Source organism: Piscinibacter gummiphilus (genome assembly GCF_032681285.1).
Taxonomy (GTDB): Bacteria; Pseudomonadota; Gammaproteobacteria; order Burkholderiales; family Burkholderiaceae_C; genus Rhizobacter; species Rhizobacter gummiphilus_A.
Map to the genome: position 1 here is coordinate 3304050 of NZ_CP136336.1, position 230686 is coordinate 3534735.

The 230686-nt window shown below is 67.3% G+C and carries 173 protein-coding genes, 2 tRNA genes, 1 other RNA gene and 2 riboswitches (2 of these 178 only partly in view); of the genes, 64 read left to right on the forward strand and 112 right to left on the reverse strand.

Annotated elements, in window-relative coordinates:
* Positions 1-260, reverse strand: the beginning of a protein-coding gene (locus tag RXV79_RS15395; protein ID WP_316698711.1) for a pyridoxal phosphate-dependent aminotransferase. 970 nt of this gene lie to the left of the window's left edge; only the first 260 of its 1230 coding nucleotides appear in the window; the start codon lies at positions 258-260; its stop codon lies off the left edge, out of view.
* 104 nt (positions 261-364) lie between these two features.
* On the opposite strand from RXV79_RS15395, the gene RXV79_RS15400 reads away from it, so the two are divergent.
* Positions 365-736, forward strand: a complete 372-nt coding sequence (locus RXV79_RS15400; protein WP_316698714.1) for an Mth938-like domain-containing protein — start codon at positions 365-367, stop codon at positions 734-736.
* Between the two features lie 102 nt (positions 737-838).
* On the forward strand, positions 839-1315 hold the full coding sequence (locus tag RXV79_RS15405) for a peroxiredoxin (RefSeq protein WP_316698715.1): 477 nt from the start codon (positions 839-841) through the stop codon (positions 1313-1315).
* Between the two features lie 76 nt (positions 1316-1391).
* On the opposite strand, the gene RXV79_RS15410 is transcribed toward RXV79_RS15405, so the two are convergent.
* Complete coding sequence (locus RXV79_RS15410) at positions 1392-3377, reverse strand: acyltransferase family protein (protein ID WP_316698716.1); 1986 nt, start codon at positions 3375-3377, stop codon at positions 1392-1394.
* A gap of 307 nt (positions 3378-3684) precedes the next feature.
* Here RXV79_RS15410 and RXV79_RS15415 point away from each other — a divergent pair, with 307 nt between their 5' ends.
* Entirely contained in the window at positions 3685-5337 is a 1653-nt protein-coding gene (locus RXV79_RS15415) for a PhoH family protein (protein WP_316698718.1), read from the forward strand.
* Positions 5338-5340: 3 nt separating this feature from the next.
* On the opposite strand, the gene RXV79_RS15420 is transcribed toward RXV79_RS15415, so the two are convergent.
* Positions 5341-7227 carry a propionate--CoA ligase gene (locus RXV79_RS15420; RefSeq protein ID WP_316698720.1) on the reverse strand — a complete coding sequence of 629 codons (1887 nt, stop codon included), beginning with the start codon at positions 7225-7227 and terminating at the stop codon, positions 5341-5343.
* A 29-nt stretch (positions 7228-7256) separates the two neighbouring features.
* Positions 7257-8237, reverse strand: coding sequence for an acrylyl-CoA reductase (NADPH) (locus RXV79_RS15425; RefSeq protein WP_316698721.1), 981 nt, complete (start codon positions 8235-8237; stop codon positions 7257-7259).
* A gap of 168 nt (positions 8238-8405) precedes the next feature.
* Here RXV79_RS15425 and RXV79_RS15430 point away from each other — a divergent pair, with 168 nt between their 5' ends.
* The 3 genes from RXV79_RS15430 to mobA are packed head-to-tail and all read left to right on the forward strand — an operon-like array spanning position 8406 to position 10822.
* Positions 8406-9074, forward strand: a complete 669-nt coding sequence (locus RXV79_RS15430; protein WP_316698722.1) for a C40 family peptidase — start codon at positions 8406-8408, stop codon at positions 9072-9074.
* 43 nt (positions 9075-9117) lie between these two features.
* Positions 9118-10242 carry a GTP 3',8-cyclase MoaA gene (moaA, locus tag RXV79_RS15435; protein WP_316698723.1) on the forward strand — a complete coding sequence of 375 codons (1125 nt, stop codon included), beginning with the start codon at positions 9118-9120 and terminating at the stop codon, positions 10240-10242.
* A 4-nt stretch (positions 10243-10246) separates the two neighbouring features.
* Positions 10247-10822, forward strand: a complete 576-nt coding sequence (mobA, locus tag RXV79_RS15440; protein ID WP_316698724.1) for a molybdenum cofactor guanylyltransferase MobA — start codon at positions 10247-10249, stop codon at positions 10820-10822.
* Here the strand turns inward: mobA and RXV79_RS15445 are convergent, their stop codons facing one another.
* The 4 genes from RXV79_RS15445 to RXV79_RS15460 form a co-directional block, all read right to left on the reverse strand.
* The gene (locus tag RXV79_RS15445) at positions 10823-13906 is read right to left on the reverse strand and encodes an efflux RND transporter permease subunit (RefSeq protein ID WP_316698725.1); all 3084 of its coding nucleotides are present in this window, start codon (positions 13904-13906) and stop codon (positions 10823-10825) included.
* Between the two features lie 17 nt (positions 13907-13923).
* Positions 13924-15123 carry an efflux RND transporter periplasmic adaptor subunit gene (locus RXV79_RS15450; RefSeq protein ID WP_316698727.1) on the reverse strand — a complete coding sequence of 400 codons (1200 nt, stop codon included), beginning with the start codon at positions 15121-15123 and terminating at the stop codon, positions 13924-13926.
* Between the two features lie 64 nt (positions 15124-15187).
* Positions 15188-15673 carry a ribonuclease HI gene (gene rnhA, locus RXV79_RS15455; RefSeq protein WP_316698729.1) on the reverse strand — a complete coding sequence of 162 codons (486 nt, stop codon included), beginning with the start codon at positions 15671-15673 and terminating at the stop codon, positions 15188-15190.
* Positions 15648-16487: a class I SAM-dependent methyltransferase gene (locus RXV79_RS15460; protein WP_316698730.1), complete on the reverse strand. Its 840-nt coding sequence runs from the start codon at positions 16485-16487 to the stop codon at positions 15648-15650. Before RXV79_RS15460 ends, rnhA begins: the two co-directional genes overlap by 26 nt.
* Positions 16488-16499: 12 nt before the next feature.
* On the opposite strand from RXV79_RS15460, the gene gloB reads away from it, so the two are divergent.
* Together gloB and RXV79_RS15470 are read left to right on the forward strand one after the other, a co-directional pair.
* Positions 16500-17273 (forward strand): hydroxyacylglutathione hydrolase, encoded by a 774-nt coding sequence (gloB, locus tag RXV79_RS15465; RefSeq protein WP_316698731.1) that lies wholly within the window; start codon positions 16500-16502, stop codon positions 17271-17273.
* On the forward strand, positions 17270-18853 hold the full coding sequence (locus tag RXV79_RS15470) for a transglycosylase SLT domain-containing protein (RefSeq protein ID WP_316698732.1): 1584 nt from the start codon (positions 17270-17272) through the stop codon (positions 18851-18853). The genes gloB and RXV79_RS15470 overlap by 4 nt, the downstream gene beginning before the upstream one ends.
* Positions 18854-18858: 5 nt before the next feature.
* Here RXV79_RS15470 and recR read toward each other — a convergent pair whose 3' ends face one another.
* The 3 genes from recR to dnaX are packed head-to-tail and all read right to left on the reverse strand — an operon-like array spanning position 18859 to position 21602.
* On the reverse strand, positions 18859-19446 hold the full coding sequence (gene recR / locus RXV79_RS15475; RefSeq protein ID WP_316698733.1) for a recombination mediator RecR: 588 nt from the start codon (positions 19444-19446) through the stop codon (positions 18859-18861).
* A gap of 3 nt (positions 19447-19449) precedes the next feature.
* Positions 19450-19776, reverse strand: a complete 327-nt coding sequence (locus RXV79_RS15480) for a YbaB/EbfC family nucleoid-associated protein (RefSeq protein ID WP_316698735.1) — start codon at positions 19774-19776, stop codon at positions 19450-19452.
* Between the two features lie 23 nt (positions 19777-19799).
* Positions 19800-21602, reverse strand: coding sequence for a DNA polymerase III subunit gamma/tau (gene dnaX, locus RXV79_RS15485; protein ID WP_316698736.1), 1803 nt, complete (start codon positions 21600-21602; stop codon positions 19800-19802).
* Positions 21603-21683: 81 nt separating this feature from the next.
* Between dnaX and RXV79_RS15490 the strand changes: the two genes are divergently transcribed.
* Both RXV79_RS15490 and ffs read left to right on the forward strand, forming a co-directional pair.
* Positions 21684-22802: an AIR synthase-related protein gene (locus RXV79_RS15490; RefSeq protein ID WP_316698737.1), complete on the forward strand. Its 1119-nt coding sequence runs from the start codon at positions 21684-21686 to the stop codon at positions 22800-22802.
* Between the two features lie 56 nt (positions 22803-22858).
* An RNA gene (gene ffs / locus RXV79_RS15495) (signal recognition particle sRNA small type) lies at positions 22859-22956 on the forward strand.
* A 27-nt stretch (positions 22957-22983) separates the two neighbouring features.
* On the opposite strand, the gene RXV79_RS15500 is transcribed toward ffs, so the two are convergent.
* From RXV79_RS15500 to RXV79_RS15535, 8 genes are all read right to left on the reverse strand, one after another.
* The gene (locus tag RXV79_RS15500; protein ID WP_316698739.1) at positions 22984-23232 is read right to left on the reverse strand and encodes a hypothetical protein; all 249 of its coding nucleotides are present in this window, start codon (positions 23230-23232) and stop codon (positions 22984-22986) included.
* A complete protein-coding gene (locus RXV79_RS15505; protein WP_316698741.1) occupies positions 23229-23477 on the reverse strand; it encodes a hypothetical protein in 249 nt (82 codons plus the stop codon). Before RXV79_RS15505 ends, RXV79_RS15500 begins: the two co-directional genes overlap by 4 nt.
* A complete protein-coding gene (locus RXV79_RS15510; RefSeq protein ID WP_316698742.1) occupies positions 23474-23704 on the reverse strand; it encodes a hypothetical protein in 231 nt (76 codons plus the stop codon). Before RXV79_RS15510 ends, RXV79_RS15505 begins: the two co-directional genes overlap by 4 nt.
* A gap of 175 nt (positions 23705-23879) precedes the next feature.
* On the reverse strand, positions 23880-25034 hold the full coding sequence (locus tag RXV79_RS15515) for an ABC transporter substrate-binding protein (protein WP_316698744.1): 1155 nt from the start codon (positions 25032-25034) through the stop codon (positions 23880-23882).
* Positions 25035-25225: 191 nt separating this feature from the next.
* Complete coding sequence (locus tag RXV79_RS15520) at positions 25226-27640, reverse strand: protein kinase domain-containing protein (protein ID WP_316698745.1); 2415 nt, start codon at positions 27638-27640, stop codon at positions 25226-25228.
* On the reverse strand, positions 27640-29484 hold the full coding sequence (locus tag RXV79_RS15525; protein WP_316698746.1) for a serine/threonine protein kinase: 1845 nt from the start codon (positions 29482-29484) through the stop codon (positions 27640-27642). Before RXV79_RS15525 ends, RXV79_RS15520 begins: the two co-directional genes overlap by 1 nt.
* A 139-nt stretch (positions 29485-29623) precedes the next feature.
* The gene (locus tag RXV79_RS15530; RefSeq protein ID WP_316698747.1) at positions 29624-32833 is read right to left on the reverse strand and encodes a UvrD-helicase domain-containing protein; all 3210 of its coding nucleotides are present in this window, start codon (positions 32831-32833) and stop codon (positions 29624-29626) included.
* A complete protein-coding gene (locus RXV79_RS15535; RefSeq protein WP_316698749.1) occupies positions 32830-35379 on the reverse strand; it encodes a PD-(D/E)XK nuclease family protein in 2550 nt (849 codons plus the stop codon). The genes RXV79_RS15530 and RXV79_RS15535 overlap by 4 nt, the downstream gene beginning before the upstream one ends.
* Before the next feature lie 101 nt (positions 35380-35480).
* On the opposite strand from RXV79_RS15535, the gene trxA reads away from it, so the two are divergent.
* The 4 genes from trxA to RXV79_RS15555 all read left to right on the forward strand — a co-directional run bounded on the left by trxA (position 35481) and on the right by RXV79_RS15555 (position 39457).
* A complete protein-coding gene (trxA, locus tag RXV79_RS15540) occupies positions 35481-35810 on the forward strand; it encodes a thioredoxin TrxA (protein WP_201813348.1) in 330 nt (109 codons plus the stop codon).
* Between the two features lie 236 nt (positions 35811-36046).
* A complete protein-coding gene (gene rho / locus RXV79_RS15545) occupies positions 36047-37309 on the forward strand; it encodes a transcription termination factor Rho (RefSeq protein WP_296717693.1) in 1263 nt (420 codons plus the stop codon).
* Positions 37310-37399: 90 nt separating this feature from the next.
* Entirely contained in the window at positions 37400-37654 is a 255-nt protein-coding gene (locus RXV79_RS15550) for a type B 50S ribosomal protein L31 (RefSeq protein WP_085751606.1), read from the forward strand.
* 126 nt (positions 37655-37780) lie between these two features.
* Complete coding sequence (locus RXV79_RS15555) at positions 37781-39457, forward strand: hypothetical protein (protein ID WP_316698753.1); 1677 nt, start codon at positions 37781-37783, stop codon at positions 39455-39457.
* A gap of 16 nt (positions 39458-39473) precedes the next feature.
* Here the strand turns inward: RXV79_RS15555 and phoR are convergent, their stop codons facing one another.
* The 11 genes from phoR to RXV79_RS15610 all read right to left on the reverse strand — a co-directional run bounded on the left by phoR (position 39474) and on the right by RXV79_RS15610 (position 51214).
* Complete coding sequence (gene phoR, locus RXV79_RS15560) at positions 39474-40823, reverse strand: phosphate regulon sensor histidine kinase PhoR (protein ID WP_316698754.1); 1350 nt, start codon at positions 40821-40823, stop codon at positions 39474-39476.
* 18 nt (positions 40824-40841) lie between these two features.
* Complete coding sequence (gene phoB / locus RXV79_RS15565; protein ID WP_296717675.1) at positions 40842-41543, reverse strand: phosphate regulon transcriptional regulator PhoB; 702 nt, start codon at positions 41541-41543, stop codon at positions 40842-40844.
* A 13-nt stretch (positions 41544-41556) separates the two neighbouring features.
* Positions 41557-42264 carry a phosphate signaling complex protein PhoU gene (gene phoU / locus RXV79_RS15570; RefSeq protein ID WP_316698755.1) on the reverse strand — a complete coding sequence of 236 codons (708 nt, stop codon included), beginning with the start codon at positions 42262-42264 and terminating at the stop codon, positions 41557-41559.
* Positions 42265-42289: 25 nt separating this feature from the next.
* Positions 42290-43075, reverse strand: coding sequence for a phosphate ABC transporter ATP-binding protein PstB (gene pstB / locus RXV79_RS15575; RefSeq protein WP_316698756.1), 786 nt, complete (start codon positions 43073-43075; stop codon positions 42290-42292).
* A gap of 19 nt (positions 43076-43094) precedes the next feature.
* A complete protein-coding gene (pstA, locus tag RXV79_RS15580; RefSeq protein WP_316698757.1) occupies positions 43095-43958 on the reverse strand; it encodes a phosphate ABC transporter permease PstA in 864 nt (287 codons plus the stop codon).
* Positions 43955-44932, reverse strand: a complete 978-nt coding sequence (gene pstC, locus RXV79_RS15585) for a phosphate ABC transporter permease PstC (protein ID WP_316704123.1) — start codon at positions 44930-44932, stop codon at positions 43955-43957. Before pstC ends, pstA begins: the two co-directional genes overlap by 4 nt.
* A gap of 116 nt (positions 44933-45048) precedes the next feature.
* The gene (gene pstS / locus RXV79_RS15590) at positions 45049-46083 is read right to left on the reverse strand and encodes a phosphate ABC transporter substrate-binding protein PstS (protein WP_316698758.1); all 1035 of its coding nucleotides are present in this window, start codon (positions 46081-46083) and stop codon (positions 45049-45051) included.
* A gap of 132 nt (positions 46084-46215) precedes the next feature.
* The gene (glmM, locus tag RXV79_RS15595) at positions 46216-47550 is read right to left on the reverse strand and encodes a phosphoglucosamine mutase (protein ID WP_316698759.1); all 1335 of its coding nucleotides are present in this window, start codon (positions 47548-47550) and stop codon (positions 46216-46218) included.
* 52 nt (positions 47551-47602) lie between these two features.
* Positions 47603-48442, reverse strand: coding sequence for a dihydropteroate synthase (gene folP, locus RXV79_RS15600; RefSeq protein ID WP_316698760.1), 840 nt, complete (start codon positions 48440-48442; stop codon positions 47603-47605).
* Between the two features lie 55 nt (positions 48443-48497).
* On the reverse strand, positions 48498-50381 hold the full coding sequence (gene ftsH, locus RXV79_RS15605; RefSeq protein WP_316698761.1) for an ATP-dependent zinc metalloprotease FtsH: 1884 nt from the start codon (positions 50379-50381) through the stop codon (positions 48498-48500).
* A 149-nt stretch (positions 50382-50530) separates the two neighbouring features.
* Complete coding sequence (locus RXV79_RS15610; protein ID WP_316698763.1) at positions 50531-51214, reverse strand: RlmE family RNA methyltransferase; 684 nt, start codon at positions 51212-51214, stop codon at positions 50531-50533.
* Between the two features lie 42 nt (positions 51215-51256).
* On the opposite strand from RXV79_RS15610, the gene RXV79_RS15615 reads away from it, so the two are divergent.
* Positions 51257-51730: a YhbY family RNA-binding protein gene (locus RXV79_RS15615; RefSeq protein WP_316698764.1), complete on the forward strand. Its 474-nt coding sequence runs from the start codon at positions 51257-51259 to the stop codon at positions 51728-51730.
* Between the two features lie 6 nt (positions 51731-51736).
* Here RXV79_RS15615 and RXV79_RS15620 read toward each other — a convergent pair whose 3' ends face one another.
* From RXV79_RS15620 to carA, 4 genes are all read right to left on the reverse strand, one after another.
* Positions 51737-52186, reverse strand: a complete 450-nt coding sequence (locus RXV79_RS15620; RefSeq protein ID WP_316698766.1) for a DUF4149 domain-containing protein — start codon at positions 52184-52186, stop codon at positions 51737-51739.
* Positions 52187-52188: 2 nt separating this feature from the next.
* Positions 52189-52665 carry a transcription elongation factor GreA gene (gene greA, locus RXV79_RS15625; RefSeq protein ID WP_316698768.1) on the reverse strand — a complete coding sequence of 159 codons (477 nt, stop codon included), beginning with the start codon at positions 52663-52665 and terminating at the stop codon, positions 52189-52191.
* Between the two features lie 92 nt (positions 52666-52757).
* On the reverse strand, positions 52758-56012 hold the full coding sequence (gene carB, locus RXV79_RS15630; protein ID WP_316698769.1) for a carbamoyl-phosphate synthase large subunit: 3255 nt from the start codon (positions 56010-56012) through the stop codon (positions 52758-52760).
* A complete protein-coding gene (gene carA, locus RXV79_RS15635) occupies positions 56005-57174 on the reverse strand; it encodes a glutamine-hydrolyzing carbamoyl-phosphate synthase small subunit (protein ID WP_316698770.1) in 1170 nt (389 codons plus the stop codon). Before carA ends, carB begins: the two co-directional genes overlap by 8 nt.
* Positions 57175-57462: 288 nt before the next feature.
* Between carA and bfr the strand changes: the two genes are divergently transcribed.
* The 3 genes from bfr to RXV79_RS15650 all read left to right on the forward strand — a co-directional run bounded on the left by bfr (position 57463) and on the right by RXV79_RS15650 (position 59121).
* Positions 57463-57942: a bacterioferritin gene (bfr, locus tag RXV79_RS15640; protein WP_316698771.1), complete on the forward strand. Its 480-nt coding sequence runs from the start codon at positions 57463-57465 to the stop codon at positions 57940-57942.
* 125 nt (positions 57943-58067) lie between these two features.
* Complete coding sequence (locus RXV79_RS15645) at positions 58068-58289, forward strand: (2Fe-2S)-binding protein (RefSeq protein WP_296717633.1); 222 nt, start codon at positions 58068-58070, stop codon at positions 58287-58289.
* A 130-nt stretch (positions 58290-58419) separates the two neighbouring features.
* Positions 58420-59121: a Bax inhibitor-1/YccA family protein gene (locus RXV79_RS15650; RefSeq protein WP_316698772.1), complete on the forward strand. Its 702-nt coding sequence runs from the start codon at positions 58420-58422 to the stop codon at positions 59119-59121.
* 70 nt (positions 59122-59191) lie between these two features.
* Here the strand turns inward: RXV79_RS15650 and rlmD are convergent, their stop codons facing one another.
* From rlmD to surE, 5 genes are read right to left on the reverse strand one after another with little or no spacing between them, the layout of a single operon-like run.
* A complete protein-coding gene (gene rlmD / locus RXV79_RS15655; protein WP_316698773.1) occupies positions 59192-60535 on the reverse strand; it encodes a 23S rRNA (uracil(1939)-C(5))-methyltransferase RlmD in 1344 nt (447 codons plus the stop codon).
* Between the two features lie 40 nt (positions 60536-60575).
* Positions 60576-61583: an RNA polymerase sigma factor RpoS gene (gene rpoS, locus RXV79_RS15660; RefSeq protein ID WP_316698774.1), complete on the reverse strand. Its 1008-nt coding sequence runs from the start codon at positions 61581-61583 to the stop codon at positions 60576-60578.
* Positions 61584-61622: 39 nt separating this feature from the next.
* Positions 61623-62522 (reverse strand): peptidoglycan DD-metalloendopeptidase family protein, encoded by a 900-nt coding sequence (locus tag RXV79_RS15665; protein WP_316698776.1) that lies wholly within the window; start codon positions 62520-62522, stop codon positions 61623-61625.
* On the reverse strand, positions 62522-63337 hold the full coding sequence (locus RXV79_RS15670) for a protein-L-isoaspartate(D-aspartate) O-methyltransferase (RefSeq protein WP_316698777.1): 816 nt from the start codon (positions 63335-63337) through the stop codon (positions 62522-62524). The genes RXV79_RS15665 and RXV79_RS15670 overlap by 1 nt, the downstream gene beginning before the upstream one ends.
* Positions 63334-64080: a 5'/3'-nucleotidase SurE gene (surE, locus tag RXV79_RS15675; RefSeq protein WP_296717616.1), complete on the reverse strand. Its 747-nt coding sequence runs from the start codon at positions 64078-64080 to the stop codon at positions 63334-63336. The genes RXV79_RS15670 and surE overlap by 4 nt, the downstream gene beginning before the upstream one ends.
* A 95-nt stretch (positions 64081-64175) precedes the next feature.
* Here surE and RXV79_RS15680 point away from each other — a divergent pair, with 95 nt between their 5' ends.
* The 3 genes from RXV79_RS15680 to RXV79_RS15690 all read left to right on the forward strand — a co-directional run bounded on the left by RXV79_RS15680 (position 64176) and on the right by RXV79_RS15690 (position 68349).
* Positions 64176-65153, forward strand: a complete 978-nt coding sequence (locus RXV79_RS15680) for an NADPH:quinone oxidoreductase family protein (RefSeq protein WP_316698778.1) — start codon at positions 64176-64178, stop codon at positions 65151-65153.
* A 145-nt stretch (positions 65154-65298) separates the two neighbouring features.
* On the forward strand, positions 65299-66042 hold the full coding sequence (locus tag RXV79_RS15685; protein ID WP_316698780.1) for a LuxR C-terminal-related transcriptional regulator: 744 nt from the start codon (positions 65299-65301) through the stop codon (positions 66040-66042).
* Positions 66043-66087: 45 nt separating this feature from the next.
* Positions 66088-68349, forward strand: coding sequence for a sensor histidine kinase (locus RXV79_RS15690; RefSeq protein WP_316698781.1), 2262 nt, complete (start codon positions 66088-66090; stop codon positions 68347-68349).
* Positions 68350-68412: 63 nt separating this feature from the next.
* Here the strand turns inward: RXV79_RS15690 and RXV79_RS15695 are convergent.
* The 8 genes from RXV79_RS15695 to uvrC form a co-directional block, all read right to left on the reverse strand.
* Positions 68413-68488: transfer RNA gene (locus RXV79_RS15695), tRNA-His, on the reverse strand.
* A 41-nt stretch (positions 68489-68529) separates the two neighbouring features.
* Positions 68530-70416, reverse strand: a complete 1887-nt coding sequence (locus tag RXV79_RS15700) for a SurA N-terminal domain-containing protein (RefSeq protein WP_316698782.1) — start codon at positions 70414-70416, stop codon at positions 68530-68532.
* 147 nt (positions 70417-70563) lie between these two features.
* A tRNA-Val gene (locus RXV79_RS15705) sits at positions 70564-70639 on the reverse strand.
* Between the two features lie 13 nt (positions 70640-70652).
* Entirely contained in the window at positions 70653-70925 is a 273-nt protein-coding gene (locus tag RXV79_RS15710) for an HU family DNA-binding protein (RefSeq protein WP_201813318.1), read from the reverse strand.
* Positions 70926-71149: 224 nt separating this feature from the next.
* A complete protein-coding gene (locus RXV79_RS15715; protein WP_316704124.1) occupies positions 71150-72016 on the reverse strand; it encodes a DMT family transporter in 867 nt (288 codons plus the stop codon).
* A gap of 72 nt (positions 72017-72088) precedes the next feature.
* Positions 72089-72655, reverse strand: coding sequence for a CDP-diacylglycerol--glycerol-3-phosphate 3-phosphatidyltransferase (gene pgsA / locus RXV79_RS15720; RefSeq protein ID WP_316698784.1), 567 nt, complete (start codon positions 72653-72655; stop codon positions 72089-72091).
* 56 nt (positions 72656-72711) lie between these two features.
* The gene (locus RXV79_RS15725) at positions 72712-73260 is read right to left on the reverse strand and encodes a hypothetical protein (RefSeq protein WP_316698786.1); all 549 of its coding nucleotides are present in this window, start codon (positions 73258-73260) and stop codon (positions 72712-72714) included.
* Positions 73247-75172: an excinuclease ABC subunit UvrC gene (gene uvrC, locus RXV79_RS15730; RefSeq protein WP_316698787.1), complete on the reverse strand. Its 1926-nt coding sequence runs from the start codon at positions 75170-75172 to the stop codon at positions 73247-73249. The genes RXV79_RS15725 and uvrC overlap by 14 nt, the downstream gene beginning before the upstream one ends.
* A 34-nt stretch (positions 75173-75206) precedes the next feature.
* Here uvrC and earP point away from each other — a divergent pair, with 34 nt between their 5' ends.
* The 4 genes from earP to mnmC all read left to right on the forward strand — a co-directional run bounded on the left by earP (position 75207) and on the right by mnmC (position 79841).
* Positions 75207-76229, forward strand: coding sequence for an elongation factor P maturation arginine rhamnosyltransferase EarP (earP, locus tag RXV79_RS15735; protein WP_316698788.1), 1023 nt, complete (start codon positions 75207-75209; stop codon positions 76227-76229).
* An 87-nt stretch (positions 76230-76316) separates the two neighbouring features.
* Positions 76317-76871: an elongation factor P gene (gene efp / locus RXV79_RS15740; RefSeq protein ID WP_257824743.1), complete on the forward strand. Its 555-nt coding sequence runs from the start codon at positions 76317-76319 to the stop codon at positions 76869-76871.
* 70 nt (positions 76872-76941) lie between these two features.
* Positions 76942-77880: a heme-dependent oxidative N-demethylase subunit alpha family protein gene (locus RXV79_RS15745; RefSeq protein WP_316698789.1), complete on the forward strand. Its 939-nt coding sequence runs from the start codon at positions 76942-76944 to the stop codon at positions 77878-77880.
* Positions 77877-79841, forward strand: coding sequence for a bifunctional tRNA (5-methylaminomethyl-2-thiouridine)(34)-methyltransferase MnmC2/FAD-dependent 5-carboxymethylaminomethyl-2-thiouridine(34) oxidoreductase MnmC1 (mnmC, locus tag RXV79_RS15750; RefSeq protein WP_316698790.1), 1965 nt, complete (start codon positions 77877-77879; stop codon positions 79839-79841). The genes RXV79_RS15745 and mnmC overlap by 4 nt, the downstream gene beginning before the upstream one ends.
* Here mnmC and RXV79_RS15755 read toward each other — a convergent pair.
* From RXV79_RS15755 to rpiA, 3 genes are all read right to left on the reverse strand, one after another.
* Positions 79780-81000, reverse strand: coding sequence for an alpha/beta hydrolase family protein (locus RXV79_RS15755; RefSeq protein WP_316698792.1), 1221 nt, complete (start codon positions 80998-81000; stop codon positions 79780-79782). The genes mnmC and RXV79_RS15755 overlap by 62 nt on opposite strands.
* Before the next feature lie 28 nt (positions 81001-81028).
* Entirely contained in the window at positions 81029-81205 is a 177-nt protein-coding gene (locus RXV79_RS15760) for a hypothetical protein (RefSeq protein ID WP_316698794.1), read from the reverse strand.
* A 96-nt stretch (positions 81206-81301) separates the two neighbouring features.
* The gene (gene rpiA, locus RXV79_RS15765) at positions 81302-81961 is read right to left on the reverse strand and encodes a ribose-5-phosphate isomerase RpiA (protein ID WP_316698796.1); all 660 of its coding nucleotides are present in this window, start codon (positions 81959-81961) and stop codon (positions 81302-81304) included.
* Positions 81962-82026: 65 nt separating this feature from the next.
* Here rpiA and RXV79_RS15770 point away from each other — a divergent pair, with 65 nt between their 5' ends.
* Positions 82027-83067 (forward strand): quinone-dependent dihydroorotate dehydrogenase, encoded by a 1041-nt coding sequence (locus tag RXV79_RS15770; protein ID WP_316698798.1) that lies wholly within the window; start codon positions 82027-82029, stop codon positions 83065-83067.
* A 32-nt stretch (positions 83068-83099) separates the two neighbouring features.
* Here the strand turns inward: RXV79_RS15770 and RXV79_RS15775 are convergent, their stop codons facing one another.
* A complete protein-coding gene (locus RXV79_RS15775) occupies positions 83100-83738 on the reverse strand; it encodes a 3-oxoacid CoA-transferase subunit B (protein ID WP_296717563.1) in 639 nt (212 codons plus the stop codon).
* 10 nt (positions 83739-83748) lie between these two features.
* The gene (locus RXV79_RS15780) at positions 83749-84450 is read right to left on the reverse strand and encodes a CoA transferase subunit A (protein WP_316698800.1); all 702 of its coding nucleotides are present in this window, start codon (positions 84448-84450) and stop codon (positions 83749-83751) included.
* A gap of 114 nt (positions 84451-84564) precedes the next feature.
* Between RXV79_RS15780 and RXV79_RS15785 the strand changes: the two genes are divergently transcribed.
* Complete coding sequence (locus tag RXV79_RS15785) at positions 84565-85128, forward strand: LuxR C-terminal-related transcriptional regulator (protein ID WP_316698802.1); 564 nt, start codon at positions 84565-84567, stop codon at positions 85126-85128.
* A gap of 3 nt (positions 85129-85131) precedes the next feature.
* On the opposite strand, the gene RXV79_RS15790 is transcribed toward RXV79_RS15785, so the two are convergent.
* Genes RXV79_RS15790 through RXV79_RS15805 form a run of 4 tightly spaced genes read right to left on the reverse strand, consistent with a single transcriptional unit; the run spans position 85132 to position 89427 of the window.
* A complete protein-coding gene (locus RXV79_RS15790; protein ID WP_316698804.1) occupies positions 85132-87531 on the reverse strand; it encodes a transporter substrate-binding domain-containing protein in 2400 nt (799 codons plus the stop codon).
* A 4-nt stretch (positions 87532-87535) separates the two neighbouring features.
* Entirely contained in the window at positions 87536-87955 is a 420-nt protein-coding gene (locus RXV79_RS15795) for an acyl-CoA thioesterase (RefSeq protein ID WP_316698805.1), read from the reverse strand.
* Positions 87956-87977: 22 nt separating this feature from the next.
* The gene (locus RXV79_RS15800; RefSeq protein WP_316698806.1) at positions 87978-88640 is read right to left on the reverse strand and encodes a YceH family protein; all 663 of its coding nucleotides are present in this window, start codon (positions 88638-88640) and stop codon (positions 87978-87980) included.
* Positions 88641-88644: 4 nt separating this feature from the next.
* Complete coding sequence (locus RXV79_RS15805) at positions 88645-89427, reverse strand: SDR family oxidoreductase (RefSeq protein WP_316698807.1); 783 nt, start codon at positions 89425-89427, stop codon at positions 88645-88647.
* Between the two features lie 180 nt (positions 89428-89607).
* Here RXV79_RS15805 and RXV79_RS15810 point away from each other — a divergent pair, with 180 nt between their 5' ends.
* The 4 genes from RXV79_RS15810 (at position 89608) to gcvP (ending at position 96143) form a co-directional block, all read left to right on the forward strand.
* Positions 89608-91299, forward strand: a complete 1692-nt coding sequence (locus tag RXV79_RS15810; RefSeq protein ID WP_316698808.1) for an electron transfer flavoprotein-ubiquinone oxidoreductase — start codon at positions 89608-89610, stop codon at positions 91297-91299.
* Positions 91300-91320: 21 nt separating this feature from the next.
* Positions 91321-91410, forward strand: a riboswitch (glycine riboswitch).
* Between the two features lie 10 nt (positions 91411-91420).
* Positions 91421-91532, forward strand: a riboswitch (glycine riboswitch).
* Between the two features lie 60 nt (positions 91533-91592).
* Positions 91593-92729, forward strand: coding sequence for a glycine cleavage system aminomethyltransferase GcvT (gcvT, locus tag RXV79_RS15815; protein WP_316698809.1), 1137 nt, complete (start codon positions 91593-91595; stop codon positions 92727-92729).
* Positions 92730-92783: 54 nt separating this feature from the next.
* The gene (gene gcvH, locus RXV79_RS15820; RefSeq protein ID WP_316698810.1) at positions 92784-93158 is read left to right on the forward strand and encodes a glycine cleavage system protein GcvH; all 375 of its coding nucleotides are present in this window, start codon (positions 92784-92786) and stop codon (positions 93156-93158) included.
* A 42-nt stretch (positions 93159-93200) separates the two neighbouring features.
* On the forward strand, positions 93201-96143 hold the full coding sequence (gene gcvP, locus RXV79_RS15825; RefSeq protein ID WP_316698811.1) for an aminomethyl-transferring glycine dehydrogenase: 2943 nt from the start codon (positions 93201-93203) through the stop codon (positions 96141-96143).
* 9 nt (positions 96144-96152) lie between these two features.
* Here gcvP and RXV79_RS15830 read toward each other — a convergent pair whose 3' ends face one another.
* Complete coding sequence (locus RXV79_RS15830; protein WP_316698812.1) at positions 96153-96566, reverse strand: hypothetical protein; 414 nt, start codon at positions 96564-96566, stop codon at positions 96153-96155.
* A 125-nt stretch (positions 96567-96691) separates the two neighbouring features.
* Between RXV79_RS15830 and RXV79_RS15835 the strand changes: the two genes are divergently transcribed.
* A complete protein-coding gene (locus RXV79_RS15835; RefSeq protein WP_316698813.1) occupies positions 96692-97531 on the forward strand; it encodes a helix-turn-helix domain-containing protein in 840 nt (279 codons plus the stop codon).
* Positions 97532-97570: 39 nt separating this feature from the next.
* Complete coding sequence (locus tag RXV79_RS15840; protein ID WP_316698815.1) at positions 97571-99781, forward strand: molybdopterin oxidoreductase family protein; 2211 nt, start codon at positions 97571-97573, stop codon at positions 99779-99781.
* Between the two features lie 6 nt (positions 99782-99787).
* On the opposite strand, the gene RXV79_RS15845 is transcribed toward RXV79_RS15840, so the two are convergent.
* Positions 99788-100609: a metal-dependent hydrolase gene (locus RXV79_RS15845; protein WP_316698817.1), complete on the reverse strand. Its 822-nt coding sequence runs from the start codon at positions 100607-100609 to the stop codon at positions 99788-99790.
* 98 nt (positions 100610-100707) lie between these two features.
* Here RXV79_RS15845 and RXV79_RS15850 point away from each other — a divergent pair, with 98 nt between their 5' ends.
* The 3 genes from RXV79_RS15850 (at position 100708) to RXV79_RS15860 (ending at position 102700) form a co-directional block, all read left to right on the forward strand.
* Positions 100708-101301, forward strand: a complete 594-nt coding sequence (locus RXV79_RS15850; RefSeq protein WP_316698818.1) for a TetR/AcrR family transcriptional regulator — start codon at positions 100708-100710, stop codon at positions 101299-101301.
* 66 nt (positions 101302-101367) lie between these two features.
* Entirely contained in the window at positions 101368-101814 is a 447-nt protein-coding gene (locus RXV79_RS15855) for a GyrI-like domain-containing protein (RefSeq protein ID WP_316698819.1), read from the forward strand.
* A complete protein-coding gene (locus RXV79_RS15860) occupies positions 101798-102700 on the forward strand; it encodes an AraC family transcriptional regulator (RefSeq protein ID WP_316698820.1) in 903 nt (300 codons plus the stop codon). The genes RXV79_RS15855 and RXV79_RS15860 overlap by 17 nt, the downstream gene beginning before the upstream one ends.
* Here RXV79_RS15860 and RXV79_RS15865 read toward each other — a convergent pair.
* The 3 genes from RXV79_RS15865 to purL are packed head-to-tail and all read right to left on the reverse strand — an operon-like array spanning position 102687 to position 108161.
* Complete coding sequence (locus tag RXV79_RS15865) at positions 102687-103919, reverse strand: flavin-dependent oxidoreductase (RefSeq protein ID WP_316698821.1); 1233 nt, start codon at positions 103917-103919, stop codon at positions 102687-102689. The two genes, RXV79_RS15860 and RXV79_RS15865, sit on opposite strands and share 14 nt — an antisense overlap.
* Positions 103920-103933: 14 nt before the next feature.
* On the reverse strand, positions 103934-104176 hold the full coding sequence (locus RXV79_RS15870; RefSeq protein ID WP_316698822.1) for a hypothetical protein: 243 nt from the start codon (positions 104174-104176) through the stop codon (positions 103934-103936).
* A gap of 10 nt (positions 104177-104186) precedes the next feature.
* Positions 104187-108161 (reverse strand): phosphoribosylformylglycinamidine synthase, encoded by a 3975-nt coding sequence (gene purL, locus RXV79_RS15875; RefSeq protein ID WP_316698824.1) that lies wholly within the window; start codon positions 108159-108161, stop codon positions 104187-104189.
* Between the two features lie 96 nt (positions 108162-108257).
* Between purL and map the strand changes: the two genes are divergently transcribed.
* Positions 108258-109079 carry a type I methionyl aminopeptidase gene (gene map / locus RXV79_RS15880; RefSeq protein WP_316698826.1) on the forward strand — a complete coding sequence of 274 codons (822 nt, stop codon included), beginning with the start codon at positions 108258-108260 and terminating at the stop codon, positions 109077-109079.
* A gap of 20 nt (positions 109080-109099) precedes the next feature.
* A complete protein-coding gene (locus RXV79_RS15885) occupies positions 109100-111706 on the forward strand; it encodes a [protein-PII] uridylyltransferase (protein WP_413816702.1) in 2607 nt (868 codons plus the stop codon).
* Positions 111707-111754: 48 nt separating this feature from the next.
* Here the strand turns inward: RXV79_RS15885 and ahpF are convergent, their stop codons facing one another.
* Entirely contained in the window at positions 111755-113308 is a 1554-nt protein-coding gene (ahpF, locus tag RXV79_RS15890) for an alkyl hydroperoxide reductase subunit F (protein ID WP_316698830.1), read from the reverse strand.
* Between the two features lie 85 nt (positions 113309-113393).
* Positions 113394-113957, reverse strand: coding sequence for an alkyl hydroperoxide reductase subunit C (gene ahpC, locus RXV79_RS15895; RefSeq protein WP_316698831.1), 564 nt, complete (start codon positions 113955-113957; stop codon positions 113394-113396).
* Between the two features lie 254 nt (positions 113958-114211).
* Here ahpC and asd point away from each other — a divergent pair, with 254 nt between their 5' ends.
* The gene (gene asd / locus RXV79_RS15900) at positions 114212-115066 is read left to right on the forward strand and encodes an archaetidylserine decarboxylase (RefSeq protein WP_316698832.1); all 855 of its coding nucleotides are present in this window, start codon (positions 114212-114214) and stop codon (positions 115064-115066) included.
* On the opposite strand, the gene RXV79_RS15905 is transcribed toward asd, so the two are convergent.
* The 5 genes from RXV79_RS15905 to phaC all read right to left on the reverse strand — a co-directional run bounded on the left by RXV79_RS15905 (position 115048) and on the right by phaC (position 120558).
* Positions 115048-115962 (reverse strand): pseudouridine synthase, encoded by a 915-nt coding sequence (locus tag RXV79_RS15905; RefSeq protein ID WP_316698833.1) that lies wholly within the window; start codon positions 115960-115962, stop codon positions 115048-115050. The genes asd and RXV79_RS15905 overlap by 19 nt on opposite strands.
* Positions 115949-116740: an oxygen-dependent tRNA uridine(34) hydroxylase TrhO gene (locus tag RXV79_RS15910; RefSeq protein ID WP_316698834.1), complete on the reverse strand. Its 792-nt coding sequence runs from the start codon at positions 116738-116740 to the stop codon at positions 115949-115951. Before RXV79_RS15910 ends, RXV79_RS15905 begins: the two co-directional genes overlap by 14 nt.
* Before the next feature lie 8 nt (positions 116741-116748).
* On the reverse strand, positions 116749-117486 hold the full coding sequence (gene phbB, locus RXV79_RS15915; RefSeq protein ID WP_296717477.1) for an acetoacetyl-CoA reductase: 738 nt from the start codon (positions 117484-117486) through the stop codon (positions 116749-116751).
* 105 nt (positions 117487-117591) lie between these two features.
* Positions 117592-118770 carry an acetyl-CoA C-acetyltransferase gene (locus tag RXV79_RS15920; RefSeq protein WP_316698838.1) on the reverse strand — a complete coding sequence of 393 codons (1179 nt, stop codon included), beginning with the start codon at positions 118768-118770 and terminating at the stop codon, positions 117592-117594.
* Positions 118771-118845: 75 nt separating this feature from the next.
* Positions 118846-120558, reverse strand: a complete 1713-nt coding sequence (phaC, locus tag RXV79_RS15925; protein ID WP_316698840.1) for a class I poly(R)-hydroxyalkanoic acid synthase — start codon at positions 120556-120558, stop codon at positions 118846-118848.
* A 107-nt stretch (positions 120559-120665) separates the two neighbouring features.
* Here phaC and RXV79_RS15930 point away from each other — a divergent pair, with 107 nt between their 5' ends.
* Positions 120666-120935, forward strand: coding sequence for a hypothetical protein (locus RXV79_RS15930; RefSeq protein WP_316698843.1), 270 nt, complete (start codon positions 120666-120668; stop codon positions 120933-120935).
* Here RXV79_RS15930 and pgeF read toward each other — a convergent pair.
* Genes pgeF through RXV79_RS15945 form a run of 3 tightly spaced genes read right to left on the reverse strand, consistent with a single transcriptional unit; the run spans position 120867 to position 122963 of the window.
* Positions 120867-121628 (reverse strand): peptidoglycan editing factor PgeF, encoded by a 762-nt coding sequence (gene pgeF / locus RXV79_RS15935; RefSeq protein ID WP_316698845.1) that lies wholly within the window; start codon positions 121626-121628, stop codon positions 120867-120869. The two genes, RXV79_RS15930 and pgeF, sit on opposite strands and share 69 nt — an antisense overlap.
* Positions 121612-122256, reverse strand: a complete 645-nt coding sequence (gene maiA, locus RXV79_RS15940; protein ID WP_316698846.1) for a maleylacetoacetate isomerase — start codon at positions 122254-122256, stop codon at positions 121612-121614. The genes pgeF and maiA overlap by 17 nt, the downstream gene beginning before the upstream one ends.
* Positions 122256-122963, reverse strand: a complete 708-nt coding sequence (locus RXV79_RS15945) for a fumarylacetoacetate hydrolase family protein (protein WP_316698847.1) — start codon at positions 122961-122963, stop codon at positions 122256-122258. Before RXV79_RS15945 ends, maiA begins: the two co-directional genes overlap by 1 nt.
* A 99-nt stretch (positions 122964-123062) precedes the next feature.
* Between RXV79_RS15945 and RXV79_RS15950 the strand changes: the two genes are divergently transcribed.
* Genes RXV79_RS15950 through RXV79_RS15960 form a run of 3 tightly spaced genes read left to right on the forward strand, consistent with a single transcriptional unit; the run spans position 123063 to position 127288 of the window.
* Complete coding sequence (locus tag RXV79_RS15950) at positions 123063-123608, forward strand: NUDIX hydrolase (protein ID WP_316698848.1); 546 nt, start codon at positions 123063-123065, stop codon at positions 123606-123608.
* Positions 123609-123626: 18 nt separating this feature from the next.
* Positions 123627-125843, forward strand: a complete 2217-nt coding sequence (locus RXV79_RS15955) for a type I secretion system permease/ATPase (protein ID WP_316698849.1) — start codon at positions 123627-123629, stop codon at positions 125841-125843.
* Positions 125840-127288, forward strand: a complete 1449-nt coding sequence (locus tag RXV79_RS15960; protein WP_316698850.1) for an HlyD family type I secretion periplasmic adaptor subunit — start codon at positions 125840-125842, stop codon at positions 127286-127288. The genes RXV79_RS15955 and RXV79_RS15960 overlap by 4 nt, the downstream gene beginning before the upstream one ends.
* On the opposite strand, the gene RXV79_RS15965 is transcribed toward RXV79_RS15960, so the two are convergent.
* A complete protein-coding gene (locus tag RXV79_RS15965; protein ID WP_316698853.1) occupies positions 127289-129247 on the reverse strand; it encodes a sensor domain-containing diguanylate cyclase in 1959 nt (652 codons plus the stop codon).
* A gap of 366 nt (positions 129248-129613) precedes the next feature.
* On the opposite strand from RXV79_RS15965, the gene RXV79_RS15970 reads away from it, so the two are divergent.
* Positions 129614-152527 (forward strand): immunoglobulin-like domain-containing protein, encoded by a 22914-nt coding sequence (locus tag RXV79_RS15970; RefSeq protein ID WP_316698855.1) that lies wholly within the window; start codon positions 129614-129616, stop codon positions 152525-152527.
* A gap of 39 nt (positions 152528-152566) precedes the next feature.
* Here RXV79_RS15970 and RXV79_RS15975 read toward each other — a convergent pair whose 3' ends face one another.
* Together RXV79_RS15975 and RXV79_RS15980 are read right to left on the reverse strand one after the other, a co-directional pair.
* Entirely contained in the window at positions 152567-154495 is a 1929-nt protein-coding gene (locus RXV79_RS15975) for a bifunctional diguanylate cyclase/phosphodiesterase (RefSeq protein ID WP_316698856.1), read from the reverse strand.
* Positions 154496-154547: 52 nt separating this feature from the next.
* Entirely contained in the window at positions 154548-155261 is a 714-nt protein-coding gene (locus RXV79_RS15980) for a transglutaminase-like cysteine peptidase (RefSeq protein ID WP_316698857.1), read from the reverse strand.
* A 262-nt stretch (positions 155262-155523) separates the two neighbouring features.
* Here RXV79_RS15980 and RXV79_RS15985 point away from each other — a divergent pair, with 262 nt between their 5' ends.
* Positions 155524-157413, forward strand: a complete 1890-nt coding sequence (locus RXV79_RS15985; RefSeq protein WP_316698859.1) for a TolC family outer membrane protein — start codon at positions 155524-155526, stop codon at positions 157411-157413.
* Positions 157414-157426: 13 nt separating this feature from the next.
* Here RXV79_RS15985 and lpdA read toward each other — a convergent pair whose 3' ends face one another.
* Genes lpdA through aceE form a run of 4 tightly spaced genes read right to left on the reverse strand, consistent with a single transcriptional unit; the run spans position 157427 to position 163887 of the window.
* Complete coding sequence (lpdA, locus tag RXV79_RS15990) at positions 157427-159199, reverse strand: dihydrolipoyl dehydrogenase (RefSeq protein ID WP_316698860.1); 1773 nt, start codon at positions 159197-159199, stop codon at positions 157427-157429.
* Positions 159200-159201: 2 nt separating this feature from the next.
* Positions 159202-159780 (reverse strand): Ntn hydrolase family protein, encoded by a 579-nt coding sequence (locus tag RXV79_RS15995; protein ID WP_316698861.1) that lies wholly within the window; start codon positions 159778-159780, stop codon positions 159202-159204.
* Complete coding sequence (aceF, locus tag RXV79_RS16000) at positions 159777-161141, reverse strand: dihydrolipoyllysine-residue acetyltransferase (RefSeq protein WP_316698862.1); 1365 nt, start codon at positions 161139-161141, stop codon at positions 159777-159779. The genes RXV79_RS15995 and aceF overlap by 4 nt, the downstream gene beginning before the upstream one ends.
* Positions 161142-161178: 37 nt before the next feature.
* A complete protein-coding gene (aceE, locus tag RXV79_RS16005) occupies positions 161179-163887 on the reverse strand; it encodes a pyruvate dehydrogenase (acetyl-transferring), homodimeric type (protein WP_316698864.1) in 2709 nt (902 codons plus the stop codon).
* A gap of 150 nt (positions 163888-164037) precedes the next feature.
* On the opposite strand from aceE, the gene RXV79_RS16010 reads away from it, so the two are divergent.
* From RXV79_RS16010 to RXV79_RS16030, 5 genes are all read left to right on the forward strand, one after another.
* Positions 164038-166569 carry a PAS domain S-box protein gene (locus RXV79_RS16010; protein WP_316698865.1) on the forward strand — a complete coding sequence of 844 codons (2532 nt, stop codon included), beginning with the start codon at positions 164038-164040 and terminating at the stop codon, positions 166567-166569.
* A 10-nt stretch (positions 166570-166579) separates the two neighbouring features.
* Positions 166580-167206 (forward strand): response regulator transcription factor, encoded by a 627-nt coding sequence (locus tag RXV79_RS16015; protein ID WP_201813264.1) that lies wholly within the window; start codon positions 166580-166582, stop codon positions 167204-167206.
* 72 nt (positions 167207-167278) lie between these two features.
* Positions 167279-168133: a bifunctional methylenetetrahydrofolate dehydrogenase/methenyltetrahydrofolate cyclohydrolase FolD gene (gene folD, locus RXV79_RS16020; RefSeq protein ID WP_316698867.1), complete on the forward strand. Its 855-nt coding sequence runs from the start codon at positions 167279-167281 to the stop codon at positions 168131-168133.
* 12 nt (positions 168134-168145) lie between these two features.
* Positions 168146-170188, forward strand: a complete 2043-nt coding sequence (locus RXV79_RS16025; RefSeq protein ID WP_316698868.1) for a M3 family metallopeptidase — start codon at positions 168146-168148, stop codon at positions 170186-170188.
* A gap of 45 nt (positions 170189-170233) precedes the next feature.
* Positions 170234-170878, forward strand: a complete 645-nt coding sequence (locus tag RXV79_RS16030) for a glutaredoxin family protein (RefSeq protein WP_316698870.1) — start codon at positions 170234-170236, stop codon at positions 170876-170878.
* Between the two features lie 18 nt (positions 170879-170896).
* Here RXV79_RS16030 and RXV79_RS16035 read toward each other — a convergent pair whose 3' ends face one another.
* Positions 170897-171334, reverse strand: a complete 438-nt coding sequence (locus RXV79_RS16035; RefSeq protein WP_316698872.1) for an Lrp/AsnC family transcriptional regulator — start codon at positions 171332-171334, stop codon at positions 170897-170899.
* 129 nt (positions 171335-171463) lie between these two features.
* Here RXV79_RS16035 and RXV79_RS16040 point away from each other — a divergent pair, with 129 nt between their 5' ends.
* Positions 171464-173647 (forward strand): hypothetical protein, encoded by a 2184-nt coding sequence (locus RXV79_RS16040; protein ID WP_316698874.1) that lies wholly within the window; start codon positions 171464-171466, stop codon positions 173645-173647.
* A 2-nt stretch (positions 173648-173649) separates the two neighbouring features.
* On the opposite strand, the gene RXV79_RS16045 is transcribed toward RXV79_RS16040, so the two are convergent.
* Genes RXV79_RS16045 through RXV79_RS16070 form a run of 6 tightly spaced genes read right to left on the reverse strand, consistent with a single transcriptional unit; the run spans position 173650 to position 179372 of the window.
* Positions 173650-174846 carry an MFS transporter gene (locus tag RXV79_RS16045; protein ID WP_316698876.1) on the reverse strand — a complete coding sequence of 399 codons (1197 nt, stop codon included), beginning with the start codon at positions 174844-174846 and terminating at the stop codon, positions 173650-173652.
* The gene (gene rmuC / locus RXV79_RS16050; protein ID WP_316698877.1) at positions 174846-176294 is read right to left on the reverse strand and encodes a DNA recombination protein RmuC; all 1449 of its coding nucleotides are present in this window, start codon (positions 176292-176294) and stop codon (positions 174846-174848) included. Before rmuC ends, RXV79_RS16045 begins: the two co-directional genes overlap by 1 nt.
* A 12-nt stretch (positions 176295-176306) precedes the next feature.
* Complete coding sequence (locus RXV79_RS16055) at positions 176307-177305, reverse strand: 2-hydroxyacid dehydrogenase (RefSeq protein WP_316698878.1); 999 nt, start codon at positions 177303-177305, stop codon at positions 176307-176309.
* Positions 177302-178000: a nitroreductase gene (locus RXV79_RS16060; RefSeq protein ID WP_316698880.1), complete on the reverse strand. Its 699-nt coding sequence runs from the start codon at positions 177998-178000 to the stop codon at positions 177302-177304. Before RXV79_RS16060 ends, RXV79_RS16055 begins: the two co-directional genes overlap by 4 nt.
* Positions 177997-178437, reverse strand: a complete 441-nt coding sequence (locus RXV79_RS16065; RefSeq protein ID WP_316698882.1) for an acyl-CoA thioesterase — start codon at positions 178435-178437, stop codon at positions 177997-177999. Before RXV79_RS16065 ends, RXV79_RS16060 begins: the two co-directional genes overlap by 4 nt.
* On the reverse strand, positions 178434-179372 hold the full coding sequence (locus RXV79_RS16070) for a histone deacetylase family protein (RefSeq protein WP_316698883.1): 939 nt from the start codon (positions 179370-179372) through the stop codon (positions 178434-178436). Before RXV79_RS16070 ends, RXV79_RS16065 begins: the two co-directional genes overlap by 4 nt.
* Positions 179373-179520: 148 nt before the next feature.
* Between RXV79_RS16070 and phaP the strand changes: the two genes are divergently transcribed.
* A complete protein-coding gene (phaP, locus tag RXV79_RS16075) occupies positions 179521-180072 on the forward strand; it encodes a TIGR01841 family phasin (protein ID WP_296729697.1) in 552 nt (183 codons plus the stop codon).
* A 221-nt stretch (positions 180073-180293) separates the two neighbouring features.
* Here phaP and RXV79_RS16080 read toward each other — a convergent pair whose 3' ends face one another.
* Positions 180294-181223 (reverse strand): patatin-like phospholipase family protein, encoded by a 930-nt coding sequence (locus tag RXV79_RS16080; RefSeq protein WP_316698884.1) that lies wholly within the window; start codon positions 181221-181223, stop codon positions 180294-180296.
* A 134-nt stretch (positions 181224-181357) separates the two neighbouring features.
* Between RXV79_RS16080 and RXV79_RS16085 the strand changes: the two genes are divergently transcribed.
* The 12 genes from RXV79_RS16085 (at position 181358) to RXV79_RS16140 (ending at position 192013) form a co-directional block, all read left to right on the forward strand.
* Positions 181358-182125 carry a sulfite exporter TauE/SafE family protein gene (locus RXV79_RS16085; protein WP_316698885.1) on the forward strand — a complete coding sequence of 256 codons (768 nt, stop codon included), beginning with the start codon at positions 181358-181360 and terminating at the stop codon, positions 182123-182125.
* Positions 182126-182141: 16 nt separating this feature from the next.
* The gene (locus RXV79_RS16090) at positions 182142-183845 is read left to right on the forward strand and encodes a nitrite/sulfite reductase (RefSeq protein WP_316698886.1); all 1704 of its coding nucleotides are present in this window, start codon (positions 182142-182144) and stop codon (positions 183843-183845) included.
* A 12-nt stretch (positions 183846-183857) separates the two neighbouring features.
* On the forward strand, positions 183858-184391 hold the full coding sequence (locus RXV79_RS16095; RefSeq protein WP_316698887.1) for a DUF934 domain-containing protein: 534 nt from the start codon (positions 183858-183860) through the stop codon (positions 184389-184391).
* On the forward strand, positions 184388-185140 hold the full coding sequence (locus RXV79_RS16100; protein WP_316698888.1) for a phosphoadenylyl-sulfate reductase: 753 nt from the start codon (positions 184388-184390) through the stop codon (positions 185138-185140). Before RXV79_RS16095 ends, RXV79_RS16100 begins: the two co-directional genes overlap by 4 nt.
* Positions 185137-186096, forward strand: a complete 960-nt coding sequence (cysD, locus tag RXV79_RS16105) for a sulfate adenylyltransferase subunit CysD (RefSeq protein ID WP_316698889.1) — start codon at positions 185137-185139, stop codon at positions 186094-186096. The genes RXV79_RS16100 and cysD overlap by 4 nt, the downstream gene beginning before the upstream one ends.
* Before the next feature lie 2 nt (positions 186097-186098).
* Positions 186099-187385 carry a sulfate adenylyltransferase subunit 1 gene (locus RXV79_RS16110; RefSeq protein WP_316698890.1) on the forward strand — a complete coding sequence of 429 codons (1287 nt, stop codon included), beginning with the start codon at positions 186099-186101 and terminating at the stop codon, positions 187383-187385.
* Between the two features lie 3 nt (positions 187386-187388).
* Complete coding sequence (gene cobA, locus RXV79_RS16115) at positions 187389-188198, forward strand: uroporphyrinogen-III C-methyltransferase (RefSeq protein WP_316698891.1); 810 nt, start codon at positions 187389-187391, stop codon at positions 188196-188198.
* Positions 188195-188518, forward strand: a complete 324-nt coding sequence (gene fdxA, locus RXV79_RS16120; protein ID WP_316698892.1) for a ferredoxin FdxA — start codon at positions 188195-188197, stop codon at positions 188516-188518. Before cobA ends, fdxA begins: the two co-directional genes overlap by 4 nt.
* A 9-nt stretch (positions 188519-188527) precedes the next feature.
* Positions 188528-189577 carry an NAD(P)/FAD-dependent oxidoreductase gene (locus RXV79_RS16125; RefSeq protein WP_316698893.1) on the forward strand — a complete coding sequence of 350 codons (1050 nt, stop codon included), beginning with the start codon at positions 188528-188530 and terminating at the stop codon, positions 189575-189577.
* Positions 189578-189712: 135 nt separating this feature from the next.
* Positions 189713-191332, forward strand: a complete 1620-nt coding sequence (locus RXV79_RS16130; RefSeq protein WP_316698895.1) for a recombinase family protein — start codon at positions 189713-189715, stop codon at positions 191330-191332.
* A 51-nt stretch (positions 191333-191383) separates the two neighbouring features.
* Positions 191384-191539, forward strand: coding sequence for a hypothetical protein (locus RXV79_RS16135; RefSeq protein ID WP_316698896.1), 156 nt, complete (start codon positions 191384-191386; stop codon positions 191537-191539).
* An 18-nt stretch (positions 191540-191557) separates the two neighbouring features.
* Positions 191558-192013 (forward strand): DUF2493 domain-containing protein, encoded by a 456-nt coding sequence (locus RXV79_RS16140; protein ID WP_316698897.1) that lies wholly within the window; start codon positions 191558-191560, stop codon positions 192011-192013.
* A 1-nt stretch (position 192014) separates the two neighbouring features.
* Here RXV79_RS16140 and RXV79_RS16145 read toward each other — a convergent pair whose 3' ends face one another.
* From RXV79_RS16145 to RXV79_RS16270, 26 genes are all read right to left on the reverse strand, one after another.
* The gene (locus RXV79_RS16145) at positions 192015-205196 is read right to left on the reverse strand and encodes a DUF7178 family protein (RefSeq protein WP_316698899.1); all 13182 of its coding nucleotides are present in this window, start codon (positions 205194-205196) and stop codon (positions 192015-192017) included.
* 14 nt (positions 205197-205210) lie between these two features.
* Entirely contained in the window at positions 205211-206974 is a 1764-nt protein-coding gene (locus RXV79_RS16150; RefSeq protein ID WP_316698900.1) for a hypothetical protein, read from the reverse strand.
* The gene (locus RXV79_RS16155) at positions 206971-207708 is read right to left on the reverse strand and encodes a hypothetical protein (RefSeq protein ID WP_316698901.1); all 738 of its coding nucleotides are present in this window, start codon (positions 207706-207708) and stop codon (positions 206971-206973) included. The genes RXV79_RS16150 and RXV79_RS16155 overlap by 4 nt, the downstream gene beginning before the upstream one ends.
* 4 nt (positions 207709-207712) lie before the next feature.
* Entirely contained in the window at positions 207713-208048 is a 336-nt protein-coding gene (locus RXV79_RS16160) for a hypothetical protein (protein ID WP_316698902.1), read from the reverse strand.
* A complete protein-coding gene (locus tag RXV79_RS16165; protein WP_316698904.1) occupies positions 208036-208617 on the reverse strand; it encodes an aspartyl/asparaginyl beta-hydroxylase domain-containing protein in 582 nt (193 codons plus the stop codon). The genes RXV79_RS16160 and RXV79_RS16165 overlap by 13 nt, the downstream gene beginning before the upstream one ends.
* A 97-nt stretch (positions 208618-208714) precedes the next feature.
* Positions 208715-209374: a DUF4376 domain-containing protein gene (locus RXV79_RS16170; RefSeq protein ID WP_316698905.1), complete on the reverse strand. Its 660-nt coding sequence runs from the start codon at positions 209372-209374 to the stop codon at positions 208715-208717.
* Positions 209375-209385: 11 nt separating this feature from the next.
* Complete coding sequence (locus tag RXV79_RS16175; RefSeq protein ID WP_316698907.1) at positions 209386-211461, reverse strand: phage tail tip fiber protein; 2076 nt, start codon at positions 211459-211461, stop codon at positions 209386-209388.
* Positions 211462-211552: 91 nt separating this feature from the next.
* Positions 211553-213436, reverse strand: a complete 1884-nt coding sequence (locus tag RXV79_RS16180) for a hypothetical protein (protein WP_316698909.1) — start codon at positions 213434-213436, stop codon at positions 211553-211555.
* Between the two features lie 60 nt (positions 213437-213496).
* Positions 213497-213832 (reverse strand): hypothetical protein, encoded by a 336-nt coding sequence (locus RXV79_RS16185; RefSeq protein WP_316698911.1) that lies wholly within the window; start codon positions 213830-213832, stop codon positions 213497-213499.
* Positions 213833-213871: 39 nt separating this feature from the next.
* Positions 213872-215674: a right-handed parallel beta-helix repeat-containing protein gene (locus tag RXV79_RS16190; RefSeq protein WP_316698913.1), complete on the reverse strand. Its 1803-nt coding sequence runs from the start codon at positions 215672-215674 to the stop codon at positions 213872-213874.
* 23 nt (positions 215675-215697) lie between these two features.
* On the reverse strand, positions 215698-217356 hold the full coding sequence (locus RXV79_RS16195; protein WP_316698915.1) for a right-handed parallel beta-helix repeat-containing protein: 1659 nt from the start codon (positions 217354-217356) through the stop codon (positions 215698-215700).
* Complete coding sequence (locus RXV79_RS16200) at positions 217353-218072, reverse strand: hypothetical protein (protein ID WP_316698917.1); 720 nt, start codon at positions 218070-218072, stop codon at positions 217353-217355. Before RXV79_RS16200 ends, RXV79_RS16195 begins: the two co-directional genes overlap by 4 nt.
* Positions 218069-220564, reverse strand: coding sequence for a beta strand repeat-containing protein (locus RXV79_RS16205; protein ID WP_316698918.1), 2496 nt, complete (start codon positions 220562-220564; stop codon positions 218069-218071). The genes RXV79_RS16200 and RXV79_RS16205 overlap by 4 nt, the downstream gene beginning before the upstream one ends.
* Positions 220561-220758: a hypothetical protein gene (locus RXV79_RS16210; RefSeq protein ID WP_316698919.1), complete on the reverse strand. Its 198-nt coding sequence runs from the start codon at positions 220756-220758 to the stop codon at positions 220561-220563. Before RXV79_RS16210 ends, RXV79_RS16205 begins: the two co-directional genes overlap by 4 nt.
* On the reverse strand, positions 220755-221147 hold the full coding sequence (locus RXV79_RS16215) for a hypothetical protein (RefSeq protein ID WP_316698920.1): 393 nt from the start codon (positions 221145-221147) through the stop codon (positions 220755-220757). Before RXV79_RS16215 ends, RXV79_RS16210 begins: the two co-directional genes overlap by 4 nt.
* Before the next feature lie 14 nt (positions 221148-221161).
* Positions 221162-221803 (reverse strand): phage adaptor protein, encoded by a 642-nt coding sequence (locus RXV79_RS16220; RefSeq protein ID WP_316698922.1) that lies wholly within the window; start codon positions 221801-221803, stop codon positions 221162-221164.
* Between the two features lie 3 nt (positions 221804-221806).
* Positions 221807-222595, reverse strand: a complete 789-nt coding sequence (locus RXV79_RS16225; RefSeq protein WP_316698924.1) for a phage adaptor protein — start codon at positions 222593-222595, stop codon at positions 221807-221809.
* A 13-nt stretch (positions 222596-222608) separates the two neighbouring features.
* On the reverse strand, positions 222609-222998 hold the full coding sequence (locus RXV79_RS16230) for a hypothetical protein (protein WP_316698925.1): 390 nt from the start codon (positions 222996-222998) through the stop codon (positions 222609-222611).
* Positions 222999-223065: 67 nt separating this feature from the next.
* Positions 223066-223590, reverse strand: coding sequence for a hypothetical protein (locus tag RXV79_RS16235; protein WP_316698926.1), 525 nt, complete (start codon positions 223588-223590; stop codon positions 223066-223068).
* Between the two features lie 72 nt (positions 223591-223662).
* Positions 223663-224640: a N4-gp56 family major capsid protein gene (locus RXV79_RS16240; RefSeq protein ID WP_316698927.1), complete on the reverse strand. Its 978-nt coding sequence runs from the start codon at positions 224638-224640 to the stop codon at positions 223663-223665.
* A 338-nt stretch (positions 224641-224978) separates the two neighbouring features.
* Complete coding sequence (locus tag RXV79_RS16245) at positions 224979-226088, reverse strand: hypothetical protein (RefSeq protein ID WP_316698929.1); 1110 nt, start codon at positions 226086-226088, stop codon at positions 224979-224981.
* Between the two features lie 76 nt (positions 226089-226164).
* Positions 226165-226407 (reverse strand): hypothetical protein, encoded by a 243-nt coding sequence (locus RXV79_RS16250; protein WP_316698931.1) that lies wholly within the window; start codon positions 226405-226407, stop codon positions 226165-226167.
* Positions 226407-228755, reverse strand: a complete 2349-nt coding sequence (locus RXV79_RS16255) for a calponin homology domain-containing protein (protein ID WP_316698933.1) — start codon at positions 228753-228755, stop codon at positions 226407-226409. The genes RXV79_RS16250 and RXV79_RS16255 overlap by 1 nt, the downstream gene beginning before the upstream one ends.
* Positions 228752-228919 carry a hypothetical protein gene (locus RXV79_RS16260; RefSeq protein WP_316698935.1) on the reverse strand — a complete coding sequence of 56 codons (168 nt, stop codon included), beginning with the start codon at positions 228917-228919 and terminating at the stop codon, positions 228752-228754. Before RXV79_RS16260 ends, RXV79_RS16255 begins: the two co-directional genes overlap by 4 nt.
* 9 nt (positions 228920-228928) lie before the next feature.
* Positions 228929-229507 (reverse strand): hypothetical protein, encoded by a 579-nt coding sequence (locus RXV79_RS16265; RefSeq protein ID WP_316698936.1) that lies wholly within the window; start codon positions 229505-229507, stop codon positions 228929-228931.
* 12 nt (positions 229508-229519) lie between these two features.
* A protein-coding gene (locus tag RXV79_RS16270; RefSeq protein WP_316698937.1) for a terminase large subunit crosses the window boundary here: on the reverse strand, positions 229520-230686 show its 3' portion. It continues 366 nt past the right edge of the window; the window shows 1167 of its 1533 coding nt (coding positions 367-1533); its start codon lies off the right edge, out of view; its stop codon occupies positions 229520-229522.

Sequence of the window (230686 nt, forward strand, 5' to 3'; positions counted from 1 at the left end):
GTGTAGTGCACCACCGCTTTGCGCGGGGCGAAGAGACCCTTGCTGTCGGTGTAGCCCGCTGCCACCTGCGAGGGCAGGTTGCGGATCATGTCCTGCACGATCTCGTCGGGCGGCTCCAGGCCGAAGGCGGCCACGTTGCCGATGTTGAGCTTGATGATCTTCTGGCCCTCGTCCTCCATCTGGCGGGCCTTTTCCAGCACCGGCCCGCGGATGTCGTAGGCCACGCTGGCCAATTTGCCGGACTTGACGATGGGCTTCAACACGGTCTCCAAAGCGGCGCAAAGCCTAGAATTATCCCTGATCGCCCCCACTTCCATGCCTGTCGCACCCACCTCGTGCGACAACGTTTTTCCGGATCCGTGATTTGAAGCTCCAACCTGACCGCATCGAAGGCGTGAACGTCATTTCAGGCCTGAGCGCCGACGCCGTGTCGGTCAACGGCGTGGCCCACACCCGCAGCATCGTGATCCCCTGGGTGGGCGAGGTCAGCCCTTGGGGCAGCGCCGGATTCGAGGCGCTCACCGCAGACGATTTCGACCGGCTGGCAGCGCTGGAACCCGAACTCATCATCTTCGGCAGCGGCAAGCGCATCCGTTTCGTACCACCCCTGTTGCTGCGCAGCCTGATGGCACGTCGCATCGGCATCGAGACGATGGACACCGCAGCCGCTTGCCGCACGTACAACGTGCTGGCCGGCGAGAGCCGCAAGGTCGTCGCGGCCTTGCTCCTGGGCTGATCCCTCGCCCCTTTTGGGGACGGTTCGGCCAGCGCTTCGAGCACTCGCGAGCCCTTATAATCACGAGCTACGCCTTACAGGGCGCAACCTCCAGAATTCTTCATGACGCCAGCCCTCAATAAACCCCTCCCGGAATTTGAAGCGCTCGCAACCGGCGGCGTGAAGTTCACGCCGCAGGCATACGCCGGGCAAACGGTTGTGCTGTACTTCTACCCCAAGGACAACACCCCCGGCTGCACCACCGAAGCGATGCAGTTCCGTGACCGCCACAAAGACTTCGTCAAGGCCGGCGCCGTGGTGTTCGGCGTCTCGCGCGACAACATGGCCTCGCACGACAAGTTCAAGCAGAACCTGGAACTGCCCTACGAGCTGATCGCCGACACCGAAGAGAAGCTCTGCCACATGTTTGGCGTGGTCAAGAACAAGATCATGTACGGCAAGAAGGTCAAGGGAATCGAGCGCAGCACCTTCCTGATCGATGGCGACGGCATCCTGCGCGAGGAATGGCGCGGCATCAAGGTTGCCGGCCACGTCGACGAAGTGCTGAAGGCGGTCAAGTCGCTCAAGAAGGCGGCCTGACGCGGTTCAGCTCACAAAAAAGGCCTGCTCTAGCAGGCCTTTTGCTTTCTTGTTCGACGCTGGCGCGTTTGGCGCCTCAGCGCATCAATCGACTTTGCAGCACGGGTGGCCCGCTCATCTGAGCAGCAAGCGCCTGCGCCCATCGGGTGCTGCCCGAGCGGGCGAGATGGCCGCTGTCGAAATACACGGGGTCACCATCCACCACCGAGGCACACGCCCCGGCCCGGCACAAGACCTGGGACGGCGAGAACGACCCGGCGATGTAGGGCCGGTTGCGCTCCAGGGCCTGGAAGAAGAAGTCCGTCTGCTCCCTATATTCGGTGAAGCTGAAGTCGAGGCGGGCTGGCTCGCCCCGCATGAGCGCCGTGGCAGCCCGCCTGGGCACGTGCGCACGCGCCCCCGGCAACGGCTCCCACACATAGACCTCCTTGCCATGCGCCTGCAGTTCACGCACCGTGGCGTCGAACTGCCGCTGGAACAGGGCGAGCGAATCCTGCAGGTTGAGATGCCGATCGGGGGACGTGGCGAGCCACCCAGCACCTTGGTGCCAGGTCGACACCAGAAACACCTTTCTGACTCGAGGGTCCTGCACAGCGGTGGCCATCATCGCGTCGTTCAGCGCGTGACAGGCGGTGCCGCCGCGCGGGATGTGCACGCCCCACAGCGGCGGGCATGAGTGCATGAAGGCAAACCGGCCGGCCTGCCCGGTGTTCTTCAACCAGAGGTCGATTGCCTCCTGGGCAGCCCAGGCATGCGAATCGCCCCATACCAGCCATTCCTGCGGTCGATCCGCCGCCCCAAGCGAACACAGCGCTGGACGCGCCGCCTCGCTGGCGGTGCGGGACTCCGGACAGCGATCGCTCGGCCGGTCATTCGCGAAGGCTCCCATTCGGGCCACGTCGGGCGGCAGCCGCTGCGGCATCCCGTGGGTGGCGATCACCGTGGCGCACAGCGCCACGCTCGCGACCAAGCCGGCCCCGTAGCCCTTGACCAGGTGGCGGATGCGGGGCATCAGGGAGCCGTCGCGGAACGGTGTCTCCACCCAGCGATAGATCAGCACCGAAACCAGGAAGCACAAGGCCATCATCGCGACACGCCATCCAAGGGTGTAGCCATCACCCAACTCCTGGGAGGCGAAGACGTTGATCGGCCAGTGCACCAGGTACAGCGAATAGGAGAGGCGCCCGATGGCGACCATGGGGCTCGTCGACAGCAGGCGCGTCGACCAGGCTTCGGCCTCCGCACCGGCCAGGATCAGGCTCGACGCCCCGAGTGTGGGCAACAGGGCAAAGGCGCCCGGGAAGCGCGTGTCGGCGGTGTAGCCCACCACGGCAGAGACCACCAGGATGACCCCGGCCACCCCCAGCAGCTGCGCCAGCATGTGGTGCCGCGGGCGCGGCGCCCAGGTGAGCAGCGCCCCCATCAGCAACTCCCAGGCGCGTGTGGGCATGAGGTAGAAGACGGCCTCTGGCTTGGTGCCGACAAGCGCCAGGTTCAGCGCGAAGGAGACAAGCGCCGCGCCCAGCAGGATCAACGGCGCCCGGCGAGGCGCGAACTTGAGCACCAGCACCAGCATCAGGGGATAGAGGATGTAGAACTGCTCCTCCACCGAGAGCGACCAGGTGTGCAGCAGGTAGATGCTGCCTGCCTGGAGGCCGAAGTAGTTGACGTTGCGCCAGAAGTAGATGTTGGCCACGTAGAACTGAGTGGCTATCACTTCCTCGGCCAGCTGCTCGAAGTCCGCCTGCACCATGCGCAGCGCGCCGTAGGCGAGCACCGCGGCCAGCACCACGAACAAGGCGGGCGCCAGCCGGCGCAAGCGCTTGGCCCAGAATCCCACCAGCGAAAACCGCTGGGCCCCCACCTGCTGGCGGATGATGGCCGTGATGAGGTATCCGGAGATGACGAAGAAGACGTCGACGCCGACGAATCCGCTGTCGCCACCCGCAAAAAGGTGGAAGTGGAAGACGACCACCAGCAGCACTGCGATCGTGCGGAGCCCGTCGATGTCCGGGCGATACGAAATGCCCCCCTCGCGGGCTGGATGTGAAACCACCTGCATTCGCTCCCTCTCCCCTGTCTACTTCTGTGTTTATGGCCGGCTTCGACCGATTCGGCTCGGGCCGAAGTCTGCTGGGTGACGCCCGCGGGCGTCATCCCTCAAGCCAGGGAGCAAGCAGCCCGCTGGAAGCGGGGTTTCTCACGTGTCTTTTGTTTTTCAACCACGCTCCGTGCATGGCGGTTGAGTCGCCACTTCACTTGTGCATAATGTTTTTCATGCCCGTGTGTTGTGAACCTCGTGCTCCCCAGACAAAGCCGCACAGTCGACTGTGCGGCTTTTTTGTTTTCTCACTGCCGCACTGAACTACATGCCACTGCCCAAGCCGCCTGCCAAACGAGCCGCCCTCCTCACCCCCGCCGACTTCGAATCCCAGGCCGCGCCCAAACCGGGCAAACGAACGCAGAAACACGCCGCCTCCGACCCCAGCGGCCCCGCCGTGCTGGACCTCCTGGAGCCTCCGCGTGAAGCCGCCCCGCTGATCGCACGCGCTGCGGTACCCGCCCCCATGGCCGCCCGCCCGCCGCTGCCCGAGCCTCGCCGCCGCAAGCCCAGGCACACCGGCCCGGCCAAGCTCTTCGTGCTCGACACCAACGTGCTGATGCACGACCCGATGAGCGTGTTCCGCTTCGAGGAGCACGACGTCTACCTGCCAATGATCACGCTCGAAGAGCTGGACGATCACAAGAAAGGCATGTCGGAAGTCGCTCGCAACGCCCGCCAGGTGAGCCGTGACCTCGACGCGCTGGCCGCCGCGCTGTCCGACGGCAACGGCCGCGACATGGTCGATGGCCTGCCGCTCGACAGCACCGGCCACAAGGACGCCCAGGGCAAGCTCTTCTTCCAGACCACGCTCGTCAACGTCGCCCTGCCCGCCGGCCTGCCGCAAGGCAAGGCCGACAACCAGATCCTCGGTGTGGTGCAGGCGCTGCGCGAGCAGCACCCCAAGCGCGAGGTCGTGCTGGTGTCGAAAGACATCAACATGCGCATCAAGGCGCGTGCGCTCGGGCTCAACGCGGAAGACTATTTCAATGACAAGACGCTCGAAGACGGCGACCTGCTCTACACCGGCGTGCAGCCGCTGCCGTCCGACTTCTGGGACTTGCACGGCAAGACCATGGAGAGCTGGAACCAGGGTGGCAGCACCTACTACCGCATCAGCGGGCCGATGGTGCCGCAGTTGATGGTCAACCAGTTCGTCTACCTCGAAGCGCCGGGCGCTGCGCCGCTGTACGCCAAGGTCGCCGAGATCACCGGCAAGACCGCGGTGCTGCGCACGCTGCGCGAATACACGCACCAGAAGAACGCCGTCTGGGGCGTGACGGCCCGCAACCGCGAGCAGAACTTCGCCCTCAACCTGCTGATGGACCCGGAGTGCGACTTCATCACCCTCACCGGCACCGCCGGCACCGGCAAGACGCTGATGACGCTCGCCGCCGGCCTGAGCCAGGTGATGGACGACCGCCGCTACACCGAGATCATCGTCACCCGCGTGACCGTGCCCGTCGGTGAAGACATCGGTTTCCTGCCCGGCACCGAAGAGGAAAAGATGGGCCCGTGGATGGGCGCGCTCGACGACAACCTCGAGGTGCTGTCCAAGACCGACAGCGGTGCCGGCGAATGGGGCCGTGCGGCCACCAACGACCTCGTGCGCAGCAAGATCAAGATCAAGAGCCTGAACTTCATGCGCGGGCGCACCTTCCTCAACAAGTTCGTCATCATCGACGAGGCGCAGAACCTTACGCCCAAGCAGATGAAGACGCTGATCACCCGCGCCGGCCCCGGCACCAAGATCGTCTGCCTGGGCAACCTCGCGCAGATTGACACGCCTTACCTGACGGAAGGCAGCTCCGGCCTCACCTACGCTGTCGACCGTTTCAAGGGCTGGCCGCATTCGGGCCACGTGACGCTGGCACGCGGCGAACGTTCGCGCCTCGCGGACTTCGCATCCGAGGTGCTGTAACGCTCAGACCAGGTCGCGGATCTGCTGCAGTGCCGTCGGGTCCTCGATCGTGGTCAGGTCGCCGGGGTCGCGCCCTTCGCAGACGGCCTGGATCGCGCGGCGAAGCAGCTTGCCCGAGCGGGTCTTGGGCAGCCCCGTCACGAACCGGACTCGCGCCGGGCGGGCGACGGCCCCAAGCCCGTGGTCGACCGTCTTCATGATCTCGCCTTCGAGCTTGAGCTTGCCGGCATCGTCGGCGATGAGGCTTGCATCGCGCACGACGGCGAACGCCATCGCCACCTGGCCCTTGAGTGCATCGGCCACGCCCACGACCGCCACCTCGGCCACCGCCGGGTGGCTGGAGATGCTCTCTTCGATCTCGCGTGTGCCGAGCCGATGGCCGGCCACGTTAATCACGTCGTCGGTGCGGCCGAGGATGAAGTAGTAGCCGTCTTCGTCGCGAATGCCCCAGTCGAAGGTGCTGTAGACCATGCGGCCGGGCACCGTCGTCCAGTAGGTCTTCACGAAGCGCTCGTCGTCGCCCCACACCGTCTGCATGCAACCCGGTGGCAGCGGCCCTTCGACCGCGAGCACGCCTTTCTGGTTGGCGCCGGTCAGCTCGTCGCCCGTCGCTTCGTTCAGCAGCTTCACGTCGTAGCCGTACATCGCGAAGCCGGGGCTGCCGAACTTGCTCTTCGCCTTCTCGATGCCATTGGCGATGGTGAGGATGGGCCAGCCGGTCTCGGTCTGCCAGTAGTTGTCGATGACCGGCTTGCCGAGGGCCTTGGCGATCCAGGTGGCGGTGGGTTCGTCGAGCGGCTCGCCGGCCAGGAAGAGCGCACGCAGCGAGCCCAGGTCGTGCCCGCGGATGAAACTCTCGTCGTGTTTCTTCAACACGCGCACCGCGGTGGGTGCCGTGAACATCAGGTTGACCTTGTACTTCTCGACCAGGCTCCACCAGATGCCGGCGTCGGGCCGCACCGGGAGGCCTTCGTACATCAAGGTCGCCATGCCGGCGATCAGCGGGCCGTAGATGATGTAGCTGTGGCCCACCACCCAGCCGATGTCGCTCGCGCTGAAGAAGGTCTCGCCCGCCTTGCCCTGGAAGATGTGCTTCATGCTCGCGGCCAGTGCCACGGCGTAGCCGCCGGTGTCGCGTTGCACGCCCTTGGGCTTGCCGGTGGTACCGCTCGTGTAGAGCGTGTAGCTCGGGTCGGTGGCCCTGAGCCAGGCGCAGGGCACCTTGTCGTTCAGGTGCTTCTCGCGCAGCGTGGCGTAATCGACATCGCGCGAGCTGCGCTCGAAAGGTGCCAGGCCGCGGTCGACCATCAGCACGGTCTTCGGCTTGTGAGTGGACAAGCGCAGCGCCTCGTCGAGCAGCGGCTTGTAGGGCACGACCTTGCCGCTGCGGCTGCCGGCATCGGCGCTCACCACCACCGTGGGCGTCGCGTCGTCGATGCGGCTGGCCAGGCTGTTGCTCGCAAAACCGCCGAACACCACCGAGTGGATCGCCCCGATGCGCGCGCAAGCCAGCATCGCAAATGCCGCCTCGGGAATCATGGGCATGTAGATGAGCACCCGGTCGCCCTGCTTCACCCCGAGCGCCAGCAGGCACGCCGCCATGCGCTGCACCTCGGCGTGCAACTCGCGAAAGTTGTAGACGCGCTCCTGCCCGACCTCGGTCGACACCCAGATCAGCGCGCTCTGCTCGGGCCGCATCGCCACATGGCGGTCGACCGCGTTGTGGCAGAGGTTGGTCTCGCCGCCGACGAACCATTTGGCGAACGGCGGCTTGCTGTAATCGCAAATCGTCTGCGGCGGCTTGTGCCAGTCGATGAGCGCGGCCTGCTCTCGCCAGAAGCCGTCTCGGTCTTCGATCGAACGGCGGTGGAAATCGGCGTACCGGCTCATCGGGGTCTCCTGCTGCTATCGACCTGCTCTTATCGAATGTGCACGACCAGCCGGCCGCGCACCTTGCCGGCCATCAAGGCTTCGGCTCGCTCAATTGCGTCGCCGAGGTCGATGTCCTGCACCATGTGGTCGATCAGCTTAGGCTCCAAATCTTTCGCCAACCTGTCCCAGGCCTGTTGACGCAGCGCAAGCGGCGCCATCACGCTGTCGACACCCGCCAGGGTGACGCTGCGCAGGATGAAGGGCAGTACCGTGCCGGGCAGGTCGCTGCCCTGGGCCAGGCCGCAGGCGGCCACCACGCCGCCGTAGCGCGTCTGCGCACAGGCATTGACGAGCGTGTGGCTGCCGACGGCGTCAACGACCGCGGCCCATCGCTCCTTCTGCAGGGGCTTGCCGGGGGCCGACAGCTCGTTGCGGTCGATCAGGTCGGCCGCGCCCAGCGTCTTCAGGTACGCAGACTCGGCCGACTTGCCGGTCGACGCGATCACGCGGTAGCCCAGGCGCGCCAGCAGTGCGGTGGCCACGCTGCCCACGCCGCCCGTGGCCCCGGTCACCAGCACCTCACCATCGCCCGGCTTCACGCCGTGGCGCTCGAGCGCCAGCACGCACAGCATCGCGGTGTAGCCGGCAGTGCCGATGGCCATCGCCTGGCGCGCGTCGAAGGCGGCCGGCAGCTTCACCAGCCAGTCGCCCTTGAGCCGGGCCCGCTCGGCGAGGCAACCCCAATGGACCTCGCCGACGCCCCAGCCGTTGAGCACGAAGCGGTCGCCCGGCTTCCAGCCTGGGTGCTGGCTTTCGAGCACCGTGCCGGCACCGTCGATGCCAGCGACCATGGGCCACTGGCGCACCACCGGCGCCTTGTTGGTGATGGCGAGACCATCCTTGTAGTTGAGGGTCGAGCATTCAACCTGCACCAGCACGTCGCCCGCGGGCAACCGGGCGTCGTCCACGGCTTGAACACGGGCGCTGAACCCCGCGTCGGTCTTTTCCAGCAGCAAAGCTTTGAACATGTTTCAACTCCAATACAGAGAAGCGCAGGCTAACCGTTGAGCCCTGGCCCTGCATTGGGGGCGGCCACGAGCGAACACCGCCCCAAGCATGAAGAAGGTCGGTTAAGTCCCTGTCGCACCTGTCTTTTCGGTTGACTGCGTTCGGCGCGCTCCCCTATCCTGCGACCCATGTCCCGCCTGCCCTTGCCCTGTCTGCGATCAGCGCTCCTTGCGCTGGCCTGCGCAGGCGCGGCTGCGGCCGCCCAGGCGGCTCCCGACAACCAGGACGTCGTCGCCCAGTTGCTCATCGAGCGCGGCGTGCTGAGCGCGCCCCACACCTCGGGCACCACGGCCGTCGACAGCGCGGCCGCCATCGGCCGCCAGGTGCGCGACACCACCTCGGGCCTTGTGCTCTCGGCGATGAACTTCCTGGGCGTGCCCTACAAGCGCGGCGGCAACAACTCCGACGACGGTTTCGACTGCAGCGGGTTCACCCGCCACATCTACGAAACCACGCTCGGCCTGGTGCTGCCCCGCCGTGTCGACGACCAGGCCAAGGCAGCGGGCTTTTCGGCCGTCAAGCGCGATGAGCTGCAGCCCGGCGACCTGGTCTTCTTCAACACCCTGCGCCGCACCTTCTCGCACGTGGGCATCTACGTCGGCGAAGGCAAGTTCATCCATGCACCGCGCTCGGGTGGCGAAGTGCGGGTGGAAAGCATGGGCGTGAAGTACTGGGCCAAGCGCTTCACCGGCGCCCGGCGTGCGGACACCGCGGCCACACTGACCGCCACACCCCCTGCGCCTTCCGCCCAGCCGGCCGCTGGCGCAGCACCCGCCATCCCGAACGAGTTCCCTTGACGCCGCACAGGCGCGCGAGGCGCCGCAGCGGCACAATCGACCGATGACCGAGAAAGTCATCCCCCTCGCCGACCACCGCTATGCCGCGTCGGTCCCGCGCATTCCAGCGCAGCCGATCGCCGCCACGGGGCTGCTGTCGGACACCCTCGGCCGCCCCCTGCGCGACCTGCGCATCTCGGTCACCGACCGATGCAACTTCCGCTGCAGCTACTGCATGCCCAAGGAAGTCTTCGACAAGCACTACCAGTTCCTCCCGCACACCTCGCTGCTGAGCTTCGAGGAGATCACCCGCACCGCCCGCCTCTTCGCCGCCCACGGCGTGCAGAAGATCCGACTCACCGGCGGCGAGCCGCTGCTGCGCAAGAACGTCGAAGTGCTGATCGAGATGCTGGCGCAGCTGCGCACGCCTGATGGCCAGCCGCTCGACCTCACCCTCACCACCAACGGCTCGCTGCTCGCCCGCAAGGCGCAGGCACTGAAAGACGCCGGGCTCAAGCGCATCACCGTGAGCCTCGATGCGCTGGCCGACCCCATCTTCCGCCGCATGAACGACGCCGACTTCCCCGTCGCTGACGTGCTGGCCGGCATCGAGGCCGCCGAGCGGGTGGGCCTCGGCCCGATCAAGGTCAACATGGTGGTGCAGCGCGGCGTCAACGACCACGAGATCGTGCCGATGGCGCGCCATTTCCGCGAGCACTTCGGCGGCCGGGTGGTGCTTCGCTTCATCGAATTCATGGACGTGGGCGAGACCAACGGCTGGCGCATGGACCAGGTCGTGCCTTCCTCCGAAGTCATCGCCCGCTTGAACGAAGCCTTCCCGCTGCGGGCCATCGATGCCAACTATGCCGGCGAGACCGCCGAGCGCTGGGCCTACACCGACGGCCAGGGCGAGATCGGCGTGATCTCGAGCGTGACGCACGCCTTCTGCCGCGACTGCAACCGCGCCCGACTGTCGACCGAAGGCAAGCTCTTCCTCTGCCTCTTCGCGAACCAGGGGCACGACCTGCGCTCGCTGCTGCGCGGCGGCTACAGCGACGAGCAGATCGCCAGCGCCATCGGGCTCATCTGGCAGGGCCGCGGTGACCGCTATTCCGAGCTGCGCGGCGCGCAAGCCGCCGACACCGGCTCGGGGCAGCGCCGCGTCGAGATGCACTACATCGGCGGTTGATTCGGTGGTGGAGCGTGCCGAAATCACCGGCCTCGTGCTGGCCGGCGGCCAGGGGAGCCGGCTCGGTGGCGTGGACAAGGGCCTGCAGATGTACCGAGGCCAGCCGCTCGCAAGGACTGCCCTGGAGCGCCTCTCACCGCAAGTCGGCCGGGTGATGCTCAGCGCGAACCGCCACCTCGACGACTACGCCCGCTGGGGCGTGCTGGTGTGGCCGGACCCTGCGGACCTCGCGGGTTACCAGGGGCCGCTGGCGGGTTTCCTGTCCGGGCTGCAGCACGCCGAAACGCCTTACCTCGTCACCGTGCCCTGCGATTGCCCGCAGTTCCCGGCAGACCTGGTGGCCCGCCTCGCCGAAGCGATGCATGACGGCGTCGATCTGGTGCTGGCCCGCACCGACGCGGGCCCGGAGCCGGCCTTCTGCCTGATGCGTCGCAGCCTTGCGGCCGACCTGCGCCGCTACCTCGAATCGGGCGAGCGCAAGGTCGGCCGGTGGATGGCGCAGTTGCGGCGCGCCGAGGTCACGTTCGACGACCCGGCCGCCTTCTTCAACATCAACACGCCCGACGACCTGGCGCGTTGATCACGCATGGGCCGCGTGCGAGCCCTCATCAGGGTCGGCCGGTGTCTCGATCGCGCCCGGCACCGCACTGCGCGCGAAGAGCGAATACACCGTGGGCACCACGAAGATCGTGAGCAAGGTGCCCAGCGACATGCCGCCCACGATCACCCAGCCGATCTGCTGGCGGCTCTCGGCGCCAGCGCCCTCGGCGAGCGCCAGGGGCAGCGCGCCCAGCACCATCGCGCCGGTGGTCATCAGGATGGGGCGCAGCCGCAGCGCGGCGGCCTCGGTGACCGCGTCGAAGACCGAGCGACCCTGCTGCCGCAGCTGGTTGCTGAACTCCACGATCAGGATGCCGTGCTTGGTGATGAGGCCCACCAGCGTGATGAGGCCGATCTGCGAGTAGACGTTGAGCGTGCCACCCGCCAGCTGCAGCGCCGCCAGCGCCCCCACCATCGACAGCGGCACCGACAGCATGATGACGAACGGGTCGACGAAGCTCTCGAACTGCGCACTGAGCACCAGGAAGATGAAGAGCAGCGCCAGCGCAAACACCAAGCCCAGCGCCCCGCTCGACGAGCGGAACTCGCGCGACACACCGTTGAGCTCGGTCGAATAGCCCGGCTTCAACACCTTGCGTGCGGTGTCGTCCATGAACTGCAACGCTTCGCCCAGCGAATAGCCCGGCGCCAGGTTGGAGGTGATCGCCACCGAGCGCCGCTGGTTGAAGTGGTTGAGCTCGCGCGGGCTCACCGACTCGCGCACCTTCACGAGCGACGACAACGGCACCATCGCATCGCCACGCCCACGCACGAAGAGCTTGTCGATGTCTTCCGGCGTGGTGCGGCCGCGCATCTCGGTCTGCACCAGCACGTCGTACTGCTCGGCGTCGCGCTTGTAGCGGGTGACCGCCCGGCCGCCGAGCATGGTCTCGACGGTGCGGGCCACCTGGTCGACGCTCACGCCGGCATCGGCCGCACGATCTCGGTCGACTTCCAGAAAGATCTCGGGCTTGTTGAGGCGCAGGTCGGTGTCGGGCTGCACGAAGCCGGGGTTCTTGGCCATCTCGGCCAGCATCTGCTGCGTCACGCGCGAGAGGTTGTCGTAAGAGTCGTTGGTGACGATCACGTAGTTGATCGGCCGCTCGCGAAAGCCCTGGCCCAGGCTCGGCGGCGTGACCGGGAAGGCGGTCACGCCCGGCAGGCCAGCGAAACGCGGCTGCAGCTGGCGCGCGAGTTCGAGCGTGCTGCGGTCGCGCTCGTCCCAGTCGACGGTGCGCAGGAACGACACGCCTTGCGACACGGTGGGGTTGCCGGCCACCACGAAGACGCGGTCGAACTCGGGGTAGTCGCGGCCGATGCCCTCGATGGCGCGCAGGTAGCGCGCGGTGTAGTCGAGCGTGGAGCCGTCTGGCGCGTTGATGGTCGCAAGGATCACGCCGCGGTCTTCGAGCGGCGCGAGTTCGCTCTTGGCCGTGCGAAAGAGCTGCCAGCTGCCCGCCGCCGAGGCCACCATCACGACCAGCACCACCCAGCGGTGCGCCAGCGTCCAGCGCAGCGCGCGGCCGTAGGCGCGGGTCACCCGGTCGAGGCCCGCCTCCATGAGAACGTCGAAGCGCGTCGGCTTGGCCTCGTGGCGCAGCAGCTTGCTGCACATCATGGGCGTCAGCGTGAGCGCGACGAAGCCGGAGACGATCACCGCGCCCGCGAGCGTCAACGCGAATTCGGTGAAGAGCCGCCCGGTGCGGCCCGGTGCAAACGCCAGCGGGGCGAACACGGCCGCGAGCGTCATCGTCATCGCCACCACGGCGAAGCCGATTTCCTTCGCGCCCTTGAGCGCCGCCTGGAACGGCGACATGCCGTCTTCGATGTGGCGGAAGATGTTTTCCAGCACCACGATCGCGTCGTCGACCACCAGGCCAATGGCCAGCACGAGCGCGAGCAGCGTGAGCGTGTTGATGGTGAACCCGGCGAGCGCCATGATCGCGAAGGTGCCGACCAGGCTCACCGGAATGGTGACGAGCGGGATGACCGCCGCGCGCAGGTGCCGCAGGAAGAGAAACACCACGAGCGCCACCAGCACCACCGCTTCGGTGATGGTGCGGAACACCGACTTCACCGACTTGTCGATGAAGACCGAGTTGTCGTTCGCCACTTGCACGTTGATGCCGGGCGGAAGGTCTTGCTGCAGCTTGGGCAGCATCGTGCGCACGCCGGACGAGACCTCCAGCGGGTTGGCCGTGGCCTGGCGGATCACGCCGGCCGAGATCGACGGCACGCCATTCAGCCGCACGCTGCTGCGCTCGCTGGCCGCGGCCTGCTCGATGCGCGCCACGTCGCGCAGCCGCACGGTGTAGTTGTTGACGGTCTTGAGCGCCACGGCCCCGAACTGCGCTTCGGTATTGAGGTCGGTACGTGCGGTGACGCTGAACTCTCGCTGCTGGCTTTCGATGCGCCCGGCCGGCACTTCGAGGTTCTGCTTGCGCAGCGCGTCTTCCACGTCCTGCACCGTGAGGCGGTAGGAGGCGAGCTTGTCCGGGTCGAGCCAGATGCGCATCGAGAACTTGCGGTCGCCGTTGACCTGCACGTCGGCCACGCCGGACACGGTCTGCAGGCGGGGCTTCACGATGCGGTTGACCACGTCGGTCACCTGCAGCGGCGACAGGGTCTCGCTGGTGAACGCGAGCCAGATCGTGGGCGTGGCATCGGCCTCGACCTTCGCGATCACCGGCTCGTCGATCGCATCGGGCAGGCGCGCACGCACACGCGACACACGGTCGCGCACGTCGGCGGCGGCGTCGTCGGGGTTCTTCTCCAGCTTGAAGCGCACCGTGATCTGGCTCTGCTCCGAGCGCGAGATCGAGGTGATGATCTCCACGCCGTCGATACCGGCGATGGAGTCTTCGAGCGGCTTGGTGACCTGCGACTCGATCACCTCCGACGAGGCGCCGATCAGCTTGGTCGACACGTTGACAACCGGCTCGTCGATGCGCGGGTACTCCCGCACCTGCAGGCGGGTGAACGACACCGCACCGATCAGGATGAGCAGCAGCGACAGCACCGTCGCAAAGACCGGGCGGCGGATGGTGACGTCGGACAGCTTCATGTCGCGTGGCTCTCAGGTCACAGCGCCGTGGGCCGCGGGCCGCTGGCCGCCCCGCTCGCCGCACGCCCCGGGCCACCCGCGCGCTGCGGCTGGCTGAGGTCGACGACGCGCAGCGGCATCGGCTCGCGCATCAGCCGCGACTGACCTGCCGTGACCACCTGGTCGCCGGGGGCCAGCCCTTCGAGGATCTCGACCTTGCCCGGCAGCCGCATGCCGATGCGCGCTTCGATGCGCTGCGACTGCTTGCCCTTCGGCCCGTCGACCACCTTCACCAGGTATTGCTTGCCCGAGAGCGGCACGAGCGCTTCTTCCGGCACGACCAGCGCGTTGTTGCGGGTGGAGAAGACGATGCGCGTGCGGGCAAACATCCCCGAGCGCAGCTCACCGCCAGGGTTCTGCAGCCGTGCACGCACCAGCAGCGAGCGGCCGTTGGCGTCGAGCACCGAGTCGACTGCGTCGACATGGCCCTTGAAGGCGCGGCCGGGCATGGCGTCGAGCTGGGCCTCGACCGGCTGCCCCGTCTTCAGGCGCGCCACGTAGCGCTCGGCCAGGCGGAAGTCGAGCAACACGGTGGAGGTGTCTTCGACGTTGACGAGATCGGCGCCATCTTTCACGTAGTCGCCCACGTTGACGACGCGGATGCCGACGACGCCGTCGAACGGCGCCTCGATGCGCATGCGCGCGAGTTGTGCCTTGGCGAGCGCGACCTGCGCCTCGGCCACCTGCAGTGCCGCGGCGGTCTGGTCGACCATGCTCTGGCTCACGAAGTTGGCGGCCAGCAGCTCGCGGTTGCGTTGGAGGTTGGTGCGGGCGATGCTCGCCTGCGCTTCGGCCTGTTGCAGCTGCGCCTGCTGCAAGGTGTCATCGAGCTGCACCAGCATCTGGCCGCGCTTGACGCGCTGGCCGTCGGTGAAGCCGAGTTTCGAGATGCGCCCGCTGACCTCGGGCCGCAGCGTCACACCTTGTCGAGACCGCAGGGCGCCCACGCCTTGCGCATCGTCGGCGATGGACACCACTTCCACCTTGCCGACTTCCACCGGCACCGGCCCCGCGGGGCCTGCGGGCGCTCTGCCTGCCGCAACACCCGACGCGGTGACACTCGCGCCGGCCGTTCCCTCCACGCCCTGGGGCCCTGGCCCTTTGTGCTGGTACCACCAGGCGGCACCGCCGGCCAAGGAGATGCCCACCAGCGCCACCACGGTATGCAAAGTCTTCACGCTGTCCCTTGAATCGTTCCCACGGCACTGTAGCCCTGGGGTCGCCTTCCGGCGAGGATGGAAATCACGTAGAGGCTTGGCTCACGCCCCGGTTGGCCAGCGCATCGGCGCGCTCGTTGCCCGGGTCGCCGGCATGCCCCTTCACCCATCGCCACTCCACGTGGTGCAAGGCGCGCAGCGCATCGAGCCGCAGCCAGAGGTCGGCGTTCTTCACGGGTTTCTTGTCGGCCGTCTTCCAGCCGCGCTGCTTCCAGCCGTGGATCCACTCGGTGATGCCTTTTCGAACGTATTCACTGTCGGTGTAGAGCGTCACGTCGCAACTGCGCTTCAACGAAGCCAGAGCCTCGATCACCGCGGTTAGTTCCATGCGGTTGTTCGTGGTCTGACGCTCGCCTCCGTAGAGTTCTTTTTCATGCTCGCCGGTGCTGAGCCAGGCCCCCCAGCCGCCAGGCCCCGGGTTGCCCTTGCAGGCGCCATCGGTGTAGATCTTCACGGCCGGCCGGCGGATCACGGGCTTGGGCGCGTCAGTCAATGAAGGTATCGATGTCATGTTGCTGTGATGTTGCTGTGGTGCGGCGGACCACGGCGGGTGCCGCCTTCGCCGGCACTCGTTTGTGGCGCACGAGGCCCACGAGGCGCATGCCGCGCACGCGCTTCACGGCCACGAGCATGTAGGCGGCACCGAGCACCGGCCACCAGCGGCTGCCCGTGCCTTCCATCCATTCGAACCGTGCAAGCCAGGGCTCCGACACAAACGGCGGCTTGTAGCAACCGAAGCGCCCCTCTTCGATGTCGAAGCTGAGCAATCGCAGCCAGTCGCGCAAGCGCCAATAGCCGAGCAGTTCGCCTTCGCCCGGCATGAAGAGCGGCCGACCGCGCACCAGCCCCAGGCTGCGCAACACGCGGCCCATGCTCTGGCGCAGCGCCCACAGGCCGCCCGGGTTGAAGCCGAGGATGACGATCTTGCCTTCGGGCACCAGCACACGCTCCACTTCGCGCAGTGCCTGGTGCGGGTCGCGCGCACGCTCCAATGCGTGGGGCAGCACGACGAGGTCGAGGCTCTGGCTGTCGAAAGGCAAAGCGTCGAAATCGCAATGCAGCATCACCGCACGCGCGGCCGGAACTTCACCCTCGGTCGCAGACTCCATGTTTGAAGCGTGTGGGTGGTCCACCGCTTGCCATCGATGGGGCATGCGGTTGGCCCGCAGCGCATCGAGTTCGGGCAGGCCGAGCTGGAGCGCATGGAAGCCGAACATGTCGGCCACGCAGCGGTCGACCTGGGCCTGTTCCCAGGCCAGCAGATAACGGCCCGGTGGCGTCTTCAGCCAGGGGGCCAAACCTATAATCCCGCTGTTTTGCGCCATAAAAAACGCGCCATGAACCTGCAAGCACTGCCAGCCTTCTCGGACAACTACATCTGGATGCTTCACGATGGCCGGCAGGCGCTCGTTGTCGATCCGGGCGAATCGGCTCCAGTCGAGCACGCGCTCGATGCCCTGGGCTTGGTTCTCGCCGGGATTCTAGTGACCCATCACCACGGCGATCATGTTGGCGGCCTTTCTGCGCTTCGCCCACGCCTCCAGGGCCCGATCTTCGGGCCGGCGCGTGAAAAGATCCCGGAGCCCTACACCCCCGTCAACGACGGCGACGTGGTCGAGCTGCTCGGCCTTCGCTTCGAAGTGATCGACGTGCCCGGCCACACTGCCGGCCACATCGCCTACTTCCACCTGCCACCAGACGGCGAAGCACCTCTGCTCTTCTGTGGCGACACGCTCTTTTCCGGTGGCTGCGGGCGCCTCTTCGAAGGCACCCCGGCGCAGATGCACGCCTCGTTGTCGAGGCTGGCCACACTGCCCGGCCACACGCGGGTGTGCTGTGCGCACGAGTACACCTTGTCCAACCTGAAATTCGCGCACGCCGTCGAGCCCCACAACGACAGCCTGCAGGCCTACACCGCCCACTGCGAGCAATTGCGCGCACTGGGCCAGCCCACCTTGCCCAGTACCATCGAACAGGAGCGGCGCATCAACCCGTTCATGCGGTGCGGCGAGCCCGAGGTGAAGGCATCGGCGCTCGCCCACGGCGCGGCCAGCCAAGGCGGCGTCGATGTGCTGGCGACACTGCGCGAATGGAAAAACGAGTTCCGATGAGACTGATCCCCTGCCTGTTGTCTTTTCGCCTGCGCCACGGTGTCGTGCTGACGCTGGCCGCGGTGCTCGCAGCCTGCGCCACCCGCATCGAAGCACCCGACCAGCGAGCCGACATCCCGGCCGTGATTGCGCAGGTCGAACTTCCAGGCGGTGCCGCGTCGGCGCCCGCCGCCGCATCGGCAGTGGCGCCTGCGGCCTCGGCGGCTTCTGCACCGGCCGACGGCGGCGGGCCCGTGGCCGCCGCACCGGTCGACCCGCTGCGCCCCGAAGAGCCCGTCGACCTCGAATCCAAGACCGCCAACATCGACCTCTGGGAGCGTGTGCGCCGCGGCTTCACCATGCCCGACCTCGAGACACCGCTCGTGCGCACCGGCGAGCAGTGGTATTCGAGCCGCCCCGACTACGTGGCCCGCATGACCGAGCGTGGCAGCCGCTACCTCTTCCACATCGTCGAAGAGGTGGAGCGCCGCGGCATGCCCACCGAGCTGGCGCTGCTGCCCTTCATCGAAAGCGCCTTCAACCCGCAGGCGATCTCATCGGCCAAGGCTTCGGGCATGTGGCAGTTCATGCCGGCCACGGGCAAGAACTTCGACCTGCGCCAGAACGTCTTCCGCGACGACCGCCGCGACGTGCTCGCCTCCACCCGCGCCGCGCTCGACTACCTGCAGAAGCTCTACAACATGTTCGGCGACTGGCATCTTGCGCTGGCGGCCTACAACTGGGGCGAAGGCAACGTGATGCGTGCCATCGCGCGCAACAAGCGCGCCGGCAAGCCCGCGGGCTACCTCGACCTGCGCATGCCCAACGAGACCGCTTACTACGTACCCAAGTTGCAGGCGGTGAAGAACATCGTGGCGCGCCCCGACGCGTTCTCGCTCACGCTGCCGCCGCTGGCCAACCACCCCTACTTCCTGAGCGTGCCCATCGAGCGCGACATCGACGTCGCCACGGCGGTGCAACTCGCCGGCATTTCGCGCGACGAGTTCATGACGCTCAACCCGCAGATGAACAAGCCGGTGATCCTCGCGGCCGGCACGCCGCAGATCCTGCTGCCGTACGACAACGCGAGCCTTTTCGTGCGCAACGTCGCGGCCCACCGCGGCCCCTTCGCCACCTGGACGGCCTGGGTCGCCCCCAAGACGGTGAAGCCCTCGGAGGCGGCCAAGCAGTTCGGCATCAGCGAAGCCGAGCTGCGCGACGTCAACAAGATCCCGCCGCGCATGCTGGTGAAGGCCGGCTCGACACTGCTCGTGCCGCGCTCGGAGTCGCTGCTGAAAGACGTGTCGGTGCATCTCGCCGACAACGCGGTGATGACCCTCGCCCCCGAAGCCCTGCCGCCGCGGCGCATCACGCACCGTGCCGTCAAGGGCGACACGGTGGCGTCGATTGCGCGCCGCTACCGCGTGAGCGCCTCGCAGGTCGCCGTGTGGAACAAGGTTGCCGCCGGTGCGAGCTTTGCGGCCGGCCACAGCGTGGTCGTCTACGTGCCGCAGCGCCAGCCTGCGGTGCGCAGCAGCGCCAAGGCGAAGAAGCCGGCGATCAAGCGCAAGGCGACGGCCACGTCGCGCAAGCGCCGCTGAGGGGATCAGCGCCGGTCGACCAAGGCGTGGGCGATCGTGCCCAGGTCCACGTATTCGAGTTCGCTGCCGATCGGCACGCCGCGCGCCAGGCGTGTGACCTTCACGCCGCGCAGCTTCAAGGCTTCGGCGATCACGTGTGCCGTGGCCTCGCCTTCGGCGGTGAAGCTGGTGGCGACGATGACTTCGTCGACGCTGCCATCGCCTGCCCGGCTCACGAGCTGCTGCAGGCCGATGTCGCGCACGCCGATGCCGTCGAGCGGGCTCAGCCGGCCCATCAGCACGAAGTACAGGCCGCGATAGCTGCCGGTGCGCTCCATCGCCGCCTGGTCGGCGGGTGTCTCCACCACGCAGAGCAGGCGCTGGTCGCGGGTGTCGTCGAGGCAGGTGCGGCAGATCGCCGCTTCGGTGAAGGTGTGGCAGCGCTCGCAATGGCGGATGTCGTTCACCGCTGTCGTCAACGCGTGCGCGATGCGCTGGGCGCCCTCGCGGTCGTGCTGCAGCAGGTGGAAGGCCATGCGCTGCGCCGACTTCTGCCCTACGCCGGGCAGGCGGCGCAGGGCCTCGATCAGGCCTTCGAGCGCGGGCTCAGCCACTGATCAGAACGGGAACTTCATGCCCGGGGGCAGCGGCATCCCGGCGGTCAGCTTGCCCATCTTTTCCTGCGACACGGCCTCGGCGCGGCGCACCGCGTCGTTGAACGCTGCAGCGACCAGGTCTTCGAGCATGTCCTTGTCGTCGGCCAGCAGGCTTGGGTCGATGGCGACACGCTTCACGTCGTGCTTGCAGGTCATCGTGATCTTCACCAAGCCGGCACCCGACTGGCCTTCGACCTCGAGATTGGCCAGCTCTTCCTGAGCCTTCTTGAGGTTGTCCTGCATCGCCTGGGCCTGCTTCATCAGGCCGGCGAGTTGGTTCTTCATCATGAGCGTTCTCCTGGGTTCGGGGTTCAGTGCGGCTTCACGGAGCCGGGCACGATGCGTGCCGTCTTGAATTGCTTCATCAAGGCCTGCACCAGCGGGTCGTTGTGGATGATCTGTTCGGCTTCGTTCTGTCGGCGTGTGCGCTCGACCGCCGCCCGCTGCGCCGGGGTGTCGGTGGCAGCACCGGCTTCGACCTCGAGCTGCACGGGCTGCCCGAGCAGCGTGCCCAAGGCAGCCTGGAGCTTGTCGCGCTGGGCTGGCGCGCGCAGCGTCTCGCGCTCCACACGCAAACGCCAGACGCCACCCTCGCCTGCGGCCAGGCACTGCGACTGCATCGCCAATTCACGCACCAGCGCACCGATGCTGCCGGCCTCGACCATCTGCGCCACCACCTCGGCCCAGCGGTCACCCAGCGGCGTGGGCTCGAATGCAGGCGGCGACACGGCAAACGGCTTTGGCGGCTCGCGCACCTCGACATGTGGAGCAGCCGACTCATCTTCGTCCGGCACCTCGTCGAGCCAAGGCGGCGGCTCGCGGCTCGCGGCCGGTGTGGGTGCCGGTGCAGACACCACGCTTGCGCGGGCCACGGGCGGCGGTGCCACCACGGCAGCGCGTGCGGCAGGCGCCGCGGGAGCCGCCGCCACCGGCGGCTTGCTCGCGACCGGGGCCGAGGCAGGTGCAGGCCGGCTGACGGGCGCCGGCGCCGCACGCTGCGGCGACGTTCCCGCGGCGCCGGGCCGGAAGGCCAGCATGCGCAGCAGCACCATCACCAGGCCGCTGTATTCATCGGGGGCCAGCGCCAGCTCGGCGCGACCATGCAGCACGATGCTGTAAAGAAACTGCGTTTCGTCGGGCGCCAGGAGCCCAGCCAGGCGCGCCGCGGTCGGGCTGTCAGGGTCGTTCTCGTCGACGGCATCCGGCACCGCCTGCACCACTGCCATCTGCTGCAGCAGCGCCGCCATTTCTTCGAGGGTGCCTGTCGCCGACAGGCCCAGGCCGCGCAAGCCATCCACCGCGGCCACCACCTCGGCGCCCTGCCCCGCGGCCAGTGCTTCCACCAGTCGCACCGCGTGGCTGCGGTCGACCGCTCCCAGCATCTGGCGGACCCCCGCCTCGCTCAGCGTGCCGGCACCGAAGGCGATGGCCTGGTCGGTCAACGACAAGGCATCGCGCATCGAGCCACGCGCAGCCTTGGCCAAGAGGCGCAAGGCGCCGGGCTCGGCCTCGATGCTTTCGGCGGCGAGCACCTTGGCCAGGTGCTCCTGCACCGTCTGCGGCGCCATCGGGCGCAGGTTGAACTGCAGGCAGCGCGACAGCACCGTGGGCGGCACCTTCTGCGGGTCGGTCGTCGCGAGAACGAACTTCAGGTAGTCGGGCGGCTCTTCCAGCGTCTTGAGCATCGCGTTGAACGCGGTGTTCGACAGCATGTGCACTTCGTCGATCAGGTAGACCTTGAAGCGCCCCACCACCGGCTTGTAGACGGCCTGATCGAGCAGGAGGGAGATTTCTTCGACACCGCGGTTCGACGCCGCATCGAGCTCGACGTAGTCGACGAAGCGGCCGGCGTCGATGTCTCGGCAGGCGTTGCACACGCCGCACGGGTGGGCGGTGATGCCGCCCTGCCCATCAGCGCCGACGCAGTTGAGCGCCTTGGCAAGGATGCGCGAGACCGACGTCTTGCCCACGCCGCGCGTGCCGGTGAAGAGATAGGCGTGGTGCAGGCGCTGCTGCGTGAGCGCGTTGCTCAGCGCCTGGACCACATGCTCCTGGCCCACCAGCGCCTCGAAGTCGCGGGAGCGGTATTTGCGGGCGAGGACGAGGTAGGACATCGGGCCATTCTAATAAGCCAGTCCTGGGTGATCCGGGATAATCCTGCCTTCTCTTGCCCATCAGCCTGCCAAGCCCGACCGATGACCTCCACGCCCGCCCAAGACACGCTCAGCTATGAACAAGCCGGCGTCAACTACGACCTGATCGACCCGCTGAAGGTCGCCGCGCAACGCGCCGCCAAGGCCACGGGCGCCCATCTGGCCGGGCACGGGTTCACGGAAGTCGAAGCCTCGCGCGGCGAATCGGCGTATGTGGTCGACGTGGGGCCGTTCTACATCGCATCGATCGTCGAATGCCTGGGCTCCAAGGCGCTCGTGGCCGACGAGATGAAGGCCCTCACCGGCAAGAGCTACTACGACGGCATCGCGCAAGACACCATCGCGATGGCGATCAACGACCTCATCACCGTGGGCGCCACGCCGCTCGTGGTGCAGGCCTACTGGGCGGCCGGCGGCTCCGACTGGTTCTCGGACGCCCAACGCGCCAAGGCCCTCGTCGACGGCTGGAAGCGCGCCTGCGACACCTGCCAGGTGGCCTGGGGCGGCGGTGAAACACCGGCGCTCGCTGGCATCGTGGCCGATGGCCGCATCGACCTCGCTGCGAGTTGCACCGGCCTCATCAACCCCAAGGAGCGCCTCTCGGTGGGCGACAAGCTCGCCCCCGGCGACGCGATCGTGCTGCTCGCCTCGAGCGGCATCCACGCCAACGGCCTGAGCCTCGCGCGCAAGCTCGTCGAGCGCCTGCCGCAGGGCTACCTCACCGAAGTGCAGCCGGGTCTCACCTATGGCGAGGCGTTGCTCGCGCCCACGGTGCTGTATTCGCCGGTGACCGAAGCGCTTTACAAGGCCGGCATCACACCGCACTACTGCGCCAACATCACCGGCCACGGCTGGCGCAAGCTGCTGCGCCACCCCGCCACGCACACCTACCGCATCCACACCGTGCCCGCGGTGACGCCGGTGCTCAAGTTCATCCAGCAACACGCCAAGCAGGACGATCAAGAGGCCTACAGCACGCTCAACATGGGCGCGGGTTTTGCGCTCTTCGTGAAGGCGGAAGACGCCGAGCGCACCGTGGCCGTCGCTGAAGCGCAAGGCGTGAAGGCGATCGTCGCGGGCCGCGTGGAAGCCGGCCCGAAAAAACTCGTCATCGAGCCACTCAACATCGAGTTCGGCGACGACGCGCTGCAACTGCGCTGACAAAAACGCGGCCCTGCGGCCGGGTCGGCTGCGTGGCGTCACCTACAATCCGCGGCGACGGGCCTCCCCGCATGGGAGCGCGCCCAACCGGGTCAGGTGGGGAACCAAGCAGCCCTAAGCGTTGCAACCAGTGCCGGGGGTAAGGCTCGTCACCCTCCCATCCTCGCTTCACGCATCGAACTCAAGCATCCAGCGCGAAGCACAGCAGCTTCGGCTCATCCGAGCCGGCCTGTTCGGCCACCTCGCGAGGGGCCACGCACAAGGTCCCCGCTTTCATGAGGTTGTCGACCACCAGCCCGTCGTCGTCGATGACTTCGGCGAGGTAGCGGTGGTCTCCTGCGAACAGCAAGGCGCGGGTGGCGTCATCCTGGTTGAGCAGCACCAGGTAGCGAGCGATGTGATCGTGGTTCAGATTCTTCGGCGGGATCATGTCTTCTTCTGGGGCGCTTCTTTCTGGCGCTGGTAGGTCTCGTTCATCGGCGTGCCGCGGTCGGTGTCGACGCGACCCTTGGTCACGTCGTCGTGCGCTTTCTTCATGAGAGGGCGCGGCTCGCCATCGTCGTGGCTGTCGGAGGACTCGTCGCGCTCATGCGGCATGCGCGGCACCGTCTTGGACGATGCAGCGTCGGTGTCGCCTTGCTGCGGCTTGGTGAGCCCCTGGCGCTTCTCGCTCATCGCTTCACCTGCGGGTCTTCGCCCTTGGCGCGCGATTTGCCGATCTCTTCCGCGCGCTCCATCTCTTCCGCCTCGCGCTCGTTGTGCGGTGCCGATTGGTCCGCCGCCGGCTTGACCTTGCCGGATTGCGCGAAGTCGCGGGCCGACTTGTCGTAGCGGCGCGCGGCCTCATAGTCGCCTTCGCCTTGAACCTGGCCGCTGCGCGACTGCTTGTCCTGATCGTTCATGTCTGTTCTCCTGATGGAGTGAAACGCGAATGCAACGATAGGCGGCCGCTGGCTGCATCACCACCAGCGGGGTGCGCAGCCCAGGGTCGGAGCGCGCAGGCGCAGTGAGTAGGAAGCGTCCGACCAAAGAAAAACGGCAGGCCGAAGCCTGCCGTTCAACGGAACCAATCCGAGCTCAGCGCATCCAGCGGCCGCCTGGGCCCACGATGGTGATTTCGACGAAGTTCGAGCCGTGATGCTTGTTCGGCCCGTAGGCCAGCGGGTAGCCGCCCAGGTCGACCTTGGTCATGCTCTCCATGCCGCGCACGATGCTCTGCGAGTTGATCTGCTTGCCGCCACGGCGGATGCCTTCGATCAGGATGCGCATGTTCAGGTAGCCGAACATGTAGTCGTAGGCCGGCTCCAGCTTCTCGCGTGACAGCGCCGCGGCAAGGTCGCGCGTCAGCGGCGTGGTCTGGCGGAACGGGTACGGCACGGTCTGCGTGAACGCGAGGCCGCGGGCGTCATCGCCCAGCGCCTTGAGGATCTGCGGTGAGTTCGCGATCGACACGGCATAGATCGGTACACCGACATGCGCGCGGGCTGCCTTCACGAACGCCACCATCGACGGGCCGAAGGCCATGAAGATGATCGCCTGCGGGCGGGCTGCGGCGAGCGACTGCGCGCAAGCCACGGCATCGCTGCCATTGGCTTCGAGCGGCGACTGCACCACGAGCGTGGCGCCGAGCTCCTTGGCCACTTCTTCCACCACCGGCTTCATCAGCTGGCCGAACGCCGCGTTCTGGTACACGAGGCCGATCTGCGACTTCTGCAGCGTGACGAGATTGCGCACCATCTGGGCCACCTCGTCGCGGTAGCTCGCCATCGTGGTGAAGAAATACGGGTGGTGCTTGGCGCGCAGCACCGGCGAACCGGTGTACACGCAGACCAGCGGCACTTTCTTCTCGGCCAGGATGGGCAGGATCGCGCCCACGTTGGGCGTGCTGGCCAGGCCGTACAGCGCGACGACCTTGTCCTTGTCGAGCAGGGTGTTGACGTTCTCGACGCACTTCTTCGCGTCATACGCGTCGTCGAGCGTGATGAGCTTCAGCGGGCGGCCGTTGATGCCGCCCTTGCGGTTGACTTCCTCGATGGCCAGGTCCTGGCCCTTGAGCACGGGCACGAACGACGGCGCCAGCGGGCCGGTCAGGTGCGCACTCTGGCCGATGCGGATTTCGTTGGAACCTCCAGCGGCCTCCTTGTCTTGTGCCCACAGGGGCGTGGATGCGAGAGCGCTGGCGGAAGCGACAGCACGCAGCGCATGACGACGGGTCCATTGAGGGTGAGCCATTTTGTATGCCTTTGTTTGGGACTAGACGGGGGCGATCCTGCCACCGCGAAACAAGTTCATACAAGGGGGTGAGTACCTTGTTGCGCGAGAGCCGAGTCACAAGCGTGACAGGTATCACAAGCGTTAGCATCGCGCCCCCGCAGGCGTACCACTCATTCGTGAAGCCCGACACATCGGGCATTCGGCGAGGTTCAGCCGGCCTGCTTGAAGGCCATCACGGCCTGGTTGCGCAGCGTGCGCAGAAGCGAGAGTTCCTTCTCGCCCAGCTCGATCGCACCGGGCCGCGCCTTGTCGGCGTAGATGAGCGCGAAGGGCGCGCCCTTCATCAGCAAGGGCAGCAGCAGAAACGCAGGTGCATTCACGCCCTGCTTGTACCAGGCGGGCAGGCGGCCTGCGATCTGCGGCAGCGTCGCATCGGCAATCAGCGTGTCGGCGCCCTTCAGGCACACCGCACCGAAGAGATCGACGGGTGCGCCGGGCGGCGTCTTGAGCGGCACCTTGAACTTCAAGGCCACCTGCTCCACGCCTTCGCCGAGGCCGAAGCGGCCGGTGAGCGCGTCGCACTTCGCATCGCGCAGGCAGAAGACGACACGCCGGAAGCCGAGCGCGCGCAGCATGGTCTCGAGGATCATGCGCAACACCTCGTTGAGCTTGAAGTCCTCGACCATCGTGTTGGTGATGTCCTGGATGCCCGCGGCCAGCATGTTGATCGCGGCCTGATGGTCGAACGGCATCTGCGCCGACTCGACCGGGATGGTGGCCTGCAGCGCATGCTCGGTGAGGCTGTCGTGCTGGATCGCTTCCGCCGTGCCGTTGCCGGGGTGCTCGAGCAGGCGGCGCATCGGCGAGCCGGGCTGGGCCTGCAGGTTCATCGCATGCGCCAGCTCCACGAGCCGCTGCTGTGCGACCACCGACGCGGCCTGCACGTCGCGCACGCCCAGCCCCAGCACCTTGCCGTAGCGCTCGGCCACGGTCGCGATGGCGGCGCTGGCCTGGCCGGGTTCGGCCTTCAGGAGCGCATCGGTCAAGTCGTTGGCGACGGTGGCGATCCATTGCACACGCTCGGCCTTGTCACAGGCACGTGCGGGCGGGTCGATCGCCGGGCGGCGCATGCAACGCTGCAGGTTGTCGGGCAGGCCCCAGCTGCGCGCAATGCCGAGGCCGAGTTCCTCGAAGCTCAGGCCGAGTACGGTGATCGACGCGGCCTCTTCGGCGTTGTGCGTTCGTGTGCTGGTCGACGCCTTCTTGGTCGATGCCGCGACGAGGCTTCGCACCTGGCGGGCTTCTTCTGGAAAGTAGAACTCCGTCAGCAGCCGGCCGAGGCCCTGGTAGATCGCGCCGATGAAGGCTTCTTCACCTTCTCGCTGCGCGCCGCACAGCTCGTTGGCGAGCGCGCCCGCCATCAGCGAACGCAGGAACTCTTCCTTCAACTGCGTTGCATGCGCCTTGTCGTTCATGTGCTCCAGCAGCACGAGGCTCAGCGCCATGTTGCGGATGCCCGCAAAGCCCACCAACGCCACCGCGCGCGACACCGTGCTCACCGTGCCACCGCCGGCATGGCGGAAGCTCGCGGTGTTGACCATGCGCAGCAGCTTGTTGGTCAGCGCCACGTCTTTCAGGATCTCGCCCGACAGGCTCGACAGCCGCTCGTTCTCCGAGTTAGCCACCCGCTGAATCGCACCGACCGAGTTCGACAGCGCCGGGAAGTCACTCTTGTGCCGCATGCGGCGCAGCAGGAAGTCGAGCGTGCCGTTGCCACTCGCAGCCGGCTGCTCGCCGGGTGCCGGGGCGAGCCAGTCGCGCAGCGCATCGGCGAACTCGACCGCACGCGCAAAGCGCTTGGACGGGTCACGCGCCAGGCTGCGCAGCACGATGGCGCGCAGCCGGTCGTCCACATCCGCCGGCGTGCTCTCGGGCAGCACGAGGTCTTCATGCGCCACGCGGTACATCGCGCGGTACGGGTCGCGCTCGGCAATCAGTTGCCGGCCCGACAGCATCTCGCCCAGCAACAGGCCGGCGGAGAACACGTCCATGCCCGGCGAAGGTTTCAATCCGTGCGTCGCCTCGGGCGACATGTAGCCCGGCGTGCCCACCACCTGCTGCTGGTGCGACGGGTCCTGGATGCGCGCGGCGATGCCGAAGTCCATCACCCGCGCCCGCCCCTGGCCATCGACGAGGATGTTCGAGGGTTTGAGGTCGCGGTGCACCACGCCGGCCTGGTGCGCCACTTCGAGCGCATCGAGCACGCCCGTCATCATCTCGACCGCCTCGCGCACCGGCAGCGCGCCGCGTGCGCGCAAATGCGCCGCGAGCGTGCGGCCCGGCACGTATTCGAAGACGAGATAGGGCTGCTGCTGGTGCATGTCGCCCTCGAACACCGGCACGATGTGCGGGTGGTTGAGGCGGCTCACGCTGCGCGCTTCCTGCAGCCACTGGCTCGACGTGATGGCGTCGGCGCCCGGCAGCATCAGCTTGACGGCGACCTCGCGCTCCAGGCGCGGGTCGAACGCCAGCCACACGGTGGCCTGCGCGCCCTGCCCGAGCTTGCGACGCAGCTCGAAGCGGCCCAGGGTCTCGATGGCGGCAGCAGCGGGTATGGCGGCCATCAGCGTTTGCGCGACGCGAGCAGCGCCGAGAAGTCGGTGGTGCCGGGGTCGCCCGGTTCGGCCTCTTCGCGGCGCGGCGCGCGCGGCACCACGCCGGTCGGCCCGTGCTGCAGCGTGCCGCGGGCGGCATGCAGGCCTTCGGTCAGATCCTTCATCGTGATCGACAGGGCGCGGCCATAGCGCTGCACCACCTGCTGCAGCGCGGCACCCACGCGCTGCGGCGGGTTCTCGGTCACGGCGTCGACCGCTTCGTTGGCGGCGCTGGCGGTCACGCGCAGCATGTCGCTGTCGGTGTCGGCCACACGCACCGGCTTCTGGACGGGCAGGCGGCGGATCATGTAGAGCACGTCTTCGTGCAGGCCCCAGTGCTTGGCCACGGCGGCACCGAGCGATTCGATGTCGACACCGAGTACTGCAAAGGCGGCAGCCTCTTCGGTCATGCCCGGCAGATCGGGCTCGCCCGGCTCGGCGGCGGGCGCGCTCTTCATGAGTTCGCGAATCTGCGACGCTTCATCTGGAAAGTGGTACTGCACCATCAGGCGCCCGAGGTTCTGCAGCGCCGTGATGAGGTAGACGACCTCCGGGTCGTAGCCAGCCGGCCGCAAGGCTTGCGCAGCATGGCCGGCCAGGCGCACCCGGTCGAGCAGGCGCTGCATCGTGGCGGCGTGCGCCTCGGGCAGCGGGCCGGGCCACGGCCGCAGTGACGCAGCGGCCTGCCGCACCCCTTTCAGGCCCACGAGGGCGATGGCGCGGCGCAGCGTGAGCACGGGGCCGTTGCCCGACACCTGCGTGCCCTGCACCTGCGCCGAGTTCACGGTGCGCAGCAGCTCGAAGGAGAGGCCCATGTCCTGCAGGATGTTGGCCGCCATCTCGTCGGTGCGTTGGCCTTCGGCCACGGCCAGGCGCGCCACACGCGCGCCCACGCCGGGCGCGGCGGGAAGATGGCCCACGGTGCGCAGGCGGTCGATCAACAAAGTGAGCGCGCCGCTGTCTTGTGCGGCGGTCTCGCGCCAGCCGTTGAGCGCGGCAAGCAGCGTGCGGGCGTTGTGATAACGCTGGCGCTCCTGGTGCGTGGTGGCGCGGTTGGCGATGGCGCGCAACGCTTCGGGAATCGGCTGGGGCGTGCTCCAGGGCAGGCGCACGAACTCGCGGCCCAGCGGAGGCAGGCGATCGACGACACGGCTGGTGTCGGGCTCTTCGAGCGCCGGGGCACCGGCCAGCACGTGGTAGAGCACGATGCCCATCGTGAGCACGTCTCGCACCGCCGCTTCGCGCGACTGGCGCAGGCGGTTCGGGTCGAGCGGCATCGCGCGCTCATGGGCCGCCTGCTCGGCGAGCACCGCCGTGGGCAGGCCGGCGCCGAGCGCCATCACCCGCACGGTGCCCTGCTCGCTGATGAGGATCTGGTGGAGTTGCAGGTCGCCATGCGCGAGGCTGGCCTCGTGTGCGAAGGCCAGGCCTTCGAGCGCCTGGGTGACCCAGCTCACCGCGTCTTCCGCCGTGAGCTTGGGGTTGGCAGCCAGGCGTTCGCCGAGCGTCACGCCCAGGGCCCGGTCGACAGCGATGTAAGGCCAATGTTCCTGCACCCCGATCTCGACCACGTGGGCGAGGTTCGGGTGGTTGAGCCGCGCAGCGTGTTTCGCGTCGGACAGCCAGAGTTCCGCCACGGCGCTCGACGCGGGCTGGACCCGCGGCAGCGTCAGCATCAGCTCCTGGGCCGAGCGGGGGTCGTGGACGAGCCAGACCATCGTGCGCTCGCTCTTGCCCAGCAACTGGCGCAGCTCGAAGCGACCGAGCACCCGGGTGGGGTTCGGTTTCGGCGGAGCGTGTTCCGTTTCAAGCATGAAAGCGCATGGCAGCTTGCGCGCAAAAGGCGCGCCTGCACGGATTGGAGCGCCCGGGGGCGTGACCCAATACGCGAATCAGGCGCGAAAAGAGGCCTCTATTCCTGCCCGAGGGCTTGCGGCGGCATCGGCCGCGGCGTCATGTGACTTCGATCACGTCGCCCTGGCCATTGACGAGCGCGCAGCGCACCGGGGCGCCTTGCGCGACTGCGGCGACTGCCCGCCGGTAGCGCAGCATTTGTTCACGGTATTCGGTCTGATCGCCAGGCCGAAGCGCAAGCTTGTAGTCGAGCACCCACCAGGTGGGGCCGTTCGCGTCTTCGAGCTGCACGAGACGGTCGAGCCGCAGCACCTCGCCGCCATCGGCCATCGGCACCTCGTTGCCCGCCCACAGCAGGCCCGGGCCGGCGAGGAAACGCCGGCACTGCGGGTTGCCCCAGATCGCGCCGGCCATGCGCGCGACCTCGCTGGCGGGCGCGCCGAACTCGGCCGCCGCGGCTTCGGCCAGATCTGCCAGATCGACAGTGGCCGGCTGGCCGGTGGCCCACTCCAGCACGCGGTGCACCGCCTGGCCGAGCCGGGTGGCGGGCGTGTCGGGCGAGCGCAGCGTGACGGGTACCGGGCGCGAACCAGGCGGGCCGGCGGGCAGCACCTTCAGCTCGATGGGCGAGGCCTCGTCGAACACGGCCTGGGCGGGCGCGGCGGGCACCCAAGGCTGCGCCAGCGCCTCGACGCGCGCCCACCACGACGCACCGGCGAGATGGGGCTCGGTGCGGCTGAACACCAGGCGCTCGCGGGCACGGGTCATCGCGACGTAAAGGCCATTGAGCTCTTCGCGCTCGCGGGCTTTCAGCTCGTCGGCCATCAGCTCGCGCAGCGAGGGCGGGCATTGCGCTTCGGAATACAGGAAGGCGCAGCGGCGTGGGCGGTCGGCGTCGACGGGCCAGTCGACGAGCAGCGTGGCGGTGTCGGGCTTGGCGGCTTCGGGCTGCGAATCCATCACGAACACGACCTTGGCCTCCAGGCCCTTGGCGCCGTGCACCGTGAGCAGCTGCACGGCATCGGGCTGCACGGGTGCGGCCGCCTTGAGCAGGCGGCGCTTCAGGGCGCGCACGAAGTTGTAGGGGGTGGCGTAGCGCGCGCCGTCGAGCGAGAGCGCCTGCGCCAGCAGCGCGTCGATGGCGTTGAGCGCGGCCAGGCGCTGCTCGGGCGGCACGACGGCGGCCACACGCTCGCGCACCTCGCCTTCGAAGACGATGCGGTCGAGCAGGTCGTGCGGCGGCAGCTGGGCAGCGGCGCCCTGCCATGACGTGAGCAGGCGTGCGGCGCGCGCGAGCGACGGGCTTTGCGACTGTTCGAGCGCGGGCCACCAGTCGCCGCCGTGCTCTCGCGCGGCGAGGGCGAGCTGCACGAGGTCGTCGTCGCTTGCGCCGAAGAGCGGGCTGCGCAACGCGTGGGCGAGCGAGAGGCGGTGCTCGGGCGAGGCCAGCACGTCGAGCACGGCCACGAGGTCGCGCACCTCGGCGGCGTCCATCAGCGCATGGTCTTCGGCCGCCGCGTGAGGCAGGTGCAGGGCCTGCAGCTCGTGCGCAACGAGACGCAGCGACGCACGCTTGCGGCAGAGCACGAACACCTCACCCGCTCGCGCGTGGCCGCCGTGCAGCAGCTCCTGGATGGCATGCGCCACGTGCCGTGCCTCCTGCTCGCGCAGCTGGGTTTCGGGCTCATGGCGCGGCACGGAGAGGCTGTCGCGCCAGAGCGATGGCGGCGCCGGCAGCCCCTTCACGGGCTTCACGCGCAGCACCGGCGGCAAGGCGTAGACGCCCGCGCCGGCCAGCGGCGCGAGTTCGGTGGTGTGGGGGCGGAAGCCGTCGTAGCGCGCTTCGCGCTCGGCCTGCTCGAAGACGTGGTTCACCGCACCGAGCACCTCGGGCGCGTTGCGGCGGGTGTGGTCGCAGGCAAGCCAGTTGCCGTGCAGGCCTTCGGTCACGAACTCTCGGGCCGCGCCGAACACACGCGGCTCGGCGCGCCGGAATCGGTAGATGCTCTGCTTGGGGTCGCCCACGATGAAGACCCCCGGCGGGCGCTGCCCGCTCGCGCCACCGCCCGCGCCGGCATAGGCCGAGAGCCAGCTGTGCAGCGCGTGCCACTGCAACGGGCTGGTGTCCTGGAATTCATCGATCAGCACATGGCGGATGCGCATGTCCAGCCGCTCCTGCACCCAGCCGGAGAGGCTGGCATCGCGCAGCAGCGCGAGCGCACAGCGCTCCAGGTCTGCCATGTCGGCGAGGCCACGGGTGCGCTTGTAGTCGGCCAGCTCGCGCAGCAGCACGCGCGAGAGGCGCACGAGCCGCAGGTGCTCGTGGTGGGCTTCGTGCTGCTGCACCTGGGCGCGCACACGCTCCAGGTCATCGGCGACCGACGCCAGCTGCGGCAGATCGCCCAGCTTGCGCGGGGTGCCCTTGTCGGTGAAGAGCGCTTTCCACAAGATCTGGAACAGCGCCTCGCCGTCCGACGCCGCGAGCGCGTCGATCACACCGTTGGCCGCTGCCTGCGCCTTGGCCCCACCCTGCCCCAGTGCCTGCGCCAAGGCCAGCAGGGTGTCACGCCAGGAGGCGCTCTTGAGCGCTTCACACGGGTGGCCGTCGCAATCGGGCGGCGGCATGCTGGCCTCGAGCACGCCGGAGGCATCGGCCAGTTCGAGTTCGACGCGTTTGTCGAGCGCGGCCTCCAGCCACTTGCGCAGCTGGTCGCGACCGCGCCGCTGCACCAGCGCGGCGTGGTCGGCCCTCAGGGCAGCATCGGCCGCCACCGCTCCGTGGAAACGGCGGAAGACGGCGGCGCGGTGGTCGTCCAGCTCTTCCATCAGCGTCATGCCGGGCGCGAGGCCGAGTTCGGCGAGAAGATCGCGCGGCGCGGCGCGCAAGAGTTGCGAGAACCAGGCGTGGAAGGTGCGGATCTCGACACTGCGGCCACCGGCGAGCAGCGTTTCGTGCAGGCGGCCGAGGGCCGGTGCAAGCGCACGGGCCTGCGTGGCGTCGAGGCCGCGCAACTGGAGCTGCTGAATGCGACTCTCGTCGTCCATCGCATGCGAGGAAAACGCACGCAGCCATTCCTGCAGTCGCTCGCGCATTTCACCCGCGGCCTTGCGGGTGAAAGTGATGGCGAGGATCTCCTGCGGCTGGGCCCCTTCGAGCAGCGCCCGCAGGATGCGCGAGACGAGCATCCAGGTCTTGCCGGCACCGGCACACGCTTCGACCACCACGCTGCGCTGGGGGTTGCAGGCGATGGCGTAAAAGGCTTCGCGCTCGATCAGGCGGCCGTCGGCGCGGTAGGCAGCCGTCGTCATGCGCCGCTCCAATGGTCACGCCGGCACAGGCCGCGCGCGTCGCAGAAGTCGCAGGTGGGCACTTCACCCAGCGCTGGCAGGCCAGCGCCGCGGCGGATGCGCGCGAGGTCGGCGCCGACACCCGTGACAAGCGCGCTGGCACTGTCTTCGACATCGGGGTGCGGCAGCGATTCGATCTTGCGGCCAAGGGCCAGGTAGCTCGCCCGGATCGGGTGCTCGGTCTCGGGCTGCACCAGCGCGGCATAGAACGCGAGCTGGGTGTCTTCCAGCGGCTGGCGCAATTTGTCTTTCAGGCCCGCCGCGCTGCCGGTCTTGTAGTCGATCAGCTCGAGCGCCGGGCCTCGCACCTGGTCCATGCGGTCGATGCGGCCGTAGAGGTGGATGCCTTCCCATTCGGGCGGCGCGATCTCGCGCTCCTGCTCGCCCTGCCAGAAGAGGGCTCCTTGCGCATCGCGCTCGTGCAGCCAGGCGATGTAGCGCGGCACGAGGTCGATGAAGCCGGCCTCGAACGGCAGGAAGTCGGCGTCGTCCAGGCCTTTGTGCACCTTCTCTTCCTGAGCGATGGCCAGCAGGCGGGCCGCTTCGGCTTCCGCAGGTGCGGGCTCGCCGCGCTGAGTGTGGAACTTGAGCAGCACGTCGTGCAGCCAGTTGCCGTAGTCGCGCTGCTCGACCTCGTCGTCGAGTTCCTCGGCCTCGCGCACGCGCAGCAGGTAGAGCGCATGGAAGCGGTAGGGGCACGCCCGCAGCGCTTCGCAGGCGCTGGCCGAGAGCCGAGCCGGCAGCAGCGCCGCGGCCGACGGTGCCGGCATCTTGACCGGCGTGGGTGCAAGCCGCAGGGTGAGTCGCGGGTCGACCCACGGCTCCAGCTTGCGGCCTGCCGATGCCAGCCGCAGGCCGAGTTGTTCGAGCAAGGGGCTAGGCGCCAGCGGCTCCGCGCCGTCGGCATGGCGATGGAAGAAGGTGACGGGCGCGCGACTCACCGCATGTGCAAACGCCAGCGCCTCGGCCTGTCGGCGCTGCCGCGAGGTGGGCACGCCGAGCGCTTCGGCCTGGGCTTCGTTCAGCAAGGGGTGCGGGCCGGCGTCGACGCCCAGGTGATGATCGTCGGCCCCGGGGAACACCACGGCCGCGAAGGGGCGCAGCGTGAGGCGCGCAAGCGGCGTGACGACCACGCTCGCGTCGGGAGCGGCTTGCGGGATGAACGAGGCGTCCTCGAGCGCGGCATCGACCCAGGCGCTGAACTCGGCCAGGCTCAGTGACGTTTGTGCCGCCTGTGCCGACCAGGCAGTGGGCTCCTCGATGTGAAGCGTCTGCAGCACCTGTGCACCGGCGTCGTCCGACAGCATGGGCGCCAGCACGGCGCTGCTGTTCAAGCCCTCGCGCAGGATGCGCAGCCACTCCGACAAGGTCTGGCGGCGAGCGCTGGCGAAGGTTTGCAGCACCAACATCGCCTCGGCGAGGAGCGGGGCGGCCCGGCCGCGCAGAAGGTTGGCGTCGATGGCGCGCAGCTGCGTCCACCCCTCGCGACGGCAGGCCGCCTCGATCTGCGCCACCGCGGCTTGCGGCCACGCGGCGGTCTTGAGCCAGTCGAGCAGGAGGTCGCTCGACGCCTGCGGCGCAGCAGCGCGCAGCAAGGCCATCACCTGCGCCGCCGCGCGCGTCGTCGAGAGCTTCCAGCCGGTCTCGTCCTGCAGGCCGACTCCGTGGCGTTCGAGCAGCGCGCGTACGCGGCGCATCAGCAGGCGGTCTTGAGCGACCAGCGCGACCGGCAGCTGGCCGCGGCGCAGATGCTCCAGCACCTGGGCCGCGGCGCAGACGGCCTCGTGCTCGAAGCCTTCGCAACGGGCCGTCACGATCGATGGCGCCAAGGTCTCATGAACATGCGCATCGGCGTCGAGCAACAGGCATGGCACCGTGTCGGGCATCGCGACCATCACGCTGCGCGCCAGCGCATCCTCGCCGCCGGACTGCACCAACACCCAGGCGCCAGGGCGCCAGGCGAAGAGCGCATCGGTGGCCGGCGACGATGCGGCAGCAGCCCACTCCAGTGCCACCCGCGCCAGTGCACGTTCAATCGCCCCCACGCCGGCCACCGGCGCAATCAGCTCGCGCCCATGCTGCCAATGGTCTGCCCGCGCCGCAGGCTCGACCGCAGCCGCGGCTTTGAGCACGGCATGCGCGGTCGTCACAACCGCGGACACGGCGTCGTCGAAGGCCAGGGGGTCGCGTGGCACCCACGATTGACCGCGCAGCAGGCGGGCCGCTTGAAGCCGGTCGGTGGCCGCATCGAAACTGAGCTGGCCCTCGCCACCTCGAGGCGCGGGGCCGAGTGACGCGGCCATCGTGCGCGTGGTCTCGACGCGCGGCTGCCAACCACCCTGCTTCGCGAACGCCCCACGTGCCGGGCCGAGCTGCTGTGCGAACGGCACCAGCACCACCAACCCGTGCAGGGCCACCCCGCGCGCAGCCGCCCATTCGCGGATGCGCGCGGCGATGTCGGCCCATCCGGCCCCGTTTTCAAGAGCCAGCCGAGCTATCGCAGCCATAAAAACGTCGAGACCGCACCAGAGGGAGGCAAAAGGGGGTTTGTGTCAGAATCATTCCGCCTTGCCGCTCGCGACGAGCGGCCCCAGCCGAGGACAGGACAATGAGCAGTGAACTGATCAAACACACCACCGATGCATCGTTCGAGAGCGACGTGCTCCAGTCGAGCAAGCCGGTGCTGGTTGACTACTGGGCTGAATGGTGCGGCCCTTGCAAGATGATCGCGCCGATTCTCGACGAAGTCTCCAAGGATTACGACGGTCGCCTGCAAATCGCGAAGATGAATGTCGACGAGAACCGCGACGTGCCCGCGAAGTTCGGCATCCGTGGCATCCCGACGCTGATGCTTTTCAAGGGCGGCCAGCTGGCCGCGACCAAGGTGGGCGCCTTGTCGAAAGCCCAGTTGACGGCGTTCCTCGACGGTCATCTATAATTCCGCTATCGCGTTGGCGCGGTCTGCAGGTTCCAAGCCCGCACCGCGTCACCGCCTGAAGACTCAAGCCACCACGCCCGCATACGGCGCGTCGGTTCGGCCCCAAACTCCAAAGTCCCGCAACGCTCATCGAAGAGAGCGTTCATTGCAAGCGTTTCCATTGCGGTAGCCATCGCAGTGCGTCAGGCGCAACGCCGGCCTACAGCCCATCGGCGTTCTCACCAGGGTCATCGCCCATGCACCTCTCCGAACTGAAAGCCCTCCACGTCTCCGCGCTCATCAAGATGGGCGAGGAACTGGAGATCGAGAACGTCTCGCGCCTGCGCAAGCAGGAGCTGATGTTCGCGATCATGAAGAAGCGCGCGAAGGCCGGTGAGCAGGTGTTCGGTGACGGCGTGCTGGAAGTGCTTCCCGATGGCTTCGGCTTCCTGCGCGCGCCCGATGCGAGCTACATGGCGTCGACCGACGACATCTACCTCTCGCCCAGCCAGATCCGCCGCTTCAACCTGCACACCGGCGACATGATCGAAGGCGAAGTGCGCGTGCCCAAGGACGGCGAGCGTTACTTCGCGCTGGTGAAGGTCGACCGCGTGAACGGCGTGACGCCCGAGGAGAGCAAGCACAAGATCATGTTCGAGAACCTGACGCCGCTCTTCCCGAAGGAGGCGTTCAAGCTCGAGCGTGAGATCAAGGGCGACGAGAACATCACCAGCCGCATCATCGACCTCATCGCCCCGCTCGGCAAAGGCCAGCGCGCGCTGCTGGTCGCGCCGCCCAAGAGCGGCAAGACGGTGATGATGCAGCACCTGGCGCACGCGATCGTCGCCAACCACCCCGACGTCTACCTCATCGTGCTGCTCGTCGACGAGCGCCCGGAAGAAGTGACCGAAATGCAGCGCACCGTGCGCGGCGAAGTCATCAGTTCCACTTTCGACGAGCCCGCCGCCCGCCACGTGCAGGTGGCCGAAATGGTGATCGAACGCGCCAAGCGCCTGGTCGAAATGAAGAAGGACGTGGTCATTCTTCTGGACTCGATCACCCGCCTCGCCCGTGCCTACAACAACGTGCTGCCCTCGTCCGGCAAGGTGCTGACCGGCGGCGTCGACGCCAATGCGCTGCAGCGCCCGAAGCGCTTCTTCGGCGCCGCGCGCAACATCGAGGAAGGCGGCTCGCTCACCATCATCGGCACCGCGCTGGTCGACACCGGCAGCCGCATGGACGAAGTCATCTACGAAGAGTTCAAGGGCACCGGCAACTGCGAAATCCACCTGGATCGCCGCATGGCCGAGAAGCGGGTCTACCCGTCGATCCTCCTGAACAAGAGCGGTACGCGGCGCGAGGAGTTGCTGCTCAAGCCCGAGATCCTGCAGAAGACGTGGATCCTGCGGAAGTTGCTCTACCCGATGGACGAGATCGAAGCGATGGAATTCATCCTCGACAAGATGAAATCCACGAAGAACAACCTCGATTTCTTCGACATGATGCGACGCGGCGGTTGAGCTGCGTGGCATAATCACGGGTTTTCCGCCATCCGGAAAGTGCGCCGAGCGGTTCGGCGTGGCTCCCGACCCTTACGCGAAGAGGCTCCCATGAAAGAAGGCATTCACCCGAACTACCGCGACGTCTGCTTCGTCGACCTGTCCAACGGTTTCAAGTTCGTGACGCGCTCGTGCGCTCAGACCAAGGAAACCATCAAGCTCGACGACGGCCGTGAAGTGCCGCTGTTCAAGCTCGAAACGACCAGCGAATCGCACCCCTTCTACACCGGCACGCAAAAGAGCGTCGACTCCCTCGGCGGCCGCGTCGAGAAGTTCCGCAACAAGTTTGCGCACCTCAAGAAGTAATCGCTCGACAGTGCGACACCAAAAGGCAGCCTCGGCTGCCTTTTTTGTTGCCCTCGGCGGAGGCGTGCCGAAGTTGCTGCATCATCGCCGTCTGCCTGCTGACGCAACGCCCCACAGAACTCCAGCTTGAACACACCCAAGCCCGCCCTCGTCACCGAACGCGCCGCCAGCCGCCTCCCCCGAGTGGCGCTGATCCTGTTGTGTGCCGCCTACCTGCTGCCCGGCGTCTTCGGCCGGGACCCGTGGAAGAGCGCCGACATTTCCGCATTCGGCTACATGGTCAACATTGCACAGGGCCACACCAGTTGGCTCACGCCGATGGTCGGAGGGCTGCCGGCCGACGCCGCCCTGCTGCCCTATTGGCTGGGGGCGCTGTTCATCAAGCTGTCGGGCGGCCTCGTGGCCCCGGAACTTGCGGCCCGCGTGCCGTTTGCCATCCTGCTCGGGCTCACCTTCTTGTGGACCTGGTACAGCACCTACCACCTCGCGCGCACCGATGCGGCCCAGCCGGTGCCCTTCGCCTTCGGCGGCGAAGCAAGCCCGGTGGACTACGCCCGCGCCATTGCAGACGGTGCCCTGCTGGCGCTGATCGCGTGCCTGGGCCTGCTGCAGCTGGGGCACGAGACCACGCCTGAGCTGGCGCAACTCGCCAGCGTCGCCCTCTTCCTCTACGCACTCGCCGCCTGCCCCTTCAGACCCTGGCAAAGCCGCGTGGCAGCGCTCGTTGCGTTGCCGGTGCTGGCCGGCAGCGGCGCGCCCAGCATCGCGATGATGCTGGCCGCCGCCGGCGCGCTGGCCTGCTGGTACTCGAGCTACGCACCGGCTCGCCGCTTCACGGGCTGGATCGTGGTGTCGGCTGCGCTCGCGGCCGTCGTGGCGGTGTCGCTGCAGGCCTGGGCCTGGCGTGCGACCGGCTATACGCAACCCGCCCAGCTGTTCAGCGTGGCAAGGCTGCTCGCGTGGTTCACCTGGCCCGCGTGGCCCCTGGCGCTCTGGACGCTTTGGCGCTGGCGCTCTCACCTCCTGCACCGGCACATTGCCGTGCCCCTGGGCAGCGCCTTGGTCGGCCTCGTGGCATGCGTCGCGATGAGTGGATCCGACCGTGCCCTGATGCTTGCCCTGCCGGCGCTCGCCGTGCTGGCCGCATTTGCCCTTCCCACATTGCACCGCGGCACGTCTTCGGCAATCGACTGGTTCTCGGTGTTCTTCTTCACCGCCTGGGTGATCGCGATCTGGGTGATCTACGCCTCGGTCTACACCGGATTCCCGGCCAAGCCCGCGGCCAACGTGATGAAGCTCGCTCCGGGCTTCGTCCCGAAGTTCTCCGGCATCGCGCTCACCGTGGCGGTGCTGGGCACCCTCGCCTGGCTCTGGCTGGTGCAATGGCGCACCGGGCGCAACCGCCACCCGCTGTGGAAAAGCATGGTGTTGCCGGCCAGCGGCGTGGCCGTGTGCTGGATGCTCGTGATGTCGCTCGGACTGCCGCTCTTCGACTACGCGCGCAGCTACCGGCCGCTCATCGTGCGCATCACGCAGCACGTGCCGCGCGACGCCTGCATCGCTGCACCCGGCATGTCGCGAGCACAGATCGCAGCGCTCGAATACTTCGGCGACTACCGCGTCGAAGGCAACACGCCGGGCGACGCGACGCGCTGCGAATTCCTGCTGCTGACCGAGACCGTCAACCGCCGGGCCCCCGCGCCAGCCGGCTGGCTGCTGGTGGCACGCGAGCGGCGTCCGGTCGACAAGGATGAAGTCGTCGCGGTCTACCGCCGCAGCGGCGACGTCACGCCCGCGCGCTGACGAGCCCTGGCGGACGTCAGCGCGGCACCTTCTCGGCCGCCACCTTGGCCTCGGGCAAGGCCGGCGGCTCCGGCACACGCACCCGCGCTGCCGGAAACACCAGACAGAAGCTCGAGCCCTTGCCCAGCTCGCTCTGCACATCGAGCTCGCCACCATGCCGATGCACGACGTGCTTGACGATGGAAAGCCCGAGCCCAGTCCCACCCGTCTCGCGCGAGCGGCTGCCGTCCACACGGTAGAAGCGCTCGGTCAACCGGGGAATGTGCTCACGCGACACGCCGATGCCGGTGTCGCTCACCGTGATCTCGCCTGAACCGTCATCGCGCCGGCGCCACACCACCGAGATGCGCCCGCCTTCCGGCGTGTAGCGCACGGCGTTGGTCACGAGGTTGCCGACCGCGCTCATCAATTCGCTCTCCAGCCCCGCGATCTGTGCGTCGATGTCTTCCGTCACCGTGAACTGATGCCGCCCCATCGAGAGCGACGCGCCATCGGCATGCGCCTGTCCGATCAACTTGCTCACCGGCACCCAGCGGTCGATCGGCGGGCGTGGGCTGCCTTCGAGTTGCGCGAGGGTCAGCAAGTCACTCACGAGCGTCTGCATGCGCTGGGTCTGCTGCGACATCAGCGTGAGCACACGTCGGCGCTCCACCTCCGTCAAGGGCAGGTTGCCCATCGTCTCGATGAAGCCCGCCAGCACCGTGAGCGGCGTGCGGATCTCGTGCGACACGTTGGCCACGAAGTCACGCCGCATCGCCTCGGAACGCTCCCGCTCGGTGACGTCTTGCGACAGCACGAGCTTCAAGCCTTCGCCATAGCTGCGCACCAGCACCGACAGCGTCCCACGACCACGCGGGTCGGGAATCAGCAGCGTCTCGCCATACTGCCCGGCCTGCAGATGCGCCACGAAGACCGGCGCCCGCACGAGGTTGGTCACGCGCTGGCGCTTGTCGCGCTCGGGGTCCAGGCCGAAGTGGTTGGCGGCCATCGCATTGCACCAGGTGATCTGGTCGGCTTCGTCGAGCAGCAGCACGCCGTTGGGTGACGCTTCCATCGCCAGGATGAACTGCGCGAGGCGCGTCTGTTCGGTCTGCATGCTCTTCTCGCGCAGCCGGATCGAGCGTTCGACGCGGTAGCCGATCTCGCCCCAGAAGCCGGTGTCGCGCGGCGCCTGGCCTTCCTGGCTGCCGCTGAGCCAGCGCGAGAGCCGGTAGCCGCGCAGCGTGTCGGCCAGCACCACCACACAGGCGCCCACGGCGCCGCCGATGACGGCGCCCACCACCGGCGCACCCGCGGCGTGGCCGGCGAGGTAACCGACGAAGCCCCCCAGCGCCACGGCGATCACCGTGACCAGGAGCCTCGTCAACAGCCAGTCCACGGGCGATCAGGCAGACAGCGTCTGCACCTGCTGCGTCAGCCGGTAGCCGGCTCCGCGCACGGTTTCGATCATGTGCGCACATTGCACCGGCGTGAGGGCTTCGCGCAGGCGCTTCACGTGCACATCGACCGTGCGCTCCTCGATGAACACATGGTCGCCCCACACGCGGTCGAGCAGCTGCGAGCGGCTGTGCACACGCTCGGGGTGGGTCATGAAGAAATGCAGAAGGCGGAATTCCGTCGGCCCGAGTCGCACCTCCTGCCCCTCGCGCGACACGCGGCGCGTGGCCGGATCGAGCTTCAGTAAACCGATCTCCACCGCCGAGTCGAGCGCCTCGGGCGCCTTGCGTCGCAGCACGGCACGAATGCGCGCCATCAGCTCATGCGTCGAGAAAGGTTTGGTGAGGTAGTCGTCGGCCCCGGCATCGAGACCCGAGATCTTGTCGGCCTCTTCGGCGCGCGCCGTGAGCATGATGATCGGCAGGTCGCGCGTGCGCGGCTGCGAGCGCCAGCGCTTGGCCAGCTGAAGGCCAGACTGGCCGGGCAGCATCCAGTCGAGGACGACCAGATCCGGCAACACGCGGTCGACCTGCTGCTGCGCTTCATCGGCCGTCGCGGCGATCACCACTTCGTAGCCTGCATGGCGCAGGTTGATGGACATCAGCTCGGCGATTGCCGATTCGTCTTCCACCACCAGAACTTGGCTCATTGCAGTACTCCGATCACTTGACCATCGATTCGACGGTCTCCACCGAGTTGTGCCGCACGTCGGTGCCCTTCACGATGTAGATGATGACCTCGGCGAGGTTCTTGGCGTGGTCGCCCACGCGCTCGATCGCCTTGGCCACGAACACGAGGTCGATGCTGGCGGAGATGGTGCGCGGGTCTTCCATCATGTAGGTGATGAGCTTGCGCAGCAGGCCGTCGAACTCCTGGTCGATCTGGTCATCCTGCTTGAGCACCTCGACCGCCTTGGCCGTGTCGAGCCGGGCGAACGCGTCGAGGGCCTTGCGCAGCTGGGCGATGGCCAGCTCGGCTTCGTAGGCGAGGTCGTTGACCGGCAGGCGCAGGCGGCTGGACACACCGGTGTTGATGAGGCGCTGAACCGTGCGCGCCACGCGGGCCGCTTCGTCGCCCACGCGCTCGAGGTTGGCGATCGTCTTCGAGATGGCGATCAAGAGGCGCAGGTCGCGCGCCGTGGGCTGGCGACGGGCGATGATGGTCGACAGATCGCGGTCGATCTCGACCTCCATCGTGTTGACCCGCTCCTCGTTGCGCAGCACGTCGGTCGCGACCTCGCCGCTGAAGTTGGTGAGCGCATAGACCGCCTGCGCCACCTGCGATTCGACCAGCCCGCCCATTTCGAGCACGCGGGTCGAGATGCCACTGAGTTCGCTGTCGAACTGGGTCGAGAGATGTTTTTCGCTCATCGCTGCGTCCTCGCCTTGTGAATCATCAGCCGAAACGGCCGGTGATGTAGTCCTCGGTGTCTTTCTTCTTCGGCTTCATGAAGAGTTCGGACGTCGGCCCGAACTCGATCAGGTCGCCCAGGTACATGTAGGCCGTGTAGTCGGAGCAACGCGCCGCCTGCTGCATGTTGTGGGTCACGATCACGACGGTGTAGTCGCTCTTCAGCTCATGGATCAGCTCCTCGATCTTGCCGGTGGAGATCGGGTCGAGCGCCGAGCACGGCTCGTCGAGCAGCAGCACCTCGGGTTTGATCGCGATGCCGCGTGCGATGCACAGGCGCTGCTGCTGGCCGCCCGAAAGGCCCGAGCCGCTCTGGTCGAGCTTGTCGCGCACTTCGTTCCACAGTGCCGCCTTCTTCAAGGCCCACTCCACGCGTTCGTCCATCTCCACCCGCGGCAGGTTCTCGAAGAGGCGCACGCCGAAGGCGATGTTGTCGTAGATCGACATCGGGAAGGGCGTGGGCTTCTGGAAGACCATGCCGATCTTGGCGCGGATCAGCGACACGTCATGCTTGGAGGTGAGGATGTTCTCGCCGTCGATCACGATCTCGCCCTCGGCACGCTGCTCGGGGTAGAGCTCGAACATGCGGTTGAAGGTGCGCAGGAGCGTCGACTTGCCGCAACCCGACGGGCCGATGAAGGCGGTGACCTTCTTCTCGGGAATGTCGAGGTTGATGCGCTTGAGCGCATGGAACGCGCCGTAGAAGAAGTTGAGATCGCGCACCGAAAGCTTGGGCTTTTCGGTCACGAGGCCATCGACTTTGGTGTCCATGTGAGACCCGCTTTCGAGTTCAGTGTTTGTTGCGGAAGAAGACCCGCGCCACGATGTTGAGCGCCAGCACGCCGAGCGTGATGAGGAACACGCCCGCCCACGCCAGCTTCTGCCAGTTCTCATAAGGGCTCATCGCGAACTTGAAGATCGTGACCGGCAGGTTCGCCATCGGTGCGCCGAGGTTGGTCGACCAGAATTGGTTCGACAGTGCCGTGAAGAGCAGCGGTGCCGTCTCACCCGCGATGCGCGCAAACGCCAGCAGCACGCCGGTCATCACGCCGGCCCGCGCGGCCTTCAGCGTGACGCTGGAGATCACCTTCCACTTCGGCGTACCGAGGGCATAGGCCGCTTCGCGCAGTGCATTCGGGATCAGCGCCAGCATGTTCTCGGTGGTGCGAATGACCACCGGGATCACGATCAGGGCCAGGGCCAGCACGCCGGCGTAGCCCGAGTAGCTCTTCATGCGCGCCACGACCACGGCGTAGATGAAGAGGCCGATCACGATGGACGGGGCCGAGAGCAGGATGTCGTTGATGAAGCGCGTGACGCTGCCAAGCCAGGTCTTCTGGCCATATTCGGCGAGGTACACACCGGCCATCACGCCAATCGGCGTGCCGACGAGCGTGGCCAGCATGACCATCATCAACGAGCCCATGAGCGCATTGGCGAGGCCGCCGGTTTCAGCCTGCGGCGCCGGCGTCATCTCGGTGAACACCGACCATGCCAAACCACCGAAGCCGAGGCGCACGGTCTCGATCAGGATCCACACGAGCCAGAAGAGGCCGAACGCCATCGCGGCCATCGACAGCGTCAACGCAATGGCATTGACGCGCTTGCGGCCCCGGTGCTTGGCCAGCTTCGCAGCAGAGATCGCCGTGCTCATGTGCGCGTTCCTTCGCTCTTCTTGAGCTGCGCCAGCAGCAGCTTCGACAGTGCCAGCACCACGAAGGTGATGAAGAAGAGCACCAGTGCCAGGTACAGCAGCGACGCCTGGTGCAGGCCCTCGCCGGCCTCGGCGAACTCGTTGGCGAGCACCGAGGTGATGCTGTTGGCCGCTTCGAAGAGCGAGGGGCCGTTGAGCTGGTTGGCGTTGCCGATCACGAAGGTGACGGCCATCGTCTCACCGAGCGCACGGCCGAGACCCAGCATGATGCCGCCGATGACGCCGGTCTTGGTGTACGGCAGCACCACCTTGAACACCACTTCCCAGGTGGTCGCGCCGAGCCCGTAGGCCGACTCCTTCAGCATCGCAGGCGTGACCTCGAACACGTCGCGCATCACCGAGGCAATGAAGGGAATGATCATGATGGCGAGGATGATCCCCGCCGAGAGAATGCCGATGCCCACCGGAGCGCCGGAGACCAGGCTCTTGAGCACCGGCGTGTTGCCGAACATCGATTGCAGCGGCTGCTGCACGTAGGTCGAGAGCACGGGGCTGAACACCAGCAGGCCCCACATGCCGTAGACGATGGACGGCACCGCGGCCAGCAGCTCGATCGCCGTGCCCAGCGGGCGGCGCAGCCAGCTGGGCGAAAGTTCGGTCAGGAAGAGTGCAATGCCGAAGCTCACCGGCACCGCGATCACCAGCGCGATGAGCGACGTCATCAGCGTGCCGTAGATCATCACCAGGCCGCCGTACTTGTCTTGCACCGGGTCCCAGTCGCTGCTCAGCAAGAAGCCGAGGCCGTACTCCTGGATCGCAGGCATCGCCCCGATCAACAGCGACACGATGATGCCGGCCAGCAGCAACAGGGTCAGGATGGCGGCGCCATGTGCGAGCACCGAGAACACGGTGTCGGCCCAGGGCATGACCCGCCGGCGCGACGGCGGTCGCCCCATCGGCTCGGAGCGGTCCATCTTGTCCTGTTCGTAGTGAGATGCGGGGAGTGTAGCGGCCACGGTCCCTCCGTCTTGAGAGCGGCGCAGCCCTTCCCAGGGCCTGCGCCGCGCAGCTTCTTATGGGCTTCGGTCGATCAGAGGCCCGCGACCTGCTTGCCGCCGGCGTCCTTGATCTGCGCCCACTGCTTGCGGACGAGGTTCTTCACCGAATCGGGCAGCGCGACGTACTCCAGTTCAGCGGCTGCCTTGTCGCCGTTCGTGTAGGCCCAGTCGAAGAACTTGAGCGTGGCCGCGGCCTGGGCGGGCTTGTCCTGCTGCTTGTGCATCATGATGAAGGTCGCGCCCGTGAGCGGCCAGGCATCCTTGCCCGGCTGTTCGGTCAGCACCTGGTAGAAGCTCTTGGCCCAGTCGGCGCCGGCGGCAGCGGCCTTGAAGTTGAGGTCGTCGGGGGCGACGAAGTTGCCGTCCTTGTTCTTCAGCAGCGTGTACGTCATCTTGTTCTGCTTGACGTAGGCGTACTCGACGTAGCCGATGGAGTTCGGCAGGCGGTTGACGAACGCGGCCACGCCTTCGTTGCCCTTGCCACCGGCGCCGGTGGGCCAGTTGACGGCGGTGCCCTCACCCACCTTGGCCTGCCATTCGGCATTCACCTTGGACAGGTAGTTCGTGAAGATGAAGCTGGTACCCGAGCCGTCGGCACGGCGCACCACCGAGATGGCGGCGTCCGGCAGCGGCACGCCCTGGTTCAGGGCCACCAGCGCAGCGTCGTTCCACTTGGTGATCTTGCCGAGGTAGATGTCACCCAGCACCTGGCCGGTGAGCTTGATCTGGCCCGGCTTGATGCCGGCGATGTTGACGACCGGCACCACGCCGCCGATCACGGTCGGGAATTGGAGCAGGCCGTCCTTCTGCAGGGCGTCGTCCTTCAGCGGCATGTCGGATGCGCCGAAATCGACCGTCTTGCTGCCGATCTGTTTCAGGCCGGCACCGGAGCCGACCGATTGATAGTTGATGCGAACGCCGGTCGCCTTGTTATAGGCATCGGCCCACTTGGCATAAAGCGGAGCGGGGAACGTGGCACCGGCGCCGGTCACATCTTGCGCGGAAGCCGCGGCGGCGAGCAGAGAGAGGCCGGTGGTGGCTGCGAGTCGAACGATCGAGTGGGTCATGGTTGCGCCTTTCGAGAGGGCTGACAGGGAACTGCCGGCACTGTAGAAGTCGCAGATGACAGCGATGTGACATCGAGCAAACGACCGAATTGCCGTCACAAATCGGTCGTTGAACTGTCAAAAAGGGATATGTCAGCCCGTTTTGAGCAACGCGGCGAGGCGTTCGGCGCACAGGCGGGCCTGGCTGGCCTCGCGGGCTTCGACCATCACGCGCACCAGCGGCTCGGTTCCCGACGGGCGAATCAAAAGGCGGCCATCGTTGCCCAATTCCCGCTGGACCTGGGCCTGCAGCTCTGCCAGGCCGGGGGTGGCTTTCCAGTCCTGCCCCGGCTTCAGGCGCACGTTGAGGAGCACCTGCGGGAAAAGCGTGACCGGCGCGAGCAACTCGGCCAACGACCGGCCGCTGCGCATCACGGCCTGCAGCACCTGCAAGGCGCTGACGATGCCGTCCCCGGTGGTGTGCTTGTCGAGCACCAGCAGGTGGCCGGAGCCTTCACCACCCAGCAGCCAGTCGCGGGCGGCCAGCTCTTCCAGCACGTAGCGGTCGCCGACCTTGGCACGCACGAATTCGATGTCCTGCGCCTTGAGGGCCACCTCGACGGCCATGTTGGTCATCAGCGTGCCGACGGCTCCCGGGACACGCTGACCCTGGGCCAGGCGGTCGATCACCATCACGTAGAGCAGCTCGTCGCCGTTGTAGAGGCGGCCACCGGCGTCGACCAGCTGCAGGCGGTCGGCGTCGCCATCGAGGGCCACGCCGTAGTCGGCGCCATGTTCCTTCACGGCCTTCACGAGCGCGTCGGGGGCGGTGGCACCGAAGCCGTCGTTGATGTTCATGCCGTCCGGGCTGCAGCCGATGCCCACGACTTCGGCGCCCAGCTCATGGAACACCTCGGGCGCGATCTGGTAGGCCGCACCGTGTGCGGCGTCGACCACGATCTTCAGGCCCTTGAGCGAGAGGTCGTTGCCGAAGGTGCTCTTGCAGAACTCGACGTAGCGGCCACGGGCGTCGTCGATGCGGCGGGCCTTGCCGAGCTGCGATGAATCGACCCAGCGCGGAGTCTCGTCGAGCATCGCTTCCACGGCCCGCTCCCAGTCGTCGGGCAGCTTCTGGCCGTGGGCGGAGAAGAACTTGATGCCGTTGTCGCCGTAGGGGTTGTGCGAGGCGCTGATGACGACGCCGAGGTCCAGCCGCAGGGCGCGGGTCAGGTAGGCCACGCCCGGGGTCGGCAGCGGGCCGGTGAGCAGCACGTCGACACCGGCCGAGGCGAAACCCGCCTCCAGCGCCGACTCGATCATGTAGCCCGAGATGCGGGTGTCCTTGCCGATCAGCACCGTCGGCCGACCACCCTGCCCCTTCAGCACTCGGCCGACCGCGTGGCCCAGGCGCAGCATGAAATCAGGGGTGATGGGCGACTGCCCCACCGTGCCGCGAATGCCGTCGGTGCCGAAATAGGTTCTGCTCATGTTGTGGTGTCGTGGGGGCTGCTGTCTCGCCCGGGAATTGTGCAGCAGCGTTTCAGGGGAGAAGACCCGCAGCTTCCCCCACCTTGAGGGCGTCGACGGTGCCGGCCACGTCGTGTACACGCAGCACCTTGGCGCCGAGCTGTGCCGCCGCCAGGGCCGCCGCAATGCTGGCGGCCTGGCGCTGCTCCACGGGGCGCCCTGTCAGGGCACCGAGGCTGCTCTTGCGCGACCAGCCAATCAGAAGCGGATACCCCAGGCCGAGCAGCTCGCGCTGGCGGGCCAGCAGTGCAATGTTGTGCGCCACCGTTTTCCCGAACCCGATGCCCGGGTCCAGCGTGATGCGATCGTGCTGCACGCCAGCCTGCTCCAGCTGCTGCGCGCGGTCATTCAGGAAGCGGCTCACCTCGTCGAGCACATCGCCGTAGATCGGGTGCTGCTGCATCGAGACTGGGTCGCCTTGCATGTGCATCAGGCACACGCCGCAGCTCGGATGCGCCGCGACCGCATCCACCGCCCCCGGCCAGCGCAGCGCGTAGATGTCGTTGACGATGTCGGCGCCGAGGTCGAGGGCGGCGCGCATGGTCTCGGGCTTGTAGGTGTCGACCGAAACCGGCACGCCGAGCTTCAGCGCCTCGCGCAGCACCGGCAGCACGCGGGCCTGCTCCTCTTCGAGCGGCAACGGGTCCGCACCGGGCCGGCTCGATTCGCCGCCCAGGTCGAGGAGGTCGGCCCCGTCCTTCAGCAGTTGCTCGCAGTGGGCAACGGCGGCCGATGTCGTCGCATGGCGCCCACCGTCCGAAAACGAATCGGGCGTGATGTTGACGATGCCCATGACCTTCGGCCGACTCAGGTCGATCCGAAAGCGGGTGGTCTGCCAGGTGTTGTTCTGCATCGGCCAATGAAAACGGGGCCGCAGCCCCGTTGTGTGAAGTGTCCCGGAGCGACGCTCAGGCCGCGGCCGGCGCGCTGTCGGGTTTGACGGGCGGCGTGTTGCCACCCGACTTGCCCGATGCCGGATTCCAGTCCTTCGGGGGGCGCGGCGGGCGACCGTTCATGATGTCGTCGATCTGCTCGGTGTCGATGGTTTCCCATTCGAGCAAAGCCTTCGCCATGACGTGCATCTTGTCTTGGTTGCTCTCGATCAGCTTGCGGGCCACCGAGTACTGCTCATCGATGATGCGGCGCACTTCCAGGTCGACCTTCTGCATGGTCTCTTCCGAGACGTTGGTCGTCTTGGTGACCGAGCGGCCGAGGAAGACCTCGCCTTCGTTCTCGGCGTAGACCATCGGGCCCATCGCCTCGCTCATGCCGTAGCGCGTGACCATGTCGCGAGCGATCTGGGTCGCACGTTCGAAGTCGTTGCTGGCGCCGGTTGTCATCTGGTTCATGAACACCTCTTCGGCGATCCGGCCACCGAAGAGCACGCTGATGGTCGAGAGCATGCGCTCCTTGTCCAGGCTGTAGCGGTCGCCTTCGGGCAGCTGCATCGTGACGCCCAGCGCGCGACCGCGCGGGATCACGGTGACCTTGTGGACCGGGTCGGTCTTGGGCATCAGGCGCGCCACCAACGCGTGGCCGGCCTCGTGGTACGCCGTGTTCTTGCGCTCTTCCTCGGGCATGACCATGGACTTGCGCTCGGGGCCCATCATGATCTTGTCCTTGGCCTTCTCGAAGTCGACCATCTCGACCACGCGACCGTTCCGGCGCGCAGCGAAAAGAGCCGCCTCGTTGACCAGGTTGGCAAGATCGGCGCCGCTGAAGCCCGGGGTGCCGCGCGCGAGGATGTCGGCACGGATGTCCTGGCCGACCGGCACCTTGCGCATGTGCACGTTGAGGATCTGTTCGCGGCCGCGCACGTCGGGCAGCGTCACATAGACCTGGCGGTCGAAACGGCCGGGGCGCAACAGTGCGGGGTCGAGGATGTCGGGCCGGTTGGTGGCCGCCATCACGATCACGCCGAGGTTGGTCTCGAAGCCGTCCATCTCGACGAGCATCTGGTTCAGCGTCTGCTCGCGCTCGTCGTTGCCGCCGCCCAGGCCGGCACCACGGTGGCGGCCCACGGCGTCGATTTCGTCGACGAAGATGATGCAAGGCGCGCTCTTCTTGGCCTGCTCGAACATGTCGCGCACGCGGGCGGCGCCGACACCGACGAACATTTCAACGAAGTCGGAACCCGAGATACTGAAGAACGGCACCTTGGCTTCCCCCGCGATCGCCTTGGCGAGCAGCGTCTTGCCGGTGCCGGGGGGGCCGACCAGCAGCACGCCGCGCGGGATGCGGCCGCCGAGTTTCTGGAATTTCTGCGGGTCTTTCAGGAAGTCGACGAGTTCCTTCACCTCTTCCTTCGCCTCGTCGCAACCGGCGACGTCGGCGAAGGTGGTGGAGTTGTTGGCCTCGTCCAGCATGCGGGCCTTGGATTTGCCGAAGCTGAAGGCGCCGCCCTTGCCGCCCCCCTGCATCTGGCGCATGAAGTAGATCCACACGGCGATCAGCAGCAGCATCGGCCCCCAGGAGACCAGGATGCTCATCAGGATCGAGGGCTCTTCATCGGCCTTGCCGGAGACCTGCACGCCGTACTTCATCAGGTCGCCGACCATCCAGATGTCGCCGGGCGATGCGATGGTGTAGGCCGTGCCGTCGTTGGGCGTGACCTTGAGATTGCGGCCCTGGACTTCAACGCGCTTGACCTTGCCGGCCTTCGCATCGTCCATGAACTGCGTGTAGGTCACGCTTTCGGCGACGCGGGGCTTGTCGAACTGCTTGAACACGGTGAACAGCACGAGGGCGATCACCAGCCAAACAGCAACCTTCGAAAACCATTGGTTGTTCACCGCGGCTCCTTTGCAATCAAAACTTCCGCACAGGCCAGGAGGCCCGCATCCACGGCATATGGGGAGGATTCTAGTTCAGTCAAGTATTTGAGCTGCTTGATCTCGCCCCCGTTTCGGCCAGGTGTATCCGACGGTAGCCCGGCATTTGTTCACGCCGGCTTATCGGCCACCACACCACCCGCTTTGAGACCGATTCCGACCAGGAAGGTTTCAGACGATCGGTCCCGCGACGCCTTGGGTTTGACGGTTTTGACCACGCGGAATGTCTTTTTGAACAGGGTGACCAGTTCGCTGTAACCGCCGCCATGAAAGACCTTCGCCACCAGCGCCCCCTGCGGCTTCAAGTGGTGCTGGGCGAAATCGACCGCCAGTTCGACCAGATGCTGGATGCGCGCCGCATCGGTGCTGGCGATGCCCGAGAGGTTGGGAGCCATGTCTGACACGACCACGTCCACCGGGCGACCGGCGACCAAGGCCTCGAGTTGCGCCAGGACTGCCTCTTCCCGGAAGTCACCCTGGATGAAGTGGACGCCTTCGATCGGCTCGAAGTCCAGGATGTCGAGCGCGATGATCGTTCCATGCAGCAAACCGGGCGCCGCGCCTCCGGCAGCGAACTTGCGCCGGACGTATTGACTCCACGCCCCGGGCGTCGCACCCAGGTCCACCACCAGCTGGCCGGGCTTGATCAGGTGCAGGGTTTCGTCGATTTCCTTCAGCTTGTAGGCGGCACGTGCCCGGTAACCCTCTTTCTGGGCCAGCGTGACATAAGGGTCCGTCACATGGTCGTGAAGCCATGCCTTGTTGACCTTCTTGCTTTTCGTGTTCGTTTTCATCTGAATGTCGGAGCTTCGCACCGCGGCACCGATAATAGGCACATGCCCGCCATTGAACTCCGCCCCGCGCAGCGCAAAGAATTCCGCGCCCAAGCCCACCACCTGGAACCCGTCGTCCGCATCGGCGGCGAGGGCCTCACCAAGGCGGTCATCAAGGAAACAGATGCTGCGCTGAAGGCCCACGGGCTCATCAAGGTGCGCGTCTTCTCCGACGAACGCGACGCCCGCGAAGAAATGCTCGCGACGCTGTGCGACGAGCTGGGCGCCGCACCCATCCAGCACATCGGCAAGCTGCTGATCCTCTGGCGCCCCGTGCCCCCGAAGGAAAAGGCCGAGCGCGAAGACCGCGGCGCCGGCCCCAAGGTCGTGAAGATCATCAAGTTCTCCAAGAGCGGCAACAACCGCCCGCAGATCAAGAAGGTCAAGGTGCTCGGCAACGAGCGCGTCGCGGCGGGTGGCGAGATCAAGCGGGCTCGTAAGCGGCAGACCAGCATCAAGCGCACGGTCGCCGACTGATCGGCGTCAGGCGGCCGGCTTGGCCAGGCGCCATGCCAGCACGACGAGTGCCAGCCCCTTCAATCCGAAGAGCGCGGTCGAGATGCCGTGCAGGGCGCCGAACGACAACATGCCCTCGCCCGAACGCGCTGCCGCCATCATGGGCTGCACGCCGAAATGGCCAAAGACCGTGCAAATGAGGGCGATCAGCACCAGCACGAACGACAGGCTGAATTGAGAACCCTGCCCCGCTGCCGCATCGTCTCGCGCGACACGCCGCACTGCCCACAGCAGCAACGCTGAAAACGCCAGGCCGACATAGGCCTCGTGGGTGAACATTCGCCCCGCGACCGCTCCCGCCACGCTGCGCTGCAAGACGGCGAACGCCGCCGGCGCGGCGATGAGACCGACGCCCAGGATGATCCCTGCCCAAAGAGCCGCCGCAGTGGCCGCCAATCGCCGCGGATCCACGCGCACGATCAGATGTAGCGGACGTCGACGATCTCGTAGCTCTTGACGCCACCCGGCGCCTGCACGTCGGCGACGGCACCGACATCCTTGCCGATGAGGGCGCGGGCGATCGGTGAGCTGATGGAGATGCGGCCCTGCTTCAGGTCGGCCTCATCGTCGCCGACGATCTGGTAGGTGACGGCTGTTCCCGTGGACTCTTCTTCCAGATCGACCGTGGCGCCGAAGACCACCTTCCCGCCCGCGTTCAGCGAGCTCGGGTCGATGATCTGCGCGGCGGCGAGCTTGCCTTCGATCTCCTGGATGCGGCCTTCGATGAAGCCTTGCTTGTCCTTGGCCGCTTCGTACTCGGCGTTTTCCGACAGGTCGCCCTGTGCACGCGCCTCGGCAATCGCCTGCACCACGGCATGACGCTCCACGGTCTTCAGGCGGTGAAGCTCTTCTTTCAGCAGTTGTGCGCCGCGGGTGGTGATGGGAATGGTGGCCATGAAAGAAACCTTGAAATTCAAATGAGAACCGCCGCCCGGCCCCTTGCGGAAGCTTCGGCGGCGGCCGACTATCTAACAGTGATCGGGAAAGTCTAGTGCAGTTCCGCGTGCAGTTCCTGCAGGGATAGCACCACGAGATCGTCCTGGTGCTTCATGCCCTCGACAGCGGCTTCGCAGCCGGCCATGCTGGTGTAGTAGGTAACCCGGTTCGCCAGCGCCGCCTGGCGGATGTGACGCGAATCGGCAATCGCCGTGCGCGTCTCGTCCACCGTCGTGAAGACCAACTGGATCTCGCCACCCTTGACCATGTCGACGATGTGGGGGCGGCCATCCTTGACCTTGTTGACGACCTTCACCGGCACGCCACCTTCGGCGATCGCCGCGGCCGTGCCCTTGGTCGCGATGACTTGGAAGCCGAGCTTCACGAGATCACGCGCAACTGCCACCGCGCGGGCCTTGTCGCTGTTCTTCACCGTGATGCACACCGTGCCGCGGTCAGGCAGTCGCGAGCCGGCGCCGAGCTGGCTCTTGAGCATGGCCTCCCCGAAGCTGCGGCCTGCACCCATCACCTCGCCGGTCGAGCGCATCTCTGGGCCGAGGATCGGGTCGACGCCAGGGAACTTGTTGAACGGGAACACTGCTTCCTTGACCGAGAAATACGGCGGGATCACTTCGGCCGGCACCCGGCCTTGCTTGTCCTTCTGGTCGGCGAGCTTCTGGCCCACCATGCAACGCGCGGCGATCTTCGCCAGCGGCTGGCCGGTGGCCTTCGATACGAAGGGCACCGTGCGCGAGGCCCGCGGGTTCACTTCGAGCACGTAGACGATGGCATCGGCACCCTCGCCCTGGATCGCGAACTGCACGTTCATCAGGCCCTTGACCTTCAGCGCCTTGGCCATTGCGATGGTCTGGCGGCGAAGTTCGTCTTGCAGAGCCTTCGGCAGCGAATACGGCGGCAGCGAGCACGCCGAGTCGCCCGAGTGGATGCCCGCCTGCTCGACGTGCTCCATGATGCCGCCGATCATGCACTCGGTGCCGTCGCTGATGCAGTCGACGTCGACCTCGATCGCGTCGTCGAGGAAGCGGTCGAGCAGCACCGGCGACTTTTCGCTCACCTTCACGGCTTCGCGCATGTAGCGCTCGAGGTCCTTGTCGCCGTGCACGATTTCCATCGCGCGGCCGCCGAGCACGTAGCTCGGGCGCACCACCAGCGGGTAGCCGATCTCTTGCGCCAGCTGCAACGCCTGCTCTTCGGTGCGGGCGGTGCGGTTGGGCGGTTGCTTCAAGCCCAGCTCATGCAGCAGCTTCTGGAAGCGCTCGCGGTCTTCGGCGATGTCGATGCTGTCGGGCGTGGTGCCGACGATGGGCACGCCGGCGCGTTCGAGGTCGAGTGCGAGCTTCAGCGGCGTCTGGCCGCCGTACTGCACGATCACACCGACCGGCTTTTCCTTGTCGACGATCTCGAGCACGTCTTCCAGCGTCACCGGCTCGAAGTAGAGGCGGTCGGAGGTGTCGTAGTCGGTCGAGACGGTCTCGGGGTTGCAGTTGACCATGATGGTCTCGTAGCCGTCTTCGCGCATCGCGAGGGCCGCGTGGACGCAGCAGTAGTCGAACTCGATGCCCTGGCCGATGCGGTTCGGGCCACCGCCCAGCACCATGATCTTCTTCTTGTTCGTCGGCTCAGCTTCGCACTCCTCGTCATACGTGGAGTACATGTAGGCCGTCTGCGTGGCGAACTCGGCCGCGCAGGTGTCGACACGCTTGTAGACCGGGCGCACGTTTTGCGCCCAGCGCGCTTCACGCACGGCATGCTGGTTCGTGCCGAGCAGCTTGGCCAGGCGCTTGTCGGAGAAGCCCTTCTGCTTGAGGTAGCGCAGCTCGTCGGTGCTGAGACTCTCGAGCGCACGCCCCGCCAGCGACTTCTCGATCTGGATCAACTGCTCGATCTGTGCCAGGAACCACGGGTCGATGGCGGTTTCTTCGAACACTTCCTCGAGGCTCATGCCGATGCGGAAGGCATCGCCCACGTAGAGGATCCGCTCTGGGCCGGGCTCGCCGATCTCTTCGATGATCTCGTCGCGATCGGTGCTGCGCTCGGTCAGGCCGTCGATGCCGGTCTCGAGGCCGCGCAACGCCTTCTGGAAGCTTTCCTGGAAGGTGCGGCCCATGGCCATCACCTCGCCCACCGATTTCATCTGCGTCGTCAGATGCGAGTCAGCGGCCGGGAACTTCTCGAACGCGAAACGCGGGATCTTGGTGACGACGTAGTCGATGCTCGGCTCGAACGACGCGGGCGTAGCGCCGCCGGTGATGTCGTTCTTCAGCTCGTCGAGCGTGTAGCCCACGGCCAGCTTGGCCGCGACCTTGGCGATCGGGAAGCCCGTGGCCTTGGAGGCCAGCGCCGAAGAGCGGCTCACGCGCGGGTTCATCTCGATCACGACCATGCGGCCGTTCTCGGGGTTGATGGAGAACTGCACGTTGGAGCCGCCGGTGTCGACGCCGATCTCGCGCAGGATCGCGATCGAGGCGTTGCGCAGCAGCTGGTACTCCTTGTCGGTCAGCGTCTGCGCCGGCGCGACGGTGATGGAGTCACCAGTGTGGATGCCCATCGGGTCGAGGTTCTCGATGGAGCACACGATGATGCAGTTGTCGGCGCGGTCGCGCACGACTTCCATCTCGTATTCCTTCCAGCCGATGAGACTCTCTTCGATCAGCAGCTCTTTCGTCGGCGAGAGGTCGAGGCCGCGCTTGCAGATCTCTTCGAACTCTTCCGGGTTGTAGGCAATGCCGCCGCCCGTGCCGCCGAGCGTGAAGCTCGGGCGGATCACCATGGGGAAGCCGTTGCCCCCGATCTCCTGCGTGATGCGCTTCTGCACCGCCAGCGCTTCTTCCATGGAGTGGGCGATGCCACTCTTGGCCGAGTGCAAGCCGATGCCGGTCATCGCGTCCTTGAACTTGAGGCGGTCTTCGGCCTTCTCGATCGCGCGCTCGTTGGCGCCGATCATCTCGACCTTGTACTTGTCGAGCACGCCGTTCTTGTGCAGGTCGAGCGCGCAATTGAGTGCGGTCTGGCCGCCCATGGTCGGCAGGATCGCATCGGGCCGCTCCTTGGCGATGATCTTCTCGACCACCTGCCAAGTGATGGGTTCGATGTAGGTCACATCGGCCATCTCCGGGTCGGTCATGATCGTTGCCGGGTTGCTGTTGACGAGGATGACCTTGTAGCCCTCCTCGCGCAGCGCCTTGCAGGCCTGCGCGCCTGAGTAGTCGAACTCGCAGGCCTGGCCGATGATGATCGGGCCGGCGCCGATGATGAGAATGGATTTGAGGTCTTGGCGCTTAGGCATTCTTCTTCTCCATCAGCGCAGTGAAGCGGTCGAACAGGTAGCCAATGTCATGCGGTCCGGGTGAGGCCTCGGGGTGGCCCTGGAAACAGAAAGCGGGTTTGTCGGTGCGGGCCAGGCCTTGCAGCGTGCCGTCGAAAAGGCTCACGTGCGTGGCGCGCAGGTTGGCGGGGAGCGTCTTCTCATCGACCGCGAAGCCGTGGTTCTGGCTCGTGATGCTGACGCGGCCGTTGTCGAGATCCTTCACCGGGTGGTTCGCACCGTGGTGGCCGAACTTCATCTTGAAGGTCTTGGCACCCGAGGCCAGCGCCATGATCTGGTGGCCGAGGCAGATGCCGAAGGTCGGGATGCCGGCGTCGATCAGCTCGCGCGTGGCCTTGATCGCGTAGTCGCACGGCTCGGGGTCGCCGGGGCCGTTGCTGAGGAAGATGCCGTCGGGCTTGTGCATGAGCACGTCGCTCGCGGCCGTCTGCGCCGGCACCACCGTCACCTTGCAGCCGCGGCTGGCCAGCATGCGCAGGATGTTGCGCTTCACGCCGAAATCGTAGGCCACCACATGGAAGCGCGGTGACTGCACCTGGCCGTAGCCGCCCTCGAGCGACCACTCGGTTTCGGTCCACTCGCTCACGCTGGTTTGGCTGACCACCTTGGCGAGATCGAGCCCGCTCATCGAGGGCGCCGAACGGGCGAGCGCGATCGCCTTGTCGGTGTGTGCCGGTGTCAGGGTCTCGCCGAGGGGCAAGGTGAAGATGCAGCCGTTTTGGGCGCCGGTGGTGCGCAGCACGCGGGTCAGGCGACGCGTGTCGATGTTGGCGATGGCGACAGTGCCTTCGGCCTTGAGGTAGCTCGACAGGTCGGTCGTCTTGCGGAAGTTGGAATCAACGATCGGCAAGTCTTTGATCACGAGACCGGCAGCGTGCACCTTGGTGGCTTCGACGTCTTCGGTGTTGACGCCGTAGTTGCCGATGTGCGGATAGGTCAGCGTGACGATCTGGCGGCAGTAGCTCGGGTCGGTCAGGATTTCCTGGTAGCCGGTCAGCGAGGTGTTGAACACCACTTCACCGACGGTGTCGCCGGCAGCGCCGATCGACACACCCTTGAAGACCGTTCCATCCGCAAGTGCAAGAAGAGCCTGGGCTTGAGTGGGCAGCAATGGCGGGGGCACACGATTCTCCGTTTTGTGCGCGCCCAGCTCTGCTCTACGAGCATGAACGGTGAGAAAACCGATGGAGTTTTCGCGTGAACAGCGAGAGGCTTCGCTGGGCGGTGGGGTTTGCGGGTAAACCTTCGAATTGTAGCCGAGTGGACGGCATCCACGCCCCCTGATCGGGTGTGAATACGGACGAGAACGCATCTCGCTCAAAGAGCCCGGCCGAGACGTGGTGAGATGCGGCACAAACGCATTGGCCTCCGATAATCAGGGCTTCTCCATACAAACAAAAAGGACACGACCATGAAGGGCGATGCGAAGGTCATCGAGTTCCTCAACGCGCAGTTGAAGAACGAGCTCACGGCGATCAACCAGTACTTCCTGCACTACAGGATCTTCAAGCACTGGGGCCTCGACAAGCTGGCCGCCAAGGAATACGCCGAGTCCATCGGCGAGATGAAGCATGCCGACAAGCTCATGGATCGCATCCTCACCCTTGACGGCCTGCCCAACCTCCAAGACCTCGGCAAGTTGCTGATCGGTGAAGACACGGTTGAAGTCCTGCAGTGCGACCTGAAGCTGGAGCAGGCGGCCCAAGCCACCATCAAGGACGGCATCGCCCACTGCGAATCGGTGCGCGACTACGTCTCACGCGACCTGCTGCAGTCCATCCTCGACGACACCGAGGAGCACATCGACTTTCTAGAAACCCAGATCGAGCTGGTCAACAAGGTCGGCTTGCAGAACTACCAACAGTCGCAGATGGGCGAAATCGCCTCCTGACGCGACCTTTCCCACCGAGAGGGCCCACTAATCCCCGAAACGGGGCTTGGGCACTCTTGAATTGCGAATCATTCTTATTTATAGTCCGATCTGTCAGCCTGAAGTCTGGGCTTCGAGGGATCGACATGATTGTTTGCGTCTGCCAGCGCGTTTCTGACCGTGACATCGAGCGCCACGCCCACAACGGGTGTGCGAGCTTCGACGAACTCCAGATGGACAGCGGCGTGGCGTCGTGCTGCGGCCGCTGCACCGATTGCGCCCGCAGCGTCTTCGAAGCCGCCCGCTCGGCCGCACCCAAGCAGCACGGAATCGCAAGCCTCCACATCCCCATCGCCGTCGCGGCCTGAGTTGCAGGCCGGCACGCGCCCTGCGTGCACGTTTTCGTGAATGCTGCCGGTGGTCGGCGGAACTAGAATTTTGGCGTCCGGGTCTCAACTCCGTCGACCGGAACTCGATCGTCTTCTTCAAGGAGGTTCCATGAACGACAACCTGCAGGCCGCCTACGGTTTCACCGATGCGGTCCCGTCCGTTGAGCAGCGCAACCGCGTCCTGCGCAACACCTACTGGCTGCTGGCGCTTTCGCTGGTGCCCACCGTGCTGGGCTCCTGGGTCGGCCTCCAGATGGGTTTCAGCTGGTTCGCCGCTCGCCCCTTCATCGGCTTCATGGTGTTCATGGGCGTGGCCTTCGGCTTCTTCTTCGCCATCGAAAAGACCAAGAACTCGGGGCTCGGCGTCATCCTGCTGCTCGCCTTCACCTTCTTCATGGGGCTGATGCTGTCGCGCATGATCGGCGCCGTACTCGGCAACTTCCGCAACGGCAGCCAGCTGATCACGATGGCGTTCGGCGGTACCGCCCTCGTCTTCTTCGGCATGGCCACCTTGGCCAGCACGATGAAGCGTGACATCTCGGGCCTCGGCAAATGGCTCTTCGTGGGCGTCATCGGCCTGATCGTCGCCAGCGTCGCCAACATCTGGCTGCAGATGCCGGCGCTGATGATGACGGTCTCCGTGCTGGCGGTCGTGATCTTCTCGGCCTACATGCTGTACGACCTGAAGCGCATCGTGGACGGCGGCGAAACGAATTACGTCACCGCGACGCTCGCCATCTACCTCGACGTCTACAACGTGTTCGTGCACCTGCTGAGCTTGCTCGGCATCTTCGGTGGCGAACGCGACTGACGCCTATCGGAACTCGCCTATCGGCGGGACGAAAGGCGGGGGCCCTTGGGCCCCCTTTTCTTTTTTAGCTTCAGTTCTTTTCGAAGACCGCCATGCTTTCCACATGCGCGGTGTGCGGGAACATGTTGACCGCGCCAGCCGCCACGCAACGGTAACCCGCCTGATGCACCAGCAAGCCGGCGTCACGCGCCAGCGTGGCCGGGTTGCAGCTCACGTAGACGATGCGTGACGGAGCCTTGTAGTCGGGTGCCAACGCGGGGTCGGCCGCCAGATCGGCGAGCGCCTTGGCGAGGGCGAAAGCGCCTTCACGCGGCGGGTCTACCAGCCACTTGTCGGCGTGGCCGTAGCTCGCCAGTTCCTGAGGCGTGATCTCGAAGAGATTGCGCGCCACGAACTCCGTCTTGTCCGCCAGCCCGTTGACCAGCGCGTTCTCGCGCGAGCGGGCAACGAGCGCTTCGCTGCCCTCGATGCCGAGCACCTCCCGCGCCTGTGTCGCGATCGGCAAGGTGAAGTTGCCAAGACCGCAGAACCAATCGATCACGCGCTCGTGTGCCTGCGCACCGAGCCGCATGAGCGCCTGCCCCACGAGCACCTGGTTGATCTGGTGGTTGACCTGCGTGAAGTCGGTGGGCTTGAACGGCATGGTGATGCCGAACTCAGGCAGGGTGTAGGCGAGACGCGGGCCGGTGTCATCCAGGCGGTGCACCGTGTCGGGCCCCTTGGGCTGAAGCCACCATTGAATGGCATGAGTCGCGCCGAAGTCGCGCAGGCGCTGCAGGTCGCCTTCGGTCATGGGCTCGAGGTGGCGTAGCACGAGCGCCGTCACCTCGTCTCCCACGGCCACTTCGATCTGCGGCAGGCGATCGCGCTGGTCCATGCCGGCGACGAGATCACGCAACGGCACCAGCAGCGCACTCAGATGCGGCGGCAGCACCTCGCAGCTGTCCATGTCGGCCACGTAGCTCGACTTGCGCTCGTGGAAGCCCACCAGCACCTTGCCCTTCTTCACCACGTGGCGCACCGACAGTCGCGCCCGGTAGCGGTAGCCCCAGGCGGGGCCTTCGATCGGCCGCAGCACACGCTCGGCCTTCACCTTGCCCAGGTGCCAGAGCGCGTCTTCGAGCGCCCGCTGCTTGGTGGCCACCTGCGCGCCCACGTGGAAGTGCTGCATCTTGCAGCCTCCACAGGTGCCGAAGTGACGGCACGCGGGCGTCACCCGTTGCGAACTCTCGCGGCGCAGGTCGACAACGGTCGCCTGCTCCCAGTTGTTCTTGCGGCGCTGCACGCTCACCCGCACTTCTTCACCTGGCAACGCGCCATCGATGAAAACCACCTTGCCCTCGGCGTTGTGCGCCACGCCCTGCGCCTCGAGGTCGAGAGATTCGACCTTGAGCCATTCGTCTGCTGCTGTCATGGGGCCGATTGTCTCAGCCCGGCGCGGCTCACCCGCGTGGTCAGAACAGCGAATCGCGACTGACGCCGCTGCGCGTCATGCGGCGCTTGAGCTTGACCAGCGCCTCCTGCTGGATCTGGCGGATGCGCTCCCGCGTGAGACCCAGGCGTTCGGCCAGCACCTCCAGCGTCTCGGGCTCGCGGTCGTGCAAGCCATATCGGCCCGCCAGCACCTCGCGCTCACGCTCGCTCAGCTCTTGCAGACCATGCTGAAGCAGCAACTCGACCTCGTTGTGCAGCGTCAGGTTGACCGGATCGCTCGCACCGTCGTCGGCCACGCTGTCGAGCATCGACTCCGTGCCATCGCGGTCGAGCGGCACATCAAGTGAGGTAGGGGTTTCGGCGAACTTCAGGAGTTCGGCCACTTCCTGCACGGGCCGGCCGATGCGCAATGCAATGTCTTCGACCCGCACCTGCTGCTCGCCATCGGCATGGGCGGTTGCGGCTTCGAGCGCACGGCGTGCCTTGAGCACCTGGTTGAGTTCGCGCACCACGTGCACGGGAAGCCGCACCAGGCGGGCCTGGTGCATGATCGCGCGCTCGATGCTCTGGCGGATCCACCACGACGAGTAAGTCGAGAAGCGAAAACCGCGCTCCGGCTCGAACTTGCCGATCGCATGCATCAAGCCGAGATTGCCCTCTTCGATGAGGTCGGTCATCGGCAGGCCACGGCCGAGGTAGTTTTTCGCGATGCTCACGACCAGGCGCAGGTTGCGCTCGATCATCTGCTGGCGTGCCGCGAAGTCGCCCGCACGGGCGCGCACCGCAGTCTCGAATTCCTCTTGCGGCGTGAAGAGCGGCGCCCGGCGGATCTCTCGCAGGTAGGCCTGCAAGGTGTTGCCGACCTCGCCCTCGCCCGCCGTGATCTCGGCGGCAGCGGCCGGCGCCGGCTCGTCGGCTTCGAGGTCGTCGACGCTCGTCTGCAGCACCGACTGCAGCGTGGGCGGCACGCCGCCCACCGGCGGATGCTCGACCGCAGACCCGTTCCCCGTATGGCGCTTCTTGCTCATGGTGCGCGTGTGCAGGTCCGGGCGGTTCGTCGGGTGCGCTCAGCGCGGCGGCAAGAGCCTCGCCGGGTCGATGGGCTTGCCTTGCTTGCGGATCTCGAAGTGCAGCTGCACGCGCTCCGCATCGGAAGAACCCATCTCGGCGATCTTCTGTCCACGTTTGACAGCTTGTTCTTCCTTGACCATCAGGGCCTGATTGTGAGCGTAGGCCGTGAGGTAGGTGTTGTTGTGCTTGATGATGACAAGGTTGCCGTAGCCGCGCAGGCCGGAGCCGGCGTAGACGACCTTGCCGTCGGCCGCGGCAACCACCGGGTCGCCCGCCTTGCCGGCGATCGCAATGCCCTTGGTGCGCGACTCGTCGAACGAGCCCACGACCGAGCCGTTCGCCGGCCACAGCCAGTTGACGTTGTCGTCACCCTCGCGGGCCACCGGCGGGGTGGGTGCGACGGGCGGTGGCGCAGGCGGCGTCGATGCAGCCGGAGTCGTCGAAGGCGGGGGCGCCTTCCCGTCGAGCGGGCGCGACTCCAGTTTCGGCAGCGTGACCGGCCGCGTGGCCACGGCATTCGGGTCGACACCCGGCGGCACGACGCGCAACACCTGCCCCACCTCGATCACGTTGGGGTTCTCGAGGTTGTTCCACTTGAGGATGTCTTTCCAGCTCTGGCCGGTTTCCAGGCCGATGCGGATCAGCGTGTCGCCAGGCTTAACCGAATAGAAGCCCGGCTTGCCCGCGTTCTCGCTGCCGGGCAGCGGCTTCACGGCGGATGCAGCCGGCTCCGGCGCGGCCGGTGCCGACGCCGCGGTGGCGACGGGAGCCACCGCGCCTGGCCGTGCGGAGAGCGAGCGGTCTTCGACCGGCGCGCGGTACTTGTTCGGCGATGCACAGCCCGCCATGACCACCACGGCAGAAAAACCCAGCACGAGACGCGAGGTCAACGTCATCAATCCATTCCTGATTTCAGAGGCACAAAGTTCACGGCTTCATGCACAGAGCGCACGTAGCCGGTTTCGGTTCGGTCCACGACGACCAGCACCTGCTGCCGTCCGCCCGCATCGTGCACCGGGGCCACCAGCCGCCCACCCACGGCGAGCTGCTCGAGCCAGGCATCGGGCAGCGCCTCGCCGCCGGCGGCCGAGATGATGCTGTCGTAAGGCGCATTCGGTGCATGCCCGCGCATGCCGTCACCATACACCAGCCGGATGTTCGTGAGCCGCAGCGGCGCGAGCAGCTCGCGCGCCTTGTCGTGAAGCGGCTTCAGCCGCTCGACACTCATCACCTGGCGCGACAGCTGCGCCAGCACCGCGGCCTGGTAGCCGCAACCCGTGCCGATCTCGAGCGTCTGCCCGAGCGATTGGCGCGCGCGCGCATTGGCCCCGGCCATGAGCAGCTCGATCATGCGCGCCACGACAGACGGCTTGGAGATCGTCTGCCCATGCCCGATCGGCAGGCTCGTGTCTTCGTAGGCCTGGATGGCCAGCGCCGTGTCGACGAAGAGGTGGCGCTGCACCTTGTTGAGCGCGGCGATCACGAGTTCATGGCGCAGGCCTGCGGCCTGCAGGCGGCTCACCATGCGCTGGCGCACGTCGCCCGAGTCGAGGCCCAACCCGGAAGGCCGCACCGCGCGTGCCGAATCCACGGCCGCCTGCTGCAGCGGTGCCTGCGGGCGCAGCAGCGTTGTCTTCCTGGCACCGCCGCTCGCCACCAGGCCGTCGAGCTTCAGAGGAAATTTGGGGCGTGGCCGCTCGGGGGTCGTCATGCCGACATCCACTCTCGCCATGCCGGCAGGCCAGCGTGGTCGGTCAGGTCCACCTGCAAAGGCGTGATCGAGATGCGGCCGTTGGCCGTGGCGTGGAAATCGGTGCCCGAGGCGGCATCGCGTGCATCGCCGGCGGGGCCGATCCAGTAGATGGGTTCCCCGCGCGGGTTGATCTGGCGGATCACCGGCTGGCTCGCGTGGCGCCGGCCCAGCCGCGTGACTTCGCGTGGCAGGCTTGCCGCATCGGCGCGGTTGGGGATGTTCACGTTCAGGAGCCACGGCGCCGCGGAGGGTGGCGATGCGAGCACGTGTTCGACGATCGATCGGGCCACCTGCGCCGCTTCGTCCACATGCGCCCAGCCCTTCTCCACCTGCGAGAACGCAATCGCGGGAATGCCGAAGAGAAAGCCTTCCATCGCCGCGGCGACGGTGCCCGAGTAGAGCGTGTCGTCGCCCATGTTGGCGCCGTTGTTGATGCCCGACAGCACGAGGTCGGGCCGGTGCGGCAGCAGGCCCGTGAGCGCGACGTGAACGCAGTCGGAGGGCGTGCCGTTGAAGTAGCGGAACCCATTCGCTGCCGTGTACGCCGAGAGCGGGCGATTCAGCGTGAGCGAGTTGGAGGTGCCGCTCGCGTTCTGCTCGGGCGCCACAACGTCGATCTCGCCGAGGCCCTCGCAAGCCCGCACCAGAGCGGCCAGGCCCGGTGCGAGGTAACCGTCGTCATTCGCAATGAGGATGCGCATGCGGCGATTGTAGGGACTCGTCACCTGCGTGACGGGGCCGGAGCGAGCGTGCCGTCTATCATCTTCGGTCCACTGACCACAGGATGGAGACAACGATGAAGGCATGGCTCTGCGAGAACCCGATCGGCCCCGAAGCCCTGGAGTGGAAAGACCTCCCGACGCCAGAACCGAAAGCCGGCGAAGTGCGCATCGCGATCAAGGCGGCCAGCCTTAACTTCCCCGACCTCCTGATCGTCCAGAACAAGTACCAGGCCAAGCCCACGCCGCCCTTCGTGCCGGGCTCCGAATACGCCGGCGTCATCGAAGCCGTGGGTGAAGGCGTGACCAACTTCAAGGTCGGTGACGCCGTCGCGGCCTTCGGTGGCGGTGGTGGCTTCGGCACCCACGTGGTCGCCAAGACCTCGCTGCTGATGCCGCTGCCCAAGGGCTTCGCGTTCGACGACGCCGCCGCATTCCTCTGCACCTATGGCACCACCTGGCACGCGCTGATGGACCGCGGCGCACTCAAGCCCGGCGAGACCGTGCTGGTGCTGGGCGCTGCCGGTGGCGTGGGCACGGCCGCGATCCAGATTGCGAAGGCCGCGGGCGCCAAGGTGATCGCAGCAGCGTCGAGCGACGAGAAGTGCGCGCTGTGCAAGGAGCTGGGCGCCGACGCGACGATCAACTACGCGAAGTCCAACATCCGCGACGAGATCAAGGCCCTCACCGACGGCAAGGGCCCCGACATCGTCTATGACCCGGTGGGCGGCGACCTGGCCGAGCCGGTGTTCCGCTCGATCGGCTGGCGTGGCCGCTATCTGGTGATCGGCTTCGCGCAAGGCACGATTCCCGCCATCCCGCTGAACCTCACGCTGCTCAAGGGCGCGTCGATCGTGGGTGTGTTCTGGGGCGAGTTCGCACGCCGCGAGCCGAAGAACCACGTGCAGGCGCTGGCCGACCTGGCAGCCTGGTACGCGCAGGGCAAGATCAAGCCGGTGATCGACACCCGCCTGCCGATGACGGGCCTCAAAGACGCGTTCACCCGCATGGGCAGCCGTCAGGTGCGCGGCAAGCTCGTCCTCGTCAACGAGTGACACCAGCAACGGCGGCGCACCGTATGCGTGCGCTGCCGGCGGTCCATGCTCTTCATTGATGAGTGTGGGATAGGCCACGCCAGGATCTGTGCGCTACGATGCGTGTCCCTTTGTGAGTGCCCTCCGATGAGGGCACCCCGCACGCATGGCCATCAAGGTACTGATCGTTGAGGACAACCCGGTCGCCCGCAGCTTTCTTTGCCGCGTGGTGCGCGAGAGCTTCAGCGACGACATCGCGATCACCGAAGCCGGCGACCTGGAAACAGCGCGCCGCCAGGTCGGCCTGCGCGATGCCAAGAGCGGCGAGATGCCGGCCGACCCGTTCAAGCTCGTTCTCGTCGACCTCGAACTGCCCGATGGCAACGGCATGGAGCTGCTGGCCGAGCTGGCCCGCTACCCGGCCACCAAGATCGTCACCACGCTCTATTCCGACGACGACCACCTTTTCCCGGCCCTGCAATGCGGCGCTGATGGCTACCTGCTGAAGGAAGACCGCTTCGAGGTGCTGGTGGAAGAGCTGCAGAAGATCGTGCGCGGGCAGCCGCCTCTGTCGCCCGCGATCGCGCGCCGCCTGCTGGGTCACTTCCGGCAGGGGCCCGGCGGCACCGGCGGCGCAGCCGAACCGGCGCTCGGCAGCGGCTCCGGCTTTCAGAGCAGCCGCCCAATGGCGCTCGGCCGCGGCGCGCCGCTCGACCACGAGCGCCTCACGCCGCGCGAGAGCGAGGTCCTGACCTACCTCAGCAAGGGCTTCACCATCAAGGAAATCGCCAACCTGATGGGCATCAAGTGGTTCACCGTCAACGACCACATCAAGTCGATCTACAAGAAGCTCAATGTGTCGAGCCGCGCCGAAGCGGCAGTGCTCGCGAGCAAACAAGGGCTGGTCTGAGGCCCACGGCGCCTGCCCGGCGACGCGCAGATGCACACGACCGGCATGTCCGCTTCGGTTGACTCCGCGCTGCCCGGCGCCTCGACCTTGGGCGCCGACAACTCGACCCTCGACTCCGCACTGATCGACCGCAGCTTCGACGCCGAGCCGCTTTCACGCTGGATCGGATGGCGGCTGCGCCTGCTGGTGGTGGCCGCGCTGGTCGGTTGCCTCGCCACGCTGCTGCTGGCCCGCACGCTGGGCGACATGCCCCAGCTGAACGCGAGTTGGCGCGCCTCGGATCGCGGCGGCCTGGAGCTCGCCTCAAGCACGCTGCCCACGCTCAAGCTCCACGAGGGCGAGACCCTGGTGGCCCTGGTGGCCAGCGACGGGCGCCGCACCGAACTTGGCGATCTGGCGCTGCGGCGCGCCTCGCGGTGGCTGACCGACGACGCGCAACGCAGCCGGCACGTGTCCACGCAACAGGCCATCACCCGGGCTCTTCAACAACGCACGGTAACCCTGGTCTTCGCCGATGGGACGACGGTCGACGTCAACCCCGAGCCGCGCGGCATCGGCGCACTCAGCCCGATGTTCTGGCTGCTGTGCGGGCTGGCGCTCGTGATGTACCTGGTCGCGATGGTGGTGACGCTCGCGAGGCCGACGCTGCGCAACCTGCTCTACGCCCTTGCCACGCTGTGCCAGGCCGGCAATCTCGCGATGATCGCGATCGAGTCCGGCGTGTCGCTCGGCCTTCCGCTGCCGATGTCGCTGTGGAACATGCCGGCGCACGGCGCGCTGGATTTGCTGGCCGCTGCGGCGCTCGTGCATGCGGCGGCGCTGCACCCGAGGCGGCTGCCCGCCGCGGGCGCCATCGGCTGGCTGGTGTGGCTCGGCACTGCCGCGGTCACATGGGCGCTGAGCCAAGGTCAGCTGAGTGCGGCGTGGTGGTGGGTACAGGCCAGTGTGGCGCTCCTCGGCGCGGCCACCGTCGCCCTGCTCAGCTGGTCGCACGCGATCGAACCACACCCCTTCGCGATCGTCACACGGCGCTTCGCGACGCTGGCGACGGCAGCCTGGCTCGCGTTGACGCTTGCGATCGCCTGGTCCGCCCAGCACCCGCTGCTGCAGCAGCAGATCGCGGTGGTCGGGCCTACGCTGTGGTCGGTGCTGCTGGGCTCCTTGCTGGTGCTGCTGCCGTTTCTGTCGAAGTCGCAGCAGGTGATGCGCGAGTTTTCCTTGCTCGCGGCGATCAGCACCATCGCCACGGCGCTCGACCTGCTTTTCGTCGCCGCCTTTTCGCTCGGCCAGTTCGCATCGCTGACGCTGGCCCTCTTCCTCTCGCTCGGCCTCTATTCCGGCGCACGCCAGTGGCTGCTGAACCAGCTGCGCAACCAAAACGTGATCACGACCGAGCGCATGTTCGAGAAGCTCTATCGCATCGCGCGAGAGGTCGAAGCGCACCCGGAACGCACCTCGAGCCTCCTCACGCAGCTGGCACGGGAGCTGTTCCAGCCGCTGGAGGCCGGCGTGATCGACAAACGCTACGCCGCTCCGCGTGTGGCCAACGCGGGCTCGACCCTCCTGATTCCCGTTCCGGAGCTGCCACACGGCGATGCAACCGAACACAGCACCATCGTCATCCGCTTCGCCCACCACGGCCGCCGCCTCTTCACCACCGAAGACGCCCGCCTTGCGGAGCGCGTGGTCGAGCAGCTGCGGCGCGCTGTGGCCTTCGATCAGGCCGTTGAGCAGGGCCGCAACGAAGAGCGGCTTCGAATTGCGCAAGACCTGCACGACGACATCGGCGCTCGCCTGTTGACGCTGATGTACAAAGCCCAGTCGCCCGAGATGGAAGACTACGTGCGGCACACGCTGCAGGACCTGAAGACGCTCACCCGCGGCCTCGCCGCCCCGAGCCACCCGCTATCGCATGCCGCGGCGGAGTGGAAGGCCGACCTGACCCAGCGCCTCACCGCCGCGCACATCGCACTCGGTTGGAGCTTCAGCGCCGACCGTGACATCTCGCTCTCGGTGGTGCAATGGTCGGCGCTGACGCGGGTGATGCGTGAGCTGGTCAACAACGTCATCTCGCACTCGCAGGCGCGGCGTGTGGACATCGACTTCGTGCTCGAAGGCGACCGCGTGGATCTGAGCGTCAGCGACAACGGTGTCGGCCGCAACCCGAAGGCCTGGTCGCACGGCCTGGGTCTCGGCGGCGTGCGCAAACGCGTCAAGCAGCTCGGCGGGGAGGTGGAATGGCGCGAGTTGCCGACCGGGGGCATCTGCTGCCGCGTGTGCGTCCGCAGGCTGTCGGAGAAGTCGTGAAGACGTCAGCGTGGGCCCAACGAAAAGGCCTCCGCGAGGGAGGCCTGTTTCTTCACATCTGGGTGGGGTGGCTGATGGGACTCGAACCCACGACAACCAGAATCACAATCTGGGACTCTACCAACTGAGCTACAGCCACCGCAGAGCCCGCAAGTATAGCGGAGCCTGCGGCGCCCGACGTCACTTCGTGGCGGCAGAGGCCGCCGGCGTGTTCACAGCGACCTTGAATCGGCTCTTCAGCGCTGCGTAATACGCATTCGCTTCCGCGCTGGCCCAGGCCTGCGAATAGGAGCCGGTCGCGCGGGCCGGATCGGCCACGGAACGGTCACGCCCCAGCACCTTGGCGACCTTCACCACGATGTAGCCATCGTCGTCCAGCGACACGCCTTCCACGGCGGGCACGGTGGGCGCCTTCAGCGCGGCATCGATCACGCCGCGCGGCAGATCCTGCGACTGCTGCGCCCGAGAAACCGTCTTCACGGGCGTGCCGAGGTCGGTGGCGGGAGCCTTGCGCAGCTCTGCCAGGCGTGCTTCGCCCTCTTTGCGTGCCAGTGCTGCGGCCTGCTGAGCAGCCACCTTCTCGCGCACCCGGGCCTTCACGTCGGCCAGCGGAGGCGTCGTCGTCGGTTGATAGTTGACGATGCGGGCCGACACCAGCGTGCTGGGCGCGGTCTCCACCGCTTCAGTGTTGCGCTTGTTGCGCAGCGTCTCGGCGTTGAAGATGGCATCGAGCAGCTTCTTCGAGCCGAGCGGGCCCGTAGCGTCGGGTGCGGGCATGCGGGTCACGCCCTTGGCCGTGCGCAGCTCGAGCTTCAGCTTGTCGACCACAGGCTTGAGGCTGTCGGATTGTTCGTAGACGATGTTGCCGAACTCGGCGGCGGCCTTCGCATATTCGCCCTGGGCCAGCTCCTTCTTGCGCAGCTGCTCGATGTCGGCGCGCACGCTTTCGTAGGAGCGCTTTTCACCGCCGCGCGTGGCCTTGAGTTGCAGGATGAAGAAGCCATCCTTCGTCTGCACCACTGGGCTCAGGTCGCCAGGCTTCTTCAGCGCGAAGAGCGCCTCTTCGTAGGCCTTGTCGGTGTCACCGCGGGCGATGAACAAGTCTGCATCGCCGCCCTTGTCGGCGGTCGACGAATCTTGCGAGTTCTTGCGTGCGACCTCGGCGAACGAAGCCGGCGCCTTGGTCAGCTCGGCCAGCAGCGCATCGGCCTTGGCACGGTCCTTCACAAGGATGTGGGCCGCCCGGCGTTCTTCGGCCGTGGTGTAGCTCTTCTCGTTCTGCGTGTAGTACTTCTTCAGCTCGTCTTCGGGCACGCTGATGCCCTTCTGGATGCTCTCGAGGTCGAGCACCACGTACTCGATGTCCGCCTTCTCGGCGGTCTGGAATTCGGCGCTATGGGCCGGGTCCTTGTAGTAGGCCTCGAGGTCGGCATCGGTCGGGTTCACCTTGGCGAGGTAGTCCTTGGTGTCGAAGCGCTGCAGCTGCACTTCGCGCTGCTGGAACAGTGCATCCATCGCGGACGAAACCGCCGCGGTCGGCGCGATCACCGTGCTCATCAGGCCCGCCTGCACCTGCCGCATCATCAGTTCTTCACGCTTGAGCTGGTCGTAGCCCTGCTTGGTGATGCCTTGCGCGTTGAGCGCCTGCTCGAGCGCCTGGACGTTGAGGCTGCCGTCGGGGCGACGGAAGGTGTCGAACTGGCGATCGGTCATGTACTCGCGCAGCAAGCGATCGTCGGTCGCCACGTAGCCGGCCTTCTCGGCCGCGGCCAGCATGACCTGCTCGCGCACCATCGTGTCGAGCGTGTTGCGCTTCATCTGCGGCGTGTCGAAGAGCTTCACGTCGATGCCAGGCATCTGCTGCCGCAGCATGTCGACCTGGCGGCGATGTGCCGTATCGAGTTCGGCCTGCGTGATCTTGCGCGAGCCGACGGTCGCGACCGTCGCATTGCCGCCTTCGGTGAAGCGGCTGTAGCCCTGGATGCCGAAGAGCACGAACGACGGGAAGATCAACAGCACCAGCACGAACTGCAGGATGCGGGTGTGCTTGCGGACGAATTCAAACATCGATGACCTCGATCAATGGATCGCAGAGCAGGAGCGCTACAGGGCCCCAGACGCAACAAAGGCGAACCTGAGTTCGCCTTTGCGGGTGGACGCCGTGAATCTTATCTGATGGTGGCTGGCCATCTTGGGGCCAGCTCAACGACGACTTGGTGGGTGCTGAGGGGCTCGAACCCCCGACCTACGCCTTGTAAGGGCGCCGCTCTACCAACTGAGCTAAGCACCCGCAGAACATTCAATCAGTTGACTGCATCCTTCAGGGCCTTGCCAGGGCGGAACTTCGGCACCTTGGCAGCCTTGATCTTGATCGTGGCGCCGGTGCGCGGGTTACGGCCGGAGCGCGCTGCGCGCTTGCTCACGCTGAAAGTGCCGAAGCCCACCAGCGAGACGCTGTTGTTCTTCTTGAGCGTTGATTTCACACCGCCGATCAGGGCCTCCAGCGCGCGAGTGGCAGCAGCTTTGGAGATGTCGGCCTGTTTGGCAATGTGTTCAATCAATTCGGATTTGTTCACGAAGGTACCCCCTCAAAAGGTGTCTCGAAAGAATCTGGGTGGATGGTTCGGGCCGCATGTTTGGTGGCTCAACGGCTCAAACGATTACAGCCGCAGGCACCCCCACTGTCAAGCGCGGAAGCGGATTCTATGCGTAATCAACTGCATCGCTCGGGGGCCTCGCCGCGTGCTTCCACGCTTGACAAGCCTGGGGGTGCGACCTACTTCGCCACCTCGTGTGCGCATCACGACTCAGGCTTTCCCTCGGTGCGCGCGACCAGCCAGACACCGAGTGCCGTGAGCGCCATTCCGACGAGCATGAGCAAGGTCAATGCTTCGTCGAAAAGCAGCCACGCCATCAGCGCAGTCGTGGGCGGCACGAGATACAAGAGACTCGTGACGCGCGTCGCTGCACCGCGCTGGATCAAGAGATACAGCAACGAGCTGCCGCCCAGGGTCAACCCGAACACCGACCACGTAAGAGCACCAACGAAGTGCGGGTGCAACACGATGGGCTCGGTCTCCAGCAGCGCGAGCGGGCAGCTCACGACCAGCGCCGCCAGCAGCTGCACGAAGTTTGCGGTGCGCACATCGCAAGGCGCGACGAATCGTTTCTGATACAGCGTGCCTACCGTGATGGCAAGCAATGCCAGCCCCGCGAGCGACAGGTTGAACGGAGACAACTCACCCGCTCCGAGCTTGCGCCACACGACCAGCAAGAGGCCCAGCAACCCGAGCAGCAGGCCCACCCATTGCCGTGGGGAAACGCTCGTGCCGTTTTCGCCGTGTTGCGAACGGCTCAGCCAGAGCGCTGTCAGCACGGGCTGCAAGCCGACCAGCAAGGCGATCGTGCCCGCGCCCATGCCGGCCTTCACGGCCGCCCAGACACCACCGAGATAACCGGCGTGCATGAGCGCACCCGTGACGCACAGGTGCGCCCATTGCGTCGCGCCGCGAGGCCATGCCGCACGAGACAGCAGGATCCAGACGCCGAAGCACAACACCGACAGCGCGTAGCGCCAGCTGAGGAAGGTGAGCGGCGGGGCATGCGGCATGCCGAAACGCGCGACGATGAAACCCGTGCTCCAGATCAGCACGAACACCGCGGGCATCGCGCGCAGCAGCGCGTCGCGTCGAGGACTCGTCACCGGAAGACTCAGCCGAAGCGCGCCACGCAAGCGCCGTCAGCGCACCTTGGCGCGGATTTCCGGCAGCGCCTTCTGCAGGTAATACACCATCGACCAGATGGTGAGCACCGCGGCGATGTAGATCAGCCAGGTGCCCCAGGCCTGCGTGTCGATCACGCCAAACAAGGCGCCGTGATACAGCAGGAAGGGAATCGCCACCATCTGCACCGTCGTCTTGAGCTTGCCCAGCATGTGGACCGCCACGCTGCGCGACGCGCCGATCTGCGCCATCCACTCTCGCAGCGCCGAGATCGCAATTTCACGGCCGATGATGACCAGCGCCACCAACGCCTCGAGCCGGCCGAGCTGCACGAGGATGAGCAAGGAAGCGCAGACCAGGAACTTGTCGGCCACCGGGTCGAGGAAGGCACCGAAGGACGAAGTCTGATTGAGCTTGCGGGCGAGGTAACCGTCGGCCCAGTCGGTCAGCGCCACCACCACGAAGAGAACCGTGGCCACCAGATTCTTGGTGCCTGAGTCGAGTTCGAGATAGAAGATCCCGACGATCAACGGGATCGCGACGATGCGCGCCCAGGTCAGCAGGGTGGGCAGATTGAAGAACATGCGGGGATTGTGCCGAAGTTCTCGGCTCGGCCCGCGTGTTCTTCAGCGCCGGAGGCTTATTGGACGTCGATCGTGCGCGGCTTGAAGCGCTTGTCGTCGTTGAAGAGATAGGTCTCCGCGAACGACCAGGGCTTGGGCAGCTTGGACACGTCGCCGAAAGGCGCCGCGCGTTTCACAGCATCGATTGCCAGCTGCACCGTCTCCTGCGCCTGGCTCGGGCGGCGAAGAATGTCGATCTTGTGGATGGAGCCGTCGGCGTTGAGTTCGATGTTGAGCACCGGCGCGGCCAGCAGCATCTGCTGAGGCTTGCCGGTGAAGGTGCCGCTCGGGTTGGCGGCCATCACGCGGCGAGCAGCCTGCAGCTTGTACTCGTTCCAGTTGCGCGACACGGCGGGCGGCGGCAGCTTCACACCCCCCGTGGCAGCGGGTGCCGCAGGAGCCGGCGCTGGCGCGGCAGCCTTGCCAGGCGCCGCCGGTGCAGGAGCGGGTGCCGGTGGAGCGCTCGGGCTGCTACCGCATCCGGCCAGGCCCACGGCGATCATCAGGCTGCCGACGGCGGCCCAGCGGTGGACCGTGCGGGACGGCGTGAGGTCAATGCAATGCACGATAGATTTCCTCTGCGAGTTCTTTGGAGATCCCGTCCACGCTCGCGAGGTCTTCTACGCTCGCGTGGCCCACGCCGCGAGCCCCCCCGAAGCGCTGCAAAAGTTTCGCACGCTTCTTCGGGCCGACACCAGGGATTTCCTCGAGAACACTGCCTCCGGTGCGCACACTCGCACGCTTTGCACGCATGCCGGTGATCGCAAACCGATGCGCCTCGTCGCGGATCTGCGCCACGAGCATCAGCGCCGCCGAGTCGGCGCCGAGGTACACCTTGTCACGACCGTCTGCGAAGACCAACTCTTCCAAGCCGACCTTGCGGCCTTCGCCTTTTTCAACGCCGACGATGAGCGACAGGTCGAGCCCCAGTTCTTCGAACACCTCGCGCGCCATGCTGACCTGCCCGCGCCCGCCGTCGACGAGCACCAGGTCGGGCAGCCGCCCTTCGCCGGTCTGCGCGGCGGCGGCCAGCTTGCTGTAGCGGCGCGTGAGCACCTGCCGCATCGCTGCGTAGTCGTCGCCTCCCGTGATGCCTTCGATGTTGTAGCGGCGGTATTGCGAGCTCTGCATCTTGTGGCCTTCGAAGACCACGCACGAGGCCTGCGTCGACTCGCCTGCGGTGTGGCTGATGTCGAAGCACTCGATGCGAAAGCTATCGAGGTTGTCGGGCGCGAGGTCGAGCGCCTCGACCAGCGCCCTTGTGCGCGCCTGTTGCGAGCCTTCCTCCGACAGCAGTCGCGCGAGCTTGATCTCGGCACCCTGGATGCACATGTCGAGCCAGGCCCGGCGCTGCTCGCGCGGCTGGTGCTGGGCCGTGACCTTGATGCCACTGTGCACCGACAGCGCCTCGATCAGCGCCTTGTCGACCGCATGGCTCAGCACGAGCAGCGGCGGCACGCTGCTTTCCAGGTAGTGCTGCGCGATGAAGGCCTCGAGCACCTGCACCTCGGGCGGGCTGCGGGTCTCGCCATCTTCGATATCCATCTCGGTCGCGTCGTCGACATGCGTTGGGAAGTACGGCCGATCTCCCAGGTGGCGCCCGCCGCGCACCATCGCGAGGTTCACGCAAGCCCGACCGCCCTGCACCTTCACCGCGAGGATGTCGGCGTCCTTCGTGGTCGCGCCGGTGTTGTCTTCCACCGACTGCTGGTGCAAGACCTTCGACAACGCGCCGATCTGGTCGCGGATCTCGGCCGCCTTCTCGAACGCCAGCGCATCCGAGTGCGCCATCATCTGCGCCTGCAGTGCGTCCATCACCTCCTGCTGCTCGCCGAGCAGGAAGCGTTCGGCATTCGACACGTCGCGCGCGTAGTCTTCGGCCCCGATGTAGTTCACGCACGGGCCCGAGCAGCGCTTGATCTGGTACAGCAGGCAGGGCCGCGTGCGGTTGTTGAAGACGGTGTCTTCGCAGGTGCGCAGGCGAAACACTTTCTGCAGCAGCTGGATCGACTCCTTTACTGCCCACGCGCTCGGGTACGGCCCGAAGTAGCGGTGCTTGCGGTCGACCGAGCCGCGGTAGTACGCCATGCGCGGAAACTTGTGCGAGACGATCTTGAGGTACGGGTAGCTCTTGTCGTCGCGGAAGAGGATGTTGTAGCGCGGGTCGAGCGACTTGATGAGGTTGTTCTCGAGCAGCAGCGCCTCGGCCTCCGAGCGCACGACCGTGGTCTCCATGCGCACGATCTTGCTGACCATGTGGCCGATGCGCGTGCCACCGTGGTTCTTCTGGAAGTAGCTCGAGACACGCTTCTTCAGGTCGCGCGCCTTGCCCACGTACAGCACCGCATCGCTCGCGTCGTAGTAGCGATAGACGCCGGGCAGCCCGGGCAAGGCGGCCACTTCGGCCAGCAATCGTTCACGCACCGCGTCTTGCGCAGGGCCTTGCTCGGGTTGGTCGGGGGACTCGGTCTCGCTCATCGGACGACGATTGTGCCGCCTCGATAATCGGCCGATGCGGTGGGATGTGTTCTGTCAGGTGGTCGACAACTACGGCGACATCGGCGTGTGCTGGCGCCTGTCGGCCGACCTGGCCGCGCGTGGCCACACGGTGCGTCTGTGGATCGACGATGCGTCGGCGCTCGCGTGGATGGCCCCCGAGGGGGCCGAGCGTGTGACGGTGCACCCCTGGACCGCCAGCGTCGACGAACCCGCCCCCGGCGACGTGGTCATCGAAGCCTTCGGTTGTCATCTGCCAGAGCCGTTCGTGGCCCGCATGGCTGCCGCGCCTCGCCCACCGCGATGGATCAACCTCGAGTACCTGAGCGCCGAGGCCTACGTCGAGCGCAGCCACCGCCTGCCTTCTCCGCAATGGCACGGCCCGGGCCAGGGCCTGACCAAGTGGTTCTTCTACCCCGGCTTCACCCCGGCCACGGGCGGCCTGCTGCGCGAGCCGGGCTTGATGGCCGAACAGGCGGGCTTCGACCGGGCCGCCTGGCTGCAGGCCCACGGCATCTCGCCATGCACGGGCGAACGTCTGGTCAGCCTCTTCGCGTACGAGAACCCGGCCTTGCATGCGCTGCTGGCCTCGCTGAACGAGGCTCCCACGCTGCTGCTGATCACCGCCGGCAAGCCTGCGCCGCACGGCCTTCCCTCGCAGGTGCGCTGCCAGTCCCTGCCCTACCTGCGCCAGCCCGATTTCGACCGCCTGCTCTGGAGTTGCGATCTCAATTTCGTGCGCGGCGAAGACTCGTTCGTGCGCGCACAGTGGGCCGGCAAGCCTTTCGTGTGGCAGATCTATCCGCAAGACGACGGTGCCCACGCCGCCAAGCTCGACGCCTTTCTCGACAGGTTCCCGCCCGTGCCCGGATTGCGCGCGCTCTGGCACGCCTGGAACGGCCTTGCCGCGTGGCCAGAGCGGTGGCCCGACCCCTTGTCTGAGGCCTGGCAGACCCCATGTCTGCGCTGGCGTGAAGAGTTGCTGGCCCAACCGGACTTGACCACGCAGCTGGTGGGTTTCGCCTCGGAAGCAGGCTAAAATCCGCCGTTTTGCGCGTTCTGGCAGGCCAATGTTCGGCGCGCGCGTCCTCCGCTACCGAATACGGAAACCCACACGGGAATCGCTATGAAGATCGCTCAAGAAATTCGCGCCGGCAACGTCATCATGCACGGCAAGGACCCGATGGTCGTGCTCAAGACCGAATACAGCCGCGGTGGCCGCAATGCCGCCACCGTGCGCATGAAGCTCAAGAGCCTGCTCAACAACTCGGGCACCGAAGTCGTCTTCAAGGCCGACGACAAGATGGACCAGATCATTCTGGAAAAGAAGGAGTGCACCTACTCCTACTTCGCCGACCCGATGTATGCCTTCATGGACGCCGAGTACAACCAGTTCGAAGTCGAAGCCGAGAACATGGGCGACGCCATCCAGTACCTGGAAGACGCGATGCCTGTCGAAGTGGTGTTCTACGAAGGCAAGGCCATCTCGGTCGAACTGCCGACCAGCCTGGTGCGTGAAGTGACCTACACCGAGCCGGCCGTCAAGGGCGACACCTCGGGCAAGGTGATGAAGCCGGCCAAGCTGGCCACGGGCTTCGAGATCGCCGTGCCGCTCTTCGTGGAAACCGGCGACAAGATCGAAATCGACACCCGCACGCACGAGTACCGCAAGCGCGTCTGACGCCTCCCGGCAGACGAAAGGCGGGCCCGCTTCGCGGGCCCTTCTCTTTTGTGGGCATCATCTGGCCGCCATGCCCTTCGACTTCGCGAGCGTCAGCACCCCGTTCCGCATGCAGCCCGGCCTGCGCCGGCTGCCGCCCGGTGCCACGCAGCTCACCCCCATTGCGCCAGGCGACCGCACCCTGCGCGAGAAACTGGCGGTCCTCGGCGCCCATGCCCACCAGGCGCTGCTCAGCGCACCCGGCTTCGATGCCTCGCCCGCGCTGCAAGCCCTCGGCGCACACGCCGCTGTCGAACACCCCCAAGCCTGGTCGTCAAACGGATCCGGCCACGGCCATGCGCTCCGCCTGGGCTGGTCGGTGAGCGAGGGCGAGATCGAGCGACACACAGGCGCACGGCCCGAGGTCGGCGCCTGCCTGGAGGCGCTGGCCCCACCGTGGCGGCTGCCCGCATTGCTGAGCCTTGCGTTCGCCGAAGACTTTGCCGTGATCGACGGCCGCACTGCGCACATCCCGTGGCTGGCGGTGTGCCTGCCGTCCGGCTGGGCACCGGAAGAAAAGGTCGGGCGCCATTTCGCCCAGGTTCATGCGCCCGTGGCCGACAACCAACTGCTCGTGACGGCCAGCGATCACCTGGCGCGCCTCGTGTCGGGCGAAGAGCGTTGGGCACGCGACGTGTGGAGCATCACCCGACACCCGCGGCTGCATGCCCATCCAGCCCGGCTGGACCCAGCCCCCTGGCCGGCGACAGGCGATGCGCAGGCCCTGGCCGAGCGCGCCTACCTTCGCACCGAGCACCAGACCTTCATTCCCCTGCCGCAGCTGCAGCAGGCGGTGTTCACGATCCACGTGACGCTCACGCCGCTCACACAAGCCCTGACCAGCGTCGCCCAGGCACGCCAACTGCACGATGCGCTGGCGAGCATGAGCGACGCCGTGCTGGCCTACCGTGGCCTCACCGATGCGCGCGGGCGCCTGCTCGAGTGGCTGCAAACGCGCGCCGCGGAATGAACACGCAGCCCATCGTCCCGGCGACGCTCAGCCACACCGACGACGGCATTCCGTATTCGGCCCACTACCAGGACGTCTACCACCCCCGCGCCGGGGCCTTCGTGCAGGCCCGCCACGTCTTCCTCGGGGGCAACGAGTTGCCGGCGCGCTGGCAAGGTCGCTCGCGCTTCGTCATCCTCGAAACCGGCTTCGGCCTCGGCAACAACTTCCTCGCCACCTGGCAGGCCTGGCGCGACGACGCGGCCCGGTGCGAGCGGCTCGTGTTCATCTCGGTCGAACGACATCCCCTCACCGCCGAAGACATGCGGCGAGCGCATGCGCAGTCACCCGTGCCGCCCCTGGCCGCCGCGCTGGTCGACGCGTGGCCACCGCTGACGCACAACCTGCACACGCTCGATTTCGAAGATGGCCGCGTGCGCTTGCTGCTGGTCCTTGGCAACGTGCGCAGTTGGTTGCCCGAACTGGTGGCCCAGGTCGACGCGTTCTACCTCGACGGTTTCGCCCCGGCACGCAACGCCGAGATGTGGGAGCCGCAGATCGCCAAGGCACTGGCCCGCCTCGCGGCCCCCGACGCCACCTTGGCGACCTGGACCTCGGCCACCCCGGTGCGCGACGGCCTGCGCAGCGCCGGCTTCGAAGTGCGCGAAGCCCGCGGCACCGGCGGCAAGCGCGACATCACCCTCGGCCGCTATGCGCCGCTGTTCGTGCCGCGCCACGCGCCGTCACGCACCGCGCCGACGTTCACAACGCGACACGCCCTCGTCGTCGGCGCGGGCCTGGCCGGCAGCGCCACGGCGCTCGCCCTGGCCCAGGAAGGCTGGCGCAGCACCGTCTACGACCGGCGCGACACGCCCGCGTGCGAGACCTCCGGCAACCCCGCGGGCCTCTTCCACGGCATCGTGAACGCACAAGACGGCCTGCATGCGCGCTTCAATCGCGCCGCCGCGCTGATGGCGCGCGATGCCATCGAACGCGCGCTACACGACGACCCATCGCTCCCCGGTGCGGCCGACGGACTGCTGCGCCTGGACGAGTCCGAGGTCAGCACGCTGCGCGACGTGATCACCCGGGTCGGCCTGCCCGCGGACTACGTGCAGGCCGTGTCCCCGGCCGACGCCACGCGCCTGAGCGGGCTCCCGTTGAAGCAATCGGCGTGGTTCTACCCAGGCGGCGGCTGGGTCGACCCGGCCGCACTCGCCCGCCACTGGCTGGCGCAAGCCGCTCCCCTCGCCCGCTTCCAGGGCGGCACCTGCGTGGCGAGACTGCAGCGCAACGCGAGCGCGTGGCAGCTGCTCGATGCAAACGGGCGCGTGCTCGACGAAGCCGAGACCGTCGTGCTGGCCAACGCCGCCGACGCGATGCGCCTCCTCGGCGCACCCGACTGGCCCATCGACGCGGTGCGCGGCCAGATCACGCACTTCAGCCGCGATCTCGCACCCGGCCTCCTGCTGCCCCGCCTGCCGGTGGCCGGCTCGGGCTATGTGATGCCCGAGGTGCGGGGCCTCGCGCTTTTCGGTGCCACCTCGCAGCCTGGCGACGCAGACCCGAGCCTTCGCACCGCCGACCACGCCGCCAACCTCGTGGCCCTGCAACGCTTGATCGGCGGCGATGTCGAAGCCCCGCCCATCGACCACCTGCACGGCCGGGTCGGCTGGCGAACCCTCGCGCAGGACCGGCTGCCCGTGGTCGGCGCAGTGCCTGCCCCGCTCGACCAGCAGGGGCGGCTCGATCAACCGCGCTTCGTGCAACGCGTGCCGGGCTTGTTCGTCTTCACCGCCTTGGGCTCGCGCGGCATCACGTGGTCGACGCTCGGCGCCCGCACCCTGGCGGCATGGATCACCGGCGCGCCGGCCCCGATCGAAGCGAGCCTGATCGACGCCATCGACCCGGCGCGCTTCATCAGCCGGAGCGCGCGTCGATCAGCCACTGGCGCAGCAGCGCATACACCCGAGGGTGATTGAGCAAGGCCATGTGACCGAGGCCGGGCACCTCGGCGCGCTCCACATCGCCTGCCTCGCGCGCATCGAGCGCACTGCGGGTCGTGACCAGGCCATCGCCCAGCACCCGTCGCACCAGATGGCGGCCCCTCATCGCCTCCTGCCCAAGGCTGCCGGCCACCAGACGCAGCGGCGGCCTGGTTTGCGCGAGCGTGGGGAGACCGTGCCGCAAGTCTTTGACGCCCTGGCTGCGGCTGTCGGCGAGCGTCTGCAGCGGGCGTGTCACATCGGAGGTGCCGAGCGCAGCCGCCACGAAATGCCCAATCTTTTCGAGCGGCGCGCCGCGCAAGGGCGAGCCCAGGCACGCCACCCAGCGCACCCGCGCCACCCAGTCCGAGCCCACCGCCAGGTCGCAGGCCAGGCGAGCCACCAGCCCGCCCATGCTGTGGCCGATGAGCACGAGCTCGCGCACTTGCGGCGCCTGCGCCACCAGGCGGTCGAGCTGCGCGGCCAGACCTGCGGCGTTCTCGCCAAGGGGCAGCCCCGTGTTGTAGCGAAGGTAGAGCGGCACGACCGAAAACTCGCGCTCCATCAGCGCGCCGTAGTGCGGGCCCGCCGCTGTCGGCTCGACGTCGGCCCACGCATCGGCGAAGAGCTGCCAGCTGCGCTCGTCGCAGGCGAGCCCGTGGATGAAGACCGCGGCGCTCGGGCCCAGCCCGGCCCACATCTCGGGCGAGGCGGCGTCATCGAGCAAGTCGCCTCGCGCATGGAGCGCTATGTCCACCGCGAGCGGGCTGCCGGCCTGTGCCAGGGCATCACCGGCGGCGGCATTGAGGGCACTGCGCAGCGTGAGTTCGCGCCCTTGGGCCGGGCGCGCCGGGTCTGCGAAAGCGCGCTCGGCTTCTGCCGCGATGCGCGTCACCACCGTCGCCCCGCCCCGGACGGCGGCGTACACGCCACCGGCGATCGCGTCGTGCGCACGCTGCACCAGGCCGGCGGGCACGGACAGGCCGGGCACGGCCTGCACGGCGCGAAAGGTCTTGTCGGAAATCGCGGTGTGCATCTCCTGCACCCGCGTGGTCACGGCCTTCGCGGCAACCTGAACGGAGGGCGCGTAGGCCGCGTCATCGCTGCTGGGCAGCGGCGGCTTCGGCGAACTGTCGCGGCGCTTGGGCTTCTTCACACCGCGTATCCACCGAGCGATCGGACGGTCAGCCCTGGCTGGGCGGCGCGGCCACGTCTTGCGCGGGCGGCGCGTTGTCGGCTTCGCCCTGTGCGGGCTCCGAGCCGGCTTTGCGGTCGGCTTTTTCCTTCAGCTTCTCTTCCTTCTTCTTCTTCTTGGCCAACTCGCGTTGGCGCTTTTCGAACGAGTAGTTGGGTTTTGCCATTCGCCGTCCTTCCTGTGGGAGGGCCTCTTCCTGAAAAAGGCCCGGTGCGATACGCGCGAGGGTACGCGCTTTTCGGTGCTTGCTGGGCGAGACCGGTCAGAAAGTGAGTGTCTTCACGCCCTGCGCCGTGCCGAGCAGGCACACGCTGGCCTTGTGACGCGCAAAGATGCCCACCGTCACCACGCCCGGCCACTGGCTGACCTCGGCCTCCATGCCGGCCGGGTCGGTGATCGAGAGGCCGCGCACGTCGAGGATGTGGCAGCCGTTGTCGGTCACGACGCCGGCACGCAACACCGCGTCGCCGCCATGCTTCTTGAAACGCCGCGCGATCTGTGTGGCCGCCATCGGGATCACCTCCACCGGCAGCGGGAATTTGCCGAGCGTATCGACCAGCTTCGACTCATCGGCAATGCAAATGAAGCGCTCGGCGAGGTCGGCCACGATCTTTTCGCGCGTGAGCGCCGCGCCGCCGCCCTTCACCATGTTTCCGCGGTGGTCGATCTCGTCGGCACCGTCGATGTAGACCGGCAGGCGTTCGACCGTGTTGCTGTCGAGCACGCGGATGCCATGGGCGCGCAGCCGCTCGCTGCTCTTCTCGCTGCTCGACACCGCACCGGCGATGCGGTCCTTCATGCCGGCCAGGGCATCGATGAAGCAGTTGACCGTCGAGCCGGTGCCCACGCCGACGATGCTGCCGGGCACCACGTAGTCGAGCGCCGCCTGCCCGACGAGGGCCTTGAGTTCATCCTGGGTCATGGTGCGAAGGTGTTTGAAAGACAATCGCCCGATTATCCAAGACGCTGCTCGCCAGTCGTACCGGCATGCCCCTCGTTCCCTACGCGCTCACCCGCCCTTTTCTCTTCGGCCTCGACCCCGAGCAGGCCCATGACCTGACGCTCGGCGCGCTTGCCCGCATCCAGCACACGCCACTCATCTGCGCGGTGTCGCAGACACGGGTCGACGACCCGGTGACGATCGCCGGCATCCGATTCCCCAACCGCATCGGCCTGGCCGCCGGGCTCGACAAGAACGGCCGCTGCGTCGATGCCTTCGGCGCGATGGGCTTCGGCTTCGTCGAAGTGGGCACGGTCACGCCCAAGGGGCAGCCGGGCAACCCGAAGCCGCGCATGTTCCGGCTGCCCGAGGCGAACGCGCTCATCAACCGCCTGGGCTTCAACAACGAAGGGCTCGCCGTCTTCATCGAGAACGTGAAGCGCAGCCGCTTCCGCCAGCAAGGCGGCGTGCTGGGCCTGAACATCGGCAAGAACGCCGCCACGCCCATCGAGCGCGCGGTCGACGACTACCTGATCGGCCTCGACGGCGTGTACCCGCACGCCGACTACGTGACGGTCAACATCTCGTCGCCCAACACCAAGAACCTGCGCGAGCTGCAGAGCGACGAAGCGCTCGATGCACTGCTCTCGGCGCTGCAGAAGCGCCGCCTGGAGCTCGCCGCACAGCATGGCCGCAAGGTGCCGATGTTCGTGAAGATCGCCCCCGATCTCGACGACGCGCAGGTGGAGGTGATCGCCGCCACCCTCCGCAAGAACGGCGTCGACGGCGTGATCGCCACCAACACCACGATCGCACGCGACAAGGTGAAGCACCTGCCGCATGGTGAAGAGACCGGCGGTCTCTCGGGTGCGCCGGTGTTCGAGGCGAGCAACCGCGTGATCACGCGCCTGCGCGCGGCGCTCGGCCGCGACGTGCCCATCATCGGCGTGGGCGGCGTGATGAGCGGCGCCGATGCGCGCGCGAAGATCGCGGCCGGCGCCGACCTCGTGCAGCTCTACACCGGCTTCATCTACAAGGGCCCGGCCCTCGTGCCAGAAGCCGCACTCGCCATGAAGAAGGGCCGCTGAGGCGGCCCTTTTGTCGTGCAGGCGCGAGCCGCTCAGTGCAGCGGCACGCCGGTCTTGCTTTGCAGCTCCTCGCGGGTGACGCCGGGCGCCATCTCCACGACCTTCAAGCCCTGCGGCGTCACGTCCATGACGGCCAGGTCGGTGATGATGCGATTGACCACGCCCACGCCCGTCAGCGGCAACGTGCACTTCGGCAGGATCTTGAGGTCGGTGGAACCGTCCTTCTTCTTCGCCACGTGCTCCATCACGACGAGCACGCGCGGCACGCCGCCCACGAGGTCCATCGCACCGCCCATGCCCTTGACCATCTTGCCGGGGATCATCCAGTTGGCGAGGTCGCCCTTCTCGCTCACCTGCATCGCGCCGAGGATGGCGAGGTTGATCTTGCCGCCGCGGATCATCGCGAAGCTGTCGTGCGAGCCAAAGATGCTGGTGCCGGGGATGGTGGTCACGGTCTGCTTGCCGGCGTTGATGAGGTCGGCGTCGACTTCGTCTTCCGTCGGGAAGGGGCCGATGCCCAGCATGCCGTTCTCGCTTTGCAGCCACACCTCGATGTCCTTGGGCACGTGGTTAGCCACCAGGGTGGGAATGCCGATGCCGAGGTTGACGTAGAAGCCATCCTTCAGCTCGGAAGCGGCCTTCGCGGCCATTTCGTCTTGGGTCCAGGGCATGTCGTTCTCCTTAGGCTGCCGGGCGGGTGAGGCGCTTCTCGATGCGCTTCTCGGGCGTGGCGTTCAGCACGATGCGGTGCACGTAGATGCCGGGCAGGTGGATGGCATCGGGGTCGAGCGCGCCGGTCTCGACGATCTGCTCCACCTCGACGATGGTGATCTTGCCGGCCATCGCGCAGGCCGGGTTGAAGTTGCGCGCCGTGCGGCGGAAGACGAGGTTGCCGCTCTTGTCGGCGACGTGCGCCTTGACGAGCGCCACGTCGGGCACGAGCGCCCTTTCCATCACGTAGAGCTGGCCGTCGAACTCACGCGTCTCCTTGCCTTCGGCGACGATGGTGCCCACGCCGGTGCGGGTGAAGAACGCCGGGATGCCCGCGCCACCCGCACGCAGCTTCTCGGCCAGCGTGCCCTGCGGCGTGAATTCGAGTTCGAGTTCACCGGCCAGGTACTGGCGCTCGAACTCCTTGTTCTCACCGACGTAGCTCGAGATCATCTTCTTGATCTGGCGCGTCTCGAGCAGCTGGCCGAGGCCGAAGCCGTCGACGCCTGCGTTGTTGGAGATGGCGGTGAGGTTCTTCGCACCGCTGTCGCGCAGCGCCGCGATCAGCGCCTCGGGAATGCCACACAGACCGAAGCCGCCCACGGCGAGCAGTTGCCCGTCCTTCACGACGCCTTTCAGTGCCTCCGCGGCACTCGCGTAAACCTTGTTCATCACGCCTCCAGCAAGGAATATTTGCAGCGCGCAAGCGTACTACGTAACGCATTACGTAGTCGTTACGTAGAATTCACTAACCACATACCCGGCCTGACTTTTCGCGCTGTTCACATGGTTCTCACCCCCGACGACTACCGCACCGCCTTCGACCTCGCGCCGGTCGGGCTGGTGCTGTCGCGCAACCGCCTCATGCTCGACTGCAACCGGCAGCTGCTCGAGATGTTCGGCGCCAGCAAGGAGCAGTTGATCGGCCAGTCCTTCGAGATCCTCTACCCCACGCACGACGAGTTCGAGCGCACCGGCCAGCGCATCGTGGCGAGCCTCGATGCCTCAGGCTGGTATGCCGACGAACGTGTGATGAAGCGGGTCGACGGACCGCATCGCGGGCAGCTCTTCTGGTGCCATGTCTCGGGCCGCGCGCTCGACCCCAAGCAGCCGCACGCAGCGGGCGTGTGGTCGTTCGAAGACCTGTCGTCGCGCCGCCAGCTCAAGGCCGACCTCACCGCACGCGAGCGCGAGATCGCAGCCCTCCTGATCGAGGGCCTGACCAGCAAGCTGATCGGCAAGCGCCTGGGCATCAGCCCACGGACGGTCGACGTCTACCGGGCGCGGCTGATGCGCAAGTACGCGGCCAGCACCACACCCGATCTCGTGCACAAGCTGCTGAGCGCCTGACCCTCAGGCCGAGGCCGCAGCAGCAGGTGGCAGCACCACCTGCAAGACGAAGGTCGAGCCTTTGCCCGACTCGCTGTGGGCCTGCAGCGTGCCGCCCATCGCGGCCACGATCTGCCGGCTGATCGCAAGGCCGAGACCCACCCCTTGCCCGTGCCTCACGCCCGCGCGCCCCTGCGCATAGGGCTCGAAGATCTCCGCCAGCTCTTCGCTGGTCATGCCAGGGCCGGAGTCGGTCACGGCCACCTCGAAGAGCGGCGGCGCCTCCTCGTCGGGCCCGCCCACCCAGCGGCCCACCACCGAGACGGCGCCCTTGTCGGTGAACTTCACCGCGTTCTGCAGCAGGTTGGTCACCACCTGCTGCAGGCGTGGCGCATCGACCATCACCATCTGGTCGCCCGCCTCGCAGCGCGCTTCGAATGCCAGCCCCTTCTGCCGCGCGGCGAGTTCGCCCGGGGCGGTCATGCGAGTCCACAGCACCGACAGGCCGAGCGGCTCGGCATGCAACTGCACCGGCTTGGCGAGCGTCTGCTCGTAGGCCAGCGTCGTCTCCAGCACCTGGCTCAGGCCACGCATGGACTCGGCCATCGCATCGAGCAGCCGCTCCTGGAACGCCGGGTCGCGTTGCGTCTTGGCCATCTCGGCCCCGCTCGCCACGGCGCCAAGCGTGCCGCGCAACTCGTGTGAGAGATAGGCGAGAAAGCGGCCGCGTGTGGCCACGGCGTCTTCGGCCAGGCGCCGGCCGCGCGCCTCGACGGCGCGCGCTTCGGCCATGCTGCGCCGGCTGCGCCAGAGCAGCCCCATCCCGACCAGCAGGGCGAGCAGCACCGGCCCGCCCCAGGCCAGCACCTTGGCCCACGGCACGCCAGGCTGCACCGTGACCACCAGCCAGCGCTGGGCAATGGCGGTCGCCTCGGATTCGCTCACCGCATCGAGCCCCTTGCGCAGGATCTGCACGAGCTCCGGTTGCTCGTGGCGCACACCGAAGTAGAGCTCGCTGTCGCCGCCCGCCACCGTGCCGGTGATGCGCAGCTTCCCGCCGAAGCGGCGCTCCAGCAGCTCGTTCACCACCTTCACGTTGCCGAGCGCCACGTCGGCCGCACCTTCGGCCACGGCCGAGAGCACCTGGTCTTGCCGGTCGAGTTCGACGAGGTTGATGCCGGGGTGGCGCGCCCGCAATTCGGGGATGAGGAAATGCTGCTTGAGCAGCGCCACCTTGCGCACGCCGAACTCGCGCGTGTCGGTGATAAGCGAGCTGTCGTCGTCGCGCATCACGATGGCGGTCGGCACACGTGCGAAGGGGCCGACGAATTCATAGTCGGCACGGCGCAGCGGCGTGCGCACCAGGCCCACGATCACATCCAGCTCGCCCGCCACGCCGCGCGCATAGACGTCGGCGAACGACGAACCCACCTCGCGCTGCACCGCAAGGCCGGTCTTGCGCGCGACGAGCCGCAGGTAGTCGATGCCCATGCCCTGCGGTTCGTTGAGATCGCCCTGGCTCGTGATGGGCGAGAAACTGGCATCGAAGCCGATGCGGATGTTGCCGTGGCGGCTCACCCACTCCTGCTCGGCCGGCGTGAGCTGCGCCGCCTCGCCCGACACCGCCGTGAGCGCACCGGCTGGCAGCCAGCGGGCGGCCAGCAGCGAGCGGTCGACCGCGGTGACGGAATCGACCGCATGCGAGAGCACCGCGCGCAGCTCCTTCGCATCGCGCCGCACCGTGGGCCCGATGGGCACCTGGCCCGGCCCCAGGTTGCGACGCACCACGAGGTTGGCCAGCAGCAGCTTCTCGACGTGATAGACCACCACCTGCTGGTAGCCCACGAAGAGATCGGCGGAGCCCGAGGCCACGGCACGCAATGCCTGCTCGGGCGACGCGAAGCGCACCACTTCGGCCTGCGGGAAGCGCGTGGCCATCAAGGCGGCCGCGGGCGTCTCCTCGACCACGGCCACGCGGTACTGCCCGAAGTTGTCGTTTGCCGAGATGTCGGGCAGGTCGCGCCGAGCCACCAGCACCTGGTTGCCAGCGAAGACCGGCAGCGTGTAGAGCGCCGGCCCCTCCACGGGGCGTGGCGGTGCATAGGGCAGCATGTCGACCTGGCCATCCTGCAGCGCACGCACCGCAGCCTCGTTGCTGTCGAAACGCCGGAACTCGAGCCGCATGCCCACACGATCGGCCCACAGCGCGATGGTCTCGATGATGAAGCCGTGCGGCTGGCCGGGCTCGGGCGGTGCGAAGTAATACGGTGGGTACTCGCGCGCCACCCCCAGCCGCAGCACCGGGTGGCTGCGCACCCAGGCCTGCTCGGCCGACGACAGCTGGACCATCGGCACCTGCGCCCCGGCGCCGATGCACAGCAGCAGCATCGCGATGCCGGCCCAGGCGCGCCAGATGCGCTTCATGGCCTCAGGCGATCAGATCGCGCAGGCGATCCGGGAAGGGCATCGATTTCTGCTGCGGGAAGTTCACCCACACGATGGTGGCGCCACCCGCCGCGGCGATCACCTCGGGCGTGTCGGTGCGCGAGATCGTGGTGAAGCTGTCGAAGCTGCTGCGGCCGAGGTTGGCGGCATAGGTCTTCAGCAGCAGGTCGCCCGGGTATTCGAGCTGGACGAGGAAGTTGCAGAAGGCGTTGATGATCACGAAGCCTTCGCCGCTCCGGTCGGGTGCAAAGCCTTCGCCGTCGAGCCACTCGATGCGCGCCGTCTCGAGGTAGCGGAAGTAGCTCACGTTGTTGACGTGGCCCATCGCGTCCATGTCGCCCCAGCGGATGGGCATATGCATCTCGTGCACCAGGCGCTTCTGCTCGGGTATCTCGATGCGCATCCACCCTCCCAGGCTGTTGGTTTCAGGTCTTGCTCACACCCAATTCTGAATACAAACGGTCGACCAACGCACGCAATTCGGCCAGCTCGTTCTGCATGGCGGCCTGTTGTGACTTCAACGCCGCAAGCTCGCTGGTGGCCACGAAGTCGTCGGACTGTGGGGCGACGGGCATGGCCGAGATGTCGACGGCACCGCACAGCAGATGCGTCCACCGTTGCTCGCGCGCTCCGGGGGCGCGCGGCAGCTTCAGTGTGAGCGGCCCGCCCTTTTCTTCGCTGCGCGCGGCCAGCTCGTCGAGGAAGGCTTCGACGGACGACACATCGGCGAAGCGGTGCAGCCGGTCGCAATTGGCGCGCAGCTCCGAGCTCGTCTGCGGCCCGCGCAGCGCGAGCACCGCCAGCAACGCCACGCTCTGCGAGGGCAGCCCCATCGCGCGGCCCATGTTGTGCTCGTAGCGCGCCACCCGCGAGCCGCTCGACTCGAAGACGAGGTGCAGCACCTTCAGCGAATCGATGGCGCCCTGCACTTCCGATTCGGTGGCATTCACCACCGGGTCACGCGCGGTCTTCTGGTTGCAGCCGAGGGTGAGCGAATTGAGCGACAGCGGGTAGCTGTCGGGCACGGTGTGCGCCTTCTCGATGAGCACGCCCAGCACGCGCGCCTCAAGAAGCGAGAGTGCTCTCATCAGATCAGATCGCGAAGCCGTCGTCGGCCTGGATCACCGCGCCATTGACGAAGTGGCTCTCGTTCGAGCACAGCATCGTGAGCACCACGTCCAGGTCCTGCGGGGCGCCGATGCGCTTGCGCGGCATCATGTTGATGAGCTTCTGGCCCTGCTCGGTGTTCCAGTGGTGGTGGTTGATCTCGGTGTCGATGTAACCCGGGCAGATGGCATTGACGTTGATGCCGTAGCGGCCCCACTCCAGCGCCATCGCACGGGTCATGTGGATCACCGCGGCCTTGCTCATGCAGTACACGCCGATCTGGCCCAGCGCTTTCAGGCCGGCCATCGACGCGATGTTGACGATGCGCCCGCCGGTGTAGGTGCCGGGTGCTGAACCCTTGGCACGCGCCAGCATGCGTTTGCCCACCTCCTGCGCCACGAAGAAGGCACCCTTGGTGTTGGTGTCCATCACGTAGTCGTAGTCCTCGGGCGTCACGTCGGTGAGCTTCTGCGTCGTGCTCACGCCGGAGTTGTTGACGAGGATGTCGATCGCGCCCGTTTCGGTCTCGGCGTGGGCGACGGCCGCCTTGATGCTGTCGGTGTCGGTCACGTCGAGGCGCACCACATGCGCATCGCCCCCCGCCGCTTCGATCTCGGCGCGCAGCGTCTTCAGGCGTTCCACCCTGCGGCCTGCGAGCACGACCGCGGCGCCGGCCGTGGCCAGCGTCTTCGCGAACTGGGTGCCGAGCCCGCTGGACGCGCCGGTGACCAGTGCCACGCGGCCGGACAGGTCGATGGTGTAGGCCATGTACTTCTCCTCGTTGATGTGTACAGCAGCGTTTGACTGCGATGGATGGCAATGAAGATAGCACGCGGCCTGCAGTGCAGGATTCATCGCCGACTCGCTTGAACTTAGAAGCGAACGATCGTTCTTTTCGACCGATCGGCCAATTAGAATGCGCGGCGATTGTTCATCCAAGGAGACTGCATGACCCCCGCCGAAATTCTTGCCCAGTACGGTCCCCGCGAGGCCATGGAATATGACGTGGTCATCGTCGGCGGTGGCCCGGCGGGCTTGTCGGCCGCGATTCGCCTCAAGCAGCTGGCGGAAAAAGCCGGCAAGGAAATCTCGGTGGTCGTGTTGGAGAAGGGCTCGGAGCCCGGGGCGCACATCCTCAGCGGCGCGGTGATGGACCCGATCGCGATGAACGAGCTGTTCCCGAACTGGAAGGAGCTGGGCGCTCCGCTCAACCAGCCGGTCACCAAGGATGAAGCGCTCTTCCTGTCGGAGACGGGCGTGATGAGCACGCCAGGCTTCCTGATGCCCGACAACTTCCACAACCACGGCAACTACGTCGTGAGCCTTGGCAACGTGGTGCGTTGGCTGGCACAACAAGCCGAAGCGCTGGGCGTGGAGATCTTCCCGGGCTTCGCCGCCGCCGAAGTGCTCTACAACGACGACGGCTCGGTCAAGGGCATCGCGACCGGCAACATGGGCATCAACAAGCAGGGCGAGCCCACCGAGAACTTCCAGCTCGGCATGGAGCTGCACGGCAAGTACACCCTCTTCGCCGAAGGCTCGCGCGGCCACCTGGGCAAGCAACTGATTGCCAAGTTCAAGCTCGACGCCGGCAAGGACCCGCAGGGCTACGCGATCGGCGTGAAGGAAATGTGGGAAGTCGACCCGAAGCAGCACCAACCGGGTCTCGTGATCCACGCGGCGGGCTGGCCGCTCAAGAGCGACACCTACGGCGGCGGCTTCCTGTACCACATGGAAGACAACAAGGTGGTGCTCGGCTTCATCACCGGCCTCAACTACGAGAACCCGTGGCTGAGCCCCTTCGAGGAAATGCAGCGCTGGAAGACGCACCCGGCGATTCGCAAGCACATCGAAGGCGGCAAGCGCCTGAGCTATGGCGCCCGCGCCATCACGGCCGGTGGTTTGCTGAGCCTGCCCAAGACGGTGTTCCCGGGCGGTGCGCTGATCGGCTGTGATGCCGGGTTCCTGAACGGTCCGCGCATCAAGGGCAGCCATGCCGCGATGAAGACCGGCATGCTGGCCGCCGAGGCCGCCTTCGAAGCCGTGACCGCCGACCGCAAGGCCGACGAGCTCGCCGCCTACCCGAAGGCCTTCGAAGCGAGCTGGCTCTACAAGGAACTCAACCAGGCCCGCAACTGGAAGGCCTGGTTCAAGTGGGGCCTGTGGGGCGGCACCATCGGCACCGGCATCGAGTACTGGCTGCTGCCCAAGCTCGGCATCAAGTCGCCACCGTGGACGATGCACCGCACGAAGCCCGACCACGAGTACCTGAAGCCGGCCAACCAGTGCCCGAAGATCGAGTACCCGAAGCCCGACGGCAAGCTCACCTTCGACCGCCTGAGCTCGGTGTTCATCTCCAACACCAACCACGAAGAGCACCAGCCCGCGCACCTGACGCTGAAAGACAAGTCGGTGCCGGTGAACATCAACCTCGCCAAGTACGCCGGCCCCGAGAGCCGCTACTGCCCGGCCGGCGTGTACGAGTTCGTGCCCGACGAAGCCAACGCCGGCAAGGAGCGCCTGCAGATCAACGCGCAAAACTGCGTGCACTGCAAGACCTGTGACATCAAGGACCCGACGCAGAACATCGTCTGGGTGACGCCGGAAGGCGGTGGCGGCCCCAACTATTCGGGCATGTGATCGAGCGCGGGGAGTTACACTCCCCGCCTGTCAGGAGAGAGCTTCCTCGTGAAGCCGCCGAAGGCGCAGGGCCCTGCCCGAACGCTCAGGCAAAAGGACTGACAAAACGCTCTGGAAACAGGGCGTCCTTGCTGGAGAGAGACCCACCCCGAGTGGGTCCACCGAAGGGGCAAGCGGGTGCTGCGTGAGCGGCCCTCGCCAATCTCTCAGGTAAAGCGGACAGTGAGGGCATTGCAAGCGTTTTCCACTCCGGTGGAGAACACTTGGATTCAGCAATGTCCTCGGAGATCGCCATGTCCGCACTGCCTGCCGCTACACCTGCTTCCCTGCTCAAGACCCCGCTGCACGCGCTGCACCTGGAGCTGGGTGCCAAGATGGTCCCGTTCGCCGGCTACGAGATGCCGGTCAACTACCCCGGCGGCATCATTGCCGAGCACAAGCAGTGCCGCGAGTCGGCGGCACTCTTCGACGTGTCGCACATGGGCCAGCTCCGCCTCATCGGCGACGACGCGGCCCGTGCGCTCGAATCGCTGGTGCCGGTCGACGTGGTCGACCTGGCCGTGGGCAAGCAGCGCTACGCCTTCTTCACCAATGCGAGCGGCGGCATCCTCGACGACCTGATGATCACGCGCCGCGAGGGCGACCTCTTCGTCGTCGTCAACGCGGCCTGCAAGGACGCCGACACGCGCCATCTCGTCACCCACATCGGCCACCGCTGCACCGTGCAGCCGCTGCCTGACCGCGCGCTGCTGGCGCTGCAAGGCCCGAAGGCGGTGACGGCCCTGCGCAAGCTCAACCCCGAGGTGGCCCAACTCACCTTCATGACCGGCATGGCCGCGCACATCGCGGGTGCCGACTGTTTCGTCACCCGCTCCGGCTACACGGGTGAAGACGGCTTCGAGATCTCGGTGCCGGCCGACCGTGCCGTGGCGCTGGCGCGTGCCCTGCTCGCGCTGCACGAAGTGAAGCCGGCCGGCCTTGGCGCGCGTGACACGCTGCGCCTGGAGGCGGGCCTGTGTCTTTACGGTCATGACATCAACGCGACCACGACGCCGGTGGAGGCGGGTCTCACCTGGGCCATCCAGAAGGTGCGCCGCCCCGGTGGCGCCCGCGCTGGCGGCTACCCGGGCGCAAGCGTCATCGAGTCGCAACTCGCCACCGGCGCACCGATCAAGCGTGCGGGCCTGCTGGGCCTGGAGCGTGTGCCGGTGCGCGAAGGTGCCGTCATCGTCGACGCCAAGGGCCACAAGCTCGGCCACGTGACGAGCGGCACGCTCTCACCCACCGTCAACCAGCCCATCGCGATGGCCTACCTCGCGGCCAACCACGCGCTGGCGCACCACGAGGTGTATGCCGAGGTGCGGGGCAAACGCCAACCCATGCGCGTGTGCCCCATGCCGTTTACGCCGCACCGCTATCACCGTGGGTGATCAACGCCCCCGCGGCTGACGCCAGATTTCCCGAACACAACCAGGAGCCTTCCCATGACGACCATGTACACCCCCGACCACGAGTGGATCAACATCGAAGACCACGAGGCCGCCACCGTGGGCATCACGCTGCACGCGCAGGACGCGCTGGGCGACGTGGTCTTCGTCGATCTGCCCGAAGTGGGCCGCACCTTCAAGAAGGGCGAGGTGTCGGGCGTCGTCGAATCGGTCAAGGCGGCGGCCGACATCTACATGCCCGTCAGCGGCGAGATCGTGGAAGTCAACGAAGCCCTGCGTGCCGACCCGTCGCTCGCCAACAGCGACCCGCTGGGCAATGGCTGGTTCTTCAAGGTGAAGGTGAGCGACATGGCCGAGTTCGAAGGCCTGCTCGACGCGCCGGCCTACGACGCGCTCGTCAAGAACGCCTGATCTCGAGTCTTGCCTGCCCGCCCTGCTCTCGCTGGAAATGAAATGCTGATGTCTGCCCTGAAGCCTCTCGGTGAACTCGAGAACCCATCTGAATTCATCGCCCGCCACATCGGCATCGAACCGGAAGACGAGCGGCGCATGCTCTCGGCCATCGGCGCGGCCTCGCGCCGGGCGTTGATCGACAGCATCGTGCCGCGTGCCATCGCGCGCCCGCAGCCCATGCAGCTGCCGGCGCCGGTCACCGAGGCCGATGCGCTCGCCGAGCTGAAGTCCATCGCGTCGAAGAACCAGCTGCTCAAGAGCTTCATCGGGCAGGGCTACCACGGCACGCACACGCCGGGCGTCATCCTGCGCAACATCCTCGAGAACCCCGCCTGGTACACCGCCTACACGCCCTACCAGGCCGAGATCTCGCAGGGCCGCATGGAGGCGCTGCTCAACTTCCAGACCATGGTGTGCGACCTCACCGGGCTTGCGATCGCCAATGCGTCGATGCTCGACGAAGCCACAGCCGCCGCCGAAGCGATGACGCTCGCCAAGCGCAGCGTGAAGGCCACGGGCAACGTCTTCGTCGTCTCGGGCGACGTGCACCCGCAGACGCTCGAAGTGCTGCACACCCGAGCCAAGCCGCTCGGCCTGGTGGTGAAAGAGGCGAACTCGCACGACGAGTGGAATGCCGCGGTCGCCGCCGACGACTACTTCGCCGCGATGGTGCAATACCCGGCCAGCAGCGGCTGGCTCCACGACTGGTCGGCCGAGGCCGACAAGGTGCACGCCAGGAAGGCCGCTTTCATCATGGCCGCCGACCTGCTGGCGCTCACGCTGCTCAAGACGCCGGGCGAGATGGGCGCCGACATTGCGGTGGGCACCACCCAGCGCTTCGGCATGCCGATGGGCTGCGGCGGCCCGCACGCCGCCTACCTGGCAGTGCGAGACGACTTCAAGCGCTCGATGCCCGGCCGCCTGGTTGGCGTGAGCGTCGACGCACACGGCGCGCCCGCCTACCGCCTCGCGCTGCAGACGCGCGAGCAGCACATCCGCCGCGAGAAGGCCACCTCCAACATCTGCACGGCGCAGGTGCTGCCGGCGGTCGTGGCCAGCATGTACGCGGTCTACCACGGGCCGCAGGGCCTGACGCGCATCGCGCAACGTGTCGCGCGCTACGCCGGCATCCTTGTCGCAGGATTGAAGCAACTCGGCGTCGACCTCAGCGCCACCCACCACCTCGATCGTGGCGCGTTCGACACCATCAGCCTGAAGACCGGCGCCGACACCGAGCGCCTGCTGCAGCGCGCCGTCTCGCTCGGCGCCAACCTGCGCCGCGCCTGGGGCGAGTACCTGTGCATCACGCTCGACGAGACCACCACGCGCGACGACCTCGCGCTGCTGTGGAAGATCTTCGCCAAGGACGGCCAGACGCTGCCGAATGTCGACGCCCTCGCCTCGACCCCCGACCTGATCCCTGCAGACCTGCGCCGCAGCTCCACCTTCCTTACCCACCCGGTGTTCAACACGCACCACTCCGAGACGGAGATGCTGCGCTACATCCGCAGCCTGTCGGACAAGGACATCGCGCTCGACCGCAGCATGATCCCGCTCGGCTCGTGCACGATGAAGCTGAACGCGACCAGCGAGATGATCCCCATCACCTGGCCCGAGTTTGCCAACGTGCACCCCTTCGCGCCGCAAGAGCAGCTGAAGGGCTACAACGAACTCGACCAGCTGCTGCGCGACTGGCTGTGCCAGGCCACCGGCTACTCCGGCATCAGCCTGCAACCCAATGCCGGCTCGCAAGGTGAATACGCCGGCCTCCTCATCATCAAGGCCTACCACGAGGCCAAGGGCCAGGGGCACCGCAACATCTGTCTGATCCCCGAGTCGGCACACGGCACCAACCCGGCCAGCGCGCAGATGGTGGGCCTGCAGGTCGTCGTCACCAAGTGCGACGCCGACGGCAACGTCGACCTCGCCGACCTGAAAGCCAAGTGCGAGCAGCACAGCGCCAATCTCGCCTGCGTGATGATCACCTACCCCTCCACCTACGGCGTCTTCGAGACGCGGGTGAAGGAGCTGTGCGCTCTCGTTCACCAGCACGGCGGCCGGGTCTACGTGGACGGCGCCAACATGAACGCGCTGGTCGGCATCGCCGCACCGGGTGAGTTCGGCGGCGACGTGAGCCACCTCAACCTGCACAAGACCTTCTGCATCCCCCACGGCGGTGGTGGCCCGGGTGTCGGCCCGGTGTGCGTGGTCGAAGACCTCGTTCCATTCCTTCCAGCACACCGCGCGGCGGACCTTGGCAATGACCAACAAGTCGGCGCCGTGAGCGCCGCGCCGCTCGGCAATGCCGCCGTGCTGCCGATCTCGTGGATGTACGTCCGCATGATGGGCGCCGAGGGCCTGAAGCAGGCCACCGAAACCGCCATCCTGAGCGCCAACTACATCGCTGCTCGCCTGGCCGACCACTACGACATCCACTACAGCGGCAGCATCGCCGGCGTGAAGGGCGGCGGCGTGGCGCACGAGTGCATCCTCGACCTGCGCCCGCTGAAAGACACGTCCGGCGTCAGCGCCGAAGACGTGGCCAAGCGCCTCATCGACTACGGCTTCCACGCCCCGACGCTGAGCTTCCCGGTCGCCGGCACGCTGATGGTCGAGCCGACCGAGAGCGAGCCGCTGGTCGAGCTCGACCGTTTCTGCGACGCGATGATCGCCATCCGTCAGGAGATCGCGCGCGTCGAGCAAGGCCAGTGGCCGAAGGACGACAACCCGCTCAAGGCCGCGCCGCACACCGCCGCCGCGCTGCTCAAGAACGAATGGCCGCACCCCTACTCGCGTGAGGAAGCGGCCTACCCGGTCAAGAGCCTGCGGCAGCAGAAGTACTGGTCGCCGGTCGGTCGTGTGGACAACGTCTACGGCGATCGCAACCTCTTCTGCGCCTGCGTGCCGATGTCGGCCTACGGTGATGAGGCCGACGAGACCTGAGCCTCGCCATCAGGCGTGGGCATACGCGCCTGACGCGCGCCCACGCTGCAGCGCCACGTACTGCAATTCGGCGAAGACCAGCACCGTGACGATGTGCACGCCGAGGAACGCGTAGCCCCAGGCGCTCGGCTGCAACCAGCTGGCGAAGGCCAGCAGCGCGCAGTCGAACGCCCAACCGACGTTGATCGCGACCAGCGCCCAGACCAGGGCACGCGGCACGCTGTCACGCCGCGAAAGCCAGGCCACGAAGACGACGTAAGCGACCAGTGCCGCACCGCCGCCCAGCAACAGCCAGGCGGGCAGCTGGAGCAGTGTCTGCAACGCGCTACCACCGAGCAGCATCGCGAGGGCCGCCACGGCGGTCACCGCGGCATCGGCCTGCAGCACCTTGCGAAGGAATGGGGTGACGTGAAGGTGAGTCATGAGCATCTCCTTGGGTTGAACACCGCCCAACGCGGCATGGCCCGGATGCTCGGCCTAGCGATGCAGGCAGTCCATGACCTGCGAGGTCATGGGTTTGGCAGGAGCGCTGCGGTAATGTGCGGGCCATGAGCAACGCCATCGCCACCGCCTCACCCTCTTCTGCACAACCCGTCGGCGCCTTGCTGCGCGAATGGCGCCAGCGCCGCCGCCTGAGCCAGCTCGACCTGGCGATGGACGCCGACATCTCCACCCGCCACCTGAGCTACATGGAGACTGGCCGCTCCACGCCCAGCCGGGCGATGGTGCTGCACCTGGCCGAGCAGCTCGACGTGCCGCTGCGCGAGCGCAACGCGATGCTCACTGCCGCCGGCTATGCACCGCTCTACCCCGAGCGCAGGCTCGACGACCCGGCCCTGCAGGCCGCCCGGCAGACGGTCGAGCAGTTGTTGAAGGCCCATGAGCCCCACCCCGCGCTCGCCGTCGACCGGCACTGGAACATGGTGGCGCACAACCCCTCGCTGTTGCTGCTCATGCAGGACATCGCGCCCGAGTTGCTGCAGCCGCCCGTCAACGTGCTGCGCCTGAGCCTGCACCCGCAGGGCGTGGCGCCCAAGATCGTCAACCTGCTCGGCTGGCGCGATCACCTCTTCGATCGCTTGCGCCACCAGATCAACCTCAGCGCCGACCCCGTGCTCGTCGATCTGCTGAAGGAGCTGCAGGCCTACCCGGTGCCGCCCGGTGTCGACGAGCACGAGCACATCGCGCCCAATGCTGTGGCCGTGCCGCTGAAGATCCGATCCGCCGCGGGTGTGCTGTCGTTCCTCAGCACCACCACCGTCTTCGGCACGCCGATCGACATCACGCTCTCGGAGCTGGCGCTCGAGACCTTCTTCCCCGCCGACGAGTTCACCTCGAAGGCCCTGCGTCACCTGAGCGACGGACTGGCCGGCCGCCAGCAGGCATAACCCCGTGCACCGCGCCAACACGGCAAGGAAGACAAGACCATGAGCAGCATCCACCACCACATCTGCCCCGTCTGCGAAGCCACCTGCGGGCTCGAGGTGCAGGTCGAAGGCCGCAAGGTCATCGCCATCCGCGGGCAGGAGAGCGACAGCTTCAGCAAGGGCTACATCTGCCCCAAGGGCGTGGCGCTCAAGGACTTGCAGGACGACCCCGACCGGCTTCGCACGCCGCTCGTCAAGCGCAACGGTCACTTCGTCGAAGCCAGCTGGGACGAAGCCTTCGCCGAGATCGAGCGCCGCCTGATGCCGCTGCGCGCCGCCCACGGCAACGACAGCGTGGCCGTGAGCGTGGGCAACCCTGCCGGTCACAAGTTCGGCGTCATGCTCTACCTCGGCCGGCTGATGAAGGCGATGGGCTCGCGCAATATCTACTCGGCCTCCACGCTCGACCAGATGCCCAAGCAGCTCTCCAGCGGCCTGATGTTCGGCAGCTGGCTCACGATCCCCATCCCCGACATCGAGCGCTGCGATTTCCTGCTCATCCTCGGCGCCAACCCGATGGCCAGCAACGGCAGCCTGTGGACGGTGCCCGACTTCCGCGGCAAGGCGAAAGCGCTGCGCGAACGTGGCGGCCAGATCGTCGTGGTCGACCCGCGCCGCACCGAGACGGCCGAGATCGCGAGCCGCCACCTGCCCATCCGCCCGGGTGGCGACACCTTCCTGATGCTGGGCATGGTGCACACGCTCTTTGCCGAGAAGCTCGTGCGCCTGGGCCGCCTCGCCGAGCACGTGGCAGGCGTCGACGCCCTGCGCGACGCGATCGGCCCGTTCACACCCGAAGCGGTCTCGGCCCGCTGCGGCATTGCGGCCGACCACATCCGCCAGCTCGCACGCGATCTCGCCAAAGCCGAACGCGCGGCCGTCTATGGGCGGCTCGGCACCTGCACCCAAGCCCATGGCTCGCTCGCCAGCTGGCTGATCGACGTGCTCAACGTACTGACCGGCCACCTCGACGAACCCGGCTGCGCCATGTTCGCCAAGTCAGCCGCGTTCTCGGCCAGCACCGAAGGCAAGCCCGGCATCGGCAAGGGCATCACCACCGGACGCCACCACTCGCGCGTGAGCGGTGCGCCCGAAGTCTTCGGTGAGCTGCCGATGGGCTGCCTGGCCGAAGAGATCGAGACAGAAGGCGGGGGTCAGATCAAGGCGCTCATCACGCTCGCGAGCAACCCGGTGCTCTCGGCGCCCAACGGCGACCGCCTGGCAAAGGCCTTCGACCAGCTCGACTTCATGCTGAGCTATGACATCTACCTCAACGAGACCACGCGCCATGCCGATGTGATCCTCCCCGGCCTCGCGCCGCTCGAAGATGCGCACTTCGACGTGGCACTGCCGCAATTCGCCTACCGCAACCACGTGCGCTACAGCGCGCCGGTGCTGCCGGCGCCCGAGGGCCACCTGCGCGACTGGCAGATCCTCGTGAAGCTGATCGGCCTCTTCAACGGCAAGGGCGCGAGCGCCGATGTGCAGCAGCTCGATGACGAAATGCTGCTCGCCGAGTTGCAGCGCAGCTTCGGTGACAACGCCCAGGCGGTGATGCGCGAGATCTCGGCCCACACCGGGCCCGAGCGTCGGCTCGATCTGTCACTGCGCACCGGCCCCTACGGCGAAGCCTTCGGCCAGAAGCCCGACGGGCTGACGCTCGCCAAGGTGGCGGTCTCGGAAGGCGGCATCGACCTCGGCCCGCCGCAGCCGCGAATTCCCGAAGCGCTGCGCACGCCGAGCGGCAAGATCGAACTCGCCCCGCCTTTGCTCATGGGCGACCTTCAACGGGCCGAACACGACATGACGCAGCCGCTGCCCGAGATGGTCATCATCGGCCGCCGCCATGTGCGCTCGAACAACAGCTGGATGCACAACCTGCCCCTGCTCGCCAAGGGCCCGTTCCGCTGCACGGCGCTGGTGAACCCGGCCGATGCCGCACGCCTGAAGCTCACCGACGGCGCGCTCGCGCGCATCGCCGGCCACGATGGGCAAACGATCGAGGCGCAGGTCGAGGTGAACGACAGCGTGATGCCGGGTGTCGTGAGCCTGCCGCATGGCTGGGGCCACCACCTGCCCGGCACGCGGCTCGGCGTGGCGGCCGAGCGGCCCGGAGCCAATCTCAATGCGGTGCTCGACGAGCGCGCACGCGACCCGCTCTCGGGCAACGCCGTGCTGGGCGGCGTGCCGGTCGAAGTGACAGCCGCCTGAGGCGGGTTATTTGCCCACGACCGAGAACTGCGCCGCGTTCGCCTGCAGCCAGTCTCGCGAGAGCTGGTCGTCCTGCTGGCGCGGGTGGAAGTCTTCGCGCAGGTAGGCCTTCCACGGGCCGTAGGTCTCGCGCACGAGGCCGCACTTGCCGAAGAGGTAGGTCCAGGCGCTGCGCCAGGTCTTGAGGCTGAAGAGCGCGCCGTCGTCCCACAGGTTGCGCAGGGTCTGGCGGGTCACGTCGGTGATGAAGAGAACGGTCACGTTCTTGAACCACTTCACGCGCCACTCGTGGTTGCCGCCCAGCGCCTGGTAGACGTCGAAGGCGGTGCTGCGGTGCTCGCTCTCTTCCGAGGCGTGCCACATCCACATCGTGCGCAGGCGCGGCTCGGCGTCGTCGAGCGCCCAGGTGTTGCGCAGCATCCACTCGGCGAGGATGGCGGTGAAGTGCTCGGTCGCGGCCGTCGCGGCGACCAGATGGCGCGCATCGACCTCGTCGAAGATCGGCGTGCGCTTCTCGATGCGCTTTTCCCAGGCGTTGGTGAAGCCCTGCTTGTCGAGATGGGCGTTGAAGAGCCCGTGGATGCGGCGGTGCGTGGCCTCCTGGCCGATGAAGCCCTGCACTTCCTTCGCGAAGCGCTCGCGCTGGTCGTCCGGCAGCTGCTTCATGCCGGCACGCAGCGAATCGATGAAGAACTGCTCGCCCAGCGGGAAACTCATCGACAAGGCATTGAAGAGCGCGGTTCGGAAGGCATCGCCACCGCACCAGCGGCGCGGGATGTCGGCTTCCAGGTCGATCAGCAGGCGGCGAACCACAAGGTCGGTCGTCATGGCAGTACTCCACGGTTTTGGTACGACTTGGTACCAGCGCGGCCAATGTGCATGTCGCCTGTGGTACTGTCAAGTACCGTTTTCGCGTTGTGCCCGACATGCCAGTTTCTGCCGACCCCGACACCAGCCATCGACGCCGCCTTCTCGACGCCATGGGCGAAGCGGTGGCGCGCAAGGGGTATGCCGACACCACCATCGCCGACCTGGCGGCGATTGCGCGGGTCTCGCGCCGCACCTTCTACGAGCATTTCGCCACCAAGGAAGACTGCCTGGTCGCGCTGTACGAGGCGGCAAGCAAGCAGTCGCTGGGCGTGCTGCGCGATTCCATCGACCCGAGCCATGACCCGCTGACCCAGGCCGAGCAGGCGATCGAGGCCTACCTCAGCACGATGGCCAGCAACCCGGCGCTGCTGAAGACGCTTTTCATCGCCATCCTGAGCCTCGGCCCCACGGGCCTGCAGGCGCGGCGGCGGGTCAACCAGCAGCTCGCCGACTTCATCGTCGAGGTGGTGAACCGCCCGCACGAAGGCCGCCAGCATCCACCCCTGCCGGGTGCGCTCGCATTGAGCATCGTCGGCGGCATCCACGAGCTGGTGCTGCAGAAGATCGAGCAGGACCGCATCGGCGAGCTGCCGCAACTCACCGCCACCACCGCGCAGTTCGTGCGTGCCGTCGTCTACGGTCCTCGCTGACAAGTCCGCAAGACTTGTCAAATCGACCCATCGCAAGATGAAGGCTCCGCAACATGAGGAGCCGACATGAAGACCCTGCAGACGACCGAACCCATGCTCGTGCTGGGCATTCCGCTGCGCACGAACAACCAGCGCGCATTCGAAGACATCCCGACCCACTGGCAGCGCTTCAGCGGGGAGAACTGGCTGGCGCGCATTCCGCATCGCCGCGATGGCGATGTCTACGCCGTCTACACCCACCATGCGCACGAAGGCGTCGACAACCACGGCGACTACACCTTGATCGTGGGCGCCTGCGTGACCCACGCCGACACAGTGCCCGAGGGCCTGGCCTCGGCGGTGATCCCGCCCGGGCGGCATGCCGTCTTCGAGGTCGAGCCCGGCCGGCACGACAAGGTCGGCGAACGCTGGCTCGACGTGTGGGCGAACCAGGATCTTGCGAAGACCTATCGTTGCGATCATGAGCGTTATGCACCCGACGGAAAGATCGAGATCCGTGTCGGCATCCGCTGAGCGTGATGCGGGGGTCTTCGCGCCCGCGTCCACCGACTCGGGCCTCTGGTCGCGCTACGCGCCGCGCATGCGGCGGGTGATCGAGCACGTGTACGACCACCTCGACCAGCCCCTCGACCTGAACGCGCTGGCCGACATCGCCTGCCTCTCGCCACACCACTGGCACCGCGTCTACCACGCGATGCATGGCGAGACGATGGCGCAGACGGTCAAGCGCCTGCGGCTGCACCGGGCCGCGGGGCACCTGGCACACACGGCACGGCCCATCGCGCAGGTGGCGCGCGACGCGGGCTACCCGACGCTCGCGTCGTTCAACCGCACCTTCAAGTCGGTCTATGGCCTGCCGCCGGCGCGCTACCGGGCCAGCGGCCTGCACCGCCACTTCGTCGCGTCACACACGGAGGACAGCGCGCCGGGCTACGAGGTGACGCTGAGAGAGCTGCCGGCGCAGCCGCTGCTCGGCGTGGAGCACCGCGGCTCCTTCATGTCGATCGGCCGTGCGTTCGACCTGCTCTACGCCCGCATCGCCAGCACTGGCCTCGGGCGGCCGGGCATGCGGATGCTGGCGCTGTATTTCGATGATCCGGCGGTCACGCCCGAGGCCGAGCTGCGCTCCGTCGCCGCGGTGGCGGGCTGTGCGCAGCCGACCACCGACGTGGGGCTCGTGCACACCGAAACACCGGCCGGCCTCCATGCCGTGCTGAACTACGTCGGCCCGTATGCCTCGATGCGCGCCGCCTACGACTGGCTCTATGGCAGCTGGCTGCCCCGCTCGGGCCACGAGCCCGCGGCGGGCCCGCTGGTCGAGGAATACTTCAACAACCCACGCGATACGCCGCCGAACGAGTTGCGGACCGAGATCCTTCTGTCTCTCAGGCCTTCTTGACCTGGTCCTTGGTGAACCCGGCGACCTGCTTGTAGCGCGCCGCGATGCCTTCCAGCTCCTCGCGCGGCATCACGTCATGGATGTGCTTGAAGCCCTCGGGCGCACGCTGCTCGGCAATCGCCATCACCTGCTCGGGGCCGTTCTGGCGGTTGAGCAGGACGATGTTGGCCGTCTTCGGCAGGCGCTCGGCCTCGTAGGCGTCGAGCGCGGCGTCGAGCTGGCCCTTGCCGGCCAGTGCATCGGCGAGCGCGCGCACGTCAAGGATGGCCTGCGAGGCGCCATTCGAGCCGATGGGGTACATCGGGTGCGCGGCATCGCCCAGCAGCGTGACGCGGCCCTGGCGCCAGTGCGGCAACGGATCGCGGTCGACGAGCGGGAATTCGTAGACGGCCGAGGCGCCGCGAATCAGCTTGGGAATGTCGATCCATTCCCAGTTCCAGCTGTCGAAGGGTGCAGCGAACACGCCGATGTCGACCTGGCGGTTCCAGTCGGTGCGCGTCGGCATCTCGGGCACCGACAGCTCGGCGATCCAGTTGATGCGCGAGCGGCCCTGCTCGGCCAGCTTGCGCGAGATCGGGTAGGCCACGAACTTCACGTCGGGGTGGCCCGCCATGAACATCGAGCGGCCGTCGCCGAAGGGCTCGCCTTCGGTGATCGCGCGCCACAGCACGCGCTGGCCGTAGCGCGGCGCGCCTTCATCGGGCCACATCTGCTTGCGCGCAGCGGAGTGGATGCCATCGGCCGCCACCAGTGCGTCGGCCTCGACGGTGACGGCGCTGTTGTCGAGCAATCGCGTGAACGTCGCCTGCACCTTCTGGCCGCTGTTGACGAAACCAGTCAGCTGATGGCCCAGCACGACCCGCTCGGGCCCGAGGCGGCGCAGCACCGCGTCGAGCAGGATCATGTGGAGTTCGCCGCGGTGGATGGAGTACTGCGGCACCGGGTAGCCCGCGGCGATGCCACGCGGCTCGCTCCAGATCGTCTGGCCGAACTTGTTGTAGTAGGTCAGCGACGCGGTCTCGATGGCGGTGGCCGCGAGCGCCTCCTGCAGGCCGAGTTCGGTCAATTCCTTCACCGAATGCGGCAGCAGGTTCACGCCCACGCCCAGGGGGCGCAGTTGCGGCGCCGCTTCATAGACCGTGCACGAGATGCCGCGCTGGTGAAGCGCCAAGGCCAGGGTCAGGCCGCCGATCCCGCCACCGGCAATTGCGATGTTCATCGTGTGGTCGTCGCTCAGACGTCGAGGGTGTAGATCTCGGCGGCGCGGCGTTCGGCCTCACCGTGGCCCACGAGCACCTTGGACCAGGTGGCGTCGTTGCCGTTCTTTGCAGGCGTGAGACCGCGGGTCATCACGGCCACTTCCTCGGAGCCGGCGTCGATGTCGTTCTCGTGCTTGAACTGCGCGTCGTAGAGCTTGGCGACCATCGCACCATCGGATTCGATGATGACGAGGTACTTGACGGGGGTCTTGTGCATCGGGTCGTCCTTACTTCGCCCAGCGGCGCGCGTTGTGGAACATCTGCATCCACGGGCTGTGCGCGCTCTTGTCGCCGCTCGTCCAGCTCTTCTGGATGTTGCGGAACACACGCTCCGGGTGCGGCATCAGCACGGTGAAGCGGCCATCGGCGGTGGTCACCGAGGTGAGGCCACCGGGGCTGCCGTTGGGGTTGGCCGGGTAGGCCTCGGTGGGCGCGCCGGTGTTGTCGACGAAGCGCATGGCACGGTGCACCTTGCCTGCATCGCCGCGCTGCGAGAAGTCGGCGTAACCCTCGCCGTGGGCCACGGCGATGGGGATGCGGCTGCCTTCCATGCCCGCGAAGAAGATCGACGGGCTTGGCAGCACCTCCACCAGCGACAGGCGCGCTTCGAACTGCTCGCTCTTGTTGCGGGTGAACTTCGGCCAGTCTTGGGCGCCGGGAATGATGGGCGCGAGCGCGGCCATCATCTGGCAGCCGTTGCACACGCCGAGCGCGAAGGTTTCCTGACGCTGGAAGAAGGCCGCGAACTGCTCGGCCAAGATCCCGTTGAACATGATCGAGCGCGCCCAGCCCTCGCCGGCGCCGAGCGTGTCGCCATACGAGAAGCCACCGCAGGCGACGAAGCCCTGGAACATGTCGAGCCGCGCACGGCCGGTCTGCAGGTCGGTCATGTGCACGTCGAAGGTGTCGAAGCCGGCCTGGTGCATGGCGTAGCTCATCTCGACGTGGCTGTTGACGCCCTGCTCGCGCAGGATGGCGACCTTCGGCCGCTGGCTCTGGATCGCCGGCGCTTGCGGTTGGAAGCTCAGGTGCACGTGCAGGCCGGGGTCTTCCGTGCGGCCGGCAGCGTCGTGTTCCTGGTCGGCGCAGACGGGGTTGTCGCGCAGCTGGGCGATGCGCCAGCTCACGTCGTCCCACGCCTGGTGCAGGTCGCGCAGTGGCGCGCTGAACACCGGCTTGGCATCGCGCCACACCTCCACCACGCCCTTGTCGTTGGGCTTGCCGATGAAGTGGCTGTGCTTGCTGAGGCCATGCTCGCGCAAGGTCTGCATCACCTCGTTGCGCACCGCGGTCGGCACCTGGATGACCACGCCCAGCTCTTCGTTGAAGAGCGCGCGCAGGGTGAGTTCGGCACGGCGGGTGCTGACCTGGTTGGCCCAGTTCTTCGAGTCGCCGTATTCGGCGCGGCTGTCGGTGATGCCGTCGCCTTCGGTGACGAGCATGTCGACGTTGAGGCTCACGCCCAGGTGGCCGGCGAATGCCATTTCGCACACGGCCGCCCAGAGGCCGCCGTCGCTGCGGTCGTGGTAGGCCAGCAGCCGGCCTTCGCTGCGAAGCTGGTTGATCGCGAGCACCAGCGACTTGAGCTGCTGCGGGTCGTCGACATCGGGCACTTCATGGCCGAACTGGTTCAGCACCTGCGCCAACATCGAGCCGCCCATGCGGGCCTTGCCCTGGCCGAGGTCGATCAGGATCAGCGTGGTGTCGCCGGCCTGCAGCTGCGGCGTGAGCGTGGGGCGCACGTCGTCGAGCGAAGCAAACGCGCTGACGATCAGGCTCACCGGAGCGGTGACCTGCTTGGCCTGGCCGTCTTCGCTCCAGCGGGTTCGCATCGAAAGACTGTCCTTGCCGACCGGCACGCTGATGCCGAGTGCGGGGCAGAGCTCCATGCCCACCGCCTTCACGGTGTCGTAGAGCGCCGCGTCTTCACCGGCTTCACCGCAGGCGGCCATCCAGTTGCAGCTGAGCTTCACTCGCGGCAGCTCGAAGGGCGCGGCGAGCAGGTTGGTCAGCGCCTCGCCGACGGCCATGCGGCCCGAGGCCGGCGCGTCGAGCGAGGCCAGTGGCGTGCGCTCGCCCATGCTCATCGCTTCGCCCTTGAAGCCGGCGTAGTCGGCGAGCGTCACGGCGCAGTCGGCCACCGGCACTTGCCACGGGCCGACCATCTGGTCGCGGTGGTCGAGGCCGCCCACGGTGCGGTCGCCGATGGTGATGAGGAAACGCTTGCTGGCGACCGTCGGGTGGCGCAGCACATCGAAGGCGACCTTGTCGAGCGAGACGTCGGTGAGGTCGAGTGCCGGCAGCTCGCGGTGCACGCGCTTCACGTCGCGGTGCATGCGCGGGGGCTTGCCGAGCAGGACTTCCATCGGCATGTCGATGGGGGTGTCATCCGACTGCGGATCGGCGAGCACCAGCTGCTTCTCGTCGGTCGCCGTGCCGACGATGGCGAACGGGCAACGCTCGCGTTCGCACATCGCCTCGAAGAGCGGCAGCGCCTCGGCCTTGAGCGCGATCACGTAGCGCTCCTGGCTTTCGTTGCACCAGATTTCCTTCGGGGCGAGGCCGCTTTCTTCCAGCGGCACTTTCGACAGGTCGAAGCGTGCGCCCTTGGCGGCACCGTCGACCAGCTCGGGGAATGCGTTGGAGATGCCACCCGCGCCCACATCATGGATGGCGAGGATCGGGTTCACCTCACCGAGCGCCCAGCAGTGGTTGATGACCTCCTGCGCGCGGCGCTGGATCTCGGGGTTGCCGCGCTGCACCGAATCGAAGTCGAGTTCGGCCGCGTTGGCACCGGCGGCCATCGAGCTGGCCGCACCACCGCCCATGCCGATGCGCATGCCGGGGCCGCCGAGCTGGATCAGGAGCGTGCCCGCGGGGAATTCGATCTTCTTCGTCTGCGACGCCGAGATCGTGCCCAGGCCGCCCGCGATCATGATGGGCTTGTGGTAGCCGCGGCGCTGATCGCCGACGGTCTGTTCGTAGACGCGGAAGTAGCCGAGCAAGTTGGGCCGGCCGAATTCGTTGTTGAAGGCCGCGCCGCCCAGCGGGCCGTCGACCATGATCTGCAGCGGGCTCGCGATGTGCTCGGGCTTGCCGTAGGGCTGCTGCTCCCACGGCTCGTTGGTGCCGGGCAGGTGCAGGTTCGACACCGAGAAGCCCGTCAGGCCTGCCTTGGGCTTGGAGCCACGGCCGGTCGCCCCCTCGTCGCGGATCTCGCCGCCCGCGCCGGTCGAAGCGCCCGGGAAAGGGGAGATCGCCGTCGGGTGGTTGTGCGTCTCCACCTTCATCAGCACGTGCGCGGTGTCGGCACGCGGGCCGTACTGCGGCGCATTGGTGTAGCCCTGCGGCAGCCAGCGCTCGACCGCATGGCCTTCCATCACCGACGCGTTGTCGCTGTAGGCGATGACGGTGTGCTGCGGCGCAAGCTGATGCGTGTTGCGGATCATCCCGAACATCGACTTCTCTTGCGCCACGCCGTCGATGGTGAACTGCGCGTTGAAGATCTTGTGCCGGCAGTGCTCGCTGTTGGCCTGCGCGAACATCATCAGCTCAACGTCGGTCGGGTTGCGCTTGAGGCCCGTGAACGCGTTGACGAGGTACTCGATCTCGTCGTCGCTGAGCGCGAGGCCGAAATCGGTGTTGGCCTTCTCGAGCGCGCTGCGCCGCTGGCCCAGCACGTCGACATGCTCCATCGGCTTGCCGGGCTGTTCGTCGAACAGGTGGCGGGCGTCTTCACGGGCCAGCAGCACGCTTTCAGTCATGCGGTCGTGCAGCAGCGCGGCAGCGGCTTGCAGCTCTTCCGCAGTCAGCGTCTTGGTGCCACCCAACAGCCCGCTCTTCAGCGTCAGGCGGTATTCCGTCACACGTTCCACGCGGTGGATCGCGAGGCCGCAGTTGTGGGCGATGTCGGTCGCCTTCGAGGCCCAGGGCGAGACCGTGCCCAGGCGCGGTGCCACGACGACCACGGTGCCGTCGTTCGGCCCGGTGTAGGGGTCGCCGTAGACCAGCAAGGCCTTCAGCTTGTCATGGCCGGCGGCATCGAGTGCCTGGTCGCACCACACCCAGTGCACATGCCGGGCATGGACACCGGTGATGCGGGCGTTGACGGCCTGCAGACGGGGCAACAGCGCCTGGGCGCGGAAGGCGGACAGGGCGTTGCCGCCCTCGAAGTGCAACAGGTGCTGGGGTGTGGAGGTCACGCTTGAGGCTCTGGGTGCGGCAGTCGCCCGTCCGGGAGTGGGGGCGCCGGTGGAAACCCGGCATTTTACGGGGCCGGGTGGCACAATCTCGGCCCTATGACGATCACCATCAAGACCGCCGACGACGCGGCCCAAATGCGCATTGCAGGCCGCCTCGCATCCGAGGTGCTGGACATGCTCACGCCGCACGTCAAACCCGGCGTCACCACCGAGCAACTCGACAAGCTGGCGCACGACCACATCGTCAACGTTCAAGGCGCCATTCCCGCGCCGCTGCACTACCAGCCGCCCGGCTACACGCCCTACCCCAAGTCGATCTGCACCTCGGTGAACCACCAGGTCTGCCACGGCATCCCGAACGACCGGCCGCTCAAGAACGGCGACATTGTCAACATCGACGTCACCGTCATCAAGGACGGCTGGCACGGCGACACGAGCCGCATGTTCGTGGTGGGCGAAGGGTCGATTGCCGCCAAGCGCCTGTGCTCGTTCACGTATGACGCCATGTGGAAAGGCATCGTGAAGGTCAAACCCGGCGCCCGCCTGGGCGACATCGGCCACGCCATCCAGACTTTTGCCGAAAACGCTGGCTTCTCCATCGTGCGCGAGTTCTGCGGCCATGGCATCGGCCAGAAGTTTCACGAAGAGCCGCAGGTGCTGCACTACGGCCGCCCCGGCACGCTCGAAGAGCTGGTGCCGGGCATGGTGTTCACCATCGAGCCCATGATCAACGCCGGCAAGCGCGAGATCCGCGAGACCGGCGACGGCTGGACCATCGTCACCCGCGACCGCTCGCTGTCGGCCCAGTGGGAGCACACGGTGCTGGTCACCGAGACGGGCTACGAGGTGCTGACGCTCTCGGCCGGCAGCCCGCCGCCGCCGGCGTTCGTCACGCCTCCGGTCGCCGCCAGCGTCTGAGCGAGCGGCCCGTGGCGGTCGTGGCCGAGATCCAGAGCGCCCCAGCCGGGCGCAGCATCAGCGAGCAGCGCGCGCGCTTCCGCGAGGGCAAGGCGGCGCTGCTCAGCCACTTCCGTGAGTCACGGCCTTCGGCCACTGCCGCCAGCCGCCTGGTGCGCGCCCTGGCCCGGCACGTCGACCAGACCCTGGCCGAGCTGTGGGAACACGCACTGATGCCGCCCGGCGCGGCGCTCGTGGCCGTGGGCGGCTACGGCCGCGGCGAGCTGTACCCGCACTCCGACGTCGACGTGCTGGTGCTGCTGCCGCCCGAGCATTCAACGATCGGCGCCAATGACGCGCTCAAGTCCTCGATCGAAGGCTTCATCACCGCCTGCTGGGACATCGGCCTGGAGATCGGCTCCAGCGTTCGCACCGTGGCCGAGTGCGTCGCCGAGAGCGAGAACGACGTCACCGTGCAGACCGCCCTGCTCGAATCGCGCCCGCTGTGCGGCGCAAAGAGGCTCTACACCAGCTTCCGCCGCGCCTATGACGCGGCGATGGACCCGAAGGCCTTCTTCCGCGCCAAGACGCTCGAGATGCGCCAGCGCCACCAGAAGTACGAAGACACGCCTTACTCGCTGGAGCCCAACTGCAAGGAAAGCCCGGGCGGCCTGCGCGACCTGCAGGTGCTGATCTGGGTGGCCCGCGCGGCCGGCCTCGGCCGCAGCTGGACGGAGCTCGCCGCCAAGGGCCTGATCACGCCCTTCGAGGTGAAGCAGCTGCAGCGCAACGAAGGCGTGCTGCGCCTGATCCGCGCCCGCCTGCACATGGTGGCCGGGCGCCGCGAAGACCGGCTGGTGTTCGACCTGCAGACCGCCGTGGCCGAGAGCTTCGGCTACACCGCACCCAAGGGCCAGCGCGTGAGCGAAGTGCTGATGCGCCGCTACTACTGGGCCGCGAAAGCGGTGGCGCAGCTCAACCACATCCTCATCCTCAACATCGAGGAGCGCATCCACGGCGTGCAGGACGCGCCGATGCAGGCGATCAACGAGCGCTTCCTCGACCGCGGCGGCATGCTTGAAGTGGCGAGCGACGATCTCTACGAGCGCAACCCGCACGCCATCCTCGAGACCTTCCTCGTCTTCCAGCAGACGCACGGCATCGAAGGCCTCTCGGCCCGCACGCTGCGCGCGCTCTACAACGCCCGCGAGGTGATGGACGGCGACTTCCGCCGCGACCCGGTGAACCGGCACACCTTCATGGAAATCCTGCAGCAGCCCGAAGGCCAGACGCATGCCTTCCGGCTGATGAACCAGACCAGCGTGCTCGGCCGTTACCTCTGGGTCTTCCGCCGCATCGTCGGCCAGATGCAGCACGACCTCTTCCACGTCTACACCGTGGACCAGCACATCCTGATGGTGCTGCGCAACGTGCGCCGCTTCTTCATCGCCGACCACGCGCACGAGTACCCGTTCTGCTCGCAGCTCGCCTCGACCTTCGACCGGCCCTGGGTGCTCTACATCGCCGCCCTCTTCCATGACGTGGCCAAGGGCCGCGGGGGTGACCACTCCGACCTGGGCGCGACCGAGGTGCGCCGCTTCTGCCGCGACCACGGGCTGACGCGCGACGACACGCAGCTGTGCGAGTTCCTGGTGAAGGGCCACCTCACCATGTCGCGCATCGCGCAGAAGGAAGACCTGAGCGATCCCGAGGTGATCGAAGGCTTCGCCAAGCTCGTGGGCACCGAGCGCCGCCTGACCGCGCTGTACCTGCTCACGGTGGCCGACATCCGCGGCACCAGCCCCAAGGTGTGGAACGCCTGGAAGGGCAAGCTGCTGGAAGACCTGTACCGGCTGACGCTGCGCGCACTCGGCGGCGCACGGCCCAACGTCGACGCCGAGATCGAGTCGCGCAAGCAGGAAGCGAGGCACACACTCAACCTCTACTCGCTGCTGCCCGGCACCGAAGGCCCGCTGTGGAACACGCTGGAGCTCAGCTACTTCGTGCGCCATGACGCCGGCGACATCGCCTGGCACGCCCGCTCGCTGTTTCGCCATGTCGAGTCGAAGGAGCCGGTGGTGCGCGCGCGCCTGTCGTCGCTCGGCGAAGGCTTGCAGGTGCTGGTCTACGCACCCGACCGGCCCGACCTCTTCGCCCGCATCTGCGGCTACTTCGACAGCGCCGGCTTCAACATCCTCGACGCAAAGATCCACACCACCAAGGCCGGCTACGCGCTCGACACCTTCCAGGTCATCAGCCCGACGCTCGACCACCACTACCGCGACCTGATTTCGCTGGTGGAGACGCAGGCCACGGAGGCGCTGAAGGCCGAAGGGCCGCTGCCCGAACCCTCGCGTGGGCGGCTGTCGCGGCGGGTGAAGTCCTTCCCGATCACGCCTCGCGTGACACTGCGGCCAGACGAGCGCGGCCAGCGCTGGCTGCTCGGCGTGTCCACCAGCGACCGCTCGGGCCTGCTCTATTCCATCGCCCGCGTGCTCGCGCAGCACCACATCAACCTGCAACTCGCCAAGATCACGACGCTCGGCGAGCGCGTGGAAGACACCTTCCTGATCGATGGCTCGGTGCTGCAGAAAAACAAGCTGCAACTGCAGGTCGAGAGCGACTTGCTGGACGCGATCACCCCCTGAATGGAAAAGCGGCGCACGAGGCGCCGCTTTTCAGTTGGGGCATAGCGATCAGCTGCGCATCAGGTGGTCAAACGCACCCAGCGCCGCCTTCGCGCCATCGCCCGCCGCGATGATGATCTGCTTGAACGGCACCGTCGTCACGTCGCCTGCTGCAAACACACCAGGCACCGAGGTTGCGCCCTTCGCGTCGACCACGATCTCGCCGAAGCGCGACAGCTCCACCGTGCCCTTCAGCCACTCGGTGTTGGGCACGAGACCGATCTGCACGAACACACCTTCGAGCGCCACATGCTTCGACTCGCCGGTCGCGCGGTCGGTGTAGGTGAGGCCATTGACCTTCTGGCCGTCGCCGGTGATCTCGGTCGTCTGCGCGTTGGTGTGGATCGCGACGTTGGGCAGGCTCTGCAGCTTCTTCACGAGCACCGCATCGGCACGCAGCTTGTCGGCGAACTCGAAGAGCGTCACATGCTCGACCACACCGGCCAGGTCGATCGCGGCCTCGACGCCCGAGTTGCCACCGCCGATCACCGAGACGCGCTTGCCCTTGAAGAGCGGGCCGTCGCAGTGCGGGCAGTAGGCCACGCCCTTGTTCTTGTACTCCTGCTCGCCCGGCACGTTGACGTTGCGCCAGCGGGCGCCGGTGGAAATGATCACCGTCTTGCTCTTGAGCGAGCCGCCGCTTGCGAACTGCAATTCGATCAGGCCACCCGGTTGCGCCGCCGGAATGAGCTTCTCGGCACGCTGCAGGTTGATCACATCGACGTCATACGCCTTCACGTGCTGCTCCAGCGACATGGCGAACTTCGGCCCGTCGGTCTCGAGCACGGAGATGTAGTTCTCGATGGCGAGCGTGTCGTTCACCTGGCCACCGAAACGCTCGGCCGCCACGCCGGTGCGGATGCCCTTGCGCGCCGCGTACACGGCGGCCGCGGCACCGGCCGGGCCACCGCCGACCACCAGCACGTCATACGGCGCGCGGGCGTCGAGCTTGGCGGCTTCGCGCTCACCGGCCTTGGTGTCGAGCTTGGCCACGATCTCTTCGACCGTCATGCGGCCCGAGGCGAACATCTGGCCGTTGAGGAACACGGCCGGCACCGCCATCACCTGGCGCTCTTCCACTTCCTGCTGGAAGAGGCCGCCGTCGACGATGGTGACCTTCACCTTCGGGTTGAGCACGGCCATCAGGCTCAGCGCCTGGACCACGTCGGGGCAGTTGTGGCAGGTCAGCGACATGTAGACCTCGAAGGTGTAGTCACCGTCGAGTGCCTTGATCTGCTCGATCACGTCTTGCTCCGCCTTGGGCGGATGGCCGCCCACCCACAGCAGGGCGAGCACCAGCGAAGTGAACTCGTGGCCCAGCGGAATGGCGGCGAAGCGCAGGTTCATCGCAGAGCCGATGCGGTTCAGCGCGAACGACGGGCGGCGTGCGTCCTGCCCGTCGGTGCGCAGCGTGATCTGCGGCGAGAGCGCGGTGATCTCTTCGAGCAGTTCGCGCATGTCGCGCGCGTTCTGCGAATCGTCCAGCGAGGCCACCATCTCGAACGGCTCGCGGACCCGCTCGAGGTAAGCCTTCAACTGGGCTGTGAGGTTGGCGTCCAACATGGGGTACTCCTGAACTTCTTGTGAATCCGGGGTGAGCCCGCCGCACGGGCGGGCTCGGTACTGCGGGTACTACAGCGAGAAGCGCTTAGATCTTGCCGACCAGGTCGAGCGACGGGGTGATCGTCTTGGCGCCTTCGTTCCACTTGGCCGGGCAGACCTGGCCGGGGTGGGCGGCGGTGTACTGCGCGGCCTTCAGCTTGCGCAGCGTTTCCTTGACGTCACGGGCGATCTCGTTCGAGTGGATCTCGGCGGTCTTGATCACGCCTTCGGGGTTGATCACGAAGGTGCCACGCAGGGCCAGGCCTTCTTCGGGGATGTGCACGCCGAAGGCGTTGGTCAGCGTGTGCGTCGGGTCGCCCACCAGCGGGAACTTGGCCTTGCCGACAGCCGGCGAGGTTTCGTGCCACACCTTGTGCGAGAAGTGCGTGTCGGTCGTGACGATGTAGACCTCGGCGCCGAGCTTCTGGAATTCGGCGTAGTTGTCGGCAGCATCTTCCACTTCGGTCGGGCAGTTGAAGGTGAACGCAGCCGGCATGAAGATCAGCACGGACCACTTGCCCTTCAGCGTCTCGTTGCTGACGTCGATGAACTTGCCGTTGAGGAAAGCCTGGGTCTTGAACTCGGGGACTTGCGTGTTGATGATGGACATTGAACGCCTCCTGATAAGAGATGAGTGAAACAGGCTTCAGACGACCTTTGGCCTGGGGCTTTCTGGCGTCGAACCAGGGTCGATGTTACGGTGCACCGCATCATTGAGCCAATTGATTAATTCAAGACACTCGATTGCAAATGGCTATGCACCATGCACCTCGCCCGCCGGGTGCGGCAAGCCGAACGCCCGGGCACGCCCGCTGCCTGCCTAGAATCCGCCTCCCGCTTTGACGACCGCCGCCGAGGATTGCCGTGTCCGACCGATTCGCCGTTCTGCCCCAGTACCTGCTGCCCAAGGGCCCGCTGACTTCGCTGGCAGGCAAAGGTGCCTCGGCCCGGGCGGGCCGGCTGACCACCAATTTCGTGGCCTGGTTCGTGCGCCGCTACAAGGTCGACATGAGCGAAGCGGCCAACCCCGACATCGCGAGCTACCCGAGCTTCAACGAGTTCTTCACCCGCGCCCTCAAGCCGGGCGCACGGCCCATCGCGCAGGCCGACCTGGTCTGCCCGGTCGATGGCGCCATCAGCCAGTTCGGCCCCATCGAGCGCGACCTGATCTTTCAGGCCAAGGGGCACCGTTACACCACCACCGCGCTCGTCGGCGGCGACGCGGGCCTCGCCACGCAGTTCGATAACGGCCACTTCGCCACGCTGTATCTCAGCCCGCGCGACTACCACCGCATCCACATGCCCTGCGATGGCACGCTCACGCGGATGATCCACGTGCCGGGCGACCTGTTTTCGGTCAACCCGACCACGGCGCGCGGCGTACCCGGCCTCTTTGCGCGCAACGAGCGTGTGGTGTGCGTGTTCGAGGGCCCGCGCGGCCCCTTCGTGCTGGTGCTGGTGGGCGCGACCATCGTTGGCAGCATGGCGACCGTGTGGCACGGTGTCGTGAACCCGCCGCGGGTGACGAAGGTGCGCGAGTGGCGCTACGAGGACAAGCCGGTGTCTCTCAAGCAAGGCGAGGAGATGGGCCGATTCCTGCTGGGCTCGACCGTCGTCATGCTCTTCCCGACAGGCGACCTCGCGTTCAACAGCGCGTGGCAGCCGGGCGGCGCGATCCGCCTGGGCGAAGTGATGGCGAATTACAGCGCCAAGCGGTAAGCACTTTCGAAGGCGCGCGAGGCGCCGGTCACCGGGTCGGTGAACGCGAGTTCGCGCGCCACCAGCTGCAACGGCTTGTCAAAGTCGGGCACATCGACCTCCGGCATCAGCACAGGGTAGATGCCGTCGTTGAGCAAGGGCACGCCGAGTCCCGCCATGTGCACCCGCAGCTGGTGGCGCTTGCCGCTCAGCGGTTGCAGGCGGTAGTGGCCGAGGCCCTCTTTCGACTCCAGCAGCTCAATGAGCGTCTCGCTGTTGGGCTCGCCCGGCACTTCGCGCATGGTCATGAAGTTGTCGCCATCGACCAGCCGGTTGCGCAGCAGCATCGGCCATTCGAGATCGGGCCGCAGCGGCGCAATCGCCTCGTAGACCTTGCGCGCGCTGCGCTCGCGAAACACCGACTGGTAGGCCCCGCGCGTCTGCGGCTGCACGCTGAAGAGCACGAGGCCGGCCGTGTCCCGGTCGATGCGGTGCACGGGTGCGAGCGTGTCGATGCCCAGCCTGCGCTTCAGGCGCACCAGCAGCGTCTCGTGCAGGTGCCGGCCCGAAGGCGTGACGGGCATGAAATGCGGTTTGTCGGCGACGACGATCCAGTCGTCCTGGTACAGCACCGACTCCTGGCGCGGAAACGGCCGCTCGGCGGGCGGGCTGCGGTAGTAATAGACCTTGAGCTGGGGCTCGAAGGGCGTGTCGTGCCGCACCACACGACCGCGCGCATCGATCACGTCGCCGGCCTCGATGCGCGTGCGCCACGTGGCCTCGTCGATGCGCGAAAAGCGCTCGATCAGAAATGCCGCGATCGTCGGCCACTCACCTTCAGGCAGGGCCACGCAACTCGGCCCCACGCCTTCGCGGACGGGCAGCGGCCGCTCCTGCGTCGCCCTAGGCGGCTTCATGCAGCCGCTTCGCCCGCGCGAGCCGCCATTCGCCGTCGGGCTCGCCGGCGTAGACCTGCTCGGCCGTGGTGTCGGTCTGCTGCAGATGCGTGTCGAGCGCGATGCGGTTGTCGAACACGAAGCATTCGCCCTGCCAGTCGCGCTCGGCATCTGGCATGGCATGAAAGTAGTTCAGGATGCCGCCTTGGAGCTCGTGCACGGTGAGGCCGAGGTCCTGCATCCACGCGGCGGTCTTCTCGCAGCGGATGCCGCCAGTGCAGTACATCGCGACCTCTTTGCCGGCAGCTTTCCATTCGGCCGCATGCTCGGCCACGTAGCGTGGGAAGTCGCGGAAGTTCGTGACGCCCGGGTCGACCGCGCCCGCGAAATGGCCGAGCCGGTATTCAAAGCTGTTGCGGTTGTCGAGCACCACCACGTCGTCACGCGCCATCAAGTCGCGCCACTCCTGAGGCGTGCGCTGCGTGCCCACGGCCGGCGCATAAGGCACGCCCACCGTCACCACCTCGGGCTTCACGTGGATGGCGAGCCGGGCAAACGGCGGTGTGCGGCAGGCGCTTCGCTTGAAGGCCATGCCGGCGAAGCGGGGGTCTCGCGTCAGGCCACGCTCGAAGGCGTCGAGCGCTTCTTCAGGCCCGGCGAGCACGCCGTTGAGACCCTCGTGCGCCACGAGCACGCTGCCCAGCAAGGGCCCCGCCAGCGCACGCAAGCCGGCTGCGAGGGCAGCCGGGTCGTCGAGCGCCACGAACTTGTAGAACGAGGAATGGACCGTGGGACTCAATCCCGAGGTCAACCCATGTGCAGGCCGCCGTTGACCGAGAAGTCGGCGCCGGTCGCGAAGCCCGATTCGTCGGACGCCACCCACGACACGATCGACGCGATGTCTTCCGGCGTGCCCAGGCGCTTCACCGGGATGCCGGCCACGATCTTGTCGAGCACGTCCTGGCGGATGGCCTTGACCATGTCCGTTGCGATGTAGCCCGGGCTCACGGTGTTGACCGTCACGCCCTTGTTGGCCACTTCCTGCGCCAGGGCCATCGTGAAGCCGTGCATGCCAGCCTTGGCCGCCGAGTAGTTGGTCTGGCCGAATTGGCCCTTCTCGCCGTTGACCGACGAGATGTTGATGATGCGGCCCCAGCCCTTTTCCAGCATGTCGTCGATGACCTGCTTCGTCACGTTGAAGAGGCTGGTGAGGTTGGTCTCGATCACCGCGTCCCAGTCGGCACGGCTCATCTTGCGGAACATGCCGTCGCGCGTGATGCCGGCGTTGTTGACCAGCACGTCGATCGGGCCGACTTCCGCCTTGGTCTTCTGGAAGGCGGCAACGGTCGAATCCCAGTCGCCCACGTTGCCCACCGAGGCGTGGAACTCGAAGCCGAGCGCCTTCTGCTCATCGAGCCACTTCTTGAAGTCACGGCTCGGGCCGCAACCGGCCACCACGGTGAAACCATCCTTGTACAAACGCTGGCACATGGTGGTTCCGATGCCACCCATGCCCCCGGTGACGTATGCAATCTTCTTCGCCATTGTTCTTCTCCTGCTGCTGTGTATGAATCTCTAGAGTCGCGCTGCACCGGGCACGGGTCAATCGGGTTCCCACCAATCCTGTGCGTGCAGCGCGACGAATGCGCTTCAGCGTTCCACCGTCAGTGCAACGCCCATGCCACCACCGATGCAAAGGCTCGCGATGCCCTTCTTGGCATTGCGCTTCTGCATTTCGTGCAGCAGCGTCACCAGGATGCGGCAGCCCGATGCACCGATCGGGTGCCCAATGGCGATCGCACCGCCATTCACGTTCACCTTGCTGGTGTCCCAGCCCATTTCGTTGTTGACAGCGCACGCCTGTGCGGCAAAGGCCTCGTTGATCTCGAGCAGGTCGAGATCGGCCGCCTTCCAGCCCGCACGTTGCAGCGCCTTCTGCGACGCGGTCACGGGGCCCATGCCCATCAGCGCCGGGTCGAGAGCGGTGGTCGCGAAGCTCTTGATGCGGGCCAGCGGCGTGAGGCCGAGCTGATCCGCCTTCTTCGCGCTCATCACCACCACGCCGGCGGCGCCGTCGTTGATGCCCGAGGCATTGCCGGCGGTCACGCCACCGGCCTTGTCGAAGGCCGGCCGCAAGCCGGCCAGCGCTTCGGCGTTGGTCTTGCGGTTGATGAACTCGTCGGCCGCGAAGACGACAGGGTCGCCCTTCTTCTGCGGAATGCTGAAAGGCACGATCTCGTCCTTGAACTTGCCCGCGTCTTGCGCGGCGGCGGCCTTCTGCTGCGAGGCCAGGGCCAGGGCGTCTTGCGCGTCGCGGCTGATGCCGTACTTCTTGGCCACGTTTTCGGCGGTGATGCCCATGTGGTACTGGTTGTAGACGTCGAAGAGGCCGTCGACGATCATCGAATCGACCAGCTTCCAGTCGCCCATGCGCTGGCCGTCGCGTGAGTTGGGCAGCACGTGGGGCGCGAGGCTCATGTTCTCCTGGCCGCCGGCGATCACGATCTCGGTGTCGCCATCGCGGATGGACTGCGCGGCCAGCATCACGGCCTTCAGGCCCGAGCCGCAGACCGCGTTGATGGTCAGCGCCGGCACGGCCTGCGGCAGGCCGGCCTTGATGACGGCCTGGCGGGCGGCGTTCTGGCCCGAACCGGCGGTCAGCACCTGGCCGAGCACGACCTCGCTGATCTGGTCGCCGGTGAGCTTGGCGCGCTTGAGCAGATCGACGATCACGGCGGCGCCGAGTTCGGGCGCCGGCACCTTGGCCAGGCTCCCACCGAATTTGCCCACGGCGGTACGGGCGGCTGCGACGATGACGATGTCAGACATGGTGTGCTCCTGGTTGGCGACGGTGCGCTATCTCTGCGTTGATATCACGGGGGGCCGGCTCGCGTTTGATGCGGCTCAAGCCTTCTGCTTCACATACCGGCCCGGGGCCGGCTCGATGGGTTTGTAGGTCCGGTTGCCGGGCGACTTGGGCGCGGCCACCTGCTTGCCGGCGTGGCCCTTGAGCCAGGCGTCCCAGTCGGGCCACCAGCTGCCGGGGTGCTCCTTGGCTTTTTCGAGCCAGGCCGCTTCGGTCGGCGGCAGCGCGGCGCTCGAGCCGACCCAGTAGCTGCGCTTCTTCTTCTCGGGCGGGTTGATGACGCCGGCAATGTGGCCCGACGCCCCGAGCACGAAGCGGCACTTCGCGCCTTTGAGCACCTGGGTATTGCGGTAGGCGCCGTCCCACGGGACGATGTGGTCTTCCTTCGAGCCGTAGACGTAGACCGGCGCGTCGATCTTCGTGAGGTCGACCGGCGTGCCGCAGGTCGTCACCTTGCCGGGCTTGGCAAGGTTGTTCTCGAGGTAGGTGTTGCGCAGGTACCAGCAGTACATCGGGCCCGGCAGGTTGGTGCTGTCGCTGTTCCAGTACAGCAGGTCGAAGGGCGGCGGCGTCTCACCCTTGAGGTAGTTGCCGACCACATAGTTCCACACCAGGTCGTTCGGGCGCAGGGCGCTGAAGGTCGAGGCCAGTTCCTGGCCCTTGAGCAGCGTGCCGCCGCCCGGGCTGTCGGGGCCGAGCGTCAGTTCACGCACCTGCACCATCGCTTCGTCGACGAAGAGGTCGAGCACGCCCGTGTCCGAGAAATCGAGGAAGGTGGTGAGCAGCGTGACGCTCTGCGCCGGCTTCTGCCCGCGCGCCGCCAGCACGGCCAAGGCCGTGCCGAGCAGCGTGCCACCCACGCAGAAGCCCAGGGTGTTGATCGTCTTGGCGCCCGAGATCTCCTGCACCACCTTGATGGCGGTGAGCGGGCCTTCGGCGACGTAGTCGTCCCAGGTCTTCTTGGACAGGCTCTCGTCGGGGTTGCGCCAGCTCATCACGAACACCCGGTGGCCCTGCGCGACCGCATGGCGGATCAGCGAGTTCTCGGGCTGCAGGTCGAGGATGTAGTACTTGTTGATGCACGGCGGCACCATCAGCAGCGGCCGCTCGTAAACCGTCTTGGTCGTGGGCTTGTATTCGATGAGCTGGAACAGGTCGTTCTCGAACACCACGTCGCCCGGCGTCACCGCTACGTTGCGGCCGACCTCGAACACCTTCTCGTCAGTCTGCGAGAGGTGCCCCTGCTGCACGTCGCCCCACAGCTGCTGCATGCCCTGGGCGATGCTCTCGCCCTTGGTCTTGAGCGCGCGCGACATCGCCTCGGGGTTCAGCGCCAGGTAGTTGCTCGGCGACGAGGCCGCGATCCACTGCTGCACGGCGAAGCGCAGGCGCTGGCGGGTCTTGCTGTCGCCCTGCACGTTGTCAGCCAGTTGGGCCAGGGTGCGCGCGTTCAGCAGGTACATCTGCGCGGTGAAGGCCGCCATCGGGTTCTCGGCCCACGACGGGTCGGCGAAGCGCTTGTCGCCTTGCGGTGCGAGCTTGGCGCCGTTGGGCGCTTCGACCCATTTGTTCCAGAGCTCGGTGGCCGACTGCACGTAGTCACTCTGAAGCTGGCTCAGCACCGGGATCGGCACGCTCAAGGACGACATCGACTTGACCATCTCCCCCACGGTGGCACCGAAGGCCTGGGCGGCTTCGGTGGCTGTCTCGGTGGTTGCCGGCTTCTGGGCGGCGCGGGTCGTGGTCTTCATGTCTCTCCTTGTGATTCGAGCAAACGCGTGGGAAACGTAAAGTGTGCGCCGGTCATGGTGTCTTTGTCATGACCTCACGCATGAGTTGACTCGAAAGCGGGAGCGAAATGTATCTCGTCGCCATCGGCTGGATGTTCGTGGTTTTGTGTATGTCGGCTGCGGAAGCCATGAGCCCGGTGGGCAGCTTGCTCGGCGCGCTGGTCACGCTGCTCCTGTATGGACTTCTGCCACTGTCCATCGTGCTGTACGTGATGGGGGCTCCCGCGCGGCGTCGGGCCCGCAAGGCGGCCGAGGCGGCTGAGCTGGCCTCAGCGGCGCCAGATGACGGCGGCCATGCGGCCAGTGATGCGGTCGCGCCGAAACGAGAAGAATCGTGAACGCCCGTCCACTTGGTCGCGGACCGTGCACCACTCACCGCCCGACACCTGCGTGACGCCCGCCGCGGCAAGCCGGTCTCGCGCCAGTTGCGGCAGGTTGGCGAGCCACTTTCCCGGCCGCAAGGGCTTGAAACGTGCCGGGTCTGCGCCCGCGCTCTGAACTCCAAAACCTTCGAGGACATCGGCTCCCACTTCGAATGCATCCGGGCCTATGCAAGGCCCGAGCCAGCATACGACCTCGGCGGGCTTGCAGCCGGTGGCCTTGCACAAATCGCAGAGGGCTGCTTCCACCACCCCGCCGGCCAGGCCGCGCCAGCCGGCATGGGCCGCCGCCACGCCGCCCGGCGCCGCCATCAGCACGGGCAGGCAATCGGCCACCTGGACCACGCAGGCCAGGCCCGGCTCGATGGTGACGCAGGCATCGGCCTCCAGCACCGGCGCCGCGAGGTGCTCGCCGGTGAGCCGCAACACGCGCGTGCCGTGCACCTGCTTCATGAACACGAGGTCGGCGCCCGTGGCCTCCTGCAGCAGCGCGCGGTTGCGCGCCACCTGCGCCGGGTCGTCGTCGACGGCGAGGCCGACGTTCATGCTGTCCCACGGCGCCACGCTGCCGCCACCGGCCCGGGTGGTCATCACCGCCTGCACGCCGGGGATGCCGAAGGCCGGTTGCAGCCAGTCAGGGTGCATCGGCATCGGGGCAGGCCGAGGGTTGGGCTCTCACGAAGGCCGGGTGCTCCATGCACGCATCGAACACCTTCATCACCGTCGGCACATGCTCGAGCCGGCACTCGAAGCGGCGTGCATTGAAGATCTGCGGCACGAGCAGCGCATCGGCCATCGTGGGCGTGTCGCCGTGGCAGAAGCGGCCGGTCGACGGGTGGCCGGCCAATTGGCGCTCCACGGTTTCGAGCCCCGTCTCGACCCAATGGCGGTACCAGCGGTTCTTGTCGTCCTCGCTGACCTTGAGCTCGTGCACGAGGTGGCGCAGCACACGCAGGTTGTTGAGCGGGTGGATCTCGCAGGCGATGTCGAGCGAGAGCGCCCTCACCCGCGCCCGACCCAGCGGGTAGGCCGGCATCAGCGGGGGCTCGGGGTGGGTTTCGTCGAGGTATTCGATGATGGCGATGGACTGGGTCACCAGCCCTTCGCCGTCTTTCAGGATGGGCACCAGCCGCGACGGCGACACGCCGGTGAACGGTGGCTTCAGCTGCTCGTTCTTGACCAGGTGCACCGGCACGTAGTCGTAGGGCAAGCCCTTCAGCTCGAGGGCGATGCGCACCCGGAACGATGCCGACGACCTGAAGTAGCTGAAGAGCTGCATCAATCGCTCACGATCTTGAGCGACAGCGAACCGACACCGTCGATGCTCGCCTGCAGCAGGTCGCCTTCCAGCACCGCGGCCACGCCTTCGGGCGTGCCGGTGAAGATGAGGTCGCCGGGCGCGAGCTCCCAGCCCTTGGACAGCTGCTCGATCACCTCGGGCACGCTCCAGATCAGTTTGCCGATCACGCTCTGCTGGCGTGTGCTGCCGTTGACGTCGAGCGCGATGCGCGTGGCGGCATTCAGATAACACTGCGCCGCCGGGCGGATGTGGCTGATCGGGGCCGACTTGTCGAAGCCCTTGCCGCTGCACCACGGCCGACCCTGCTTCTTGGCTTCGCCCTGCAGGTCGCGGCGGGTCATGTCCAGGCCGACGGCATAGCCGTACACATGGTCGAGCGCATGGGCCGCAGGGATGTCGCGCCCGCCCTTGCCGATGGCCACCACCAGCTCGACCTCGTGGTGCAGGTCGCGGGTGAGGCTCGGATACGGCATCTCGCCGGTCTGGCCTTCGGCCACGGGCAGCACCGCGTCGGCAGGCTTGAGGAAGAAGAACGGCGGCTCCCGCCCGGTATGGCCCATCTCGATGGCATGGTCCACGTAGTTGCGCCCGACACAGTAGATGCGATGCACCGGGAACTCGGCCGACGGGCCGGCGCCCACCACGGGCACGGAAGGCAACTTCGGGGCGGTGATGACAAAGCTCATTGCGCGCGAACTCCAGGCAGCCAAGGGGATGCAATCCATGATGCCACGCAGCATGGCCCGAGCCCATGCGTTGTTCCCACATCCCCTAAACTGACTCTCATGTTCCAACCCCGCAGCTACAAATTCTGCAAGGCCTGCGGGTCGAAGGTCGAGTACCGCACGCCGGTCGACGACAACCGCGAGCGCGCGACCTGCACCGCCTGCGCCACCGTCCACTACGAAAACCCGCTCAACGTGGTGGGCACCCTGCCCGTGTGGGACGACAAGGTGCTCCTGTGCCGCCGCAACATCGAGCCGCGCCACGGCTACTGGACGCTGCCCGCCGGCTTCATGGAGCTGGCCGAGACCACCGAGCAGGGCGCTCTGCGCGAAACCGAAGAAGAAGCCGGTGCCCGCGTCGAGTTGCAAGGGCTCTTCACGCTGCTCAACGTGGCCCGGGTCGGCCAGGTGCACTTCTTCTACCGCGCCCGCCTCCTCGACACCGATTTCGCCCCCGGCCCCGAGACCATCGAGGCCCGCCTCTTCAGCGAAGACGAGGTGCCGTGGGAAGAACTTGCCTTCCGCACGGTAAGGGAAACCCTGCGCCACTATTTCGAGGACCGCCGCACGGGTCAATTCGGACTACATTGCGCCGATATCGGTTAAGGGCCCCTTCCACAGCCAATGACGCAAACGCCCGGTCACGCCACCCCGAAGCCCGCCGTGCCCCCCGCCGCGGCGCACGGCGCGACCACCCATCTGCGCGAAGACCTGATCAACCCCGACCCACTGCTCGACTGCCTGGTCGAGCTGTGCCGGCTTCACGGTCAGGCAGCGTCCAGGGCCTCGCTTTCAGCCGGCCTGCCCCTCGGCCCCAACGGCAAGGGCGTGCTGACCCTGGAACTCGCCGAGCGCGCCGCCTCGCGCGCCGGCATGTCGGCCAAGCTGCAACGCCTCGCGCTCGACCGCATCGACTCGGCCGCCCTGCCCGTCATCCTGATCCTGAAGGACAACCAGGCCTGCGTGCTCATGGGCTGGGACGCCGACGGCGCCACCGCCCGCGTGCTGCTGCCCGAGACCGGCCAGGGTTCGATCAGCCTCACCCGCACCGAGCTGCAGACCCGCTACACCGGCGTGGTGCTTTTCGTGCGCCCGCATTTCCGCTTCGACGCGCGCACGCCCGAGATGCGGCGCGTCAAGGTCAAGCACTGGTTCTGGACGGCCCTGCTGGAGCAGCGCTTTGTCTACCGCGACGTGCTTTGGGCCGCCCTGCTCGTCAACCTCTTCGCGATCGTCTTCCCGATGTTCAGCATGAACGTCTACGACCGCGTGGTGCCCAACAACGCGACCGAGACGCTGTGGGCCCTGTCGATCGGCGTCGTGCTCATCATGTGCGGCGACGTCTTCATGCGCCTCTTGCGCAGCCACTTCGTCGACGAAGCCAGCGCCCGGGTCGACGTGAAGATCTCCGCCACGCTGATGGAAAAGGTGCTGGGCATGCGGCTCGAGAACCGGCCCGAGTCGGTGGGCTCCTTCGCCTCGAACCTGCGCGGCTTCGAGCAGGTGCGCGACTTCATCGCCTCGAGCACCGTCACCACGTTGATCGACCTGCCGTTCGCGCTGATCTTCATCGTCGTCACCGCGTGGATCTCGCCGTGGCTGGCAGTCCCGGTGGTGGTGGCCTTCGCGATCATCCTCATCCTCGGCTACGTGCTGCAGTTCCGGCTGCATGAACTCTCGCAGACCACCTACCAGGCCTCGGCCCAGCGCAATGCCACGCTGATCGAGAGCCTGACCGGCATCGAGACCATCAAGTCGCTGGGCGCCGAGGGCGTGATCCAGGCGCGCTGGGAGCGCGCCAACCAGTTTCTCTCGCGCATCAACGTGCGCATGCGGGCGCTGTCGTCGTCGGCGCAGTACCTCGTGGGCTGGCTGTCGCAGGCGGTGACGGTGGCCATCGTGATCATTGGCGTCTACCTCATCGGCCAGCGCGAGCTGACCATGGGCGCGCTCATCGCCGCCAGCATGCTGGCCGGCCGCGCACTGGGGCCCGCCGGGCAGATCGTCGGCCTCCTGATGCAGTACCAGGGCGCCCGCACCGCGATGGAGTCGCTCGACAAGATCATGGAAAAGCCGGTCGAGCGCCCGGTCGGCGGCAACTTCATCCAGCGCCCGCAACTGCGCGGCGACATCGAGTTCCGCAACGTCAAGTTCGCCTACCCGAACCGCCAAGACTCCGCCCTCGAAGGCCTGAGTTTCAAGATCACCGCCGGCGAGCGCGTGGCGCTCATCGGCAAGGTGGGCTCGGGCAAGTCGACCATCCAGCGGCTCATCATGGGCCTGTACCAGCCGACCGAAGGCGCGGTGCTGCTCGACGGCATCGACCTGCGCCAGCTCGACCCGGCCGATGTGCGCCGCAACCTCGGCTACGTCTCGCAAGACGTCACGCTCTTCTACGGCACGCTGCGCGACAACATCACCTTCGGCCTGCCCTACGCCGACGACTCGGCCGTGCTGGCCGCGGCCGAACTCGCCGGCATGGCCAGCTTCGTCAACCGCCACCCGCGCGGCTTCGACATGCCGGTGGGCGAGCGCGGCGAGTCGCTCTCGGGTGGCCAGCGCCAGAGCGTGGGCCTGGCCCGCGCGGTGCTGCACAACGCGCCGCTGCTGCTGCTCGACGAGCCGACGAGCGCGATGGACTTCACCACCGAAGCCCAGATCACCCAGAACATCACCCACTTCGCGCACAACAAGACCGTGGTGCTGGTGACGCACCGCACCTCGCTCCTCGCGATGGTGACGCGTGTGATCGTGATCGACGCCGGCAAGATCGTGGCCGACGGGCCGCGTGACCGCATCATGGAGGCCCTGCAAAGCGGCCGGATCGCGAGGGCTGCATGAGCGCGCAACCGGAAGGTCGCCTCAACCACACGCTGATGCGCGTGGGCCGCACGCTGCTCGCAGCGCTGGAGCGCATCCGCGTCTTCATCGCCCCCGTCACCGACCGCATCTTCGGCTCGGCCACCACGGATGCGCAGGCCGCGCAGGCGGGCTTCCGCAGCTTCGAGCAGGAGGCCGTCGAAGTCATGTCGCGCCGCGAGACGCAGCGGGCGCAAAAGATCGTGCGCGCCTCGGTGGTGGTGATGCTGCTCTTGATCCTGTGGGCAGGCCTGGCGCCGGTCGACGAGGTCACGCGCGGCGAAGGCCGCGTGATCCCCTCGCGCCAGTTGCAGGTGCTGCAATCGCTCGACGGCGGCGTGGTGTCGGAGATCCTGGTCAAGGAAGGCCAGGTGGTCGAAGCTGGCCAGTTGCTGTTGAAGGTCGACGAAACCCGCGCCACTTCGGGTGTGCGCGAGAGTGCCGCCACCGGGTTTGCGCTGCGGGCGCGCCAGGCCCGGCTGTCGGCCCTGGCCGATGGTGCGGAGTTCAAGCCACCCAAGAGCAACGACCCGGAGGAGATCCGCATCCTGCAGGGCGAACAGGCGCTTTACGAGGCCAAACGCACCGAGCTGTCGACGCTGCTCTCGATCAACAACCAGCAGCTGCAGCAGCGCCAGCAGGAGCTTTCCGAGATGCGCTCGCGCAAGGCCACCGCCGAGCGTTCACTTGAACTCGGCGTGCAGGAGCTGGCCAAGACCCGCCCGCTGCTGGCCACGGGTGCCGTATCCGAAGTCGACATCCTCCGCCTGGAGCGCGACGTGGCCAAGAGCCGCGGCGACGCCGATGCCGCCACCGCGCAGATCGCCCGCGTGCAGGCGGCCATCGGCGAGGCGCAACGCAAGATCCAGGAGACCGAGATCACCTTCCGCAACGAGGCCCGCAAGGAGCTGGCCGAGGTGGTGGGCAAGCTCAACGCGCTCAACGAAGGCCAGGTGGCGCTCTCCGACAAGGTCGCCAAGTCGCAGGTGAAGTCGCCCGTGCGCGGCCGAGTCCAGCGCCTGCTCGCCAACACGGTGGGCGGCGTGGTGCAGCCCGGCAAGGACATCGTGGAGATCGTGCCGCTCGACGACCAGCTCGTGCTCGAAGCCCGCGTGGCGCCGAAAGACATCGCCTTCATCCGCCCCGAGCAGAGCGCCACGGTGAAGTTCACCGCCTACGACTTCTCCATCTACGGCGGCCTCGAAGCGAAGGTGGAAAACATCAGCCCCGACACCGTGGTCGACGAGCGCGGCAACGCCTACTACCTCGTGCGCGTGCGCACCGAGCGCGCCAACTTCAGCGAGAAGCAGCCCATCATCCCGGGCATGACGGCCGAGGTCGACATCCTCACCGGCCAGAAGACGGTGCTGGCCTACCTGCTCAAGCCAGTGCTGAAGGTCAAGGCCTACGCCCTGCGGGAACGCTGATCAAGCGGCTTCGGCGAGCATGGCGCAGTTGCGGCCTGCACCCTTGGCACCGTACAGTGCCTGGTCGGCTTCGCGGATGAACTCCGACAGCGGCCGGCTGGTGTCGGCCACCCGGGCCACCACGCCCAGGCTCACGCTGACCGGCACGCGCCGGCCGCGGTAGATGAACTGGATGTCTTCCACCGCCTTGCGGATGCGCTCGGCCACGTCCATCGCGTGCGCCGCGTCGACCCCCGGCAGCACCACCGCGAACTCTTCGCCGCCATAACGGGCCACGAGGTCGGTCGAGCGGCCCACGCACATGGTGAGTGCGGCGGCCACGAGCTTCAGGCATTCGTCGCCGCCGAGGTGGCCTACGGTGTCGTTGATCTTCTTGAAGTAGTCGATGTCGACCAGCAGCAGGGCCAGCGGGCTGCCGCTGCGGGAGGAGCGGTCGTACTCCTTCTTCATGGTCTCGTCGAAATAGCGGCGGTTGTGCACCTTGGTCAGCGCGTCCGTCACGCTGAGCTTGGCGAGCTCGCGGTTGGCGAGCTCGATGTTTTCCATCGCGCGCTTGAGTTCGGCCGTGCGGTCGATCACGCGCAGCTCCAGCTCTTCGTTGGCCTTGAGCTGCACGTTGAGCGCATGTTCCTGGGCTCGGATCTTTTCCTCGCGCTCCACCTGCACCTTGTGCATCAGCTCGCGCGACTCACGCTCGGCGGCCAGCTTCAACAGGCGGTCGCGCTTGATGCGCGCGGCCAGCGCGATCGACAGCAGCACCGTCTCCACGATGAAGCCGATCGGCTGGGCCGCGTTCACCCAATCGTTGCTCGGGATGAGGCCCATCATCCCGAAGGTGGTGATGTAAGTGCCGAAGATGATGGCGCTCCACGCCACGAGGATGTAGCGCGCGAGCACGTTGCCGCGCCACATCAGGTAAGCCGCGGTGTAGATGCCGGCGATGCCCGACAGGAACATGCCGAGGGCGAGCAGCACGCCGGTGAGGATGGGCACGTTGATGAAGGCGGTGACGAGCACCACGCCCCACAGCACGATGAACGCCTGGTTCATGCGGTTCAGGTGCCGCGCCTCGTGGGCCAGGTCGAGGAAGCGCCGGAAGAACACGGTAGCGGCGAAGAAGCTCGCCGTCGCGAACAAGGGGTAGCCGTATCGGTTGAGCCAGTTGTCGTGGCCCCAAAGGTAAAGGGCGCCGTAGCCGGTGACGCACAGCTGGTAGCCGATCACCGAGAAGAGGTAGCCGCAATACGTGCGGAAGCTCGGCTCGCGGGTGAAGATGTACAGGCTCAAGTTGTAGAAGAACATCACCCCCAGGATGCCCAGCAGCAGCCCGTAGCCCATCGCGAAGTCGTAGCGGCGCGCCTGCCAGTGCTGCGCGTCCCACACCCGCATCGGCAGGATGAGCTGGCCGCGCGCCTGCACCCGCACCAGCAGCGTGAGCTTGTGGGCGCGATCGAAGGCAATGGGCAGGCCGGTGGCCGGGTCCTTGATCGAGCGCAGCTTGTGCGGACGGGTGATCCCGGCTTCCTGCAGGCCGACCCACTGCCGCGTGGCGGGGTCGTACTGGTGCAGGTCGATGGTTTCGATCTGCACCCATTCGATGGCCAGCAGCCAGTCGCGGTCGAGCGGGCCGTCGAGGCGGACATCGAAGCGTGCCCAGACCGGCTTGCCCGACGAGGGCATGTTGATGCGCGAGCGGTCGTGCGGCTTCCAGCGAGACGCCATCTCCGGCGCCATCACCTGGTTGGGCGTGAGCTTCTCGTCGGCCTCCTCGAAAAGCAGTTCCACGCCCTGCTGCGCCAGCACCGAGACCGTGCCCGGCTTCACCACGACCTCAAGCGCCTGCGCCAGCACCGGCATGAGCAACGCCCACACCGCCCCGAGCAGGAGCAGCGGCAGGCGGCAACGATGAACACTCATGGGCTTCGGTGGGGCGGCGTCGAGCACGTCTTTGAGGGACACGATAGTGGCATTTCGGCTTCGGCCAACTGATTTGGAGCACGCGCGGCCGAAATTGCCAGCACAAGCGCTCCTAGTTCACGACTTACCCCGGGGCGGGTATCGGCAGAGGCACCTGCGGTCGGTTGCAAGCGGTTTCCAACTCGTCTCGCAAACCCGCCCCTCAAGTTTCAGAAAACCCGGCCGATAACGGTTGAAGCAGGCATCCGTGCATAAATCACGGCGCGCAGAAGTGCCCGCTTATGCGCGCCGAATCTGGCGTCCGGTGCGATTCAGTTCACACAAACGCCCTGCGGAAAAGCCCATAAGCAATTGGGCGGCGGCTATCCTCGACGGCATCCTGAGTGGTATTGCGTCCGAGGTTTTTTCATGCCCACCATCGTTCAAACCGTGAATGGCAAAGTGACCGGCCTGTGGGGCTCTGCGCTTCGCCGCATGCCCAACGGCAAACTCGTCCCCTTGAAGATGGGCGATGAGGTTCACAAGGGCGACGTGATCCTCACGACGCAAGACGGCCTGGTGCAACTCACGCCGCTGCCCGACGCTCCCGGCCTCGCCGCCAAGCCCGCTGCGCCGACGAACGACGAGATCGACCGCGTCATCGCCGAGCTGAACGACCCCGACTCGCAGACCGCACCGGCAGCCGGCCTGACCGGCGCCGAGGGCGGCGGCCTGCAACCTGGCCTGCGCGTGGGCCGCATCGCCGAAGACGTGACCCCCGCCGCGCTGGCCCAGACGGCCGGCGTGGAGCCGGCCGGCACCGTGCCCACGTTCACCACCGCCACCGCGCCCGAGAACCAGGCCGCGGCCACCCCGGCCACGCCCAACGACCGCCCCAGCGCCACACCGGCCGCCGTGTCGGGCAACGAAGACGCCACCCTGCCCGTCTCGCTTGGCGGCACCGACACCGACGGCACCATCACCGCCGTCACCATCGTCAACCTCCCGGCCAACGGCACGCTGCTGCTGGCCGACGGCGTGACCGTCGTCACCGCCGGCCAAACGCTCACCCCGGCCCAGGCCGCGGGCCTCGTGTTCCGCCCTGCACCCGATTTCAACGGCGGCGTGGTGGTCGAATTTACCGTCACCGACAACCAGGGCTCCGTCTCTGCGCTCGAAAGCGTGCAGATCACCGTGCTGCCGGTCAACGACACGCCGCTGGCCAACGCCGGCATCGCGACCGCCGGCCCTGAATACAGCAGCATCCCGGTCAGCCTGGCGGGTACTGATATCGATGGCACCGTCAGCGCCATCACCGTCACCAGCCCGCCCGCGGGTGGCAGCCTCTTCCTCGCCGATGGCGTGACGCCGGTCGTGGCCGGCACCGCGCTCACCCCGGCCCAGGCCGCGAACCTGGTTTTCGTGGCCAACCCCGGCTTCACCGGCAGCACGCCGATCGGCTTCACCGTCACCGACAACGAAGGCGCGAGCTCCTCGGCCGCTGTCGCGCAGATCAACGTCACGCCGGTGCCCACCACCGTCACGCTCTCGAGCTCGGCCGCCGCCGTGGCCGAAGGCGGCAGCGTGGTCTACACCGCCACCGTCAACCACCCGGTCGCCGGCTCGGCGCTCGTGATCACGCTGTCGAACGGCAGCACCATCACCATCCCCGTGGGCCAGACGAGCGGCAGCAGCTCGCCCGTCGTGCCGCGCGCGGACGACGTCTACGTGCAGGGCACGCAGACGCAGACCATCGCCGTCGCCTCGACCACGGGCGGCAACTACTCCTCGCTCGTCACCACGAGCACCGTCGCCACCGGCGTGAGCGACGATGCCGACAGCACCACCGTCTCGCTCACCGCCTCGGCTGCATCGGTGAGCGAAGGCGGCAGCATCGTCTACACCGCCACGCTCACGAGCCCGGTGACGGGCTCGCCGCTCGTCATCACGCTCTCGAACGGGCAGACCATCACCATCCCGGTCGGCGCCAGCAGCGGCTCGAGTGCACCCTTCGCGGTGCGCGGTGACGACGCGCAGGTGCAAGGCACCGAGACGCTCAACGTCAACATCACCGGCACCACCGGGGGCAACTTCGAAGCGGTCACGCCCGCGGGCACCGCGACGACCACCGTCACCGACGACGCCGACGTCTCCACCGTCACCCTCACCGCCTCGGCCGCGAGCGTGTTGGAAGGCGGCAGCATCACCTACACCGCCACCACGAGCGCGCCCGTTGCCGGCAGCCCGCTGGTCGTGACGCTCTCCAACGGCGCCACCATCACGATCCCCGTGGGCGCGAGCAGCGCCAGCTCGGCCCCCATCGCCGTGCGCGCCGACGACACGCAGGTGCAAGGCCCCGAGACCGTCACCGCCAGCATCGTCGGCACGAGCGGCGGCAGCTACGAGTCGCTCAGCGCCACCGGCGCCCCCGCCACCACCGTCACCGACAACGCCGACGGCAGCACGCTCACCCTCAGTGCGTCTGCGGCCAGCGTGGCCGAAGGCGGCAGCATCACCTACACCGCGAGCGTCACCGCGCCCGTCACCGGCTCGCCGCTGGTCGTGACGCTCAGCAACGGCCAGACGATCACCATCCCCGTGGGCGCGAGCAGCGCCAGCAGCGCGCCCTTCGCCGTGCGCGCCGACGATGCCTACGCCCAGGGCGACCAGACCCTCAGCGTGACAGTCACCGGCACCACCGGCGGCGCCTATGAAGCGCTCGCCACCACCGGCACCGCCACCACCGTGGTGAGCGACGACACCGACGCCACCACCGCCACCCTCACCGCTTCGGCCGCTTCGGTCACCGAAGGCGGCAGCATCGTCTACACCGCCACGCTCAACAACGTGGTCACCGGCTCGCCGGTGGTGCTGACGCTCAGCAACGGCCAGACCATCACCATCCCCGTTGGCGCGAGCAGCGCCAGCAGCGCGCCCTTCGCCGTGCGCGGCGACGACGCGCAGGTGCAAGGCACCGACACGCTCAACGTCGGCATCACCAACAGCAGCGGCGGCAACTTCGAGGCCATCGCCCCCGGCGGCTCGGTCGCGACCCACGTCACCGACGACGCCGACCCGACCACCGTGACCGTGAGCGCCTCGGCCGCCAACGTCACCGAAGGCGGCTCGATCGTCTACACCGTCTCGCTCAGCAACGCCGTCAGCGGCTCGCCGCTCACCGTGATGCTCAGCAACGGCCAGAGTGTCACCATCCCGGTCGGCGCGAGCAGCGCCAGCACCGCCGCGTTCAACGTGCGCCCTGACGACGTGAACGTGCAAGCCGACGACACGCTCACCGTCACCGTGGCGGGCAGCACCGGCGGCAACTTCGAAGCCCTCACGCCCACGGGCTCGGCCGTCACCACCGTCAGCGACGACGCCGACGTGTCGACCGTCAACCTCACCTCGTCCGCCGCCAGCGTGGCCGAAGGCGGCAGCGTGGTCTACACCGCCAGCGTGAGCGCGCCCGTGGTGGGCGCCCCGCTCGTCATCTCGCTCACCAACGGCCAGACCATCACCATCCCCGTCGGCCAGAGCACGGCCGACAGCGCACCCTTTGCGGTGCGCGCCGACGACAACTTCGTGCAGGGTGCCCAGAGCTTCAGCGTGGGCATCGCCGGAACGAGCGGCGGCAGCTTCGAGGCGCTCGCCACCACGAGCACGGTGAGCACCACCGTCACCGACGATGCCGACGTCTCCACCGTCACGCTCTCCGCCACGCCGAGCGTGGCCGAAGGTGGCACCATCGTCTACACCGCCACGCTCTCGTCGGCTGCGCAGACCGCGGTGGTCGTGACGCTGGCCAACGGCTCCATCATCAACATCGCGGCCGGCGCCTCCTCGGGCACGGTCAACGTGGCCGCGCCCGCCGATGACGTCTACCTCGACGCCGGCTCGGTCTCGCAAACGATCGCCAGCGCTACCGGCGGCAACTTCGAATCGCTGCAAGTCAACCCGGCCGCCGCCAGCACCACCGTCACCGACACGCTCGACGCCACCACGGTGAGCCTCGCCGGCGACCCGACGCTCTCGGAAGCGGGCAGCGCCAGCTACACCGTCTCGCTCACGAGCGTGGCGCAAGCCGACGTCACGGTCACCTTGACCTACAGCGGCACCGCCGCCAACGGCGTCGACTTCAGCGGCACCACCACCGTCACCATCCCGGCCGGCAGCAGCTCGGCCAGCTTCTCCATCGCAGCCATCGACGACGCCATCGCCGAAGGCCCCGAGAGCTTCACCGTCGCCATTGGCGCCGCCACGGGCGGCAACTTCGAAAGCCTGGTCGTGAGCGGCGCCAACGGCTCGGTGACCACCGGCATCGTCGACAACGACATCTCGACGGTGAGCCTAAGCGCCACGCCCACGCTGACCGAAGCGGGCGGCACCATCGTCTACACCGCCTCGGTCACGCAGGCACCGACCACGGCGCTCGACGTCACCCTCTCCAACGGCACCGTCATCACCATTGCCGCCGGTGCCCTGAGCGGCACGGCGAGCGTGCCCGTCGCCGCAAGCGACGACGTGTACGTCGACCCGTCCAGCATCAGCGCCACCATCGCCAGCACCACGGGCGGTGGCATTCCGCTCGCCGTGGACCCGGCGCCCGCCATCACCACGATCACCGACACGATCGACGCCGCCGAAGTGCGGCTGGTGGCGCAGCCCACCGTGAGCGAGGGCGGCATGATCCTCTACGCCGCCGTGCTCTCGCACCCGGCGCAGACGGCTGTGACCGTGACGCTCTCGACCGGCGACACCATCACCATCAACGCCGGCAGCGCCTTCGGCGCCATCGTGCTGCCCGCCCCGGCCGACGACGTGCACGTCGACGCCGGCAACGTGTCGGTCACCATCACCAACGCCAGCGGCGGCAACTTCGAGAACCTCACGGTCAACCCGACGCCGGCCGTCACCGCGATCACCGACACGGTCGACACCACCACCCTCTCGCTGACCGCCACCGCGGCCGTCGCCGAGGGCGGCACCATCGTCTACACCGCGACCCTCACCTCGCCCGCGCAGACTGACGTGACGGTGACGCTGTCGAACAACGCCGTCATCACCATCGCCGCGGGCGCGAGCGTGGGCACGGTGACCGTGCAAGCCCCGGCCGACGACGTGTACGTCGACGCCGGCAACACCTCGGTCACCATCGCCACCGCGAGCGGCGGCAACTTCGAGAACCTCGTCGTCAACCCGGCCCCGGCCGTCACGGCCGTGAGCGACACGGCCGACACGAGCACCGTGACGCTCACCGCCACGCCGAGCGCGGCCGAGGGCGGCAACATCGTCTACACCGCGACCCTCAGCGCCCCGGCGCAGAGCGACGTGACGGTCACGCTCTCGAACGGCGCCACCATCACCATCCTCGCCAACACGAGCAGCGGCTCGGTGCCGGTGGCCGCGCCCACCGACGACGTGTACCTGGATGCCGGTTCGGTGTCGGTCACCATCGCAGGCGCCAGCGGCGGCAACTTCGAAAGCCTGGTGCGCAACCCGGCCGCAGCGGTGACGACCATCACCGACACGGTCGACAACAGCACCGTCTCGATCACCGCCTCGCCGGCCGTCGCCGAAGGCGGCAACATCGTCTACACCGCCACGCTCAGCGCCCCGGCCCAGTCGGCGGTGACGGTGACCTTGTCGAACAACGCGGTCATCACCATCGCCGCCGGTGCCAGCACCGGCACGGTGAGCGTGGCCGCGCCGACCGACGACGTCTACACCGACGCGAACAACGTCTCGGCCACCATCAGCACCGCGACGGGCGGCAACTTCGAGAACCTCACGGTCAACCCGGCCGCGGCCATCACCGCGATCACCGACACGGTCGACACCACCACCGTCTCGCTCACCGCCACGCCGGCCGTGGCCGAGGGCGGAAGCATCGTCTACACCGCCTCGCTCACCTCGGTGGCGCAAGGCCCGGTGACCGTCACGCTGCAAAGCGGCGCGACCATCACCATTCCCAACGGTGCGGCCAGCGCCTCGATCACCGTGCCCGCGCCGGGCGAAGACGTGTACGTCGACGCGGCCAACGTGTCCGACCGCATCGTCTCGGCCGCCGGCGGCAACTTCGAAAACCTGGCGGTCGACGGCACGCCGGCCGTCACCGCCGTGAGCGACACCATCGCCACCACCACCGTCTCGCTGACTGCCAGCGCCACGGTCGCCGAAGGCGGCAACATCACCTACACCGCAAGCCTCACCGCGCCGGCCCAGACGGCGGTGACGGTCACGCTGTCGGACAACAGCACCATCACCATCCCGGCCGGCGCCAGCTCGGCCTCGATCTCGCTGCCGGCCCCGGGCGACGATGCGATCGTCGACGCCGGCCCGGTGAGCCTGCACATCACCGGCGCGAGCGGCGGCAACTTCGAAGCCCTGGCCATCAATGCCACGCCGGCCGTGACCGCCGTCACCGACACGGTCGACACCACCACCGTCTCGCTGACCGGCACGCCGTCGGTCGCCGAAGGCGGCAGCATCGTCTACACCGCCTCGCTCACCGCCCCGGCCGACACCGCCGTGACGGTGCGTCTCTCGAACAACGCCACCATCACCATCGCCGCCGGCGCGAGCAGCGGCTCGGTGACCGTGCCCGCCCCCACCGACGACGTCTACAACGACGCCGGCAACCTGTCGGTGCGCATCGACTCCGCGAGCGGCGGCAACTTCGAGAACCTGTCGGTCGACGCCACGCCGGTCATCACCGCCGTCAGCGACACCCTCGACACCACCACCGTCTCGCTCACCGCCACGCCGGCCGTGGCCGAAGGCGGCAGCATCGTCTACACCGCCTCGCTCACCGCGCCCGCCCAGGGCAACGTGACCGTCACGCTGCAGAGCGGCGCCACCATCACCATCCTGAGCGGCGCGTCGACCGGCTCCGTCACCGTGCCCGCACCGGCCGACGACGTGATCGTTGACGCCGGCTCGGTGAGCAACCGCATCACCGGCGCCACGGGCGGCAACTTCGAGAACCTGGTAGTCGACGCCACGCCGGTCACCACCGCCGTGAGCGACACCCTCGACACCACCACCGTGAGCCTGAGCGGCTCGGGCTCGGTGATCGAAGGCAACGCCGGAAGCTACACCGTCTCGCTCACGAGCGCCGCGCAGACCGCCGTCACCGTCACGCTCACCTACAGCGGCACGGCCGCCGATGGCAGCGACTTCACCGGCGTCACCACCGTCACCATCCCGGCCGGCGCCAGCTCGGCCAGCTTCAGCATCGCCACGATCGATGACGCCGCCGCCGAAGGCAGCGAAAGCTTCACCGTCGCGATCGGCGCCGCCACGGGCGGCAATTTCGAGAACCTGGTCGTCAGCGGCACGAACGGCAGCGTGACCACCGGCATCGTCGACAACGACGTCTCGGTCGTGAGCCTCTCTGCCACGCCGGCCATCACCGAAGCCGGCGGCGGCATCGTCTACACCGCCACGCTCACGCAGGCGCCGGTGTCGAACCTCACCGTCACCCTCTCCAACGGCGCCACCATCACCGTGACCGCCGGCTCGCTGACCGGCACCGTCACCGTGCCCGTTGCCGCGAACGAAGACGTCTACGTCGACCCGACCACCGTCAGCGCCACCATCACCGGCACGTCCGGCGGCGGCATTGCGCTCGCCATCGACCCGACGCCGGCCACCACCGCCGTCAACGACACACTCGACACGACCACGGTGTCGCTGTCGGCCACGCCGACCGTCGCCGAGGGCGGCTCCATCGTCTACACCGCCACGCTCACGAGCGCGGCGCAGTCGCCGGTCACCGTCAACCTGTCGAACGGCCAGCAGATCACCATCGCCACCGGCGCCACCACCGGCACGCTCACGCTCGCCGCGCCCGGCGACGACGCGCTCGTCGACGCCGGCCCGGTCGCGGTCAGCATCACCTCGGCCAGCGGCGGCAACTTCGAGTCGCTCGTGCGCGACCCGGCCCCGGCCGTGACGACCGTCACCGACACGGTCGACACCACCACCGTCACGCTCACCGCCTCGCCCACCGTGGCCGAAGGCGGCAACATCGTCTACACCGCGACGCTGAACAACGCGGCCGGCACGGCCGTGACCGTGACGCTGTCGAACGGCGCGCAGATCGTCATCGCCGCCGGCAGCTCGTCGAACAGCATCTCCGTGCCCGCGCCGGGCGACGACGTGTATGCCGACGCCGGCAACGTCTCGGCCACGATCACCGCCACCAGCGGCGGCAATTTCGAGAGCCTCGCCGTCAACCCGGCCGCGGCCGTGACCGCCGTCACCGACACGGTCAACAACACCACCGTCACCCTCACGGCCACGCCGACCGTCGCCGAAGGCGGCAACATCGTCTACACCGCCACGCTCACGAGCGTGGCGCAGTCGCCCGTCATCGTCACGCTGTCGAACGGCCAGCAGATCACGATCCCGGCCAACGCCTCGAGCGCCACGCTCACGCTGCCGGCTCCGGCCGACGATGCCGTGGTCGATGCCGGCCCGGTCTCGCTGACCATCGCCAGCGCCACTGGCGGCAACTTCGAGAACCTGGTGGTGAACCCGGCGGCGGCCACCACCACCGTCACCGACACCATCGACACGACCACCGTGTCGCTCAGCGCCACCGGCACCGTCGCCGAAGGCGGCAACATCGTCTACACCGCCTCGCTCACGAGCCCGGCCGGCACCGACCTCGTGGTCACGCTGTCGAACAACGCGGTCATCACCATCCTGGCCGGCACCTCGTCGGGCAGCGTCTCCGTGCCCGCACCGGGCGACGACGTGCTGCTCGATGCGAGCACCGTCAGCGCGAGCATCGCCACCGTGAACGGCGGCAACTTCGAGCAGCTGGTGGTCGACACCACGCCAGCCGCGACCGCCGTCACCGACACGATCGACACCACCACCGTCTCGCTCACCGCCACGCCGACCGTGGCCGAAGGCGGCAACATCGTCTACACCGCCTCGCTGAACAACCCGGCGGGCAGCAACGTGACCCTCACGCTGTCGAACGGCGCGGTCATCACCATCCTCGCCGGCAACTCGACGGGCACCGTCACCGTGCCGGCACCGGCCGACGACTTCGTCATCGACGCCGGCCCGGTCTCGGCCACCATCGCCACGGCGACGGGCGGCAACTTCGAGGCCCTCGCCATCGACCCGGCACCGGCCACCACCGCGGTGACCGACACCATCGGCACCACCACGCTCACGCTCTCGGCCACCGGCACCGCGGCGGAGGGCGCCTTCATCGTCTACACCGCCTCGCTCACGAGCCCGGCCGGCACCGACCTCGTGGTCACGCTGTCGAACAGCCAGACCATCACCATCCCGGCCGGCGCCTCGTCGGCCAGCATCAGCGTGGCCGCGCCCGCCGACGATGCGCTGATCGATGCCGGCACCGTGTCAGCGAGCATCACCGGCACGAGCGGCGGCAACTTCGAGAACCTCTCGGTCAACAGCGCCCCCGCCACGACGAACATCACCGACACGGTCGACACCACGACCGTGACGCTCACCGCCACCGGCACCGTGGCCGAAGGCGGCAACATCGTCTACACCGCCTCGCTCAACAACGCGGCGGGCAGCGACGTCACCATCACGCTGTCAAACAATGCGGTCATCACGATCCTCGCGGGTGCGTCCACCGGCAGCGTGACGGTCGCCGCGCCTGGCGACGATGCGCTCGTCAACGCCGGCCCCGTGTCGGCCACGATCACCACCGCCACCGGCGGCAATTTCGAGAGCCTGGCGATCAACCCCACGGCGGCGACCACCGCCGTCACCGACACCGTCGACACCACCACCGCCACCCTCACCGCCACGCCGAACGTGGCCGAAGGCGGCTCCATCGTCTACACCGCGAGCCTCAATGCCGCGGCCGGCTCGCCGGTGACGATCACCCTCAGCAACGGCGCGCAGATCAACATCGCCGCCGGTGCCTCGTCGGGCAGCGTCTCGGTGCTCGCCCCGACCGACGACGTGTACCTCGACGCCAGCACCATCTCGGCGCACATCACCAACGCCAGCGGTGGCAACTTCGAGAGCCTGGTGGCCGACAGCACGCCGGTCAGCACCAGCATCACCGACACGATCAACACCACGACCGTGAGCCTCTCGGGCTCCGGCTCGGTGGCCGAAGGCGCTTCGGGCAGCTACACCGTCTCGCTCACGAGCCCGGCGCAAACGAGCGCGGTGACCGTGACCCTGAGCTACAGCGGCACCGCCGCCGACGGCAGCGACTTCACCGGCACCACCACCGTCACCATTCCCGCGGGCAGCAGCTCGGCCAACTTCAGCATCGCGACGATCGACGACGCATTGGCCGAAGGTGCCGAGAGCTTCACCATCACCCTCGCGAGCGCCACCGGCGGCAACTTCGAGAACCTGGCCGTCAGCGGCAGCGCCGGCTCGGTGACGACCGGCATCGTCGACAACGACATCTCCACCCTCAGCCTCTCGGCCACCCCCACGCTCACCGAAGCGGGCGGCACCATCGTCTACACCGCCACGCTGACGCAGGCGCCGGTGACGGCGCTCGACGTGACGCTGTCGAACGGCCAGACCATCCACATCGACGCCGGCAGCCTGACCGGCACGGTGACCGTGCCCGTCGCGGCGAACGACGACGTGTACGTCGACCCGACGAGCGTCAGCGCCACCATCACCGGCACCAGCGGCGGCGGCATCGCCCTCGCGGTGGACCCGGCCCCGGCCGTCACCAGCATCGTCGACACGATCGACACCACCACCGTCACCCTCACCGCCTCGGCGGGCAGCGTGGCCGAGGGTGGCAGCGTCGTCTACACCGCGAGCGTCAACAACCTCGTCACCGCGTCTCCCCTGGTCATCACGCTGACCAACGGCCAGACCATCACCATCCCGGTCGGCCAGAGCAGCGCCAGCAGCGCGCCGTTTGCCGTGCGCGGCGACGATGCGTATGTGCAGGGCTCGCAGCCGCTCAACGTGGGCATCGCCTCCACCAGCGGCGCCAACTTCGAGGCGCTGGCCGCCAGCAGCACGGTCAGCACCAGCGTCATCGACGACGCCGACGTGACCACGGTCACGCTCACGAGCTCGGCCGCCACCGTCACCGAAGGCGGCAGCATCACCTACACCGCGAGCGTCAACAACGCCGTCACCGGCTCACCGCTCGTCGTCACGCTCAGCAACGGCCAGACCATCACCATCCCGGTCGGCCAGAGCAGCGCCAGCAGCACCGCCTTCGCGGTGCGCGGCGACGACGCCTACGTGCAGGGCAGCCAGGCGGTCGCCGTGAGCATCACCGGCACCAGCGGTGGCAACTACGAGGCGCTCAACACCACGAGCACGACCTCCACCACCGTGACCGACGATGCTGACGCCACCACCGTCGGCCTCACCGCCTCGGTGGCCAACGTGGCCGAAGGCGGCAGCATCACCTACACCGCCACCGTCAACAACCCGGTGACCGGCACGCCGCTCGTCATCACGCTGACCAACGGCGAGCAGATCACCATTCCGGTGGGCCAGAGCAGCGGCACCAGCGCCCCGGTGGCCGTGCGCGCCGACGACGCCTACGCCCAGGGCAACCAGACCGTCACGGCCGGCATCAGCGGCACGAGCGGCGGCAACTTCGAAGCCCTCACCACCTCCGCGACCGCCAGCACCGTCGTGAGCGACGATGGCGATGCGACCACCGTCTCGCTGAGCGCCTCGGCGCCGGCGGTGCTCGAAGGCGGCAGCATCGTCTACACCGCCACCGCCAGCAGCGTGGTCACCGGCTCGCCGCTGGTCGTCACGCTGTCCAACGGCCAGACCATCACCATTCCGGTCGGCCAGAGCAGCGCCAACAGCCTGCCCTTCGCCGTGCGCGGCGATGACGCGTATGTGCAGGGCAGCGAGACCGTCTCGGTCACGATCACCGGCACCTCGGGCGCCAACTTCGAAGCCGTCACGCCCACCGGCACCGCAACCACCACCGTCACCGACGATGCCGATGCGACCACCGTCACGCTGACCGCCTCGACAGCCAGCGTCACCGAAGGCGGCAGCATCGCCTACACCGCGACCGTCAACAACGCGGTGACCGGCACGCCGCTCGTCATCACGCTGAGCAACGGCCAGCAGATCACGATCCCGGTCGGCCAGAGCAGCGCCACCAGCACCGCTTTCGCCGTGCGCGGCGACGATGCCTACATGCAGGGCAACCAGACCGTCACGGTCGGCATCTCGTCGACCAGCGGCGGCAACTACGAGGCGCTGACAACCACCAGCACCACGAGCACCACCGTCACCGACGATGCCGATTCGAGCGTGGTGACGCTCACCGCCTCGACCGCATCGGTCACCGAGGGTGGCAGCATCACCTACACCGCGAGCGTGAGCAACGCGGTCACCGGCTCGCCGCTCGTCATCAGCCTGTCCAACGGCCAGACGATCACCATCCCCGTCGGGCAGAGCAGCGCCAGCAGCGTGCCTTTCGCGGTGCGCGCCGACGACGCGTATGTGCAAGGCAACCAGACCCTCACGGTCGGCATCAACGGCACGACCGGCGGCAACTTCGAAGCCCTGACCACCAGCTCGACCACGAGCACCACGGTTGTCGACGATGCCGACGCGACCACGGTCACGCTCAGTTCCTCGGCCGCCAGCGTGGCCGAAGGCGCCACGATCACCTACACCGCGACCGTCAACAACCCGGTCACCGGCTCGGATCTGGTCGTCACGCTCAACAACGGCCAGACCATCACCATCCCGGTGGGTGCGAGCTCGGCCAGCAGTGCGCCGTTCTCCGTGCGCGCGGACGACGCCTACGCCCAGGGCAACCAGACCGTCACGGTCGGCATCAGCAACACCAGCGGCGGCAACTTCGAGGCGCTCACCACCACGAGCATCACGAGCACCACCGTCACCGACGACGGCGATGCGACCCCCGTCACCCTCAGTGCGTCCGCAGCCAGCGTGACCGAGGGTGGCAGCATCGTCTACACCGCCACGGTCGCCACGGCGGTCACCGGCTCGCCCTTCGTCATCACCCTCAGCAACGGCCAGCAGATCACCATCCCGGTCGGCCAGACCAGCGCCAGCAGCGCCGCCTTCGCCGTGCGCGCCGATGACGCGTATGTGCAAGGCAACCAGACCGTCACGGTCGGTATCAGCAACACCAGCGGCGGCAACTTCGAGGCTGTCACCACGACCTCGACCGCCAGCACGACCGTCACCGACGACGCCGATGCGACCACCGTCACGCTGACCGCCTCGACCGCCTCCGTCACCGAAGGCGGCTCCATCACCTACACCGCGGCCGTCAACAACCCGGTCACCGGCTCGGCGCTCGTCATCACGCTCAGCAACGGCCAGACCATCACCATCCCCGTGGGCCAGAGCAGCGCCAGCAGCGCCGCCTTCCCGGTGCGCGCTGACGACGCCTATGTGCAGGGCAACCAGGCCGTGACCGTGGGCATCACCGGCACCACCGGCGGCAACTACGAAGCGCTGACCACCACGAGCGCCGCCTCGACGACGGTCACCGACGACAGCGATGCCACCACCGTCACGCTCACCGCGTCGACCGCGAGCGTCGCCGAAGGCGGCAGCATCGTCTACACCGCCACGGTCAACAACGCCGTCACCGGCTCGCCGCTGGTCATCAACCTCAACAACGGTCAGACCATCACCATCCCGGTCGGCCAGAGCAGCGCCAACAGCACGCCGTTTGCCGTGCGCGCCGACGATGCCTACGTGCAAGGCAACCAGGCGGTCACGGTGGGCATCAGCAACACCAGCGGCGGCAACTTCGAAGCGCTCACGACCGCCAGCACCGCCACCACCACGGTGACGGACGACAGCGACGCCAGCGTCGTGACGCTCACCGCCTCTTCGGCGACCGTCGCCGAAGGCGGCAGCATCACCTACACCGCGGCCGTCAGCAACCCCGTGACCGGCTCGCCGCTCGTCATCAGCCTCAGCAACGGCCAGACGATCACCATCCCCGTCGGCCAGAGCAGCGCGAGCAGCGCCGCCTTCCCGGTGCGCGCCGACGACGCCTACGTGCAGGGCAACCAGGCCGTAACCGTCGGCATCACCGGCACCACCGGCGGCAACTTCGAGGCGCTCACCACCAGCAGCACCACGAGCACCACCGTCACCGATGACAGCGATGCGACGACGGTCACGCTCACCGCGTCAACCGCCTCCGTCACCGAAGGCGGCAGCATCGTCTACACCGCCACCGTCAACAACGCGGTGACCGGCTCGCCGCTCGTGATCAACCTCAACAACGGCCAGACCATCACCATCCCGGTCGGCCAGAGCAGCGCCAGCAGCACGCCGTTTGCCGTGCGTGCCGACGACGCCTACGTCCAGGGCAACCAGACCGTCACGGTCGGCATCGGCTCCACCTCGGGCGGCAACTTCGAAGCGCTCACCACCACCAGCACCGCGAGCACCACGGTGACGGACGACAGCGATGCCAGCGTCGTGACCCTCACCGCCTCGTCGGCGAGCGTCACCGAAGGCGGCTCGATCACCTACACCGCCAGCGTCAGCAACCCGGTCACCGGCTCGGCGCTCGTCATCAGCCTCAGCAACGGCCAGAGCATCACCATCCCGGTGGGCAGCAGCTCGGCGAGCAGCACGCCCTTCGCCGTGCGCGCCGACGATGCCTACGTGCAGGGCAACCAGACCGTCACGGTGGGCATCAACGGCACCACCGGCGGCAGCTTCGAAGCGCTGACCACCAGCAGCACCACCTCCACCACCGTCACCGACGACAGCGACGCCACCACCGTGACGCTCAGCGCCTCGGCAGCCTCGGTCGTGGAAGGCGGCAGCATCACCTACACGGCCACGGTCAACAACGCCGTCACCGGCTCGCCACTCGTCATCAACCTCAGCAACGGCCAGACCATCACCATCCCGGTCGGCCAGAGCAGCGGCACGAGCGCAGCCTTCGCCGTGCGCGGCGATGACGCGTATGTGCAGGGCAACCAGGCCGTCACGGTCGGCATCAGCAACACCAGCGGTGGCAACTTCGAGGCGCTGACGACCAGCAGCACCACCTCGACCACCGTCACCGACGACAGCGACGCGACCGTCGTGACCCTCACCGCCTCGGCGGCAACCGTCGCCGAGGGCGGCTCCATCACGTACACCGCCACCGTCACCAACCCGGTGACCGGCTCGCCCTTCGTCATCAACCTCAGCAACGGCCAGCAGATCACCATCCCGGTGGGCTCGAGCTCGGCCAGCAGCACGCCGTTCGCGGTGCGCGCCGACGATGCCTATGCGCAGGGCAACCAGACCGCCACGGTGGGCATCAGCTCCACCAGCGGCGGCAACTTCGAGGCCCGCACCACCACCAGCACGGTGAGCACCACCGTCACCGACGACGGCGACGCCAGCGTCGTGACGCTCACCGCTTCGTCGGCCTCGGTCACCGAGGGCGGCAGCATCACCTACACCGCCACCGTCAACAACCCGGTGACCGGCTCGGCGCTGGTCATCAGCCTCAACAACGGCCAGACGATCACCATCCCGGTGGGCGCGAGTTCCGGCACCAGCGCCGCCTTCGCGGTGCGCGCCGACGACGCCTACGTGCAGGGCAACCAGACCGTGACCGTGGGCATCAGCGGCACGACCGGCGGCAACTACGAGGCGCTGACCACCACCAGCACCGCCAGCACCACCGTCACCGACGATGCCGACCCGACGACCGTCACGCTGACCGCCTCGTCGGCCTCGGTCGCCGAAGGCGGCTCCATCACCTACACCGCGACCCTCAGCAACCCGGTCACCGGCTCGGCACTCGTCATCAACCTCAGCAACGGCCAGCAGATCACCATTCCGGTGGGCCAGAGCAGCGGCACCAGCGCGGCCTTCGCCGTGCGCGCCGACGATGCGTATGCCCAGGGCAACCAGACGCTGACGGTCGGTGTGTCGTCCACCACCGGCGGCAACTTCGAAGCGCTCACCACGACCAGCACCGCGTCGACCACCGTCACCGACGACGGCGACGCCAGCGTCGTGACGCTCACCGCCTCGACCGCCAGCGTGGCCGAAGGCGGCACGATCACCTACACCGCGGCCGTCACCAACCCGGTCACCGGCTCGCCGCTCGTCATCAACCTGAGCAACGGCCAGAGCATCACCATCCCGGTCGGCCAGAGCAGCGGCACGAGCGCGGCCTTCGCGGTGCGCGCCGATGACGCCTATGCCCAGGGCAACCAGACCGTCACGGTCGGCATCAGCTCCACCTCGGGTGGCAACTACGAGGCGCTGACCACGACGAGCACCGCCTCCACCACCGTCACCGACGATGGCGACGTGACCACCGTCACCCTCACCGCCTCGGCGGCCAGCGTGACCGAAGGCGGCAGCATCGTCTACACCGCGACCGTCAGCAACGCCGTGACCGGCGCGCCGTTCGTCGTCACGCTGAACAACGGCCAGACCATCACCATCCCGGTGGGCCAGACCAGCGCGTCGAGCCCCGCCTTCGCCGTGCGCGCCGACGACGCCTACGTGCAAGGCAGCCAGACCGTCACCGTCGGCATCAGCGGCACGAGCGGCGGCAACTTCGAGGCCACCAACACCGCGAGCACCGCCTCGACCACGGTGACCGACGACGCCGACGCCACCACCGTCACCCTCACCGCCTCGGCGGCCAGCGTGACCGAAGGCGGCACCATCACCTACACCGCCGCCGTCAACAACCCGGTGACGGGCTCGGCGCTGGTGGTGAACCTCTCCAACGGCCAGACCATCACCATCCCGGTCGGCGCCAGCTCCGCCAGCAGCACGCCCTTCGCCGTGCGCGCCGACGACGCCTACGTGCAAGGCACGCAGACGCTCAATGTCGGCATCAACAGCACCAGCGGTGGCAACTTCGAAGCGCTGACGACGACCAGCACCGCCAGCACGACGGTGACCGACGACGCCGACGCCACCACGGTGACGCTCAGCGCCTCGGCCGCCGCCGTGACCGAAGGCGGCAGCATCGTCTACACCGCGAGCGTCAACAACCCGGTGACTGGCTCGCCCTTCGTGGTCACGCTCAGCAACGGCCAGACCATCACCATCCCGGTCGGCGCCAGCTCGGCCAGCAGCGCGGCCGTTGCCGTGCGGGCCGACGATGCCTACGTGCAAGGCAATCAGAACGTCACGGTCGGCATCACCGGCACGAGCGGCGGCAACTTCGAAGCCCGCACGACCACGAGCACGGTGACGACCGTCGTCAGCGACGACAGCGACGCGACCACCGTCACGCTCACGCCCTCGGCGGGCACCGTCAACGAAGGCGGCACCATCACCTACACCGCGAGCGTCAACAACGCCGTCACCGGCTCGCCGCTCGTCATCAACCTCAGCAACGGCCAGACCATCACCATCCCGGTCGGCCAGAGCAGCGGCACGAGCGCCGCCATCGCCGTGCGCGCCGACGATGCATATGCGCAGGGCAACCAGGCCGTCAACGTCAGCATCAGCTCCACCAGCGGCGGCAACTACGAGGCGCTCAACACCACGAGCACCGCCTCGACCACCGTCACCGACGACGGCGACGCCACCACCGTGACGCTCACCGCCTCGGCGGCCAGCGTGACCGAAGGCGGCAGCATCGTCTACACCGCCACCGTGTCGAACGCCGTCACCGGTTCGGCGCTCGTCATCCAGCTCAACAACGGCCAGAGCATCACCATCCCGGTGGGCCAGACCAGCGCCAGCAGCGCCGCCTTCGCGGTGCGCGCCGACGACGCCTACGTGCAGGGCAACCAGACCGTGACGGTGGGCATCAGCGGCACCAGCGGCGGCAACTTCGAGGCGCTGACGACCACCAGCACCGCCTCGACCACCGTCACCGACGACGCCGACGCCACCACCGTGACGCTCAGCGCCTCGAGCGCGAGCGTGACCGAAGGCGGCAGCGTGACCTACACCGCGAGCGTCAACAACCCGGTGACCGGCTCGCCGCTCGTCGTCAACCTCAGCAACGGCCAGCAGATCACCATCCCGGTCGGTGCCAGCTCGGCCACGAGTGCCGCCTACGTGCCGCGCGCCGACGATGCCTACGCCCAGGGCACGCAATCGGTGTCGGTCGGCATCACCTCCACCAGCGGTGGCAACTACGAAGCGCTCACCACCACCAGCACCGCCAGCGTGGCCGTGAGCGACGACACCGACGTCACGACCGTGAGCCTGAGCGGCGCCGCGAGCGTGACCGAAGGCGGCAGCGCGAGCTACACGCTCACGCTCAGCAACCCGGCCACGACCGCCGTGACCGTGACGCTCAGCTACGGCGGCACCGCCGCCAACGGCAGCGACTACTCGGGTGTGACGACCGTCACCATCCCGGCTGGCGCCAGCAGCGCGAGCTTCAGCGTGCCGACCACCGACGACGCGCTCGATGAACCCAACGAGACCGTCGTCGTCTCCATCAACACCGTGAGCGGCGGCGGCTTCGAGGCCATCGCGGCCCACCCGAGCAACAACGCCGTCACGACGAGCATCGTCGACAACGACCCGGCCCCGTCGCTCGCCATCAACGACGTGACGATCAACGAGGCCGCCGGCACGGCGACCTTCACCGTCACGCTGTCGGCCGCTTCGGGCCAGACGGTGACCGTGGGCTACGGCACGAGCAACGGCACGGCCACCGCCGGCAGCGACTACACCGCCGCCACCGGCACGCTCACCTTCGCCCCGGGCGTGACCTCGCAGACCATCACCGTGCCGATCCTCAACGACGGCACCTACGAAGGCAGCGAGACCTTCAACGTCAACCTGAGCGGCGCGACCAACGCCACCATTGCCGACAACCTCGGCGTGGGCACCATCCGCGACGACGGCACGGGCACCGGCGGCACCGACAACGACACGCCGACGCTCGCCGTCTCGAGCGCCTCGTTCGCCGAAGGCAGCGGTTACGCGCAGTTCACCGTCAGCCTGTCCAACCCGTCGGCCACCGCCACCACCGTGTCGCTGTCGACCACGGCCGGCACGGCCACGAGCGGCACCGACTACGGCACCACGCTGCAGGTCTCGACCGACGGCGGCGCCAACTGGGTCAATGCGACGAGTGCCACGATCGCGGCGGGCGCCACCAGCGTGCTGGTGCGCGCGCCGATCACGAACGACACGCTCGACGAGATCGACGAGACCTTCAGCCTCACCGCCACCCGCACCGCCGGCACCACCACCAACGGCGCGGCCAGCGGCACCGCGACCATCCTCGACGACGACGCCACGCCCACGCTCGCGATCAACGACGTGTCGGTCAACGAGGCCGCGGGCACCGCGACCTTCACCGTCACGCTGTCGGCCGCCTCGGGCCAGACGGTCACCGTCAACTACGGCACCGCGAACAACACCGCCACCGCCGGCAGCGACTACACCGCCACCAGCGGCACGCTCACCTTCGCGCCGGGCGTGACCTCGCAGACCATCACCGTCTCGATCGCCAACGACACGCTCACCGAAGCCACCGAAAGCTTCTTCGTCAACCTGAGCGGCGCCAGCAACGCCACGATCTCCGACACGCAGGGCGTCGGCAGCATCGTCGACAACGATGCGCCCCCGACCATCGACCTCGACGGCAACAACTCCACCGCCAGCGGCAATGACTACAGCGCCACCTTCACCGAGAACGGCAGCCCGGTCGCCATCGCCGACACCGACATCGCGATCACCGACGTCGACTCGACCACGCTCGCCAGCGCCACCATCACGCTCACCAACGCACAGGCCGGCGACGTGCTCGCCGCGGGCAGCATGCCCGCGGGCATCACCGCCACGGTCTCGGGCAACGTGGTCACGCTGAGCGGCTCGGCCTCGCTCGCCGCCTACCAGACGGCCATCCGCGCGGTCACGTATGCCAACACCGGCGAGAACCCGAACACCACCGATCGCCAGATCAGCGTGGTGGTGAACGACGGCACCAGCAGCAGTGCCGCTGCCACGGCCGTCATCCACGTGAACGCCGTCAACGATGCACCGGTCAACCTGGTGCCCGGCCCGCAGATCCTCGAGGAAGACGGCGTCTACGTCTTCTCCACCTCGATGGGCGGTGGCGTGAGCGATGTCGACAGCGCCTCGCTCACCACCACGCTCACAGCGGCCAACGGCACGATCACGCTCGGCTCCACCGCCGGCGTCACCGTGACCGGCAACGGCACGGGCGTGGTCGTCCTCTCGGGTTCCGCGGCGGCCATCAACGCGGCGCTCAACGGCAGCGTCTATGCCCCCACGCCCGACTTCAACGGCGCCACCTCCGTCACCGTGCACACCACCGACGGCTCGCTGAGTGACTTCGACACCATCCCGATCACCATCAACCCGGTGGTCGACATCGCCAACGACACCGCCACCACCAACGAAGACAACGCCGTCACCATCAGCGTGCTGGCCAACGACTCGTTCGAGAACGCCGGCCGCACCATCACCGCCATCAACGGCTCGGCCATCACGGCCGGCGGCCCCGCCGTGGCAGTGGCCAACGGCACGGTGAGCCTCAACGCCTCGGGCCAGTTGATCTACACGCCGACGGCCAACTACAACGGCGCCGCCAGCTTCAACTACACCGTGACCTCGGGCGGCGTGACCGAGACGGCCATCGTCAATGTCACCGTCAATGCGGTGAACGACGCGCCGGTCAACACCGTGCCTGCCACGCAGACCACGGCCGAAGACACCAGCCGCAGCATCACCGGCCTGGCCATCTCCGACGTCGATGGGGGCAGCGGCAGCATGACCGTCACGCTGGCCGTCACCAACGGCACGCTCACGGTGAGCGGTGGCACCGCCACCATCGCCAACTCGGGCACCGGCAGCGTCACCCTCACCGGCACGATGGCGCAGATCAACGCCACGCTGGCGTCGAACGTCACCTACGTGCCCACCGCCAACTTCAATGGCGCGGCCACGTTGACGATGACGACCAACGACAACGGCAACACCGGCACCGGCGGCGCGCAGAGCGACATCGACACGGTCACCATCAACGTGACCCCGGTCAACGACGCGCCGGTGGCCACCGGCTCGGCTGTCTCGGGCACCGAAGACACCGCCCTCGTCTTCAACTGGGCGCAGTTCGGCGTGACCGACATCGACTCGGCCAGCAGCTCGCTCGGCATCCGCGTGAGCACGCTGCCGGCCGATGGCACGCTGCAGGTCTACAACGGCTCGGCCTGGGTCAACGTGGCCGCCAACACGCTCGTCACCAAGGCCACCATCGATGCGGGTTCGTTCCGCTTCGTGCCCGATGCCAACGAGTCGGGCAGCGATGCCTACGGCGGCAGCGGCGTGGGCAACCAGCAGGCCGACTACGCGCGCTTCACCTTCACGCCGAACGACGGCGCCCTCGACGGCACGGCCGCGATGATGCGCATCGACATCGCGCCGGTCGCCGACGCACCGACCGTCTCGCACAACGCGTCGGTGCAGGTCACCGGCACGCTGTCGACGCTGACGTCCATCGGCCTCTCGCGCGACTACTACAACGCCATCCCCACGCTGGCCTCGGGCGCCAGCTCGACCAACCCCGACGTGGGCGAAGTGGGCATCGAGACCGCCGTGCCGACCTCCAGCGCACTCGTTACCAACGTGGGCGTGGCCGGCAACCTGACCGGCGACACCGGCGTGCAGGTCGCCGCCGACGACGCCTACCGCGTGCAGGGCCTGATCTACATGCAGGCCGGCAGCTCGTATGTCTTCTCGGGCTACGCCGACGACACGGTGCGCCTGGAAGTCGGCGGCAACACGGTGATGTCGGGCCAGTGGGGCGGCAGCGGCCAGGCGATGGCCGGCACCTTTACCTCGAACACCTTCACGCCGACGGTGACGGGCTACTACAGCATCGAGTTCATGGTCTACAACACGAGCGGCCCCGGCAGCTACGACCTGAACCTGAGCGTGAACGGGGCCACCGCGGTCGACCTGTCGACGTCCAACTTCCTGCTCTTCCAGAGCATCAACCAGGTCGACGCCGCCGGCGGGCAACGCAGCGCGTTCATCCCCAACGCCACCACCGGCGAAGGCGGCTACTACCCGGTGGTCTACGACGCTGGCGTGCAAAGCCGCGTGTACCTCGCGCCGGTGCTGGCGAGCCTCACCGACACCGACGGCTCCGAGTCGATCGCGGTCACGCTGCAGGGCATCCCGGTGGGTGCGGTGCTCACCGACGGCACCAACACCTTCACGGCCAGCGGCGCCGCCACTTCGGTCAACATCACGAGCTGGAACCGCTCGACCCTGAGCATGACCTTCACGAGCGGCTATGCCGGCAGCGCCACGCTCACGGCCGTGGCCACCTCGACCGAAGCCGCCACCGGCGCCACGGCCACCACCTCGACGAGCTTCGCGGTCACGGTCGACCCGACCGGCACGACCACCTCGCTGGCCGAGATCGGCACCTTCAACGGCGATGCGCTGATCGGCCAGGCCGGCAACGACGTGTACTCGGTGAGCCAGGTCGGCACGGGCCTCACGGTCAGCGTGACCCAGGGCGCCACCGGCAGCATCCCGGCGCAAAGCGGCACCGACACCACCGGCACCATCCACCAGGCCTTCAACACCGGTGCCGGCAACGACTACGTGCAGGCGGGTGCCGGCGACGACACCATCTACCTCGGCGACACCGGCAGCTCGGTGCACCCGGTGGGTGGCGGCGCGCCGACGCAGGCCCACGTGGCCGCGGCACGTGTCATGACCCTGGCCGACGACACCACGCTCACGAGTTCGACCACGGGCCTCTTCGCCGCCGAAGCCGACGACACCAACGCCAACAACAACAGTGCCGGCAACACCTCGATCACCACCTGGTCGGACGTGGCCAACGGCGGCAGTGGCGACGACGTCATCTACGGCCAGAACGGCACCGACTTCCTCTACGGCGGCACCGGCAATGACTACCTCAACGGCGGCGCCGGCATCGACGGCCTGCGCGGCGGCGCGGGCAACGACACGCTGGTGGGCGGTGCGGGCAACGACGTGCTGCGCGGCGACGCGGGCGCCGATGTCTTCAAGTGGGAGTTCGCCGACCGCGGTGCGGTGGGCACGCCGGCGTCGGACATCATCATGGACTTCAACACCGCCACGCCCGCCAACGGCGGCGACGTGCTCGACCTGCGCGACCTGCTGCAGGGCGAGGCCACGAGCGGCGGTGCCTCTGGCAACCTGTCGAACTACCTGCACTTCACGGTGAGCGGTGGCACCACCACCATCGCGATCAGCAGCAGCGGCGGGTTCTCGGGCGGCTACAGCGCGGGGGCCGTCGACCAGTCGATCGTGCTGCAGAACGTCGACCTGACGAGCGGCGGCGCGCTGACGACCGACCAGCAGATCATCAACGACCTGCTGAACAAGTCGAAGCTGTTGGTAGACGGGACCTGATGCGAAACCCGCCGCGAGAGCGGCGGGTTCTCGTTCGGATCAGTGGCTGCCCGGAGCGGCCTGGCGCGAGATGTAGGGACCGGTGGCGCCGTCGATGCCGCATTCCCACAGGGCCTTGGCATCGGTCTCATCGGCCACGCCTTCGGCATAGACCTGCAACGACAGGCCGTGCAGCAGCGTGACGGTGCCGCGCACGAAGGTCGCGCGGTGGTCGTCACTGCCGACACCCGTGATCATCGAGGCGTCGAGCTTCACGTAGTCGAGCCCCGCTTCGAAGAGGCGCGGGATCAACCCGAGTCGCTCACCCGCGTGTTCGAGACCGAAGCGCACCCCGGTTGGGCGCAGCTGGCGGCTCAGCTCCTGCAGCAGGTCGAAATGCTCGACCGCCGCGGACTCCGAGACTTCGAGCCAGATGAGGCGCGCCACGCGCGGCGAATCCCACAGGAGCGCACGCAGGCGTGACGAGAAACTGCTGTCGGCCAGCGAGGCGGGCGACAGGTTCACGCAGCGCGGCTGCCCGTCGGCGCCCGACTCGGCGAGCGCCAGCGCGAGCGCGCGTTCGTCGACGTCGACGGTGAGGCGGCTGCGCATCGCGAGCGGCAGCCAGCGCGCGGCAGGCTCGAATTCGCCCTGCTCTTCCAGCTGCAGGCGCAGCGGGCACTCGAGGTGCAGCATCTCGCCACGCCCGTTGACCACCGGGAAGTTGACGAGGTGCACACGGCCCTGCACCAGCGCGTCGCGGATGCGCTGGCGCCAGGCCGCCTCGCCGAGCATCGCCACGCTGTGCTCCGGCTCGTTGCTGAGTTCGACGGCAAAACGCCCGCGGGCTTCGGCCCGTGCGAGCGCCGCATCGGCTGCGCTCATCACCTGGGCTGGCGTCATGTCGCGCCGCAGCTCGATCGCGCCCATGCAGACCCCCGCACTGCCGCCCAGGCTCGTCAGCAGCACCGAGAGCGCGTCGGACAAGGCCTGCGCCGTTTCGCGGGCCACGCCGGGCACCGGCAGGCACAGCGCGAAGTCGGAGCCGTTCAAGCGGCCGAGAAAACAACCCCTGGCGCGCTCGGCATAGGGCTTGAGCGCCTGCGAGATGGTGGTGATGACACGGTCGGCGCCGGCATGGCCGAGGCTGCGGTTGATGCCGGCGAGGTCGATCACCCGCAGCAGCACGAGGCCGCCTTCGGCCGTGCCGTCTTCGCGCTGCAGCGCCGCGGTGAGCTGGCCAAGAAAATGCGCACGGTTCGACAGGCCGGTGAGCCGGTCGAGGTTGGCCTGCTTGTGCAGCGTGTCGAGCTGGTCGGCCTGGGCCTGGAAGGTGACGCGCAGTCGGCTCACCATCGTGTTCATCGCCCGCGTGAGGCGCTGCAACTCGGGCGCGCGTGGCTCGGGCACGATGCGGAACTCGCCCGCCACCAACGCATGCGCCTGTTCCACCGTCGAGTCGAGCGGCTTGCGGATGCGGCGCATCAGCACCGCCCCGATGGCCCCGGCGAGAAGGCCCACGACCGCGAGTGCCGCAGCCGTGCGCACGGTGCCGGACCAGAGTTCGTCGTGCGCAAAGAAGGAGTGGCTCACGACCTCGACCTTGCCGAGCGCGCGCCAGCCATCAGACACCTGCGCAAAGCCCGGGTCCGAATCGATGGGCACGAGCTTCACGAACCAGGCCGGCGCCACCTGGCCCGTGGCCTGCGCTTCGCGCACGAAGGGCACGCTGCCATCGGCGGCGATGAACTTGATGCGGCGGTAGAAACCGGTGTCGAACTGGGCCGCCATGAGCAGGCCCATCAGCTCGCGGTCGCCTTTCTGCTGCGACAAGGCAAGCGCGAGCGAGGTGGCGTTGTCGGCGTTCTTGAGCCTGAGTTGCGTCTGCAGGTAGTGCCGGGCCGATTCGACCGAGACCGTCACGCTGCCGGCATAGGCCAGCAGCACGGTGGACAGCATCAACAACCAGATCTGCCGGATCAGGGACATGCCTTCTTCCTTTTCGTTGTACTTCTGGTTCCGGGGCCTCTCGTCACGGTCGTCATTGGAACCCTTCCGCCCTCGCCTTCACAAGAATCTCGCGCCAGCGCGACAAGCGCGCCGCCGGGTCGCCCGCGGCCTGAGGCCCCACACCTTGCCACAGCCCCTCGCTGTTGAAGCTGAACACCGGCACCAGGTCGGGCCGCCGAGATGCGGGGCGCACGTCGGTGATGAGGTTGTCCAGGATCATCGGCTCGGCCCCGGGTGTCGCATAGTAGGCCAGCACCATGTGGGCCTGCACCACGCCATTGGGCCCGCCGATCTGGGCGCGCACGTAGACGAGCCGCAACTTGGCAACCGGCATGCCCACAGCCAGCAGGCTGAAGTACTTGGCGATGGCGTAGTCCTCGCAGTCGCCCTGGCCCCTGTCCAGGCTCTCGAGCGGGCTGGCCCAGTAGTCGACCTGGCCCCAGGCCTCGGTGTCGTCGCGGAACTGGATGCGCCGGTTGAAGAACTGGTTGATGGCCTGCAGTTGCACCGCCTCGTCCTGCCCGACCGACTGCATCAGAAGCGGCTGCAGCGCCTTCACGCCGGCCACCGCGCGTGGCGACATCCGCGTGGCCGCGGCCATCATGCGTTCGGCATCCCACGCCTGCGAGGGCAGGCCCGGCACCAGCAGGGCGACGACCAGCCACGCCATTGCCCACAGACGCAGCGGCGTGCAGCGCACGCGCAGCTCATGCAGGCTCGACGATGGGGTGAGAAGAATCGACACGGGCGAGAGGACGGTTCAACGACCTGTTGTCGTCACCGCGGCCGTGGAATTGAGCCCTGTCAGCCACGCAGGCCCGCCGAGCGGTGCTATTGGGCAACCCGGGCCTATTTCACGGAACCTGCCCGCGCAGCCGAGGGTCGTGAAATAGTCCCACCCGGCCATGCGGTCGGGGGGGACGGAGGCCCGCAACGCGGCGGCTAAACTCGCCCGGCGTCGAAGGAACCCCTCACTACTTGGACGACGCCCCTGAAAGACCAGCCTGATGCACTTCAAGACCCGAGCCTTGACTCTTGCCCTCACCCTGGCGTTTACCGCCAGTGCCAGCGCACAGAGCAATGAGGCCCTGAAGGCCGCAGCCCAGCAGGCGATCAACACCAACCCCGACGTCACCGCGCGCTTCAACGCGTACCGCGCCGCCGCCGATGCGGTCGACGCGGCGCGTGGCGGCTACTTCCCGCGCCTCGACCTGAGTGCCTCTGCCGGCCGCGACCGCGACCGCATCGATTCGCGCACGCCGCAAAACCAATCCATCAGCCGCAGCGGTGCGTCGCTCACCTTGAGCCAGCTGCTGTGGGACGGTCTCGCCACGCAGAACGAAGTGGGCCGCCTCGGCCACGAAAAGCTCGCACGCTATTTCGAGCTGCTCGACGCCACCGAACAAACCGCGCTCGAAGCTGCCCGCGCCTACTACGACGTGCTGCGTTATCGGCGCCTCGTGCAACTGGCCGAAGACAGCTACGTGCAGCACAAGAGCGCGTTCAACCAGATCCAGTCGCGCTTCAGGGCCGGCGTGGGCCGAGGGGTCGACCTCGAACAGGCCGGCGCCCGCCTGGCATTGGCGGAGTCGAACCTGAGTACCGAACTCTCGAACCTGCACGACGTGTCGGCGCGCTACCAGCGGGTGGTGGGTGTGGCGCCCCCCAAGGCGATGCCGCTCCCGCTGCTGCTCAAGGACGGCGTGCCCGCCTCGGCCAACGAGGCTTCGCTCGAAGCCGCGCGTCGCAGCCCGGCCGTGAGCGCCTCGATCGAGACGCTGCGCGCCACGAAAGAGCTGCTCAACGCACGCGAGTCGGCCTACCAGCCGAAGGTGGAAGCGCGTTTGCGCTCGGGCACCGGCAAGAATTTCGACGGCGTGCGCGACCAGCGCACCGACAGCACGGCCGAGATCGTGCTGAACTGGAACCTCTTCAACGGCGGCAGCGACCGCGCCCGCGTGCGCCAGCAGGCCAACCTCGTGAACCAGGCCGCCGACCAGCGCGACAAGGCCTGCCGCGATGCGCGCCAGGTGCTCGCCATCGCCTACAACGACACGAAGAAGCTCGCCGACCAGTTGATCTATCTCGACCGCAACACGCTCGCGATCGAGAAGGCGCGCGACGCCTACCGCCAGCAGTTCGACATCGGTCAGCGCAGCCTGCTCGACCTCTTGAACTCGGAGAACGAGCTCTACACCGCACGCCGCTCGTATGCCAACGCCGAGTTCGACCTCGGCATCGCCTACGCCCGCGTGCAGGCCGCACTCAACCGCCTCAACACCCAGCTCGGCCTGCGCAGCGACCGCGAAGCGCCGCAGGGCACCGAGAACTGGTCGGCCGGTGACGAAGGCCCCGGCCGCTGCCCGCTCGACGCGATCGAGGTGCAGCCGCTCAACCTCGACGAGCTGGACCGGCGCGCCGCCTCGCTGACCCAGGGCACCCCACAGCCATCAGCGACCGCGCGCAACCCTGCTGCTCCGGCGCTTCGCGCAGAGTCGGCGCCGGTGAAGGCCTCGGCGCCCGTGCTGCCGTCGGAGCCCACCGCGGCGTCGGTCAACGGCCCCACCGCCCTGTCGGTGCGCCGCCTCAACGAATGGGCGGCCGCCTGGGAAGCGAAGGACATCGATCGCTACCTGGCGTTCTATGCGCCCGACTTCCGCTCCGAACTCGGCGATGCCGAGAGCTGGAAGAACCAGCGGCGGCGCCTCGTGACGAGGAAGGGCGAGATCAACGTCAAGCTCGAAGAGGTGCTGGCCCGCGAACTCGCACCCGACCGGGTCGAGACGCAGTTCAAGCAGAGCTATCGCTCCGAAGGCTTCAAGGATGTGATGCAGAAGAGCCTGATCTGGCAGCAGATCGGCGGGCAGTGGCTCATCGTGAAAGAAAGCAACCGCTAGGGTTGCTTTCCGATCAGCGTTTCACCGGCGGCAGATCGGTGCAGTGACCTTCGGCGGCCTCCGCCGCCATTCCCAGGCTTTCCCCCAGCGTCGGGTGCGGATGGATGGTCTTGCCGATGTCGATGGCGTCAGCCCCCATCTCGATCGCCAGCGCCACCTCACCGATCATGTCGCCTGCATGCGTGCCGACGATGGCACCGCCGACGATGCGGCCGGTTTCCTCGTCGAAGAGCAGCTTGGTGAAGCCTTCGTCGCGCGTGTTCGCGATCGCGCGGCCGGAAGCCGTCCACGGGAAGAGGCCCTTCTTGACCTTGATGCCGCGCGCCTTGGCGTCGTCTTCGGTGAGGCCGACCCAGGCGACTTCGGGATCGGTGTAGGCCACGCTCGGAATCACGCGTGCATCGAAAGCGGCATGTGTGTCGCCCGACGCCACCTCGGCCGCCACGTGCCCTTCGTGCACCGCCTTGTGCGCGAGCATCGGCTGGCCGACGATGTCGCCGATGGCGAAGATGTGCGGCACGTTGGTGCGCATCTGGATGTCGACCGGGATGAAGCCACGCTCGTTGACGGCCACACCGGCCTTGTCGGCACCGATGCGCTTGCCGTTCGGCACGCGGCCCACCGCCTGCAGCACTAGGTCGTAGAGCTGCGGTTCCTTCGGTGCGTTCTCGCCTTCGAACTTGACGAGGATGCCGTCCTTCGTGGCCTCGGCCCCGACCGTCTTCGTCTTCAACATGATGTTGTCGAAGCGCGGTGCGTTCAACTTCTGCCACACCTTCACCATGTCGCGGTCGGCGCCCTGCATCAGGCCGTCGAGCATTTCCACCACATCGAGACGCGAGCCGACGGTGCTGCTGTAGACCGTGCCCATCTCCAGGCCGATGATGCCGCCGCCGATCACCAGCATGCGCTTCGGGGCCTGGCGCAATTCGAGGGCGCCGGTGGAGGTGACGACACGCGGGTCATCCTTCGGCAGGAAGGGCAGCTTCACCGCTTCGGAGCCGGCAGCGATGATCGCGTTCTTGAACTTGATCACCTGCTTGCCGCCATCGGCCCTGGCGACGCCGACGTGATAGGGATCGAGGAACTCGCCCGTGCCGTGCACCACGGTGACCTTGCGCATGCGCGCCATTGCGGCCAGCCCTTGGGTCAGCTTGCCCACCACCTTGTCCTTGTGGGTCTTGAGCTTGGCGAGGTCGACGCTCGGTGCGCCAAAGCTCACGCCGAGCGACTCGAAGTGCTTCACCTCGTCCATCACCGCGGCCACGTGCAGCAGCGCCTTGGAAGGAATGCACCCGACGTTGAGGCACACGCCACCCAGTGTCGCGAAGCGCTCGATGAGCACCGTCTTCAAGCCGAGGTCGGCGGCACGGAAGGCCGCGCTGTAGCCGCCGGGGCCGGCGCCAAGCACGAGCACGTCGCATTCGAGGTCGGAACCGCCGCTGTGCGTGGCGGCGGGCGGTGCGGCCACGGCGGGAGCGGGAGCCGCCGCCTTGGCAGGCGCTGCGGTGGCGGCGGGTGCTGGCGCTGGGGTTGGAGCTGCCGCACCCTCGGCCTCGAGCGTGAGCAGCAGCGTGCCTTCGCTGATCTTGTCGCCCAGCTTGACCTTCATCTCCTTGACGACACCCGCGTGCGACGACGGAATCTCCATCGACGCCTTGTCGCTCTCCACCGTCACCAGCGACTGCTCCTTCGCAACCTTGTCGCCGGGCTTGACCAGCACCTCGATGATGGCGACGTCCTTGAAGTCGCCGATGTCGGGCACCTTGATCTCGATCGTGGCCATGTTCAGTCTTTTCCTTTGAGCTTGATCGTCTGCACCTTCACGGGGCCGTCGGAGTTCTTGTCGAATTCGCATCCCGCCTTGACGCCGATTTCGGCGAGTTCGCGCGCGGTCTTGGCGCGGTCGAAGGCGGTGTACATCGCACCCAGCGCAAACGCACGCCCCGAGCCGATGGCCCAGAAGCGGTCGAACTCGAACACCTCGCGGTACGAGTACACGCCGTAGATGCCGCTTGCATTCGCGATGAGCGCGGTGAGCTGCGAACTTTCGTAGGGGTCGGCGTCTTCTTCCTTGGTGTTGAGGTAGAAGACTTCCTTCAGCTTCGGGTGGATCTTGAGGAAGGTGTCGAACACCTCGTCCCGCGAGTGCAGCTTCAGTTCCTCGGGCGGCAGCCACGCGAGGGCGCGTCGCAGCACCGGAAAGTGCGCCGTGGTGCCGGCCATGCCAACCCACGAATCGCCGACCTTGAAGAGCTTCTCGTTGTTTTCGTAGCCATGCGGCAGGCGGGTGTCGCCGAAGGTGACGAGGCTGTCACCCGCGATCGCCACCTGCCCCGCTTTCCTGACGACGACGACCGTCGTCACAGCAGGACTCTCCTGAAGTCCGCAAGGACCTGCCCGAGGTAGGCGTTGAAGCGCGCTGCGGCAGCGCCGTCGATCACGCGATGGTCATAGCTCAGGCTGAGCGGCAGCATCAGCCGCGGCTGGAAGGCCTTGCCGTCCCACACCGGCTCCATCACGCTGCGCGACAGGCCGAGGATCGAGACCTCGGGCGCATTGATGATCGGCGAGAAGTAGCGGCCACCGATGCCACCGAGCGAGCTGATCGAGAAGCAACCACCGCTCATGTCGGCCGGGCCGAGCTTGCCGTCGCGCGCCTTGGCGGCCAGTTCGCCCATCTCCTTGCTGATCTGCAGGATGCCCTTCTTGTCGGCGTCCTTCAGCACGGGCACCACCAGGCCGTTCGGCGTGTCGGCCGCGAAGCCGATGTGGAAGTACTGCTTCAGCACGAGCTGGTCGCCATCGAGCGAGGCATTGAACTCGGGGAATTTCTTGAGCGCTGCCACCACCGCCTTGATGACGAAGGCCAGCATCGTCACCTTGACGCCGCTCTTCTCGTTTTCCTTGTTGGTCTGGACGCGGAAGGCTTCGAGCTCGGTGATGTCGGCGTTGTCGTGGTTGGTGACGTGCGGAATCATCACCCAGTTGCGGTGCAGGGCCGCGCCGCTGATCTTCTTGATTCGCGACAGGTCCTTGCGCTCGATGGGGCCGAACTTCGCAAAGTCGACCGTCGGCCAGGCCGGCAGGCCCGGGAAGTTGCCGCCACCGGCTGCGGCGCCACCGCCCTTGGCCGATTGCGCCTTGGTCTGCACCTCACCGGCCATCACGCCCTTGACGAAGCCATGCACGTCGTCGTGGGTGATGCGGCCTTTGGGGCCGGAGCCCTTCACTTCGTCGAGCGGCACACCCAGCTCGCGGGCGAGCTTGCGGATCGTCGGCGAGGCATGCGGCAGATGGCCGCGGGGTGCGGTGGGCTCGTGCGCCGGCAAGGCGGCGGTCGGCACCGTGCGCTCTGCGGCGGCCGCAGGCGGCGGTGCTTGAATCGGCGCCGGCGCGGGCGCCACCGCCAGCTCGACGGGCGGCAGCTTCTGGTTCGAGGTGTCGGGCTCGGACTGCGGCGCCGGAACAGGCGCTGCTACCCCACCCGCTGCCGCCTCGAGCAACAGGACCAGCGAACCTTCGCTGATCTTGTCGCCGAGCTTGACCTTCATTTCCTTCACGACCCCGGCGTGCGAGGCCGGGATCTCCATCGAGGCCTTGTCGCTCTCGACCGTCACGAGCGATTGCTCGGCCTTGATCGTGTCACCGGGCTTGACCAGCACTTCGATGATCTCGACGTCCTTGAAGTCCCCGATGTCGGGGACTTTCACTTCCACCAGCGCCATGTTGTTGTGTCTCCGTTGCCTGGATCAGGCGATTACGTCACGCATAAAGCGGGTTGATCTTGTCGGCGTTGATGCCGTATTTCTGAATCGCCTCGGCGACTTTAGCCGCGGGCACAGTCCCCTCTTCCGAAAGTGCCTTGAGCGCGGCCACCACGATGTAGTGGCGGTTCACCTCGAAGTGCTCACGCAGGCGCGAACGGAAGTCGCTGCGGCCGAAGCCGTCGGTACCCAGCACCTTGTACGTGCGGCCCTTGGGGATGAAGGCGCGGATCTGGTCGGCGTAGGCCTTCATGTAGTCGGTGGAAGCGATCACCGGGCCGGTGTACTTGTCGAGCTGCTGCGCGACGAAGGGCACGCGCGGCTTCTCGGTCGGGTGCAGCAGGTTCCAGCGTTCCACGTCTTGCCCGTCGCGGGCGAGTTCGTTGAAGCTCGGGCAGCTCCAGACGTTGGCCGAGACACCCCAGTCGTCCTTCAGGAGCTGCTTGGCGGCGATCGACTCGCGCAGGATGGTGCCGCTGCCCAGCAGGTTGACGCGCGGGGTTTTCTTGGCGCCTTCTTCCAGCAGGTACATGCCCTTGATGATCTCTTCCTCGGTGCCGGCTTTCAGGCCAGGCATCGGGTAGTTCTCGTTGAGGAGCGTCAGGTAATAGAAGACGTTGTCCTGCTTCTCCACCATGCGCTTGAGACCGTGGTGAAGGATCACGCCCACCTCGTGCGCGAAGGTCGGGTCGTAGCTGATGCAGTTCGGAATGGTGCCGGCCAGGATGTGGCTGTGGCCGTCTTCGTGCTGCAGGCCTTCCCCGTTCAGCGTGGTGCGGCCCGAGGTGCCGCCGAGGAGGAAGCCACGCGCCTGCATGTCACCCGCCGCCCAGGCCAGGTCGCCGACGCGCTGGAAACCGAACATCGAGTAGTACACGTAGAACGGCACCATGATGCGGTTGTTCGTGCTGTACGACGTGGCCGCCGCGATCCAGCTCGACATGCCGCCCGCTTCGTTGATGCCTTCCTGCAGGATCTGGCCGGCCTGGTCTTCGCGGTAGTACATGACCTGGTCCTTGTCGACCGGCGTGTACTTCTGGCCCTCGGGGTTGTAGATGCCGATCTGGCGGAAGAGGCCTTCCATGCCGAAGGTGCGGGCCTCGTCCACGAGGATGGGCACGGCGCGCGGGCCGACTTCCTTGTCGCGCAGCAGTTGCGTGAGGAAGCGCACATAGGCCTGCGTGGTGCTGATCTCGCGGCCTTCGGCAGTGGGCTCGAGCACGGCTTTGAAGGTCTCGAGGTCAGGCACCTTCAGCGACTCATCGGCCTTGGTGCGGCGCTTGGGCAGATAGCCCCCGAGGGCCTTGCGGCGCTCGTGCAGGTAGCGCATCTCGACGGTGTCGTCGGCCGGCTTGTAGAACGGGATGCCCTTCTCGATCTGCTCGTCGCTGACGGGGATGTTGAAGCGGTCGCGGAAGCCCTTGATGTCGTCGTCGGTGAGCTTCTTGGTCTGGTGCGCCGTGTTGCGCGCCTCGCCGCTCTTGCCCATGCCGAAGCCCTTCACCGTCTTGATGAGCAGCACCGTCGGCTGGCCCTTGGTGTTGACGGCGCGGTGGTAGGCCGCGTAGACCTTCTGCGGATCGTGGCCGCCACGGTTCAGGCGCCAGATGTCTTCGTCGCTCATCTTGGCGACCATCTCCAGCAGCTTGGGGTGCTGGCCGAAGAAGTGCTTGCGGACGAACGCGCCGTCGTTGGCCTTCATGGCCTGGTAGTCGCCGTCGACGGTGTCCATCATCACCTTGCGCAGGATCTCTTCCTTGTCGCGGGCGAGGAGCGGATCCCAGTAGCTGCCCCAGATGAGCTTGATGACGTTCCAGCCGGAGCCGCGGAATTCGCCTTCGAGCTCCTGGATGATCTTGCCGTTGCCACGCACCGGGCCGTCGAGGCGCTGCAGGTTGCAGTTGACGACGAAGATCAGGTTGTCGAGCTTTTCGCGTGCGGCCAAACCGATCGCGCCGAGCGACTCGGGCTCGTCCATCTCGCCGTCGCCGCAGAAGACCCAGACCTTGCGGTTCTCGGTGTTGGCGATGCCGCGGGCATGCAGGTATTTCAGGAAGCGCGCCTGGTAGATCGCCATCAGCGGGCCGAGGCCCATGCTCACGGTCGGGAATTGCCAGAACTCCGGCATCAGCTTCGGGTGCGGGTAGCTCGAGAGGCCCTTGCCGTCGACTTCCTGGCGGAAGTTGTTGAGCTGCTCTTCGGTGATGCGGCCTTCGAGGAAGGCGCGCGCATAGATGCCGGGTGAGCTGTGACCCTGGATGTAGAGCAGGTCGCCGCCGTGGCCTTCGCTCTCGGCGTGCCAGAAGTGGTTGAAGCCGGCGCCGAACATCGTGGCGAGCGAGGCGAACGAGGAGATGTGGCCGCCGAGGTCACCGCCGTCGGCCGGGTGCAGGCGGTTGGCCTTGACCACCATCGCCATCGCGTTCCAGCGCATGTAGGCCCGCAGGCGCTCTTCGATCTCGTTGTTGCCCGGGGTGCGCTCTTCCTGGTCCGGCGGAATGGTGTTGACGTAGGCCGTGCGGGCGGAGAACGGCATGTCGATGCCGGCCTGGCGCGCGTGGTTGATGAGTTCCTCAAGCAGGAAGTGGGCGCGCTCGGGGCCCTCGGCCTCGATCAGGGCGGACATGGCGTCCAGCCATTCGCGGGTTTCTTGTGCGTCGGCATCGTTGGCCGCCGCGCCCAGAAAGGCTTCGGGCATCGCAGACATGCTTGTCTCCTTGTTGGGATTCAGGTTGCGGCGGAGTGTCCCACAAGTCTGAATTTTTTCAAATAGCGCTATGTGATTTCACTATGCGAATTTTCAAGCGTCAGGAATGGAACATTCGAGGCCTTGCGACCGCCCCTCGATAATCCGCCTATGTCCACTCCTGCACCAGCATCGCCTCCCCGTCGCCCTGTCACCGCGAGGGCCGGCCGCCTTGTCGGCAGGTGGTGGCGGCGGCAGTCGCCGGCCCGTCAAGACCGCTATGCCACGCTCGGCCCGCTGGTGTCGGTGCTGCTCTTCCTCGCGGCCATCATTTCGGCCTTCTGGTACCTGCGCAACGAGGAGTTCGAGCGCGAGCAGGAATCGGTCAAGCGCGACACCGAGATCGCCCAGCAGCAGATCCGGCTGCGCCTGATCGAGAACCAGGAGCAGCTCGTGCGCATCGCGCGCGAGATCGTCACGCGCCAGATCGATGAAGAGGAGTTCCAGAGCCAGGCCGCAAGCTTCACGCGCGAGCGGCCCGAGATCACGAACCTCATCTGGGTCAACCAGTCGCGCTCCCGCAAGGCCAGCTACTCGACGACCACGCTCTTCTCGGAACTCGGCCTCCCGTACATCGACAACCAGCGCTCGCTACCCGAGCAGCGCAACAGCGAGCCCGACCAGGCCTTCCGTGCCACCCGCGAGCTGCGGCTGCCGGTGTACTCGCGCACCTTCGCCGATGCGAACGGCAATTCGGTGTTCCAGGTGCATGTGCCCTTGCTGGACCGCAGCGCCTTTTCCGGCACGCTGATCGCCGAGTACTCCATCGACTCGCTGGTGCGCTATTTCATTCCAGCCGAGGTGTCGAAGCGGCACACGATGACGCTCGTGGATGCGCAAGGAAAGCTGGTGGCGAGCACCTTGCCGATGACACCCGGCGAGACGCCCAAGCCGGCGTCCATCGTCTACGAAGTGCCGCTCGCCCCGGCGAGCAACGGCCTCGTGCTGCGTGGCCAGGGCTACCGCACCTCCATCGGCCTCATCAGCAACACGCTCTTCTGGATGGTGTCGGCGCTGTCGGTGCTCACCGTGTGGATGCTGCTCGGCACCTGGCGCCACATGCGCCGGCGCGTGCAGATGCAGGCGACGCTCGTGTCGGAAACCAACTTCCGCCGCGCGATGGAAAACTCCATGCTCACCGGCATGCGCGCGATGGACATGGAGGGCCGCATCACCTACGTGAACCCCGCCTTCTGCGCGATGACGGGCTTCAGCGAGCATGAGCTGATCGGCCGCATGCCGCCCTTCCCCCATTGGCCCCCCGACCGCTACGAAGAGAACATGCGCCTGCTGCAGCAGGAGCTGCAAGGCCGCAGCCCCGCTGGCGGCATCGAGGTGAAGGCGATGCGCAAGGACGGCACGCTCTTCGATGCGCGCATGTACGTCTCGCCGCTGATCGACCCGAAAGGCATGCAGACGGGCTGGATGACCTCGATGACCAACATCACCGAGGCCAAGCGCGTGCGCGACCAGCTCTCGGCCTCGCACGAGCGCTTCACCACCGTGCTGGAAGGGCTCGACGCCGCGGTGTCGGTGCTGTCCGTTCAGCAGGGCGAGCTGCTCTTCGCCAACCGCTCGTATCGCCTGTGGTTCGGCGCCGATGCGCAAGGCCACGGCACGCTCGCGGGTGGCGAGCCCGGGCTGCCGATGATTGCCGACATGGGCGATTCGGTCGACAGCTTCGGCGGCCTGCCCACGCAGGAGCTGACCGAAGCCGGCTCCGAGACGCGTGAAGTCTTCGTCGACACGCTGCAGAAGTGGTTCGACGTGCGCGCGCGCTACCTGCAATGGACCGACGGCCGCCTCGCGCAGATGCTGATCGCGACCGACATCACGAGCCGCCGCCATGCCGAAGAGCAGTCGAAGCAGCAAGCCGAAAAGGCGCAGGTCACCAGCCGCCTGATGACCATGGGCGAGATGGCCTCATCGGTCGCGCACGAGCTGAACCAGCCGCTCACCGCCATCACCAACTACTGCAACGGCATGGTCTCGCGCGTGAAGAGCGACGCCATCGGCAAGGACGACCTCGTCGCAGCACTCGAGAAGACCGCCAAGCAGGCCGACCGCGCCGCGCAGATCATCCGACGCATCCGCGCCTTCGTGAAACGCAGCGAGCCGCAACGCCAGGCCGCGGAGGCGCGCACCATCGTCGAAGACGCGGTGGACCTCGCCGGCATCGAACTGCGCCGGCGCAACGTGTCGCTGCATGTCTACGTGGCCCAGCGCCTGCCCACGCTGATGGTCGACCCCATCCTCATCGAGCAGGTGATCCTGAACCTGCTCAAGAACTCCGCCGAGGCCATCGACATGGCCGGCCTGCCGCCCGCTCGCCGCAACATCGAGCTGCGCGTGGTCCCCAAGCACACGCCGGAAGAAGGCGGTGTGATCGAGTTCGGCGTGACCGATTCGGGCCCGGGCCTGAAAGAGGAAGTGATCAACCGGCTCTACGAAGCCTTCTTCTCGACCAAGGTCGAAGGCCTGGGCATCGGGCTGTCGTTGTGCCGCTCCATCATCGAGAGCCATCGCGGCCGGATCCGTGCCCAGAACCTCTACAATGGCGACCTCGCTGTCGGCTGCCGTTTTACCTTTACGCTGCCGGTCGAAACCGCCAAATCCACGGGCCTCGAAGCGGCCCTGACATGAGACAGCACACATGAGCTTGATTCCGAAGAAGGGCACCGTCTACGTTGTGGACGATGACGAGGCCGTGCGAGATTCCTTGCAATGGCTGCTCGAAGGCAAGGACTACCGGGTCAAGTGCTTCGACTCTTCCGAATCCTTCCTCTCCCGCTTCGACCCGCGTGAAGTCGCGTGCCTCATCGCCGACATCCGCATGGACGGCATGAGCGGCCTGGAGCTGCAAGACCGCCTGCTCGAACGCAAGTCGCCGCTGCCGGTCGTCTTCATCACCGGCCATGGCGACGTGCCGATGGCGGTGAGCACCATGAAGAAGGGCGCGATGGACTTCATCGAGAAGCCCTTCAAGGAAGAAGAGCTGCTCAACCTCGTGGAGCGCATGCTCGACCAGGCCCGCAGCGCCTTCTCGCACCATCAAGAGGCTGCCAGCCGCGACGCGCTGCTCTCGCGCCTGACCACGCGTGAATCGCAGGTGCTCGAGCGCATCGTCGCCGGCCGCCTCAACAAGCAGATCGCCGACGACCTCGGCATCAGCATCAAGACGGTGGAAGCGCACCGCGCCAACATCATGGAAAAGCTCAACGCCAACACGGTCGCCGATCTTCTCAAGATCGCCCTTGGGGCGCAGCAGACCAAGGCATAACGCGCAACACATCACAAAGGGCCGCTGTCTCAGCGGCCCTTTTTAGTTTCAACTCTTCGAATCGAGGACCCCATGACTGCACAACTCATCGACGGCAACGCTTTGGCGAAGAAGATCCGCGGCGAAGTGGCGGAGCGCGCCGCCGCGCTGACCGCCCGTGGCCACCAGCCCGGCCTCGCCGTGGTGCTGGTCGGCGACGACCCGGCCAGCCAGGTCTACGTGAGCCACAAGGTCAAGGACTGCGAAGGCAGCGGCGTCTACTCCCTGCTCGACCGTTACCCCGCCGACATGAGCGAAGCGGCCCTGCTCAAGCGCATCGCCGAGCTGAATGCCGACCCGAAGATCCACGGCATCCTGGTGCAGATGCCTGTGCCCAAGCACATCGATCCGCAGAAGGTCATCGCCGCCATCGCCCCGCACAAGGACGTCGACGGCTTCTCCATCCAGAGCGCCGGCGCACTGGCGAGCGGCCTGCCGGGCTTCAAGTCGTGCACGCCCTATGGCTGCATGAAGCTGATCGAGACCACCGGCGTCAACCTGCGCGGCAAGCATGCGGTGGTCATCGGCCGCAGCAACACGGTGGGCAAGCCGATGGCGCAGCTGCTCTTGCAAGCTAGCGCCACCGTCACCATCTGCCACAGTGCCACGGTTGATCTCGGCGCCCACACCCGCCAGGCCGACGTGATCGTGGCGGCGGTGGGCCGGCGCAACACCGTCACCGCCGACATGGTCAAACCGGGTGCCGTCATCATCGACGTGGGCATGAACCGCAACGACGAAGGCAAGCTCTGTGGCGATGTGGACTTCGAAGGCGTCTCCAAGGTCGCTGGCTGGATCACGCCCGTGCCGGGGGGCGTGGGGCCGATGACCCGCGCGATGCTCCTCGTGAATACCATCGAAGCCGCGGAACGCGCCGCGTCCAACTGAATCAAGAGGCCTATGAGCAACCCCCTCCTCGACACCACCGGCCTGCCCCCCTTCGCGCAGATCAAGCCCGAGCACGTCACACCGGCCATCACCGAGCTGCTGGCGGCGGCCGATGCGGCGCTGGAAAAGGCCACGGGTGACGAGGTGCCGGCCGATTACGACGCGATGTCGGCCGTGCTCGATGTGGCCACCGAGCGCCTGCACAGCGCCTGGGGCGCCGTCTCGCACCTGAACCACGTCGCCGACAACCCCGAGTTGCGCGCCGTCTACAACGAAAACATCCCGAAGATCACCGAGTTCCACACCCGGCTCGGGGCCGACGAGCGCCTGTACGCCAAGTACAAGGCCATCGCCACGAGCCCGGCTGCCGCGAAGCTGAACGCGGCGCGCAAGAAGGCGCTTTCGAACGCCATGCGCGATTTCGTGTTGTCAGGTGCCGAGCTGCAAGGCGCGGCCCGCGAGCGCTACGCGCAGATCCAGGAGCGACATGCGGCGCTGACCACGGCGTATTCCGAGCACGTGATGGATGCGACCGACAGCTACGCGCTCTACGTCGACGAGAGCCGCCTCGCCGGTGTGCCCGACGACGTGAAGCAGGCTGCACGCGCCGCGGCCGAAGCGGAGGGCAAGCCGGGCTACAAGCTCACGCTGCACTTCCCGAGTTACTTCCCCGTGATGCAGTACGGCGACGACCGCGCCCTGCGCGAAGAGCTCTACACCGCCTACGCCACCCGCGCCAGCGAGCTCGGCAAGCCCGAGCACGACAACAGCGCCATCATGAAAGAGCTGTTGCAGTTGCGGCAGGAAGAAGCGCAGCTCCTCGGCTACAAGAACTTCGCCGAAGTCTCGCTCGTGCCCAAGATGGCCGACACGCCCCAGCAGGTGCTCGACTTCCTGCGCGATCTGGCGAAGCGCGCCCGCCCCTACGCAGAGCGTGATCTCACCGAGCTGCGCGAATTCGCCCGCACCGAACTCGGCCTTGCCGACCTGCAATCCTGGGACGTGCCCTACGCCAGCGAGAAGCTGAAGGAAGCCCGCTACGCGTTCAGCGACCAGGAGGTGAAGCAGTACTTCACCGAACCCAAGGTGCTGAGTGGCCTCTTCCGCATCATCGAGACGCTCTTCGAAGTGAGCATCCGGCCCGACACGGCCGAGGTGTGGAACCCGAACGTGCGCTTCTTCCGCATCGAGCGCGACGCCTCGAAGGTGCCCTCCGGTAGCCCGCAGCTCGTCGGCCAGTTCTACCTCGACCCCTACGCCCGCACCGGCAAGCGCCCGGGTGCGTGGATGGACGACGTGCGTGGCCGCTGGGCCCGCCCCGAAGGCAGCACGCAGACGCCCGTGGCGCACCTCGTGTGCAACTTCACCCCGCCCGCCGACGGCAAGCCCGCGCTGCTCACTCACGACGAGGTCACCACCCTCTTCCACGAGTTCGGCCACGGCCTGCACCACATGCTCACGCAGGTGAACGACATCGGCGTGGCCGGCATCTCCGGCGTCGAGTGGGACGCGGTCGAGCTGCCCAGCCAGTTCATGGAGAACTTCTGCTGGGAGTGGGAAGTGCTCAAGCACCTCACCGCCCACGTCGACAGCGGCGAGCCGCTGCCCCGTGCGCTCTACGACAAGATGCTCGCCGCCAAGAATTTCCAGAGCGGCCTGCAGACGCTGCGCCAGATCGAGTTCGCCCTCTTCGACATGCGACTGCATGGCGAGCCCGGCAGCGAGAACGACATCCAGGGGCTGGTGGACGAGGTGCGGCGCGAGGTGTCGGTGATGCCGCCACCCGCATTCAACCGCTTCCAGCATTCCTTCTCGCACATCTTCGCGGGGGGCTACTCGGCCGGCTACTACAGCTACAAGTGGGCCGAGGTGCTGAGCGCCGATGCGTGGAGTGCCTTCGAGGAAACCAGCGCCCTCGACCCCGAGACCGGCCGGCGCTACCGGGAGGCCATCCTCGAGGCCGGCGGCAGCCGCCCCGCGATGGAAAGCTTCAAGGCCTTCCGCGGCCGCGAGCCACGAATTGACGCACTTTTGCGCCACCAAGGCATGGCCTGATGCCTAGAATTTGAGCGCCTCGCCGCGCTACGGAGACCCCACGACATGAACGCACGCCACCGCGCGATCCACACCCTGGCCGCTTCGGTTGCCGCCCTTTCCGCCGGTGTTCTGCTGCTCTCGGCGGCCCCGGCCTTCGCGCTCTACAAGGTGGTCGGCCCCGACGGCAAGATCACCTACACCGACCGGCCCGATGTCGGCACCGACAAGAAGGTGCAGAGCGTGAACACCCGAGGCGGCGGCGGGGCCGACGATGCGTCGCTGCCTTTCGAGCTGCGCCAGATCGCCCTTCGCTTCCCGGTCGTGCTCTACGTCGCTGCGGACTGCCAACCCTGCGATGAAGCCCGGCAGTTCCTGCGCGGGCGCGGCATTCCCGCTTCCGAAAAGCTCGTCACCACGCCGGAAGACGGGCAGGCCCTGCAGCGCCTGACCGGCGGCAGCACGCTCCCGGTGATGACGGTGGGCGCGCAGATCGTGCGCGGCTGGCAGCGCGAGCAATGGGCGTCCTACATCGACGCGGCCGGCTACCCGAAGGATTCGAAGCTGCCGGCCAACTTCCCCCAAGGCAAGCCCGAGCCGCTCACCGAAGCGCGCCCCGCACCGGCTCCCGCCGCACCCCAGCCGGCCCCGGCCGCGCCACCCGCACCCGCGCCGGCACCGGCGCCTGCCCCCGGCACGATCCGCTTCTGACGCCGCGGCGGTCGCCGCTCAGACCATCCCCGACAGCTCGATCTCGCGCAGCACCAGGCGCGTATAGGTATCGCTCACGCCCGGGTGCTTGCGCAGCGCCTCGGTGACCTGCATCAGCTCGTGGCTGTTTTCGCAGGCCACGCGGATCGCGTAGTCGAACGACCCCGTCATCAACGCCGCTTCCATCACCTGCGGCATGTGACGCAGCGCGTTCTCGAATTCGAGCGCCGAGGTCTGCGCGCTCAGCTTGATCTCGATCTGCGCCTCCAGGCTTCGGCCCATGGCCTGCGGGTCGAGCACCGCGCGGATGTGGCGGATCGTCCCGCTCTCCTGCAGCCGGCGAAAGCGCTCGGCCACCGCGTTGGCGCTCAGGTGCACGGCTTCGCCCAGCTCGCGGAAGGTGAGGCGGCCGTCGCGCGTCAGGTGCCTGAGGATTTCGTGGTCGATTCTGTCCATGGCGGTGATTAGCTCTGCTGCAGCGTGCCATTGGACAAGATTTCCGCGTTTCCCAAGCCGGGAAGCTCCATAAAGTTTGGCGCATTCCTTCACGACGAATCCGCCGCGGCCCGGCCCGCGATTTCACGCATGAGCACCCGACGCCCCCCGCCCGACCCCACCCGCATCAACCGCCGAACACTGCTCGGCTGGGGTGGCAGCAGCGCCCTGCTGAGCGCCTGCGGCGGGGGCGGTGGCGGCTCGTCGTCCGACGCGCCTCCCCCGCCGCCGGGCCCGACGCTCCCACCCGCCGAGCGCCTGCAAGCCCTTGGCGCAGTGGCCTCGGAGTACGAGCGCCTGTGCGACGGCACCATCGGTGCCTCCAGCGACGCAGTGGCGGCGTTCATGCGCGCCCGGCCCGAATACCGCCGCGTCACCGTGATGCCCGACGGCTGCGTCTGCGGTGAGTTCAGCGATGGCCAGATCCACGTCGTCGCCAACAACCAGCGCACCGGCGTGACGCGCCCTTCGACCGCCTGGCAGCCGGGCGCATCCAACGCCGCCATCGCCCGACGCGCCTCAACCCACGCCGCACGGGAGGCTCGCCCCGCTGCCGAGGGCGACGTGCCACTCTCGGGCGTGCCCTCGTCGCCCGCGGGTGTGTCGGCCAGCACCTTCCGGAGCTACGCCGAGACCGATGGCTCCTCAGGCGAGGTCGAGCGCTACGAGCGCTGGCTGCGCAACGCCGGCGTCGAGCTGCTGCCCTCGTGGGCGCCCACCGTCCAGAACCTCAAAGACCTGCCCGAGCTGGGCTTCTTCAACTGGCTCACCCACGGCGGCATGCTCGACGCAAGCGGCGGCATCACGCACGCCCTGATGACCGACACGGTGGCCGACATCGAAGCCATCGTCGGCCACCTCACCGACCTGCAGGCCGGCAACCTCGTCTACTACACCGGCCAGTACCTCTACAGCCGGGGCAAGTGGGCCGTCGACAACTTCCTCGCCATCACGCCGGCCTTCATCGAGCGCTACCGCTGGCGCTTCAGCGCCAACAGCATCGTGCTCATCCACGCCTGCGCGAGCGACTTCGTGGGCTTCCGCGAGGCCTTCCGCGCCGCGGGCGCGGGCGTCTACGGTGGCTGGTCGCACCCGGTCTTCGTGAATGCCGCGGCCGAGGCCATGCACTGGATGCTCGACAAGTTCGTGGCCAGCAACCTCAGCGTGCCCACGCCCGACCCGCGCAACCGCGCCCACGACTACGAGGCCATCAAGCGCGTGGGCGACGAGGCCGGCCTGACGCTCTATGACGACCCGAGCGAAGGTGGCCCGGTGTCGTTCCGCTTCACACGCCTGAACGGCAACCCGGGAACGCTGCTGCCGAGCATGGTGCGCATGGGCGTCGAGGAAAACCAGAGCCGGCTCACGCTCTACGGCAGCTTCGGCGACGCGCGCGGCAAGGTGTTCGTGGGCACCACGCTCGCCACCGACCCCTCCGGCCTCGACAACTACCTGCCCTGGCGCCCCGCCGGCACGGTGACCGAGCTGGCGGTGCTCGAGTGGTCGGCCGATGAGGTGACCGTCGAGCTGCCGCGCACCGGCCCCGGCTCGGCCGGCTACGTGGCCGTGCAGGTGGGCCGCCGCTGGGGCAACGCCCGCGCCCTCACCCGCTGGAACGGGCAGATGCTCGTGCGCTCGCGCGGGCCCGGCACGCTGCTCCTGCAGCACACCCTGCAGTTCAGTGCACGATGCGACATCGGTCTGTGGCGCAACGAACCCGACGGCCCGCTGCAAGACGCATTGACCGCGTGGACAGCCACCCCCTTCGAGGCCCCATCGAACTGGACCTGGGCCGCAACCGGCCAGCACACGCACACCGAGCCGGGGCCGGTCACCAGCACCGTGACGTGGAGCGGCAGCCACCGCTTCGAGCTGCCGTCGCCGCAGAACCCCAACCCGCCGCTGCAGCAGTACTACAGCGTGTTCGGCATCGTCGACCGCCAGCAGGCCGAGTTCCGCGTGGCGATCTCGGGCGGTGCCTTCGGCGCGATGCCCGCGGTACAGGTGATCACCATGCCCGACAGCAGCACGCGCCTGGAGTCGAACTTCAACATCGGGCTGCCGCTGGCGCTGTCACCCACACCGCTCCCCGCCGGCCGCCCTGGCATCAACCGCACGCTCGCCCCCGACTTCTCTGTCCCGGCTGGCGAGTTCGTAGCGACCGAGCCCACCTTGCTGCCACTGGCCGACCCCAACCTCAACACGCTGACCCACAGCATCACCTGGGACGCGATGAGCGCGGAGTACCCGCCGCACCGCAACGGCGGCGCCTGAGGTCAGGGCTTCGTGTCGGACCCGAGCGCCAGCACTTGGCCCATCCGGCGCGCCTGCCAGCTGCCCATGCCCACCGCCGCACCCATCGCCCAGAACAAGGCCGAAGCGCCGACGGCGGCGCCCGCCGCGCCGAACACCAGCGGCATCACGGCGCTCGTCGCGTTGACGGTCATCGAGCGCAGGGCGATTGCCTCGCCGTGGCGGTGGCCCGGCGTGAGGTGGTGCAGGCTCGTCATCACCATCGGGTTCACCGCACCCAGCGCCAGGCCCAGCGCCGCGGCGCACAGGCCCATCAACCAGGCGTTGTGCATCAGCGGGTAGACGCAGAAGACACCCGCGGTGAGCAGCATCGCGGCAGCCAGCACCTGGTGCTCGCGCAAGCGGTGCGAGAGAAACGGCAGCACCACCCGCACACTCGCCACGGCCGCCGCGAACACGCCGAGGATCAGCCCGATCGCCGACGCGCTGAAGCCGCGCTCGTGGCCGATCACCGGCACGATGAACGAGTGCAGGTCCCAGCTCGACGACATCAGGAAGTTGACGAGCAGCAGGCGGCCCACGCCGGGCATCGCGAGGATGTCCCACGCCGCGCTCTTGGTGCCGGCCACCGGCGCCGCCGCGGCCACCGCCTCGCGGGGCACTTGGCGCGACCACCACACCGCCGCGAACGGCAGAAGCGTCAAGGCCACGAACGCGCCACGGAAGCCGGTCAGGTCGATCAGCGCCCCCGCCGTCACCGGCCCGACCACGTTTGACATCGCAGGCGCGAGGCCCAGCCAGCTGAAGACGCGGGTCAGGCCTGCACGGTCGCCGTCGGCCAGCTTGCCGGCGCTGCGCTGGTTGGCGATGAGGCCGAAGTTCGTTCCCACGCCACAGAGGCAGGCGGCGATGCACAGCAACGGGAACTGCGCCTGCGTCCACCACGTGGCGGCCACCGCCAGCGTGCCGCCAACCACCGTGAGGCTCACCGCCATCCGCAGCGGGCGGTGATAGCCATGTCGGTCCGCCAGGCGCCCGGCGTACAGCGACGACAGCACGGGCGCCGCGGCAAAAAGCCCCAGCAACACACCCACCGCCCACGCCGGCTGGCCGCTGCGCAGCGCCAGCAGCGGCCCCGCGACACGCACACCCGCCATGCAGGAATGCAAGCACACCTGGCCCATGATCAAGGCCAGGAGCGGTCGCGAGAACGAGGCCATCAGGGTTCGAGCAGGTCGCCGGTGGTGAGGCCCGCATCATCCGCCGGCAGCGGCAGCACGACCTTGGCGCGGGCTTCCGGCAGCGCTTCGACCGTGCGCAGTTCACGCGACATGGCACGCGCGCGCACCTCGGCCTGCAGGATGTTGTTGCTGGCCTCGTCGAGCTTCTTCTTGGTCTTGGCGAGCACGTCGCCGAACTTGCCGAACTCGGTCTTGACCGCGCCCAGCACCTCCCACACCTCGACCGAGCGCTTCTCCAGCGCGAGGGTCCGAAAGCCCATCTGCAGGCTGCTCAGGGTGGCAAGCAAGGTGGTCGGGCCGGCGAGCATCACGCGGTGTTCACGTTGCAGCGCCTCCACGAGGCCGGGCCGGCGCAGCGCTTCGGCATACAGGCCCTCGGTCGGCACGAAGAGGATGCCGAAGTCGGTGGTGTGCGGTGGCGAGACGTACTTCTCACGGATCGTCTTGGCCTCGGCGCGCAGGCGCAGCTCGATGGCCTTGGCGGCGGCTTCGGCGGCGGGAGCGTCGGCGTTGTGCTGCGCGTCGACCAGCCGCTCGTAGTCTTCACGCGGGAACTTGCAGTCGATCGGCAGCCACAGCGGCACACCATCCGTACGCTGCCCCGGGAGGCGAATGGCGAACTCGACCCGCGCGCCGGTGTTGGGCACCGTCTCGACGTTGGTGCCGTATTGCTCGGGCGTGAACACCTGCTCGAGCAGGCCCGCGAGCTGCGTCTCGCCGAAGGTGCCACGCGTCTTCACGTTGTTGAGCACGCGGCTGAGCGATCCCACGTCGCGCGCAAGGCCCTGCATCTCGCCCAGGCCACGGTGCACCTGCTCGAGTCGCTCGGCCACCTGCTTGAAGCTTTCGCCCAGGCGCTGCTCGAGCGTCGCGTGCAGCTTCTCGTCGACCGTGGCGCGCATCTGTTCGAGCTTCTGCTCGTTGCCCTGCTGCAAGACGGTGAGGCGCTGCTCGACGGCGCTGCGCACTTCGGCAAGGCGTCGCTCGTTGGCGTCGGAGAGCGCGCGGAGCTGTTCGTTGAGCGTGTCGGAAAAGCGCTTGAGGCCTGCGTCCTGCGCTTCGCGGGAGGCCATCGCCTGCGCCGCCTGCGAGCTCGCGGCGGCTTGCAGCGTGTCGCTCACCGCCTGCTGCATGGCGGCGAGCTGCACGCGGAAGCTGTCGATCTGCTCGTTCTGCAGGCGTGCCACGTTGGCCTGCGCGCCGGTGAGCGTCTGCTGGAAGTTGGCGAGCGTGCTGCCTAGCTCCTGCCGAGTGCCCTGGGCGCTGCGGCCGAGTTCATCGCGCAGCTCGCGCTCCAGGCGCTCGGTGCTGCTGCGCAGGTCGGTCTTGAGGCTGTCATCCGCGGGCGGCCGGCGAAACGCCAGCCAGACCAGCAGCACGAGATTGACGGCGAGAAGCGCCGCCACGATCCACCACGGGGTTTGCATCCGGCGATTGTCTCAGGCAGGTTTCAGCACTTCGGGGTTGAGCGGCGTTGGCGGGCGACCGGCCTGCGGGCCGAAGCCGAGGGCCGCGATCAGGTTGTCGGCCGCGAGGTTGGCCATCGCAAGCCGCGTGGCGCGCGTGGCGCTCGCGATGTGCGGCGTGAGCACGACGTTGGGCACCTGCAGCAGCGCCGGGTGGACGGCGGGTTCGCCTTCGAACACGTCGAGACCGGCCGCAGCGATCTTCTGGGCCGCCAGCGCCTGGGCCAGCGCCGCATCGTCGACCACGCCGCCGCGGGCGATGTTGGTCAGCGTCGCAGTGGGCTTCATCAGCGCAAGTTCCGCCGCGCCGATGGCATGGTGCGACGAAGCTGAGTAAGGCACCACGATCACCAGGTGGTCGGCCTGGCGCAGCAGCTCGTCTTTCGAGACGTAGCTCGCCTTGCAGTCGGCCTCGATCTCCGCGGCGAGCCGCGAGCGGTTGCAATAGATCACCTTCATGCCGAAGCCATGTGCCCCGCGCCGGGCAATGGCCTGGCCGATGCGGCCCATGCCGAGGATGCCGAGCGTGGCGCCGTGGATGTCGCTGCCGGCGAACATGTCGATCGCCCACTTCTTCCATTCGCCGCGGCGCAGGTAGTGCTCGGATTCGGTGACACGCCGCGCCGCCGCCATCATCAGCGCGAAGCCGAAGTCGGCAGTGGTTTCGGTCAGCACGTCGGGCGTGTTGGTGCAGAGCACGCCGCGTGCGGTGGCGGCCGGCACGTCGAGGTTGTTGTAGCCCACCGCGATGTTGCACACCGCGCGCAAGCCGGGGGCTGCGGCCAGCACGCCGTCGTCGATGCGCTCGCTGCCGGTGGTCATCACCCCCTGTTTGCCTTGCAGGCGGGCGATCAACTCGTCGCGGGAATAGATGTTGTCGTCACTGTTGACTTCGACCTCGAAGTGCTCGCGCAGGCGCGCCACGACTTCGGGCTGAATCGCTCGCGCGACCAAGACGGCAGGACGGCTCATTCCAGGAACCTCGCAAAGTTTGTGACCGATTCGCGCTCGGTCTGGAGGGTGTTCTCGATCGCGTCGGTGTCGGCGTAACCGAGCGACATGCCGCAGACGAGCTTCTCGTCTGGCGATGCGCCAATGGCCGGCAGGATGATGCGGTGGAACTGCGTCCACGCAGCCTGCGGGCAGGTGTCGAGCCCGCGGGCGCGCGCGGCGACCATGATGTTTTGCAGGAACATGCCGTAGTCGAGCCAGCTGCCCTGCTCCATCACGCGGTCGATGGTGAACATGAGGCCGACCGGCGCGTCGAAGAAGGCGTAATTGCGGCCGTGCTGGGCGTGCATGCGTTCCTTGTCGCCCTTGGCGATGCCCAGCAGGGAGTACAGGTCCCAGCCGACCTTGCGGCGGCGGTCGATGTAGGGCGACTGCCATTGGCGCGGGTAGTAGGCGTAGTCCTCGTGGTGCTGGGCCGAAACGGCGGGGTCGTCGTACGCAGCGCGCACCTGCTGCGACAGCGAGCGCCGCGATTCGCCGGTGAGCACGTAGACCTTCCACGGCTGCGTGTTGGTGCCTGACGGCGCGCGTGCGGCGACCTGCAGGATGTCGACCAGCGTCTCGCGCGGCACCGGCGTGGGCAGGAAGGCCCGCAGCGAACGCCGCGAGGTGATCGCGGCATCGACCGCGGCGGTCTGTTCGGGCGTGGGCTTCAAACCTTGAGCTCCTGCAACGCGCGCTGAAGCGCTTCGGGCAGCGGCACGGGGCGGCGCGTGTCGCGGTCGACGTAGACGTGCACGAAATGGCCGCGCGCGGCGCACAACGCTTCACCCGCCGCGAAGATGCCGATCTCGTAGCGCACGCTGGAGGCACCCATGTGCGCGACGCGAATGCCGGCCTCCACCATCTGCGGGAACTCGACCGACGCAAAGTAGTTGCAGTGCGTCTCGACCACGAGGCCGATGGTGCGTCCCTTGCGAATATCGAGCGCGCCCGCCTCGATGAGGTAGCGGTTCACCGCGGTGTCGAAGAGGCTGTAGTAGACGACGTTGTTGAGGTGGCCGTAGGCGTCGTTGTCTTCCCAGCGGGTGGCGATTGGCGCAAAGTGGCGGTAGGCCTCGCGGCCGTCGGGCTGTGGGCGGGGGGTGCTCATGGGTGCTGATTGTTCCATCGCTGCCAATGCCCTTCGGCCAGGCGCAGGGTGTTGACCTGCACTTGCACGGTGTCGGCAAGGTCGCGCCCGTAGCCCCCGGCCATCGAGAGCGCGACGGGGATGCGCCGCTTCAGCAGGGCGTCGAACACACGCCGGTCGCGCTCGGCCAGGCCTTCGGTGCTGAGCTTCAGGCGGCCGAGGCGGTCGCCCTCGTGCGGGTCGGCACCAGCGAGGTAGAAGACGAGGCCGGGCGGGTGATCGCCGTGGCGCGACCAGAGTACGTCGAGCGCCGCATCGAGTGCCTGCAGGTACTCGGCATCGCCGCAACCGTCAGGCAGGTCGACGTCGAGGTCGCCGGGCTGCTTGCGGAAGGGGAAGTTCTTCGCGCCGTGCATCGACAGCGTGAACACCGTCGGGTCGTCTCGAAAGATCGACGCGGTGCCGTTGCCCTGGTGCACGTCGAGGTCGATCACGGCCACGCGCAACAGGCGCCGATGCGCGCGGTGCCATTCCGCCTGCATCAGGCGCGCAGCCACAGCGACGTCGTTGAACACACAGTAGCCGCCGCCGCTGTCGGCACTCGCATGGTGGGTGCCCCCGGCCAGATTGGCCGCGATGCCCTCGCGCAGGGCGGCACGCGCCGCCATGATGGTCGCACCCACGGATCGGCACGCCCGCTCCACCATGCGCGGCGACCAGGGGAAGCCGATCTCGCGCTGCGCTTGCGTGCTCAGGTGGCCCTGCAACACCGTCGAGATGTAGTTCGGCTCGTGGGCCAGCGCCAGTTCGCCTTCGGTCGCGGGCTGGGCTGGGTGCAAATCCAAGGACGGGAACTCGGCCGCCACCCGGTCCCGCAGAAGCCCGTATTTCTGAAAGGGGAAGCGATGCCCCGGCGGCAACTGGAGCCCCACGTGGTCGGCAAAAAAAGCCTTCATGCTCAATGACTTAGAAGTGGCGCTCTAATTTGTTGCATTGCAACAAATAACGCTTGAAAACTCGGCTGGCGTTCGTATACTTCTGGTCATGGTGCAGCGCAACATTGCTGTGTCAGACCCCTCAATCTAACCATTGGAGATCATGAACATGCTGACCGCTGAACAACTCATCGCCGCTCACAAGGCCAACGTCGAAACCCTCTTCGGCCTGACTGGCAAAGCCTTCGAAGGCATCGAGAAGCTGGTGGAGTTGAACCTGCAAGTTGCCAAGACCGCACTGGGCGAAGCCACCGAGAACACCAAGGCTGTGCTGTCGGTGAAGGACGCACAAGAGCTGCTGGCCCTGCAAGCCGGCCTGCTGCAACCGGCCGCCGAAAAGGCCGCCGCCTATGGCCGCTACGTGTACGACATCGCGTCGGCCACCAGCGCCGACATCAGCAAGGTCGCCGAAGCCCAGGCCACCGAAGCGCAGAAGAAGTTCATGTCGCTGGTCGACACCAACCTGAAGAACGCTCCCGCCGGCACCGAGAACGCCGTGGCGCTGGTGAAGTCGGCCGTGGCCGCTGCCAATAACGCCTACGAGTCGGTGCACAAGGCTGCCAAGCAGGCTGCCGACGTGGCCGAAGCCAACTTCCAGGCCATGACCTCGACCGCCGTCAAGGCGACCCAGGCCGCGACCAAGACCAAGCGCGCCGCCTGAGCCCCTCGGCTGCGAAACACAAATTTGCGAACGGGGATTGAACTTCCAGGCGCACCCGCCATCTGATGAGCACCACGGGCCATGCTCGTGGTCTCCCTGAAAGGTTGTCTCCTCGGTACCCGCGAATTCTCCATTCAAGGTACCTTTCAGCCCGGTGGCAACACCGGGCTTTTTATTTGCCCGAACGAAAGCGGCCCTGCGCGCCCGCGTGCTGGCGCAAATCAGCGTGGCTTGGTGAAGAGCTTGGCTTTCAACTCGGGCAGTGCAGCCGTCATGGCGTCGCGCCCGGCCTGGATTGAACGCTTCCGGTTCGAGAAGTCGGCGCTGGAGACGCCTGCCAGCTTGGGCCGCAACACCAGGTCCGCATCGCGCAACTCATAGGCGTTGATGCTCTTGCCCATGATGGCGAAGGTCTGCAGCAGCATGCGCATCGGGTCGCCGGTCGGTGCACCGTCGGGAATGGCCGAGATGTCGACCGCAATCACGAGTTCGGCACCCATCTGCCGAGCAAAGCGCACCGGCACCGGCGACACCAGCCCGCCATCCACATACTCGCGCGTGCCGATCTTCACCGGCGTGAACACCGCCGGCACCGAACTCGACGCCCGCACCGCAGTGCCGGCATCGCCTCGCTGGAACAGGATGGCCTGCCCGCTGTCCAGGTCGGTGGCCACGATGCCCAACGGCACCACCATCTGCTCGATCGTCCGGCCGCCGGTGTTCTCGCGCACGTAGCGGGCCAGTGCCTCGCCGCGGATCAGCCCTCGGCCCGGGAACGCCCAGTCGGCAAACGCCGATTCGTCCATCTGGTCGGCCATCGCGCCCAGCGCTGCGCCATTGCGGCCCGAGGCGTACAGCGCCGCCACCAGACTGCCCGCCGAGGTGCCGGTGACGTAGTCGACCTTGACGCCGTTTTCCTCCAGCACCTGGATCACGCCGATGTGTGCAAAGCCGCGGGCCGCCCCGCCCCCGAGCGCCAAGCCGACGCGCAAGGGCCGCGGTGGCGACACCACGGGGGCGGACGCCGGCTGGTCCGGCGGAACCACCACGGGCGGGACGGTCGGGGCCGTCTGGCAAGCGCTCAAGGCCACCATCGCCAGCCACACGGCCAGCCATCGGCCGCGATCGAGACATTCGCTGAGAAAACGCATGGGGCGCGATTCTAGAAGCGGCGCTCTGCGGCGCGCGCCTTCATGCCGCCGCGCGCATAAACAACTTACTAAACTGTTCTTTCTATATATATAGACGCTTTGTACAGTCCAGCCTCCCTCTTTCCGGGCAGCACATGGACTTTCTGGCAATCCTCAGCGGCTTTGGCGTCGGCGCCATCGTGGGCCTGACCGGCGTCGGCGGAGGTTCGCTGATGACGCCGCTGCTCATGACCGTCTTCAAGCTGAACCCGGCCGTGGCCATCGGCACCGACCTGTGGTTCGCCGCGATCACCAAGACCTCGGGCTCGATCGCCCACCACCGCCACGGGCATGTCGACTACAAGATCCTGTGGCGCTTGCTGGCGGGCAGCATTCCGGCGTCGATCCTCACCCTGTCGCTGATGCACTTCACCGGCATCACCAAGGGTTGGGCCAGCGCTCTGACGTTCTCGCTCGGCATCGCCCTGCTGCTCACGGCGGTCACCGTGGCCTACAAGTCAGCGTGGCACGCGCTCGGCCTGAAGCTGGAGCGCTGGCTTCCGGAGTCGCGCAAGCCCGGTCTCACGGTGCTGGCCGGTCTCATCCTCGGGGTGCTGGTCACGCTCAGTTCGATCGGCGCCGGTGCCATCGGCGCCACGCTCATCCTGCTGCTCTACCCGCGCCTCGAAGCCCGCCGCCTCGTCGGCACCGACATCGCCCACGCGGTGCCGCTGACGCTCGTGGCCGGCGTCGGCCACGCCGCGCTGGGCCATGTGGAGTGGGGCCTGCTGGCCGCGCTGCTGGTGGGGTCCATCCCCGGCATCTGGCTTGGCGCTCAGCTCACCCGGAAAATGCCCGACCGCCTTGTGCGGACCCTGCTGTGCGTGTCACTCGTGACCGCCGGCCTCAAAGTCATCCGCTGATCTTCGAACCACCACGATGTACCAGTACACCTCCTTCGACACCCAGTTCGTCAAGCAACGCGCTGCCCAGTTCCGCGACCAGCTCGAGCGCAACCTCGCCGGCAAGCTCGCCGACGACGACTTCCGCGCGCTGCGCCTGCAAAACGGCTGGTACATCCAGCGCCATGCGCCCATGGCCCGCATCGCCGTGCCTTACGGCGAGCTGAGCAGCACGCAGCTGCGCATGCTCGCGCGCATCGCCCGCGAATTCGACCGGGGCTACGCGCACTTCACCACGCGTCAGAACTGCCAGTACAACTGGATTCCGTTGCCCAAGGCCGCGGACGTGATGGACCTGCTGGCCTCGGTCTCGATGCACGGCATCCAGACCAGCGGCAACTGCATTCGCAACATCACGAGCGACTGCTTCGCCGGTGTCGCGGCCGACGAGATCGTCGACCCGCGCCCCTACTGCGAAATCCTGCGCCAGTGGAGCACGCTGCACCCCGAGTTCGCCCACCTGCCGCGCAAGTTCAAGATCGCGGTGAGCGGCGCCAAGGAAGACCGCGCCGCCATCGCCTGGCACGACATCGGTCTGCAGCTCCTGAAGAACGACAAGGGCGAGGTCGGCTTCAAGGTGCTCGTGGGTGGCGGCATGGGCCGCACGCCAATCATCGGCACCGTCATCAGCGAGTTCACGCCTTGGCAGAACATCCTCGTGTTCATCGAGGCGATCGTGCGCGTCTACAACCGCTATGGCCGCCGCGACAACATGTACAAGGCGCGCATCAAGATCCTGGTGAAGGCCGAAGGCCAGAAGTTCATCGACGCGGTTGCCAAGGAGTACCAGGACATCCTCGAGCGCGATCTCGATGGTGCCTCTCACATCCTCACGCAAGCCGAGTTCGACCGCGTCAACGCCTGCTTCGTGCGCCCGGCCGGTGTGGCGCCGATTGCGAACTCTAAGCTGCACGTGCCCGCCGACGCCCCCGACGCCTTCAAGCGCTGGACCGAACGCAACGTGCACGCCCACCAGGTGCCCGGCTATCGCGCCGTGACCCTCTCGCTCAAGCGCACGGGCCAAGCCCCTGGCGACGCCACCGACACGCAGATGGAACTGGCCGCCGACCTCGCCGACAAGTTCAGCAGCGGTGAGCTGCGCGTCTCGCACGACCAGAACCTGGTGCTGCCCTGGGTCAAGGAGAGCGATCTCTTCACGCTGTGGCAAGAGGCCAAGGCCGCAAGCTTCGCCACGCCCAACATCGGCCTGCTCACCGACATGATCGCCTGCCCCGGCGGCGACTTCTGCGCCCTGGCCAACGCCCGCTCCATCCCCATCGCAGCCGACATCACCGAGCGCTTCGACGACATCGACGAGCTCTACGACATCGGCGACATCGACCTGCACATCAGCGGCTGCATCAACTCCTGCGGCCACCACCACAGCGGCCACATCGGCATCCTCGGCGTGGATAAAGACGGCAAGGAGTGGTACCAGGTGTCGCTCGGCGGCCTCGATGGCTCGGCCATCGGCGGCCATGCCTCCACACCCGGCAAGGTGATCGGGCCCTCGTTCGCCGCCGAAGAAGTGGCCGACGTGATCGAAGCCGTGCTCGACACCTACCGCGAGCAGCGCAGCAGCGCGGCCGAGCGCTTCATCGACACCGTCAAGCGCATCGGGCTCGACCCGTTCAAGACCGCTGCCAACGCACAGCGCCGCGCCACGGCGCAGCAGGCCTAAAGAGTGATCGCCATGAAGTTCATCACCTCCACCAATGACCGCTGGCACACCGTAACCGGCGAAGACGGCCCGCTTGTCACCGTCACCCACACGCCTTACAGCCTGCTCACGCTGAGCCAGTGGCACGGCGTGCGCGCCCAATGGCCGCAAGGCGTGCCGGTCGGCGTGATCTACCCGAACGATGCGGACATCGAAGAACTCGAAGCCGACCTGCCGCGCCTGAGTCTCGTCGCACTGCAGTTCCCCAAGTGGACCGACGGCCGCGCCTACAGCCAGGCGCACATCCTGCGCTCGCGCTACCGCTACCAGGGCGAGGTCCGCGCCACCGGCGAGGCGCTGGTCGACATGGTCTCGCTGATGCAGCGGACCGGCTTCGATGCCGTGGCCTTGCGCGCCGACCAGTCGATCGAGGCCGCCGAGCGCGCGCTGCGCTTCTTCCCCGGCTACTACCAGGGCGACGTGAACGAGCGCCGCCCGCTCTTCGCACGCCCGGCGGGTGAGGCGTACACCACCGAAGAATTCAACCAGGCAGGTTCGTCGATATGAGCGCCATCGCCCTCTACGACCGGCTCACGCCGGACTTCGACCGCCGCGTGGCCAACGCGGTGGCCGTGCTGAAGCAGGCCGCCGCCGAGCACCCCGGCAAGGTGGTGCAGGCCACGAGCCTCGGTGCAGAAGACATGGTGCTCACCGACCTCATCGCCAAGCACCAGATCGGCATCGCCATCGGCACGCTGGAAACCGGCAAGCTGCACGCCGAGACGGTCGCCCTGATCCCGCGCATCGAAGAGCGCTACGGCCTCAAGGTCGAGGTCTACCGCCCCGAAGCCGATGCCGTGATCCATTTCGTGAAGAACCACGGCGAGAAGGCGATGTACGAAAGCATCGACCTGCGCAAGGGCTGCTGCGGCATCCGCAAGCTCGAGCCGCTGTCGCGCATGCTGTCTGCCCGCACCGCGTGGGTGACCGGCCTGCGCCGCGAGCAGAGCAACAACCGCGGCGACGTGCCCTTCAGTGAGCCCGACGACAAGGGCCGCATCAAGTTCAGCCCGCTGGCCGACTGGACGTGGAACGACGTCTGGCACTACATCGCCGCGAACAACGTGCCCTACAACCCGCTGCACGACGAGTTCATGCCCAGCATCGGCTGCGCACCGTGCACGCGCGCGATCGCCGTGGGCGAAGACTTCCGTGCCGGCCGCTGGTGGTGGGAAGACGAGAAGGCCAAGGAGTGCGGACTGCACGTCCATGGCGCAGAAGAAGCTGCTGTTTCGATGATTGGAGATAGGAAATGAACGCCCCGCTGACCGTGGAGCAACTGCTCCCCGAGCTGGACCACACCCACCTCGACTGGCTCGAAGAAGAAGCCATCTTCATCCTGCGCGAAACCGTGGCCGCCTTCGAGCGCCCGGCCCTGCTGTTCTCGGGCGGCAAGGATTCCTGCGTGGTCCTGCGCCTGGCCGAGAAAGCGTTCAAGACCCGTGGCAAGGACGGCGAGTTCAAGGGCCGCCTGCCCTTCCCGCTGCTGCACGTGGACACCGGCCACAACTTCCCCGAGGTCATTGAGTTCCGTGACCGCCGCGTGGCCGAAATGGGCGAGCGCCTGGTGGTCGGCCACCTCGAAGACTCGATCAAGCGCGGCACCGTGCGCCTCTCGCATCCTCTGGAGTCGCGCAACGGCCACCAGACCGTGGCCCTGCTCGAGGCAATCGAGGAGCACCGCTTCGACGTGCTGATGGGCGGCGCCCGCCGCGACGAAGAGAAGGCGCGCGCGAAAGAGCGCATCTTCAGCCACCGCGACAGCTTCGGCCAATGGCAGCCGAAGGAGCAGCACCCCGAACTGTGGACACTCTTCAACACCCGCATCAAGCCGGGCGAGCACATGCGCGCCTTCCCGATCAGCAACTGGACCGAGCTCGACGTGTGGCTGTACATCGCCCGCGAGAACATCCCGCTGCCGACGCTCTACTACGCGCACGACCGCAAGATCATCCGCCGCAAGGGCCTGTTGGTGCCGCTCACCGAGGTGACGCCGCCGGAAGGCGACGAGCAGATCGAAACCGCTCAGGTGCGCTTCCGCACCGTCGGCGACATGACCTGCACCTGCCCGGTAGAAAGCCCGGCCGCCAACGCCACCGACATCGTGGCCGAGACGCTCAAGGTCACCGTGAGCGAACGCGGCGCGACCCGCATGGACGACCGCACGTCGGATGCTTCGATGGAGCGCCGCAAGAAAGAAGGCTATTTCTGATCATGAGTACCGCAGCACCCGCCATCAAAGACCACCGCGCCCTGCGCTTCCTGACCGCAGGCAGCGTGGACGACGGCAAGAGCACCCTCATCGGCCGCCTGCTGTACGACAGCCGCGCCATCCTCGCTGACCAGCTCGACACGCTGGAGAAAAAGGCTGCGGGCCAACCGATCGACCTGTCGCTCCTGACCGACGGCCTGGAAGCCGAGCGCGAGCAAGGCATCACGATCGACGTCGCCTACCGCTACTTCGCCACCAAGCAGCGCAAGTTCATCATTGCCGACGCGCCGGGCCATGAGCAGTACACCCGCAACATGGTGACGGCCGCGGCCGGCAGCGATGCCGCCGTGGTGCTGGTCGACATCACCAAGCTCGACACCTCGGCCAAGCCGGTGCCGCTGCTGCCGCAGACGCGCCGCCACGCGCTGCTGGCCCACCTGCTGCGTGTGCCCAGCATCGTGTTTGCCGTCAACAAGCTCGACGCCGCCGCCGACCCCGCCCACGCCTTCAAGGCGGTGAGCGAGTCGCTGACCGCGTTTGCCAAGCAAGCGGGCATCGCAGTGGCCGGCATCATCCCCGTCTCGGCCCTGCGTGGCGACAACGTCACGCAGCCACTCGACGCCGACTGGTACGACGGCCCCTCGCTGCTGCAACTGCTGGAGTCGCTGCCCGCGCTGCAGGAGCGCAAGGACGGCGACCTGCTGATCCCCGTGCAATACGTGAGCCGCGAAGGCGAAGGCACTGGCAACCAGCCGCGCACGCTCTACGGCCGCGTGGCCCACGGCCGTGTGAAGCCCGGCGACGAAGTGCAGATCTTCCCGAGCGGCCAGACCGCCATCGTGGCCGAAGTACGGCTCGCGAGCGAAGTGGTCGACGTGGTCGAAGCCGGCCGCTCCGCCGGCGTGGTGCTCGACCGCCAGCTCGACGTCTCGCGCGGCGACTGGATCGCCACCCCGAAAACCGTGCACGAGACCAATCGCTTCAGCGCGACGCTCGCCTGGCTCGACACCGAGCCGGCACAGGTCGGCCGCAAGTACTGGGTGCGCCACGGCAACCGCTGGGTGCAGGCACGCATCGCCAGCATCGAGAGCCGCCTCGACATCCACTCGCTCGAAGCGACCGAAGCACACCAGCTCGCGGTCAACGAGATCGGCCACGTGATCGTGGAGACGCAGCAGGCGCTTCCGGTCGAGTCTTACGAGTCCAACCGCGTCGGCGGCTCGCTCATCATCGTCGACCCGGCCAGCAACCGCACGAGCGGTGCGCTGCTCGTCAAAGGCGCTGCGTAAGTCATGGGCAAGGTGATCTTCATCGGCGCAGGCCCCGGGGCCGCCGACCTGATCACCTTGCGTGGCGCACGCCTGCTCGCCACGGCTGACGTGGTGCTGTACGACGCGCTCACCGACCCGGCTCTGCGTGAGTACGCGCCCAAAGCTCGCTGGCTGCATGTCGGCAAGCGCGGCTTCGCCGACAGCACCGGCCAGGCCACGATCAATGCGCTGCTTGTGAAGCATGCCAACGAAGCGCAGACCGTCGTGCGACTGAAAGGCGGCGACCCGAGCGTCTTCGGGCGCCTGGAGGAAGAGCTGCTGGCCCTCGCCGAGCACGGCATCGAGACCGAAGTCGTGCCGGGTGTGACCTCTGCATTGGCCGCCGCCGCCAGCAGCCAACGCCCCCTCACCCGCCGCGGCTCCGGCCGCAGCGTGAGCTTCGCCACAGCGATGACGCGCACGGGCGACCTCAACGCCAGCCGCACGGCCGACACCGAAGTCTTCTACATGGCCGGCAAGCAGCTCGCCGAGCTGTCGCGCCAGTTGATGGCCGCAGGCTGGCCGGCTGACACGCCGGTGAGCGTCGTCTCCCGCGCCGGCTGGCCCGATGCACTGCACACCGAACACCCCGTCGGCGAACTGGCGCGCGGCAGCGTCCTGCACGCCGGCCGCCCCACCATCGTGACGGTGGGGGCTGGCGCTATGCCACTGAGTCCCTTGATTTCCGACAACGGTGCACCTTCGGGGGAAACCCTCAAGCCCCTAAAATGCACCGTTTCGCCGCACGGCGGCGACCCACGCACCCACTCCAACTTTCCGCAAGAGCCATGACGCACGTTGTCACCGAAGCCTGCATCCGCTGCAAATACACCGACTGCGTGGATGTCTGTCCAGTCGATTGCTTCCGCGAGGGCCCCAACTTCCTCTCGATCGACCCCGACGAGTGCATCGACTGCGCCGTGTGCATCCCCGAGTGCCCGGTCAACGCGATCCTTCCCGAGGAAGACGTGCCCGCCGACCAGCAGCACATGATCAAGATCAACGCCGACCTTTCCAAGGGTTGGCCGAGCATCACCAAGCGCAAGGCGCCGCTGCCCGATGCCGACGAGTGGAAAGACAAGACCGGCAAGCTGTCGGAGTTGAAGAAGTAAGTTCAGCCGATGATCGACACCGATGCGCTGATCGTCGGCGCCGGCCCGGTGGGCCTGTTCCAGGTGTTCGAACTCGGCCTGCTCGAGATCAAGGCCCACGTGGTGGACTCGCTCGCCGCTCCCGGCGGGCAGTGCATCGAGCTCTACCCCGACAAGCCGATCTACGACATTCCGGCCGTGCCGCGCAGCACCGGCCGCGAGCTCGTCGACAGCCTGCTCAAGCAGATCGAGCCCTTCGGCGCCACCTTCCATCTCGGGCAGGAGGTGACCGTGGTGCGCAAAGAAGCCGACGGCCGCTTCCATGTCGAGACGAGCAAGGGCACGCGCTTTCTGGCCAAGACTGTCTTCGTGGCGGGCGGTGTGGGCTCGTTCCAGCCGCGCAGGCTCAAAGTCGACGGCCTCGACAAATACGAAGGCACCCAGCTCTTCCACCACGTGAAGACACCGGCGGCCTTCGCCGGCAAGCAGCTCGTGATCGTCGGCGGCGGGGACTCGGCGCTCGACTGGGCCTTGCACTTTGCACAAGACGGGCCCGACAAGGCCGAGAGCGTGATCCTGCTGCACCGGCGCGACGGCTTCCAGGCGGCGCCCGCGAGCATCGCGAAGATGCGCGCGCTGTGCGACGCGATGCAGATGCAGTTCATCGTCGGCCAGATCACCGGCCTCGAAGAACATGAAGGCCGACTCACCGCCGTGAAGGTCACCGGGGGTGATGCGGTCACTCGCGTGGTGCCGCTCGATGCGCTCCTGGTCTTCTTCGGCCTGAGTCCAAAGCTCGGCCCCATCGCCGACTGGGGGCTGGACCTGGAACGCAAGCAGGTCGTCGTCGACACCGAGAAGTTCGAGACCAGCGTGCCGGGCATCTTTGCCGTGGGTGACGTCAACACCTACCCCGGCAAGAAGAAGCTCATCCTGTCGGGCTTCCACGAAGCGACGCTGGCGGCCTTCGGCGCGGCGCCCTACGTCTTCCCCGACAAACGCATCCAGCTGCAATACACGACCGCCAGCCCGAAGCTTCACAAGCTGCTCGGCGTGGAGTCACCCTCATTCGACGACTGACATAATCCGTTCCTGCTGTGCCTCGCGCACAGCATCCGCTAGGGGTGTTGAGAGCCATGCCAATGGCACTCGACTGAGAGAGTCCCTTTGAACCTGATTGAGGTAAGCCTCGTTCCGCGGATATAAACTATCCACATGGAACAGCCGCCCCGCGTCTACAGCTACCTCCGCTTCAGCAACATCAAGCAGGCCGCCGGCGCCAGTGCTGACCGCCAGCGCTCCTACGCGGCCGAGTGGGCGGCTAAGCATGGCCTGCAGCTGGACGAAGAGCTCAGCATGCGCGACGAGGGCCTGTCGGCCTTTCACCAGACGCACATCAAGAAGGGCGCCCTGGGTGTCTTCCTGCGGGCGATCGAAGACGGCAAGGTGGCGCCAAAGTCGGTCTTGGTGGTCGAGAGCCTGGACCGCCTGTCTCGCGCGGAGCCGCTGCTTGCCCAGGCGCAGATGACGTCGATCATCAACGCCGACATCACCGTCGTGACCGCCAGCGACAACAAGGTGTACAGCCGGGAGCGCCTGAAGGCGAACCCGATGGATCTGATCTATTCCCTCCTGGTCATGATCCGCGCCCACGAAGAGAGCGACACCAAGAGCAAGCGCGTGACCGACGCCATCCGGCGCAAGTGCAAAGGGTGGGTGGCCGGCACATACCGCGGCCGCGTGAGCATCGGCCAGACGCCTGGCTGGCTGCGCATGGTCGACGGGAAGTGGGAGCTGATACCTGAACGTGTTGCGGCGATTCGCCTGGTCTTCGATCGCCACAGGGCTGGCCACGGCATGGGGCACATCGTCAAGGAGCTGCACGACGCGGGACTGCAGGTGAGCGACTCAAAGCCGGACTCTGGCCATCTGATCCGGCTGTTCACGCAGCGCGCCCTGATCGGCGAGAAGCACGTCGAACTGGGCGACGAGACCTACGTGCTCGAAGGCTACTACCCGCCAGTGCTCACCAAGAAGGAGTGGGAGGCGCTCCAAACCGACACGGCGGAGCGCTCGCGGAAGTTCGTGAAGGGCGACATCCCGTCGATCCTCACCGGCTTCGGCGTGACCATCTGCGGCTACTGCGGGTCGCCGATGAAGGGCCAAACTATGGCCAACAAGCGCCGTCCTGACGGGACGCTGTCCGATGGTCACCGTAGGCTGCAGTGTGCAGCAACGAACCGCGGCGGCTGCGCGGTTGAGGGCTCATGCTCGGCCGGCCCCATCGAGCGCGCCATCACCGGCTTCTGCTCCGACATGCTCAATCTGCGAGGCCTGGCGGGCGGGGACCGCTCGGTTGGGCCGCGCGCCGAGATAGAGGCCGCCCGGGCGAAGATGCGCGACATCGACGCGCAGCTGGAGCGCCTGACCGACGCGATGTTGTCCAGCGAGAGTGCGCCGGCAGCCTTCACCAAGCGCGCGCGTGAGCTCGAGGAGCAGCAGCACCTGCTGCGTGAGCGCATCAAGCAGCTGGAGGATGCTCTGGCTGTGGCAACCCGCAGCGATCTAGCGGGAGCGGATCTCAAGTGGGCATCGCTGGCCAAGGCGGCGGAGCAGCTCGACTACACCGCACGCATGACGACCAGGCAAATGGTTGCCGACACCTTCCAGAAGATCGTGGTGTTCCATCACGGCATCAGGCCGCGACCCGGGCGCAGGGTTGGCATGGACGTCGTTCTGGTCAGCAAGGCCGGCATCTCCCGCCTGATCGAAATATCTCCATCAGGTGCCTGGACGGTGGCCGATGAATTCGACCTCGAGGCCGTGACCGCATAGGCGACCAAAATGTTGTTTGCACAACAATTCGTTCGCGCTAGGCTTGGGCGGATGATCTGGGTCGTGCTTGCGTTTCTTGCCTTCTGCGGCGTCATCGCCGTCTCGCCAGGCGGCGGGGTGAAGGCCGCCCTGTCGAGCGCCTGGGCAATCATGGGCCTGTGCGCCATCGGAGCCGTCCTGTTCGCGATCGGCCGCGCGCTCTCGTAGATCGTGGGCAACCCGCCCATGCAGCGGCGCGATGACGCGCCTGCACCCATCGCGCCCCTCCTCCCCACAGAAGCCCAGCAACGGGCCGCCAGGCTCGCTGGCGGGCACGTCGTGATCGTGACGGGGGGTCGGGACTACCAGGACCGAGAGCGTGTCTTTGCGGCCCTCGACAAGGCGCACGCGCGCAAGCGCATCACGCTGCTCGTGCACGGCTGCTGCCTCGACAAGAAGACCGGCGAGATGATCGGCGCCGACCGGTGGGCGCACGAGTGGGCTGAGGCGCGTGGCGTGAAGCCGGAGCCGCACCCTGCGAACTGGGAGCTGTGGGGGAAGTCGGCCGGGCCGATGCGCAACAGCCAGATGGCGCGCGCCGGCGCGCACGGCTGCATCGCCTTCCCAGGCGGCAGCGGCACGGCGAACATGATCAGGAACGCGGAGCACCACAACATCCCGGTGTGGCGCCCCTTCGGCTGAACTACTGCGTCGCTGCCTCGCGCTCCCTCAGCGCATCGACTGCGCGGTTGAGAGCGGCCATGCGTGCGGTGATGCGCTCCTCGATCGCCTTGACCTCGGGCGCCGGCGCGCCGCTCTTCAGCAGCTCGGACTTTTCGCGGCGCAGGCGCTGGACAGCGCGCTCCGCGTGGTTGGCCTGGGTGATGAGGTAGGCCTGCGGGCTCTTCATGCGCAGCTCATTGGCCTCCTGGATCTTGCCGTCCTTGCGCAGGCCCTTGATCTCGGTCTCGAGCTCGTTGAGCTTGTCGACGTTGGCGTAGAAGGCTGTGCCCTCGCTGGCTTGGCTCTTGGCGTCGCCGACGAAGCGGCCGACCAGCGGCACCTTGAACGTCGGGATGCTCTCGCCGGTGCCGACCGCCTTGGCGGTCTGCTCGACCTTTGACAGCTCGCGGCCCACACCGCCGGTGACCTGGCCGAGCAGGTAGTCGATCTGGTCGGGCGTCGGGCTGAAGGCGCCGGCGGTGTACTGCGTGCCGCCGCTCAGGTAGTTGATCGCCTCGCTCAGCACCTGGCCGATGGCCGAGGAGGTGTCGCGCGCCAGCAGGTGGCCCGGCATCGCCTTGTTCGACGACTCCTTCGCGATCGGCCGGCCGCTCCAGTCCTTGTTCTCGGTCAGAGCCACCAGCGGGTCGAGCGCGGTGGGCGCCAGCGTCTGCATCGACATGCCGGCATTGCCGATCGGGTTGAAGGCTTCGGCGAACATGCCCAGCATGGAGACCAGGCGCTGCGGCGTCTTCTGGAACCCACCCAGCGCCCACTCGGTGGTGATGCGGCCGATGCCAGGGATGACGTGCAGGCCGAGCGGCAGCGGCACCGTGAGGTACTTCTTGTTGCCGATCGGGATCACGATGCCGCGCTCGCGCACGAACTCCGGCGGGTCTTCATCGCTGAAGCCGGCTGCGGCCATGGCCACCGCCTGCATCGTGCCGAGCAGCATGCCGCCGTAGACGATCTTCTTGCCGAGGCCAGTCAGGCGGATCGTCTTGGGCTTGCCTGGCTCCATCGTGAAGATGGTCTGGGCAATCCGCGCCGAGCCCTGCATGCTGGCGTTGAAGAAGGCGTACAGCGCACCGGCCTGCTGGGCGGCCTGGCCTTTGCGGTTGAAGTTGGTGGTGAGGTTCTTCGCGATCGACGCCGCGCGCTCCTTGCTCAGCCCGGCATCGATGCCGGCCTTGTAGGTTGCCAGGCGGATGCCGTTTTCCATCGCCTCGTTGTAGTCGCTGAGCCAGTCGAAGATCCACTTCACGGCGCGCTGCGCCTGCGCGAGCGGCACCTTCAGCACGCCGTTGGCGGTGAAGATCTTGCCCATGGGCGTGTCCATCCAGGCGGTCGGGTTGAGCGACTCCTCGATCTTCTTCGCGCGATCGGCGCTGGTTTCGAACAGCTGGCGGTAGCCGGTTTGGCCGCCGACCGACTGGAACTCATCCCACAGCGCCGCCCACGGCGAGCTGGCGGCCTTGCCCTTGCGCTCGGCGCGCAGGTCGGCGTAGATGCCGCGCAGCGCCGGCATTGCGTTGCGTGCGATGTCCTTCTGCTTGCCCTTGAGCTCGGTGGCCTGGAGGTTGACCATGGCCGCCTGGACGTCGCGCACCAGGTTGACCACGCCGAACACCGGGTTGTACTGAGTGTTGATCGAGGCGAAGTAGCGCGTCACCTTGGCGCTGGCGCCGAGCAGACCCTCCAGCTGCGCGGCGTCGAGGTTCTTGAGCGCTTCGGCCATGCGCATGGCGCGCTCGTTCTTCTCGTTGAAGACCACCGCGCGCTCGGTCACGTTGCCCGCCTCGTCGGCGATCTTGGTGACCACCACGTTGGGGCGCTGCTTGTAGAGGTTGTCGGGACGGTCCTCCACCTGGCCGCTCGTCGGGTTGAACACCTTCTCCGACGGGATGTGGGTGTCGACCTGCCAGAACTCGGGGTTCTCGTTCGAGGCGGCCAGGCCGAACAGGGCGCGTGACACGCGGTTCTTCTCGCCGCGGACGATGGTGCGCTCGCGCTGCATCGCGATGTTGGCCAGGATGTCGACCACCTTGCGGGTCGAGCCGGTGCGGCCCTTGACCTCTTTGCCCTTGATGCTGAAGCCCTGCCCCGTGCCGCCGCCCGTGTGGCCGCCGTCGTCCTCGCGCATGAGCGGCACGTAGTGCTTGAACATCGACGCCCAGCCGTCGACCTTGCCGCGCGACTCGAGCTCGTAGTCGACCATCAGCTCGCGCGTCTTGGTCAGCATGGCGTCGACCTTCGCGGCTGCGGCATCCAGCTTCGCACGCTGCTCGGCCGGCAGCTCGGCGAAGTAGGCCTCGGCCTCCTGGTTGGTCATGCCGGAGCCGCCGTCTTGGATCTCCGGGTTGCGCTGCGCGATGATGGCGTTGGCCTCGCGCGCATGGCGAGCGTGCAGGTAGTCGTCGAGGTGCGCGATGGTGATGCCGTCCTTCGCCATCTGGTCGACCAGCGGCTGCAGCTCCTCGTGCACAAAGTCCTCGGTGCGCTTTGCGGCGCGGCCGTGGAAGAGCTCTTCTTGCAGGTAGACGTCGGTGAGGTCGGAGATGTCGCCGCCGGCCTCCTTCACCGCGTCGACGACGCGCTTGGTGTCGACGTGCTTGTCCTGCAGCTTGTAGACGAGGTCGTCGAAGCGCGAGGCGGCTGGCGTATCCCACTGGCCCGGGCGATGCACGAAAGGCTCGGTGTCGGCGAAGTCGCGCTGCGAGCTCTTGGTGATGTCTGGGGAGGTGGGGTCGAAATTGCCTTCGTTGCCGGTGGCGCTCTTGATCTGCTCGGGGCGGAAGGCGATGTAGCTGTCGCCTTCGCCGTCACTCTCGCCCTGCCCCGTGTTCTCATAAACAACTCCGTCGTAGCCAGATGCCTCAATCAGGCCCTGCACACGGTCCCATAGGGCGCGAAGGCCGATATTTGGACGCCGCGTTTCAGAGAGAACGCTGTCGCGTTCACCCTCGCTGATAACGCCAGCCGCGTGGAGTTGTTGCGCCGTATCCTGAACCGCCGTCTTGAGGCTATCGAAGGTGTCCCTCATGCGCAGCGGGTTGCGAATGGCGAGATAAACCGGCATGACTTGAGTGCCACCTCGTTTGGCGGCGTGGAAGTCGGCAACCTCGCGTGGGCCGAAATGAAAGCCAAGATCAGAGGATTGGTTGGCGTCGAAGACGTTGAATTCCGCCGCAGTACCGTGGTACACCACCAGCGGCTTGCCGTCAGCGTCAACCACCTTGCTGTCGCCGAACCACTTCCTGAAGGCCGGCGTGCTGGTAATGTCGCCGCGATCTGTGCTGCGGCGGATTGCCATCGAGGCGGGCACAACTCGCTGACCGCCGGCAGCCTCAAGAGCGTCGTTGATCTCATCTGCGCCAACTAGGGTCGAGTGGGTGCCAGGCCCCTGCGGGTGCCGGTCATACGTCAGGGTGGCGCCTCGGCCGGATGCCTGCGTGATCACCCCCTCGTGATCACCCTTCTTGGCGCGTTGCCCGACGAGCTTGTCTTTGATGTGGCGGAGATCGCCAGCGACGGCTTCCGGGCGGAAGCGCTTCCAAAACTCGAAGGCGTCGTCACTGAGAGATACCGCAGGCTTGAGCTTCTCTCCGTTGGCCGCCTCGGCAGCCTCGTACATCTGGCGGGCAATGCCTCGCTGGCGGTATCGCGGGTCGACAACCACGTTCTGCGGCACCAGGTCGTTGTTCGAATCGCGCCAGACGGACAACTTGCCGACGGTGCGCTTGCCGACCTTCGCCTCGAACCAGCCCCTGCCATGCGCCTCGATGGTGACCGATGCCCGCTTGCCGCCCTTCGGCCCGCCACTCGCAGGAGGCGTTGGGTCCGTGTCGTCGCCGTTGCCGCGATCGGCGCTGCGCTGGATGCCTAGCGCGCGGGCTTCTTCGTCGGTGAGCTCTGCAGCTTCTCCAGCAGGGATTGCTCCTGCGGGCTGAGCGGCTTCTTCTCCATCGTCTCGAGCAAGCGCTTCCGCTGCTGCTCGCGAGAGAGTTTCCCAGTCGAGGGTAGTGTTGCGGTTTGCGTCATAGTAGCCAGCTCCAACCTTGTCCCAGAAGGGCTGCGACTGCGGCAGCGCCTCGATGATGCGGACGTCGCCGTTTCGGCTCGCCGCGATGTGAGCCACGATGTCGCGGCCGAGGCCGGCGCGCGGGTTGTCGATGGCGATGTCGTGAATGGCCTCGATCTCGCCTTCCGGCGTGACCTGGGCTTGCAGGATACCAAGCGGCGCGCCACTTGCGTCGACGATCTGCCACCCGTATGGGGTGTTGCCGTCGGTGACGAACGAGGCGTGGCCCATCGGCAGCGCGACCGCATCGTCCTCGACGAAGTCGTCGACCTCGAGGCGGGTGGGCTTGACCAGGGCGAAGCGCTTGCCGGCGTAGATCGGGCCGGCTTCGGTCTGCTCTCGTGCCGTCCAGGTGAGGCTGGCGCGATCGGCGCTCTTCTTGACGCCATCGCTGGCGCCGATCTCATTGCCGTTCTCGTCCTCGAGAACGATCACTGGCGAGCCGTCGCCACCATCAACCCCGTCAGGGTAGAACCAAGCGCGGCGCAAGAGTCCTCGCGAAGCCCCGCTTGGGTCTCGCACGAAGAAGTCGCGATGCATCATCCCAGCGTGCTCGACCCACTGAAGGTCATCCGCGCGCACCTCTTGGTTCATCGCGCCGCCTTCAAATCGGCTTTCGTTGTAGGCATCGATCTCGTCGTCGCTCAGCATGTCGAGGCCCATAGAGCGAAGTGCCTTCTCCGCGTCGGCTGCAGAGTTGCGGCCGGAGCTCTTCTGGATGTCACCAGCGCGACCCTCGGTCCACGTCCACTCAGGCATCAGGCCAGTCTTCTGGTCGGCGAAGATGGTCTCCTCGACCGAGGCGGTGCGGTTCTTCTCGGCGTTGGGGCCGAAGTTCAGCCAGCTGTTCTGGCCGCGCGTCTCGCTCGTGATCGCGCCGAGCGCAGAGCCGGTGAAGAGGCGCGCGTGCGCCTGCCAGGCGTTCTCCTCGCCGCGCGCGCGGAAGCCGGCGCCTTCCAGGCCGTGGCCGAAGGCGTCGTGCACGGCGCGGAAAAGATCGTTGGCCAGCACGCGCTTGGGCTTGCCGTCGAGCGAGCCGTAGGGCCACTGAATGCCGGTGTCAGCGAGCAGCGGGTTGTCGCTCGCATCGAAGGCGCCATCTCGGAACTCAGCGAGGATCGTTCGCGCCGGATGCACCGTACCGCCAGCGTAGCCAGAAAGACGCACCTCGCCGGTGTCCGGGAGGATCTCGAGGACGGTCGCAGTTTTCCCGTTGATCGTCCCGATCCTGTCTCCCACAGAGATTGGCTCGCCGGTGGAGCGACGCACCAGCCGCTTCTTCTCATCACCGAAGCCGGCCTCGGTCGCGAACACGCCCATGACCTGGTTGGCGCGCAGGTCGCGCATCGCGTTCCACGGGTTGCCCTCGTAGGGGTCGTTGCTCTCGTCGAAGAGGTAGAACCGGTAGCCGGCCGCCTCGAGCGCGCGGTACTGGGCGACGGTCTGGCGGATCAGATTCTCGTACGCCTCGCGGACCTTCGGGTCTTGAGGCGCATGCGGCATGGCCTCGTAGGCCGCGGCAATGCGCGCGGCGCGCTCGGGGTCAACGTCGACATACTCCGCCTGGCGGCGCAGCTCGATGCCGTTGGCGCGTGCGTAGCTCTCGGCTACTTCGACGAGTCGGGCGTCGGGGCCGGCTGCTCCGGCAACAGACGGCGCACCTGCGAGCGGCGCAAGGCCTCGGCGCGCGGGCCGTCCATCTCCGTCTCGGTCTGCGGATCGGCTGACCTCAGGGGCTCGGGAATCGACGCCAGCTCCTCCGCCCCCAGCTGCTGCAGCGTCTTGTCCGGCCACGCCAGCGACACGTACGTCTCCAGCGTCAGCGGCCGGTTCTTCTTCAGCATATGCGCCAGGACTGCGTCCTGCCCAGCCAGGCTCTTCAATTCCTCCAGCTGATTCGATGACTTCGTCTCGGGCGTGCTCATAGCTCAAGCGTCCTTTTCGGTATTGTGACCAGATTTTGTCGATGGCCTCGACGTTGCGCGCCTGACCCTTGAAACGAGGGGTGAAGAGGCCTCGCACGGCTTCCCAGGTGATCGACTGCATCTCGCGCGGCAGCAGCCCCACGCGCTCTGCGGCGCGGTGGTAGGCCTCCTCGTAGAGCGCGTAGGTGCCCTCGAGGCCGGCGTGCGCCGAGCTCGGGCCGCCGAAGTTGTGCATCACCTCGATCGAGTTGCCGGACAGCGGGCGCAGCAGCGCCGCGGCGACCGCATGCGTGTCGATGGTGACGTGGCCGTTCGGGCTGTTCGGCACCAGGATGTTGTTGAAGAAGTTGCGGACCTTGTGCTTGCGGCCGAGCTGCTCGTTGATGCTCTCGAAGCTGCCGTTGCGGTAGATCGAGATCGCCTTGGCGATGGTCGGCAGGCTGCCCCAGGCGGGCTTGGCGAGCTCGCCTTGCGCGGTGCGCGCCTCGGCCACCATGTCGCCCTCGGGCGAGACGATGTAGAAGCTGCGCGGATTGTGCGCCTCGTCGTAGACGCGCAGCCACATGGCACGGTAGAAGTCGCTGTCGAGCTCGTTGAGCGAGCGACCCGACACCTCGGCCAGGTCGTCGCGATAGGCCTCGCCGCCGAAGATGCGGCCGGCGGTTTCGGTCATCGCCTTCGACCAGGCAAAGGCTTGGCGCTCGGCCATGATCTGCGTCACGCGGTCGGCCAGGCTCACGTTCATGAACCAGTCCTTCTGCGGGCTGAGCACGGCCAGGATGCCGGCGGCCTGGGCCGGCGTCACGTCGTACTTCTTGGCCATGCGCTCGGCGATCTTGCGAGCGCCGTCGTACCAGAGCTTGCTGCGCTCGCGCGTGTCGGCCGGCACCTGGTTGTGCAGCCAGACCAGCGAGTCGGTCATCTGGCGCACCATGCGCTCGAGCTTCTTCTCGGGCGTGGTGGCGCTCTTAGCTTCGCGGTAGTTGGGGTACTGCTCCACCAGCTCGGTGACCGCCGCCAGCCACTTCGGCTGCGCCAGCCCGGCTTCGAAGTTTGAGATCAGCAGCGAGCCGATCGGATCTTCGGGCTCGAAGTTCTTGGCGGCCTTGGCGTACGGCGCGCGAGTGCTGACCTCCATGGGGTCGACGCGCTGGCGGTCGGCGCTCTTCGTGATGTTCGGCGAGGCGGGATCGAAGTTGCCGTCGTTGCCGATGGCGCTCTTGATCTGCTCGCGAGGCACGCCGACCAGCGCCCGAATCGTCGCCCGCCCCTTGGTCAGCGCCGCTCCGATCCTGTGATTGCCGTCCCATGTCCAGCCGCCATTGCCGTCGTCATAGAGCACCACGGGGTTCGCGATGGGCTGATTGAGCATGTCATCGAACCGATCTGGCTCACCCTCGTCCGCCCACATTTGCTGCTCCGCGCGGAACCACTCGGCATCGACCGCATCGCGGAGCCGCGAGATCGGGTAGTCGGAAACCTCAAGCCATTGCAGCCCCTTCGGGTCTGCGTGGCCCGGCTCGCCATCCGCATATTGGTCCGCGTACATGGAGGCAAATTGCGCGGCGTCAGAGGCGTCCACCACCCTGCTGTCGCCGAACCAGCGCTTGAACTCAGCGGTCTCAGTGACGTCCTTGCCCGGCGCGCGGTCGGTGCTGAAGCGCACAGGCGAGCCGATGCGCTCGAGCTCGACGTTGGCGGCGGCGGCCTGCTCGGCGGGCACGGCCAGCGTGCCGGCAGAGATCTCGGCGCCCGGGATCTTCGCCAGGTCGATGGCCTGGAGTTCGCTGGAGAGCAGGCTCTTCTTCAGCGGCTGCACGCCGGGCGCCGGCGCGGTGCCCACGTAGGCCACCGGCACGGCAGCATGCTCGCCAAGCAGCACGGCGGCGGCCTGGGTGGTGGTGAACTCGGGGTTGAGGTAGCCGTCGAAGCCGGCGTCGAGCACCGCGCTTTCGAACTCGTTCGCCGGCGCGGCAGGAATGAGCTGCGAGCGCGGGTCGTAGAGGTTGTTGAGGCGGACCTCGTGCGGGTAACCGCCGACGCCGGACTCGGGGCTGATGCCCTTGCCCAGGTCGACGTAGAAGTTCAGGCGCTGGCGCAGGCGCGCGTCAGCAGCCGACTCGAGCCGGGCGCGCTCGGCGCCCTTCAGCCCGGTGCCGGCGAACGCCGTGCTCAGTTCTTCGCGGGGGGCGTTGGAGTAGTGGCGGGCGACGACGGAGACGGCGCCTTCGCGGGCGACTCCGTAGCTCGGGACGGCAGGACGATCCCCTGCTTCTCGAGGCTCTTGTCCCAGTCCACCGGCGGAATTGTCTTGTCCATCGATTGAACTTTCTGTTGACTTGCCAGTGTAAGTGTTTTCCCGATCCGTCGAGAACTTGAGCGGCCGCGGGGTCGTCAGGCTCTTCATCGTTTCGCTCGCGAGGAGAGCGCTCTCGTTGAAGGTGCCCTGCTCGTAGTCGTGCGGCCAGGCGTCGACCTCGCTGCGCGGCGTGCCCTGCGGCGGCGGCTTGCCGCTCTCGTAGAGGTACTTCGGGATGTACTTGGTCGGCTCACCCTTCCTGATGCGCTCGGCGCCGAAGAAGCGGCCCACCAGGCGGTAGGTCTTGCCGGTCTTCGTCGACAGCAGCGTGTCGCCGACGTTGAAGGCCCAGTCGTGCTGGCGAGCCAGCATGGCGGCGTACTCGCGCTTTGCCACGACCTCGTCGAGCAGGCGCTTGCGGAAGCTGTCCAGGCTCTCGTCGCGGTCGGCACTCTTCTTCGGCGCGGCGCGGAGGATCTCGGCCTCCATCGCCGTGCGGGTGATGCCGGCCTCCTTGATGTACTTGGCCAGGCCATCGCGGAAGGCGGCGCGCACCTCCTTGCTGTCGTCGATGAACTGGCTCGAGCCGAAGCTCTTGCGGCCCTTGAAGGCCGCGATGGCGCCGTCGATGATGCGGTACACCATCTCCGCCAGGCGAGCGATGATGCCTTTCGACTCGGCGCCGTGCTCGGCGTTGATCGCCTCGAACACCTCGCGCCAGAAGTTGGCGTCGCTCAGCAGGTCGCCGTTGAGGTCGCTGATCAGCTCCTCGAGCAGCTTGTCCTGGTCAAGCTCGCCGGAGTTGTAGAAGCGCTGGAAGCCCTCGGCATCCTTCAGGCGCGCGGCCACCACGCGGGCGATGACGTCGTAGGCCTCAGGGTTCTCGCGGCGCAGCAGGTGCATCAGCTCGTGGCCGAACACGGCCATCGGCGAGAAGCCGGAGCTTTCGTTGAGGTAGATGATGCGGCTGTCGGCGTCGCTCACGAAGCCGTCGGCATTGACCTGGCCGGCCGGGTCCGCGAAGAACTGAATTTCCTTGCCGAAGATGGCGGCCACCTCGCGCAGCGCCTTCGCCTGGCGCTTCGTCGTGCGAACCTTCTTGCGGCCGCGCGCCGGCGACTCGTTGTTGTCGGCGAGGGATTCGTCGCTGAGCAGCGGCAGGGTCACGGCCTTGCCGTCGCTGCTCACCGTCAGCGTGCCAGAGAAGGCCTCGGCGGCGCGCTTCTTTGCGGCATCGCTCATCACCCACGAGCGGAACTGCTCGGGCGTCATCTCGGTGATCGCCTGCAGACCGGTCCAGCCCGGCTCGTAGTTGGCCAGGTAGCCTGCGCGCGCCTCGGCCTCGCTCGTGAAGCCCATCATCACCTTGTGCTCGTCGAACGAGCCGTCCTGGTTCTGCTGGTCGATCACGTAGATCTTGGCCGAGTCGGGGCGCGGGCCGACGAACACGTCGACCTTGTCGCCATCGGCGCCGCGGGTGCCGACGATGTCGCCGTAGTGGTGAGCCATCTTGGTCTCCCACTTCTTCGCGGCGCCCGGCTTCGAGCGGCGGATGGAGCCGCGCGGGTTCTCGATGACGATGGTCACGCCGTTCAGCTGGAACGGCTCACCCTTGCGGTAGTTCTCGGCGGCGATCTGCGCGTCGCTCGGGTTCGCGTTCGCACGGCTGGCGGCGCGGTCGACGGCGCGCGCGATGGCGGCGCGCGCCAGCTGCGCGTCGGCGCGGCCCTCCAGCACGATGGCCTGCTGGGTCTTCGTGTTGCTGAGCACGTAGACGTGGCCCTTGCGCTCGAGCGTCTCAAAGCCGTTGGCGGCCAGCTGCTCGATGTGCTCGCGGCGCTTGCGGATCGACGCCGGCGTCTTCACGTCGGCCGCTGCGGGCGCGCTGGCGGGCGCTGCAGGCGCGCCGTCCTTGCGCAGCTGCTCGAGCTGCAGCTTGTCGGTGGCGGAGAGGTCTGCCGGCAGGTTTGCCGCAGCCTCGAGGATGCGCATCTGGTCGGCCGAGTAGGTCGAGCGCGCACGCTGCACGGCCACCTTCTGCTCAGCCGTGCGCAGCGCCGGGATGGTCTTGAGCGCATAGATGACGGCATCGGCAGCCGGCTTCTCGAGGGAGGCCGGCGTCGCCGCCTTGAGCGACGCGATGTTCGTGTCGAGGCGCTTCTGGTCGCGCTGGCGCTGCGCGCGGTCCTGAATGCTGTCCTCGCGCGCGCGCTGCTCGGCCGCCTGACCGGCGGCTTCGGCCGGCGCGTTGGCTGGCGTCACGCTCGATCGCGGCGCCTTGTCCAGCGCGATGCCGGTGGCTTGGGTGAGGAGCTGGTCGGGGGAAAGCGCCGGCGCCAGGGATTCGTCGATGCGGTCGTACGGCTTGCCAGCACCAGCCTCGGCGAGGATCTGCGCCTCTGCCGGCGAGGCGACGCCGCCGCGCTCTTCGATGTTGCGCATGACCCGCGACAGGACGGCCTGCCGCGGCGCGTCTTCGGCGCGGCGGTTTGCCTCCTCACCAGCAAGAGCTGCGGCCTCAAGGCCTGCCTGCTCAGAAGCGGTGATGCCAGGCGTGGCGGTCGGCTCGGCTGCGGTCGCCTGGGCGGGCGCACGCAGGCGCTGCTCAAGGTTGACCTGGCGCTGGGCGTCGATCTGCTCGGTGTCGAACGTGGTGCCGGCGCCCTGGCTGGGCGAGGCCTGGAACGCAGCTGCGCGGCGGCGCATTTCGGCGGCCTGCTCCCGCAGGCGGTCGGCGCGAGAGAGAGTCTCGGGCGTGGCGCCCGGCGCGTTGCTGATGTCCTCTGCGGCCTCTTCGTGGCGCTGAGCCTCGGCCAGCAGGTTCGATGCGGCTGCGGCGTTGGGGGCGCCGTCGCGCTGCGCAAGCAGCTCGGCGTCGCGGTCGACGGCGGCGCGCTTCTGCTCCAGCGTAGGCGCAGGGCCGGCAGGCGGAACCGTGGCGGGCGGGTTCTGGTCAGCCCAGCCGAGCGCCAGCTCCATGCGGGCCATGGCCATCTCGCGCTGGCGCGGATCAGAGGATGGGCTGGCGGCCTTGGCCAGGTCAGCCACGAACGTCTTGACGTCGACCGGCGACTCGGCGTTGCGCAGCGCGTCGAGCAGGCCGCCGGAGCGCACGCGCTCCTGAATGTCTGTCACCTTGGCGGTGATCGGATCGACCTCCGGCTCGGGCGCTGGCTGGGCGTCGGCGACGGACTGCTGAGCGGTTGCGCCGGCGATAGCGGCCCTCGACAGCGGGGAGTCGGGTTCGGCAGCCTTATCGGCCACCGGGGCCAGTGCAGCCGGAACTGCGGGCTTCGCCGTGGGCGACGAGACGCCGCCACCTGCGCCGCCGAGTGCGCCGCCGACCATCGCGCCGCCGATCACGTCGCCGGCCGAGTCCCTGGTCACGTCGTCGGTGACGGTGCGGCCCATGGCGATGTTCTCGCCGGCGTTCTGGCCCACCTTCTCGGTGAGCTCCTGGCCGCCCTCGGCGACCGCGCCACCGGCGCCACCAAGCGCTGCGCGGCCAGCGCGCGACGCGGTCGAGTTGCCGACCATCGCCGCGATGCCCTTCTGGGTGATCGCGTCTTCGATGACCTTGGCATTGAACGCGCCTCCGGCGGCGCCGGCCAGTGCGGCCAGGCCGCCAGCCCAGCGAGCGGCACCGTTCACGACAGCCTTGCGGGCCTGATCCTGATCGCCAGTGGCATTGAACACCTCGGCATACGCGGGCACCTGCGCGAGCAGCTGCTCGTGCGTCATCTGCCCGACGGAGGCGCTGACGTTCTGCCGAGCCTCGTCGGCAGCGGCGCCACCGGTCATGGCGCCACCAGAAGCGGCGCCAACGACCTTGCCGACGCGAGCGACCTTCTGCATCTCGGCGGCGATCTGGGAGGCCTTGGCCACATCACCGGCAGCCTCCGCGGCGCGCGCGGCGCGCGACAGCTGAGCCAGCTTGCCGGCCTGCCCCACAAAGGGCAGCAGCGTCGCAGCGAGCGAGCCGAAGCCATTCGCTGCAACCATGCCCCAACCCTGCGCCGTCGGAGGGGTCTCCCAGGTCGACGGGTCGAAGAAGTCGCCCTTGATGGCGGCCTCGAGGCGGGCCCTCTTGCCGCCCTCGGTCATCGAGCCGCGGATGGATTCCGCGAAGCCCTTGAGCGGGTTGAAGCCTTCGTAGTCTTCGGTGCCGGTTGCCTTGTTCGCGGCGGCCGCGGCGATCTCGCCCGGCAGCTGCAGCACGCTGCCAAGGGCGTCGACAGCGGATGCGCCGAGCTCCTTGGCGTAGTCGCCAGCAGTCGCGGGGCCAGGGGCTTTCGCGATCGGGATGTAGCGGTCTTCCGCGGGCTTGCCGTAGAAGGACGTCGCCGGCGTGGCAGGCTTCGCACCCATTGCGCTCGCCACCAGGCTCGCGGCCGACACGCCCTTCTCCACGTAGCCCGGGTCTTCGGCGTAGCCGCCGGCCTTGAGCGCCGCAAAGTAGCGGTTGGCATCAGCACCCGTGCCCATCGCGCCGCGGTAGCGGCGGCCGATCAGCCCGGTGAAGTCGTCAGCGAAGGCGTTGGCATCGCCGTACTGGCGGTACTTGTCGCGGCTGCCGTTCATGTTGTCGGTCGCCGCGACGCCACCGCCGCTGAAGTCTTTGATGTTGCCCAGGTTGTTGGTGCCCGGGATGATGCTGCGGCCCCAGCCGGTTTCCAGGCCCCACTGCCCCAGCACCACCTGCGGCTCGACGCCGAGCTGCTTGGCGACACGCTCCGCTGCAGGCAGGTACTGCCGCACAAAGTCGCCCACCGCGCCCGGTGCGTTGCTCGCCGGCGCTGGCGCCGGTGCGGAGCCCAGCAGGTCGTCGGCGGAGAAGGTGATCTGGGTGTTGTTCATCGGCTGGTGTTGGTTCAGCGGATTTCGCGCTCGATGGCGAAGAGGTCGCGCGCATCGGCGGGCGACAGCTGCGTGCGCATGCGGTCGTACTTCGTGACGAGCTCGAGCGGCGACATGGAGCCCTTGTCGCGCTGGAACTGCGCAGAAAGGAGTTGCGCGCTCTCAGCCTTGGCGGCCTGAGCGTCCGCCTCCTTCTGGCGAGCGGCGGCCTGGCGTTCGTTCCAGCGCGCCTGCGGGGAGCCTGGAGGCGCGGCGGGGATGCCGCCTGCGGGCTGAATGCGACGCTCGGCCGCCGGCTTGGGTGCGGGCTTGGGCGCCTCGCCGAACATCTTGACGAGGTCGAGCTTGCGCTCGATGGCGCCGATGTCCTGGTTGAGGCGGGCGTCGAAGGCGGAACGGATCTCCGACTCGGCGCGCGGCGCTGGCAGGGCGGCGTTCTTCTCGAGGGCGTCCTGCAGCACCTTGTTGGCGTCTGCCTTCGTTTGCTCGATCAGGCGCTGGCGCGCGGCGGGGTCGAAGGCGGCGCCAACGAAGAGCTGCTGGTAAGCCTCGTCGCCCTGCTTGCCCACCATGTTCTTCACGGTGAGCGCCATGTCTTCCTTCTTGATGCCGCGCTTCTCGTAGTCGGCGGCGGTCGCGAAGTTCGGGGTGAGCGTGTAGCGCGCACCATCCGCGTCGACGTAGGTCAGGTCGATGGAGCCTGTCTTCGGGTCGATCGCAGGCGAAGTCGACGCAGGGTTCGTCGAGGCGGCCACGGCGATCTTGGCGGCACGCGCCGGCGGCATGCCGGGGTTCTGCTGCAGGACGCGGTCGACGAAGTCCTCGGCATCGGCGCGCTGCTGCGGAGAGGCCGCCTTTACCTCGCCCTTCTCGAACGAGTCGGCCAGGATGGCGCGCGCCTCGCTGAGCGGCGTTGCGGGCGGCTTGCTGCCGCGGCCGCCAGCGCCTGCGCCGCCGGCGCCGCGAGGCTGCACGGTCTGCACAAACTGGCGCGAGCGCTTGTCGACGTAACCGCCAGGCACGCTGGTCACCGGGTTCTTGGTGAGCTCTTCCTCGGTCTTGATGGCTGCATCACGCTTCGCCTTGATCAGGGCGCCATAAGAGGCCGGGCTGTAGTAGCTCTCGAGCACCTCGAGGATCTGCTTCGGGTCGGTGAACTGCTTGGTGACGCCCTTGCCGTTGCCGTCGGTGAACTGCACCTCCACGCCGCCGTTCTCGAGCTGCTTGAGCCCGGCAACCTTGGCCGGCATCGGGTCGTTGTTGTAGACCTCGGATGCCTCTTGCGCGATCTGGAAAGCGGTCTTGCCAGCAGCGTTGGAGCGCACCTGCTCGAAGAGCTTCGCGCTGCGCTGCATGCCGATCTCGTCGGCCTTGCTGCTGAGCGACAGGTAGCGGTCGAGCTGGCCGGCGCTCTTGAATGCGTTGGCCGCGTCGCGAAGCATCTCGTCCTGCGTGCGCTGCACCTGCTTGACCGCGGGCAGCTGCGTGGCCGATGGCGTGCCCTCGTCGTCCACAGTGATGGCGGACGTGGCCGGGTTCGCTGCGTTGACGTCGACGCCCTTTGTCGTCTGGATGTTGGCCAGCGAGTCACGCAGGTTTTCGTTGCGCTGGAACTCGGCATCTTGCCGATCCTGCAGCGTGCGCTGTCGAGCGCGTTGCTCGCGCACGTAGGCGCGGTCTTCCTCGAGGGCGGCGCGACTGGCTGCATCGGCAGCGCCTTGCTGCACGCCCGCGTACGCGTCGCCCATGCCGCCCACGAAACGAGAGAAGCGGCTCATGGGTTGAACTCCTCGAGCTGCAGCGCTGGCGCCTGCTGCTCCTGGTAGGGGTAGATCGAGACGTTGTTGTTGGCCGAGCTGTCGGTGATCTGAATCTCGGGGTTCTTCTTGAACCAGCTGCTCACGTTGTCTTGGAACGTCTTGTTGTTCAGGACGTCACCGACCATCCGCCCGAAGCCGTAGCTGTCGCGCGCGGCCTGCGCGCCGTACTGGCTGGCCAGTTGGCCGTAGCCGTTCGTGGCGGCGGCCATGCCGGCTGCAGCCTGCGCAGGCAGCCCCTTGCCCAGGCTCAGCGTGTTGAGCTTGCGGGCCTGGCCGTCCTGCTCGATCTGGCGTCGCGCGCCGGTTTGGGCGGCCGCCGACTGGCCGGCCTCCTGAATGCCGAGCTTGACCAGCATCTTCTGGTAGCGGTCGCTGCTCGGGTCCAGGCCAGGCGTGCTGTTGAGCTTCTGGCGCAGGTTGCTGAACGTTGAGGTGACCGTGGCGGCAGCCTCTTCGGCGGCCTTGGTCTTGTTGGCCTCGGAGTCGAAGTCTCGGTTCTCCTGAGCGAGGCCTTCTTCAAGGCCGCCGTAGAGGTCGTAGTAGCGCGCGAGCTGCTCTTCGGCCAGCTGCTGCTGACGATCGATGCCGGCCTGCTGCTTCTTTTGCGCCTCTTCGGCCTTCTTCTGGTTGCTGCGCGAGACGGCGGCCGATCCGGCCACACCAATCACCGCAGCTGCTACTGCCCATGGCATAGGGTCACCCTTTCAGGATTGCGTCATCGACCTTCGTGGGGTCGGTTTCGCTAGTCGCGTGGATGCAGAACCAAACCGCATCGGTCAGCGCTTCAACTGCGTGGGCCTTGCCTGCCTTGATGGTCAGGCAGCGCGGGCCCACAAACACCTCGCGAGCGCCATCGACTTCGACAACGACAGTGCCGACAGCCAGGACGGAGAGGTGATCAAACGGATGGACGTGCTGAACAAGGCGCTTGCCCTTGGGGATGCGCGTGTCCTTCGCGTAGACGCCGCCACCGAAGTGGTGCTCGACGTCGATGCCGGCCTCGGCCAGCATGGCGTCGGTCAGGCGCTCCATGCGGCGCCTCGGCTGTGACGGATGCACACGATCATGGCCAGGCGCTCGTCTTCGCTGCCGTTGACCACCCAGTGCTCGACGTCGTTGCGGAACCAGTAGACGTCCCCGGCGCGCGCGTGGATCTCGCCATCGGGGAAGCCGAACACGGCGCCCTTCTCGCACTTCAGCGCGACGTAGTACTTGTCGTAGTAGCTGGCATGCCAGCCACCGTCGATGTGCGGCTCGATCGCGGTGCGCGGCGGCAGCTTCGTGATGAGCACGCCGCCGAGGCGCTCGCCCTGCACCTTCGCCATGAGATCGAAGACCACGGGGCGCACCTCGGGGATCGCATCGGCCTCGGGATACCAGACGCTCTCGTGGGCGTCGTTGAACTCCGACCAGGGGCGCTCGCCGGCCTCGAACGGGCGGCAGTCGTTGTAGCGGACCCAGACATCCGTCATGCCTGAGTGCGGCGTGCCGGGCGCGTACTGGCGCGCGCCATGCCGGCCGAAGAGGTCGGGTTGGCGCTGAAGCGCCAGCAGCAGCGGGGTGACGTTTACATTTTCGGCAACCTTCAGAAAGTTCTGCATACCAGCCTTCAGTGCTCGCGAATTATAAGTTTGCACACCAACTTTTTGTGTGTTTTTGGCCGAGCGCGAGTAATCGTTGGCAGGTCAACGAAAACGCTTAGGCCGGCCAGGTGATCGCGCCCAACTCCTCTTCGGTCGTCGCGGCGGCGATCTCTGCGAAAACCGTGCGCAGCTGGGTGTCGAGCAGCATGATCTTGTCGGCCAGCGCGGCCTCGATGTCGAGCACGTCCTGCGCGTCGGCAACGTAGGTGGTGCCGTCGGCCAGATCCAGCGTGACGGACCAGCCGGTGTCGGCGTCGGCGATGGCCTTCCGCGCGCGATTCGTGATCGCGGCGAGCTTGGCCTGGCTGTGGACGTCGCTGCTGAACGGGTAGCCTGTCAGTGCAGAGAAGCCGCCGGTGAACTCGATTTCGTTGCGCTCGGCTGTGAAAGCGCGGCGCGTCTCGGCCTTCTGCTGCTCAAGCGTCGTGGCAATGACGGCATCGGAATACACGCCGCCTGCCCAAGCAGGTTCGGAAGCAATCAACAGGTTCTCTGCGTCCGCCAGCAGCGTCGCCGACGGGGCGAGTTCCAAGTCGTAAACCACGCGAGCGATCTCAGGCTCGCCTGCTTCAAAGCGGGCTTGGGTTGGCCAAGAACTCAAGATCGCTTGACAGGTCATCGCACCGCCTGGAGCCAGGTTGTACGCAACTTGCCTGACCGCGTGGAAGTTTGCAGTGGAGCCGTTGAAGGTGGTCGTGGTTTTGTAGATTGGCATTTCAGTTCCTCTTATGCGGCGACGGTGCCGTCGAAGTAGCGCCAGTTGGCCCCGTCCGAATAGGCTGGCACCCATGCGGAATAGCTGACGTAGTCATCTTGGTAGTAGCGCCAGCCGAACGTGATCTGGCCACGCTCTCGGCTTGCCGGCCAAGCACCATCGAGACTGTTTTCGATACGAATGCCGGCCCGCGTCGCGTTCCCTTGAAAGAACCCTCCGAGGCCGGTCCCCTGCCCGACTCCCGTGATGGCAGGGGCAGAGCCGTTGAGGTTGACCGACTGGAGAATTCCGAGCAAGTTGGACGAGCCAACGAGCTGCAAGCAAGTGCCGAGGTTGTTGCTCAGCGCCATGGTCGGGGCGTTGGTGCTCTGGTTCACCCCTCGGATCGCGGTGGTGTTGTTGGCTCGCGCCATGATGGCGGTACGCGTGTAGCCAGAGCTCGTATTGCCTACGAGAAGAATCGCATTGAAGCTCGCGACATCCGGCTGGCCGATGGACGCCAGCTCATCGTAGAAGCCGTCTCCGCGGTCCCCCCAGTACCGCATCTGGTTGGTGCGTGCGTCGATCGCCATGGCCTGCCCTTGCGGAATGACAGTCACTCCGCTCGGGTGAGAGAGAACGCCGGTCACACCAGTGAGGGTTGTTGCCGTTTTCCCCGTCCAGCTGAATGCGTCGCGGTCTCCGACGACGCCCTCCACCGTGAACGTGTTGGTGTCCATGATCCAGCCGGAGCCGGACGCCGGGAAGTCAGACGTGTCTTTCACGTTGAGTGTGGTAGCGCCCCCAGCGCATGCGCTCGTCAGGTAGCTGCCGCGCGTCACGAACGACCCTGCGTTGACGTTGATGCCTCGGATGGAGCCGCCGTACAGGCTGTCGGCGCTCATGCGCCCGGCGAACACCGCATTGCCGTCGGCATCAACGCTGAAGGCCACCGGCCGCTGCGCCGTGTTCGAAGGGTTGACCAGACTGAAGCGGTCGGCCATCACCATGAAGTGCGACGTCACCGTGCCTGGCGTCGAGCCGGCGCCGGAGGTAGTCATCAGCGAAACGCCGCTGATGATGCCGTCGACGTTGCTGCGGATCGCCCAGGTCGTGTTCAGCGTGCTGTTGACCGAGTTGGCGTAGGTCAGCAGCTCCTGCTTGATCGAGGCGGCATTCACCTGGCCGGTGTTCGGGTCGGTGACTGCGGCCTGCACCTGCAGCCACTTGCTCGCCGACACGGCGGCCGGCGACACGGCTGCCAACGCGCCATCCTGAATCAGCGCGCTTGAACCGCCGATGGAGGCCCAGATGGTGTTGAGCGCCTGCGCGAGCGAGTTGTCCTTGTTGGAGCGCGTCGTCTGCTCGGAGGTGATCGCGGCCTCGGCAGCGTCGATTCGCGACACCTGCACACCGAGAGATGTGGTGATGGCGGTGTCGGCCGAGGTGCGAGCAGACGTCTCGGCAGCAATCAGCGAGTGCGCCGACCCGACGCTGGAGGAGACCGTCGACAGGCTCGTTGCCAGCGCAGCATCGCCGTCGATGCGCGCGGTTGTCTCGGCGGCTACCAGGGACAGGGCATTCGACGCGCTCGTAGAGACGATCGATAGCGAGCTGGCCAGGGCGCTGTCGGCGGCGATGCGAGCCGTTTCTTCGCTGGCAACCAGGGCGACCGCACCATCGGCTGTGGCGGCCACGGTGGTAATCAGGCTTGCGAGCGACTCGTCGCCTGAGATGCGCTCGGTGACCTCGGTTGCCACGGCCGCGTCGGTTGCGGCAAGGCCGGCGGTCAGCTCGTCGATCCGCTCGAGGATGTCCTCGAGGTCGCCGGTGAAGTCATCGATCAGCTGGCGGCGCGGCTGGATACGCTCGATCGGCTTGCGCAGGAACTCGTACACCTTCGAGGAGGTCACGATGTCGGTGATCGCGTCCAGCACAGCCTGATGCTCAGGCGGCGTCTGGCCAACACCAGCGATGACATCGGCCGAGGCGCCAGTCAGGACGCGAACGACGGTCTCGGTCGCAAGAGCGCCCACCTCTTCGCGCGTGATGAAGCGCGCCGGGCTGTCCTTGTCCCGGCCGTTGCGGACGTCCCAGGCGGCGGCCATGGCCTCACACCAGGCCTGCGTCTGAGGGTCGCGAATGCCGTACGTCGGAGGCAGCGCTGGCGCGGCCTGTCGGCGGCCGCCGATGGTGGCGCTAAACATTCTTCAGCTGCCCCATGCTTTGCCCGAGGAGGAGCTCCTCGACAACCGACGTGCCGACGAGCTTGACCGACCAGCGGCGCGCACTGGGCCCATCCGGCAGGCGGAAGTAGCCAGGCGACACCGACATCGTCACCCACTCGACCATCTCGTTCTCGTCCACGGGGTTCGAGTAGTAGAGCGTCATCGTCACAGCGTTTGAGCTGCGGATGTAGCCGGCCCCCATGTGGTATTGCCGACTGAAGGTGAAGTCCTTGCTGCGCCAGGTGTACGTGTAGCTTGCGCCGCCAGCGAACTGGTAGATGCTGTTGCCGACGCTGTAGTACAGCGAATCGGCCACCGGCAGTTGGAACGTTGCGTCGATCTGGTGGTTGAACTGCGTGTACTCGCCTGCGGCCATCTCATCCATGCGAAGGATGAAGCCGAGCGGGCGGGTGCTCGACGTGGCCACCAGGCAGCCGTCATGCCACGCGAAGCGCATCGAGGCATCGGCGAGGATCGAGGCGTAGCGGCCCTGCCAGTCATCGCGCGCGAAGAGCTTCTGGCTGGCGCGCAGCGTGGCGCGGCTGCCCACAACGGCGACGATGCCATCGTGCGATGCGTAGGCACCGACACCGTCCAGCTCAACCATCGAGCGCTGTGCGATGCCGGCCTGCGGCACTGGCAGCTTGATGGCCTGGATGGCGGATGGGTGCGAGCCCACCACGGCGTAGCCGTACTCGGCGGTTGCCACGATCAGCGACTGCGACGAGAGGCACAGGCCGCGGATCGCCTTCGGGAAGGCGGTGCGGTACTGCCAGCTGTGCGGCCGGTAAGGCTCGGAGATGTAGAGGGCGTTGCCGTTGAAGGCGGCGAAGGAGCCGCCAGGCATGCTCACCGCGGCCGTGAGTTCGGCAGGCGGCGGCTCGTACTCGAGCGTCTCGAGTGCTCCCAGCACCTGGGACGCCTTGTAGCTCGTGTCGATGTAGGTGCCGTCGGCATCGGCGCGCACCTTGACGTAAGTCGGGCTGGCGCCCATGGTGCGATAAGTGTTGAAGCGGAGGAATGGCCGCAGCCCGGTGAAGTCCGAGGCGGTGAGCGCAACGTCGACGGCCTGCACGTACGTGGTGTTGATCTGCGCCGCGGGCGACGGACCAGACTCCTCGTTCCAGGTGTTCTCGTTGGTGTAGACGTAGGCGCGGTTCTCGACCACGCCGTACGCCAGGTCGAGTTGGTAGGCGTTGCCGCTGGTGTTGGTGAGCGTGAGCGTCACGCCTCCCGGCAGCGACGTGGACTGGACCGGGTCTTCGCCGGCAGTCAGGTTGATCAGCATGACCTGCTTGTCGTCGGTATCCAGCACCAGCACGCTCGCGCGGGCCTCGGCCGTGGCCGGGACGCCAACGCCGCGTGCCGGCATGCTGTAGGTGATGCGGCGCAGAGGATTGACGACCGTGAGGGTCATCGAGGCCTCCTGGTAGCGCAAGCCATCGGCCTCATACCAGGCGTCGATAGAGATCTCGGCGCCCGGGTAGTCGGGGTACTGATCGAGCTCCACGACCGACAGGGTTGGCGCGACGGTGGGGTTCGGCACGCCCACCTTCCAGCTCGTGCCGGGCGGCCCGCCAGCTGGGCTCATGCCGTCGGCGGTCGTCACGCGCAGCACGCCGCCGTCGAGGTAGTACACGCGGTTGTGCACGTCCTCGAGCACCGGGCTGTCGAAGACGTAGGTCTCCGTCGGCCAGGTGAAGAAGTTGAGGCCGTCCTGCGTGTAGATCGTCTTCACGGCCGCAGACAGCGTGGTCAGCAGGAAGCCCTGCTTCATGGGCATCAGGTGCCCATGCGTGAAGTTGCAGTCGATCGCTTCCTGCGCAGCCGTGTCAGGCAGCAGGTGCGGTGGCATCTGCGGGATCTCCCCGCCGAAGGTCCGCAGGGAAATCACACCATCCACTGGAGGCTCCGATCAGGGCTTGCGGCGATGCGGAACGCGGCGCGGCTCTCCGCGGTCCACGGGATGCGAGTCACCAGGTGGTGCCACCTGGGACGCAAGGGCGGCAGAAGGCTCGCCGACGGCGGGCGCCGCAGCGACCTTGCGATCCTCCAGCTGCTTCTGCAGCAGGCCGCACACGTTGCGAACCTCGGCGAGCGCCTTCGTCAGCACCGCCACCTCAGCTTCTCGCTGAGCAACGGCGTTCAGCGCGGTGTCGCGCTGCCGCTGGATCGCCTTGATGAACTCTTCGTCGAGCATCGAGAAAGCGGGCGCTTCCGCTGCCTGGTCGGGCTTTGCTTCGTTGGTCATAAACGGATTGTTCCCGGCACAACTCTTTGTTGCAAGCCCTCAGCGGGCGCACGCGCCCTGGCTGGCAGCCGCGCCCGTGACCACCACGTTGTTCGATACCGTCGAGCCAGGCGAGGCGACCGATGCTGCAGCACCACCGGCGCCGGCAGCGGCCAGGCACAGGGTGTTGTTGCGCACGACCGCCCCCTCATCGGGCACGTCGCCGCCGGCGTACTGGCCGGCGATGTTGATGCCGGGGGTAGAGATGGGCTGCGTGCGGATCACGCGGTTCCCCTCGACCACGATGCCTGGCGCCGACTGGGCGACGATGGCGCTGCCTCCGTTGACCAGGGTGTTGCCCCGAACGACGGTGTTGCGGAACCACTCCGGCGTGGTGTAGCCCTGGGTGATCGACATCAGGTAGCAGCCCGGCGCCGACGGGCCCTGCTCGATCAGGTTGCCCTCGATCAGCAGGCCATCGATCTGGCCGTGGAAGGTCATGTTGCCGCCGCGGCACTCGCCGTCGACGGTCGAGTTGCGCAGGTAGCGGTTGTTGCGCAGAGCGATGTTGTGGCCGCCGCCGATGTACGTGCCGTGGTCGAAGATGCTGCCGCTGAAGTTGTTGGCCTCGAAGACGTTGCCCTCTGCGAGGAAGTTGTTGTAGTGGCCGAGCAGCCCCATCGCGCGGTTGTGATGGATGTTGTTGTTGCGCAGGGTGATGTTGGTCACCGTGTGCTGGTCGGTGTCGTTCGAGTTGATGGCGATTCGGAAGCCGGTGATCTCGGTGTTCTCGATCGTCACGTCTCGCACGGTCTGCACGAACCAGATGCCCCACTCTGCCGTGCCCATGCCATCGAGCCTCAGGTTGCGGAACACGTAGCCGCCGTCGTTGCTGGTGTTGTTCCACCCGCCGCCCAGGTTGAACATGTTGCCGCTCGCCACGCGCAGCAGCGGCCCGGGCCCGGCGCCGTAGGCATCGAAGACGATCGGCGCTGCGGCGCTCGATTGCATGTTCTCGATACGCATGGACACGTTCGCCCAGGCGCCGCTTCGGTTGAGCAGCACCTGCGAGCCCGCAGGCAGTGCGTTCACGTTGAGGCCGGAGAGCGAGCGGCGCGGGCGGTCTTCGCTGCGGCCATCGGAGGCATCGCTTCCCGGCACGCAGCCAGCAGCCGCTCCTGGCTGGCAGTCGGACAGGTAGATCGTGGTGGCGCCAGGCGCAGGCGCAGGCGCAGGCGCAGGCGCAGGCGCAGGCGCAGGCGCAGGCGCAGGCGCAGGCGCAGGCGCAGGCGCAGGCGCAGGTGCAGGTGCAGGTGCAGGTGCAGGTGCGGGTGCGGGTGCGGGTGCCGGGGCCGGGGCCGGGGCTGGGCTCGGCGCCGGAGCCGGAGCCGGCGCGGGTGCCGCCGCGAAGGTGCCATAGCAGGCCTTGCCGATCTGCGGCGCGGGGTCGCGGCCGAAGAACGCGTTCGTGCACTGCACGAGGCCGCTCACATCGCGCTCGACATAGGATGTCTCGGTGCCATAGCGCACGACGCTGGCAGTCGGGGCGACGAACGAGCCACCCTCCTGCACCAGGGCGCGCCACACCGGCGCTGGGGCGGGTGCTGGGGCAGGCGCTGGGGCGGCCGCGTCGGCGATTCCCTGGATCTTCAGCGTGTAGGCGGCGCCAGGAGGCACCCCGGCACGGCACTGACGCACGGCGGCGCCAATCAGGTCATTGGTCGCCATCGCCGGCACGGGGCACGACTGAAGAACCATGCCCGTGCCTGCGCCGGCATGGCGAGTGACGGGGCCGACGACCGTCTGGGCGACGGCGAGCGAGGATGCAGACAGCGCTGCGAGCAGACAAAGATTCTTCTTCATGAAATTCTTCCTTGTGGTTGGGCTCACCGCAGCTCGCCTGGAGGGCTAACCGTGATGCAAGTGGTGGCGCCGTACTCATGAGCGCCGATGTCGGGGGTGCTGTCTCGCTCGCACGAAACGGCGTCGAAGCGGGGGGCTTCGGTGACGCGGCCGACGTTGCGAAGATTCACGCCCGGCGTCAGCAGCCAGTTGTTTCCCGACGTGGGCGTGCTGAAGCCAGTCGACGTGTTGCCACCATTGATGTCGTAGCCAGCGCCTTGGGCGAGGGTCAGCGACGCATGGCCGCTAGACCAGTTGCCAGGTGAGTCGCACCAGTTGTAGTTCCAGATGGACAGGTTGGCGATGATGGGTGGCGCGAAGCAGGTCGCGCCGCCGGCAGCCGCAGCAGACGAGATGCGCACCGCGTTGTTGAACACCTTGTGGCCGGTGCCGCCCGTGATCTGGATCTGCGGGCCAGAGGTGGAGGTGTTGATGTCGATCGAGTTGTTCTTCACCGTCATATTGCCCATCGGGCAATAGGCGGCGTCGCCTGGCTGGCTGGGGTTGCCGATCGAGATTGCGGCGCCCTGCCCGGTCGTGACCGTGCGGATGATCTTGTTGTTCTGGACCGTGCCGCCTGCGGTGAGCAGCAGCGCCATGGATGACCCGCCGACGTTCACCACGGTGTTGCTATCGATCATGGCTCGCCGCACGCACTCCTGGTCGGTGCCGTAGCCGTCGATGATCGAGATTCCGTAGCAATACGGCGTCGCGTTGGGGACGACGATCACGTTGTTGCTGATCGTCATCTGGTCGACGTTGCCGCGCGCAGTGATGTTGCCCGACTCGCACTGCTGCGTTGAGACCCGCGTCGAGTTGTCGACGAGGATGTTCCCGTCGATCACGATGTCATTCTGAGGAGTGGCGCCGCCGATGTAGAGGGCGTGCTCGAGCGCGAACGAATCAGACAGCGGGTCCGGCAGCTTGTTGTTTCGGTAGAGCCGGTTCTTGCGAATCAGCAGGTGCGTGGCGGCGCCGACGATGCCGTTCTGCGAGTTGTCGTGGATGTCGTTGTTGTAGAAGGTGAGGTAGCTGTTGTTCTGGTCCGTCGCGATGTTGAAGGCGTTGGCCCAGTTGTCGTACTCCATGTTCTCGAACCGGACATGGGTCGAGCTGCCATAGATCGCCGTGGCCTCACTGCCGGTGGCCAGCGGGCCAGCCTTGGTGATCCGAATGCCTCGGAAGATGTAGCCACCATGGCGTTGCGCCGGGCAGCTCGGAGGCCCTTGCCAGCAGAAGAAGCCGACATAGATCGCGCCCGTGGCGCTGCTCGGCCACTGCAGCGTCGGCCGCTGCGCCGAGTTGGTGAAGCAGTCCCAGTCCTCGATGACGATGGGTTGCTCGCGCGTCGCGTTCGCGTTCTGGATGATGTAGAGGCTCAGGCCCGTCCAGCCACTGCCGCGGCAGAGCCGCACAGCGCTGCCGGCCGGCAGCGCGTTGATCGCGTTGGCGTCGGGCAGCGTGCGGCGCGGCGACAGCGGCGTGGCGCCCTGGTTTGACCCGTCGGTGCCTGGGATGCAGTTCGGCACGTCGGCGACTGCGGGGTCGCAGTCCTGGTAGTACCGAATGACCGCCTGCGCGGAGGCGTCGACATGGCCGAGCGCCATGAACGCCAGGAAGAGGATCGAGAGGAGTTGCTTCATGCTGCGTCTTCGTCTTTGTCGTGGCTCATGCGGCCGAGCGTCCCGTTCTCAACCGGCGCAATGCGCCAGTAGTAGCGGCCAGCTGCGATGCCACTGATGACCTGCGAGCGGGCGCTGCCGTTCGAGATGTATTGGCGGTAGGGGAAGGCCGTGTAGGCGCTGTCTTCGTCCAGCTGGTTCGGGCCGAAGAGGAGCACCCACGCGGTGGGCGCGCCCTCAGGCTCGCCCCACTCGGCGGTGAAGCTGGCTGAGCCAGCGGGCGCCGCGACGCTGTCTTGCCACGCGCCACCAGCGCCAGGCGTCGTGTCGTTGTCGGTGATGGTCCCGGTGCCGGATGCGCCGCCGATGGTGAGCGTGTAGGTCTCCTGCGCCTCGACGCTCAGGTCGTCGACCGTGGGCACCGTCACCGTGAACGACGAGACACCAGCAGGAACCGTGATGGTCCCGCCAGAAATCGTCACGCTGTTGCTGAAGTTCGCGTTCGACAGCGAGCTCGTGTAGTCGACACCGCCGCCGGTCGCCGAGCTGCCGCTGAAGGCGAGAGCGAAGGAGACCGGGCTCGATGGCGCACCGGAGAGCGTCACCGTGTGAACGATGTTGCTGCCCTCGACCGCGCTTGTGCTCGAGACGACCGAGACGGTCGGCGGCGGTGGTGGGGGCGGCGCCGGCGCCGGTGCCGGCGCCTTCCACGTCAGGATGGCGCGACGGAACTTCATGCCGGATTCACCCGCGCGTAGAAGCAGCGAGCCGTCATGTAGTTGGCCGTGCCGGTCTGCGTGACCGTCGCGTCCAGCTGGAGGCTGGTGCCGGTGGCCTGCTTCAGCAGGAAGAACTGACCACCCAGGAATCCAACCGACTGGTTCGGCACCAGAGTCGTGCCGGCGCCCGCGGTTGCGGGCTGCGCACCACCAGAGCCAGAGCTCCAGTCGACGCCGACGATGTACCACTCGCCTGCCACCGTGCCGGTGATGTTGACCGCAATCGGCATCGACAAGATCGGGTCACCGTTCTGCACCAGGACGTTGCCGACCCGGTCGAACGGCGTGACCTGATGCACGCCAGCGAAGGCAACGCCACCCACAAACGACTGGGCTGCTTCGGTCGTCCAGTCGCCGAACAGCGACACCGCGGTGTCTGGCACCCCCGCCGCGCCGAACGGTGCGCACAGGCCCTGGGCGAAGTCGTAGTTCTGATCCGCCGCCAGGCGAGTCATCAGCGTACCGCCGCCGCCGCCAACGCGCGCCTCGATGATGCCGCCACCGCCGATGTTGTTGCCAACCATCGCGAAGATCGCGCGGTTGACGCCGGTCGGAGTGAATGCGGTGCCAGTGCCGTCCAGGGCGTTGTCGAACGAGTCGGAGCGGCTGGCAGTCACCGAGATGCCGCTGGCGGCGGCCACGTTGTTGGTCACGACTGCGCCAGAGAAGTTGGCCATCGAACCGCTTGCCGAGGCGAACGGAACGCTGGAGCTTCCGCTCGTGTAGGCCAAGGTCATCGACTCGCCGTTGACGATCGGTCGCGACAGCGTGCAGGTCGTCGTCGTGCCGTTGACGTCGACCGCGGTGATCGTCACGGCGCCGCCGCTGGCCGTCAGCACCAGGCCGCCGGCGCCGGTCGGGTCGGCGCTCGTGAGGGCGGCGCTCGAGGTGAGCACCAGAGCCGACGGGTTGCTGTTCTCGACCGAGCGGGCCGTGAAGGTCGGCAGCGTCCCCGCCACGTTGTTCGTGACAGCAGCGCCAGTGAAGTTCACGACGTTGCCGTTGGCGTTGGCGAACGGGCTGCTCGAGCTGGCGCTGTTGTACGTGCGGGTGATGGTCTCGCCGAACGTCACGGGGCGCGACAGCGTCAGGGTGACGGTCGAGCCGGCCACGACGACCGAGGTCACCGTGAGCGCGCCGCCAGTCGCGGTCAGCGTGATGCCGCCTGCGCCGGTTGGGCTGCCGCTCGTCAGGGCCTGGCTCATCGTCAGCGTCAGCGTGCTCGGCGAGCCATCGGCCACGATGGCGGTCACCACCGTCGCGGGCGCGACTGCGCCGCCGCCTTGCCAGTCGATGGAGCCGAAGTAGCTGTTGATCGCGGCCACGATTTCCGCGCCGGTCATCGGGTTGCGCCAGGCGGGGCCTGCCTGCAGCGTGTCGATCGCTGCCACGATTTCAGTGGGCGTCAGTTGGGCCGGGATCGATGGGTTCGTGGTGCCCACGTCATAGACGTTCTGGCCCTTGCGCGTTGCGCCGATCGGTCGGCCGATGGCGCCCACGATGCTCTTGCCGTCCGGCGTGTTCAGCGTCGGAACGCCCGTGCTGCCAGCCAGTGTCACGATCTCCCAGGTGGCGTCATTGGTGCCTGCGTCAGCAGGGATCGTGAACGTGGTGTTCGCGCCGCTAAAGCGCAGCTGGCGGTTCGCGTGCGATGCGTACGTCAGCACCGTCAGCGCGTTGATGTTCACGGGGTCCAGTGGCAGCGCGCGGGCAGCGACCTGCGCTTCGAGCTTGGCGATGGCCCCCATGACCGTGTCGGTCGCCGATACGGCCGCGTTGGTGCCGATGGCGTAGCCGGTCAGCACGGCGCTGCGCACGTTGGCGGCGATGTTCGCGGCCCAGCCGAGCAGCTTGTTCCAGGCGCTCAGGTTCGTGTCAGCGGCCGACGGCAGCGCGGTGCCGCTGGCGGCCATGCCGGTCATGAGCGCGTTGCGCACGCTGGCGTCGGTGAACGAATCGGTGTTGTCCACCTTGTCGTAGCTGACGCCGTTGCTCACGACCCAGTCGCCGACCTCCCAGTCGGTGATGCCGCTGATGCTGGTGTTGCCGGCGGTGCCGACCTTCCAGTACCAGCCCTTGTTGCTCACCGACGCTGCAGGCAGCGTGGGGCTGTTCGTGCTCGCGTTCCAGACCGCCTGGTAGTGCAGCGCGCCAGCCATGTTGGCGATGGCGGCAGTGTTCGCGTCGATCGCCGCCTTGAGCACCTGGCCCTGGCGAGCAGCAAGCGCCGTGGTGGCGCTGTTCGTCACCAGGTCGTCGGCGATCGGCGTGCCGGTGCCGCCGATGTTGACGTTGCCGAACTGGTCGGGCACCTGCATGTTGACCGTCTTGACCACGTCGGTGTGGTCGTGGTCAGCGGCTGCCGCGCCAATGTCTTCGCGGACCTGCGCCCGCTCATCGCTCGTGGCGTTGCGCAGGTTTCCATCTTCGTCTTGAACTCGTAGCGTCATGCAAGCACCAGGAGGAGGTTGTTGAGGTAGAGAGCGCCAGCGCCGGCGAGGGACAACGTGCCGGTCGGCGTGGTGGGTTCGGGCGGCGTGTAGGGCGCCCAGTCGGCGGGAGAGGCGACGTCGATGCGCAAGGTCGTTCCGCCTGCGATCGACGACGAGACGTTCATCTCGAAGCGGGGGTCGATCTGGCTCATGCGACCTCCGGTCGGATGGCGAACTTCGCGAGCCGATCGACGGTGAAGCGCCGGCCGTTTGCCAACGTCACCTCGACCTCGCCCTCGAAAGAGCCAGGGGTGTCGAGAGAGGTGGCGGTCCAGTCGAGCCGCACGCGGCCGCCGCTGCCGGCGACGTCGTAGGGCGACGTGGTGGTGAGGGAGACGACGCCGCGCCAGTCGCGCATCTCGATGCCTGGCAGCAGCGTGAGCGGGATGGCTTCCTTCACGCCGGTCGATCCGATCTGGCGCAGGTGCATCACTGCGGTGGCGCCGGGGATCGACAGCGGCACGCCCGTCTTGGCGTTTGCGAGCGTGAAGATCAGGCTCGGCCCGTTGTCGTTCTGAACGAGCTTCGTTCGTTGGTTCATCTCTTGCGGCCTCCTCAGCCGAAGCGAACTGGCTTGACGGTCAGCGAGCTCGGCACGCCGCCGTGGAGGTCGTCGATGCGCCTGTCGGTGATCGCGTTGGCGAACTGGGTCTTGTGGTAGTCGGCGAGCGCGAGGTCGGTCCAGGCCCGCTTTGGCATGGCCATCAGCCGTGCCTTGGCGCCGGACATCAGCGCCTCGAGGTGCCGGTTGCCCACCTGGTCGCTGATGCGCTTGCCGTTGACCTTCGGCGCGTAGGCGACCCGCAGGGTCAGCAGCTCGCCCTGGGTGTTCGCCGGCGTGGGGAAGAGGCGCAGACGGTTGGGCGCCTCCTTCGCGTTGAAGTAGATCGGCCGGTTGCTGACGTCCGACTGCCAGCCGGGCATCAGGACGCCGATCTCGCTCATCGACTTGCCGGTGAGCGGCGAGCCATCGACCCAGGCCTCGAGCACGCGCACGACGACGGCGTCGCTTGGGCACTCGACGTCATAGGTGTGCTCGTTGTCGGCGAGCGGGATCGGGTCTTCTTGGAGCTCGGCCCAGGCCTCCGTCTCACGGCAGAACTCGATCGCCGCATTGCGCAACGCGTTGATCGCCGTGATGTCCGGGCAGCCCGGAACCTCCCCAAGCAGCTGGGGCAGCAGGTCGTCGAACAGCATCGATCAGCCCGCCGGTTGCTGCTTCGGCACGTTCGGGCTGAACGGCAGCGAGCGCAGGTTGGGGTTCACGCCGTTGAGCGCGGTGCCGATCGCGTTGATGCTGGTCACGAAGGCGTTCGTGTGGATCACGGCCTGTCGCTCGTTGCCGGCGAACTCGGCGTCCTTCATGTAGCAGCGCGCGAGGATGTACTGCACCAGCTCGTCGACGTAGCGGTCGTCGATCGGGATGACCTCGGTCGCGCTGCCGTTGGCCGCGTAGTAGTTGGCCGAGCCAGGCACAGCCAGCTCAGGCGGATCGATGAGCATCGAGCCCTCGACCCACACGTCCTGACCGTTAGGCACGGCCGGGTACACGTACAGGTACTTCGGGAACCGCGGGTCGTACATGAACGCCGTGACGACCGAGTCCTCCTCGGTGTGCCAGGCCGGGTTGTTCGCATCCATCACCTCGCGGTCGACGATGCGAATCACGCGGCCAGGGGTCTGGCCGTCGGCGCCCATGTTGCGCGTGAGCGACTGGAGGAAGTTGCCCCGCACGTCGGTGGCGGTCGAGCCGTCACCAGTGCGCACGCGGGCGGCGGGGATCAGGCCGATGAACTGGCGAGTGCCGGGCTCCAGCTTGAATGCGTCCACCCGCGCGCAGGAGCTCGGCAGGTACTTCGCGATGGCCTTGCAGCCGTCGTTGAAGTAGCCGATCTTTTCCCGCTGGGTCCAGCGGACGAACTGCGGATTGATGTCGTGCAGCTGCGTGCTGGTGCGGAAGAAGACTTCCTTGACGAGGGTGGTCGGCATCTACCGGCTCCCCTTAGGCTGCGACAGCCTCGGCCTCGGGGACGTCCTCGACCGAGAAGTTGTAGCGCGGCACCTCGGTGACTTCGACGCCGTGCTGGCCCATCACCATGTGCTCGGTCTTCGCATCGCGCAGCACGCTCACGACCTCGGCCGGCACGTTGAACGGCTTGCCACGCGGGATCTGGAAGGCGTAGCCGTTGATCGACAGGAAGACGGCGTCGGAGCCGCCTTCGGTGGCGTCCTTGAAGATGGTGATCAGCTTGCGCTTGCCGCTCAGGTCGGCGTCGTGGTTCTTGCCATCGACCTTGGCGACGGCGCCGACGGCCGCCTTGGACGCGGCCGATTCGGGCTTCTTGCCGTCGTCCAGCGTGGTGACCTGGGAGGTGTTGGATTGCTTGCTCATTGGGTTTGCCTCACAAAAGAAAAGGGCCCCCGAAGGGGCCCAGGTGTTGCTCGATCGCTCGAGCGGGTTACAGCGACTCGGGCAGGTGCGCGAGGTCGAAGTAGGTGGCGGTCACGTTCGCCGCGTCGAGCAGCGTGGTGCCGGGCGTGAAGGTCGTGGCGCCGGTGACCACCTTGATGGCGCCGAACGGCACGTAGCCGGCCGGCAGGTTGGGCACGCCGCCAGCGCCGGTGAACACCTTCGACAGGTCGGTCGAGAACGTGATCGCCTGGCCGGCGTAGCTGCCCTGCACCACTGCCACCGTGCCCGCAGCGTTGAGCGCCAGGACGTAGATGACGGTGGAGTTCTGGGGCTGCACGTAGGCCGGGTCGGCCGTGGTCACAGCGTCGCCGTTGAAGCGGTGCGTGACAGCGATCGACTGCGCAGCAAGCGCGGCCTTCGTGTAGTACACGCCGTCGATCAGGTAGATCGTCGCGCCGGTGGTGCGCACCGTGGCCGCGCCGCCGGCGTTGATCGCCAGGGTCGCCTTGGTGCAGGTGCGGTTGTTGAACATCGCCTTGAGGGCGGCGCTCGCGATTTCGGAGATCTTCATGGGAGCCTTTCGTGATGAGGGGTGAAGGCCCCGAGCGGATCGCGCCCGGAGCCTCAGTCAGCTACCGCCCGATCAGGCGGTGGCTGCCACCTCGCCGCGGACCATGAAGGCGTCGTTCAGGATCACGGCGGTCTGCATGGCCTTCCAGCTCACATGGCCACGCTGCGCCAGCGGGTCGCTGTCGCTCGGCTTCGGGTTCACGACCATCGGCGTGACCGCGAACATGCCCTTGAGCGCCACGATGCCGTAGGCGTCGCGAGCCAGGAACAGGACCGGGTACACGTCGGCCTGGGCGCCGCCGGTGGACAGCATCGAGCCGGCAGTGCCGCCCGCGTTGGCCCACGGCTCGAAGATGGTCGAGCTGACGTAGCGAACGTCTTCGACCTTGCCGAGCTCGTTTTCCCACGGGGTGATCGAGCCGTACTTCTCGGCCGGCACGAAGCCAGCCAGGCCGCGCACGTCGGCCTCGCAGTCCGGGTGGATCAGCGCCACGTAGCCAGGGGCCACGTTCTCGGTGCCGTAGCTCGGGGTCGAGCGCACGATCGAGGTGATGAAGCGCGCGTTCTGGCGCTTCAGGGCGCGCACAGCACGGCGCTGCAGCGTGATCGTGATGGCCGTGTTGACGGCCGCGCGGTTGGCGCCGTTGGCGTACAGCACGTTGGTGCCCGCCTTCAGCACGCCGAAGCGCATCTTCTCGATCATCTGAGCGGCCTGCTCACCCAGGAGGGCGATGGCTTCGTTCAGCACCGGGTCTTCGTGGGTGTCGAGCACCACGTCGGTGATCGTGGTCTTGTCGCCGTACTGGCTCAGCGTGGCGGTGATGTCCACGGCGCTGAGCGTTTGGCCGACCGGGGTCACGCCTTCGCTCAGGGCGACGGGCGTGGTGGGCAGCGCGCTGTAGCGGCGGAACTTCACGACCTTGCTGTTGTGCTCGGGCAGGGCCTTGGCCTGGCCGAACTTCTCCAGCACCAGGAACGGGAGGCCGCGCTTCAGGAGTTCCTTCTCGGCATAGGCGGCGGTACGGGGCGAGATGTCGCCGTAGGTGGTCATTTCGTGTTTCCTTTCGGGTCTGGCCTCTGTGGGCCGGTGGTTGAAAGGAGCGACTGATGCGAGGGCCGTATGCAGACAAAGGTGAGTCCTCTCGGGGCGCCGAAGGCGTGTCCCAGAGAACCCGTGTCATGCGCGACTGCTGTCGTGCTCCAGATGGATGAGCTCGGTGATGTCCTGCACCGAGCAACAGGCTGTGAGGCAGAGGGCGCCTCAGGGGCAGAGGGGTGCGCAGCCGTTGCAGCCGCGCGCTTAGGTGTGCTCGAGCCGCCTGGTGTCCCGAAGGGCCAGGCTTCTCAAGCGGTTTCTACGAGAACAGAAAGTTGGTGTTCAGGCGAAGTTCAAGCGAACTCGTCCCACGCCTCTTCGAACGACTTGGCGCCAGGCTTCGGCGCTTCCGGCAGGCGCATGCCGCTGGAGCGCACGCCCTCGGCGGCGTCGAGCTGGTCATCGCTGGCCACCGGGTCTGCGGCCGGGGCGTCGGCGTTCGGCGTTTCGTCTTCGCCGGAGGCCTTGTAGGCGGCGATGAGCTTGATCACCTCGTCGGCGCTGCCGGTCTTGGTGATGCGCTCGGCTTCCGCCTTCTCGGCTTCGGGCAGGCCCGCCACGTAGGTGGCGAAGCCCTGGCTCGCTGCGACGTCGTTGAAGTCGGGGTGAGCGCTGTGCACCTTCTCGAAGTGCGCTTGCGCGTCGCGGTCGCTGATGTGGGCAATGATCTCGTCGACCGCTCCGCTCAGCTCGCCGACCTTGCTGGACACAGAGTCCTCGGCGGCCTTGGAGGCCTTGGCGCCGGCGATCATCTCGATGAAGTTGACGAAGTCCTCGCCGAAGTCCTCGGCCAGGCGGGCCTTGGCCTGCTCGGGCGTGATCTCGCCCGACTCGACCTGCTCGGCCAACTCCGACACCTCGGCGGCGGCTTCAGCCACATCGGGGGCGCCGGCGGCTTCGGCCGCATCGACAGCGTCGGCGTCAGGCTCGTCAGCGGCAGACTCATCGGCGGCGGCGTCTTCTGCGACAGGGGCTGCCTCTTCGGCGGCCGGCTCCGCGGCAGGCTTGGCGCCGCCGGCGAGCTGGCGCTCCATGGCCTTCAGCCGACCTTCCCAGCTCTTGAGGCGCTGCGTCTCCTTGGCGATCTGCTCTGCCGTCATCGACTCAGGCTCTTCGGTCACCGTGCTGGCGCCGTCTTCGCGCGGCTCATCGGCAGGCGCTGCAGGCTCGCCAGCGCCGCCCTCGCCCTGTGTCTCGCTGCCGACCTCGGGGTCGACGGCGGGCTCAGCGGCGGCTTCGGCTGGGGCAGCGCCCTCGCCTTCCGCAGCCTCGTCAGCCGGCGCATCGGCGGTGATGCCGAAGGCTTCGTCTTCGCTCGGCTCGGCAGCGACGGGCGCGTCCTCGTTGAAAGCGTCCGCGTAGGCGGCCTGGTCGTTTTGCAGTTGCTCGTCGGTGGTCTTCATGTGTGCCTTTCGGTGGGCTTCCTTGCCGGTCGCCCGGCTCTAACTGTCCTGGCAAGCCAGGGGTCAAAGATTCGTTTCAGAGGGTCAGCGCCTGGCCATTCAGCAGGGCGTGGCGCAGCGAGACCAGCAGCGCTCGCTGGCCCTGCACGCGGTGCAGCTGCTCGAGGTTGGCGACGCCATCGAAGGCCTCGACCGTCTTCTCCTCGAGGGCGTCGAGCGCCTCCAGCACCACCTTGTGCATCGGCGTGCCGATGAACTCGTGGAGCACCTTGCTCAGGCTTTCCAGGTCGCGCTGGAGTGACAGCGAGTCGCGCGCCATCAGTCGATCTCAGCCGTCGTCAGGCCCTGGTGCATGCCGGCCTGGCCGGTGGGCACGTCGATGTCAGCGGCCGGCAGTCGCACGATGGCCTCCTGCGTGTTCGGCTGGTCGACGCTCGTGTCGTTGCCACCAGCGCGCGGCTGGACGGCGAAGCTCGCGCCCTTGTTGAGCACCTGGTGCGTGCCCTGCGTGGCCTGCACCGGCGGGCCGTTGAGCTGGGCGATCGACGGGTCGGGCGTGGCGTCCTTGAAGCCGGCGCTCTGCAGAACCTCGTCGCCGGCCGGGGCCACGAACGGCGTCGCCGTGGCCGTGCCGCCAGCCTGCAGCGCGCTGAAGATGGAGGCGACCTTGGTCTCGACCGTCTTGGCGATGATCAGCTCGATGTTGGCGAGCATCTCCTGCGACTTGGTCTTCGCCACCTCGGCATCGGCCAGCAGCTTGGCGACCTTGCCCTTGGCTTCCTCGAGCTGCAGCTGCGTGATCTGCGCCTGCAGCTCGCGCTGCTTCTTGGCCTCGTCGCTGTCCTGCTCGGCGCGCATCTCGTCTTCGGTCTTGACGATGTCGCTCATCTCGTTCGCCTCGGCGCGCAGGATGTTGAGCTTGTGCCGCTTGATGTACGGCATGTCGAACTCGTTGGCCGTGAGCTGAGCGAACTCGTTGAGCTGGCGCGTGCGGACTTCCTTGGCCACCAGGCTCGCGGTGCCCTTCGCCTTGACGTCGAAGTCGCCCTTGATGCTGTCGTCCGGGTTGAACTGCATGTTCCAGAAGTACATGCCCCGGATGAAGCTGCTGGTGACGCCGTCGTCCCAGCTGCCGATCAGATCCTTGATCACGATGTTGACGTTGCCGATCAACATCGACATGCCTGCCGCCGTGCCGGCCGCGCCGCTGGTCGCGTTCTCGCCACTCATGTAGCGCGGGATCGCCGTGACCTCGTCGGCGTTGTTCTCGAACATCGCGGCCATCTTGCCGAGGTCGCCCAGGCGGCTCTCGAGCGTGATGGCGCGCACCGCCTGCTGACCTGGCGCCGTGTTGTTGCGCAGCCAGATCTTCCACGGGTACATCTCGTCAGCCTTGGCGGTCGTCGCCAGCAAACCAGTGGCCACCTCGAGCATCGGGCCCGCGGTGATCGCGGCGTTATCGAGCATCAGGCGGGTGGCCGCGTTGAGCATGGTCTGGTCGTCGCGCATGATCGACGCCAAGCCCTCGGGGAAGAACGAGCTCTCGTCCTTGTCGAAGTAGTAGATGTGGTACGGCCAGGTCACGCCGTTGATCGGCTGCAGCACGCACTTGATGACCTCGCCGTTCGGGAGCATCCACACGTTGCTGAAGAAGCTCTCGTGGATGCGGTCCTCGGGCACCTCGACGCCGGCGTTGCGCAGGTCTTCGCCATCGAGCCAGCCCCAGCGCTCGAGCACGTCGTAGCGGCCATTCAGCACGGCCTGCGTCGACGTGCGCTCGCCGATCTGGCGCAGCTCGTTCTCGTAGTCCTTGAGGATGGAGTTGCCATCCTTGTAGGCGCGGATGTAGTTCACGATCCGCTCTTTGTTGAACGACTTGCGCTGCGCGAGCGACGCCATCTCGTGGCGCGTCATCGAGTGCAGCTCGTAGGTGAAGCGGCACTGGTTCAGCTCAGTGGCGCCCGCCATGTCGGGGTAGAAGCGCCACAGCGGCACGTAGTCGACGAACGGGACCACGTAGCTCTCGTTCTGGGCAACCCACTTGCCGTTCGGGCCCTTGACGAACCTGGTGCGCACCTTGCGCTCGACTAGCGGGCCCTTGACGATGCCGGTGCCGTACAGGTTGCCCGAGTGGATCGCCTTGATGCACACGGCCTTGTACTTCGCCTCGGCGAGCTGGTCGTCGACGGTCTTGGACATCGACTTCGCGCGCTCCTTGGCCCACTCGGCGACGGCAGCTTCGAACTGCTTCTTCGTCGGCTTCTGGCCTTGCGCCATCTGCGTGAGGCGCGAGCGGATCTCGATCAGCTGGTCGCTCGAGAGGCTGGGCTTCGGCGTGGCGTCGATGTTCCAGTTCTTCTCGACGCCGGCCGGAAACAGCAGGTCTTGCACCCGGGCGTCGACGGTCTTGACCTTGACGCGCGTCTTGCGCACGAACGACTTGCTGCGGTTGCCGATCTTCTCGAGCGTTTCGGCGTCGTACTGGCCGCGGTACTGGCGCAGGTCCGCCAGCCACCGCTTCTCGGTCTCGAGGCGGTCGTTCTTCGCCTGGTTGAACTCGCCCAGCAGCTTGTTGCCGAGCGCATCCATGCCGGGCTCGACGCGAGGCTGCGGCGCCTCGTCGCGCATCGCCGCTTCTGCGGCGGCCACGTACTCGGTGGTGCTCACGCCTTGCCGGCCTTCTCTTGCGATTCGAGCTCGGTGTGGGCGGCGGCGTACTCGCCGGCCACGTCGGCCTTCAGCTGCGCCTTCTCGACCTCGACCTTGTCGCCGGCGGGCTGATCCTTGTCAGCACCATCCAGCCAGGCCTCTTCGTAGTGGGTGTCCTGCATCGCTCCTCCTCAGGCCCCAAGGCCAAGACGACGGCCGAGCTCGCTGGTGTCGTCGACCTCTTCGGTCTTGTTGGGCGTGGTCGTTGGCGAATTGCCGAACCAGGCATCGCGGTACTCGTCACCGGCTGCTTGGCCGCTGGTGTTGTTGGCAAGCAGGTTGATCGGTCCCGACGTCGTGGGCGACGCGTCGCTGTTGGCGTCGTTCCAGGCGCCGGCGAATTCGCTCTGATTCGCGACCGCCTGCTCCGGTGTCACGACGGCCGGTGCGCCCAGCGAGATCTGGTTGCCGCGGCTGTGGCGACGCGAGCCACGCACGCCCACCTCGGACACAGGGGTCTCGACGAACGGCTCGGCATCGGGCGGCGCCAGGCCGACACCCTGCGCTGCGTTGTGGTCGTTCTGGCGCGCAGCGTCATCGAGCGGGTCGTTCTTGTCGACCATGTCGTTGACCTTCTTCGACAGCGGGTCGCCGAGGTCGGCCAGGCCCTGCGTGCCGCCGCGCAACGGATTCAGCGTGTTGAGGATGCCCTGGCCGCCAGAACTGGAGCCGACAACCTTCTTCGCGAGATTGCTAAGACTGAACCCCATCTTCGATTTCCTTCAGTAGCCGGCCGCGCTGGCCGGTGCGGTCGAGCCGCCACGGCCTGCGCCGCTGGTTGAGACCCGGTACTCGACCGGCTCCGCGAATGTCAGGGCCAGCGCGTCGCCGCCGTCAGGCGAGCGGATGCCGCGCTTGGCCATCTTTTCCTTCTTCTCGAGCAGCTTTCGCCCGTTGCTCGAGACGTCCGCCATCGGCGCGCTGATGTCGCTGATGAGCGAGGCGTCGTTCGGGATGCGGCACGGCGCATCGCACAGCCAGTCCTTGAGCGACCACCACATCTCGGCGCGGCGGTTCTCGAAGGTCTCGGGGTCGCGTGCGCGCTCGGCGTTGTTGATGCCGATCACCGGGAAGTTCAGCTCCCGCATGCGGCTCACGATGCCGGCGCCCAGGCCGGTCTTGTCGATGAACATCGCGTCCGGCTGCATGTCGCGCCAGTACTCCGCGAGCTTGCCGACGATCTGCATCGTCTCCAGGCCCTTGTGGTACTCGACGCGGAAGCACACGCGGCCGCGACGGAATGCGATGGCCGTGCGGTCGGGGTCGTTCTCGCCGTCGCCAGCCGGGTCCACACCGATCACGAGCGGCGCATTCAGATCCAGGTACTTGCTGTTGACCGCGGCCATCACACGGGCCGGGCTGATCAGCGGGTTGGTGGTGCTGCTCTGGAAAGCAAGCGCCGGGGTGGCCGGGTACTCCTGGTCGAACAGCCAGGCGAAGCCCTCGCCGTAGCTGGCGATCTTGTTGGCCCGCCACTGCATCTGCTGCATGCTCAGCCCGAAGGCCTGCATGTAGAGCACGTCCTCGTCGGTCAGCTCGAGGTTCGGCTTGACCGTCGCCTGGTACTCGTCCTGCCAGAACCAGGGCACGAAGATGGCGATGTATTCGCTCTTGCCCGCCTCGGCGTCCTGCCACATCAGGTGGAAGGCGTTGCCCAGGCCGTTGGCCGTGCTCTCGAGGATGATCTCGGTGCCGACGCCATCGACGCCGTCAGGGATCGTGTTGCCCAGGCCGGCCAGGTGGGTCTGCGCGTTGGCCCAGAAGCCGAACTCAGACCCGTGCAGCAGCTGCGCCGTGTTCGAACGGCCGACGTCCTTGCTGCCGGCCGTGGCCAGCTTGTAGCCGCTGTCGAGGCCGCCGAAGACCAGCTCCTGCGCGTTCGAGTACTT

What these genes read in the sequence shown, in the direction of transcription:
- RXV79_RS15405 (WP_316698715.1), top strand. Translation starts at nt 839, where the DNA reads ATGACGCCAGCCCTCAATAAACCCCTCCCGGAATTTGAAGCGCTCGCA.
- RXV79_RS15410 (WP_316698716.1), bottom strand. Translation starts at nt 3,377, where the DNA reads ATGCAGGTGGTTTCACATCCAGCCCGCGAGGGGGGCATTTCGTATCGC.
- RXV79_RS15415 (WP_316698718.1), top strand. Translation starts at nt 3,685, where the DNA reads ATGCCACTGCCCAAGCCGCCTGCCAAACGAGCCGCCCTCCTCACCCCC.
- RXV79_RS15420 (WP_316698720.1), bottom strand. Translation starts at nt 7,227, where the DNA reads ATGAGCCGGTACGCCGATTTCCACCGCCGTTCGATCGAAGACCGAGAC.
- RXV79_RS15425 (WP_316698721.1), bottom strand. Translation starts at nt 8,237, where the DNA reads ATGTTCAAAGCTTTGCTGCTGGAAAAGACCGACGCGGGGTTCAGCGCC.
- RXV79_RS15430 (WP_316698722.1), top strand. Translation starts at nt 8,406, where the DNA reads ATGTCCCGCCTGCCCTTGCCCTGTCTGCGATCAGCGCTCCTTGCGCTG.
- moaA (WP_316698723.1), top strand. Translation starts at nt 9,118, where the DNA reads ATGACCGAGAAAGTCATCCCCCTCGCCGACCACCGCTATGCCGCGTCG.
- RXV79_RS15445 (WP_316698725.1), bottom strand. Translation starts at nt 13,906, where the DNA reads ATGAAGCTGTCCGACGTCACCATCCGCCGCCCGGTCTTTGCGACGGTG.
- rnhA (WP_316698729.1), bottom strand. Translation starts at nt 15,673, where the DNA reads ATGACATCGATACCTTCATTGACTGACGCGCCCAAGCCCGTGATCCGC.
- RXV79_RS15460 (WP_316698730.1), bottom strand. Translation starts at nt 16,487, where the DNA reads ATGGCGCAAAACAGCGGGATTATAGGTTTGGCCCCCTGGCTGAAGACG.
- gloB (WP_316698731.1), top strand. Translation starts at nt 16,500, where the DNA reads ATGAACCTGCAAGCACTGCCAGCCTTCTCGGACAACTACATCTGGATG.
- RXV79_RS15470 (WP_316698732.1), top strand. Translation starts at nt 17,270, where the DNA reads ATGAGACTGATCCCCTGCCTGTTGTCTTTTCGCCTGCGCCACGGTGTC.
- RXV79_RS15480 (WP_316698735.1), bottom strand. Translation starts at nt 19,776, where the DNA reads ATGATGAAGAACCAACTCGCCGGCCTGATGAAGCAGGCCCAGGCGATG.
- dnaX (WP_316698736.1), bottom strand. Translation starts at nt 21,602, where the DNA reads ATGTCCTACCTCGTCCTCGCCCGCAAATACCGCTCCCGCGACTTCGAG.
- RXV79_RS15490 (WP_316698737.1), top strand. Translation starts at nt 21,684, where the DNA reads ATGACCTCCACGCCCGCCCAAGACACGCTCAGCTATGAACAAGCCGGC.
- RXV79_RS15500 (WP_316698739.1), bottom strand. Translation starts at nt 23,232, where the DNA reads ATGATCCCGCCGAAGAATCTGAACCACGATCACATCGCTCGCTACCTG.
- RXV79_RS15505 (WP_316698741.1), bottom strand. Translation starts at nt 23,477, where the DNA reads ATGAGCGAGAAGCGCCAGGGGCTCACCAAGCCGCAGCAAGGCGACACC.
- RXV79_RS15510 (WP_316698742.1), bottom strand. Translation starts at nt 23,704, where the DNA reads ATGAACGATCAGGACAAGCAGTCGCGCAGCGGCCAGGTTCAAGGCGAA.
- RXV79_RS15515 (WP_316698744.1), bottom strand. Translation starts at nt 25,034, where the DNA reads ATGGCTCACCCTCAATGGACCCGTCGTCATGCGCTGCGTGCTGTCGCT.
- RXV79_RS15520 (WP_316698745.1), bottom strand. Translation starts at nt 27,640, where the DNA reads ATGGCCGCCATACCCGCTGCTGCCGCCATCGAGACCCTGGGCCGCTTC.
- RXV79_RS15525 (WP_316698746.1), bottom strand. Translation starts at nt 29,484, where the DNA reads ATGCTTGAAACGGAACACGCTCCGCCGAAACCGAACCCCACCCGGGTG.
- RXV79_RS15530 (WP_316698747.1), bottom strand. Translation starts at nt 32,833, where the DNA reads ATGACGACGGCTGCCTACCGCGCCGACGGCCGCCTGATCGAGCGCGAA.
- RXV79_RS15535 (WP_316698749.1), bottom strand. Translation starts at nt 35,379, where the DNA reads ATGGCTGCGATAGCTCGGCTGGCTCTTGAAAACGGGGCCGGATGGGCC.
- trxA (WP_201813348.1), top strand. Translation starts at nt 35,481, where the DNA reads ATGAGCAGTGAACTGATCAAACACACCACCGATGCATCGTTCGAGAGC.
- rho (WP_296717693.1), top strand. Translation starts at nt 36,047, where the DNA reads ATGCACCTCTCCGAACTGAAAGCCCTCCACGTCTCCGCGCTCATCAAG.
- RXV79_RS15550 (WP_085751606.1), top strand. Translation starts at nt 37,400, where the DNA reads ATGAAAGAAGGCATTCACCCGAACTACCGCGACGTCTGCTTCGTCGAC.
- phoB (WP_296717675.1), bottom strand. Translation starts at nt 41,543, where the DNA reads ATGAGCCAAGTTCTGGTGGTGGAAGACGAATCGGCAATCGCCGAGCTG.
- phoU (WP_316698755.1), bottom strand. Translation starts at nt 42,264, where the DNA reads ATGAGCGAAAAACATCTCTCGACCCAGTTCGACAGCGAACTCAGTGGC.
- pstB (WP_316698756.1), bottom strand. Translation starts at nt 43,075, where the DNA reads ATGGACACCAAAGTCGATGGCCTCGTGACCGAAAAGCCCAAGCTTTCG.
- pstA (WP_316698757.1), bottom strand. Translation starts at nt 43,958, where the DNA reads ATGAGCACGGCGATCTCTGCTGCGAAGCTGGCCAAGCACCGGGGCCGC.
- pstC (WP_316704123.1), bottom strand. Translation starts at nt 44,932, where the DNA reads ATGGACCGCTCCGAGCCGATGGGGCGACCGCCGTCGCGCCGGCGGGTC.
- pstS (WP_316698758.1), bottom strand. Translation starts at nt 46,083, where the DNA reads ATGACCCACTCGATCGTTCGACTCGCAGCCACCACCGGCCTCTCTCTG.
- glmM (WP_316698759.1), bottom strand. Translation starts at nt 47,550, where the DNA reads ATGAGCAGAACCTATTTCGGCACCGACGGCATTCGCGGCACGGTGGGG.
- folP (WP_316698760.1), bottom strand. Translation starts at nt 48,442, where the DNA reads ATGCAGAACAACACCTGGCAGACCACCCGCTTTCGGATCGACCTGAGT.
- RXV79_RS15610 (WP_316698763.1), bottom strand. Translation starts at nt 51,214, where the DNA reads ATGAAAACGAACACGAAAAGCAAGAAGGTCAACAAGGCATGGCTTCAC.
- RXV79_RS15615 (WP_316698764.1), top strand. Translation starts at nt 51,257, where the DNA reads ATGCCCGCCATTGAACTCCGCCCCGCGCAGCGCAAAGAATTCCGCGCC.
- greA (WP_316698768.1), bottom strand. Translation starts at nt 52,665, where the DNA reads ATGGCCACCATTCCCATCACCACCCGCGGCGCACAACTGCTGAAAGAA.
- carB (WP_316698769.1), bottom strand. Translation starts at nt 56,012, where the DNA reads ATGCCTAAGCGCCAAGACCTCAAATCCATTCTCATCATCGGCGCCGGC.
- bfr (WP_316698771.1), top strand. Translation starts at nt 57,463, where the DNA reads ATGAAGGGCGATGCGAAGGTCATCGAGTTCCTCAACGCGCAGTTGAAG.
- RXV79_RS15645 (WP_296717633.1), top strand. Translation starts at nt 58,068, where the DNA reads ATGATTGTTTGCGTCTGCCAGCGCGTTTCTGACCGTGACATCGAGCGC.
- RXV79_RS15650 (WP_316698772.1), top strand. Translation starts at nt 58,420, where the DNA reads ATGAACGACAACCTGCAGGCCGCCTACGGTTTCACCGATGCGGTCCCG.
- rlmD (WP_316698773.1), bottom strand. Translation starts at nt 60,535, where the DNA reads ATGACAGCAGCAGACGAATGGCTCAAGGTCGAATCTCTCGACCTCGAG.
- rpoS (WP_316698774.1), bottom strand. Translation starts at nt 61,583, where the DNA reads ATGAGCAAGAAGCGCCATACGGGGAACGGGTCTGCGGTCGAGCATCCG.
- RXV79_RS15665 (WP_316698776.1), bottom strand. Translation starts at nt 62,522, where the DNA reads ATGACGTTGACCTCGCGTCTCGTGCTGGGTTTTTCTGCCGTGGTGGTC.
- RXV79_RS15670 (WP_316698777.1), bottom strand. Translation starts at nt 63,337, where the DNA reads ATGACGACCCCCGAGCGGCCACGCCCCAAATTTCCTCTGAAGCTCGAC.
- surE (WP_296717616.1), bottom strand. Translation starts at nt 64,080, where the DNA reads ATGCGCATCCTCATTGCGAATGACGACGGTTACCTCGCACCGGGCCTG.
- RXV79_RS15680 (WP_316698778.1), top strand. Translation starts at nt 64,176, where the DNA reads ATGAAGGCATGGCTCTGCGAGAACCCGATCGGCCCCGAAGCCCTGGAG.
- RXV79_RS15685 (WP_316698780.1), top strand. Translation starts at nt 65,299, where the DNA reads ATGGCCATCAAGGTACTGATCGTTGAGGACAACCCGGTCGCCCGCAGC.
- RXV79_RS15690 (WP_316698781.1), top strand. Translation starts at nt 66,088, where the DNA reads ATGTCCGCTTCGGTTGACTCCGCGCTGCCCGGCGCCTCGACCTTGGGC.
- RXV79_RS15700 (WP_316698782.1), bottom strand. Translation starts at nt 70,416, where the DNA reads ATGTTTGAATTCGTCCGCAAGCACACCCGCATCCTGCAGTTCGTGCTG.
- RXV79_RS15715 (WP_316704124.1), bottom strand. Translation starts at nt 72,016, where the DNA reads ATGCCCGCGGTGTTCGTGCTGATCTGGAGCACGGGTTTCATCGTCGCG.
- pgsA (WP_316698784.1), bottom strand. Translation starts at nt 72,655, where the DNA reads ATGTTCTTCAATCTGCCCACCCTGCTGACCTGGGCGCGCATCGTCGCG.
- uvrC (WP_316698787.1), bottom strand. Translation starts at nt 75,172, where the DNA reads ATGAGCGAGACCGAGTCCCCCGACCAACCCGAGCAAGGCCCTGCGCAA.
- earP (WP_316698788.1), top strand. Translation starts at nt 75,207, where the DNA reads ATGCGGTGGGATGTGTTCTGTCAGGTGGTCGACAACTACGGCGACATC.
- efp (WP_257824743.1), top strand. Translation starts at nt 76,317, where the DNA reads ATGAAGATCGCTCAAGAAATTCGCGCCGGCAACGTCATCATGCACGGC.
- RXV79_RS15745 (WP_316698789.1), top strand. Translation starts at nt 76,942, where the DNA reads ATGCCCTTCGACTTCGCGAGCGTCAGCACCCCGTTCCGCATGCAGCCC.
- mnmC (WP_316698790.1), top strand. Translation starts at nt 77,877, where the DNA reads ATGAACACGCAGCCCATCGTCCCGGCGACGCTCAGCCACACCGACGAC.
- RXV79_RS15760 (WP_316698794.1), bottom strand. Translation starts at nt 81,205, where the DNA reads ATGGCAAAACCCAACTACTCGTTCGAAAAGCGCCAACGCGAGTTGGCC.
- rpiA (WP_316698796.1), bottom strand. Translation starts at nt 81,961, where the DNA reads ATGACCCAGGATGAACTCAAGGCCCTCGTCGGGCAGGCGGCGCTCGAC.
- RXV79_RS15770 (WP_316698798.1), top strand. Translation starts at nt 82,027, where the DNA reads ATGCCCCTCGTTCCCTACGCGCTCACCCGCCCTTTTCTCTTCGGCCTC.
- RXV79_RS15775 (WP_296717563.1), bottom strand. Translation starts at nt 83,738, where the DNA reads ATGCCCTGGACCCAAGACGAAATGGCCGCGAAGGCCGCTTCCGAGCTG.
- RXV79_RS15780 (WP_316698800.1), bottom strand. Translation starts at nt 84,450, where the DNA reads ATGAACAAGGTTTACGCGAGTGCCGCGGAGGCACTGAAAGGCGTCGTG.
- RXV79_RS15785 (WP_316698802.1), top strand. Translation starts at nt 84,565, where the DNA reads ATGGTTCTCACCCCCGACGACTACCGCACCGCCTTCGACCTCGCGCCG.
- RXV79_RS15790 (WP_316698804.1), bottom strand. Translation starts at nt 87,531, where the DNA reads ATGAAGCGCATCTGGCGCGCCTGGGCCGGCATCGCGATGCTGCTGCTG.
- RXV79_RS15795 (WP_316698805.1), bottom strand. Translation starts at nt 87,955, where the DNA reads ATGCGCATCGAGATACCCGAGCAGAAGCGCCTGGTGCACGAGATGCAT.
- RXV79_RS15800 (WP_316698806.1), bottom strand. Translation starts at nt 88,640, where the DNA reads ATGAGAGCACTCTCGCTTCTTGAGGCGCGCGTGCTGGGCGTGCTCATC.
- RXV79_RS15805 (WP_316698807.1), bottom strand. Translation starts at nt 89,427, where the DNA reads ATGGCCTACACCATCGACCTGTCCGGCCGCGTGGCACTGGTCACCGGC.
- RXV79_RS15810 (WP_316698808.1), top strand. Translation starts at nt 89,608, where the DNA reads ATGACCCCCGCCGAAATTCTTGCCCAGTACGGTCCCCGCGAGGCCATG.
- gcvT (WP_316698809.1), top strand. Translation starts at nt 91,593, where the DNA reads ATGTCCGCACTGCCTGCCGCTACACCTGCTTCCCTGCTCAAGACCCCG.
- gcvH (WP_316698810.1), top strand. Translation starts at nt 92,784, where the DNA reads ATGACGACCATGTACACCCCCGACCACGAGTGGATCAACATCGAAGAC.
- gcvP (WP_316698811.1), top strand. Translation starts at nt 93,201, where the DNA reads ATGCTGATGTCTGCCCTGAAGCCTCTCGGTGAACTCGAGAACCCATCT.
- RXV79_RS15830 (WP_316698812.1), bottom strand. Translation starts at nt 96,566, where the DNA reads ATGACTCACCTTCACGTCACCCCATTCCTTCGCAAGGTGCTGCAGGCC.
- RXV79_RS15835 (WP_316698813.1), top strand. Translation starts at nt 96,692, where the DNA reads ATGAGCAACGCCATCGCCACCGCCTCACCCTCTTCTGCACAACCCGTC.
- RXV79_RS15840 (WP_316698815.1), top strand. Translation starts at nt 97,571, where the DNA reads ATGAGCAGCATCCACCACCACATCTGCCCCGTCTGCGAAGCCACCTGC.
- RXV79_RS15845 (WP_316698817.1), bottom strand. Translation starts at nt 100,609, where the DNA reads ATGACGACCGACCTTGTGGTTCGCCGCCTGCTGATCGACCTGGAAGCC.
- RXV79_RS15850 (WP_316698818.1), top strand. Translation starts at nt 100,708, where the DNA reads ATGCCAGTTTCTGCCGACCCCGACACCAGCCATCGACGCCGCCTTCTC.
- RXV79_RS15855 (WP_316698819.1), top strand. Translation starts at nt 101,368, where the DNA reads ATGAAGACCCTGCAGACGACCGAACCCATGCTCGTGCTGGGCATTCCG.
- RXV79_RS15865 (WP_316698821.1), bottom strand. Translation starts at nt 103,919, where the DNA reads ATGAACATCGCAATTGCCGGTGGCGGGATCGGCGGCCTGACCCTGGCC.
- RXV79_RS15870 (WP_316698822.1), bottom strand. Translation starts at nt 104,176, where the DNA reads ATGCACAAGACCCCCGTCAAGTACCTCGTCATCATCGAATCCGATGGT.
- map (WP_316698826.1), top strand. Translation starts at nt 108,258, where the DNA reads ATGACGATCACCATCAAGACCGCCGACGACGCGGCCCAAATGCGCATT.
- ahpF (WP_316698830.1), bottom strand. Translation starts at nt 113,308, where the DNA reads ATGTTGGACGCCAACCTCACAGCCCAGTTGAAGGCTTACCTCGAGCGG.
- ahpC (WP_316698831.1), bottom strand. Translation starts at nt 113,957, where the DNA reads ATGTCCATCATCAACACGCAAGTCCCCGAGTTCAAGACCCAGGCTTTC.
- RXV79_RS15905 (WP_316698833.1), bottom strand. Translation starts at nt 115,962, where the DNA reads ATGAAGCCGCCTAGGGCGACGCAGGAGCGGCCGCTGCCCGTCCGCGAA.
- phbB (WP_296717477.1), bottom strand. Translation starts at nt 117,486, where the DNA reads ATGGCGAAGAAGATTGCATACGTCACCGGGGGCATGGGTGGCATCGGA.
- RXV79_RS15920 (WP_316698838.1), bottom strand. Translation starts at nt 118,770, where the DNA reads ATGTCTGACATCGTCATCGTCGCAGCCGCCCGTACCGCCGTGGGCAAA.
- phaC (WP_316698840.1), bottom strand. Translation starts at nt 120,558, where the DNA reads ATGAAGACCACGACCCGCGCCGCCCAGAAGCCGGCAACCACCGAGACA.
- RXV79_RS15930 (WP_316698843.1), top strand. Translation starts at nt 120,666, where the DNA reads ATGTATCTCGTCGCCATCGGCTGGATGTTCGTGGTTTTGTGTATGTCG.
- pgeF (WP_316698845.1), bottom strand. Translation starts at nt 121,628, where the DNA reads ATGCCGATGCACCCTGACTGGCTGCAACCGGCCTTCGGCATCCCCGGC.
- maiA (WP_316698846.1), bottom strand. Translation starts at nt 122,256, where the DNA reads ATGCAGCTCTTCAGCTACTTCAGGTCGTCGGCATCGTTCCGGGTGCGC.
- RXV79_RS15945 (WP_316698847.1), bottom strand. Translation starts at nt 122,963, where the DNA reads ATGAGCTTTGTCATCACCGCCCCGAAGTTGCCTTCCGTGCCCGTGGTG.
- RXV79_RS15950 (WP_316698848.1), top strand. Translation starts at nt 123,063, where the DNA reads ATGTTCCAACCCCGCAGCTACAAATTCTGCAAGGCCTGCGGGTCGAAG.
- RXV79_RS15955 (WP_316698849.1), top strand. Translation starts at nt 123,627, where the DNA reads ATGACGCAAACGCCCGGTCACGCCACCCCGAAGCCCGCCGTGCCCCCC.
- RXV79_RS15960 (WP_316698850.1), top strand. Translation starts at nt 125,840, where the DNA reads ATGAGCGCGCAACCGGAAGGTCGCCTCAACCACACGCTGATGCGCGTG.
- RXV79_RS15970 (WP_316698855.1), top strand. Translation starts at nt 129,614, where the DNA reads ATGCCCACCATCGTTCAAACCGTGAATGGCAAAGTGACCGGCCTGTGG.
- RXV79_RS15975 (WP_316698856.1), bottom strand. Translation starts at nt 154,495, where the DNA reads ATGTCCCTGATCCGGCAGATCTGGTTGTTGATGCTGTCCACCGTGCTG.
- RXV79_RS15985 (WP_316698859.1), top strand. Translation starts at nt 155,524, where the DNA reads ATGCACTTCAAGACCCGAGCCTTGACTCTTGCCCTCACCCTGGCGTTT.
- lpdA (WP_316698860.1), bottom strand. Translation starts at nt 159,199, where the DNA reads ATGGCCACGATCGAGATCAAGGTGCCCGACATCGGCGACTTCAAGGAC.
- aceF (WP_316698862.1), bottom strand. Translation starts at nt 161,141, where the DNA reads ATGGCGCTGGTGGAAGTGAAAGTCCCCGACATCGGGGACTTCAAGGAC.
- aceE (WP_316698864.1), bottom strand. Translation starts at nt 163,887, where the DNA reads ATGTCTGCGATGCCCGAAGCCTTTCTGGGCGCGGCGGCCAACGATGCC.
- RXV79_RS16010 (WP_316698865.1), top strand. Translation starts at nt 164,038, where the DNA reads ATGTCCACTCCTGCACCAGCATCGCCTCCCCGTCGCCCTGTCACCGCG.
- RXV79_RS16015 (WP_201813264.1), top strand. Translation starts at nt 166,580, where the DNA reads ATGAGCTTGATTCCGAAGAAGGGCACCGTCTACGTTGTGGACGATGAC.
- folD (WP_316698867.1), top strand. Translation starts at nt 167,279, where the DNA reads ATGACTGCACAACTCATCGACGGCAACGCTTTGGCGAAGAAGATCCGC.
- RXV79_RS16025 (WP_316698868.1), top strand. Translation starts at nt 168,146, where the DNA reads ATGAGCAACCCCCTCCTCGACACCACCGGCCTGCCCCCCTTCGCGCAG.
- RXV79_RS16030 (WP_316698870.1), top strand. Translation starts at nt 170,234, where the DNA reads ATGAACGCACGCCACCGCGCGATCCACACCCTGGCCGCTTCGGTTGCC.
- RXV79_RS16035 (WP_316698872.1), bottom strand. Translation starts at nt 171,334, where the DNA reads ATGGACAGAATCGACCACGAAATCCTCAGGCACCTGACGCGCGACGGC.
- RXV79_RS16040 (WP_316698874.1), top strand. Translation starts at nt 171,464, where the DNA reads ATGAGCACCCGACGCCCCCCGCCCGACCCCACCCGCATCAACCGCCGA.
- RXV79_RS16045 (WP_316698876.1), bottom strand. Translation starts at nt 174,846, where the DNA reads ATGGCCTCGTTCTCGCGACCGCTCCTGGCCTTGATCATGGGCCAGGTG.
- rmuC (WP_316698877.1), bottom strand. Translation starts at nt 176,294, where the DNA reads ATGCAAACCCCGTGGTGGATCGTGGCGGCGCTTCTCGCCGTCAATCTC.
- RXV79_RS16055 (WP_316698878.1), bottom strand. Translation starts at nt 177,305, where the DNA reads ATGAGCCGTCCTGCCGTCTTGGTCGCGCGAGCGATTCAGCCCGAAGTC.
- RXV79_RS16065 (WP_316698882.1), bottom strand. Translation starts at nt 178,437, where the DNA reads ATGAGCACCCCCCGCCCACAGCCCGACGGCCGCGAGGCCTACCGCCAC.
- RXV79_RS16070 (WP_316698883.1), bottom strand. Translation starts at nt 179,372, where the DNA reads ATGAAGGCTTTTTTTGCCGACCACGTGGGGCTCCAGTTGCCGCCGGGG.
- phaP (WP_296729697.1), top strand. Translation starts at nt 179,521, where the DNA reads ATGCTGACCGCTGAACAACTCATCGCCGCTCACAAGGCCAACGTCGAA.
- RXV79_RS16080 (WP_316698884.1), bottom strand. Translation starts at nt 181,223, where the DNA reads ATGCGTTTTCTCAGCGAATGTCTCGATCGCGGCCGATGGCTGGCCGTG.
- RXV79_RS16085 (WP_316698885.1), top strand. Translation starts at nt 181,358, where the DNA reads ATGGACTTTCTGGCAATCCTCAGCGGCTTTGGCGTCGGCGCCATCGTG.
- RXV79_RS16090 (WP_316698886.1), top strand. Translation starts at nt 182,142, where the DNA reads ATGTACCAGTACACCTCCTTCGACACCCAGTTCGTCAAGCAACGCGCT.
- RXV79_RS16095 (WP_316698887.1), top strand. Translation starts at nt 183,858, where the DNA reads ATGAAGTTCATCACCTCCACCAATGACCGCTGGCACACCGTAACCGGC.
- RXV79_RS16100 (WP_316698888.1), top strand. Translation starts at nt 184,388, where the DNA reads ATGAGCGCCATCGCCCTCTACGACCGGCTCACGCCGGACTTCGACCGC.
- cysD (WP_316698889.1), top strand. Translation starts at nt 185,137, where the DNA reads ATGAACGCCCCGCTGACCGTGGAGCAACTGCTCCCCGAGCTGGACCAC.
- RXV79_RS16110 (WP_316698890.1), top strand. Translation starts at nt 186,099, where the DNA reads ATGAGTACCGCAGCACCCGCCATCAAAGACCACCGCGCCCTGCGCTTC.
- cobA (WP_316698891.1), top strand. Translation starts at nt 187,389, where the DNA reads ATGGGCAAGGTGATCTTCATCGGCGCAGGCCCCGGGGCCGCCGACCTG.
- fdxA (WP_316698892.1), top strand. Translation starts at nt 188,195, where the DNA reads ATGACGCACGTTGTCACCGAAGCCTGCATCCGCTGCAAATACACCGAC.
- RXV79_RS16125 (WP_316698893.1), top strand. Translation starts at nt 188,528, where the DNA reads ATGATCGACACCGATGCGCTGATCGTCGGCGCCGGCCCGGTGGGCCTG.
- RXV79_RS16130 (WP_316698895.1), top strand. Translation starts at nt 189,713, where the DNA reads ATGGAACAGCCGCCCCGCGTCTACAGCTACCTCCGCTTCAGCAACATC.
- RXV79_RS16135 (WP_316698896.1), top strand. Translation starts at nt 191,384, where the DNA reads ATGATCTGGGTCGTGCTTGCGTTTCTTGCCTTCTGCGGCGTCATCGCC.
- RXV79_RS16140 (WP_316698897.1), top strand. Translation starts at nt 191,558, where the DNA reads ATGCAGCGGCGCGATGACGCGCCTGCACCCATCGCGCCCCTCCTCCCC.
- RXV79_RS16145 (WP_316698899.1), bottom strand. Translation starts at nt 205,196, where the DNA reads ATGAACAACACCCAGATCACCTTCTCCGCCGACGACCTGCTGGGCTCC.
- RXV79_RS16150 (WP_316698900.1), bottom strand. Translation starts at nt 206,974, where the DNA reads ATGAGCCGCTTCTCTCGTTTCGTGGGCGGCATGGGCGACGCGTACGCG.
- RXV79_RS16155 (WP_316698901.1), bottom strand. Translation starts at nt 207,708, where the DNA reads ATGCCATGGGCAGTAGCAGCTGCGGTGATTGGTGTGGCCGGATCGGCC.
- RXV79_RS16160 (WP_316698902.1), bottom strand. Translation starts at nt 208,048, where the DNA reads ATGGAGCGCCTGACCGACGCCATGCTGGCCGAGGCCGGCATCGACGTC.
- RXV79_RS16165 (WP_316698904.1), bottom strand. Translation starts at nt 208,617, where the DNA reads ATGCAGAACTTTCTGAAGGTTGCCGAAAATGTAAACGTCACCCCGCTG.
- RXV79_RS16170 (WP_316698905.1), bottom strand. Translation starts at nt 209,374, where the DNA reads ATGCCAATCTACAAAACCACGACCACCTTCAACGGCTCCACTGCAAAC.
- RXV79_RS16175 (WP_316698907.1), bottom strand. Translation starts at nt 211,461, where the DNA reads ATGGCCGCCGCCTGGGACGTCCGCAACGGCCGGGACAAGGACAGCCCG.
- RXV79_RS16180 (WP_316698909.1), bottom strand. Translation starts at nt 213,436, where the DNA reads ATGCCACCGCACCTGCTGCCTGACACGGCTGCGCAGGAAGCGATCGAC.
- RXV79_RS16185 (WP_316698911.1), bottom strand. Translation starts at nt 213,832, where the DNA reads ATGACCAACGAAGCAAAGCCCGACCAGGCAGCGGAAGCGCCCGCTTTC.
- RXV79_RS16190 (WP_316698913.1), bottom strand. Translation starts at nt 215,674, where the DNA reads ATGAAGAAGAATCTTTGTCTGCTCGCAGCGCTGTCTGCATCCTCGCTC.
- RXV79_RS16195 (WP_316698915.1), bottom strand. Translation starts at nt 217,356, where the DNA reads ATGAAGCAACTCCTCTCGATCCTCTTCCTGGCGTTCATGGCGCTCGGC.
- RXV79_RS16200 (WP_316698917.1), bottom strand. Translation starts at nt 218,072, where the DNA reads ATGAAGTTCCGTCGCGCCATCCTGACGTGGAAGGCGCCGGCACCGGCG.
- RXV79_RS16205 (WP_316698918.1), bottom strand. Translation starts at nt 220,564, where the DNA reads ATGACGCTACGAGTTCAAGACGAAGATGGAAACCTGCGCAACGCCACG.
- RXV79_RS16210 (WP_316698919.1), bottom strand. Translation starts at nt 220,758, where the DNA reads ATGAGCCAGATCGACCCCCGCTTCGAGATGAACGTCTCGTCGTCGATC.
- RXV79_RS16215 (WP_316698920.1), bottom strand. Translation starts at nt 221,147, where the DNA reads ATGAACCAACGAACGAAGCTCGTTCAGAACGACAACGGGCCGAGCCTG.
- RXV79_RS16220 (WP_316698922.1), bottom strand. Translation starts at nt 221,803, where the DNA reads ATGCTGTTCGACGACCTGCTGCCCCAGCTGCTTGGGGAGGTTCCGGGC.
- RXV79_RS16225 (WP_316698924.1), bottom strand. Translation starts at nt 222,595, where the DNA reads ATGCCGACCACCCTCGTCAAGGAAGTCTTCTTCCGCACCAGCACGCAG.
- RXV79_RS16230 (WP_316698925.1), bottom strand. Translation starts at nt 222,998, where the DNA reads ATGAGCAAGCAATCCAACACCTCCCAGGTCACCACGCTGGACGACGGC.
- RXV79_RS16235 (WP_316698926.1), bottom strand. Translation starts at nt 223,590, where the DNA reads ATGAAGATCTCCGAAATCGCGAGCGCCGCCCTCAAGGCGATGTTCAAC.
- RXV79_RS16240 (WP_316698927.1), bottom strand. Translation starts at nt 224,640, where the DNA reads ATGACCACCTACGGCGACATCTCGCCCCGTACCGCCGCCTATGCCGAG.
- RXV79_RS16245 (WP_316698929.1), bottom strand. Translation starts at nt 226,088, where the DNA reads ATGAAGACCACCGACGAGCAACTGCAAAACGACCAGGCCGCCTACGCG.
- RXV79_RS16250 (WP_316698931.1), bottom strand. Translation starts at nt 226,407, where the DNA reads ATGGCGCGCGACTCGCTGTCACTCCAGCGCGACCTGGAAAGCCTGAGC.
- RXV79_RS16260 (WP_316698935.1), bottom strand. Translation starts at nt 228,919, where the DNA reads ATGCAGGACACCCACTACGAAGAGGCCTGGCTGGATGGTGCTGACAAG.
- RXV79_RS16265 (WP_316698936.1), bottom strand. Translation starts at nt 229,507, where the DNA reads ATGGGGTTCAGTCTTAGCAATCTCGCGAAGAAGGTTGTCGGCTCCAGT.